We start from the raw sequence: 183,140 nt of genomic DNA on the forward strand, positions 1-183,140 counted from the left end.
CCAACTGAGCGCGAGACTGGGCTGGCACATCAACGTGCTCATCGAGCAACAGCGCTTTACCGTTACGCTGAACTTCAACGCCGCCTCGTCCGTCGAGGCCTCTCCCACCATCGCGCAAAACGACGACGAGCCCACCTAAAGCCGCCCAGCGCCGTCCATTCAGACAACAGCCGCTGAGTGACCAAGGTCGACGAAGCGAGGAAATATATGCTCGCAAGCGATGAAAAAGCTCGCCAGCTTGAACCCTCCACCACGTCGCATGTGAGTATTGTTGAGGAACAAAAAACACGCTCGGGGGGAGACCGATGCGCAACGTGCTGGCATCGAGCGCACGGCAATCGGCGTGATGCCTGCAAGCCCGGGTCACCAGGCTCCATCCCCCGCGCCAAGGCAAAGCACGAGGTTCGCTGTGGCCACCTACAATCTGCGTCAATTGAAGTACTTCATCACCACCGTCGAATGCGGCAGCGTCGCCGAAGCGTCACGCAAGCTGTACATCGCCCAACCGTCCATCTCCACTGCCATCAAAGGCCTGGAAGACAGTTTCGGCGTGCAACTGTTGATCCGTCATCACGCCCTGGGCGTGTCCCTGACCCCCAGTGGTGCGCGCTTCTATCGCAAGGCTCAGGAACTGCTGCGCATGGCCAAGGAGTTCGAGCAGAACGCCCTGGCGGACAACGACGTAGTGGCTGGACAGATCGACATCGGCTGCTTTGAAACCGTGGCGCCGCTGTACCTGCCGCAACTGATTGCCGGATTCAGCGCGCTCTATCCAGGGGTGGAAATCCGCATTCGCGACGGCGAACAGCAGGAACTGGTACAGGGCTTGACCGGGGGCGCATTCGATCTGGCGATTCTGTATGAACATGATCTGGACGGCACCATCGAAACCGAGCCGTTGATGCCACCACAGCGCCCCTACGCGCTGCTGCCCGCCGACCATCGCTATGCCAAACAAGCCCAGGTGTCGCTGCGCGATCTATGCCTGGAGCCGATGATTCTGCTGGATGTACAACCGAGCCGCACCTATTTCGTCAGCTTGTTCGAAGAGCTCGGCCTGACGCCGCAAATTGCCTTCAGTTCACCGTCCATCGAGATGGTGCGGGGCATGGTCGGGCAAGGCTTCGGCTTTTCGATTCTGGTGACCCGCCCTCACTCCCAATGTTCCTACGACGGCAAGCCCGTGGTGTGCGTGGACATCGTCGAGGACGTGACCGGCTCCGGTCTGGTAGCGGCCTGGCTCAAGCGCGGCCAGTTGACCAAGCCGGCGCGACTGTTCGCCGATTACTGCAAGCAGCACCTGGCCCAATAAGCGGTGGCGCGCGCCAAGAGTTAGCCCAGCAACCCCAATTCCTGGGCTCGGGCGACCGCCTGGGTCCGGCGCTCCACTCCCAGCTTGCTGTTGATATGGCTGGCATGGGTTTTCACTGTGTGCAGTGAAATGAACAGACGCTCGCTGATTTCCTGGTTGGAACACCCTTGGGCGATCAACTGCAGCACCGACAACTCCCGGGAACTCAGAGCCTCACTAAGAACCGGCGGTTCTGGAGACTCACGGGGCGCAGCTGGCAAACGCTCCAGCAAGGCCTGGACCAGAGCTGTCGACCCAGCGTGCTGCAACTGCTCGCGCACCCAACAGGGATGACCGCGGATCAACCCTTCAAACGGCTGCAGAACGCCGCCCACCGCTGCCTCAAGGGCCTGGGCGAAATCCTGTCGCGCCTCCACCCCGCGCCCCGCCGCCAGCAACAGGGGGATTTTCTGGACCAGGGCCATCACGCTCAACAGCTGGCGGCCGCTGTGTTGACCAAGCTCGACCAACAGCTTCAAACGCTGTTCAGCCCTGTCCGGCTCACCTTTGATGCGCTCCAATCGAGCGTGTTGCAGCTCGATGTGCAACGGCAGTTGCGGATGAAACTCCGGCGGCGCCGCGGCCTGTTCGCCGGTGTACGTCTGGCCCAAGCGTGTCAGCCAGGCCTCGGCCAGATCGGTGTGCCCCTGGGCCAGCCAGAGTTCGCATTTCACCAGGGTGATCATCGCCAGGTAATAAATCGGCGGTACGTCCCAGATATGCATCAGTCGTTCGGCCTCGGCCAGTTCTGCAAAAGCATGGGAAAACTCGCCCCGCAGGCCCTCCAGCTTGGCAATGACACAATGACCGATGAGCACGCTGATATCGCGGCAGGCACGCGCCTCCACCAGCCCAGTTTGCAAGCGCTCCAGTGCGGTCTCGGGCTGGCCCCGCAAGGACAGCAAATAACCTTCATACAGCGTCAGCCGAGCCCGCACCGCGTACAAGCGCTGGGCCGACAACCCTTGCAGACGACGCAGCCCCTGATACACCTCCTCCAAGGCCCGCAACACTTCACCTCGCGCTTGCAAGACTCGCGCACGATCGTAATGGGCCAAGGCTTCGAACAGGGGATTGCCCACTCGCTGCGCCAACTCCAGGGACTCGCGATTGAGGCTGCGGGCACGCCACAGGTCAGCCTCGGTAATGGCCAGGTTGGATAGGGTCGACAGGCACATCAAGCGTTGCCCATAACGTTTATGAGGCAGGCTTTCCAGGGCTTCGGAACAATAGGCCAGGGTCTTTTCCCGCTGCCCGCGTCCACGGGCGATGATCCCGCTCAGCGCCAGCCATTGGGCCAGCATCGACTTTTGCGCGGTGGCCGAAGGGGCCGGCAAGAACCGGCTCAAGTGAGCCGCCAGTTCCTGCGCCGCATCCAACTGGCAAGCCAGCCCCAAAGCCCAGCTATAGAGCACGATCAGCCGCGGCGTACTGATCAGCAAACTGTCGGGCAAGTCCATCTTCCAGCGCAGCAGCATGCCAACGTTCTGCTCCGCCAGCAGTTGCTCCTCCGACAGGTTCTGCACCAGGTTGGCCGCCACATCCAAATGTCCGGCACGCAACGCCTGCTCCACCGCCTCATCGAGCAAACCCTGGGCACTGAACCAGCGACAGGCCCGCAAATGCAGAGTGGCGGATGGCACCAGGACATTGGCCGTGGGCCGGGTACGTAACAGATCGGAAAACAGATGGTGATAGCGATACCAGTGTCCGTGCTCATCCAACGGCACCAGGAACACTTGGTGCGCTTGCAAAAAGCCCAGGATCTCGGCGCTGTCATGGGCCTCGCGCAAGGCATCGCAGAGTTCGGCGCAAAAACGCTCCTGGGGCGCCGTGTCATACAGAAAGGCCTGAACCTCGGCTGGCAGGCAATCAATGACTTCTTCGAGCAGGTAATCGCGGATCAGCCCTTCTCCACCATGCAGATTCTGGGGCAATGCGCCCACGGCGCCCGCCTCGGAGGCCGCCAACAACCAGAATCGCAGCCCGGCCACCCAGCCCTCGCTGCGCAGGATCAGGTTCTCCAGAGCCTCACCACGCAGCGCCGTGCGGTGATGGTCCAACAGGCTCAGAGACTCGTCATGGGTCAGGCGCAAGTCTTGCTCAGTCAACTCCAGCAACTGCCGTGATAATCGCAGCCGCGCCAAATGCCAGTCAGGGCGCTGACGGCTGGTCACCAACACCACTAAACCATCAGGCAAATGATTGAGGAAAAACTGCAAGCAGCGATCGAGCACCGGCCCTTGGGCCAAGTGATAGTCGTCCAGAACCAGCAACAAGGGCGTCGCACTGGAGAGGTGAAGTGCCAGCTCATCCAGCAAACCGTCCAACCACTCTTCAAAGGCAAAAGGCTGGTGGCGCTGGCGCATTTTCAACAGGCCGAGAGATTGCTGACCCAATTGCGCAACGTATTGCTGCAGGCAAGCCAGCAGGCGTTCAAGGAACCGTCCGGGATCGCTGTCCCGACGGCTCAACCCTAGCCACAGACTTTGCCACTGCCCAGGCAGGCTCTGGCAGAACTCCACCGCCAGTGAGCTTTTGCCGAACCCGGCCGGAGCCGACACCAGCAACAGACGCCCCTTCAACCCACCATTCAAGCGCTCACAAAGACGCGGCCGCGGAACGTATCCCTCAGGCAACGGGGGTCGATAAAAACGCCCTTCCGGGGCAGGAATCACCGCGCGGTCAGACCGTTTAAGGGGGGACAGGTCAGTCATGGCCAACTCTTATTGATGTACGGTTGTCGGCGTAGCAGATGCCCGCAGACTAACGGTAAAAGGCCACCTGTTGAAGATTTTTGCGACCATTCAAGCGAAAAGACTATGACCAAATAACCCAGATCGTACGTAATGATTGTGTGACATTTCGTTTATTGATCGATCAAAAGGCTCATGTAGCTAGAGAAACTCACCTGCATTACCTTCGGCTTGGCTGGGAAAGCCATCAGCATAATCCGACACAAAAAAATGCCCCGAACCAGTCGGGGCAATTTCCGAGGATGCGGCCTCTATTTACAACAAATCAGCGAACCCCTTCCTGACGCAGTGCGGCCGGGGTGAAGTCGCTGGTGGTAGCGGTGAAACCGAAGTCATAGGCCTGTTTCTCTTCGTTCTTCATGCCCAGCGCCAGATAGCGGCCGGACTGCAAGTCGTAGAGCGTTTCCACGGCATACCACGGCACTTGTTTGTCGTAGTAGTTCTCGGCGTGGGCTTCAGCCACACGCCACAGCTGACCACGACCGTCGTAGTGGTCGATCACGGCGGCTTGCCAGGTGTCTTCGTCGATGTAGAAGTCACGCTTGGCGTAAATATGCCGCTGGCCTTCTTTCAAGGTGGCGACCACATGCCAGACCCGACGCAGCTCATAACGAGCCAGGTCCTGGTTGATGTGTCCGGCCTTGATGATGTCGGAGTACTTCAGGGTCGGCGAGTCGAGCTTGTAGCTGTCAGAAGCGATGTACATCTCCTTCTTGCCTTCCAGCTTCCAGTCGTAGCGGTCCGGCGCGCCGTTGTACATGTCCAGGTTGTCCGAGGTACGCAGACCGTCTGCAGCGGTACCCGGGCCGTCATAGGAGACTTGTGGCGCGCGGCGCACACGGCGTTGGCCGGCGTTGTAAACCCAGGCCGAGCGTGGCTCCTTCACTTGGTCGAGGGTTTCGTGAACCAGCAACACACCACCGGCCAGACGCGCCGGTGCCGTCACTTTCTGCTTGAAGTAGAACAGGATGTTGCCCGGATTCTTCGGGTCGAAATCCTTCATCTTGTCACGGAACACGAACTGATCCTGGAAGTACACCAGGCTGTAGGAACCGTTGGCCTGTGGCGTGGCCTGGGTGACCAAGCGCGTCACACTGCCGCCTCGATAGCGAGTGATGTGGTTCCAGATGACTTCCACGCCACTCTTGGGAATCGGAAACGGAATGGCGGTTTCGAAGTTTTCCAGGCCGTTACCGCCAGACACCAGCTTGGTGTTGGTCGCGTTGCGCTTGATCGCAGCGAATACGTCAGCCGGCACGGTGGCGCCACGATGGGACGGATACACCGGCATCTTGAAGGTTTCGGGGTAGCGCTTGAACATCGCGTACTGCCCAGGTGCCAGCTTGTCTTTGTACTGCTCGACGTTCTGCGCGGTAATGGTGAACAGCGGTTGCTCACTGCCATAGGGGTTGGACAGGAACCCCTTGCTGTCCACCGTGCCGGCGTTGGTCGCCAGAGGCTTCCAGGCCGGAATGGTGCCGGCGGCGTTCCCGGCCATCTCCGCGCCCATCGGCGTCAGGCTGGTGCCCAGCTTGGCCGCTTCATCGGCCGACACCGCGGCCATGACCCCAGTTGCCATCAGCGACAGTCCCAGCACACCGATGTGCAACAGACTCTTGGTGATTTTCATAGTCTTGTTCTTCCTGAAATACAGTGTGCTTAGAAGTTCACGCCAACGCTCAAGGCGAGGAAGTCACGGTCATCCACGGTGCTGAAGTCGCCACCAAAGAAGTTGGTGTAGGCCAGGCTCGCGGTGTAGGTGTTCTGGTATTCGGCATCCAACCCCAGGCTGATGGCCTTGCGACCTTCCTCGAAGTTGCCACCAGGGCCTGGCGAGTAACCTTTGACGTCATGGGACCAGGCCACGTTGGGCTTGAGGTTCACGCCGGCGAAGACGTCCGGGTATTCCCAGATGGCGCGACCACGGTAGCCCCACGAAGTGGCGGTGGTGAAGCCGTCGTTGTTGCAGTTGGTGGTGCGGTTGCTGGCATCAGCACCTGCACCCGCGCCGGCAATGGTGTTGCCGTTGAGCGTGGAGCAGAAACCGTTGGGCAGCTCTCCAGGGCCAAAGACCGGATCACGGCCATAGCGCGCTTCGGATTTGCTTTCCAAACCGCCGACATGAGTAACACCGATCTCACCGACCAAAGTCAGACGGCTTGCCCCCATCACCTGATCCAGAAAGTGGGTGAAGGTCGTCTGGAACTGGGTGATCTCCTTACGGCGATAGCCGTGCAAGTCCTGGCCTGGCGTGCCTTTGAGGACCGATGCGTTGCCAAAGCCCGCAATTGGCGTCACACCGGCAAACAGAATGTCGGTGGAGTTGAGCTGAACCGGAGCGTTTGGCCGGTAGCTCAATTCGCCACTCCAGGCCGTGCCGGTAGGCAAGGTGGTGGAGAAGCTCAAGCCGTAGAGGCGAATATCTTCCGGATACTCCACGAAGTAATTGGAGTTGCCCGCCACGATCAGCGGCCTGGCGCTGGCCAGAGGCCCCAGTGGCATCGTGTAGAACTGCGATGGGGCGCCTTGTGCACTGAAAATCGGCGCACGGCTGTGGTAGTTCATGAAGTAGGCGCCGAACTCGGTGTCCAGCGGCTCGAAGTTATAGCGAAAGGCAACACCGAACTGACCGCTATCGCGTGCATCGCGATCCGGACCGCGACGAACCAGAACACCTTCGTTGTTCACATCCACCCCAAGCGCATTCAACGTCGGAAAGGCTGCCGGGTTGATGGTCGAGCGCTTGTTCAACACCCGCAGGTTATTGTCGCAACCATCGGAAATGATGTCCGGCTGCGAGAAGAAAGTGCCGCAGTTATCGGTAACGGTCTGATCCCACTCCAGTTGATAGAACGCTTCAGCTGAGAGGTTTTCCGTCAAGTTCTGCGAGATGTAGAACATGTTGACCGGAATCAGGCCTTCTTTGATCTCGGCGCCAGGACGACGGAACGCCGACACATCGATTGGGTTGATCGAGTTAATGCCACCACCAATGAACGTACTTTCCCCCCAGCTCACGACCTGCTTGCCGAAACGCACAGAGCCCGGCTCATCGGCAATTGAGTAGTTGTGATAAATGAAGGCATCGAGGATCTGACCGCCGGAGGACTTGGCGCCTTCCTTGCGGTTGTTGTCACTGATGTTCTTGAAGTCCAGGTCTTCGTCTTTGAGCTTGAAGTCATACCAGTACTTGCCACGCACAAACACACCGGTATCGCCGTATTTCAGCTCCAGATCATGAATGCCCTTGAAGATCTTCGAGAAGGTTTCACCCTTGTCGAAGTTCAAATGACCGTCATCGGACGTCTGGGACAAGCCCTTGCCGCCATTGTTGACCCCAATCAGGTTCTTGTTGCGACCTGCTGTCGACCAACTGGCCCCCAAGGAAAGAGACGAATCGAAGCTGCCTTCGATTTCACCGATATTGAACGTGACGCCGAATGCCGGCCCGGCGAGCGTAGAGGCGAGACCGACGGCCAAAGGCAATTTCGCCCGGCGCCAGAACTGGTTTGCTGATGTCATCGACGCTACTCCATGTGCATTATTTTTATGGCAGTCATTTTTCCTGAAACGCCTCGGATGTCGGACAACAAACACGTTGCTCCGACTCCAACGTTACGTGGTGCGAACACCCCGCAGTGCCCCGTCTCTCAGAAAAAACCTTAAACGGACTATATCCAGCAGGGATTACCGCTTGATCCCTCTAAAGTGTGATTTGCAGCTCCCAGCCGCACTGGATCAGCCCTCTGCCGAGGCGATTAGGGATGGCGTCAAAAGGATGGCTGAAAAAAACGATTTCACAAGGTCAAGCCGTGCCGCAGAGGCATGCCGCGCCCGCGAGGGCACGGCAGAGAACGCTCAGAGCGTGGAGAGGAAGGTGCTGTTAGTGGCTTGCCATTCGCTGATGTCGATGCGAATGCGCTTCTTGTCGAGCTTGCCAACGCTGGTCTTGGGAATTTCAGTAACAAGGGCGATCTGACTGGGGATCGCCCACTTGCTCAAGTGGCCCAACTCCACGAAAGGCTTGAGGTGTTCCTTGAGCTCCCGGGCACCAATTTGATGGCCCTCGCGGATCACCAGCAAGGCAAACGGACGCTCGCCCCACTGCGGATCGGCGATGCCCACCACTGCTACTTCGCGTACCGCCGCGTGCCGGCTGATGAGGTCTTCCAGGTCCAGGGATGAGATCCACTCGCCTCCGGTCTTGATCACATCCTTGATCCGGTCGCGGATGTCGATCACTCCCATGCTGTCCAGGGTTGCCACGTCGCCAGTGTGCAGCCAGCCGCCGTGCCAGAGCTCGGCACCCTTCTGCGGTTCATTGAAATAGCCCTCGGTCAACCAGGGCGCCCGTAGCACCAGCTCGCCCTGGGACTCTCCGTCCGCCGGCAGGAAGTTGCCCTCGGCATCGATGATCGCCGCCTCCACCAGCGGCCCCGGCACACCAGCCTTGATCCGGTAAGTGATGCGTTCATCTTCAGTGCCCGCCATCAACTCATCATTGAGGTGCGCGCACGACACCAGAGGACCGGTTTCCGACATGCCGTAGGCGGCAGTCAGTTGAATACCCTTGGCTTTGGCGGCCTCGTACAGGGCACGGTTCAGCGCACTGCCGCCGATAACGATTTTCCAGCCACCGAAATCCGTGTCTTGGGCAGCCTTGGCGTTGAGCAGCATTTGCAGAATGGTCGGCACGCAATGAGAGAACGTGACCTTCTCGCGGCGCCAGAGCTCCACCAGGTACTCCGGGTCGTAACGGCCTGGGTAGACCTGTTTGAGCCCAAGCATGGTGGCCACATAGGGCAAGCCCCAGGCATGTACATGGAACATCGGCGTAATGGGCATGTACACATCGTTGGTGCCCAACAGACGGACACTGTCGATGGCCCCCATGCTGGTGGACACCCCCATGGTGTGCAGCACCAGTTGGCGGTGAGTGAAGTACACGCCCTTGGGGTTGCCGGTGGTGCCCGTGGTGTAGAAGGTGGTGGCCACCGAGTTCTCGTCGAAATCCTCAAAGTCGTACTCAGGGCTGGCCGCGGCTAGCAGCGTTTCGTACTCGCCCAGCAAGTTCGGCAGTTCGGCAGTTTTTTCGGCGGTATCCGTGAGCAACAGCGTTTTTTCCACCGTGCTCAGGTTCCCGGCAATGGCCTGATACAAGCCGACAAACTCGCTGTTGACCAGTACGAAGCGGTCCTCGGCGTGATTCATCGTGTAGAGGATCTGCTCCGGCGACAGACGCACGTTGATGGTGTGGATCACCGCACCAATCATCGGGATGGCGAACATGCACTCCAAGTAGCGATGACTGTCCCAATCCATCACGGCCACGGTGTCCCCGGCCTTGACCCCGGCCGCTGTCAACACGTTGGCCAGCCGTGCCACCCGCTCGCTCAGGGTCGGATAGGTGTAACGCACCTGATCGCGATAGACAATTTCGCGGGTTTTCTCGTAACGGCTGCCAGACATCAGCAGCCGCTTGATCAATAGTGGGTATTGATAGGCGCCTTCGGCGGGAGGAATAACACGAGTCTGCAACATAAGAGTCCCTTTTCTGATGGCTCGGTCGTGACTGGAGATCACTCACTCTAGAGTTCCTGTGCGTCCGCTAAATCAGCCAAAGGGATGATTTGCAGAGCCGTACGAATACTAGCTCCAAGCCTGCATTGATGCGGCTCTCAATGACGTTTTAGGCGCTTTGTCTTACCGCCGCCTCTGCCGGCGTACGGGGAAACATCAACGCGGCGACAAAGGTCAACGCGGCGAATCCGGCCAGGATCAGGTACAGGCCGCTCAAACCCTGGCGCGGCTCCACCAAGGCGATCAGCGGAATCGCCGTGGCGCTGGCGCCAAACGACAGGCAATAGCGCAACGCGAAAACCCGCGACTGCCACTGGGGGGCGACGAAGTTGGCGACCATGGCGTCGTTCACCGTGACCTGGCCGAACACCACGAACATGAAGGCCGCTCCCCATACGATCACGCTCCACCCCTCGGCGTGGGCCATCACCAACAACAGCGGGGCCTGAAACAGGGTCAAGGCAATGAACGGCCATTTCAGACTGAAGCGATGCAATACCCGGCCAATGGTCAACTGCGCCACCGCGCCGAAAGCGTAGGCCAGGCTGACTACCACGCCCAGGGTCTGCGGCGAGGTGAACAGCTCATGCAGGCGCTCCTGAAACAATTTGGGATAGGTCATGGTCGTGGCATTGAACACGACTCCGCCTGTGGCCGTGACCAAGGCCAACACGCCAAATACCAGAAACATCGAGATCGGCTGGCCGCCCTTGTTTCTCAAGCTGACATGAGGCCGCACCGGCACTGGTTCATCACGCACCTGCAAGGCAAAGCCGATCCCCAGCAGGAGGGCCACCACGCCCGGCAGAATAAACGCCGAGCGCCAGCCGAACTGGACCACCAGCACACCGGTGATCAACGCCGAAAACGCCACGCCAAGGTTGCCCCACATACCGTTGATGCCGATTTCACGGCCGCGGTTCGTTGCATAGGCCACCAGCATTGCGGTGCCGACCGGGTGATAGATGGCAGCGAAGACGCCCATCAGGGTCAGCCCGATCACCAGCATCGTCGGGCTGCTGCTCAGCCCAGTAAAGATCGAGGCGCCCCCGATGCCGAAGAAGAACAACAGCATCATCCGCCGCCGGCTCCAACGGTCCCCCAACCAGCCAGCCGGTAGCGAACAAGCGCCAAAGGCGATGAAACCACCCAGGGACAGGCCAATCAGCGCGGCATAGTCCAGGGCAAAGGCCTGGGTCATGCCCAGCACAGCAGCAGGAAAGATCAGCATGAACATGTGATCGATGACATGGGCGGCGTTGACGTAGCGGATAACGTTTCGAGCTTGATTCATGGCGGCACACAAGGTTGGTTGTTGTGGCACCTATGCTAAATTGGCCGTTTACAGCTTTCCTGACAACAAAGTCATTGAATCAGACATGTTAATCAGCCACTTCCACCACGGCCCTGTGAGCGCCTATCCCCGCGACTATCCCGATGCCGCCCACCAGCAATCCCATCGCCATCGCGAAGCGCAGTTTCTCTACGCTGCCTGCGGCACCATGCGCGTGGTCACCGCCCAGGGCGCCTGGGTGATTCCGCCAACCCGCGCAGTGTGGATTCCGCCCCTGGTGGAGCATGAAATCTTCATGGTCGGCGAGGTTCGCATGCGCTCCCTGTTCATCGACCCACAACGGTGCCCACCGTCCTTGCAACAATGTTGCGTACTGGCGGTGACGCCTCTGCTGCGGGAGCTGATCCTGCGGGCGGTACAAGGACCGGAGCAAGCGAAAAATCCGCTGATTCAACAACTGATGCTGGAAGAGATCGCCGGCCTGGAAAATCTGCCCCTGCACATCCCCATGCCCCAGGACCGACGCTTGCAAAGCATCTGCCGGACCTTGCTACAGACGCCGGATCATCCCCACAGCCTGGAAGACTGGGCACAACAGGTCGGCGCCAGTTCACGAACCCTGGCGCGGCTGTTTCAGCAGCAAATGCAGATGAATTTCAATGCCTGGCGCCAGCAACTGCGCCTGATGGAAGCCCTGCCACGCCTGCTCGCCGGGGAAAGCGTGCACAGCGTGGCCGACTCATTGGGATACGGCAGCGCCCGGGCCTTCAGCGCCATGTTCTGCCGCTTGCTCGGGGATACGCCACGGCATTACGTGACGACCCTGAATCAGCTCAGCGCGCTCAATGCATCTCGGTGAACGCCAGTTTCACGCCGATAGCGATCAAGACCGCGCCCATGGTGCGATCGAACCAGTGGCCCATGCGAGCGAAGCCGGCGCGAACCCGCTGCTGGCTGAACAGCATCGCCACCAGGCAGAACCAGAGCGCCGTGGCCGCCGCCAGGTACAGCCCATAACCAGCCTGAACCGCCAAAGGCGTGTGGGGGTTGATCACCACGGTGAACAGCGAGAGGAAGAACAACGTGGCCTTGGGATTCAGGCCATTGGTGACGAAACCTGAAGTGAAGGCGCCACGCGCGGTGCGCCCCCCGGCTTCCTTGTGCAGATCGTCCGCTGCCGGTTTCGCCGGCTGGGCGCGCAAAGCCTTATAGCCGATGTACAACAGGTAGGCCGCCGCCAGCCACTTCAAGGCGTTGAACAAGACAATGGACTGGGAAACGATCAGACCGATTCCCAACAGCGAATACCCCACGTGCAGAAAGATCGCACAGCCCACGCCCAAGGCCGTCCAGGTGCCAGCTCGACGGCCGTGGGTCACGCTTTCGCGCACCACCACGGCGAAATCCGGGCCGGGGCTGGCCACCGCCAGCAAGTGAATCAGGGCAACGGTCAAGAACTCGGTGAGGTACATGCAGGCTCCTGTGTATGTCTAATTATTTCATCTGTTAGGCTCGGCAGATTACGCCTTAGATCCCCCGTGCAAAAGGTACAGTTCATGACTAATAATCGCCGCGCCGTGTTCCTTGATCACCACTCATTGGACCTGGGCGACCTGGATCTCGGTGCGCTGCAGGCCACGTTCAGCCCCCTGCAACTGCATGCCCATACTCCCCCGGAACAAGTGGTCGAACGCCTGCAGGGCGCCCAGGTGGTCATCAGCAACAAAGTCCCGCTGACCGCCGAAGCCCTGGCCGCCTGCCCCCACCTGCAACTGATCCTGGTGGCGGCCACCGGCACCAACAATGTCGATCTGGCTGCCGCCCGCAGCCAGGGCATCACCGTCAGTAACTGCCAGGCCTACGGCACACCCTCGGTGGCCCAGCACACCCTGATGCTGCTGCTCAACCTGGCTACTCGAGTTACCGATTACCAAAAGGCCGTGGCGGCTGGACGCTGGCAGCACGCCAAGCAGTTCTGTCTGTTGGACTACCCGATCATCGAACTGTCGGGCAAGACGTTGGGCCTGCTGGGCAATGGCGAACTGGGCAGTGCGGTGGCGCGCCTCGCCGAAGCCTTCGGCATGCGTGTGGTGCTGGGGCAGATTCCAGGCCGCCCGGCCCGCCCGGATCGAATGCCATTGGAGGAACTGCTGCCACAAGTGGATGCCCTGACCTTGCACTGCCCTCTCAACGAACACACACGTAACTTTATCGGTGCCCGAGAACTGGCCCTGCTCAAGCCCGGCGCTTTGGTGATCAACACCGCCCGTGGTGGCCTGATCGACGAACAGGCCCTGGCCGACGCACTGCGCAGCGGTCATCTGGGCGGCGCGGCCACCGACGTGCTGAGCGTCGAACCGCCTGTGGCCGGCAACCCCTTGCTGGCCAGTGACATCCCACGCCTGATTGTCACCCCACACAACGCCTGGGGCAGTCGCGAGGCCCGCCAGCGAATCGTCGGGCAAATGACAGAAAACGCCCAAGCCTTCTTCAGTGGCGCCCCGCTGCGGGTCGTGACTTGATAAACTTCGCCACTTTTTTCGGGTGCAGATCATGGACACACGCAGTGAAGTACTGTTGCGCCAGGCTCAATTGTTTCAAGGTTCACTGCTGCTGGCCGGCCTGGCGGCCGACGACCTGCTGGGCCGCTTGTCCAACGCCCGGGGCTGGAGCTGGCACGCCGGCGATCAGGCAGCCCTGGAGGCGCGCTTTCCAGGACGCAGTCACTTTGGCGTAGACGCCCCAACGCATTCCTTCGACAGCGCCGTGCTGTTTCTGCCCAAATCCAAGGACCTCACCCACTACCTGCTCAATGCCCTGGCCTCGCGCCTGGCCGGGCGCGAGCTGTACCTAGTGGGCGAGAAACGCAGCGGCGTGGAAAGCGCTGCCAAGCAACTCAACCCCTTCGGCAAGCCGCGCAAGCTCGACAGCGCACGCCACTGCCAACTGTGGCAAGTCACCGTGGCCCATGCTCCGGAGCCGATAACCCTGGAGAGCCTGGCCGAGGAATATGAACTGCCCCTGGCCGAAGGTCCGTTGAAAGTCATCAGCCTGCCCGGCGTATTCAGCCATGGACGCCTGGATCGCGGCACCGCGTTGTTGCTGGAGCATCTGGATCACCTGCCCGCCGGCCACCTGCTGGACTTCGGCTGTGGTGCCGGGGTGCTGGGGGCCACGGTAAAGCGCCGTTACCCGAATAACAGCGTGACCTTGCTGGATGTGGACGCCTTTGCCGCCGCCAGCAGTCGTCTGACCCTGGCCGCCAACGGTCTGCAAGCCGAGGTCCTGACCGGCGACGGTATCGACGCCGCGCCCATGGATTTGAACGGCATCCTGACCAATCCGCCCTTCCATACCGGGGTTCACACCGACTACCAAGCCACAGAAAATCTGCTACGAAAAGCGGCTAAACATCTGCAAAAAGGCGGCGAACTACGGGTAGTCGCCAACAGCTTCCTGCGTTATCAACCGCTGATCGAAGAGCACCTCGGGCCCTGCGCGATCAAAGCCGAAGGCCAGGGTTTTCGGATCTACCGGGCCAAGCGCGGCTGACATGGTTTTTCGCAAACAAGGCTTGCCGAATGGATTTTGCCTAGGCAGAATCCGCTCCGTCCTAGGGGAGTAGTCTCCCACGAGCGCCACGCTCGTCCGGCATGCGTCAACATACTTGGTCCTCAGACCATGGCGCCTGCGACCCAAGAGTCCGCACAGACGGACCGCAGGGTTTGACAAGACCTATGACACGCACACCTTACCCGGGGCGGGAAGGCTGTACGTGTCATAGCCGTGTCGACCCGCCCCTTAGGAAAACCCTGATGATGCTCGACTCCCTCCTCGTTCCCACCGCAATCGTTGCCTTGGCCGAAATCGGCGACAAGACGCAACTGCTCGCCCTGATTCTGGCCGCACGCTTTCGCAAACCCTGGCCGATCATCGCCGGCATCGTCGCCGCAACCCTGGCCAACCATGCGGCCGCCGGTGCGGTCGGCGCCTGGTTCGGCAGCTTCTTCTCGGATTCGACCCTGCATTGGATTCTTGCCGCGAGCTTCACCGCCACTGCGCTGTGGACCCTGGTACCGGACAAGATGGATGACGACGAAGCCACGACCGCCCGCAAACTCGGGCCGTTCCTGACCACCCTGATCGCGTTCTTCCTGGCGGAAATCGGTGACAAGACCCAGGTCGCCACCGTCATGCTGGCGGCGCAATACCCGGACCTGTGGCTGGTGATCATCGGCACCACCCTGGGCATGCTGATTGCCAACGTGCCGGTGGTCCTGGCGGGCAACTTCGCCGCGGACAAACTGCCCCTGACCCTGATTCGTCGCCTGGCAGCGTCAGCCTTCTTCATCCTCGCCGTGGTGGCGGTGTACAAGGCCATGCAGATCAGTGGCTGGCTGTAAATGAAATCGCCGGCCCTGGGACTCCTGCAACGTGCATAGGAGCCGGCGGGCCGGCGACAGCGTCATCGAACGTGACGCATGGGGATCAAGACTTCTTGGCTTGCAGATACAGCGGCATCACCTTGGGAATCGCCGCCTGCAACGAGGCGATACGGCTGGTGGAGGCCGGGTGAGTGCTCATGAACTCGGGTGGCGCAGAACCACCGGCAGCCTGACCCATTTTGTTCCACAGGCTGATGGCCGCGTTCGGGTTGTAACCGGCGCGGGCAGCCAGCTCCAGGCCGATCAGGTCCGCTTCGTTTTCATTCTCGCGACTGTTGGGCAAGGTCATCAGCAGGTTCACCCCGTTGTCGCCCAGGGCTACGGTTTCCTGCGAAACACCGAACAGGGTTGCGATCTGCTTGCCGGCACCTACGGCGTACTGCTTGGACATCGCTTCACGACCGTGCTCGCGCAGGGCATGGGCAATCTCGTGGCCCATGACCGCGGCGATTTCATCGTCGGTCAGCTTCAGCTTTTCGATCAGGCCGGAGTAGAAAATGATCTTGCCGCCAGGACCACAGTTGGCGTTGAGCTCATCGCTCTTGATCAGATTGACCTCCCACTTCCACTGCGCGCAGTCGGGGCGGAAGGTCGGCGCCTGAGCGATCAGACGGTTGGCAATGACCTGCAGGCGCTTGGCGTTGGTGCTGGTCTTGTCCAGCACGCCCTGGCTGCTGGCCTCACCCAGGGTCTCCTGGTAGGACTGGGCGTAGGACTGGTTGACCTCTGCACTGGACACCATGCTGAACATCGATTGCTTGCGATCCACACCCACCACGCCACTGCTGGTGGTGTTGACTGTTTCACAGCCGGTCAGCAGAACAGCGGCGCTCAATGCACATACGAGTAACGACTTCTTCATCATGAAACCTCCCTGAAAACATGGCGCGTATCCTAAGGGCGGAACGTTGTCCGCGCCAGATGCAAAACGCACAATCAAACGCAATTCAGATACATATCCCCTCCTGTCAGAAAAACTTCATACACCCTCCAGGCCGCCAACCAGCGGGGATGACAGGTCGCCAACAACCACGCAAACCCTTCTGAAACGGTCATTTGCGCGCTCCAGGCTAATGACTGGCCCTACAGCGGCCGATACAGCAGCGCAGACCTCAATTCCTGCGCCGGAGCCTCTATGAAGTTCAAGTCGATCCAGTTTTCAGTGGCCGCCCTGGCCGGAGCCATCGTCCTTAGCGTGGTTGTAGCCCTGGTGCTGTATGCCCTGTTCTCCGGAGCCAGGACCCAGCAGATGGTCCAAGAGCGGACTCAGACCCAGTTTGAGCAAGTCATCGAGCAACGCCTGAGTGGGCTGGCGCAAACCCAGGCCAGTCAGATCCAGCGAGAACTGGAGGCGCCGCTGCTGATCGCCAATGGCCTGGTGCGAGTCAACGCGCTGCTGGGCACCCAGGACGCGCAAGGGCACGCCGGCCTCGACTTGAGCCGGGAGCAGCTGATCGCGCTGGTCAAGGAAAACGTCAGCCAGAACCCGAAAATTCTCGGTGCCTACATCGGTTGGGAACCCAACGCCATCGACCACAACGACGCCGCCTATGTCGGCACCTCGGTGGCGGGCATCGATGCCGCCAACGGGCGCTTCCTGCCCTGGTGGTTCCGCAATGAAGACGGCAGCCTGGGCCTGGACAAACTGGCCGACGTAAACGATAGAACGCTGCTGTCCACCGGCGTGCGTACCAGCGAGTACTACCTGTGCTCCCAGGACAGCCTCAAGCCCTGCGTGATCGACCCCGCCCCGTACAAGGTTGGCGACAAGGTGGTGATGCTCGCCTCCTTCATCCAACCCATCCTGCTCAACGGCAAGTTCCAGGGCATCGTCGGTGCCGACCTGTCGGTGAACTTCATCCAGGACATGCTGGTGGGTGCCAATCAGAAACTCTACAGCGGCGCCGGTGAGATGGCGTTAATCGGTGGCAACGGTCGCCTGGTGGCCTACACCAAGGATTCGAGCAAGTTCGGCGAGAAAGTCAGCGATGTGCTCAGCAGCGATACGGTCGCCAAACTGTCCAACCTCAAGCGCGGCGAAGTCACTTACAACGTCGACCAAGCCAAAGGCACCATCACCCTGTCCCTGCCCTTCGGCATTGGCCAGACCGATGCTCAATGGACCTTGATGCTGCAACTGCCGCTGAACGCCGTGATGGCCGACCTCAACACCCTGCAAAACGACCTGGCCGAGCAGCGCAACGCCGACACCTTCGGCATGGCCATGGTGGGCCTGGTGATTGCCGGCGTCGGTCTGCTGGTGATCTGGCTGGTGGGACACGGCATCGCCCGACCGCTGCGGCAGATGGTGGCGATGCTCGATGACATTGCTCAGGGCGAGGGCGACCTGACTCGGCGCCTGAGCAGTGACCGCGCCGACGAACTGGGCTCCATCGCCAAGGGCTTCAACACCTTCCTGGCCAAGTTGCAGGCGATGATCAGCCAAGTGGTGACCTCGGTGCAGAGCGTCAGCGACTCCTCCGAACACACCGCCGACATTGCCATTCGCACCAACCAAGGCGTGCACAAACAAATGGTGGAGATCGATCAGGTGGCCACCGCCGTGCATGAAATGACCGCCACCGCCCAGGATGTGGCGCGCAACGCGACCCAGGCGGCGCAAGCCGCCGGCCATGCCGACCAGGCCGCCAGCCTGGGTATGCAGATCGTGCGCGACACCTCCAGCGCCATTGGCGCCCTGGCCGAGGAGATCGGCCGAGCAGTGGGCGTGGTGCAGACCCTGGCCAAGGACAGCGAGAACATCAACGCGATCCTGATCGCCATTCGCGGGATCGCCGAACAGACCAACCTCCTGGCCCTCAACGCAGCAATCGAAGCAGCCCGGGCCGGCGAGCAAGGTCGCGGCTTTGCCGTAGTCGCCGACGAGGTACGCAACCTGGCGCAGAAAACCCAACAAGCCACCGAAGAAATCCAGTCGATGATCCAGCAACTGCAACAGGGCACCCGCGAAGTCGTGCGGGTCATGGAAGACAGCCAGCACAAGACAGACCAGAGCGTGGAGCACGCCGCCAAGGCGGCCCAGGCCCTGGAAACCATCACCGAGGCGGTGTCGGTGATCAACGACATGAACACTCAGATCGCCAGCGCCGCCGAGGAACAGAGCGCCGTGGCCGAGGACATCAACCGTAACGTGATCAACATCGGCCAGGTGGCCAATGAAGTGGCCGGTGGCGCCGATGAATCCAGTGCCGCCAGCGCCGGATTGACCAAACTGGCCGAGCAGCAGCGACGCCTGATCAATCAGTTCAAGGTTTGATGTGGCGGGGCCTGCTCGCTCAGCGCCCCCCCCGACCGAACATTCACCGCCGCGCGGCATCAGGGCAACAGCCGCGCAATCGAACGGAGCCTGTGTCCTCGCCACGCCTTCAAGCGGGGGTCAGGCATTCGGGACCGTTGAGCTTGGGATCGTTGACCAGATTGGCCAGAACCCGTTCGCGCAACGCCGCGGGCGGGCTGGCGAGCAAAGCATGTAGCACGTGCATCGGGGTCTGGGGATCAAGCCAGGCTTCCTGGCCCGCGGCATCGAGAATCAGCGGGCGACGCAGATTGGATGCCGCCTGGGTCACCACCGCGGTACTCAGCCAAACCTGCTCCTGCACCGGGTAAGCCTCCCAGATCGCCGCAAAAAAAATCGACGAACCTTCCCCCGGCGTCAGCCAATAGGGTCGTTTGCGGCTACCACCGCGCCACTCGTAAAACCCGTTGGCCGGCAGCAGGCAGCGGCGCTCACGAAATGCCTGACGAAACATCGGCTGCTCCGCCAAGGTTTCCGCTCGGGCGTGGGCTGGCGTGCGCGACAAGTCTGTCAGCCAGGGCGGGGTCAGGCCCCAACGCGCTCGGGCCAGGGTACGCTGGCCGCTTTCTGCGCGCTGGATCAGCACTGAATCATGGGGGGATATGTTCCACTGCGCCTGCTGATCAGCGGGAAATCCCGGCAAGGCGGCAAAGGCGGGATTCCAGCGAAACAGGGCATAACGTCCACACATGGGGCAAACAACTCTCGACAATTCGGCGCTCAGCCTAACAGACCAGCACCCCGGCAAAACTCTCCGGTTCATCGAAGGGCAATGGCAGCGCGGCATTGTACCCAGCGATCAGTTCCCGCGCCTGTTGCACATAGTGATCCTCCACCGCGAGCCCCAGCAGCCCGCACAACGGCAACTCCCCCGCGCCCCCCAGCAAGTCTCGCCCCAGCAGGTGCGACTCGATCCCCTCGCTGGCCAACATGCTCTGAAGCAATTCACCTTCCATCAGATTTTCCGGCTCGTAGATGCGTTGCATAAAAGGCCACTCCCCACATCAGTCGTTTTCACTGTGAACCTCGAGCATCCATTCCTGACCATCGGTTTGCAGCGTGAAGACAATGGGCCGGCAGCACACAGGGCAATCTTCGATATAGGTCTGATCGCCAGCGGACAGGTCCAGCACCGCTTGCGCCCGTTCGCCACAGTAAGGGCATTGATAATGCTCGGTTTCCAGCATCGCCGTCTCCAGAGTGACTTATGCGTATAATCACCGGTCTATTTGCAGGGCTTTTTTCGTTTGAACTGACCTTTCAGACCACGCCCGGCCATTTTCTGGTCCAAACCTTTTCTTACCCTAGCCGTTTCCAACAAGAGAGCATGATGGGCGAATTCGATGCCATCCGACCTTACCACGACAGTGAAGTGCCAGCGGTGCTGGCCCGGCTGCTGGGGGACAAGGCGTTTCTAGATATCCTCACCCACTTCCGCTTCCCGCGTTTTGCCAATACGTTCGGCTGGCTGCTAAAGCCCTTGATCGCTCATCGCCTGCGCCGCGAGTTCGCCGGGGTCACTTCGGTTGCCACCTTGCAGGACAAGGTCGAGTTCTATGTCGACCACACCATCGAACGGGCCACTGATGGCGTGACCTACACCGGCGTCGAGCAGTTCAAGTCCGGCACCGCCTATCTGTTTCTGGCCAACCATCGCGACATTGTCATGGACCCGGCCTTCGTCAACTACGCGGTGTATCACGCCGGTCTGCCGACGCCACGCATAGCCATTGGCGATAACCTGCTGCAAAAACCGTTCGTCAGCGACCTGATGCGCCTGAACAAGAGTTTCATCGTCCACCGTTCCATCAGTGGCCGGCGGGAGAAGATGGCCGCCTATCAATTGCTCTCGGCCTACATCAACCATTCGATCCGCAACGACCGCCAGTCGATCTGGATCGCCCAGGCCGAAGGCCGGGCCAAGGATGGCGACGACCGCACCGAGTCAGCGATCCTCAAGATGTTCCACATGAGCCGCAAAGACGAGCCGTTCGGTGAAGTCATCCAGTCGCTGAACCTGACCCCAGTGTCCATCAGCTACGAATACGACCCTTGCGATCAGGCCAAGGCCCGCGAGCTGTACATCCGCGCCACCACTGGCAGCTACACCAAGGCCCCGGGAGAGGATGACGTGAGTATCGCCAAGGGCATCACCGGTTATAAAGGCCGGGTCCACGTCAACTTCGCCGCGCCCATCAGCGAGTTGTTCGAAGACACCAAACAGCTGGCGGTGGAGATGGACCGGCAGATTCTCGGCGGCTATCGCCTGTTCCCGGTGCATTACCTGGCCTACGCCCAGTGGGCTGACGCCGATCCGCAATTGCAAGTACCAGCGGCGGCCGAGGTATTCCCCGCGCAGGAGTTGGCCACCGCCAAAGAAGAGTGGCAACGCCGGCTCAACGCCTGCCCGCCGGAACACCGCCCCTACCTGGTACTGCAATACGCCAACCCAGTACGCAATCAGTACCGGGTCAAAGCCGGCTTGCCACTGTAATTGCGGCACCGGACACGACAACGGCGCCCATCGGCGCCGTTGTCGTGTCTGCGGCCAAAGATTTCAGAACCGCGTACTGATCCAGGACACCAGCAGTGCCAGCCCCAGGCAGGCGAAGCCAAAACGATAAAAGAAGCGATTGATGCGCAAGGTGGCAGGATCCAGCATCAACACAGGCGAATCCACCGCCCGCCCCTCACTCTGCGCCGCCAGATTGGCCAGGGCCCGCAACTCACGACGGCGAGTGGCATGCAGCAACCAACTGCCCGGGCACGCGAACAACAGGGCGAACAGGTTGATCAATTTGGCGGGGTGGGCGTTGAACATCGACCAGATCATTTGCAGCGACATCATGAACCTCGAATCAAACCTGTGCTTGAGCGCATCCGGCACGCCCGAGGCACGGATTCTACTCAATCCCCAGCGCGGGGCGTGCAGCTTTCCGACCAGTAACGACAGCGAATCCGCTTATTTCAAGCGTCATCTTTTCGTCATCTAAACACGCCACTCTGTCGCCCCTTGATGACCCACGGAGCTTGTCATGCTGCACGCAGAAAACCAGGATCGCTTGTACCTGATCGCCCCCAGTGAAGAACAGCAAGCGCTGGTAGACGCCCTGGCCTTCAATGTTCAAGACCGGCATTGGCTGGTGTACTGCGCCCTGGGCGGGCATCAACACGCAGACCTGCCGGAGACCGATCTGCTGACCGGGGTCAGCATGCTGGACTTCTACGTCGAAGCCGCCTGACAAGCGTCGCTGAAAAAGAAAAGCCCGGCGGCCTGATCGGCAGCCGGGCTTTTTTCATGTTGCCGGTGCGCAGGCCCAGGCCCGCGGCAGTGGCTTACTCGCCGAGGATCTGACCGACGGTCGGATCCTTGAACAGCCGGGTCAGCGCGTCGCTCAGAACATCGCCCACCAGCTTGGTGTTGGTTTCCTGATTCGGTGCCATACCGAAACGCTGATCCAGGGAAGCACCGTAACGGCCGCTGTAGCGACGGTTGGCGTTCTGCACATCGGAACGGAAGGTGGCACCAATGGTGGCCTCGGTTACGTACAGCCCCTCTTTCGGCGACTGGTACTTGAGCTCGGCCAGGGTCACGGTCAACTGTGGAGCATTGGAGCCGCCAGCGGTCGGGGTGAACCCCAGCAAGCGCACCGCGGCTTCTGCCTGAGCCTGCAGCTTCGGCAAGATCTGCGCACCCTGCACGGTGATGGCGCTGGTTTCCGGGTACAGGCCGCCACGGGTCCCCAAGACAGGCGATGAACGCCCATCAACCACCCTCACCACCACTGGCTGGCCATGACCAACGGGCGCCAGCTGGGTCATGAGCTTCGGCTCCGGGCTGAGTTGTTGCGGGCTGTGGGCGCACCCCACCAGCGACAGGCTAGTCACAGTGATCAAACCGAACAACAGGCGTTGCAACATGCTCATTTCTCCAGGAATCAGGCACAAACAGGCCGGCAGTATAGCGGTGCACAACCGCGACGAACCAGCGTCAGGCAAGAGTTAATCAGCCCTCAGACAGGTGCCGTACAACCGGGTTCCTGTAACCTGCCGTTCACTCGCAATACATCATGATGTAACAGCTCAAGGGCAGTCTTATCATCAATGACACAATCAGGTGCTTGGTCATGAACTTCCTTCGCTCCCTGTTCACTGCGCGTCAGCCGTTTCGCAGCTTCGCCCTGTTGGACAGCCAGGGCCACTGCCGGGCCTTCAAGCATTGCCAGACGCCTCCAGTGGGCGACGGCTGGGTGGAAATCGAAGAAATTCGCTTGAACTGGCTGCACAAGCCGCTACCCATCAGTGCTCGGATCGCCCCACGCTGCGCCCTGCCATCGGTACAACCGATACTGGCCACCTGACCAAAAGCCTAATAAAAGTCGCGAAACAGGATCATTTCTGCGCATTTCTTCGTTACAATCTCCCCCCGATTATAAGGACGTCTCCTGATCGGGCCTCGCAGTACCGCCAACGCCACTGCGTTGGCACCCCGCACCGCCCACAGAGAGCCGCCCACACAGATCGAGTGAAGCTGGCGTGCTTGCTGTCAACCTTGCAAACCTCCACTTTTCGCGAATCTGCAGAGCTGCCGTTGCTCGGACACTGAAGCTGTTTGCCCGTTGTGCTCGCATACCTGTATGCCGGCATCACCGCTCGGGCCAGGTGCCAAGCCGAGGCAGCCCTTTTTTGAGGTTCACGTCTTCAAAAGAGCGTGAAAAAACGGGTTTTCACAACTTCACAAGAGTGTGGCGAGCAAATGAATAGTTTTGCGTCTGAACTGGCACCATTAGCCTCTACAACAGCCCGATTACACAGGACCGAGCGCTCCTCAAGAACTGGAGTTTGAAGCCTGTCCGCTGACGGATTTGGTTGCACGAACGGATGTATCGACCATAAGTCGAATTGCCCGAGGCGCCCCAAGATGCGTTCATATGCACCTTAAGGCCCGGTTGGCAGCGTCCGTAGTAGTTGCAAAAAATTGCGAAAATTCGGACATGGCGATTCTGGCCATGGGTGACCTGGGGCATCACGTGAACCGCCCCGTAACTCCTGGCAGCTATGCCGTCAATTTGGTGCTGCAGATTTTGGAGACGCGTTAATGGCGCATAACGAAGCAGTAGACGTCGTATTGGTTGGGGCCGGCATCATGAGTGCCACCCTCGCCGTACTGCTCAAGGAGCTCGACCCTGCGATCAAGCTGGAAGTCGTCGAGCTGATGGATTCGGGTGCCGCGGAGAGTTCCAACCCGTGGAACAACGCCGGTACCGGCCACGCCGGCCTTTGTGAGCTGAACTACACGCCACAAGCCGCCGATGGCAGCATTGATATCAAGAAAGCCGTGCACATCAACACCCAGTTTGAGGTGTCGAAGCAGTTCTGGTCCTACCTGACCAAGAAAGGCACGTTCGGCTCGTGCAGATCCTTCATCAGCCCAGTGCCGCACCTGAGCTTTGTGCAAGGTGACAAGGGTGTTTCCTTCCTCAAGAAACGCTTTGAAGTGCTGAGCCAGCACCATGCGTTCGCGGACATGGAATACACCGAGGACAAGGCCAAGATGGCTGAGTGGATGCCGCTGATGATGCCGGGCCGCCCAGCGGATGAAACCATCGCCGCGACCCGAGTGATCAACGGCACCGACGTCAACTTCGGGGCCTTGACCAACCAGTTGCTCAAGCACCTGACCAGCGCTCCTGATGCCCAGGTCAAGTACTGCAAGCGCGTGACCGGCCTGAAACGCAACAAGGACAATGGTTGGACCGTGAGCATCAAGGATGTCAACAGCGGCAACAGCCGCGAGGTCGACGCCAAGTTCGTGTTCCTTGGCGCAGGTGGCGCGGCCCTACCACTGCTGCAGGCTTCCGGCATTGAAGAAAGCAAAGGCTTCGGCGGCTTCCCGGTCAGCGGCCAATGGCTGCGTTGCGACAACCCGGAAGTGGTCAAGCAGCACCAGGCCAAGGTCTACAGCCAGGCCGCCGTGGGCTCGCCGCCGATGTCGGTGCCGCACTTGGACACCCGTGTGGTCGATGGCAAGAAGTCCCTGCTGTTCGGACCCTATGCCGGCTTCACCACCAAGTTCCTCAAGCACGGTTCGTTCCTCGACCTGCCAATGTCAGTTCGCGCCGGCAACATCGGCCCGATGCTGGCCGTGGCCCGGGACAACATGGACCTGACCAAATACCTGGTCAGCGAAGTCATGCAGTCCATGGAACAGCGCCTGGAATCCCTGCGCCGCTTCTACCCGCAGGCCAAGGCCGAAGACTGGCGCCTGGAAGTGGCCGGCCAACGGGTGCAGATCATCAAGAAAGACCCGAAGAAAGGCGGCATTCTGCAGTTCGGCACCGAACTGGTAGCAGCCAAGGACGGCTCTCTGGCCGCCCTGCTCGGAGCCTCTCCAGGCGCCTCGGTGACCGTGTCGATCATGCTGGAACTGATCGAACGCTGCTTCCCGGCCAAGGCCAAAGGTGAATGGGCCGGCAAGCTCAAGGAAATTTTCCCTGCGCGGGAAAAGGTCCTGGAAACCGATGCCGCCCTGTACCACAAGATCAACAGCGAAAATAACCTGAGCCTGGAGCTGGTCGAGCCCAGCAAGGAAACCGAAAGCTGCGCATGATCTGACGCCCATGAAAAACGCCCCGGCCTATTAAAGGACGGGGCGTTTTTTTATGCCTTTTGAGCGGGTCAGCCGCGGGCGTTGTCCATCAGTTCGATATAGTCAGCGGCGTTGCGCTGATCCTTGATCAGGTCGACGAAGGTCTGGCCGCGCTCATCCTTGCCGTCCAGGTCCAGACCGGCTTCGACGAAGAAGGTCAGGAAACGCTCGAAGTCGTCGATACGCAGGCCACGATAGGCCTTGATCAGTTTGTGCAGGGACGGCGAAGTGGCGTCGACCGGTTCAAAATCGAGGAACAACTTGATCTGCTCATCACCGATCTCGTCACCAATCACTTGTTTCTTATCTTTACGCATCGCCGACTCCAGCTCGCAGACATTTCACGGGGCGGGCAGTTTACCCTCAGCCCACCTCCTGCCTCAACGCGGACGCACGCTCCCGGTGTGCAAGTCAGCCCAGACATGACCATTGGCGTAGCTGAGAAATTGGCAGTACACGGTGTTGTTACGCAGCAGGTCCATCACCGCGCGGTATTGAGCCAGGGGGTAATACAGACTCAAGGTTCGGGTCTTGGCATCGTACTGCGGTTTTTTCAGGCTTTTGCTTTCGCCATCGAAACTCACCAGCACTTGAGTGATCGTAGCCCCCTTGTTCAACGGCTTGCCCTTGAGCCGCAGCCACACCGAGGAGGTCACCGGAATCGGCTGTTGATTGGACTGGCGCTGGCTGCCGATCACCACCGAGTACTCGGTGACCTGCAACAGTTGTTGCTGTTCAGGCACGGAGTTGCGCAGAGCCAGGTCGTCAGGCGGCAGAAACTGCACGTGTAGAGGGGCTGGAGCAGCGGCCAGAGGCAGGCTCAAACTCAGCAGAAGGGCCGCGCTAGTGCGAATCAACAGGCTCATGACAGGCTCCAATCAAGGGCTGAGCACTCTAGCACGGGTTTTTGCTGCAGATCCTGCACCGCCGTCTGAGGCGCCTGCCGCAGCCTGCGGATACGACAAACGGGGGAACACAATCAGTCGAATTGCGCACGCATCCAGGCTTGGTATTGCGCCACTCCCGGCTCGCCTTCCCGAGGCGCCCAACTGGCCTGTTCGCCCTTGCCCACCGGACGGTAAGGCCCGGCCTTGCATTCGAACATCAGGCTGTCGGGCTCAAGCACCACCAGACCATGGAAGACCCCGGCCGGCAGATCGACACCCACGCAATCGCCGCCGGCCTGCAGCACTCGCTTGTCCAACACCTGGCCTTGTTCATCGAAAATCAGTACGCCAAGGCGCCCCTTGAGCACCAGCAGGGTCTCGGCCTTGTCGGCGCTCAAATGGCGGTGCGGGGGAATATAGGTTGCCGGCTGCAGCCCCACCGCCATGCGATGGCAAGGCTCTTCCATGGCATGGAAGTTGTGATGCTGACGACCACGAGGGTTGGCCACAGCTTTCTCAGCCAGCTCGCTGAACAACGCTTGATCGAGAAAGCTCGGCCCGGACATGTCTTACATCCCCTTCACGGCATAGATGCCAGCGGCGTTACGCCAGTAGCCCTTGTAGTCCATGCCATAACCGAAGACATAACGGTCAACGCAAGGCAGGCCCATGTAGTCGGCTTTCAAATCAGGACGGGCCTTGCGATCGTGTTCCTTATCGATCAGCACCGCAGTGTGTACCGCCCGGGCACCGGCGTGTTTACAGAAGTCGATGATGGCGCCCAGGGTGTGACCTTCATCGAGAATGTCATCGATGATCAGCACGTCGCGGTCAATAAAGGAGACTTCCGGCTTGGACTTCCAGAACAGCTCGCCACCGCTGGTTTCGTTGCGATAGCGCGTGGCGTGCAGGTAGGAGGCTTCCAGGGGGAACCGCAAGTGGGTCAACAGTTTGCCGGCAAAGATCAGACCGCCGTTCATGACACAGAACACCACCGGATTGCGCTCAGCCAGTTCTTCGGTGATTTGTGCACCGACCCGGGCAATGGCTGCCTCGACTTCAGCTTCGGTGTACAGGCAGTCAGCCTCGCGCATGATTTGACGGATATGCTCGAGATCAGCGGACATGGCGCTCTCCAAGGGGGTGGCAGTTTCGGAAAAGCGGGCAAAGGTACGCATCCGGCTCGGCCAGATCAAGCGTTTCTGGACTAACGTGCTTTATGTCTATAGGACAACAACCTCGGATAGATTAATCTAGGCCGTTTTTTTTGCCCGCCGCCGGAGCCTTTCCCTATGCCCATCCGTGAGATCCGCCATCCGCTGATCCGACACAAACTTGGCCTTATGCGCCGCGCAGACATTAGCACGAAGAACTTTCGCGAGCTCGCTCAGGAAGTCGGTGCCCTGCTGACGTACGAAGCCACCAAAGACCTGCCCCTGGAAACCTATGAAATTCCGGGCTGGTGCGGCCCTGTCCAGGTCGAGAAGATCGCTGGCAAGAAGATTACCGTGGTGCCGATCCTGCGCGCCGGGATCGGCATGCTCGAAGGCGTACTGAGCCTGATCCCGGGTGCCAAGGTCAGCGCCGTGGGCGTGGCCCGCAATGAAGAAACCCTGCAGGCCCACACCTACCTGGAAAAGCTGGTACCGGAAATCGACGAGCGCCTGGCGATGATCATCGACCCGATGCTGGCCACCGGCAGCTCCATGGTCGCCACCATCGACCTGTTGAAGAAAGCCGGCTGCCGCGATATCCGCGCCATGGTCCTGGTGGCCGCCCCGGAAGGCATCGCCGCCGTGGAACAAGCACACCCGGACGTGACCATCTACACCGCCTCCATCGATCAGAAACTCAACGAACATGGCTACATCATTCCAGGTCTGGGTGATGCCGGTGACAAGATCTTCGGCACCAAGCAGAAGGACTCCTGATGATGCAGGATGAGTTCAACGATCCGCTCTGGCGCCAGATGCTGTCTGGCGCACAGATGCTTTTCGTGGCCTTTGGCGCCCTGGTGTTGATGCCGCTGATTACCGGCCTTGACCCGAACGTGGCGCTGTTCACCGCGGGTCTTGGGACTCTGCTGTTCCAGATAGTGACCGGGCGTCAAGTACCAGTATTCCTGGCCTCGAGCTTTGCCTTCATCACCCCGATCATTCTCGCCAAGGACCAGTTCGGCCTTGCCGCGACCATGGGCGGGGTAATGGCGGCAGGCTTCGTCTACACCTTTCTCGGCCTGGCGGTAAAGATCAAGGGCACCGGCTTCATCGATCGCCTGCTGCCGCCGGTGGTCATTGGTCCGGTGATCATTTCCATCGGTCTGGCGATGGCCCCCATCGCCGCCAACATGGCCATGGGCAAGGCCGGTGACGGCAGCGAGCTGATTCATTACCAGACGGCGATGATGATCTCCATGCCGGCACTGCTCACCACGCTGATTGTCGCGGTGTTCGGCAAAGGCATCTTCCGCCTGGTGCCGATCATCTCCGGGGTGCTGGTGGGCTTTGCCCTGTCTTTCTACTTCGGCGTGGTGGACACCGCGAAAATTGCCGCAGCGCCCTGGTTGGCGCTGCCGCACTTCACTGCACCGGAGTTCAACTGGCAGGCCATCTTGTTCATTGTCCCGGTGGCCCTGGCGCCGGCCATTGAGCACATTGGCGGGGTGATTGCCGTGGGCAGCGTGACCGGTCGTGACTACCTGAAAAAGCCCGGCCTGCATCGCACTTTGCTCGGTGACGGCATCGCCACCACCACCGCCGGCCTGTTTGGCGGCCCGCCCAACACCACGTACGCCGAAGTCACCGGCGCGGTGATGCTGACCAAGAACTACAACCCGAAAATCATGACCTGGGCGGCGGTATTCGCCATCACCCTGGCTTTTATCGGCAAGTTCGGCGCGCTGCTGCAAAGCATTCCGGTCCCGGTGATGGGCGGGATTCTGTGCTTGCTGTTCGGTTCGATTGCTGCGGTAGGCATGAACACCCTGATCCGTCACAAGATCGATCTGGGCGAAGCCCGCAATCTGGTGATCGTTTCGGTGACCCTGGTATTCGGCATCGGCGGTGTGCTGGTAGGCACCGGCACCGGCCCGGATGACTTCGGCCTCAAGGGCATCGCCCTGTGCGCGGTCGTAGCCATCGTGCTGAACCTGGTGCTACCGGGCAACGACGGCTGGAAGAACAAAAACAGTGATGAGCCTCTGACCTAAAGAGACATTCGCCGGCACACCCTCTCCTTTAGGAGCCGGGTTGCCGGCGAAGCTGTTACAACGCCAGCGGCGCCCGCGCGCACAACGTATTCAAGGCCTTGGCCCATTGCGGGTCGTCATTCAGGCATGGAATCAATACCAGATCCTCCCCTCCTGCTTCGCGAAACTGCTCGCGACCGCGATCACCAATCTCTTCGAGGGTCTCGATGCAATCGGCGACAAATGCCGGGCACATCACCATGACCTTCTTCACCCCCTGCTTGGCCAACTCATCAAGCCGCGCTTCCGTGTAGGGCTCGATCCATTTGGCCCGCCCCAGCCGCGACTGAAACGACACCGACCATGTACCGTCCGCCAACCCCAGTTGCTCGGCCAACGCCGATGCGGTGCGCATGCATTGGGCGCGGTAACAAGTGGCCAACACCGCTGGCGAAGCATTGCGGCAGCAGTCGGCATCCTTGAAGCAATGCTGACCGGTGGGATCCAGCTTGGTCAGATGACGCTCTGGCAGACCATGGAAGCTGAGCAGCAGGTGATCATGCTCTTGAGCCAGATAGGGCTTGGCACTGCTCGCCAGGGCTTCGATGTATTCAGGCTGATCATAGAAGGGTTGCAGCACGCTGAATTGCACATCCAGCTGGTGCTCGCGCACCACCCGCTTGGCCTCCTCGATCACAGTGGTCACGGTGCTGTCGGCGAACTGTGGATAAAGCGGCGCCAGGGTGATTTTTTTCTGCCCCTGAGCCACCAGCTTGAGCAGCGCCGACTTGATGGATGGCTCGCCGTAACGCATCGCCAGCTCCACCGGGCCCTGCTTCCATTGCTCGCTCATCACTTGCTGCAGGCGACGACTGAGCACCACCAGAGGTGAGCCGTCTTCCCACCAGATCGAGGCATAGGCATGGGCGGACTGCTCCGGGCGCTTGATCAGGATCAGCGACACCAGCAAGCGCCGCACCGGCCACGGCAGGTCAATGACATAGGGGTCCATCAGAAATTGATTGAGGTAGCTGCGCACATCCGCCACCGAGGTGGAAGCCGGCGAACCAAGATTGACCAGAAGCAATGCGTGATCGGTCATGCAACGTCCTATTCAAAGGCGGCTGGACAGATCGTCCAGGGCCGCGGGCAAATCAGTGAACTGGAAAGTGAAACCTGCCTCCAGCAAACGCGCGGGAACGGCACGCTGGCCCCCCAGTAATAACAACGACAACTCTCCCAACGCCAAACGCAAGAAAAACGCCGGCAGCGGAATCAGCGCTGGCCGGTGCAGTACCCGCCCCAGGCTCCTGGCGAACTCGCGGTTGCGCAGCGGATTCGGCGCGCAGGCATTATAGGGACCCCGCGCCTCATCCTGATGCACAAGAAAATCAATCAAGGCGATTTGGTCGTTGATGTGAATCCATGGCATCCACTGCCGACCATTACCAATAGGCCCACCCAGCCCCAGCTTGAAGGGCAGCAACAGACGCGACAAAAAACCGCCGTCGGCGGACAGCACCAAGCCCGTGCGTACCAGTACCACCCGTATGCCCAGGGCTTCGGCACGCAGGGCGGTTTCTTCCCAGGCAATACACAGCTGGCTGGCGAAATCCTCGCTGACCGGAGGCGACTCCTCAGTCAACTCTCGCTCACCGCCGTCGCCGTACCAGCCCACCGCCGACCCTGAAACCAGCACTCGCGGCTTGTGCTCAAGCGTTTCAAGCCAGGCCAGCAGGGTTTCGCTGAGGGTAATCCGACTGCTCCACAAAAGCGCCTTGCGCTTGTGAGTCCAAGGCCGATCGGCAATCGGCGCACCCGCCAGATTGATCACCGCATCCACCGGTGTCTGGTCCAACTCTTGCAGCGTCTTGATCGCCCGTACCTGCGGACCACAAAGGGCTGCGACTTGATCAGGGCGACGAGTCCATACACTCAACTGGTGACCCTGGCCCTGCCAATACCGGCACAGCGCACGCCCGATCAAACCAGTACCGCCGGTCAGCAATATATGCATGACATCTTCCTCGCGTGGCGTTTTACCCGAATCACTAGTCTATTTTTAAAAGCAGGGATCTTTTCAATCGGACAGGCTGAGTTTCAACCATAGACAACCAGCACGACCGAGCACGCCGAAAGCTATACCAAAAAACAATATTGTACAGGTTTTGGCGGCGGCGTAATCTGTACAGAAAGGTAAACGAGGCCCCTATGACAGTACCCATCGCAATCATTGGTACCGGCATCGCCGGACTCTCCGCCGCCCAGGCGCTTCGAGATGCCGGGCACACCGTTCAACTGTTCGATAAAAGCCGCGGCAGCGGCGGACGTATGTCGAGCAAACGCAGCGATGCCGGCAGCCTGGACTTGGGAGCCCAGTACTTTACCGCTCGCGACCGTCGTTTCGTCACCGAAGTCCAGCGTTGGCAAGCCAAGGGCTGGGTCGCCGAATGGACGCCACAGCTCTATAACTCTCAGGGCGGACAGCTCAGTTCCTCTCCGGATGAACAGACCCGCTGGGTCGGCACTCCGCGCATGAGCGCCATCACCCGCGCTTTGATCGGTGACCTGCAAGTGCACTTTGCCTGCCGCATCACCGAAGTCTTCCGCGGCGAACAACACTGGCACCTGCAGGATGCCGAGGGCGCCAATCATGGTCCCTTCAGCCATGTGGTGATCGCCACGCCGGCACCGCAAGCGACTGCGCTGCTGGCCGCAGCACCGAAGCTGGCCGGGGTTGCTGCCGGAGTGAAAATGGACCCGACCTGGGCCGTCGCCCTGGCTTTCGATACCCCCCTGGAAACCCCGATGGAAGGCTGTTTCGTGCAGGACAGCCCACTGGACTGGCTGGCCCGCAACCGCAGCAAACCGGGACGCGACAGCCACCTCGACACCTGGGTGCTGCACGCTTCCAGTGCCTGGAGCCGCCAACACATCGACCTGTCCAAAGAGGCCGTGATCGAACACTTGCACGGCGCCTTCGCCGAGTTGCTGCATAGCGTCATGCCCGCGCCCACCTTTAGCCTGGCTCATCGCTGGCTCTATGCCCGCCCGGCCACCAGCCATGAATGGGGCGCTTTGGCCGATGTCGATCTGGGCCTGTATGTGTGCGGCGACTGGTGCCTGTCCGGACGCGTTGAAGGGGCTTGGCTCAGTGGCCAGGAAGCGGCGCGCCGGCTACACGAGAGCCTGCAGTGAATCGCCTCAACCCACGCAAACTGCTGCTGTCGAAATGGACGGCGACGCACCCGCAAAATCGCGAGAAACACTTCCTGGTCACCGAGTTGTTCTGCGATGAGGAAGGCACCGTGTTGGACATCGAGTTACAGGCAGTCCTCACCCGTCGCTGCCAGCGCCTGAGCTGGCAGACTTTGCAAAACGACAGTGACTGGCGCATGGGCTGGCAGTAGCCCGACATACCTGCCGGGGCCATACCTATACAAATAATTTGACTTGTACAACTTTAATTCTATGATGAAGACAAGTTGTACAACGAACATGTTTTTGTACAGGTACCCCGGAGGTTAAACCATGTCCACCAAACCGAAAATTGCCATCAGCGCCTGCTTAATGGGCGTCGAGGTCCGCTACAACGGTGGACACAAGGAATCGCGCCTGTGCAGTCGGGTGCTCAGCGAGCACTTCGACTTCCTGCCTCTGTGCCCGGAAGTGGCCATCGGCATGGGCACACCTCGCGAGCCAATCCGGCTGGTCGGCGAACCCGAGCAACCACGGGCCGTGGGTACAGTGGATGCGTCTGTGGATGTGACTCAGCCTCTGGCGGAATATGGCGAGCGCATGGCGGCCCAGGTGGACGATATCTGTGGCTACATCTTCATGCAAAACTCACCGTCTTGTGGACTTGAACGGGTCAAGGTCTATCAGGCCAACGGCATGCCCCACAGGCAAGGCGGCCGGGGCATCTACGCTCAGGCATTCTGCGAGCGACACCCCAACCTGCCGGTGGAGGAAGCCGGGCGATTGAACGATCCCGTGCTACGGGAAAACTTCCTGACCCGTGTCTACGTCTATCGCGATTGGCAGGCGTTGCTCAAACAAGGCCTGACTCGCCGCGCTCTGACCGACTTCCACTCGCGCTGCAAGTACCTGCTGATGGCCCATCACCCTGTGCAGTACAAAACACTGGGCAACCTGCTGGGCAGCATGGGCAAAGGCGACCCCGCACAAATCGGCCCACGCTACTTCAGTGAGCTGATGGCGGCGCTGAGCAAATGCGCCACCCGTGGCACCCACAGCAATGTGCTGCAGCACCTGAGCGGCTACCTCAAACAAGCCATCAGCGCCGCAGACAAACAGGAAGTGCAGCAGGTCATTGGCCAGTACCGCCACGGTATCGTGCCGCTGGTCGTGCCATTGACGCTGCTCAAGCATCACTTCCGCCAGCACCCAGATCCTTACATTGCTCAGCAGTTGTACCTGCAGCCGCACCCGGAAAATCTCAGCCTGCGCAATGCGATCTAAGCCATGACACAGCCCACCCAAGCGGCCGATGACAACAGTGCCCAGTACCAGCGGGCGCTGGCTGAAGGCTGGCTGCCCATTCGTGAAGTGGCGCGCCAAACCGGAGTCAACGCTGTGACCCTGCGGGCCTGGGAGCGCCGTTACGGGCTAATCGTGCCCCTGCGCACCCCCAAGGGACACCGACTGTTTTCCCAGGAGCAGGTGCAAGAGATCCTGACCATTCTCACTTGGCTCAATCGCGGCGTTGCCGTGAGCCAGGTCAAACACCTGCTGGGCAGCGCGCCCCCCTTGAGCAAACCCGCCGAGAATGACTGGCAGCGCCTGCGTCAGACCCTGCGTAGCGCTATCACTCAACTGGCCGAGCGCAAGGTCGATGACACCTTCAACCAGGCCATGGCGCTGTACCCGCCACGCACGCTTTGCGAACAACTGCTGATGCCCCTGCTGGCGGAACTGGAACTGCAATGGCAGGGCCAGTTCGGCAGCCAGATGGAACAGGTGTTTTTCTACTCCTGGCTGCGCAGCAAACTCGGTGCGCGGATCTACCACAACAATCGTCAACTGCCCGGTGCCCCGCTGCTGCTGGTCAATCATTCGGATCTGCCCCTGGAGCCCCAGCTGTGGCTGACCGCCTGGTTGGCCAGCAGTGCCGATTGTCCGGTGGAAGTATTCGACTGGCCGCTACCCGGCGCCGAACTGGCCCTGGCCATCGAGCGCCTGCAGGCCCGCGGCCTGTTGCTGTACTCCAGCAAAGCCCTGAATCCCGAGCACCTGCCCAAGCTGCTCAGCGGCATTGACTGCAAAAAATTCATCGCCGGACCCGCGGTGTGCATCCACCCCGCTCAGTGGTCCGTATGTATCACACGCATCGCTGATCTGTACCTGGCCCAGGACCCGCTCGCGGCCCACCAGGCACTGTTTCAGCGAGGCATTATCTAATCCGGGAATCAGCATGCAATTGATCTGGCTGCGCAGCGACCTGCGCCTACACGACAACACCGCACTGAGCGCCGCAGTGCAACGCGGCCCGACCGTGGCGGTGTACCTGCTGAGCCCGGAGCAGTGGCTGGCCCATGATGATGCACCGTGCAAAGTCGACTTCTGGCTGCGCAATCTGCACGCCCTGAGCCGCGCGCTGGGGCAACTGAACATTGCGCTGCTGATCCGCAGCGCCAGCACCTGGGATCAAGCGCCACAAGTACTGCTGGAACTGTGCCGGCAATTGTCAGTGCGAATGCTGCATTTCAATGAGGAATACGGCGTCCACGAGAGCCGGCGCGATGCCGCCGTGACCCGAGTGCTGGAGGACGCTGATATCAGCGTTCAGAGCCACCTTGACCAGTTGCTGTTCCAGCCGGGCAGCGTGCTGACCAAGAGCGGCAGCTACTTCCAGGTCTTCAGCCAGTTCCGCAAGGTCTGCTACAGCCGCCTGCACAGTGCATTGCCAGCGCTGGTGAGCACGCCCAAGGCGCAGACCGCCATGCCGATCAGCACCGACCCCGTACCCCGTCACATCGACGGTTTTCCGGTGCCCTCCCAGACCCTGCGCGACCTCTGGCCCGCCGGTGAAGACGAAGCCCTGAGACGCCTCGAACAGTTCACCGATGAGCACATCAACGACTACCAGAGCCAACGTGACTTTCCGGCCAAGCCAGGCACCAGCCAGCTTTCGCCCTACCTCGCCGCCGGGGTGATCTCGCCCCGGCAGTGCCTGCACGCCGCGCTGCGTTGCAATCAGGGGGAATTCGAAAGCGGCAATCCCGGGGCGGTGACCTGGATCAACGAGCTGCTGTGGCGCGAATTCTACAAACACATCCTCGTCGGCTACCCACGGGTGTCGCGACACCGGGCCTTCCGCCCGGAAACCGAAGCCGTAGCCTGGCGCGACGCCCCCGACGAACTGGCGGCCTGGCAAGAAGCGCGCACCGGTTTGCCGATCATCGACGCGGCCATGCGCCAGTTGCTCGAAACCGGCTGGATGCACAATCGTCTGCGGATGGTGGTGGCCATGTTCCTGACCAAAAACCTGTTGATTGACTGGCGCGAGGGCGAGCGTTTCTTCATGCGTCACCTGATCGATGGCGATCTGGCAGCGAACAACGGCGGCTGGCAGTGGAGCGCATCCACCGGCACCGACGCGGCGCCCTACTTCCGCATTTTCAACCCGCTCAGCCAGTCCGAACGCTTCGACGCCGAAGGGCGCTTCATCAAGCACTGGCTGCCGCAACTGGCGGGGCTGAACAAAAAACAAGTGCACAACCCGGCAGCCATGGGTGGGCTGTTCGGTGTCGCCGACTACCCGGCGCCCATCGTCAACCTGTCTATGTCCCGCGATCGTGCCCTGGCGGCGTTCAAGGCGCTGCCTTCGCGGGCAGAAGGAGGCGGCTCAGATGAGTGACTACCTCGAACAATTCGCCCGCGATTTCGCCACTCTCGACAAGCACAGCCTGCACCGCTTGGACCGTCTCTACAGCGACGACATCCAGTTCACCGACCCGCTGCATGAAGTCCGCGGGCTGCCACGCTTGCAGGAGTATTTTGCCGAGCTGTACGCCAACGTCAGCGAGCTGCGTTTTGACTTCCACGGCGCCGACTGCAGCGTCGAGGGCCAGGGCTATTTGCGCTGGACCATGAGCTATCGCCACCCCCGTCTCAAGGGCGGCCAGATGATCCGCGTGCCCGGCTGCTCGCACCTGCACTGGCGCGAGGGCAAGGTTTACCGCCACCGCGACTACTTCGACGCTGGGGCCTTGCTCTACGAACACGTACCGGTCCTTGGATCCGTGATCGCCTGGCTAAAAAGGAGACTCGGATGAAACCTGCAATGCCACGGCGAGTCTGGCTCACCGGCGCCAGCAGCGGGATCGGTGCGGCGCTGGCCGAAGAGTTGCTCAAGGCCGGCGCCCAAGTGGCCGTCAGCGCGCGCTCCCGGGAGCCCCTGGAAGCACTGGCCCTGCGTTATCCAGGCCGTGTCCTGGTGGCGCCCGGAGACCTGACCGACGCCTTGCAAGTACGCGAAATCGGCAAGCGCATCGCTCAGGCCTGGGGCGCCCTGGACACCGCCATCCTCAACGCCGGCACCTGTGAATACATCGACGTGGAGCAGTTCGACGCCACGCTGATCGAACGGGTATTGAACAGCAATCTGTTGTCCGCCAGCCACTGCATCGAGGCGGCGCTGCCCTTGTTGCGCGCAGGCAATCGTCCACATCTGGTGGGCGTGGCCAGTTCCGTGACCTACCTGGCGCTGCCTCGGGCCGGTGCCTACGGTGCATCCAAGGCGGCGCTGCGTTACCTGCTGCAATCCTTGCGCATCGACCTGGCCGCCGAAGGCCTCGATGTGACGGTGGTCAGCCCGGGGTTCGTCGACACCCCGCTGACCGCACGCAACGACTTTCCCATGCCCATGAGCTGGTCCGCCGCCAGGGCCGCACAACATATCCACAAACGCCTGGCGCACCGGGACCTGGAGATCGCTTTCCCGGCCCCGTTCATCTTCGGCCTCAAGCTGCTGTCCTGGCTGCCTGGCCGCTTGCAACTGGCCATCGCCAAGCGCATGGCCCGCACGGGGAACGCATCGTGAAAATCGCCATCATCGGCAGCGGCATCGCCGGCCTGACCTGCGCCTATGTCCTTAACCGCCGCCATGAGATCCAGGTCTACGAGGCCGGCAGTTGGATCGGCGGACATACCCATACCGTGGACGTCAGCCTGAACGGCGAACGCCACGCCGTGGACACCGGGTTCATTGTCTTCAACGACTGGACCTACCCCAACTTCATCCGCCTGCTGGGGCAGATTGGGGTCAAGTTCAAGGCCACCGAAATGAGTTTTTCAGTGTGCGATCCGGCCTCGGGCCTGGAATACAACGGCAACAACCTCAACAGCCTGTTCGCCCAGCGGCGCAATCTGCTGTCGCCCGGGTTCTGGGGCATGCTGCGAGACATCTTGCGCTTCAACAAGGCCGCGCTGCTCGACTTGCAGCAACAGCGGATCGCCGCCGACACCACCCTGGGCGATTACCTGAAGAGCCAAGGCTACGGCGAACGCTTCATCCAGCACTACATCGTGCCCATGGGCTCGGCGATCTGGTCGATGTCACGGGTGCAGATGCTCGGCTTTCCCCTGCAGTTTTTTGTCCGCTTCTTCAAGAACCACGGTTTGCTTTCAGTGAACAACCGTCCGCAGTGGTGTGTGATCGAAGGCGGTTCAAGCCGCTACATCGAGCCGCTGACGGCCTCGTTCCGCCAGCACATCCGTCTCGACTGCCCGGTGCAACGGGTTGAGCGCGACGAGCACGGCGTGGTAATCCACAGCGCGACGGGCAGTGAGCGTTTCGACAAAGTGGTGTTCGCCTGTCACAGCAACCAGGCCCTGCAATTGCTGGCCAGCCCCAGCCGCGCTGAACAGGAAATTCTCCAGGCCCTGCCCTACGCCGACAACGATGTGGTACTGCACACCGATACCCGACTGCTACCGCGCCGGCGCCTGGCCTGGGCCAGCTGGAACTACCGCCTGGACAGCACGGGTGAAAAAGCCGCCGCCGTGACCTACGACATGAACATTCTCCAGGGCCTGGAGAGCGACACGACATTCTGCGTCAGCCTCAACCAGACCGAGGCCATCGACCCGGCGCAGATCCTGGCCCGCTACACCTACGCGCATCCGCAATACAGCCTCGGCGCGGTCGCGGCGCAAGCGCGCTGGAGCGAGCTGCAAGGCGCTCAGCACAGCTTCTACTGTGGCGCCTACTGGGCCAATGGTTTCCATGAAGACGGTGTGGTCAGTGCTCTGCGTGTGGCCCAGTCCTTTGGAGAGCAGCTGTGAACAGCGCCCTGTACAGCGGCTGGATCAGCCACCGGCGCTTCGTCCCCAAGGGGCATGCCTTTCGCTACCAGATCGGCCTGCTGTACCTGGACCTGGACGAACAGGAGGCAGTACTCGGACTTTCGCCCCTGGCGGGCCACAGCCGCTTCGCCGCCTTTTCCTTTCGCGAGAGCGACTACCTGAAAGCCTTTACCGGCCAAGGCATGCGCCTGATCGATGCAGTGCGCCAGCAAGTGACCGAGGCCATCGGCCATACGCCAAGCGGCGCGGTGCGCCTGCTGACCCAAGTACGCAGTTGGGGCCTGGCGTTCAATCCGGTGAGCTTCTTCTACTGCTTTGAGGCCGATGGGCAACTGGCGGCGATTCTCTGCGAGGTCACCAACACGCCCTGGCGCGAGCGCTATCACTATGTCTTGCCAGCCCGCCCCGACACCGGCGAAAGCCCGGAACACCAACACTTCGCCGTGGCCAAGGCCTTTCACGTATCACCGTTCCTGCCCCGAGACCTGCAGTACCGCATGAGCTTCAGCCCGCCCGCCGAACGCCTGGGCGTCCACATGGCCGACTGGCAGGACGAGCTCAAGGTGTTCGACGCCACGCTCAGCCTGCAACGCCAGGCCCTGGATCGCCGTAGCCTGCATCGGTACTTGCGACGCTTCCCCTGGATGACCGCCAAGACCTGCCTGGCGATCTACTGGCAAGCCCTGCGCCTGGCCGGCAAAGGCATCAGATTTTTCCCCCATGAGGCCGCCGAAGGCGCCTATCGCACAGCTGCTGTACAACCCAAGGATCGCCGCCATGAAATCCTCTAGCGTATCGGCCAAGACTTCCCTGCTCAGCACCCACAGCCTCACCGCCGGCCTGCTGCGCCGTGGCGTGCTGCGGCAACTGACGCAACTCAAGCACGGACAACTGGCGATCATCGAAGACGGCGAGCGACTGGTATTCGGCAACCGCGGCGCCCCCCTGCTTGGGGAAATCCACATCCACGACAGCAGCGCCTGGGGCCTGGTGGCCAGCAGTGGCTCGATCGGGGCCGGCGAAGCCTTTATCCACGGCTACTGGAGCACTCCGGACCTGACCGCGGTGGTCCGGGTATTTGTCAGCAACCTTGAGGTACTGGACGCGATGGAAGGCGGCCTGGCGAAACTCGGACGGCCGTTGGTCCGCGGCCTGCACTGGCTCAATCGCAATACCCGCAAGGGCTCGCAGAAAAATATCGCCGCCCACTACGACCTCGGCAATGAGCTGTTCGAGCAGTTTCTCGACCCGACGATGATGTATTCCGCGGCGCAGTTTCGCAGCGACGACGACAACCTGGAGCAAGCCCAGTTGAACAAGCTGGAGCGCATCTGCCAGAAGCTTGCCCTCAAGCCTGAGGATCACCTGCTGGAAATCGGTACCGGCTGGGGCAGCATGGCTCTGTATGCGGCGCAACATTACGGCTGCCGAGTCACCACCACTACGCTGTCCAAAGAACAGTTCGCCTTTACCCGACAACGCATTGAGGCGGCGGGTCTGCAAGACCGAGTCACCTTGCTGCTGGAGGACTATCGCGACCTGACCGGACAGTACGACAAACTGGTATCGATCGAGATGATCGAAGCCGTGGGCCACCGCTTCCTGCCCACCTACTTCAAGCAGTGCGCGCAGCTGCTCAAAAGCAACGGCCTGATGCTGCTGCAGGCCATCACCATCCGCGACCAGCGGTATGAGCAGGCGAAGAATGGCGTGGACTTCATCCAACGCTACATCTTCCCCGGCGGCGCCCTGCCCTGCATGCACAAAATGCTCGAAGTGGTCAGCCGCGACACCGACATGAACCTTGTGCACATGGAGGACTTCGGCCTGCACTACGCTCGCACCCTGCGGCAGTGGCACGAGAACTTCCGGCGGGCTCACAGCCGCCTGAACGAACTGGGCTACGACGAATATTTCCTGCGTTTGTGGGAGTTCTATCTGTGCTACTGCGAAGGGGGCTTTCTGGAACGCGCCATTGGCACCGCACAACTGCTACTGGCCAAACCCTCGGCGGTGCCGCAACCGCTGCTGGGCCGCTTCGATGCGTAAACAACTGGCCAATGCCCTGCTGTTCCAATTGGGCTGGTTCACCTGTGTGCTAGGTGGAGACAGCCCGTGGCTGCTGCTGGGAGCCATGATCCTGGTGGCGCATTTCAAGTGGATCGGCAGTTGGGCCGATGAAGGCCGGATGATCGTCGGCATCACCCTGATCGGTATCACCCTGGACAGTTTTCTGCATTGGCTGGGGGTGTTTCAGTTCAAGCAGGTGAGCCTGCTGATCCCGCTCTGGCTGATGCTACTCTGGCCCTTGCTGGGAACCACCCTGCGCCATTGCCTGGCCTGGACCGCGCATCCCTGGTGGGTGGCCGCAGCCTTGGGCGCGCTGTTCGGCCCACTGTCCTACTACGCCGGAGCGCAGTTGGCCGGAGTGACCTTCGGCTACGGCCAGTGGCCAACCCTGATCGGGATGGGCGTGCTTTGGGGAATGCTGCTACCGCTGCTGCATGTTGTCGCACGCCAGGCAGCTGAAGAACCTAAACCGGCGGCTCAGGACTGAGCGTTTGTCAGGGCTTTCACACAGCCTGGGCCCGCTGCCTTACACTGCGCGCCTATGACCATCATTCCCGTTACCGCCATCTCCGAACCGGCCGTCAGTTGCTCGACCTGCGCCGCCTGCTGCTGTCAGTTGGAAGTCATGTTGATCACCGACACCGGAGTGCCCGAGCGCTTTATCGACAGCGACGATTGGGGCGGAGAAGTGATGCGTCGCCTGGATGACGGCTGGTGCGCAGCCCTGGACCGCGACACCATGCGTTGCAGCATCTATGAGCGACGCCCCTTGATCTGTCGCGAGTTCGAGTTGGGTGAAGCCGATTGCCTGAGCGAACGCCAGGGCATCACCACGGCGTATCGCTGAGCCGGCCTTACAGCGGCATCGTGTAATGCAGAGCGTAACTTTCGATACCGTCGTTGGGGGTCTGGATACCGGCGTTGGAGTAATGGGTGGCGCGGATGCCCACTTCATGCCCGCCGGCGAAGCGCAGGCCAAGCCCCAGGCGGTCCTCGAACTGGAAGGACGACCCCAGCTTGTTGTGTTCAACCTCGGTGTGGGCAAAGGCCGCCACCCCGATCCCCGCTTCGATGTAGGGTTTGATTCGGTTACCCGCGAACTCGTAGACCAGCACCGGCGAGAACGACAGGCTGTGGTTGCTCGACCTCTTGTCGCCATCCCAGTAGGTGTAGGCACCGCTCCAGTAGCCGGTCAGGCGACCGAGATCGCTTTGCAACCAGCTCCTGTCCCAATCGAACTGCAGGCCTAACCGATAAGTCTGGGTGGAATCGCCAGTTTGCCCCAGGGAAAATTCGACACCCGCCGCCTGTGCGGAAAAACTGTGACCCAACAACGCGGCCGCAAGCGCAGCCAGACAGAACAGTCGCTTCATCAGGAACATCCTTTTCAACAGTTTTGTAGGGTTTTGTACAACCTTGTGGACAGGTTATAGAAGTCCGCGCAGGCGCAGAAGTTTAGCCACGACAACCAGCACTTGCGCTTCTTTCAGTACTCGAAACGCTGAACACTGCCCGTTTGTTGCAACAACAGCGGGAGCGTCCGGGCAAAGTGAGAAACGTCGCCACTGGTCCAGAACAGGGCTTCACGCGAGGCGCCTCGGGCACGCAGACCACTCTCATCCAGCAAACGCTGCAACTGCCGGGCGACCGCCGCACCGGTGTCGATCAGGCTAGTGGAGGCGGGCACCATCTGCAGCAACAGCGGCTTGAGAAACGGATAGTGGGTACAGCCCAGAATGATCGTGTCACAACCGGCAGCCAGCAGCGGCTCGACATACCCGTGCAACAACTGACGCAGAGCGTTGCTGCGCAGATCGCCGTTTTCGATCATCTCCACCAGGCCCGGGCAAGGCTGGGTGACGACCTTGACGTCAGTGGCAAAGCGGTCGAGCAAGGCGGCGAACTTGGCACTCTGCAAGGTGCCGGTGGTGGCCAGCACCCCGACCACGCCACTGCGAGTGGCAGCGGCAGCCGGTTTGACCGCAGGCTCCATGCCGACGATGGGCCAGTCCGGGTAGTCCCGACGCAAATCAGCCACCCCAGCCACGGTTGCGGTATTACACGCCAGAACCAGCGCCTTGGCGCCTTGCTCACGAAAAAAACGCGCCATCAGACTGCAGCGCTGACGGATGAACGCGGGGGTCTTTTCACCATAAGGAATATGGCCACAGTCACCGACGTACAGCAGCGACTCATGGGGCAGCCGTTGTTGAATTTCCGCCAGCACCGACAGACCGCCGACGCCGGAGTCGAACACGCCGATCGGCGCTTCACTCACGATGGGCACCACACACACTGCAACCCGGATCACGCTTGACCCGCAACTCGCGAAAGCGCGTGCCCAGGGCGTCGATCAGCAACAGCCGGCCCACCAGCGGCTCGCCGAATCCGGCCAGCAGCTTCAAGGCTTCCAGCGCCTGCAGGCTGCCTACGGTGCCCACCAGTGGACCCAGGACTCCAGCTTCGCTGCAGGTCAGTTCGGCTTCGCTGCCGTGCCCATATAAACAGTGGTAGCAAGGGCTCTCCGGACGACGCGGGTCGAACACCGACAATTGCCCTTCAAGGCGAATCGCCGCGCCGCTGACCAGGGGCTTGCCTGCCGCCATGCAGGCCGCATTCACCGCCTCACGGGTACCGAAGTTGTCGCAGCAATCCAAGACCAGATCCACCGCGGCCACGGCGGCGGCCAAGGTGTCTTCATCCAGTGCTATGCGGTGCGGCACCAGACGGATATCCGGGTTGAGGGCAGACAAGCGAGCGATGGCCGAATCCACTTTGCTGACCCCGACACTGGCGTTGTCATGGATGATCTGACGCTGCAGGTTGGTCAGGTCCACGGTGTCGAAGTCTGCCAGGTGCAGTTCACCCACACCGGCCGCCGCCAGGTACAAGGCAGCAGGGGCACCCAGACCGCCGAGGCCGACAATCAGCACCCGGCTCTGCTTGAGGCGCAATTGACCGTCGATGTCGACGTGCTGCAACAGAATCTGCCGGCTATAGCGCAACAGCTCCTGATCGGTCAGCACGGCAGGCACCCAAGGCTGATGCGTTCATGCCCGCCCAGGTCAACGCGGCTGTGGACTTCGATAAAGCCTTGGGCTGTCAGCAATTCGCGTACGGCAGCAGCTTGGTCGAAACCGTGCTCCAGCATCAGCCAACCGCCGCCTTCCAGATGTTGCGGAGCCTGATCGACGATCAGGCGCAGATCGTCCAGGCCATCCTTGCCCGCCACCAGGGCACTTTCCGGCTCGAAGCGCACGTCGCCGGCCGCCAAGTGGGGATCGGCCTCGGCAATATAAGGCGGGTTGCTGACGATCAAGTGGAAACGCTGGGACTCAACTGCGCTGAACCAGTGACTGTTGAGCACAGTGACATTGTCCAGTTGCAAGCGCTGGCGGTTGCGTTCGGCCAGGGCCACGGCTTCCAGTACCCGGTCCACGGCCGTGACCTTCCAGGCTGGACGTTCGCTGGCCAGGGCCAGAGCGATGGCACCGCTGCCGGTGCCCAGGTCGAGGACCTTGGCCGGGGTCGCGGGCAGCAGTTGCAGCGCCGCCTCCACCAGCAACTCGGTATCCGGACGCGGGATCAGCGTGTGCGGCGCCACCTCCAAATCGAGCTTCCAGAACCCCTGCTGGCCAAGGATGTAGGCCACCGGCTCGCCGGAACGGCGGCGTTGCAGGTACTCGGCAAACAGCAGCGCCGCCTCGCTGGGCACGATGCGCTCCGGCCAGGTGTGAAGAAAACTGCGGGACTTACCCAAAGCGGCAGCCAGCAGCAGTTCAGCATCCAGGCGCGGCGTCGGCGAATCAGGTAACTGAGCGGCGCGCAGCAAGCTGGCGATGATGGTCATTTACTCACCCAATGCCGCAAGTTGATCGGCTTGATATTCAGCCAGCAGCGGCTCGATCACCGCTTCCACGCCCCCGGCAAGGATTTCGTCAAGGGAATACAGGGTCAGGTTGACCCGGTGATCGGTGACCCGCCCCTGAGGGAAGTTGTAGGTGCGGATGCGCTCGGAGCGATCCCCCGACCCCACCAGCAGCTTGCGCTCGCTGGCAATGGCGTTGGCCGCGGCACTGGTCTGCTGGTCGTTGAGCTTGGCCGACAGCCAGGACATGGCCCGCGCTCGGTTCTTGTGCTGGGAACGCTCCTCCTGGCACTCCACCACGATCCCCGTAGGAATATGGGTGATGCGAATCGCCGAGTCGGTCTTGTTCACGTGCTGACCACCGGCGCCGGAAGAGCGATAGGTGTCGACTCGCAGGTCCGCCGGGTTGATCTCGATAGCCTCCTGCTCATCCGGCTCCGGCAACACCGCCACGGTGCAGGCCGAGGTGTGGATACGGCCCTGGGACTCGGTGGCCGGTACCCGCTGCACACGGTGGGCGCCGGACTCGAACTTAAGCTTGCCGTAGACGTTCTCGCCTTCGACCCGGGCAATGACTTCCTTATAGCCGCCGTGCTCACCCTCGTTTTCCGAGAGGATCTCCAGCCGCCAGCCGCGCCGTTCGGCATAGCGTGAATACATGCGAAACAGGTCGCCGGAAAAGATCGCCGCCTCGTCACCGCCGGTGCCAGCACGGATCTCCAGGAACACGTTGCGCCCATCGTTAGGGTCTTTGGGCAGCAGCATGCGCTGCAGAGTGCTTTCCAGCTCGGCCAGTTGTTCCTTGGCCTCGCGCACTTCCTCGGCGGCCATTTCCCGCAGGTCCGGATCGCTGTCCTTGAGCAGCGCCTGGGCGCCTTCGAGGTCGGCCTGGACCTTGAGCACTTGTTTATAGGCGGCAACGATCGGTTCGACTTCCGCGTATTCCTTGGAATAGGCGCGGAACTTGGCCTGATCGGAAATGACCTCAGCATCGCCGAGCAGGGCGGTCAGTTCCTCGAAACGGTCCTGGAGAATGTCCAGCTTACTGAGCAGTGACGCTTTCATTACGGGGTTTTATCCGAAGAGCCCTCACCGAGGGCAAAGAGTTCTTGGGCCATGGCCAGCGCATCGAGGCGGCCTTCGGCGGACAGCTTTTTCAGCTGCACGCTCGGCGCGTGCAGCAGTTTGTTAGTCAGGCCACGGGCCAGTTGCGCCAGGACGTCCTCGGCGCTGGAACCATTGCTCAGCAGGCGCAGGGCTTTTTGCAGCTCTTCGTCGCGCAGACGCTCGCTCCGTTGGCGATAGGCCTTGAGCACATCCACCGCCGCCAATTCCCGCAGGCGCACCATGAAATCTTCGGCGCCGACGTTCACCAACTCCTCGGCGGCCTGAGCGGCGCCCTGGCGGCTCTTGAGATTTTCCGCGACCACTTCGTGCAGGTCATCGACGGTGTAGAGGTAAACGTCGTCCAACTCGCCGACTTCAGGTTCGATATCCCGGGGAACGGCAATATCCACCATGAAAATCGGCTTGTGCTTGCGCAGCTTCAGCGCGCTTTCCACCGCGCCCTTGCCAAGGATCGGCAACTGGCTGGCGGTGGAGCTGATGACGATATCGCTGTGTACCAGCTCTTGGGGGATGTCCGAGAGCAGCACCGCATGAGCGCCGAACTGCTCCGCCAGAAGGCTGGCCCGTTCCAGGGTGCGGTTGGCCACTACGATGCGCTTGACCCCCAGGTCGTGCAGGTGCCGGGCCACCAGGGTAATGGTCTCGCCCGCGCCGATCAGCAACGCCTGACTGCGCTGCAGATCGCTGAAAATCTGTTTGGCCAGGCTCACGGCGGCAAAGGCCACGGACACCGGATTCTCGCCAATGGCGGTATCGGTCCGCACCTGCTTGGCGGCGCTGAAGGTGGCCTGAAACAGCCGGCCCAGCAACGGACCGACAGTGCCGGCCTCGCGAGCCACGGCGTAGGCGGACTTCATTTGCCCCAGGATCTGCGGCTCACCCAACACCAGCGAATCCAGGCCCGATGCCACCCGCATCATGTGACGAACTGCCGCATCATCTTCATGCACATAGGCACTGGCACGAAGCTCGTCTAGGCTCAGGTGGTGAAAGTCCGCCAGCCAGCGCAGCACCACATCCGCAGAAAGATGATCCTGTTCTACATAGAGTTCACTGCGATTGCAGGTGGAGAGGATCGCAGCTTCGCGGCTGTCGGTGAGTCGGCAGAGCTGCTGCAAGGCCTCAACCAACTGCTCAGGGGTAAAGGCCACGCGCTCGCGGACGTCTACAGAAGCAGTCTTGTGGTTAATACCGAGTGCAAGGAAGGCCATTCAAGGTCGCTGATGATGTCGAGAAGCCGGCAATTGTCCTACTTCGACCGACGCAGAACAACTACCGCCGACTATTGTCCTAGTTTTGTACCAAAACTCGCCGAGCGAAGATCAGGCAAGGCGAAAACAAGCAAGGATGCGGAGTTCAGGGGACTAAATGAGCAGAACGAGCCTGTTTCTGCGTAACGCCGAAGGCGCCCAGCGCGCCAGCACGATCAAAGCGCAGGCAGTTTTCCCGCACAAACGACTAGACTGCCTCTGTTCTGGCATCCCGTTGAGTCTCGGTTATGTTTGGCCGAAGGCTTGTGTCATGATGATCCGACCGCAGGTTAGTCGCCCTCTTCCTATATGAATAGATCTTCCGCGTTGCTCCTCGCCTTTGTCTTCCTCAGTGGTTGCCAGTCACTGGCCCCCGTTTCATCGGACGCTACGTCGCCGGTGGAAGACAGTACCCCCGCCCCTGAAAAGCCCAAGGTCTATTCATCGTTCAGCGAAGACACCATCTTCAGCCTGCTGAGCGCTGAACTGGCGGGCCAGCGCAATCGTTTCGACATTGCCCTGGACAACTACGTGACCCAGGCCATCAACACCCAGGATCCGGGCATTTCCGAGCGCGCGTTCCACATTGCCGAGTACCTGGGGGCCGATCAGGCGGCACTGGACACCTCGCTGATCTGGGCCAAGAACGCGCCCGACGACCTGGAAGCGCAACGAGCCGCCGCCATCCAACTGGCCCGCGCCGGGCGTTATGACGACTCCATGCTCTATATGGAGAAGGTTCTGCAAGGCAAGGGCGATACCCATTTCGACTTTCTCGCCCTGTCGGCCGCAGACACTGATCAGGATACTCGCGACGGCCTGATGAGCAGTTTCGACCGCCTGCTGCAAAAACATCCGCACAACAGCCAGCTGATCTTCGGCAAGGCCTTGCTGATGCAGCAGAATGGTGACGTCAAAGAAGCCCTGACCTTGCTGGAGCAGAACCCGCCGGAAGAAGGAGAAGTGGCGCCACTGCTGCTGCGGGCCCGCTTGCTGCAAGGCCTGAACCGCGGCAAGGAAGCCCTGCCGCTGCTGGAAAAGAGCATCCGCAAGTACCCCGGTGACAAACGCCTGCGCCTGACCTATGCCCGCATGCTGGTGGAACAGGACCGCATGGACGATGCCAAGACCCAGTTCTCCAGCCTGGTCCAGCAGTACCCGGAAGACGATGAGTTGCGTTACTCCCTGGCCTTGGTCTGCCTGGAAGCCCAGGCCTGGCAAGAAGCCAAAGGTTACTTGGAGGACCTGATCGCCCGGGAAAGCCATGAAGACTCGGCACACCTCAACCTTGGGCGGATCGCCGAAGCACTCAACGACCCACAAGGGGCGCTGATCGAGTACGCCCAGGTCGGTCCAGGTAACGACTACCTGCCAGCACAACTGCGTCAAGCCGATGTCCTGATGAACAGCGGCCGCACCGACGAAGCGCAAGAACGCTTGGTGGCGGCCCGCGACGCCCAGCCCGACTATGCCATCCAGTTGTACCTGATCGAAGTCGAGACCCTGTCAGCGAACAACCAGGACGAGCGGGCCTGGACGGTCATCCAACAAGCCCTGTTGCAATACCCCGACGACAGCAACCTGCTGTACACACGCGCCATGCAGGCGGAAAAACGCGACGACCTGGCGCAGATGGAAAAAGACCTGCGCCTGATCATCCAGCGCGAACCGGACAACGCCATGGCCTTGAACGCCCTGGGCTACACCTTGTCCGACCGTACAACCCGCTACGCCGAAGCCAAAACGCTGATCGAGCAAGCCTACCTCCTGACTCCGGAAGACCCAGCGGTCATGGACAGCCTGGGCTGGGTGAATTTCCGCCTGGGCAACCTCGACGAGGCAGAGCGTCTGCTGCGCCAGGCCCTGGAACGCTTCCCCGACCAGGAAGTCGCGGCGCATCTGGGCGAAGTGCTGTGGAACAACGGTAAGCAGCGCGAGGCCAAGCAGATCTGGAGCAAGTTCATCAAGGACCAGCCCGACAGCCCTGTCCTGCGTGACACCATCAAACGCCTGACCGGATCAGAGACTCTTTAAGACCATGTTTTTGCGCCACTTCATTATTTTCAGCTTCATCGCCCTGCTGGCCGGCTGTGCCGGCTTCGGTGCCCGCGAGTCCGTTCAGGGCCAGGGCAGTCCCGCGCAATGGCGCCTGCACAAAGATCAACTGACCGGCCTCGATGGCTGGCAGATCAACGGCAAGATCGGCATTCGCGCCCCAAAGGACTCGGGGAGCGGCACCCTGTTCTGGCTGCAGCGCCAGGACTACTACGACATTCGCCTGTCCGGCCCGCTGGGTCGTGGGGCTGCGCGCCTTACCGGTCGTCCCGGCCAGGTCAGCCTGGAAGTGGCCAACCAGGGCCGCTATGAAGCCACCAGCCCGGAAACTCTTCTGGAAGAACAAATGGGCTGGAAATTGCCCGTGTCGCATTTGGCCTGGTGGGTTCGCGGCCTGCCGGCGCCCGGCAGCAAAAGCCGCCTGACCCTGGACGGCGACAGCCATCTGGCAAACCTTGAACAAGACGGCTGGCAAGTGGAATACCGCAACTACTCGCAGCAGAACGGTTACTGGCTGCCTGAGCGCATCAAACTGCATGGCAGCGACCTTGACGTCACCCTGGTGATCAAGGAATGGCAACCTCGCAAGCTGGGGCAATGACATGTCCCAAGAGAAACTGACCCTGCCCTCCCCGGCCAAACTCAATCTGATGCTGCACATCCTGGGTCGTCGCGCTGATGGCTATCACGAGTTGCAGACCCTGTTTCAGTTCCTCGACTACGGCGATGAAATCACCTTCGCCCTACGTGACGACGGTGTCATTCGCCTGCACACCGACTTCCCCGGGGTACCCCACGACAGCAACCTGATCGTCAAGGCAGCCAAAAAACTGCAGGAACAGTCCGGCTGCACTCAGGGCATCGATATCTGGATCGACAAGATCCTGCCCATGGGCGGCGGGATCGGCGGCGGCAGTTCCAACGCTGCCACTACCCTGCTGGGCCTCAATCATCTCTGGCAACTGGGCTGGGATGAGGATCGACTGGCCCAACTGGGACTGACACTGGGCGCCGACGTCCCGGTTTTCGTGCGTGGACATGCGGCTTTTGCTGAAGGCGTGGGGGAAAAACTCACCCCCGAAAACCCCGAAGAGCCGTGGTACCTGGTACTGGTCCCGCAAGTGTCTGTAAGTACAGCAGAAATTTTTTCAGATCCGCTGTTGACACGTGACAGCGCGCCCATTAAAGTGCGCCCCGTTCCCAAGGGAAACAGCAGAAACGACTGCCTTCCGGTAGTTGCAAGGCGTTATCCAGAAGTACATAACGCATTGAATTTGCTAGGTAAATTTACCGAAGCAAAACTGACTGGAACTGGAAGTTGTGTGTTTGGGGGCTTCCCAAGCAAAGCTGAAGCTGATAAAGTCTCGGCCCTTCTTACAGAGACCCTTACAGGGTTTGTGGCAAAAGGAAGCAACGTTTCGATGTTGCATCGCAAGCTGCAAAGTCTGCTCTAACGGAAACGAATGCAAGGCATTCGAAGCAACAGATACAGGGGCGTCGCCAAGCGGTAAGGCAGCAGGTTTTGATCCTGCCATGCGTTGGTTCGAATCCAGCCGCCCCTGCCATTTTCCTTATACTCATCCAGGTATACCCTCAGCCTTCAGGTACTGCGCGTGTCCAAGATGATGGTCTTTACGGGGAACGCTAACCCCGATCTGGCTCGGCGTGTCGTACGTCAGCTGCATATCCCTCTCGGTGACATCTCTGTTGGAAAATTTTCCGACGGCGAAATTACTGCCGAGATCAATGAAAATGTCCGCGGTAAAGACGTTTTCATTATTCAGCCGACTTGCGCTCCGACCAACGATAACCTGATGGAACTCGTCGTGATGGCTGATGCCTTCCGCCGCTCCTCAGCGACTCGTATCACTGCTGTTATTCCTTATTTTGGTTATGCCCGTCAGGATCGCCGTCCGCGTTCCGCACGTGTGGCCATCAGCGCGAAAGTCGTGGCTGACATGCTCACCGTAGTCGGCATCGACCGTGTTCTCACGGTTGATCTGCATGCTGACCAGATTCAGGGTTTCTTCGATATTCCGGTAGATAACATCTACGGCTCCCCGGTTCTGGTGGATGACATCGAAGACCAGCGTTTCGAAAACCTGATGATCGTGTCTCCGGACATTGGTGGCGTCGTGCGTGCACGTGCCGTGGCCAAGTCCCTGGGCGTGGATCTCGGGATCATCGACAAGCGTCGTGAGAAAGCCAATCACTCCGAAGTGATGCATATCATTGGCGACGTCGAAGGACGCACCTGCATTCTGGTCGATGACATGGTCGATACCGCCGGCACCCTGTGCCACGCGGCCAAGGCCCTGAAAGAGCATGGCGCAGCCAAGGTCTTTGCCTACTGCACACACCCTGTGCTGTCGGGTCGAGCCATCGAGAACATTGAAAATTCCGTGCTGGACGAGCTGGTGGTGACCAACACCATCCCGCTGTCCGCTGCAGCACAAGCTTGTGCGCGTATCCGCCAACTGGATATCGCACCGGTAGTTGCCGAGGCGGTCCGCCGCATCAGCAATGAAGAATCGATCAGCGCGATGTTCCGCTAAGGGTTAGTCCCTGGCAAAACATCCCGATGACGAAAAGCGCCCCGTCCCAACCTCTGTTGGGACGGGGCTTTTTTGCCCATATCGCCTTTAGCGCTGGTCGCAAACGCTGGGGCGAGTGTGGTTATTTTGGAGATACAACATGAACGATTTTACTCTGAATGCTGAAGTGCGTTCCGACCTGGGGAAAGGTGCGAGCCGCCGCCTGCGTCGTCTCGCAAGCCTGGTTCCAGCGGTAGTTTACGGTGGCGACAAAGCCCCTGAGTCCATCAGCATGCTGGCCAAAGAAGTGGCCAAGCTGCTGGAAAACGAAGCTGCCTACAGCCACATCATCGAACTGAACGTGGGTGGCACCAAGCAGAACGTCGTGATCAAAGCCCTGCAACGTCACCCAGCCAAAGGCCACGTGATGCACGCTGACTTCGTTCGCGTGGTAGCGGGTCAGAAACTGACCGCCATGGTTCCAGTACACCTGATCAACGAAGCAGCACCGGTCAAGAAAGGCGGCGAGATCTTCCGCGCAGCCACCGAGATCGAAGTTTCCTGCCTGCCGAAAGACCTGCCTGAGTTCATCGAAGTCGACATGGCTGAAACCGACGTCGGCACCGTGATCCACTTGTCCAACCTCACCGCCCCTAAAGGTGTTGAGTTTGTTGCTCTGGCACACGGCAACGACCTGGCAGTAGCCAACGTCTATGCGCCACGTGTTGCAGCAGAGAAAGAAGAAGGCGCAGCAGAGTAATGCTCTGACGCCGGAGTTAAGCGGAATACATCGCGGACTGGAACGTAGCGAGAAAGCGGGCGAGAACGCGAAGTTTGCCGCAAGGCAACCAAGCACTTGTCGTCCATTTTCGCCGTAGCACCGGTTGCGGCGATGTTATCCACCACTCCAAAGAAGGGCCCCTATCGTGACTGCCATCAAACTGATCGTTGGCCTGGGTAATCCAGGTGCCGAATACGAACAGACCCGGCATAACGCAGGGGCCCTTTTTGTTGAGCGCATCGCCGACAAACAAGGCATCAGTCTGGTCGCCGATCGCAAATATTTCGGCCTGACCGGGCGCTTCAGTCACCAAGGTCAGGACATTCGTCTGTTGATCCCCACCACCTACATGAACCGCAGCGGCCAGGCCGTGGCGGCGCTTGCCGGCTTCTTTCGCATCAAGCCGGAAGAGATCCTGGTGGCCCACGACGAACTCGACTTGCCGCCCGGCGTCGCCAAGCTCAAGACCGGTGGCGGGCATGGCGGGCACAACGGGCTGCGGGACATCATCGCGCAGCTCGGTAATCAGAATACCTTTCACCGCCTGCGGCTCGGCATCGGCCACCCGGGCGTTGCCAGTATGGTTTCAAACTTTGTCCTGGGTCGTGCGCCACGCGCCGAACAGGAAAAACTCGATGCCAGCATCGATTTTGCCCTCGGCGTGCTGCCGGATATCTTCGCCGGTGAATGGAATCGCGCGATGAAAAACCTGCACAGCCAGAAGGCCTGACTCTACTCCTCGGGGAATACACCATGGGATTCAATTGCGGCATCGTCGGCCTGCCTAACGTCGGCAAGTCCACCCTGTTCAACGCCCTGACCAAATCCGGGATCGCGGCCGAGAACTTCCCCTTCTGCACCATCGAGCCCAACAGCGGCATCGTGCCGATGCCCGACCCGCGCCTGGATGCCCTGGCCGCCATCGTCGTGCCCGAGCGCGTGCTGCCGACCACCATGGAGTTCGTCGACATCGCCGGCCTGGTGGCCGGTGCCTCGAAAGGTGAAGGCCTGGGTAACAAGTTCCTGGCCAACATCCGCGAAACCGATGCCATCGCCCACGTGGTTCGCTGCTTCGAAGACGACAACGTGATCCACGTGTCCAACAGCGTCGATCCCAAGCGCGACATCGAGATCATCGACCTGGAGCTGATCTTCGCCGACCTCGACAGCTGCGAAAAACAGCTGCAGAAAGTGGCCCGCAACGCCAAGGGCGGCGACAAAGAAGCTGTGGCCCAAAAAGCCCTGCTGGAGCAATTGATCGCCCACTTCACCGAAGGCAAGCCAGCCCGCAGCCTGATGAAGGACATGAGCAGCGATGAGAAGCTGATCATCCGTGGCTTCCACCTGTTGACCACCAAGCCGGTGATGTACATCGCCAACGTTGCCGAAGACGGCTTCGAGAACAACCCGTTGCTGGACGTGGTCAAGGCCATCGCCGAAGAAGAAGGCGCGATCGTGGTGCCGGTGTGCAACAAGATCGAGGCGGAAATCGCCGAGCTTGAAGACGGCGAAGAAAAGGACATGTTCCTGGAGGCCCTGGGCCTGGAAGAACCTGGCCTGAACCGGGTGATCCGCGCCGGCTACGAAATGCTCAACCTGCAGACCTACTTCACCGCCGGGGTGAAGGAAGTCCGCGCTTGGACCGTGCGCGTCGGCGCCACCGCGCCACAAGCCGCCGCTGTGATCCACACCGACTTCGAAAAAGGCTTCATCCGCGCCGAAGTCATCGCCTACAACGACTTCATCCAGTTCAAGGGTGAAGCCGGTGCCAAGGAAGCCGGTAAATGGCGCCTGGAAGGCAAGGAATACATCGTCAAGGACGGCGACGTGATGCACTTCCGCTTCAACGTGTAACCCTGTTCAGCCCCATTGCCGCGCAATGGGGCTGACCTCCCCCGCTCTATCCAGCGCCCCTAGAAATAGGTGGTCGCCCCCGCGAAGAACGCCCGTCCGGGCACATAGAAGTTGGTCGATCCGTCCCGCAGGTCCTTGTCCATCAGGTTCTGTACCCCGCCGTTCAGGGTCAGCCACTTGGTCACCGCCAGATTCGCCGTCAGGTCGTAGGTGGTGTAGGACTGCACGAAATCATTGCCCATGCCCCGCTGCTTGCCGACGTGCTGCGCCGACAGTTCGGTGCTCAAACGGTCGTTGATCTGCCAGTCCAGCGCGCTGAATGCCGACAGTTTGGGTGAGCTGATCAAGTCTTCTCCGGTGCTCAGGTTCCGGCTTTCCAGCATGTAGGTAGCGTTGGTGCGCCACGTCACGGAGTCCCCCAACGGCACACGGGTGGTGCCTTCCCAACCACGAGTACGTGCCTTGTCGACGTTTTCCAGCATGGTCCACCAGCGGCCCTGGTACTGGCCCAACGGGCCGTATTCGATCTTGTCGGTGAAATCGGTGTGAAAGTAAGTCAGGCCGGCCTCCCAGCCGTCATGCTCGAACGCCACGCCGATTTCCTTGTTGGTGCTGGTTTCCGGCATCAGGTTCGGATTGCCAGCCATCCAGCAACTGCCGGTGACATAACCCAACGGACGCAACGATCCACAACCACGGCCTCTGGACTCGGTCGCCGCTCCCGCACTGCCCTCCTTCAGGCTCGGCGCACGAAAGCCCTTGGAAACTCCCCCGCGTACGGCCCAGTCAGGGTGCGGGTGATAGACCACGTAGGCCCGCGGGCTGTTGTGGTTGCCGTACTTCTCGCTGTGGTCGAAACGGTTGCCCAGGGTCAGGGACAAGTTGTCCAGCAGGAACAGCTCATTGTCTAGTCCTGAAATAGGTTGACACTTGTTTCACTCAAAACGCCCGATGCACCGCATCGGGCGTTTTGTATTTGAGCGCTAGATGGGGTCGCTCAGCGTTATAAATTGATACCGACTCACTCACCATCTTCCTTGCATGCGCCAAGTTCTCTGGTCGATGAAACAGAAACTCTGTCTTCAAGATCCCATTCACCCGCTCCGCCAAAGCATTCTGGTAGCAGTCATAACCGTCCGTCATCGAACAACGGATTCCGTGTTTGGCATGCAGCGCCTGATAAAGCGCAGAACAGTATTGGCTACCCCGATCCGAGTGATGCACCAACGGTAATTCGGTTTGACGCTGCTTCACGGCACTGCGCAGCGCTCGTATTACCGACTCGGTCCGTAAGTTTTCATGGACGTGATAACCCACAATCTTGCGCGAGTAAGCGTCGGTCACAAGACTCAGATACGCCACACCTTCGCGAGTGGGTAGATAGGTGATGTCGGCCACCCAGACCTGCTCCGGACCATTTGGCACCACTTGATCAGGGCCGGATTTAAGCAGGTTTGGATGGCGCCGGAAGCGATGATGACTGTCGGTAGTCTTATGGTAAGCACGCTTGCGAGCCACCAGCAGGCGATGTTCGCGCAAGATTGCAAACAGCCGATCACGGCCTACTTGAAGTTCAAGCAGGGGCTGGCAATGCAGCAGATGGTGCAGCTTGCGGGTGCCCAAGCGGGGCTGGTGCAAGCGCTTGTATTGGACGAAATCCATCACTCTCTGGTCGAGGGTCAAGCGCGCGTCCTGAGCTTGGTTGCGCTTGTAGTAGGCCTGTCGGCTAATCCCCATGAACTGGCAAGCCCTACTGATACTCAGGTCCTGGATTTGCTTTTGCGTGAGGACTTGCCGGGACGCTTTTTTACGACGCTGATCCCGTAATCGTTCTTTAGAACATTGACTACCGCCTCAAGGAACTGGGCTTTCTGATTCGACAGCGCGAGCTGCGCTTCCAGCTCCTTGATACGTTGTTCCGGGGTTAACGGCAGGGCGGGCTCATTCACGGAAATGGTCCTCGAAGAGCGAATTGAAGCGCCTTGGCTCCAGTCCTGGAGGCCATGCTTGCGCAACCAGACCAGAACAGTTGATCGACCTTGGATACCGTAGCGCTGTTGAGCCTCTTTATAACTCAACTCGCCTTTTTCGACCTGATCCACCACGGCCAGTTTAAAAGCCAGCGTGTAATCACTCTGCGTGCGCTTGATCTCAGTGCTCATCACCCTCTCCTTGAATAAGGTCAGAAGGTGTCAACCTTATTCAGGACGGGACACATCCTCGATAAAAGCCGCCGAGTAATCGCCCTTCAAGGTCGAGCCATTGACCGGCGTGCCCTGGTAATCCACGGGCACGGTGCCAAGGGTGCTGGTGTTGGTCAGTTCCTCACGCTTCCATTGCCCACCCAGCGTCAGGCGCTGGTCCACCAGCAGTTCGAAGGGCATGTTGAGGCTGCCTTCGACGATCTTCTCTTCGGAGTTGGCCTTACCCGCATCAAGGTCATTGCGGTACTTGTTCAGGTAGGCGTCGAGCTTGGAGGTGCCGAAACTCCAGTCGCCGCTGTGGGACAGGATGTAGCTGTCGCGGGTCAGGCGGCTGGGGCCGAAGGCGCCACCAATGGTTTCGTCCCAATCACCAAAGGTCTTCTTCGATGACCAGGAATGCTCAACGCCATGCACCGCCTCGAAGGACAGGCTCTGCTCTTCGTTGATCTGCCAGTCCAGCAGGGCATTGACGCTCTGGTCCTTGGAGCCGCCGGCGCCGTCGTCGTACATGAAATCGCCTTGGGCATCGCGCCGTGCCTCGACCTCATCCGCTGCCCGCCGCGTGACGTTGGCGCCCAGGCGCAGGCCCAGGGACGTGGTCAACGGGCCCGCCGCGTTCACGCTGTACTGGGTGGTCTGGCCCCGGTCGGAGTCCTTGGGCACGGTGATGTGGGTGCTCGCCGAACCGGTCCAGGTTCGCGAGACCTTGCGGGTGATGATGTTGATCACCCCGCCCATGGCGTCCGAGCCGTAGAGCGACGACATCGGTCCACGGACGATCTCGATGCGCTCGATCATGTTCGGCGAAATCCAGTTCAGGTCCTGACGCGCCAGGTCACGACGATAACTCAGGTCGGCGGAGCTGCCGACCCGTTTGCCGTCCACCAGAATCAGCGTGTACTTGTCGTCCAGGCCCCGCAGCTTGATCTTCGACTGCTCGCCCACCGGGCCGAAACCACCGGTCACTCCCGGCACTCGGCGCAGCAGGGTGTTGAGGTCGTAGACCGGCTGGCGCTCGATTTCCTCACGGGTAATGACGCTGACGCTGGCCGGAGCATCCTTGAGGTCAGTGGCGCCGCCGGTAGCGGTGACAAACGCAGTGTCCAGTTCCAACGGCGCCGGCTTGGTCTCTTCTGGCGTCGCGCCGGCCTGCGCCAGCGGTGGCAACAGGCCGACACCGGCGCTGAGCAGAAGCGAATGGAACAGGCAGGAGCTGACTTTCATGACAAACGATCCTTGTCGATTCAATGCACCTTGGTGGTGCATCAAGGGAGAGGGGATCGAAGTGTAATGCTAATAAATATCATTTATAAATAGGAATATTTCTCGACCTGCGCCTTTCGGTCCATGCCATGTGCAAACACGGCCCCGTAACCCCCCCCGTTCGCGAGCGGTTCCAGGGCCGATGCTGACAGCGCCGAAGGCTCAGCAGATGTCTTCGTAAGGCAGGCCCACATAGTTCTCGGCAATGTTCACCAGGCCCGCGTGGGAATTGAGGAAATACTCGCGATCGGCCTGCTGCATCTTGTGGTCCCAGGCGTCCTGGTGCTCGCCGAAATCGTGCAGCAGGTTGGTCATGAACCAGCTGAAACGCTCGCCCTTCCACACCCGACGCAAGGCCAGCTCGGAGTATTTTTCCAACAGATCGCTGCGCCCCTCGCGGTACACCTTGACCAGGATCCGGTACAGGTAACACACGTCGGAAGCCGCCAGGTTCAGGCCCTTGGCCCCGGTGGGCGGGACGATGTGCGCAGCGTCGCCGACCAGGAACAGCTTGCCGTACTGCATCGGCTCGACCACGTAGCTGCGCAGCGGCGCGATGCTTTTCTCCAGCGCCGGCCCGGTCACCAGATCCGCCGCCACCTGCGCCGGCAGACGGGCCTTGAGCTCGTTCCAGAAGCGCTCGTCGGACCAGTCCTCGACCTTGTCGCTCAGCGGCACTTGCAGGTAGTAGCGGCTGCGGGTCAGGGAGCGCTGGCTGCAGAGCACAAAGCCGCGCTCATGCTGACCATAGATCAGCTCATGGTTGACCGGCGGGGTATCGGACAACAGCCCCAGCCAGCCGAAGGGGTACTCGCGCTCGTAGTGGGTCAGCACCTGCTCGGGAATGCTCTTGCGCGCTACGCCATGAAAACCGTCGCAACCGGCGATGTAGTCGCAATCGATGCGGTGCTGCTGGCCGTCCTTTTCATAGGTGAGGTAGGGCTGTGCGCCCTTCATATCGTGGGGCTGCACCTGGTCCGCCGAGTAGATGATCGGCGCCCCGCAGGCCGCGCGGGCCTCCATCAGGTCACGGGTGACTTCGGTCTGGCCGTAGACCATCACCGTCTTGCCACCGGTCAGGGCCTTGAGGTCGATGCGCACGCGCTTGCCGCCCATCAACAGTTCCACGCCCTCGTGGACCAGGCCTTCGGCATCCATGCGCTGAGACACCCCGGCCTCGCGCAACATGTCCACGGTGCCCTGCTCGAGCACCCCGGCGCGGATGCGGCCGAGCACGTAATCCGGGGTCTGGCGCTCGACAATCACTGTGTCGATACCGGCCTTGTGCAGCAGTTGGCCCAGCAGAAGGCCGGAAGGTCCGGCGCCGATAATCGCAACCTGAGTTTTCATTGTTGTCGTCTCATAAGGGCATTCCAGTGACCCGGTGGGCACAAACTGGAATTTATGGTTATTGTTGTACCCCTGCATTTTTGCCGACAGAAACGCGGAAAAATGGTGATAAGCCACGCTAAAAATGCACTTTTGAAAACAGCGTTCGATTATCGAGCACTCTAGCCACCCCGTTTCGACAGGTCGCGTCCGATGAAAGCCAGCCGCTCCAGCATCCCGGTGTTCAAGCTCTATGGGGAAAACCAGGCCTGGCCGACCCCAGACCTGCTGCACTGCGAATCCATCCCCAAGCGCAGCAGCCTGCACCATTGGGAGATCAAGCCGCACCGTCACGCCGACCTCTACCAACTGCTGTATGTGCAGCGCGGCCAGGCCCTGGTGGAAGTCGAGGGACGGCGCCAGGACGTGCGCGAAGCAGCGATCCAGGTAGTCCCGCCATTGATGGTTCACGGCTTTCAGTTCTCGGAAAACATCCAGGGTTACGTGCTGACCCTGGGCGCACCGCTGGTGGCCCAGCTGGAAGCGCAACTGGGGGCGCCCCTGGCTGTGCTCGCGTCTTCCGCCTGCTACCCGGTGGGCCGTGACCGCCACAGCCTCAACACCCTGTTCAAGGCGCTGATGAATGAATACGAAGGCAGCGCCGCCGCCCGCGACCTGCTACTGCATTCACTGGTCAACGTGCTGGTGGTGTGGATCAGTCGCCGTGGCCAGCAGAACACCCCACCGAGCAATCGCGGCGAGCGCAATCAGCAACTGTTGGGGCATTTCATCAAGCTGGTGGAGCAGCACTATCAGCAACACCCCACGGTGGAGTCCCTGGCCCATCGCATCGGCCTGTCCAGCGTGCACCTCAACACCCTGTGCCGGGAACTGGCCGGGCAGAGCGCGCTGCAGATGCTCCACCAGCGCCTGATGCTGGAAGCCAAGCGCGGCCTGATCTACACCAACATCAGCATCAGCCAGCTGTCGGACAACCTGGGATTCAGCGACCCGACCTACTTCTCACGCTTCTTCAAGCGCCTCAGCGGCCAGTCGCCCAATGCCTTTCGCCAGAGCGCCGGGCAAGCCCCCGGCAGTCGCTGAGGCGACGCGAGTTTTGTACAGCTCGTCGATTTGTCTTAACAAATCTCGCCACACGCCGCCGACGGCGGTCGCCAACCTTGTCGCAGAAACCATCTATCCAATTGATTTAAAACGATAAATTAAAAATAAAAGGATTGGCACGCTAGTTGAGACGCTCTGCCGGCGCGTCAGGAGTCCTGCTCCTGCCAGCGCTCCCATAACAATAAGGCAGACCTTCTCATGCATCAGACCTCCTCGCGCCTGCGCGTCCTTGCACTCACCTCCAGCCTGCTACTGACCGCCCACGCCCCCTGGCTCCAGGCCAGCGAAGGCGGCGTGTCCTCCTGGCCCATGGGCATCGAACTCTACGGCATGGGCATCCTGCCGCCGCCCGGCACCTACGCCCAGGTCTTCGTTGGCAACTACCTGGCCGACAGCCTGCGGGACGACGCGGGTCACCGCGCGGCCAGCATCGACTTGCGAGTCACCAGCGTGGTGCCACGTTTTGTCTGGGTCACCGAGCAACAGGTGCTGGGGGCCCAACTCGGTTTCCACGCCCTGCTGCCGCTGAACGACATGCGCCTGAACATTCAGAACGGCCCCCACGATCACAAGCGTGGCATCGGCGACGCCCATCTTGGCCCGGTGCTGGGCTTTCATCACAGCAACAAGTTCCACAGTGCCCTGGGGGTCGATTTCGTCCTGCCCAGCGGCGGCGAATACAACAAGGACGACCTGATCAACCTGGGCAACCACTACTACACCGTGCAAGCGGTGTATGCCATGACCTACACCGATCCGCAGGGCTTCAACGCCGATGTGCGTCTGATGCACGACTACAACTTCGAAAACCGCGCCACCCACTATCAGTCCGGACGCGAGCTGCATGCCGACTACAGCCTCGGCTGGGGGCTGGGCAATGGCTGGGTGATCGGCGTCGGCGGGCACGCTTATCAGCAGATCAGCGACGATAAGTGCAGCGTCGCCGATTGCGCCACCGCGCCCCAGGTGCAAGCCAGTGATGGTAATCGCGGACGCTCGTTCTCCATCGGCCCGGCGGTGCAATTTCGCAGCAAGAGCGGCTGGTCGCTGAGCGCCAAATGGCAGGACGAGTCGGCGGTGCGCAACCGCGCCGAGGGCCAGACCTACTGGCTGAAATTCACCACCGCGCTCTGAATCCCCCCTGAATCAACACACTCTGAACCGCCGAACGCCGCGCCCTCTGCTGCCGAAACGCTGCAGAGGGCCGGTTCAACGGCCCTTGAGGCGATAGCTGACCTGGGCCCGGCTCATGCCGAGCATCTGCGCCGCCGCGGTGATGTTGCCCCCGGAGCGCTCCAGGGCCAGATGCACCAGGCGCAATTCGATCTCTTCCAGCGATGTGCTCAAAGCCGGCGCCCGCCCGGAGAGAAACGCCTGCAGGCTGGCCAGCTCCGGCTCCTCGAGCGGCGCCTCAGCCGCCCTGGCCGCCGCTGAAGCTGGCGCAGGCTCACGCACCGTCGGTGGCGCCAGGCGCCCGTCGGCATTCAAGCCAATGGCAACTCCCGCCAGGGGCGTCCCCGCCTCACTCAGGTGCACCACATCGATGATTTCGCCGTCGCCGGCGGCAATCACCCCCCGCTCGATGAGGTTCTGCAACTCGCGGATATTGCCGGGAAAGCGGTAGGTCAGCAGCGCATTCACCAACCGCGTGCTGCAACCCGCCAGTTGACGCCCGTGGCGCTGGCTGAAGCGGTGCAGGAAATAACTCATCAGCAGGGGAATGTCTTCGCGGCGCTCGCGCAGAGGCGGCAGATGAATGGGAAACACATTCAGGCGATAGAACAAATCCTCACGAAAGCGCCCGGCCTCCACTTCACGCCGCAGGTCGAGGTTAGTCGCCGCGATCACTCGCACATCCACCCGCAGCGGCTCGCTGCCCCCCACCCGCTCGATCTCGCCTTCCTGCAAGGCCCGCAGGATCTTGCTCTGGGCCGAAAGGCTGAGGGTGGCGATCTCATCGAGAAACAAGGTGCCGCCATGAGCCCGCTCGAAGCGCCCCGGGCGCGAACGGTCGGCGCCGGTAAAGGCCCCCCGCTCCACGCCGAACAGTTCGGCCTCCACCAGGTTTTCCGGCAGGGTCGCGCAGTTCAGCGCCACCAGGGGCTGCTGCCGACGGCTGCTGGCCTGATGCAGATGGCGCGCGAACAATTCCTTGCCCACCCCCGACTCTCCGGTCAGCAGCACCGTGGCCTGGGTCGGCGCCACCCGCTGCAACAACTGGCTGGCGGCCACAAAGGCCGCCGAGATGCCGACCAATTGCTGTTCGTCGGGCGATACCGGTAGCTCGGCGACCTGCGTCTGCATCCCCGAGGCATAGGCGCTGCGGCTGAGAAAATCCCCTGGGTCGAGGTACATCAGGTCGACATCGATGTCGTCCCACAGCTGCGCCGGCTTGCCAACAATCCGACAGGCCGACTGCCCCATCGAGCGGCATTCCAACTCGCGAAACACCACCAGCCGCCCCAGCAGCGACGAGGCGTAGCCACTGGCATAACCGATCTCCATCCAGCACGCGGGCTCGCCGCCCAGGCCATAGGCGGCGATGTGCTCGTCGTCCTCCAATGAGTTATGCCAGAGAAATTCCGAATAGAAATGGCCGATGCTGGAGTCGATCTCGAAACGCACCACCTCGACATTGACCATGCCTTCGAGCATGTGCAGGCGCGGCCCAGCGCTGTAGAGGCTGGCGTGATCGCCGTCCGGCCACTGCTCGCTGACCTGGGCCGCGTCCCGGGCCCCGGCCTGCCAGCCGATGCGGGTGATCAGGCCACGGGCCTTGTCGAAGCCCAGGGCCTCGATCAACTCACGACGAATGGAGCCGAACGCCGACCCTTGCATCAGCATCATCCGTTGCCCGCACAACCAGATGCTGCCGTCCTGGGGCGCAAAGGCCACGGTCTCGGCCAATTGTTCAGCCGAGGGCAGGCCGCGGGCCTCGAACTGGCTGGTGCGATCGACGATCAAGCGCTTTTGCCGCCCCAGCATCTGCTTGAGGAAGTCTTCATCCGCAGGGCGGCCGGGCTGGCTGGAAGGAGAACGAGTCATGGGCAATCAACGGGCAGCTCAGGGGCCTTGCAGTATGCCCCGGTGCTTTGCCGGGTCAATCACCGTCCCTCCTGGCCGCAGGCGAGGCGCAGATTCTGGCCGGTAACCGCACAGTTTCTGCAAGCGCCCCGGGAGTGCCGAGCTTTCGACGCCCTTGCGACTTCTCTGCATAAATTTCCGCAGTACGCCTTCCACGACGGGTCTCATGACAAACAAAAAACAACTAACCTATTGTTTTAAAACAATATTTTTACAATAAGCGACCGTGGCACGATAGTTGTTATGCACAGGCAGACACTCATCCATAACAAGACCACAGGTGACCTTGCCATGCTTTCTGCCTTCCTTGCGCCGCCCCTGCCCTGTCCCTCACTTCTGCACCACGGCCCACTCCGCAACGCAGCCCCCCACGGCTGAAGCGCCGCCGTAGCGGGCATCCCTCCCTACCCTCCCGAGCCATCGGCTTGATTGCCGACAGCCGAGCCATGGCCACCAACAAGAGAGCACCCCATGACTGCGACTCGACCTGCCTATCAACACCTGGAACTGCAACCCATCGCCGGACGCTGGCGCGCCGGCAGCAGCGGCCAAATGCTGGCGGTCCTCGACCCGTTCACCGAGCAATGCCTGCTGCAGGTCAGCCTGGCCAACCGCCAGGACCTCGATGACGCCTATACCAAGGCCCGCCAGACCCAGGCCCAATGGGCCGCCAGCGTGCCCGCGCAACGCAGCCAAGTGTTGCTCAACGCCGCGCGGATCTTCGATGAGCGCCGCGAAGAAATCATCGGCTGGCTGGTCCGCGAGTCCGGCAGCACCCGGATCAAGGCGCAGATCGAATGGGGCGCGGCCCGCGCCATCATCGTCGAAGCGGCCAGCCTGCCCAGCCGGGTCCATGGGCGGATCGTCGCCTCCAACGTCCCTGGCAAGGAAAGCCGCGTCTACCGCAAGCCCCTGGGGGTGATCGGGATCATCAGCCCGTGGAACTTCCCCCTGCACCTGAGCGCCCGCTCCCTGGCCCCGGCCCTGGCCCTGGGCAACGCGGTGGTGATCAAGCCGGCCAGCGACACCCCGGTGACCGGTGGCCTGCTGCTGGCGCGGATCTTCGAGGAAGCCGGCCTGCCCGCCGGGGTGCTCAGCGTAGTGGTCGGCAGCGGGGCGGACATCGGCGATGCCTTTGTCGAGCACCCGGTGCCGGCGTTCATTTCCTTTACCGGCTCGACCCAGGTCGGCCGCAACATCGGGCGCATCGCCAGCGGCGGCGAGCACCTCAAGCACGTGGCCCTGGAACTGGGGGGCAACAGCCCGTTCGTGGTCCTGGCCGATGCCGACCTGGAACAAGCGGTGAACGCTGCGGTGGTGGGCAAGTTCCTGCACCAAGGGCAGATCTGCATGGCGATCAACCGCATCATCGTCGAGCAGCCGGTGCTGCAAGCCTTTACCCAACGCTTTGTCGAACGAGTCAAGGCCCTGCCGTATGGCGACCCAAGCCTGGCGGCCACGGTGGTCGGCCCGGTGATCAACAGCAAACAACTGGCCGGCCTGCAGGACAAGATCCGCCTGGCCCTGAGCGAGGGGGCGACCTTGCTGGTGGGCGGCCCGGCCACGGGCAACGTGCTGCCGCCCCATGTGTTCGGCGACGTCAGCGCCGACATGGAGATTGCCCGCGAAGAAATCTTCGGCCCCCTGGTGGGCATCCAGAGCGCACGGGATGCCGAGCACGCCCTGGAACTGGCCAATGCCAGTGAATACGGGCTGTCCAGCGCGGTGTTCAGCGCCAACCCGGAGCGTGGCGTGCAGTTCGCCCAACGCCTGCACGCAGGCATGAGCCACGTCAACGACATGCCGGTCAACGATGAGCCCAACGCGCCCTTTGGCGGTGAAAAGAATTCGGGCCTGGGCCGCTTCAACGGCGACTGGGCCATCGATGAATTCACCACCGACCACTGGATCACCCTGCAACACACACCGCGCCCCTATCCGTTCTGAGCGGGGCGCTTGTCCACCGAATCACCCCATAACAATACGGAGTACGCAATGTCCTCGCTCCTCAACAGCCCAGCGGTGAAACGCAGCCTTGCCCTGTGCCTGAGCCTGCCCCTGACGATGCTGGCCGCAACGGCCGCCGCCGATGGCGACGGCGTCTGGAAAAACGGTGAGAACGTCTACGCCAAGGTCTGCGGCCACTGCCACGAAAAGAACGTCGGCCCGCAAATCAAGGGACGCCAACTGCCAGCGCCTTACATCACCGCGATAGTGCGCAACGGCTTTCGCGCGATGCCGGCATTCCCGGCGTCGTTCATCGACGACAACGCCTTGCAGCAGGTCGCCGACTACATCTCCAAAGCCCCGGCCACGGCCGCCCAACCCTGAGGAGACGCCCATGAACATTGAACGTCGCTCACTGCTCAAGGGCATGGCCCTGGGCGGTCTGGCCAGCGTCGCAGTGACCGGCCCCGGCCTGAGCCTGGCCAACAGCGTGTTGGGCCCGTCCACCGGCCCACGGCTACCGACCCTGGCCCTGGTCAGCGCCGCCGTCGCCGACTCGGCTTTCGTCCAGGGGATCAACGCCAGCTCGGTGGCGCGCCAGGTCAACGTGCAACGCTGGGAGGCCAGCCTGGCGTCGATTCAGGCGCTGCAACAACGCCTGGGCAGTGGCCAGCGGCAACGCATCATCGGCCTGCTGGACGATGCCAGCGCCGCGCTGGTGCTCGACCAGGCCCGCAGCGCCGGGGCCCGGGTGCAATGGCTTGGCCAGCACCACAGCGATGCGCGGACCTCGCGCCACCAACTGCTGGGCACCACGGCCGCCCATGGCTGTGCCTTGCAACTGGGCCTGCAACTAAACGCCTGTGGCGCCGGTTTCAGCCTCAGTGAGCAGCGCCTGCTGGCACAGCCGGCGTTCCAGGCCGGCGCCCGCGCTCGCGACCCGCGCAGCGCTGAACAATGGGCCGCCACCCTGGGCTACAGCCTGGCCGAACTGGCCAGCGGCCGCCTCGGCCAGGCGCCGTTGGCCAGCCCTCGGGCCGTGCCATTGAGCGGCCATTTCGTTTCGTTCTCGATTGAGGCTTGAAGGAGCTGATCCAATGACTGAGCAAACCCAGAAGCCACTGTTGCCCCGGGGCGTGACTGCGGCCCGCTTCAATAAAGCCATCGCCCAGTTCCGTGCCCTGTTGGGGGACGACAACGTGCTGGTCAAGGACGACCAACTGGTGCCCTACACCAAGATCATGATGGCGGTGGACACCGCCGAGCACATGCCCTCGGCCGCCGTCACCGCCACCAGTGTCGAGCAGGTACAAGGGGTGGTGAAGATCTGCAACGAGCACAAGATTCCGGTCTGGACCATCTCCACCGGCCGCAACTTCGGCTACGGCTCGGCAGCGCCCGGCCAGCGCGGCCAGGTGATTCTCGACCTGAAGAAAATGAACAAGATCCTCCACGTCGACCCGGAATTGTGCACCGCACTGGTGGAGCCCGGGGTCACCTACCAGCAGCTTTACGACTACATCCAGGAACACAACCTGCCGCTGATGCTGTCCTTCTCGGCGCCTTCGGCCATCGCCGGCCCCCTGGGCAACACCATGGACCGCGGCGTCGGCTACACCCCCTACGGTGAACACTTCCTCATGCAGTGCGGCATGGAGGTGGTGCTGGCCAACGGCGACGTCTATCGCACTGGCATGGGCGGGGTCAAAGGCGACAATGCCTGGCAGGTGTTCAAGTGGGGCTACGGCCCGACCCTGGATGGCATGTTCACCCAGGCCAACTACGGCATCTGCACCAAGATGGGCTTCTGGCTGATGCCCAAGCCGCCAGTGTTCAAACCGTTCGAGATCAAGTTCGAGAACGAGTCGGACATCGCCGAGATCGTCGAATTCATCCGCCCGCTGCGCATCGCCCAAGTGATTCCCAACTCGGTGGTGATCGCCGGCGTGCTGTGGGAGGCCGCCACCTGCAACACCCGCCGCGCCGACTACACCCAAGAGCCTGGGCCCACCTCCGAGGCCATCCTCAAGCAGATCCAGAAGGACAAGAACCTCGGCGCCTGGAACGTCTATGCCGCTCTCTACGGCACCCAGGAGCAGGTGGACGTCAACTGGAAGATCGTCAATCAGGCCCTCAAGGCTCTGGGCAAGGGACGCATCGTCACCCAGGAGGAAGCCGGCACGACCCAACCCTTCCTGTACCGCTCGCAACTGATGTCCGGGGTACCCAACCTGCAAGAGTTCGGCCTATACAACTGGCGCGGCGGCGGTGGCTCGATGTGGTTCGCCCCGGTGAGCCAGGCCCGCGGCAGCGAGTGCAACAAGCAGCAGGCCCTGGCCAAGCAGATCCTCAACAAACACGGCCTGGACTATGTCGGCGAGTTCATCGTCGGCTGGCGCGACATGCACCACGTGATCGACGTGCTGTACGACCGCAGCAACCCGGAAGAAACCCAGCGCGCCAACGCCTGCTTCGCCGAGCTGCTGGATGTGTTCGAGCAGCATGGCTATGCCGTGTACCGGGTCAACACCGCCTTCCAGGAGCGGGTAGCGCAGAGCTACGGTCCGGTCAAGCGCAAGGTCGAGCACGCCATCAAGCGCGCCCTGGACCCGAACAACATCCTTGCCCCGGGCAAGTCCGGGATCGATCTGGCCAACCCTTTCTAAGCAGCTCGTGCCCCGTCGGCGTAGCGCCACGGGGCCCTTTGAAACACAGGAAAAGTCATGAAGTACAGCCCACTGCTCACAGCCCAAGCGCTGTTGCTGGCCGCGCCACTGGCCCTGGCCGACGGCGACGCGGTTCTCGGCAAGGCCCTGTTCAGCGCCCAATGCGGCTTTTGCCACAGCGCCGAGAACGGCAAACACCTGATGGGCCCCAGCCTGCACCAAGTCTTCGGCCGGGCCAGTGGCCAGGCCCAGGGTTTCAGCTACTCCAGCGCGCTACAGGGTGCCGGCCTGCAATGGAACGACGCCACCCTGGAACGCTGGCTGAGCAACCCGGCGGCCCTGGTACCGGGCAACCAGATGATGTTTCCCGGCCAGGCCGACCCGCAGAGCCGCCAGCACCTGATTGCCTACCTGAAAAGTCTGCACTGAGGCCGCAGGCAGCGACGCCTCAACTAGCGCAGCGCTGAAACGACAACGCCCGGAGCCTGGCCCCGGGCGTTTTTTTACCCGTCGAACAACCGCGCGTCAGGCTTTGCGGGTACGCGGCAGGAAGATCGCCAGCACTCCGAACAGCGGCAGGAACGAGCACAGGAAGTACACGTACTCGATGCCATGGATGTCCGCCAGGTGCCCCAGCAGCGCCGCGCCGATCCCGCCAAAACCGAACATCAGGCCGAAGAACACCCCGGCGATCATGCCGACGTTGCCCGGCACCAGTTCCTGGGCGTAGACCACGATGGCGGAGAACGCCGAGGCCAGGATGAAGCCGATCACCACGCTGAGGACGCTGGTCCAGAACAGGTCGACATGGGGCAGCAGCAGGGTGAACGGCGCCACCCCGAGGATCGAGAACCAGATCACCGCCTTGCGCCCGATCTTGTCGCCGATCGGCCCGCCAAAGAAGGTCCCCGCCGCTACCGCGCCGAGGAACAGGAACAGGTGCAGTTGCGAGCTGGCCACCGACAGGTCGAATTTCTCGATCAGGTAGAAGGTGAAGTAGCTGGTGAAGCTGGCCATGTAGAAATACTTGGAGAACACCAGCAGCCCAAGAACCACCAGGGCGCTGATCACCCGGTTCCTCGACAGGCCGTGGGTCGCCGCATGACCCTGCTTGAGCTTGTGCAGGCGCAGGTGGTTAGCGTACCAGCGACTGATGGCGTAGAGCACCGCCAGGGCCAACAGCGCGAACAGGCCGAACCAGGCCACATTGCCCTGGCCGTAGGGAATGATGATGGCGGCGGCCAGCAAAGGGCCGAATGCGGTGCCGGCATTGCCGCCCACCTGGAAGCTCGACTGCGCCAGGCCATAACGCCCGCCCGAGGCCAGCCGCGCGACCCGGGAAGCCTCCGGGTGAAAAGTCGAGGAGCCGATGCCGATCAATGCCGCCGCCAGCAGGATCAAGGGAAAACTGCCGGCCTGGGACATCATCATGATGCCGATCAGGGTGCAGACCATGCCCGTCGGCAGCAGGAACGGCAAGGGGCGCCGATCGGTGTAGAACCCCACCCAGGGCTGCAGCAGAGAGGCGGTGAGCTGGAAAGTCAGGGTGATCAGGCCGACCTGAGTGAACGTCAGGCCGTAGTTGTCCTTAAGCATCGGGTAGATGGCCGGCAATACCGCCTGGATCAGGTCGTTGATCAGGTGCGCCAGGGCCACTGCGCCGATGATGCGCAGCACCAGTGGGCTGCTTTGTGAAGCCGGGACACTCGTCGTTGCGACGTTCGAAGAGTTGCTGCTAGCCATAGAGTTTTCCGTACAGCGGGTGGGTGCACAGGGGCAGGTGCGCCAATGTGCCATTTTTCAGTGCGCCCAGGCCATCCCCTTAGCAGGCTAACGACTTCTTCCACCTGACTAATAGCTCATCGCCATGGTCTGAATCTTGCTCTGACTGGCAGACCAACCCGGCGCCCTTATCCAGGGCGTCGAAAATGGGAAGTAACGCTACAGCGCCGGCTTGATCCTGGCAGCCGTCGCACACTTTCCGAAGCCTTTTTACAAGGGCACGGGGTCCGGGCCACACGCCCCGATCGCACGCCGATGGTGCGTGGTGTCCAGAGGAGCAATCGGCATGCATCTATTTCTAGCACCGGGGATTAGTCTGTTGGGGCGCTTTGGCTTTGCCCGCAAATTCCAGTTGCTGTTTTTGCTGTTCATCCTGCCGCTGCTGGGCAGCCTGTGGATGATTGGCCAGGACTACCACGACAAGCTCGGTCTGATGGCCACCGAGCGCTCTGGGGTCGAGCAATTGTTGGCCCTCGATGCCCTGGATAACTTGCTGACCGCACAACGTGATCGTGCTGCCCGCTGGCGTGCCACCGAAACCAACCGCAAGCCGACTCCGGCGACCCTTGCCGCCGTGGCGGCCTTCGATGCGGTGCAGCCCGCCGTGCTCCAGGCTTACAGCCAACTGGGCGAAGCCCTACAGCAGACCGGTGCTCAGAGCGACACCCTTACCCGCTACCAGGCATTGCAAGCCCCCCTGGCGCAACTGGACTCGAAAAGTCTGGCCAGCGTCGGTTGGTGGCCGGACGGTTACGAGCGCTTCACTTCGGCCCTGAGTGCTCTGCAGGCGCTGCGCGAACAGATCGCCATGGACACCCGCCTGACCCTCGCCCCCTGGCTGGAAACCTACCTGCTGACGCAGATTTCTACCCAGCACGCCCCGGACCTGATCGAGCGGGTCGGACGCCTGGCCGCCGTCGGTCAAGCCTCGGTGGTCTCGGGCCAGTTCACCCTGCAAAGCCGCCTGCAACTGCGTGACCTGCGCAGCCGCATCGGCGATGCAAGGGAGCAGTTGAGCAAGACCGGCAGCCTGCTGGAGACGCGCCTGCCCAGCGCCCTGCAAGGCTGGGCCGGGCACTATCACGATAGCCTCAAGCACCTGGATGACCAACTGAGCGTGCTGGATGACGGCATGTTTGGCGGCGACATCAAGCTCAAGCCCGAACAATTCGAACAGAGCCTGGACAGCCTGCTGGGCAACCTTGCAGACCTGCGCCAGACATCCCTCGCGACCCTCGACAGACGCCTCGACCATTACCAGGGTTCAGCCCTGCGCCAGTTCATTCTGGTGGCCACGGTGCTCGGTTGCCTGGTGTTGGCCGCCTTGTACCTGTTCATTTGCCTGCAAGCCTCGATCCGGCGCAGCGCCAGCGGTATCACCCTACTGGCCGAAGCCCTGCGCGACGGCAACTTGTGCCTGCAAGTGCCAGTACAGGGACGCGATGAACTGGCGCTGATCAGCAACGCGTTGAACGTCGCCGTGGTGCAACTGCGTAGCAGCCTGCAAGGGGTGGATCACGAGACCCTGCAACTGGGGGACGCCGTGCGCAGTCTCAACGATCATTCCAGCGGAGCCTTGAGCGAAGTCGAGGCCCAGCAACAGCAGATCAGCCAGATCGCCGCGGCCGCCACACAACTGGCCGCCACCTCCCAAGGGGTCGCGCAAAGTTGTGAACAGGCATCCGGCAGCGCCCAGCACACCCGGCGCATCGCCAGCGACAGCAGCCGCGACAGCCAGCGCACCACCGCCAGCATCCAGCAACTCAACCAACGCTTGAACGACACCGCCGCCGCCCTCGCCCGGGTCAGTGAACAAGGGCAGCAAATCCAGCTGGTGGTGGACACCATTCGCGGCGTGGCCGAGCAGACCAACCTGCTGGCCCTGAACGCCGCCATCGAAGCCGCCCGCGCCGGGGAGCAGGGCCGGGGCTTCGCCGTGGTCGCCGATGAAGTGCGCAGTTTGTCCCAGCGCACCCAGTCCTCCACCGAGCAGATCGCCGCCACCGTGGACAGCCTGCGCGCGACCGTGAACGAGGCGGTGAACCTGATGGAAGCCGCCTGCGGCCAAGCCCAGAGTGACGCGCAATCAGTGACCGGCCTGGGCCAGCGCCTGGTGGAAATTGCCGATGCCGTACAAGGAGTCAGCGATACCCTGACGCAAATCGCTACCGCGGTGGAAGAGCAAGCCAGCACCGCCGATGAAGTCAGCGGCAATATCCAGCAAGTGGATCAGGCCGCCGTGCGCCTGCTGGAGGGGGCCCGGGCGGTGAACCTCGCAGCCGACCGCCTGAGCCAAGGCAGCCAGGCCCTGAGCGCCAACACCGGACGCTTCCAGTTGACCTGAGGCGCTGGGCTGCCATCAACCGCTGATCCGCGCCTCGGGGAAATCCGCTTCGAGTTCGGCCTTGAGCCACTGGATAAACCATTGGACATCCGCCGACCACTCAGGGGCCGGCGTCAACACCCGATAGCTTTCCAGCTTCACCTGATCGGCCAGCACCCGCACCAGGGTGCCGGCCTGGAGCTCCTCACGCACCAGCACTTCATTGGCCAGGGCGATGCCGCCACCGCTTTCGGCCACCGACAGCGCATGGTCGTTGTTCACATAAATCAGATCGGATGTGAGGTGAACCTGCAGGCCATTGGCGGCGAACCACAGGTTCCACCACTCCCCGTCATCGAAATGGATCAGCGTGTGGCGGGCCAGATCCGCCGGCCCAGTGATCGGCTCGATACTTTGCAGATAGGCTGGGGTACAGATCGGAAACACCCGGGGGCAAATCAAGCTGACCCGCGACTGGGGGTATTGCCCGTCCAGGCCGTAGGCGATCCCCAGGTCGGCACTCTTGGCGTCGACGTCGGTGAAGGTCGAATTCGGTTCGATGGCAAACTTCAGTCCCGGGCGCAGATGGCGCAGCGCCTCCAGGCGCGGGGTCAGCCAGCGCTTGGCAAACCCCGGCACCACCATGATCCGCAACCAGCGCTCGGCGGCCTTGGACTGAACCTCGCGCCCGGCCTCGATGATCAAGCGCAAGGCCGCGGCGGTCTTGCGGTGATAAGCCTCCCCCGCCGGGGTCAGGATCACCCCGCGCGAGGTGCGTTCGAACAACTGCACACCCAGCCAATCCTCCAGCAGTTTCACATGGCGGCCGATGGCGGGCTGGGTGACATGCAGCGACTTGGAGGCTTCGACATAGCTGCCCAAACGGGCCGCGGCATCAAAAGCCCGCACCGCATTCAACGGCGGCAAACGCTGTTCGGCCATGGTTCTACACGCCCTTGCTATTAAATTTTTTAATAGCATGTATGTTAAAATTGATGTTTCGCCCCCGCAACCCCTCACTGATAATCCGCTCCAGCAGAACCATAAGAACCCGCGCAAAGCCCGTAAAAACAGGCTTTGCACGCATCCGAACACATCTCGATCCTGCCCTAAGAAAAACAATATCCATGGCCTGCACGACAGCCCGTGGGGGAATCGGAGGTAAGGCATGAATGCCCTGCATGCGCTGCAAACACTGGCGGTGTCCATCCGCTCGGTGCGCAAGGTCTACGGCGATCCACACAGCGGCCCGGTGGCCCTGAAGCACATCGATCTGGACATCCGCGACAACGAATTCTTCACCCTCCTGGGGCCCTCCGGCTGCGGCAAGACCACCTTGTTGCGGATGATCGCCGGCTTCGAATTCCCGACCCAGGGCGAGATCCTCCTCTATGGCGAGAACATCGCCGAGCGGCCGCCCTTCGAGCGTCCGGTGAACACCGTGTTCCAGCATTACGCGCTGTTCCCCCACATGACCCTGGCCGAAAACCTGGCCTTTGGCCTGGAATCGCGGCCCATGGGCCAGGTGCTGAGCAAGGCGCAGATCGCCGAGCGGGTGCGCGAGATGCTGGCCCTGGTGCAGATGGAACGCTTCGCCGCACGCAAGCCCAACCAACTCTCCGGCGGCCAGCAACAACGCATCGCCCTGGCCCGGGCCCTGGCGCCCCACCCCAAGGTGCTGTTGCTGGACGAACCGCTGTCGGCCCTGGACCTCAAGCTGCGCCAGGCCATGCGCGAAGAACTCAAGGCGATCCAGACCAAGACCGGCATCACCTTCATCTTCGTCACCCATGACCAGGAAGAAGCCCTGACCCTGTCCGACCGCATCGCCGTGCTCTCCGAAGGCGAAGTGCAGCAAGTGGGCCGCCCGGAAGAGATCTACGAGCAGCCGCGCAACCGCTTCGTTGCCGACTTTATCGGTGAAACCAACTTCATCCAGGCCACCGTCAGCCGCGTTGAAGCCGGCCTGGCCTGGTTCAGCGGTCCGGCCGGAGAGGCACTGCCGGCGCCCCCCTGCAACACGGTCAACGTCGGCCAGCAGGTCACCCTGTCCGTACGCCCGGAGCGCCTGCACCTGCGCAGCGACGCCGTGGAGGGGGCCCTGGCGTGCCGCATCGAGGCGCAGATCTACCTGGGCACCGACCTGCAATACCAGGTCAGCCTCGGCGACGGCACGCGCCTCACGGTGCGCACGCCCAACAACCTCGAACACCATCCGCGCCTAGCCGTGGGCAGCAGTGCCGGGCTGGTGTTCGAACGCGGCAGCGCCAGCGTCCTGCTCGATTGACCACGAGGATTCGCCATGCACGCCTCATCGATTTCCCAGCACCTGGAACGGCGCAAGGCCCTGCGCAGTTTTCTCGGGGTCAGCCCGGCGCTGATCGCCATCGGCCTGTTCCTGATCGTGCCGATCCTCATCGTCATCGGCTATTCGCTGATGGAAGCCAACCCCTACGGCGGGGTGAACCAGGCCTTCAGCAGCGACGCCTACACCTCGCTGCTGTTCGAGCGGCAACTGGATGACAGCCTGGCCTTCACCGACTCCTACCTGCTGATCGCCCTGCGCTCCATCGGCATCGCCGGGCTGACCACGGTGATCACCCTGCTGATCGGTTTTCCGGTGGCGGTGTGGCTGGCCATGCAACCGGTGCAGCGCCGGGGCTTGCTGATCTTCCTGATCACCGTGCCGTTCTGGGCCAACCTGCTGATCCGCACCTACGCCTGGATTCTGCTGCTGCGCAACACCGGGGTGATCAACAACAGCCTGATGGGCCTGGGGGTCATCCACGAGCCGTTGCAGTTGCTGTACACCGACGGCGCGGTGCTGCTGGGGCTGGTCTACACCTACGCGCCCTTCGTGGTGCTGCCGATCTACGCCACCCTGGAAAAGATGGACATCCGCCTGCTGGAAGCCGCCCAAGACCTCTACGCCGGGCGCTGGCGCACCTTGCGCAAGGTGGTGCTACCAATCGCCAAGCCGGGGATTTTTGCCGGGGCGATCCTGACCTTCGTGCCTTGCCTGGGGGCAATGATCGCCCCGGAACTGCTGGGGGGCGGCACCCGGATGATGCTCGGCAACCTGATCTTCCGCCAGTTCAGCGACGCCCGTAATTGGCCCTTCGGCGCCGCCCTGTCCCTGGTGCTGATGGCCACAGTGATGCTGGTGCTGACCGTCTACGCCCTGCGCGCCCAGCGCCAGCGAACCCTTCAGGAGGGTGCATGATGATTCGCCTGTTCAAACGCAACGGCCCAGGCGTCCAGGACTTTCCCGGCTTCGGCGGTTTCAGTTTGCTGTTCTACCTATACCTCTACGCGCCGATCCTGGTGCTGGTGGTGTTCTCCTTCAACGCCAACCAGTCGGCCACGGTGTGGAGCGGCTTCAGCCTCGACTGGTACCGCGCCGCGTTCGCCAACCAGGCCCTGCGCCAGGCCGCGGGCAACAGCCTGCTGATTGCCGTGTGCGCCAGCATGGCGGCCACGGCGATTGCCACCCTCGCGGCCCTGGGCACCTCACGCGGGGCGAAGTTCAAGGGCCTGCAACTGTCCATGGGTGCCATCATGCTGCCCCTGGTGCTGCCGGAAATCGTCGTCGGCGTGGCCACCCTGGCGCTGTTCTCCACGTTGGGGCTGTCCCTGGGCTACGGCAACCTGATCATCGCCCACACGGTGTTCTGCATCCCCTTCGCCTATTTGCCAATCCGCGCCCGCCTCAACGACATGGACCTGTCCCTGGAGCATGCGGCGGCGGACCTGTACGCCGGCCCCTGGCGCACCTTTGGCAAGGTGACCCTGCCGCTGCTGATGCCGGGGATCGTCTCCGGGCTGATGCTGGCCTTCATCGTCTCCCTGGATAACTTCGTGATCTCGATGATGGTGTCCCAGGCCGGCACCACCACCCTGCCGATCTTCATCTTCGGCCTGTTGCGCATGGGTGTGACACCCGACGTCAACGCCGTGTCGACGCTGATCCTCGGCGTCTCGGTGCTGTTCGTCAGCCTCTCTTACCTGTTGAGCAAGAAACACGCTTGAACCGTCCACTGACCTTGGGGAAATGCCATGAGCAAGTTGATTGCAAGTCTGGGAACCTCGCTGCTGCTGAGCCTGCCACTGGCGGTACAGGCCGCCGAGAAACTCAACGTCGTGAGCTGGAGCGGCTACTTTTCGCCGCAGATTCTCGCCAAGTTCCAGAAGCAGACCGGTATCGAAGTCACGGTGGATTCCTACGATTCCAACGAAACCCTGCTGGCCAAGCTGAAACAGGGCGGCACCGGTTATGACGTGGCGATCCCGTCCCACCAGTTCATTCCGATCCTGATCCAGGAGCAGTTGCTGGAGCGCTTCGATCCGGCCAAAGAGCCCTATTACGCCAGCGTGGTCGACAACCTGAAAAAGCCCACCTGGGACCCTGAAGGCGCCTACTCGGTGCCCTTCATCTGGGGCACCACCAGCGTGGTGCTCGACGGCGAACGCTACACAGGCCCGAGCGACAGCTACAAGGTGCTCTACCAGCCGCCGGCAGAGCTGCAGGGGCGGATCAACATGTTCGACTCGGTGAGCGAAGTGATCGACATGGCCAGCCTGTACCTGAACATTCCGCTGTGCAGCGAAGACCCCAAGCAGATGCAGCAGATCCTCGCCCTGCTCAAGGCGCAGAAGCCCTTCGTCAAGACCTACAGCTCCAAGGCTGGGGCGATCCGCGAGAACCTGGCGGCCGGGGAAATCGACATGTCGATGTTCTGGGGCGGCTCGTCGATGCGTGCCCGGGAGATGAAGCCCAGCCTGAAATACCTCTACCCGAAAGAAGGCGTGCTGGCCTGGGTGGACAACATGGTCATCCCCAAGGGCAGCAAGCACCCGGCGAACGCCAAGGCCTTCATCGCTTTCCTCAGCCAGCCTGAGAACGCCGCCATGACCCAGAACTTCCTCAAGCACCAGAGCCCGATCAAGGGCGTCGAACCCTTCCTCGACGCCGGTCTGAAGGATGCCCCCGAGCTGCACATTCCCGATGGCACCAAGGTGGTCTTCAGCCAGACCTGCGGCGAAGGCGCGATCCGCCTCGCCGACCGCCTGTGGACCAACCTGATGCGCTGAGCTGCGTTGACTTCTGCCGCCCCGGCCTGGATGCCGGGGCGTTTCTAAAGCCGTTTGAAAGGCCCCTGCCATGATCGCCAATCCCCCCAGCGAACTGGTCCTGCTCCAGGCCCATGAACTCGCCGAGCGTATCCGCCTGCGTCAGGTTTCCTGCCGGGAAGTGATGCAGACCTACCTTGCCCACATCGAGCGCTACAACCCTCTGGTCAATGCCCTGGTCAGCCTGCAACCGGCCGAGCTACTGCTGGCCCAGGCCGACCAGCGCGACGCCGAACTGGCCCGTGGCAAGTACCGTGGCTGGATGCACGGCCTGCCCCACGCGATCAAGGACCTGTCCCTGACCCAGGGCATCCGCACCACCCTGGGCTCGCCGCTGTACCGGGATTTCATCCCCGAGCGCGACGGCATCATGGTGGAGCGGATCAAGGCTGCCGGGGCGATCATTATCGGCAAGAGCAACACCCCGGAGTTCGGCCTCGGCTCGCAGACCTACAACCCGCTGTTCGGCACCACCGGCTGCGCCTATGACCCAAGCAAGACCGCCGGGGGCAGCAGTGGCGGCGCCGCCGCGGCGCTGGCCCTGCACCTGGTGCCGGTGGCCGACGGCAGCGACATGATGGGCTCGCTGCGCAACCCGGCGGCCTTCAACAACATCTTCGGCTTCCGACCGTCCCAGGGCCGGGTGCCCTTCGACGACAGCAGCGACCTGTTCATCGACCAGCTCGGCTACGAAGGCCCCATGGCCCGCAGCGTGCGCGACGCGGCCCTGCTGCTGTCGGTGCAGGCCGGCGGCGATGCCCGGGCGCCGCTGTCCATCGCCGAATCCGGCCAGGGCTTCGCCGCGCCACTGGAGCGTGATTTCAAGGACTCGCGCCTGGGTTGGCTGGGGGACTTCAACGGTTACCTGCCGATGGAAAAGGGCCTGCTGCAACTCTGCGAAAAGGCCTTGGGCGACTTCCGCAGCCTGGGCTGCAGCGTCGAACCGGCCAGCCCCGACTTCGCCCCCGAGCGCCTGTGGAGCAGTTGGCGCACCTTGCGCCACTGGATGGTCGCCGGCTCCCTGGGCAACGCCTATGCCGCCCCGTACAAGCGTTCACAACTCAAGGCAGAAGCCATCTGGGAAGTGGAAAACGGCCTCAAGCTGTCCGCCAGCCAGGTCTTCGACGCCTCGGTGATCCGCAGCGACTGGTACCGCGCCATTTCAAAGCTGTTCGAACGCTTCGACTACCTGCTGCTGCCCAGCGCCCAAGTCTTCCCCTTCGACAAAAACACCCCCTGGCCACGCAGCATCGAAGGCGCGGCCATGGACACCTATCACCGCTGGATGGAGGTGGTGATTCCCGGCACCTTGTCCGGCTGCCCGGTGGCCAGTGTCCAGGCCGGCTTCAATGCCGACGGCCTGCCGATGGGGTTGCAGATCATCGGCCGACACCAGGCTGACTTCGCCGTCCTGCAACTGGCCCACGCTTACGAACAGGCCAGCCGCTGGTTCCAGCGCTGCCCATCGCCGCTGATTTCCGAGGGGAAGGGATAAACGGTTGATAGCGTAGATAATTTTTTTATAAAAACGCTTGACGCATTGTCGTTCTGCGCGAATAATGCGCGCCACTTGGCTACATAGCTCAGTTGGTTAGAGCATAGCATTCATAATGCTGGGGTCCGGGGTTCAAGTCCCTGTGTAGCCACCAAGTACTAAAAACGGCTTACCGCAAGGTAAGCCGTTTTTTTATGCCCGCGCAAAAGCAACTGCACGAGCGGCCTTGCAACGGCCCGTTCTACTCAGGGTAGAAATGCCCCATGAACGTCAGTGTTTCTATCGCCTGAGCATATGGGGCAAACCTCAGATCGCCTTCCGCAAAAGCCCGTGCAACGTTCTGCGCATTTTCAAGGCTGTCCCACTTAGCCAGATCGACAAAGACCCGGCCTTGGGGTTCAGGGCTATACCCCGAGAACTCGATCAGCCCATCAAATCCTCGCAGCGCCTCTCGAAGCATCACGCGCAATTGCGGCATTTGGCTTTCAAAACCCTGCTTGACGGTAAAAACGGCCAACTCCAGTACATGACTGCTCTGCGTCATACATCACTCCTTTGCTGTGGTGAAAGGCTGTCAGTATCTGGAGCCCCTACTGACAGCGTGCTGTCAGTGGCTGTTGACGTTCTGAGCCGCCCATTGTTCAGACTGGAACTGCATGTAGGCACGCAGATTCCATTGCCCCTCCAGCGGCGGCTCCTGCTCAGTGATGTGTAAATGGCTGATCCGATCGACCCTGAAATCCCTGTACGCCTTTCTGCTCGTACACCAGGTTCCCACTGTCCACTTCCCGCCCCAGTAGAACAGCCCCAACGGAAACACCAGCCTGCTCGACAACTGCCCACTCAAGCTGAGATAGGAAAAACGCACCGCGCAAGCCTTTTGAATCGCCCGATGCAGGTCATCCAGGTAGTGCTGCTGTACGGTCGAGGGCCTGACCCTCAGAGCCCGAATGCTGGAAAGGCAAGGCTGTGTATTCCGCAACGGCACCGCAGCGGCCACTTTGCTCAGCAGTGTCCTGGCGCAAGCCGCCAGTTCCGCCCCCGCCGAATTTGAAAGCATCTCGACGCCCAGCATCAGCGCATCCAACTCATTCTGAGTCAGGGTCAAAGGCGGCAACTCGAAACCTTCGCGCAGCGCATAGCCGATGCCCTGCATGCCATACAACGGAACACCGCTCACCGACAGGTCGTCGATGTAGCGATAGATAGTGCGGACCGAAACGCCAACGCGCTCGGCCAGATCTTCAGCCGTAATCGGCTGATGCACGCGGATCAGGTTGACGACCTGGAACAGTCGGTCGGACTTGCGCACGTCATGCTCCCTGAGCTGTGTTTGAGAACGACTCGTCTGCGCCTCGCGCACTGGCGCCCTAGGCAAACGAGCCGTAAATGTCATCGACAAACTCGCTAAGAGCCTGGTCAGAAAAGCGGCCATCGTACTGCGTATCGCAAGTACCGAGGCAGGCAACACACCGACCTGTGCATTGCCGCAAAAACGCAGGAGATTACGCCGCATTGATCCACAAACGCGACACCTGCATTGAGCCCCTGCCCGGGGTGAGATAGAACACTGGGGCAGTGTTTGTGAGAGCTGCGCAATCCTCACTTCAAGGGCTCGATAATGACAATAAAAAACCACAGAACTTCAGTCGTTCCCTGGCTGTTCTCGCTCCTGGCCATCAGCTGTGCCCCAGCCTTCGCCGAACAGACCACGTCCCCACCCTCCAACCTGCTAACCGCCGCCGTGGCCTGGAAGCAGACCGCCGCCGAGTTCGAGGCGCTGTACTACCAGGGCTTCAACATCGCCCGAATGCGACTGGATCGCGCCCTGCAGGAACACAAGGCCGGCGACCGGCCGCTGGCGATCATCAGCGACGTCGACGACACCGTACTCAGCAGCAACAGCTACTGGGGCTACATGATCAATTCGGGCAAAGAGTTCTTCGACGACGAGGCCTGGGACAAGTGGGTCGCCGACAATGGCCCGGTGGCCACTCCGGGAGCGGTGGAATTCCTCAAGTACGCCCAGTCCAAGGGCGTCGAGGTGTTCTACGTCACCAGCCGCGACCAGGGCGAAAAGACTGACCAATACGCCCTGGCCAACCTGCGCAAGAACCAGCTGCCCTATGCCGATGAGCAGCACCTGACGGTGCACCGCGACAGCTCCAACAAAGAGCCGCGGCAGCAGGAAATCGCCAAGGACCACAACGTGGTGCTGATGCTGGGCGATAACCTCAACGACTTCAAACGCAAGTACTACGTGGCCGACGTCAAGCAGCGCAGCAGCCTGATGACCGAGGACAAGGAGCAGTTCGGGCGCAAGTTCATCCTCTTCCCCAACCCCACCGACGGCCATTGGCTGAAAGCGATCTTCGGTGATTCCGAACCGCCGGCCACTCCGGAGAATCGGGCCAAGTTCAAGGCCGCGGCTAGCTCGACGGCCTGGCAGATGAAGCCCTGATCCGGTAGCGTCACAGCCCGCGTTCAAGGACGGCCATGGTTCCCCGCGCGCCATGGCCGAGCCCCCCTTTCACTCCCTGCTGCGTCTCGGAATCGCAACATGCCCAGATCAACGCCAGCCACACCGACGGATCCAGTGACCGAACACCCTGGACTCACGCTTCCCCTACTCAGCACTCCACGGCTGCTCCTGTACCGTGCCCAGACGGCCTGACTCAGATCAATCGGTGGCCGTGTGCACGCCTGCCTGCGACCCCATGTACAGGGCCGCTGCCCCATGCCTTGCCACTGGCCGAGCGCACGGTCATGGCCACCTGTCGGCCCTGCTGTCGGCGCCACTGCTGTACATTCCCCCTCACGGACGACACCTCATTTCCCAGTGAACGGAGCTCAACGCGTGTTCTCGATCTTCCCTCCCCGTCACCCCCGACTCCTCGGCCTGCTGGCCGCCGCCCTCAGCCTCAGCGCCTGCCACAACCCGCCTTCTTCCACCGCCCTGCCTGCCGCTCCGGAAATCGCTTCGGGCTACCGCACCGAGATGCAAACCCGACACGCCGACAAACACATGGCGGCCGCCGCCAACCCGCTGGCCGCCGAGGCCGGGCGCGAGATGCTGCGCAACGGTGGCTCGGCCATCGATGCGGCGATTGCCATGCAAGCGGTGCTGACCCTGGTGGAGCCGCAGTCCTCGGGGATTGGCGGCGGCGCGATGATCGTGCTCTGGGACGGCAAGGCCGTGCGCACTTATGACGGTCGCGAAACCGCGCCGGCGGGCGCCACCGAGAAACTCTTCCTGCAGGCGGACGGCAAGCCGATGCCCTTCCCCCAGGCGCAGATCGGCGGCCGCTCGGTGGGCACCCCAGGCGTGCTGCGGGCCCTGGAAATGGCCCACCAGAAACACGGGCGCCTGCCCTGGGCGCAATTGTTCGAACCGGCGATCCGCCTGGCCGAGCAAGGCTTCGCCATCTCGCCACGCCTGCACAGCATGATCAGCGCCGACCCGTTCCTGGCGCGTTCGCCGGACATGGCCGCGTACTTCCTGAATGCCAACGGCACGCCGAAAGCCGTGGGCACCTTGCTGAAAAACCCGCCACTGGCCGCGGTGCTTAAACGCATCGCCCAGGAAGGCCCGGATGCCCTGTACAAGGGCCCGGTGGCCGCAGAAATCGTCGCCAAGGTCCAGGGTCACGCCAACCCCGGCAGCCTGTCGCTCAATGACCTGCAAGGCTACCGCGCCAAGGAACGCGCGCCGCTGTGCAGCGACTACAAGCGCTGGCAGGTGTGCGGCATGCCGCCGCCCTCTTCCGGCGGCGTGGCGGTGGCGCAGATCCTCGGCACCCTGCAGGCTCTGGAACAGCGCGACCCGCGCTACACCCTGGCCAACCTCAAGCCACAGAAGACCAACCTGCCTGCCGGCCTTGAGCCCGCGCCGCAAGCGGTGCACCTGATCGCCGAAGCCGAGCGCCTGGCCTATGCCGACCGCGGCTTGTATGTGGCCGACAGTGACTTTGTGCCCGTGCCGGTGGCCGGTCTGATCGCCCCGAACTACCTGGCCCAACGCGCCGCGCTGATCGGTGAGCGCAGCCTGGGCAAGGCCGAACCGGGCAAGCCCCAGGGCATCCAGGTGGTCTACGCACCGGATCGCTCGCCGATGCGCATCTCCACCTCGCAAGTGGTGGCGGTGGATGACTTAGGCGGCGCGGTGTCCATGACCACCACGGTGGAAGCGGCCTTTGGCTCGCACCTGATGGTCCAAGGCTTCATGCTCAACAACCAGCTGACCGATTTCTCGTTCATCCCCGAGGAAAACGGCCAGAAGGTGGCCAACCGCGTCGAACCGGGCAAGCGTCCGCGCTCATCCATGGCACCGACCCTGGTCTTCGACCGCGCCAACGGCGAACTGCTGGCCAGCGTCGGCTCCCCCGGCGGCTCGCAGATCATCGAGTACGTGGCCAAGTCGGTGATCGGCATGCTCGACTGGAACCTCGACCCGCAAGCCGCCGTCGGCCTGCCCAACTTCGGCAGCCGCAATGGCCCTACCGAACTGGAGAAAGGCCAGTTCAGCCCCGCGCTGAAACAGGCGTTGCAAGCCCAAGGCCATGAAGTGAACGAGATCGACATGACCAGCGGCACCCAGGCCATCGTTCGCGTGCGTGATACCCAGGGCAAAGCATCCTGGGCCGGTGGCGCCGATCCACGGCGTGAAGGGGAAGCGCTGGGGGATTGAGGGTTATCGGATGAACCCGAGGGCTGGCCGTAAGGCTGGCCCTTTTTTTGTGCCCGCATTTCTGTGTCATGGCGGATTGCGCAGGGACCCCTTCGGGGGTGCCGGTTCCTTTCGTGCCGGTCCGCCAACCTTGTGCAATCCGCCACCCAAATCTGCTTGGCGGCAGACGGTGGTGGTTCCCAATACGAAAGGAGTCGTCACCATGCACCACACTCGAAATCCGTCCTCCCCACACCTCCCGTCACACAAAACCGGAGGTGCCCGATGACCACTCAATCGCCCCTGACCACCCTCGGTGAAATCCGCTTTTCCCAGTGCGGCGAACACCTGCATCCGCTGTTTCGAGTGAATGCCGACGTACCGATCAACGACGCCCTGGAACACGCCTCGGCGCTGTTGCATCTGGCAAAGCAATTCACCCTGGAGGCCGCCATGGAGCCCCGGTGTGACCGCTATGCTTGGGCGGCACACTACCTGGCAGAGATGGGCAAGGCACTGATGGACGACGTGCACGCCACGCTCTCTGCATGACCTGATCGTCCCTGAACCAACGTCGCCTGCGCGGGCAGATCCAGCGATCTGCCCGTACATCGCTTGACGCACTCAGCGACTTGTTTAAGTCCCATGACGGGACTAGGATCACGCCATGAGAATTATTGCAGTCAGTCAGTTGAAGGCCTTCTGGGAGAAGTACCCGGACGCAGAACAGCCCTTGCTGGCCTGGGTCGATGAAGCAAGGAAAGCCGAGTGGTCCAACCCTGCGCAGATCAAGGACCAGTATCGCAACGCGAGCATTCTCAAAAGCCGCAGGGTGGTCTTCAACATCAAGGGGAATGAGTATCGACTGATCGTTGCCGTGGCCTTTCGCTTCGGCGCGCTCTACATCAAGTTCGTAGGTACCCACCAGCAGTACGATGCCATTGATGCCGACAGCGTAGACATGGAGCAACCCGCATGAACATCCGCCCTATCCACACCGACCAGGATTACCGCGCCGCGCTCAAAAGCGTCTCGCCCCTGTTCGACAACGAACCGCAGCCCGGGACGCCTGAAGGCGATTACTTCGATGTGATGATCACCCTGATCGAGGCATACGAAGCCAGGCAGTTTCCCCTGGACCTGCCCAACCCGATCGAGGCGATCAAGTTCCGCATGGAACAATCCGGCTTGTCCGCCGCCGACCTGGCGCCGGCCATCGGCCGCACCAATCGCGTCTACGAAGTGCTCAACGGCAAGCGCGCGCTGACCCTGCCGATGATCTGGAAACTGCACCAGCTGTTCGGCATCCCGGCCGAAAGCCTGATCAAGCCTAACAAATCGTCCTGAGCCTGGTCCTCAGCGCTGGGGTCTGCATGACAGGTTGCAACAAGACCAGATTGGGGGGACACATTGCCAGCGTTGAAGCAAGGCTTGAGCTTGCCCTTGGGTAAACCCCCAGACTGCCGTCCAGCCCCCCCCCAAAGGACGCTCCATGCTCACCATCGGCCAAATGGCTCGCTGCCACAGCCTCACCACCAAGACCCTGCGCCATTACGACAGCATCGGCCTGTTCACCCCGGCCCTCACCGGCCGTGACAACGGCTATCGCTACTACAGCCCGGAACAGATCGTGACCCTGGGCCGCATCGTCTGGCTGCGGCAACTGGGCATGTCCCTGGAAGACATCCGCTCGCTGGCGGACCAGGGCGGCCTGGACAGCGTGTTGCACATGCAGCAATCACTGCAGGACCACGCCCGGCAGCTGGAAAGCGAGATTGCCCGCAGCCAGAAGGTGCTCGGCCATCTGCAGCGCTACCTGGCCCAACCGCAGCGCCAGATCCCGGCGGCGCAAACACCGCAGAAGGTGTTCCTGGCCATGCAACGGATCATCGGCATGGCCTGGCAGCAGGATGATCCGGGCTCCATCGCCGAGCTCTGGCAACGTTTTGAACCCCGGGAACAGGAGATCCAGCGCCTGGCCGAGCCGGTGGGCACCTACGGCATCTGCCAGCCCCTGGAGGACGGCCAGTGGCGCTATGTCGCCGGCCTGCCAGTGGCCGCCGACGCGCCGCTGGTGCCCGGGATGGTCGAGCTGGACATTCCCGCTCGCCACTACGCCCGGGTGGAACACCACGGCGCGGTGGCCACCCTGCCGGAAACCTTCCGTGCGGCCTACAGCGAATGGTTGCCCGCCGCCGGGCTCACGCCCATCGAGGCCGTGGAGTTCGAGTACAGCGGCGAGCGCTTCCTGGGGCCCCAGCACCCGGACAGCGTGATCGAGTTGTACATCCCGCTGAACGCCTGAAAAACCCACGGGGCGAACAGAGCCGCAGGCTACCGCTGGTCTGCGCCTGCTCATCCAGCGTCCACTGTCAGCAAAAGTACCGCGGATGCCGTTATGCTCTGCAGCCATTTCCAGGTTACCGAGCGAAGGCCCGATGAGTTTCCAGGCAGGTGAGTTGCAACAGATAACCGGCATCCGTCATGAATTTTCCATCGCCGGCGGTGCCCTGCCGGCCAATCTGTTCTTCTGCTCCCAGGTCCACAGCGGCGAAGTGGTCGAAGCCAGTACCACGCTGCCCAGCGGCATCATTCGTGGCGACGCGGTGCTGACCCGCTCGGCCCGTCCGATTGCAGTGGTCACCGCCGATTGCCTGCCACTGCTGATCAGCAGCCACGACGGTGCCTGGGTTGCAGCGGTGCATGGCGGCTGGAAAAGCCTGCACGGCGGGATCATCGCCCATGTGCTGGAACACTTTGCCGCCCGGGGCATTGGCGCGCATCAATTGCGTGTGATCAGCGGCCCGTCGATCAAACCCTGCTGCTATGAGGTCAGCGCCGAGTTCGTCAACAGGCTGTCTGCCACTCAAGGCCATCTGTGGCCCGCAACACAGCCCCCCTGGAGTCGCCAGCAACCGGCCCCATTGCTGCCGCCCGAGATCACTCCGCCGCAACCCAGCCAGGAAGGCTCACGGTGGTTCGACCTGAGCCGCTATGCCCTGTACTTGCTGCGTGCCGCCGGGGTGAGCGATGAACAGGTCGAGTTCAGCCCACTGTGCACCTACTGCTCGACCCCGAAGCTGGCCAGCTACCGGCGACGGAACCATCAAGGGGAAGAGAAGTCCTTCCAATACTCCTGGATAGCCCGAACATGAGCCCGGCGATTGCACTGCGGACCACCACCGAGCAAGACCTGGAAACCCTGGTCCAGATGCGCATCGCGGCCATGCGCGAAAGCCTTGAGCGCCTGGGTCGCTTCGACCCGCAGCGCGCCCGGGAGCGTTTTGCCGCCAGCTTCGCGGCCGAACGCTGTCACTTCATCCTCAGTGACGGACAACCCGTGGGCTTTATCCAGAGCCAATCACACGAGGATCATCTGCGACTGCAGCACCTGTACGTCATGCCGCAATTCCAAGGGCGGGGCATCGGTGCCCAGGCCTTGGAGCCGCTTTTACAGCGTTCCACCAGAGAACAATTGCCCATCCACCTGGATGCGTTGCGCGGCAGTGACTCGAATCGTTTTTATCGACGCCTGGGTTTCGTGCAAGTGGAAGAAAGTGAATGGGATATTCACTACGTTCGGCCGGCAGATCCACCTCGGGCCTGAATCCGGCTCCCGTCGGCCATCAAGACCTTACTGGTTCTTGCTCTGCAATCTGAGCTAACGTTGCCGCCCCCTCAGACCCAACCCAAGGAGTGCCCGTGTCTGACAATCTCTATGCCCCGCCCCAGGCGGATCTGGCCGCCCCTTCGACGCAAGCAGCAGCGCAACCTTTCTATGTGGTGTCCAAGGCCAAGTTCCTGACCCTGTATATCCTCACCTTCGGTATCTACCAGCTGTACTGGGCCTACAAGAACTGGCATCAGTTCAGGCACGCCAGCGGTCAGGAGCTGTGGCCGGTGGCCCGGGCGTTTTTCGCGATTTTCTTCACCCATGCGCTGTACCGCGAAGCCGATGCACAGCTCAAGCGCGACGGCCGCAGCCATGACTGGCGGCCCGGTGAACTGGCGACCCTGTTTGTGGTGGGGCTGATCGTCAACAACGTGGTGGATGCACTGTCACGCAAGAACATCGGCTACCCGGTAACCGACATCGCCAGCCTGGCGCTGCTGCCGGTGCTGGCCTGGGTCACCTGGCTCGGTCAGCGTGGCCTGAATGCCGCCGCCGGCGACCCCGAAGGCCGCAGCAACGCCCGTTTCACCCCGCTCAACTATGTGCTCTGCGCCCTCGGGGCCGTGGTGCTGGTGCTGGCTTGCATCGGGCTAATGCTGCCGCCGGAGTGACCCCGGAACTCAGGCGCTGACGTAGACCCAGGCCTGGATCCCGGAGGCCAGGGTCACGCTGACCCGCTTGTAGTCGGCGACTTCATAGCGGTCGGCCGCCGCCAGTTCCTCGGGGGTGATACGCAGCACCGTGCCGGCTATCGGCGCGCTGTCCACCGTCCCCGGGCGCAGGATCGGGTGATGGGTCTTGCCGCTGGCGGCCAATACCTCAGGATCGGTGATTTCCACCCAGCTCTGCTCATAACCGAGCATCGCGTCCTTGCTGCCCTGCAACTCACGACCGAAGTTGGCCAATTGGACCGTCCTGTCCTGCAGGGTGCCGTAGGAAAAAAGAAAAACCGATGCCGCCGTTGCAACACTCATTCGTGACGATCCTATCTGTGGTGATCCGCCTCAGCGGTTGATTTTCAAGGCTTGGCGCTCGGTTTGACGCTCCAGGGCCAGCTCGATCAGCCGGCTGATCAGCTCGCTGTAGCTCATGCCGGCGGCCTGCCACAGTTTGGGGTACATGCTGATGCGCGTGAATCCCGGCAGGGAGTTGATTTCATTGATCAGCACTTCACCGCTGTCGGTGAGGAACACATCGACCCGGGCCAGCCCGGAGCAACCCAGCACCTGGAATGCCTCGATGGCCAGGGCCTGAATCCGCTCACTATCGGCCGAGCTGATCGCCGCCGGTACCACCACCTGGGCCGCCTGCTCGTCGATGTATTTGCTGTCGTAGGAGTAGAAGCCCTGGCTGACCACGATCTCGCCGCAACCACTGGCGACCGGCTGGTCATTGCCCAGCACCGCGCATTCGATTTCCCGACCGCGCACTGCCGACTCCACCAGCACCTTGTGGTCAAAGCCCAGGGCCAGTTCCACCGCGGCCAGATAGTCGGCTTCGCTTTCGACCTTGCTCACCCCCACCGAGGAGCCCTGGTTCGCCGGTTTGACGAACAGCGGCAAGCCGAGGTTTTCGCTGACCCGAGCAAATCCGTAACGGCCCAGAGTGGCCCGGGTCAGGGTGATGAACGGCGTTACCGCCAGCCCGGCATCGCGCAGCAGGCGCTTGCTGATGTCCTTGTCCATGCACACCGCCGAGCCCAGCACATCGGAGCCGACAAAGGGCAGGTCGGCCATGCGCAACAAGCCCTGCAGGCACCCGTCTTCCCCCAGGGTGCCGTGGACGATGGGGAAGATCACATCGACATGGCCCAACAGCTCCTGACTGGAGGTTTCCACCAACTGCTGACTGGCCTTGCCCGGAACCACCGCCAACTCACGGTTGGACTGGTTGAGGGCGATCAGCGCCGGGTTTTCCTGGTTGATCAGAAAGTTCGAGGTGTCATTGAGGTGCCAGTGGCCCTGTTTGTCGATGCCGATCAGCACCGGCTCGAAGCGCGAACGATCCAGGGCATCGACGATGTTGCGCGCCGACTGCAGCGACACTTCGTGTTCGGCCGAACGGCCACCAAAGATGATTCCGATCCGCAGCTTGCTCATGACTGGTTCCTGTTAAAGAAATGCTCTGATTGTCCTGCGCTTCAGTGAGGGCTGTAGCGCAGATGGATCAACGCGACCCGTTGCTGCTCCTTGTTTTTGCGCTCCTCGATGGCAAACGGCACGAACCCCAGCTTGGGATATAGCAACAAGCCTGCGACGTTGTCGTTGAAACAGGACAAGGTCACCTCACGCGCCTGATGTTTGCCGTAGGCGATCTCGATCATCCGCCCGATCAGTTGCGCCCCCAGCCCCATGCCGCGCACGTGCGGGTCGACGATCACGTTGCCAATGGTGCAGGTGCCGCCGCTTTCCCAACGGTAAAAGTTGGCAAACCCCGCGACCTGCCCTTCATGTTCGATCACCGTCGAGTCGCTGCGCTGAGCGATAGAGTCGCGCAACTGCTGGTGGTTCAACGGCCAGGTGGCTGCGGGAAAGAAGAAAAACAGTTCCTGCGGGTGACGCACGAAGCTGCAAATGCGCGAGATGTCGGTTGTGTCTACCGGGCGAAAAGTAACGGCCATGTTCAGACTCCTGATGGCGGGACGCATGCTCCTCGTTGGCGGGCAAAGCATGCCTGGGAATTAATCATCAGCCCAAGGACCAATAGCAAGGGGCGATGGCTGCACCGCCGCGACTGGGGCCTTGCAGACAGCCTTACAGCCCATCGGTTAAGGTGCGTTTTTCACGATTGCCACCAGGACCGCTCCCTTCCATGGCCAAACCCACCACCGTCACCGACTGGGTTCACCGCGCGCCCCCCGTCCAGGGGCTGGAGCGCATCGAGGCGTACTTCGCCGGCCACGGCTATGACATGCACCGCCACGACACCTACGCCATCGGCCGCACCCTGCGTGGGGTACAGAGTTTTCAGTACCGCGGCGGTTGGCGCCACAGCCTGCCGGGCGGGACCATGGTGCTGCACCCCGATGAAGCCCACGATGGCGAGGCCGGCACCCATGACGGTTTTCACTACCGCATGCTGTACGTCGAACCGGCGCTGATCCAGCAGATCCTAGGTGGCCAGCCGCTGCCCTTCATCAAGGGCGGCCTGTCCGATGATCGACGCCTGTTCGCCGCCACCGATGCCTTGCTGCGCAGCCTCGACAGCCCCCTGGACCCGCTGGAACAGGAAGACGCGCTGTTCGATCTGGCCCACGCCTTGAACAGTGTGGCCGGGGTTGCTCAGCCGCGACCGCGTTTTAACTACACGGCAGCCGAGCGAGCCCGGCAATACATCCACAGCGCCCTGGATCGTCCCCTCACTCTGGATGAGCTGGCGGCCCACAGCGAACGCGACCGCTGGAGCCTGTCCCGAGACTTTCGCCTGCTGTTCGGCACCAGCCCCTATCGCTACCTGAACATGCGCCGCCTGGATCTGGTTCGTGCGCTGCTGGTGCAGGGTCAATCCCTGGCCGATGCCGCGCTGATGGCCGGTTTCGCCGATCAGAGCCACATGACCCGGCAATTTCGCCAGACCTTCGGCCTGCCACCGGCGCGCTGGCTGAACATGCTTGGTCGCTGAGCCACGCACAATCGTTCAAGAACCCCGCCTCGCCGGCTGCTTACACTCAGTGCTCATTCAACACTGATGTGGACCCCAGCATGCACAGCCCAGCCAACGCGCAACGCCCCTACCGGAGCCTCAACTTCGTCCAGAAACTTGGTCTGTTCAGCGAACATTGGACGCCCAAGGTGATCGCCGAAATGAATGACTACCAGTTCAAGATCTCCAAGCTGCAAGGGGAGTTCGTCTGGCACAGCCACCCCGACACCGATGAAACCTTCATCGTGCTGGAAGGCCAGTTGCACATCGACTTTCGTGACGGTCGGGTGTCCATCGCCAGCGGTGAAATGTTCGTGGTGCCCAAGGGCGTCGAACACAAACCCTGGTCCGAGCAGGAGGTCAAACTGCTGCTGATCGAACCCAAGGGCGTGCTCAACACCGGCGATCAGGGTGGCGAGCGTACGGCACAGAACGACGTCTGGATTTGACTCCCCACGCCCCTATTCGGCGCCTTGCGCCACCAGCCAGTCGTGAAACAACTGGCCACTGGCGGACAGGCGCTTGTGCCGCACATGCACCAGAAAGTCCGCCTGGCCAGAACGGAACGCCCACTGGCCAACGCGCTGCAACTCGCCCTGGGCCACCAACTCACTGGCCATGAAATCCCAGCCCAGGCCGACGCCCAGGCCCTGCTGCACGGCACTGAACATCAGGGTCAGTTGGTTGAAGCCCAATGCCCCCGGCGGCGCGCTGTAGTCCAGGGCGAAATGCTGGAACCAGTCGCGCCAGTCAATGCAGTTCCAGGCCGAGGCGTCCAGCTGGATCAGAGGCAACTCGGCCAACTGCGCCAACTCGCTGACGACGGGCACTGCCAGACGCCGGCTGGCAATGGGATAGACCACCTCGGCGAACAGCGACGTGGCCGCCAGGGACGACCATTGTCCGGCACCGTAGAGAATGCCGAAATCATGCTCGGCCACACTGGACTCATCCATGTCGTTGTTGGCGTGGATGCTCACGGTGATGTTCGGGTGCTGTTTGTTGAACGCCAACAGACGTGGAAACAGCCAGAACTGTGCCACCGCGTGGGTGCATTGCACGGTGACGGTGTTGGCGTCGCGCCCGGCCCGCAAACGACTGACGCTACGCAGTAAAGCCTCCAACTGGGTGCTGACCTCGGCGAACAACGAAGCGCCGCAGGCGGTGAGTTTCACCCCTCGGGCCTGACGCTCGAATAGCTGGGTTTTCAGCGACAGCTCCAGCGCCCGAATCTGTTTACTCACCGCACTCTGGGTCAGGCACAGCTCGGTGGCCGCACGAGTGAAGCTGGCATTGCGCGCCACCGCCTCGAAAGTCACCAGGGTTTCCAGCGGCGGCAAATGACGGGCGAAGCGACTCATTAGACATTCCCCAGAAGAATAGGTGAGTGCCTATATATCCTTTGTCCAGTCGGTCAGCAATGACTAGGCTGCGCGCTTTGATGAATCGCTGCGAGTGTGTGCATGAAACGCGGAGTTGCTTATGCGGCCCTGGCCGGTGCGGTCTGGGGCCTGGCCATTGTGGTGCCAAGCCTGTTGCCGGAGTTCAGTCCGCTGATGCTCAGCTGTGCCCGCTTCACCCTGTATGGCGCATTCTCTCTACTCCTGGCTGCACCCCAGGCCCGGACGCTGCTGCAACGCCTCAGCTGGGGCGACGCGTTGCTGCTGATCAAGCTGGCGCTGACCGGCAACCTGATCTACTTCATGCTCCTGGCCAGCGCCATCCAGTGGGCGGGGGTGGCCAGCACCGCGCTGATTGTCGGCCTGTTGCCGCTGACCATCACCCTGGCCGGACGCGCAGATGCCGACGCCGTCTCCCTGCGCCAACTGCGCTGGCCCCTGCTACTGGTGCTCGCCGGCATCTGCTGCATCAACCTCGACACCCTGATCAGCGCACAAAACGACTCGGCGGAACTCGGCCAGCGCGCCTTGGGCCTGCTTTGCGCCTTCGGTGCCCTGCTGTGCTGGACCTGGTTCGCCACCGACAACGCCCGCCACTTGAAGAACAACCGTTTCAACAGCGGCCAGTGGTCGACCCTGTGGGGCATCACCACTGGCCTGATGAGCGCTGTGGTCTGGCTGCTGGCGGAGGGTTTTTCGTTGCCAGGCACCGCGCTTGAAGCCAGCGATCAGCGCTGGATGCTGTTCTGGGGCCTGAGCCTGTGTAGCGCAGTGCTGGGCTCCTGGTTCGGCAATCGCATGTGGAATGCCTCGACCCGGCGCCTGCCCCTGACCCTGAGCGGCCAGTTGATCGTGTTCGAGACCCTGTTCGCCCTGCTGTACGGTTTCATCTGGCTGCAGCACCTGCCGAGCCTGCTGCAAAGCTCGGCAGCCCTGCTATTGCTGGCCGGGGTGCTGTGGGCGGTGCGCCGCCACTTGCCCCAACCCCATTAGTCCCCTTCAGCCCTGAGCCACGGAACAGCTCGGCAAAGCCGCTGAGGCCCGAGGCAAGCGCAGCGCCAGGAGTGCCCCAAGCAGGGCCAGCAAAGCACTGGCGGCGGTGGCTATTTCAATGCCGTGGGCCTGATTGCCGGTCGGGCTCAGGGTGTTGGCCAGCGACACCAGCAGCGCCAACCCCAGGGCCCCGCCAATCTGCTGACTGGTGGACGCCACACCCGCCGCCACCCCTTGCTCGACAGCGGCAATGCCCTGACCGGCCGAAACCCACATTGAAGTCCAGGTCATGCCCTGGCCAATGCTCATCACCACGATGCCCGGCAGCAGCCCGACAAAGCCGTGGCTGCCGGACAAGGCCAGGTAGATCATGCCGATGCCCACGGCCCCCGCCAGCAGGCCGGTGACCAGGCTCGCCCGCAGGCCAATGCGCAGCAGCGCCCGTTCCGCGACCCAGATGCCCAGCGTGCATAGCAGGGTCGAGGGCAGGAACGCCAACCCGCTCTGCAGCACGCTGAACTGATAGACCTGCTGGAAATACAGGCTGAGAAAGTAGTACTGCACGCCGAAACTGCTCATGAACAGCGCGGTAATCAGCATGGCCATGCGCAGCTGTGGATAACCCAGCAGGCGCAGCGGCATCAGCGGATCGCGGCAGCGTTGTTCCAGGCGCACAAACAGCCCGAGCAAGGCCAGGGACAACGCCAGGCAACCCAGGGTCCCCGGCGCGCCCCAGCCCCACTCCGGGCCCTGGACGATAGAGAACACCAGCAGGGTGCCGCCCAGGGTCACGGTCAGCGCGCCGCGCAGGTCGAACTGGCGGCTGCGCTGGCGTGGCGGGTCAGCGGGAATCCAGCGCCGGGCCAGCAACGCGCAGGCACCGGCCAGGGGCACGTTGACCAGAAACACCGCTTCCCAACCCCAGTACTGGGTCAGCACCCCGCCCAGCAGGGCACCCAGGGCCAGCCCCGCCGCCGAGGCCGCGCTCCACACCGCGAAGGCCCGGTTGCGCACCGGCCCTTCGGCGTACCAGGTATTGATCAAGGCCAGGGTCGCGGGGAACAACATCGCCCCGCCGACGCCCTGTACCGCCCGCGACAGCACCAGCAACAGCGCGCTGCCACCCAGGCCACCGGCCAGGGATGCCAGGGCATACAGCGACTGCCCGACGATGTAGAAACGCCGCTTGCCCAGCAGGTCCGCCGCGCGTCCGCCCAGCAGCAGGAAACCACCGAAAGCCACGCTGTAGGCACTGACCACCCATTGCAATTGCTGGGCAGAGAACCCCAGGCGAAGGCCGATTTCCGGCAACGCCACAAAGACGATGGTGGCGTCCAGGGCAATGATCAGTTGCGCGGTGGCCAGCAGTGACAGCATCCAGCCCGACGGCTTGGCTAACGGGGTCGCGGACATCGCGAGAATCCTTGTGTGGAAATAAGCGGCGGCCAGTGTCATCGATGCGGTTTAAATGATAAATACGGCCTTCTCTCTTTCAGTAATGACTTTAATCATGGATCTGAACGCCCTTCGTCTACTGGTCCGGGTCGCCGAAACCCGCAGTTTCACCCGCGCCGCCGGTGACCTGGGGCTGACCCAGTCCGGCCTGTCCCGGGCCATCTCGCGCCTGGAGCAACAGCTCGGTGTGCGCCTGCTGCAACGCAACACCCGCAGTGTCAGCCTGACCCCGGACGGCCAGGTGCTGGTGGAGCGGGCAGCGCCGTTGCTGGCGGAGCTGGCCCATGCCGAGCACCTGCTGCTGGACCGCCGCGACTCGCCCAGCGGGATGTTGAAGATCAGCACGCCGTCGCTGTTCGGGCGCAAGGTGGTGATGCCGGTGATTGGCGAGCTGACGGCCCAGCATCCCCAGTTGAGCGTCGAGGCGGTGATGACCGATCGGGTGGTGGACATCATCGACGAAGGGTTTGACGCGGTGCTGCGCACCGGGCTGATCCAGGATCAGCGCCTGATCGCCCGGCCCCTGGCGCCCCTGCGCTGGGTCACCGTGGCGGCACCGGCCTACCTGGAGCGCCACGGCACACCGCGGCAGCTGGCGGACCTGCAGCAGCACAACTGCCTGACGGTGCGCAATCTGCGCAGCGGCCGGCTGGTGGACTGGCAGTTCATGGACCAGGGCAAGCCCCTGGACCTGGCGGTGCAGGGGCGGCTGATCTTCGACATCGGCGATGCCCTGGTGGATGCAGTGCTCGGCGGGTTCGGCGTTGCCCAGTTGATGGAGTTCGCCGTGCGCGATGCCCTGGATGCCGGCCTGCTGCTGCCGGTGCTGCATGCGCATGCCGGGCGCAGTCGGCAGCTGTCGTTGGTGTATCCCCCCTCGCGCCAGTGTTCGCCGAAGCTCACCGCCCTGGCCGACGCCCTGGGCCGGATCAGTTGGTAGGAACCTGCAAGCCCTCGGCCTTCTGGGTCACGCTCAACAGCAGCGGCCGGGCGATCCTCAAATAGTTCTGGGTATCAAGGACCATGGAGGCATCCAGGCGTTCGGCATTGAAAGCCGATTTCGGCGTAGCGCTTGATCAGTGGCGGATCGAAGCTCAGCGGAGGAATGGCACCGATCACGCAACCGGTCAGTTCCCTGGCCAGCGCCGCCGGGACCAGTTGGGCCTTGTTGCCGCCCAGGGCCGCACCGACCTTGTTCATGTCGCGCTTCTGGTCGCCGGAGAGAATCACCAGCCCATACACATCGCTCATGCCCTTGAGGCTGCACAGCATGGCCTTGGCCCCCTGCCCCGGCTCGGTGCCACGAATCTCGGCGACCCACGCCGACGGCCCTTCGGCCGGGTGCAGGATCACCCGATAACGGGCCTGATGGCTGTCCAACAGGTTCACCAGACGCTGGAAGACTTCGTGCATGTGCAATCCTTGAAAGAGTGGCTCCGACGCGCCTCAAGCCTCGCTAACCTGAGGCAACCGACGGCCGACAACGGCCTCGCCAATGGTCAGGAAGTGCCCCCCCGCCACATGGTGCAGGGTGCGCAGCCGGTCCTGGCCGTCGAAATGCCAGCGCCCCTCGTTGAACACCCGCGCATCGGCCTGGGCGGCAATCACTTCACCAAGAAACAGGTCGTAGTGTTGGTGGTTGTGGGGTTCGGGCAGCAGCCGGCATTCCAGCCAGGCCACGCAGCCTTCGAGCAACGGCGCCGCTAGCTGCTCGCCGGCAAAGGTGGCGAGGTCGTAAGCGGTAAACTTGTCGCCGCCAGCCTGGCTCAACTCCAGTCCGGAGCTGTTGCCCAGGGTCTGCACAATGTCCACCTGGGTGGCGCAGGGCACGTTGAGGACAAAGGTGCCCGAGGCTTCCAGCAACTGCCGGGTCCAGGTGGACTTGTCGAGCACCACAGCCACCTTCGGCGGCTCGAAATCCAGGGGCATGGCCCAGGCGGCGGCCATGATGTTGCGCTGCCCGCCATGGGCGGCGCTGACCAGCACCGTAGGGCCGTGATTGAGCAGACGGTAGGCTTTTTCCAATGGCACCGGATGACGAAATGCAGGCATGGCAGGCTCCTGAAAAAGGCCGATTGTAGACCCATCCGCCACCTGTGCAGCCACGCTGATTGGGCGGATTTTCTGGACAGTCCGTCCAAGCATCGACGGCTTATCAACGCCATGGCAGACACTAGACTCAGCGTTCACCGCAATCGTCGAAGGAGCCATGCCATGGCGGATCATTCCCTGAACAACAAAGTCGTGCTGATCGCCGGCGGGGTGAAGAACCTCGGTGGCCTGCTTGCCCGCGATCTCGCCAGCCACGGTGCCAGGGCCGTGGCCGTGCACTACAACAGCGATGCCAGTCAGGCCGATGCCCAGAACACCCTGGAGGCGCTCAGGGCCCTAGGGGTCGACACCCACGCCTGGCAGGCCGACCTTACCCGCGCCGGTGCGGTGGAGCGTCTGTTCAGCGAGGTCAAGGCACGCTTCGGCCAGATCGACATCGCCATCAACACCGTGGGCAAAGTGCTGAAGAAACCCATCATCGAAATCAGCGAAGACGAGTACGACCAAATGTTCGCGGTCAATGCCAAGAGCGCGTTCTTCTTCATCAAGGAAGCCGGCAAGCACCTGGAGGACAACGGCAAGCTGGTGACCCTGGTGACGTCGCTGCTGGGGGCCTTCACCCCGTTCTATGCCGCCTACGGCGGTTCCAAGGCGCCGGTGGAGCATTTCACTCGCGCCGCCGCCAAAGAGTTCGGCGCCCGGGGCATTTCGGTAACGGCTGTAGGACCGGGCCCCATGGACACGCCGTTCTTCTACCCCGCCGAAGGCGCCGACGCCGTGGCCTACCACCAGAGTGCCGCGGCCCTGTCGCCGTCGAGCAAGACCGGGCTTACCGATATCGAGGACGTGGTGCCCTTCATTCGTCATCTGGTGACCGAAGGCTGGTGGATCACTGGCCAGACCTTACTGATCAACGGCGGCTACACCACCAAGTAATCCTGGCGCCCAAGGGGTAAATTGGCCTGCCGATCCGCCGCACCGCCTCGCACGCTGCAGCGGCTCATTGCCATCAGGTATCCCCGAACCAGGATCGTTGTGCAGATGGATAAGCTTGAGCAATACCGAGTGTTCATCCAGGTGGCCGACATGGGCAGTTTCATCAAGGCTGCCCATGCCCTGGAACTGCCCAGAGCCACCGTTTCCTCCGCCGTGCAGCAATTGGAAACCGGGCTCGGCACCCGACTGCTGCACCGCACCACCCGGCATGTACAGTTGACCGCCGACGGCATCATCCTTCTGGAGCGGGCACGCTGCCTGCTGGCCGATGCCTTCGAACTCAACCGGCTGTTCCAACACCGCCAGGTGGACGTCAGCGGGCGCTTGAATATCGATGTGCCCAGCCGCATCGCCCGGCGCCTGATCGTTCCTGCCCTGCCCCAGTGGCTGGCACAGTACCCGGGCCTGCAATTGGCGCTGGGGGCAAGCGATCGCAGCATTGATCTGGTCCAGGAAGGCGTCGATTGCGCAATCCGCGTCGGCACCCTGGCAAGCAGCAGCCTGATCGCTCGCCCGTTGGGGCAACTGGCCCTGATCAATTGCGCCAGCCCCGGCTACCTCGCCCAACACGGCCAACCTCACAATGCCCAAGACCTGCAGAGCGGCCAATGGATGGTCGGTTACGCCTCGCCAGATACCGGCCGCGAACAACCCTGGGAATACCTGCAAGACGGTCGCGAACACTTCCTGGGCCTGCCCAGCCGGGTGATCGTCAACAACGCCGAGAACTACATCGCCTGCTGTCGCCAGGGGCTGGGCATGATTCAGGTGCCGCGCTTCGATGTACAGCACCTGCTGGACCGTGGCGAGCTGGTGCAGATACTCCACGAACTGCCGGTCTCGCCCATGGACATCTGTGCACTGTACCCCGACCGCCGCCATCGCTCGCGCCGTCTCAACGTTTTCATCGAGTGGTTCGCCGAACTGATCCAACCGCAGCTGGAGACTTGCTGACGAACAGCAGAACGTGAGATGAAAGCGCCTTCAACGGATTGAGATCCCCGGACCATGACCCACGTTCACCTCACCGCTCCAGAGCTTGACGACCTGACCGATCTGCTGGCGTTCGAAGAACAAAACCGGGCCTTTTTCGAAGCGTCGATCAACGCCCGCCCTCCCCACTACTATTCCCGCGAGGGGGTAGCCGAAGCCATCGTCCAGGCTCGGCAAGACGCCGAAGCGGATCGCGGCTATCAGTTTTTGATTCGCCAGGACTCACAGTTGGTGGGACGCATCAATCTGCACCGGGTGCAGCGCCCCTACTTCAACTGCGCGGAATTGGGCTATCGGGTGGGCGCCCGCTTCAACGGCCGAGGTATCGCCAGGGCCGCGGTGGAACAGGTCCTGCAGCAGGCCTTCGGGGAATTGCAACTGAGCCGTATCGAAGCCAACGCCCGTCCGGAAAACCTCGGCTCGGTGCGGGTCCTGGAAGCGTCCGGGTTCTCCTGTTACGGCCATTCACGCCGCAGCTTCCTGCTGCACGGACAGTGGTTCGACCGTTTGCATTACGAATGCCACGGGTCGCTGCAAAAACGCTAACCCTCATCAGGACCTTGCAGTGGCAGTTCGGCTGCTCGGCAGACCACCCGGCGCGCCCCTGATCGGTGCTTAGCGCACGAGGTGTCATGGTCATGGGCAGCCCTCTCAACTGGACAGTTGATTGGCGAACTGCCCCACCGCACCCACGACTTTCTGCGCACCGTCCTGAATCTCGACGATCACCGTGCCGGCCTCCGCCGCCAGGGTCAGGCCTTGTTCAGCCTGCTGCCGGCCTTCAGCCATCAGTTCCACCGCCGAGCGGGCCATGTCCTGGTTTTGCCGCACGACGCCGACGATCTCGTCGGTGGCGTTGCTGGTGCGCGAGGCCAGTTGCCGGACCTCGTCGGCCACCACGGCGAAACCACGTCCCTGTTCACCGGCTCGGGCGGCCTCGATCGCCGCGTTGAGCGCCAGCAAGTTGGTCTGCTCGGCAATCCCGCTGATGGTCTTGACGATGCTGCCAATCACCAGCGATTGCTCGTTCAAGGCCTCGATACCGTCACCGGCGTCTTGCATGCACTTGGCCAGGTCACGCATTACATCGAGGGTTTCGGTGACGACCGCGGAGCCGCGTTGGGCGCTGGTGTCGGTCTGACGAGAGATGCTGTACGCCATGTTCGCCGCCTCGGCCACCGAACGTTCTTGGTTGACCTGATCGGTGATCACCGTGGCGAACTTCACCACCTTGTAGAGTTGACCGCTGGCATTCAACACCGGGTTGTAGGAAGCATCGAGCCACACAACACGACCCTGGCTGTCGACACGTTTGAAGCGATCGGCGACATACTCACCAGCGTTCAAGCGCGCCCAGAAATCCTGGTAGGACGGGCCTTCATACTCCTGAGGCTCGCAGAACAGACGATGCTTCTGGCCCATGACTTCATCAAGGCGGTAGCCCATGCACGCCAGGAAACGCGGGTTAGCGGTGAGCACCCGGCCTTGCAGGTCGAACTCGATCACAGCAGTGGAGCGCAGCAACGCCGCCATCAGGTTTTCATGCTCGCAGGCACTTTCCACCGAAGCGGTCTGGTCGGTACAGATCAAGGAGTAATGGTCGAGTTTTCCGGTGCTGTCGTGAATCGGCTGGACACAGATCTGCAACCACGCATCGCGCTCGTCACTGCGCTGCAGGCGCAACTGCCCGACATAGGGCTCGTTGCGGGCCAAGGCGGCCTTGAGGGCGCGCTGCTGCTCCACCGCCTGCGGGTGATGCGAAACGATGCTGTCCAGAGGCTGCCCACACAACTGCCGCGCATCACGTTCCAGGGTTTGGGCAAATGGGGGATTGACTCGCAGAATCGTCCCCTGGTCATCCAGCTCGATACTGAGCATCTGGGTTTCCAGGCAGGCCTTGAATTGTTGCAGAGCACTCAGTTCTTGGCTCAAGGTCACAAGCTGTTGCTTCAAGCGTTTGTTGAACATGGATACACCGACAGACTAAGAGTGGATACAGCATCCACCTACCCATCGGCGCAGCACGGTCTTTCTCCAAGCTGCTCCCGGTCTTTCAGAAATATCTGAATATCTCTTGGGAAACCTGCTTATTTTTCTTGTTTGCCGACGGCGCCACCTGGAACCACAAACCGCGCCCAGTCAGCGCTGCCAGGCCAATCAGGACGACAACTGATTGGCGAACTGCCCGACCGCGCTGACGACTTTCTGCGCACCGTCCTGGATCTCGACGATCACGGTGCCGGCCTCCGCCGCCAGAGCCAGCCCCTGTTCGGCCTGCAACTTGCCGGTGGCCATCAACTCCACGGCTTCTCGGGCCATGTCCTGGTTCTGGCGCACCACGCTGACGATCTCTTCGGTGGCCTTGCTGGTGCGCGAAGCCAATTGCCGGACCTCATCGGCGACCACCGCAAACCCCCGCCCCTGTTCACCGGCCCGGGCCGCTTCGATGGCTGCGTTGAGCGCCAGCAGGTTGGTCTGTTCGGCAATCCCACTGATGGTCTTGACGATGCTGCCAATCACCTGGGATTGATCGTTAAGGGCTTCAATGCCCTCGCCGGCGTCCTGCATGTGCTTGGCCAGATCACGCATTACGCTCACCGCTTCGGTCACCACCGTGGTGCCACGCTGGGCGCTGCTGTCGGTCTGCAATGACGTGCTGTAGGCAATGTTCGCCGCTTCGGCCACCGCCTGCTCCTGATTGACCTGATCGGTGATCACAGTGGCGAACTTCACCACCTTGTAGAGTTGACCACTGGCGTCCAGTACCGGGTTATAGGACGCCTCCAGCCAGACCGTGCGGCCATGGGCATCGATACGCTTGAAGCGCTCGGCGATGTACTCCCCGGCATTCAAGCGCTTCCAGAACGTCTGGTAGGCCGCGCTGTTGTACTCCTCGGGTTCACAGAACATGCGGTGATGCTTGCCCTTGATCTGCGCCAGGCTGTAACCCATGCTCGAGAGGAACCGCTCATTGGCGCTCAGCACATGACCATTGAGGTCGAACTCGATCACTGCCGTGGAACGCACTAAAGCGCCAATCAGGTTCTCGTGCTCGCGGGAGGCTTCGATGGTGCGGGTCAGGTCGCTGGAGAAAATCGCAAAGTATTTGATCCGCCCCTGCGAATCACGAATCGGCTGGGAGATCGAGCGCAACCAAGCCTCGTCACCATTGCCCCGCAACAAGCGCACCGCCCCGGCAAAGTGCTCGCCCCTGGTTAGGGTCGCCTTGAAGCGCTGGTAAAGCTCCTCGTTCCGGAGGTGAACCGGAACGATGTCCTCCAGGGCTCGTCCTACCAGGTCGCCGCCCTTGTAGAGCATTTCCTGAGCGAAGTTGTGATTGACCGATTGAATACGGCCATCGGCGCTCAGGCTGAAGACCAGCATCTCGCTTTCAAGACTCTCCTTAACTTGCTGAAGACTCGAAAGTTCTTCACGAAGAGCCGACAACTCTTGCTTCAAGCGTTTATTGAACATGGGGACGTACCGGGGGGGGGGCTGAGAAAATAAGCGACTGTTGGCCTAACATCGGCCTGGAAAGAACTTTCTGAATAGCAGCCAGGACTTGTCTGAGCAAAATAATTCAACGGCAAGCAAAGCCCCGGCTTGCGGGGCTTTCAGTGAACATTTTGCGCCCCCAGGACGGCCTGGCGCTGGCACCGAGACGATCAACGGCGATGGCCGGAGTTGGACCATGAAGGCGCCACGCAAGGCACTTTTCCGGTAGGCAACTGCAAAGGACCGGCAGCGCTTTGCCGGCCCGATGTGCAATGAAACCGACGATCGAGCCCGGCAACGATCGACACCAGCGCGCCGAAGCCCCATGAATCAACGGCCGTTGTTACGGCACAGGCCCAGGACCTGATATTCGATGGTATTGAGGCGGCCGGCGGAATCCTCATAAGTCATGCGCGACGGCACCACCTTGCAAGACTTGATCGGCGCAGTGACGCTGACTACCTTGGCGATATCCAGCGCCATGCCATAGCGATAGCTCTGCACCACCGGTGCCGCCTTGCCCTGGTTTGCCGCGTAACGCTCCATGGCCTTCTGGTTCTCCACCATGGCCCGGGCAAAGCTGCGATCACCACCGCCTTCGGCCAGGACCAGGGAAGAGACACCGAGCAAGAGCGCGGCAAGACTTGCGTTGAATCGCTTCATGACCGTTTCCTCATCCAGTTGACACCAACGAGGATAAAGAGCCGACCCTGTCAGAATGATCGCAGGCACATTACTTATCTGTAATGCACCCGCCCGCACTGCCCCGGTGCGCCATCGGACACCCGGTTCATCGGGGTTTCAGGGACGCCGCCAGCGCCTGTCGACGAGCCTTTCTTGCACAATTGTAATCAGCGGGTCACCGCGCCGTTATCTGCCGTTTGCAACTATCGACGACGACTTTCAGGGCGTTACCACGCCTGTTGGTCGAGCCCAATAAGAACGCCTCTGGCGATATAAAAGTTGATAGCTGCCAACACTCAGGAGCGACCCCATGCGTATCCCCCCCCCTTGTCCCTGTCCGTGCTCACCGCGGTACTGGGGTTGTGTCCCGTGGCCGCAGTGGCCGCCGAGGAACGCCCCGAAGGCTTTGTCGAAGGCAGCCGCCTCGACGTGCTGCTACGCAATTACTACTTCAATCGTGACGATCGCAAAGGCCAGTCCAGCCCCACCGGCAACGGTTATTCCGAAGCCTGGGCCCAGGGCCTGATCGGCAAGTTCGAATCCGGTTTCACCCAGGGCACGGTCGGCTTCGGTATCGACGCCTTTGCCATGTATGGCCTCAAGCTCGACTCCGGCAACGGGCGCAGCGGCGGCCGTGGCTCCTTCGGCATGCTGCCGGTGAACCACGACAACGAGCCCGCCGATGGCTACGGCAAGGCCGGTGGCGCGGTAAAAGTACGGGCCCTGGACACTGTGCTGAAAGTCGGCGACGTGTTCCCCAAGACCCCGGTGGTGCACTACGGTGACTCGCGCCTGCTGCCAGAAAGCTTTCGCGGAATGACTCTGGAAAACACCAGCCTCGAGGGTCTCAACCTGCAGGGCGGGCGCCTGCACGCCATGAGCCAGCCCGACAGCAGCGGCCTGCGCGACGGCTTCGCCACCTTCTACGCCGGCAAGGTCGACTCGCCCTGGGTCGGCTACTTCGGTGGCGACTACAGGCTCAACCCCCACCTCAGTTTCAGCCTCTACAGCAGCCGCCTGAAAGACGCCTGGGATCAGTACTACTTCGGTACGGCGGTGAACTACCCGGTGTCCGACGACCTGACCCTGTTCAGCGGCTTCAACTATTACAAGGCTGTGGACGAGGGCAAGAAACTGCTGGGCGAGTTCGACAACAACATCTGGAGCGCCAAGGTCGGCGCCACCTACGGCGCCCACACCCTGGCCCTGTCGCACCAGCGCAACAACGGTAACGACGACTTCGACTACCTGCGCCAGTCGGACTCGATCTTCCTCGACAACTCGATCCAGTACAGCGACTTCAACTCGCCCAAGGAGCGTTCGTGGATGGTCCGCTACGACCTGGACATGCAGACCCTGGGCATTCCCGGGCTGTCGTTCATGACCCGTTACGCCCGAGGCCGCGACGCCGACTACAGCCACGCCAACGCGGTGTACATGCGCCGCGACGCGGCGGGTGATCCGCTGACCGATCAACGTCGCTGGGAACGGGATATCGAAGCCAAATACGTGTTCCAGGACGGCACGCTCAAGGACCTGTCCCTGCGCATCCGCCAGGCAACCATCCGCTCCAGCCAGTTCGAATCCGACCTGGAGGAATTCCGGCTGATCGTCGAGTACCCACTGGCCCTGCTCTAAAGCGTCTGGCCGGGCAGGTTACGGCCTGTCCGGTGTTAAAACTTCTTCACAGACTCGCGCCTTTCAGAACGGTAATATCGGCCTCACCTTCTCGTTAGGTTGGCCTCCCTATACTCCCGGACACACTCAAATCCGCCGGACTTTCCCCGGCTCGATAGCTTGTCAGGAGACCATCCATGCACCCAACCCAATTGTTGTTGATCGGCCTTCTGGCCACGACCGGCTCGGCCACCTGGGCGGCTGATGGCAGCGAACGCCCGCAGCAAGTTCGTGAAGATTTCCTGGCCAGCCAGGAACAGATTCACGGCGATGCCAACCAGCAAACCGCCAGCACCGACGGCACCGGCAAAGCCCCCCGTGATGCGTCATCGTCCAACGCGGCCGCACAAGACATCTGAGCGCCGTTGCCCACAGAGCACGTTCATCTCTTGAAGCGTTTTTTCTGATGCTCCTTTGGAAAGAGATGAATTTTTAGCGTCCCTCATGGGGCGCTTTTTTTTGGTTCTTCACGGAATCCCGGGAAACATAGAAACAAGAACGCCGATTTGATCGATGATGTTCGTGCGAGCAAACACATCTAAAAAACCGGCGTTCTTATGCGCGATATTAATACTTTCCTTCCTTTTTGGGAGGGCTTTTCTGTCGTCACCATCAAGCCTGATGGCGATGCGCTTCAGATCGACCTGATTCCCCACGCCACCCGATTCCCTTCCTGTAGCGGCTGCCAAAAAACCTGTTCAACCACCCATGAGTATTGCGAGCGAGTTGTCCGCGATTTACCGATTCTCGGCCGTGCGGTGCGCCTCAACGTGTTGCTCAGACGTGTTGGCTGTCGTGACTGCGGTAAACGCATGGAGGCCGTCAGTTGGCTGGATCGCTATGCCCGCATGACGCGGCGTCTGGCGGAGGCCGTCACTCAAGCCTGCGAAGGCCATGCGACGCTGCATGTGGCGCAGTTGTTCGGGCTGCACTGGGACACCGTTCGGTTGCTGGAGCGGCGCGCGTTGCAAGTGGCCTTGAGCGCGCTCCCCAAAGCCCAACCACGACGTCTAGTGATGGACGAGTTCGCACTGTTCAAAGGTCACCGTTATGCCAGCGTGGTGCTGGACGCGGATACACCACGAGTGCTGTGGATCGGCGAGGGTCGCAGCCGAGCAGCGGTCAGGCCTTTCTTCGAAGAGCTGGGGCCAGAGGGTTGTGCTCGAATCGAAGCAGTGGCGATGGACATGAACACCGCTTTTGACCTGGAGGTTCGTCAGCACTGTCCCAACGCGCGAGTGGTCTACGACCTCTTCCATGTGGTGGCCAAATATGGCCGAGAGGTGATTGACCGGGTCCGCGTCGATGAGGCTAATCGATTGCGTCACGACAAGCCTGCCCGCAAGGTTATCAAGCAGGCGCGATGGTTGTTGCTGCGCAATGCGCAGAACTTGAAAACGCCGGAACAACAGGTCCGCCTGGAGGATCTGCTGGCAGCCAACCAAGCGTTGATGACGGTCTATTTGATGAAGGCTGAACTCAAAACACTCTGGACCCCGAGTACTGCCTGGGGCTGGCGATCGGCCTGGAAGCGATGGCTGCGCCATGCGCATGAAAGCGAAATACCAGCACTGATCCAGTTCGCCAAACGGCTAAAGGATTACTGGCGGGGCATCGTGAGCCGGGTTCGCTGGCCGATGCACACGGGGCAGTTGGAAGGAATAAACAATCGAATAAAGGTCATTAAGCGGATGGCGTACGGTTACCGAGATAGCGAATTCTTTTTCATGAAGATCAAGAGCGTCTTTCCCGGTAATCCGTGAAGAGCCTTTTTTGCCCCAAATCTGCCGCAGGACTGGCATCTGTAGCCGCTGCTGAGCCAAGGCGAAGCTACGCAAAGGTCCGTAGGACCTTGCCTGACAATCTCCAGCCAAACCCGCAGCGGCCTCAAGAGCGCCGCGCCCTTCGACGGAGTGCCGCCCAGCCCGTTCGCAGCCTGCGGCAGCGGCTACAAGAAGCAGCACGCGATCAGTCCTCTTCCCTGCGGTGGGCCCAGTGGTACAGCGCCGGCAGGACCAGCAGGGTGAGAACGGTGGAGGACAGGATGCCACCTATCACCACGGTGGCCAGAGGGCGTTGCACGTCGGCACCGGTGCCGGTAGCCAAGGCCATGGGGATGAAACCCAGGGACGCCACCAAAGCGGTCATCAGCACCGGGCGCAGGCGGGTCAGGGCCCCTTCGTGAATCGCCATGGACAAGCCACGACCCTCTTCGCGCAGGTTGCGGATGAAGGCGATCATCACCAGGCCGTTGAGCACCGCGACCCCGGACAGGGCAATGAACCCCACACCCGCCGAGATCGACAGTGGGATGTCCCGCAGCCACAAGGCCATGATCCCGCCGGTCAAGGCAAAGGGAATGCCACTGAACACCAGCAGGCCGTCCTTGAGGTTGTTGAACATCATGAACAACAGGCCAAACACCAGCAGCAGAGCCACCGGCACCACCACTTGTAGGCGCTCGGAGGCTTCTTGCAATTGCTCGAACTGGCCACCCCAGGTGGTCCAGTAACCCGCGGGGACCTTGACCTTGGCTTCGATCATGGCCGTGGCCTCTTCAACGAAGGAGCCGATGTCGCGGCCGCGCACGTTGGCGCTGACGATCACCAGGCGCTTGCCGTTCTCGCGACTGATCTGGTTGGGGCCCAGCACCAGGTCGAGGCTGGCCACTTGCGCCAGGCTGATAAAGCCAATCTGCCCGCTGGCCGCGCCCGCCATCGCCGGGATCGGGATCAGCAGCCGCGACAGGCCATCGATGTCGGTACGCAGTGGATCCGCCAGGCGCACCACCATGTCGAAGCGCCGGTCGCCTTCGTACAGGGTGCCGGCCTGGCGCCCACCCACCGCCACCGCAAGGGTGTCTTGCACATCGCCCACGTTCAGGCCGAAACGTGCGGCCTTGTCGCGATCGATGTTGATGGTCAACACCGGCAAGCCGGAGGTTTGCTCGACCTTGACTTCCGAGGCGCCCGAGAGCCCTTGCAAGGCCGTGGCGATGTCATTGGCGGTCTTGTTCAGCACTGTCATGTCGTCGCCGAATACCTTGACCGCCACATCGCTGCGCACCCCGGAAATCAGTTCGTTGAAGCGCAGTTGGATCGGTTGCGACAGCTCGTAGGCGCTGCCGGGCACCCGGGCGCTGGCGCGCTGGATATCGGCGATCAGGGCCTCGCGGGATTTACCCGGGTCGGGCCACTGGGCCTTGGGCTTGAGCATCACGTAACTGTCGGAAATATTCGGCGGCATCGGGTCCGAGGCGATCTCTGCGGTGCCGGTACGGGCAAACACCCGCTCGATTTCCGGCACCTGCGCCAGCAGGGTTTTCTCCAGACGCTGCTGCAGGTCCACCGATTGCGTGAGGCTGGTACCGGGCACCCGCAACGCCTGCTGGGCGAAGTCGCCCTCGCTGAGGCTGGGGATGAATTCGCTGCCCATGCGGCTGGCCACGCCGGCGCTGCCCAACAGGATTAGCCCCACCAGGGCAACGGTCGGACCACGCCGGGCCATGACCCAGTCCAGCACCGGCGCGTAGCCGCGCTTGGCGCTGCGCATCAGCAGGTTTTCCTCTTCCTTGACCTTGCCGGTGACGAACAGCGCGATGGCCGCCGGGACGAAGGTCACCGACAGAATCATCGCCCCCAACAGCGCCATGACCACGGTGAACGCCATGGGATGAAACATCTTCCCGGCCACCCCGGTGAGGGCGAAGATCGGCAGGTACACCACCATGATGATCAACTGGCCGAAGATCAGCGCCCGGCGGGCTTCCTTGGCTGCGGCAAAGACTTCATGCAAGCGCTCGGAGCGGGTCAGCAGGCGCCCGTGGCGCTGCTGGGCATGGGCCAGGCGGCGGATGGCGTTTTCCACGATGACCACCGCGCCGTCAACGATGATGCCGAAGTCCAGGGCACCGAGGCTCATCAGGTTGGCGCTGACCTTGTTGCTGAACATGCCGGTGAAGGTGAACAGCATCGACAGCGGAATCACCAGGGCGGTGATCAGTGCCGCGCGGATGTTGCCCAGGAACAGGAACAGAATCACGATCACCAACAGCGCGCCCTCGAAGAGGTTCTTCTTCACCGTGGCGATGGCTTTTTCCACCAGGTGGGTGCGGTCATACACGGTGACCGCCACCACTCCTTCGGGCAGCGAGCGATTGATTTCTTCGAGTTTTTTCGCCACCGCCTGGGACACGCTGCGGCTGTTCTCGCCGATCAGCATGAACACCGTGCCCAGCACCACTTCCCGGCCGTTCTCGGTGGCCGCGCCGGTGCGCAGTTCGCGACCGATCTGTACCTGGGCGACATTGCGCACGCGGATCGGCGTGCCGTCGCTGCGGCTGATGACGATGTTGGCGATGTCCTCGATGGACGCCAGTTGCCCCGGAGCGCGGATCAGCAACTGCTCGCCGCCGCGCTCGATGTAGCCGGCGCCGACATTGGCGTTATTGCGTTCCAGGGCGGTCAGCAGGTCATTGAGGGTCAGCTTGTAGGCTGCCAGGCGCTTGGGATCCGGGGCGATCTGGTACTCCTTGGCAAAGCCACCGATGGTGTTGATCTCGGCCACGCCGGGCACGTTGCGCAACTGCGGCTTGATGATCCAGTCCTGGATCACCCGCAGATCGGTGGGCGTGTACGGCGTGCCATCCTCCTTGCGCGCGCCGTCTTCGGCTTCCACGGTCCACAGGAAGATTTCCCCCAGGCCAGTGGAGATCGGCCCCATCACCGCCTCCACACCTTGAGGCAATTGCTCGCGAGCCACTTGCAGGCGCTCGTTGACCAGTTGCCGGGCGAAAAACAGGTCGGTGCCGTCCTTGAAGATCACTGTCACCTGGGACAGCCCCGAGCGCGACAGCGAGCGGGTCTGCTGCAAACCCGGCAGCCCGGCCATGGCGGTCTCGATGGGAAAGGTGATGCGCTGTTCGGTTTCCAGGGGCGAAAAACCCGGCGCCGCCGAGTTGATCTGCACCTGGACGTTGGTGATGTCGGGGACCGCGTCGATCGGCAGCTTCTGGTAGCTGGCGATGCCGACCCCGGCCATCAGCAGCACCGCCAACAGGACGATGATGCGCTGCTCGATGGCGAATTGAATGAGGCGCTCAAACATGGGAAATCACTCTGTGCTGTGACCGATCAATGGCCATGGTCGGCCGAGCCTTTGCCCAGCTCGGACTTGAGGGTGAAGCTGCCACGGGTGGCGACCCGGGCCCCGACGGCCAAGCCTTCGCGGACCTCGACAAAACCGTCATCGCTGGCACCGATGACCACCGGCGTGGCCTGGAAGCCCTCGGCGACCCGGACAAACACCGAAGGCCGGTCTTCCACGGTCTGGATCGCCGTCTGCGGCACAGTGACCGGTACGTCGAAGGCCTCGGTGGCCACCTGCACCGAGACGAACAGCCCCGGACGCCAAGCCTCGTCGGGGTTGGCCAAGGTCACTCGGACCGGGGCGGTCCGACTCTGTTCACCCAAGAGGCTGCCGACATAGGCCACCCGGCCCTGGACCTGAGTCCCCAGTTCGCTGGAGCTGACCGTCACGGGCTGGCCGACCCGGACCTTGTCCAGGTCCTGGGGAAACACCCCAAAGGTGGCCCAGACCCGGGACAGATCGGACAGGGTGAACGCGGCGCTGTTGTCGCTCACCACCTCACCGACGCTGAGGTGCTTTTCCACCACCACGCCGTCGAATGGCGCGCGCATTTCATAGCGATTGCCGCCCAACAACTGCGCGCTGCCGCTCAGGGCGTTCATTTTCTGCCGGGCATTGTTGAGGGCGATTTGTGCTTCTTGCAGGTTCTGGCGGGCCAGCAGGTAATCCTGCTCGGCGGAGATCTGGTCGATCCACAACTGGCGTTCGCGCTCGAAGGTGGTACGGGCCAGCTCCAACCGGCGCCCGGCGGCCGCCAGCTCGCTGCGCTGATCGGACACCTGTTGACTGGCGATCACCGCCAACAGCTCACCGCGCTTGATCGACTGCCCGAGATTGACCCGCACCGACTCCACCACCCCGGCCGCCCGGGGCACGATGTGCGAGGTGCGGTCTTCATCGAAGCGAATCTCCCCCGGCAGGCTGAGCAAGCGCTTGAGGCGCCGCGGGCCGGCCACGGCCAACTCGACCCCGGCGGCCTGGATCTGCTCGGGACTCAGTTCCAGGTGCCCTTGCTCTGCGTGCCCGGGCTGCTCTTGTGCCGCGGGGGCCTTGACCTGGGAGGCGGCCGGAGCAACCGACAGTTCAGGCAGCAGCAAAACGGCCAACCCAAGGCCGAGCACTGCACTGACGGCCACAACGAGGCTGCGTTTTTTATCCATGAAGGCTCCTGAAAGAATCGAGGTTCGGCGGCGCCGGGCGCGGCCTTACGAGCTAGAGGGAAAGAAGAATCGATCGAAGGCCCTATGCCATTCGTGCACGCACCCATGCCGGGGCCCGTCGTCAGGCTCCACCGGGGGCGCTGCGCTGCAATCACTGACCAGCAACGCGACCACACAGGTCAGGCCCCGCAGCCAGGCGTTCACCACCGGGCAAGGTCACCGTAGATGCGTTCGATGCGCACCCTGGCCTCGGTGGTTTGTGCCACCGCGGCCAGGTACTGGTGACGGGCGTTGATCAGCGTGCGCTGGGCATCCAACACGTCGAGGAAGCTGAACTTGCCCATTTCGAAACCCCGAGTGGCGCTGTCCACGGCACTCTGGGCGGCGGGCAGCAGGGCCTGATTGAAAGACCGCACCTCGCCCTGGGCCGTGCGCCATTGCGCCAGGGCCTGACGGGTTTCACTGCGCAGGCGCAGCTCGGTGGCGTTGCGCACATCACGGGCTTGATCGACCCGCCGCGCCGCCGACAGCACGTTGCCTTGGTTGCGATTGAACAGCGGCAGCGGCAGCGATACCCCCACCAGGTTCACCCGCTCACGGGCCGCGGCGTCATACTGACTGCCGATGCTCAGGTCCAGGTTGGGAATCCGCTGAGCCTGCTCCAGCCCCAGGGACGCCTCGCGCTGGACGATCGCCTGCTCCGCCAGGCGCAACTCGGCGGTTTCCTGCAATCGCCCCAGCAACTGCGCCGCCGTCGGCAACCGCGGCGCCGTCAGCGGCGGGTCCTGTACGCCAGCAAAATCCGTGGTGCTGCTGCCGGTCACCCTGGCCAACTGCCGATAGGCGTTGGCCTGTTCCATTTGTCCACGCTTGAGTTCCAGGCGCACTTGCGCCAACTGCACCTGGGCCCGCGTGGCCTCCACCGGCGAGGCCTTGCCGGCGTTGACCTGGCCCTGAGCCACGCGCACCCCACGTTCGGCCAGGGCCAAGGAGCGCCCGGCCAGGCGCGTACTCTCCTGGGCCCGCAGCGCGGCGAAATACGCCTCCAGCACATCAGCCCGCAGTTGATTGCGGCGCCGTTCCAGCTCCAAGGCCGCCAGCGCTTGCTCGCCACTGGCCAGCGCCACCCGGGCACTACGCTTGCCCCCCAGCTCCAGCGCCTGACTGAGCTTGACCGTCGTGGTGCGCGAGTCGCGGCGGGTGTCCTCGGCCTCCACCGACAACACCGGGTTGGGCATCAGGCCAGCCTGCTGGCGGGCGCCCTGGGCGATATCGATTTCCCAGCGTGCGGCCGCCTGCTCAGGGTTGTTGGCAAAAGCCCTGTCCAGGGCACTATCCAGGCTCAGTAACGGTTGTTCAGCAGCGCTCAGGGGCGGCGCCGCCAACGCCAATAACAGCATCACCAGGTACGGGCGCGCCCGCCGCTCGGAAGGTCTCGGGAAAGTCGGCATAACAGGGTCCGGCCCCTACAGAGGCAACATGTCTGCGAAGGCGCGGCGTAATCTATCAAGACGCCAGAGCTGAAACTCAGGCCGATAGAACGCTGCAACACTCCGCCCATTGATAGGGAGAGTTTCAAGTTCGGCCAACTGTAACTTTCAGCACTTATCAGCAGGGTGGCGCAAAGATTACAAATCCGTTAGCCAAGGCTCTGGCACAAGGATCTGTATTAGCATTCGAGTATTCGCAGACCACCGCAAAGCACACTTTTAATCTGCTTAATCAACACTTCCATAAACACCAGAAGAGCCACTTATCGAGTATTAACGCGCTCTTTTCGCGGTGTGCTGCCAACGGCCTTTTTTACCCTTCCGAGAGTTTTCCCTGCATGCGTATCCTGGTCATCGAAGATGAACTCAAAACCGCCGACTACCTGCAACAGGGCCTGAGTGAAAGTGGTTATGTAGTGGATTGCGCCAACACTGGCGCGGACGGTCTGCACCTGACCCGCCAGCACGCCTACGACCTGGTGATCCTCGACATCAACCTGCCGCAGATCGACGGCTGGGAGGTGCTGCGGCAGATCCGCCAGGACAGCAACACACGGGTCATGCTGCTCTCCGCCCTGGGCCGGCTGACGGACAAGATCCGCGGCCTGGACCTGGGCGCCGACGATTACCTGGTCAAGCCGTTCCAGTTTCCCGAACTGCTGGCCCGGGTCCGTACCTTGATGCGCCGCAGTGAGCAGACACCGCTGGCGGATGTGCTGCGGGTTGCCGACCTGGAACTGGATCAGAGCCGGCACCGGGCCTTTCGTGGCACGCAGCGCATCGACCTGACCACCAAGGAGTTCGCCCTGCTGCACCTGCTGATGCGCCAGAGCGGCGTGGTGCTGTCACGGACCCAGATCATCTCCTTTGTCTGGGACATGAATTTCGACTGCGACACCAATGTGGTTGAAGTCTCGATCCGGCGCTTGCGAGCGAAGATCGACGACCCCTTCGAGCGCAAGCTGATCCACACCTTGCGCGGCGTGGGTTATGTTCTGGAAGCGCGCGACTGAGCGCCCCCTGCAGCCCCACCCCTTGGGCATCGGCGACAGCACTGTAGAATGCCCGCTCCATTCTCAGCGCGAGGGATCGTCATGCACCATCAGCCCTGCAGATCCAGCCTGGTCTGCGCCCTGCTCATCGGGCTCGGCGGCTGGACTTGTGCCCAGGCGGCGCCACTGGACTGCGTGAATATCAGCGTCAGCGAACAGGTCGAGCGCTGCGCCCGGCAAGACAAGGAACTTGCCGACAACGCCTTGAACCAGAGTTATCAGGCCTTACTGGGGCGGGTTCACACCCAGTACCCCAGCCACATGCTGCAAGAGCAGGAATACCTGAGCAAACTGCGCAATGCCCAGCGGGCCTGGATCAAATACCGTGACCACACCTGTGTGCTGGAAGCCTTTGAAGTAGAGCCCGGCAAGCCGGCTCACGCCACCCTGATCAACCTCTGCGTGACCCGTCTGAGCAAAGAGCGCACTCGCTATCTGGAGCAACTGCTGCCTGAATGATCGGTCGCGGCCGGCGTCAGTGGCCCGCACGCCAGCGGCGCAGAACTACGCCGACTGCAGGCCGTTGACCCGGATCAATGGCACCAGTCGCCTGCTGCCGTGGCCGGGCTGGCGGCGCCCACGCGCGCGCCAAAGTAGCCGGCACTGGCGATGCCCACCGCCCCCATCACCGCGCAATAGATCACACAGACCCACGGACTCCAGGGCATCAGCGCGATCAGCAGCAACGGCGTGGTGCTGGCCCACAGGGCATAGGCAATGTTGTAGGTGAAGGAAATACCCGACACGCGAATCCGCGGCGGAAACAGACTGACCATCACCGACGGTACCGCGCCCACCACTCCGCAACCCAGACCTGCGATGGCGTAGGCCAGGCCGATCCACTCGCCGCCGCTGATCAGGCAGCCATAAAGCACGCCAATGCCCAGCGGCAACAGCAGGCTGTAGAGCATCACCGTGCGCCAGGCGCCGAGGCGATCGACGATCAGCCCGGCCAGCACACAGCCGATGTTGAGGAAGACAATGCCCAGGCTGCTCAGGGCAAAGGTGTGGCTGGCGCTCATGCCAAAACTCTTTTGCATCATGGTCGGGGTGATAACCACAAACACCACCACCGCCGAGGTCAGCACACAGGTGAGGATCAGCGCCGGCAAGATCGCCAGCCGGTGCTCGCGCAACACCGTGCGCAGCGGCAACTCGCCGGCGGCGGCGCGTTGCTCCTGCAGGGCCATGAATACCGGGGTTTCACTCAACCAGCGGCGCAGCCAGACACCGATCACGCCAAACACCCCGCCCAGCAGGAAGGGGTAGCGCCAGGCGTGGTCGAGGATTTCCTCGGGGCTGAAGACCCGCGCCAGCAGGGTCGCGGTCAGCGCGCCCAGCAGGTAGCCGAAGGTCAACCCGGCCTGGAGAAAACCCAGGGCATAGCCGCGATGGGCCCGCGGCGCGTGTTCGGCGACAAACACCCAGGCACTGGGCACTTCCCCGCCCACCGCGGCGCCTTGCAGCACCCGCAAGGCCAGCAGGAGCAAGGGGGCCAAGTAACCGATCTGGGCGTAGGTGGGCATGATGCCGATCAGCAGGCAGGGCAGCGCCATCATCAGGATGCTCAGGCTGAAGACCTTCTTGCGCCCCAGACGGTCGGCGAAGTGCGCCATGAGAATCCCGCCCAGAGGCCGGGCCAGGTAGCCGGTGACAAAGATCCCGAAGCTTTGCAGCAGGCGCAGCCATTCAGGCATCTCCGGGGGGAAGAACAACTGGCTCAGGGTCAGGGCGAAAAATACGAAGATGATGAAATCATAGATTTCCAGGGCTCCGCCCAAGGCGGCCAGGCCCAGGGTCTTGTAGTCGGAGCGGGAAAAGCGCGCCGGTGACGACTCAGAGGAAGGGGTCATAAAAGCAACTCGGAGGGTGGCAATCAGCAAGGTTGCACATGGTCCATGCAATCGTCCCGAGGAACAACCATCAGTCGTTGGCGATCCGCTCTATAGACGAGCCCTTGGCCATGGCGATCGCCGCCTGGATCGCGGCGCGGGCCTGAGGGCTGTTTTTCCAGCAACTGGAGCCCACCAGGGCCGAGGCCTGGGTGACGATGTCCAGGGCATCGGCGGCGGCCAACTGGCTCAGGGAATGGATCCCCAATTGTTCCAGGCGGCCCACCACCGTGGGCCCGACACCCTTGACCTTGAGCAGTGCGGCGCGTTCTTCAGCAGAAAATGACATCGGCGTTGAGTCCTTTGCAGTCCGTGGCAATTGTCGCATTCTGGCACAGTTTTCGGCCGCCTCCGTCTGGAACGGCCACCTCCTGATAACCATAAAAAACACGAGGTACTATCGTGGCCGCTGATATTCAAGAGAGCCGCTCCGCCCGCTTCGCCCTGCGCTGTTCGAACTGGGCTGAACGCTGGTTTCCCGATTCCTGGGTGTTTGCCGCGCTGGCAGTGATTGTTGTGACCCTGGCCACCCTGGCCATGGGTGCCAAACCCACCGATGCCGCCAAGGCCTTCGGTGACGGTTTCTGGAGCCTGATCCCTTTCACCCTGCAAATGGCCTTCGTGGTCATTGGCGGCTATGTAGTGGCCAGTTCGCCGCCAGCGGTGAAATTGATCGACAAGCTGGCGCGTATCCCCAAGAACGGCCGCTCGGCGGTGGCCTGGGTGGCGCTGATTTCTATGCTCGCCTCCTTGCTCAACTGGGGACTGTCCCTGGTGTTCGGCGGTCTGCTGGTACGGGCCCTGGCCCGACGCAGCGAACTGCGCATGGACTACCGCGCCGCCGGGGCGGCCGCCTACCTGGGCCTGGGCGCGGTGTGGGCGCTGGGGTTGTCGTCCTCGGCCGCGCAGTTGCAAGCCAACCCCGGCAGCCTGCCGCCGTCGATCCTGGCCATCACCGGGGTGATTCCCTTCACCCAGACCATTTTTCTCTGGCAGTCGGGGGTGTTGCTGCTAGCCCTGATCGTCGTCTCGCTGATCGTCGCCTACGCCACCGCCCCGGGGCCCAACAGCGCCCGGGATGCCCAGGCCTGCGGGGTCGACCCGAGCTTCAGCCTGCCCGAGCCAGCACCGCGGACCCGCCCCGGCGAGTGGCTGGAGTACAGCCCGTTGCTGACCATTCTCCTGGCGCTGCTGGCCGCCGGCTGGCTGTATCACGAGTTCGCCACCAAGCCGGCGATCACCGCGATCTCCGGGCTCAACACCTACAACTTCCTGTTCCTGATGGCCGGCGCCCTACTGCACTGGCGCCCACGCAGCTTCCTCGACGCCGTGGCCCGGGCGGTGCCCACCACCACCGGGGTGCTGATCCAGTTTCCGCTGTACGGTTCCATCGCCGCGCTGATGACGCAGGTCAAGGGCGTGGACGGCCAGACCCTGGCTCACCACATCTCGACCTTCTTCGTACAGATCGCCTCCCACGACACCTACGCCCTGTTGATGGGTCTGTACTCGGCGGTGCTGGGCTTCTTCATTCCCTCGGGCGGCGGCAAGTGGATCATCGAGGCGCCCTATGTGATGCAGGTGGCCAATGACCTGCAGTACCACCTGGGCTGGGCCGTGCAGATCTACAACGCCGCCGAAGCCTTGCCGAACCTGATCAACCCCTTCTATATGCTGCCGCTACTGGGCGTACTGGGTCTGAAGGCCCGGGACCTGATCGGTTTCTCCTTCGTCCAGTTACTGGTGCACGCGCCGTTGGTTCTGGTCCTGCTCTGGGCGCTGGGCACCACATTGGCGTACCTGCCACCGCTACTCCCCTGACGGGACCACAGGCTTGCGGCATCTGGCGGCGAGCCTGTGGATAAGCCAATTCGCTAAAGATTTCAGACTGATCAGTACGCTTCGCAGTGGACTCCTGAAGCATTCCTGTAGTCTTTGCGTCATATTCGGTTGCTACCGTGCGAACGAAATATTTTGTAACAGACTCTCAAATGGACGAGCAAGGACCCGACATGAGCGACGACACCGATCAGCGCAACACTTCCGAATCCGCCACCGATGAGCCCACCGATACCAGCCGCCGCCGCTTTCTAGGCGGCGTTGCCGTTCTGGGGGTCGGTGCCACGCTGAGTGCCTGCAGCAACACCGGCGAGCCAGGAGGCAAACCCGTTGAACGGCCGCTGTCGGCCACCGAGCTGGATAAGGCGCTACACGAGCAGGTGAAAAACGTAGTGGTGATCTACGCCGAAAACCGCAGTTTCAATAACCTTTTCGCCAACTTCCCCGGGGTCGAAAAACCCCTTTCGGCCCTCAAGCCCGAAGCGTTCCAGCAACGGGATCGCGATGGCAGCCTGCTGTCGAAACTGCCGCCGATCTGGGGCGGCATTCTGCAGGTCGGTCCGCAAACCCTGGACGGCGTCACCTACCCGGTGGAAACCCAATTCCAGGAGAACCTGCCCAACGCACCGTTCGCCCTCAAGGGCCCCAGCGGCGAAGACCTGCCCCTGGGCCTGGTGACCCGAGACCTGTGGCACCTGTTCTACCAGAACCAGATGCAAATCAACGGCGGCAAGAATGATGGTTTCGTGGCCTGGGCCGACTCCGGCGCCCTGACCATGGGGCACTACGCGCAAACCCGTTACTCCCTGCGCCTGTGGGATGTGGCCCGAGAGTTCGTGCTCTGCGACAACTTCTTCCAGGGGGCTTTTGGTGGCTCGTTCCTCAACCACCAGTACCTGATCAGCGCCAAGGTGCCGTTCTACCCCGACGCCGCCAACTCGGTGGCCAAACCGCAGATCGCCACCTTGCAGGGCGACGACCCCAAGGGCACCCGCCTCAAGCCCCTGGACAAATCCCCGGCCAGTGCCATGGACGGGGCGCCGCAGTTCGGCCCCAGCGCCTTGACCCCGGACGGCTACGCGGTCAACACCATGGCCCCGCCCTACTGGCCGACCTGGATCCGCGACCCGGAGCGCCCGGACTACGCCAAGCCCGACCTGCCCAGCGTGCTGGTGCCGCAAACCCATGAACACATCGGCGACAAGTTGTCGAAGAACAACGTCGACTGGGCCTGGTACGGCGGCGCCTGGCAGGCGACCCTGGAGCAGTTCAAGGATTCCGGCGGGATTCCCAAGATCCCCAACTTCCAGTACCACCACCAGCCGTTCAACTACTTCCTGCGCCAGGGCCCGGAAAACCCGGCCGAGCGCGCCAGACGCCTGCGCGACGGCGGCCTGGGGGATGAGTCGAGCACCAACAAGTTCTTCGCCGACGCCGAGGCCGGCAAGCTGCCGGCGGTGACCTTCTACAAGCCCCAGGGCAACCTCAACCTGCACGCCGGCTATGCCGATGTGGCCGCCGGCGACCGGCACATCGACCGCGCGTTGAAAGTGCTGCAGGAAAGCCCGCAATGGAAAGACATGGTGGTGATCGTCACCGTCGACGAGAACGGCGGTTGGTGGGACCACGTAGCGCCGCCCCAGGGCGATCGCTGGGGCCCGGGCACACGGATTCCGGCGCTGGTGGTGTCGCCGTTCGCCCGCAAGGGTACGGTGGATCACACGGTGTATGACACCGCCTCGATCCTGCGGCTGATCACCCGGGTGTTCCAGCTGGAAACCCTGGACGGCATCAAGGAGCGTGACGAGGCCATGCTTGCCCGGGGCCAGAAGCCCATGGGCGACCTGACTAACGCTCTGCACTTCAGCGTCTGACCCCGGCGGGGCCCGCAACGGGTCCGCCAGCCACCGCAGAACCGAAGCTCAAGACCGGCTTGGGCTCTGCGGCACCGGCGCCAATAATGGCTATGTGACATCATGCGCTTTACCCATCCACCCGGCGGGTAATATTCTGCGCGCCACTTATTTGTTTCGTCAGTTTTCCGATTGAAAAGGGAGTTCGTCGTCATGATCGTAGGCATCGACCTGGGGACCACCAACAGCCTGGTCGCGGTCTGGCGCGACAGCGCCAGCGAGTTGGTGCCCAACGCCCTGGGCCAGTTCCTCACCCCCAGCGTGGTGGGCCTCGATGACGAAGGCCGGGTGCTGGTGGGCCAGGCGGCCAAGGAGCGCTTGCACACCCACCCACAACTGACCACCGCGCTGTTCAAGCGCTACATGGGCAGTGCCACCGAGGTGCGCCTGGGCAGCCGCTCGCTCCGTCCGGAAGAACTCTCGGCCCTGGTGCTCAAGAGCCTCAAGGAAGATGTCGAGCGCACCTACGGCCAAGCCGTGGAAGAAGCGGTGATCAGCGTGCCGGCCTATTTCAGCGACGCCCAGCGCAAGGCCACGCGGATCGCCGGCGAGTTGGCCGGGCTGAAGGTGGAAAAGCTGATCAACGAACCCACCGCCGCGGCCCTGGCCTATGGCCTGCACCAGCGCGACAAGGAAACCTCGTTCCTGGTCTTCGACCTCGGTGGCGGCACCTTCGACGTGTCGATCCTGGAGCTGTTCGACGGGGTCATGGAAGTCCGTGCCAGCGCCGGTGACAACTTCCTCGGCGGCGAGGATTTCGACAACCTGCTGCTGGAGCACTTCATCGAACAGCAAGGCCGGACGGCGGACTTTCCCGAGCGCCATAGCGTGCTCCAGGCCCTGCGCCGCGAAGCCGAACGGGTACGCCGGGCCCTGGGCCAGGAACCCAGCGCCGAGTTCAGCCTGCGGGTCGATGGCCGGCAATGGACCCAGACCATCACCCAGGCGCAGTTGGCCAACCTCTATACGCCCCTGCTGGAACGCCTGCGGGCCCCCATTGAGCGGGCCCTGCGCGATGCGCGAATCCGTGTCAGCGACCTGGATGAAATCCTCCTGGTGGGCGGCGCCACCCGCATGCCTCTGGTGCGCAAGCTGGCGGCCGGATTGTTCGGGCGCTTTCCGTCCATCAGCCTCGACCCCGACGAAGTGGTGGCCCAGGGCGCGGCGGTCCAGGCGGCCCTCAAGGCACGCTCCGCGGCCTTGGAGGAAGTGGTCCTGACCGATGTCTGCTCCTACACCCTGGGCATCGAAACCTCCCAGCAGTACGGCAACCAGATCGAGGGCGGACACTACCTGCCGATCATCGAGCGCAACAGCGTGGTGCCGGTGAGCAGGGTCAAGACCGTGCAGACCCTGCATGACAACCAGGAGCAGGTGCTGCTGAAGATTTTCCAGGGCGAGAGCCGCCTGGTGCGCGACAACGTTGCCCTCGGCCAGCTGGAAATGCAGGTGCCCAAGCGCCCGGCCGGCGAAGTCTCGCTGGACGTGCGTTTCACCTACGACATCAACGGCCTGCTAGAAGCCCAGGTGAGCATTCCCCTGACCGGTGAAAGCCGTTCCCTGGTGATCGAGAACAACCCCGGAGTGCTGACCCCGGAAGAAATCCAGCAGCGGCTCAAGGCCCTGGAGCAACTCAAGGTTCATCCCCGCGACCAGCAGGTCAACACCCTGCTCAGTGCCCGCCTGGAACGCCTGTATCAGGAAAGCCTGGGGGAGTTGCGCGAGCAGATCGGCTACTGGGCCGGGCAATTCCAGCAAGTGCTGGACACCCAGGACGAGCGCAAGATCCGAGAAGTGCGCCACCAACTCAGTGAACAGCTGCAGAGACTGGAAAACGGCCACTGGCACTGAGGAGCGGCGACATGGACTGTTGGACCCTGCTGGAGCTGCCGGACGATGCCGATGAGCGCAGCATCAAGCGCTGCTATGCCAAACGCCTGAAGACCACCCGCCCCGATGATGATGCCGAAGGCTTCCAGCGCCTGCGCGAGGCCTATGAGCGGGCGCTGCAACTGGCCCGCTGGCGAGAAGACGAAACCGACGACACCTCTACCGAGCCCCTCGCCGCGGCTCTGCCTGGGGACAACCTGCAGGCCTGGTCGGGCCTGGTCGAAATGAGCCCGCCCCTGGTGCCCTTGCCAACAACCGCTGTCGCGCCAACACCGGCACAGACCCTGCTCAAGGGCCTGACCCTGGAGAATCTGCCGCAACGCTGGGCAGAGGCTCAGGCTCAACGTTGCCCCCAGGACTTCCAGAACCTGCTGCTGGAGCACTGCTGCAGCCACCCCCAACAGCGCTCCTCACTGGTCGACTGGGCGGTTCAACATCTGGATTGGCTAACGCCCTGGCAAAGCCTGTCGATGAGCGACGCGCAACAACACTCGCTGGTGGATGCCCTGCTGAGCCATTACCGCCAGGCCCTGGAAAAGCGGCTGCAAGCCAGCCAGGAACGGGCGTTCCTCGCGCAGTTGACGCACTACAGCGAACAGCTGTGGCTGCAGATTTTTGATCACCGTCTGCAATGGCAAAGCACGGTGCTGATGCTCCTCAACGAGCAACAGTGGAGCGTTCCCCTGTTCGAGCGGGTCTGCCAGGTGTTCGGCTGGGATGAACAACGCGGCGTCATTCCGGAGCCGGCCTGGATCTGGCAACAGCTGGTGCAACGCTGTCAGCAGGAGACCTTCTACCAGGACTTGCAGAACAAGCTGCAGCAGGACCACAGCTGGGCGCCGGAGGTACTGGCGGCACAACTGCTCGCCAAGCCGCTGTCCCCGCGCCAGCAGCGCAATCTCACCCGCGGCTTTACCCAGAATGAATGGCAAGCCTGCCAGGAGTTGGCACAGACCCTGACTTGGCGCTTCCCTCAACTGATCGAGCGCCTGCCCCAGAGTGACGTGTTCTATTGGCGGATATTCATGCCGCAACCCTCCACAATAGAGGAAACATGGGTCCGGACCTGGGCCGGCATCGGCTTGGCATTCACCCTCTTTTTCATTCAGGAACGCCACGACCCGCCGTTGCTTGCAGCCGCCATGGCGGCCTTTTGCGGTTGGCTGGCGGCGGTGCTCGGACTTCTGGCACTGACCGCCTGGAACGCCCTGGCGTTGCGTCTGCTGGATCTGGACCTGTGGCTGAGCGAACGCCTGATACCGAAAGCGCTGCGCAGGCCTCCTGATCCAAGGCTGCTGCGGCACGGCGTGCCCTTCCTGACCTTGCTGGCGCTGTTCGCCAGCCTGCTCGGCCTGCTGGGGATGCTGGCGTACCTGGGTTTTACCCTGATTGGCGCCCTGCACCACAAACGCGTTGGCCATGTGAGCGAAACCTTCCGGCTCAAGCATCCCTGGCTGAGCGTATTGCACTGGTCGAATTTCAGTCCCTGGCAATCGGTCTTCTTGTTGCTAATGGTGGGGGTTATCCGGGCGTGCCAAGTGTTCTACCCGGCCTTCCCGCTGACCCGGCTGATCCCGGGCTGAAGCCTGTACATGGGGGACAGATTTTTTCTCCGCTGTCTTTCTCTATCCACAGCTGTGTTCCAGTATGAGCAGCCCCCGTGGAGGGGTTCACGCTGAAAAGGATCTGAGCATGTTCAAATTCGCAGGAATCACCCTGGCCCTGGCGGCCGCCGCGTTGAGCACCAGCGTCATGGCCGATGTCGAGGTCGATCTGGGCAGTCCGCAACGTGTCACCCAACTCTTCGCCTACCCCAACAACTGCAACGTCATCTGCTATCGCAACTGGACCCTGGAGCAGACGGTGGAGCACTACCTGACCCAAAGCGTGCAGCGCGATGGCTACAGCGCGGCCAAGGTCAGCGTGAAAACCGCCAACGACAAGGTTGTCGCCTCCATCAGCGGCGTGCCCGAGGGCTACGACAAGCCGTTGAGCGCCCTGCTCGATGCCGGCGACCTGGCCTATAAAGGCGCCAGCCAGCTCAATACCGATGGCAAATGGGCCTACAGTTGGTACCTGTTCCTGCCTCTGGGCATGGCCCTGGAAAACCGCAAGAGCGTCGAGCTGCTGCACTTCCCGCCGGACTATTCATTGACCCAGGCCCAGGACTATCTGGAGTCGGCCACCACCGACCGCTGGGCCACCCTGCTCACCGTCAACGGCATTGCCGCAGAGCAAACGCCGGCGTACCAGACCATTGTCGACATCGCACCGATCGCCGCGCCATCGAGTGCCGGCAAGGACCTGGAAGGGGTCTACAGCTACTTCAACAACTACCAGACCACCATGGTCAAGCAGGTCAGCCAGAACGCCAGCGGCGCGGCCTTGCCGATGGTGGCTTTCGGTGCGCCCGTGCGTAACTGGCTCAAACAGCAATATGGGGTCACGGTGAATGTGCTGGGCCTGGCGCAGATCAGCCCCAGCGAAGGCGTGAAGGTGCCGGTACTGGGTTCCAACCACCCGAGCTACATCTGGTACGCGGCGGACCCGGACAACTATGACAACGACGAGGCCAAGGCCGATGCTGCCGGACTGAAAGTCATGGGCCAGGATTTGAGTGCCGCTTGCTGGCAGGCCGGCATGGGGAGCAAGCCGGGGACGGATCCGAGCACCCTGCTCAGCCGTTGCACCCAGACCTGGCAGGTGACGCAAAAAGTGCAGACCTGCGAGTTGTTCTACACCTCGGTACGCAAGCTGACCGAACAGCAGGCCGCGGCCAAGTGCACCAGCACACCGGTCAAGACCCAGCTCAACCAGCTCAAGACGCCAGCCCCGGCGCCGAGCACCGAGGTGCCGCACATCTGAGGTCCGTGGCTGGCCACTGCGCCTTCACGCAGCGGCCAGCCCGCATTCAGACCGCGCCGAGGGGACGCAGGCGATATTGCGGTGGCAACTGTTCGAAACCGCTGATGGTCGCGTTCAGGCTCTTCCAGCGACCGTCCTTGATCCCGTAGATGCAACCGTGGATCGACAGGCTCTGCCCACGATGCCAGGCGTTCTGCACGATGCTGGTGTGGCCGACGTTGGCCACTTGCTGGATCACGTTCAGCTCGCACAGGCGGTCGACCTGTTCTTCTTCAGTGGCCAGTTGCGCCAGCGCCTCGCGGTGTTCGTAGTACAGGTCACGAATCGAACGCAGCCAGCCATCGATCAGGCCAAACTGGCGATCCTGCATCGAGGCGCGCACGCCGCCGCAACCATAGTGGCCGGTGACCAGGATGTGCTTGACCTTGAGTACATCCACCGCGTACTGGATCACCGACAGGCAATTGAGGTCGGTGTGCAGCACGACGTTGGCCACGTTACGGTGCACAAACAGGTCGCCCGGCAACATGCCGACGATCTCGTTGGCCGGCACTCGCGCGTCCGAGCAGCCGATCCACAGGTACTCCGGAGTCTGCTGGCGGGCCAGCTTGGAGAAGAATTCCGGATCTTCCTGCTTGATCGCTTCGGCCCAACGCTCGTTGTTATCAATCAGATCTTGTAGTTCGTTCATGCTGTGAGGCCTCAAGAATGATGCGCAGCTTTGACAGACGAGTGCCCGTCGGGGTCACGCCAATCACTGCAGATACCGGTTATCCCTGCCGGGGAATCTTCACCGGGGCTGTGGGGTCCACCCTGCAAGCCCCTAAAAGTATGAGCAATCGCCATGACCGAATCACGACGCCCCTTCACCGCGCCCCAACCCGAGCCGATCGACGATGATCAGGATCGCATGGGGTCCATGGAGGAACTGCATTTCGATGACGACGAACCCGGCCCCGTAAGCAACACCGGCCTCACCAGCGACGGCTCCAGCGATGACGACCTGAGCCCGGAAACCCTGATCCGCGAGGATGGGGCCCGTTCTGCCCGGGAAGTCGAGGCCGATAAACCCGCAGACTGGGACTTGAGTATTGTCGATGCTACGGACATTGGCGGGGGCAGTGGTCTGGATGAAGCCGAACTGGCACGTCGCGACCCGCTGGACGGCAAACCCTGAGCCACCTTCAATGACGCCCTCTTCCGTAGCAGCCGGCTTGCCGGCGAAGAGGCCCGCAAGCCATGCAGCGCCGCGAATGGCGCCTTAGCTGGCAAGCCCACTTCAGTTGCCAACTGTGCTGATTCAAGGTTCAGTCGACCAGGGTGCAGGCCATCACCAAGGCATCTTCGCGGCCACCCACGGCAGGGTAGTAGTCGCGGCGCCGGCCCACTTCATTGAAGCCATAACGCTCGTAAAGCCGATAAGCGGTCTGGTTGCTGGAACGCACTTCGAGGAAGCATTCGCGCGCGTCCTTCTGGTAGGCGCGCTTCATCAGCTCTTCCAGCAGCCGCAGGCCCAGGCCGCGGCCCTGGCTTTCCGGCTTGACGGTGATGTTCAGCAGATGCGCCTCGTCGATGATCACCTGGATCACCCCGTGGCCCACTTGCTGGCTGCCTTCGAACATCAGCCAGACTTCGTAGGACTTGAAGGCATCCATGAAAATACCCCGGGTCCAGGGGTGACTGAACGCGGCATATTCGATTTTCAGGATGGCATCCAGGTCCGCCTCGGTGGCCAGGCGGAAGGTCAACGCGTCACTCATTGGTCATTGTGCTCATCAGTGCTTTTCCAGCGCGCCATCAGCCGACGCATGGCTTGCCAGACATCAGCCTTACGCTGTGGCTCTTCCATTAATAGTTCCAGGCCGGGCAAGGCCCAGGCCGACCCCAGGCCTTCGACCTGCAGTTCACGGTTGTAGGATTCAGCGTTGGCTTCCCCGGCGAAACGTACGGCCGGCAAGCCAATCAGCCACAGGCAGACGCAGGGCTCTTCTTCGATGCGCACGCCGACAAAGGCCTGAACGAAGTCCCGGGCAGCTTCCGGCCCCTGGTCGAGGTTGCCCCGGGTCAGCATCGGCCAGCGCACCGGCTCGGCGAGGATCTGCGGGCTGTCCGGCAGGCCGGCGGCGCGCAGCATGTCCTTGAGCAGCAGGTAGGCCGGGTCGCGGCTCTGGAAGGCTTCGCCTGTGGGTAACTCCACCAGCAACAGGCAACGGCCGGCCCGCAACAGTTGCAGGGCAAAGCGCGGCGGAGGAACCACCGGCGCCTTGACCACCGGAGCCGGGGCTTCTTCGCCCTCGGCCACAGGCTTGCTGGCCGGACGCGCGGGGGCGGCAGATGGGCGCGGCACCTCGATTCTCGGCCGCTCACCCGTCCTGGCCGCCGGCGCCGCCGGGGCCTTGGCCTCGACCACTGGGGCAGGCGGCGCCTGCACCTCGGGTTCCGGCAAGGCCAGCAATTCAGGACGCGAAGGGGCGGCAAAGGGCAATTCGCTGCGCGGCAGCCAACTGACCACCTGCATGGCGGACAGATAAGCGCGACGACGGGACTCGATAAGCAAAGGTCGGCCACTTGTGGATAACTGAGGTGGGGGATTCTACCGTCCTTCGCCAAAGATCGCCTGCTGTTGATTGCGCGCAAAAGCGACAGTCCGTCTCATACCTGGGCCCGGGGGTGAATCGTCGACCGTCTGATGCAGTACAATCGCCGCTTTTCATTGCCAACCAGCCGGCCATTCCGATGATCGAACCCAAGCGCGTCTTGCGCGCCCTCGCCGAACACTGGGCACTTCTGGAGCCGCTGTGCGAGCACTTCGACCAAGGCACCCTGAGTCTTGCCGAACTGCGTTCACAGCTGGCTGCCCAACAACTGGACAGCACGCCCCAGGACATCACCCACCTGCTGGACGTATGGATACGCCTGGACATCCTGGTCCCGGTGGCGAAAAGCCCGAACCGTTTCGAGCTCAATGCGCAGATCCACGACTTCCTCGCCTACCTGCGCCGTGAACACCGCCTGGGCCTGTGCCTGGAGATCGAAGCCTACCTGCGTCACCTGGAGCGCCTGGCCGGTTACATCCAGGACGCCTTCGACGTGCGCGACGGCAACGACCTGGCGCGCCAGCTGCGGCTGCTGGACATGCGCGTACGCGATGTGCTGAAGAAGCTCGCCAACGACGAACAGGCCCTGGTGGCCGTGGCCGAGCGGGCCAAAACCAGCGACCGACAGATTCCCCTGCGCCAGCGCTACGCTGAGGTGCTGGCCACCTGGGACGAATACGTCGAACCGATGATCCAACTGGTGAACGCCGACGGCGCCTTCGAACAGGGCGTGCGCAAGGTGGAGAACGTCCTGCTGCGCCTGCTCACCGAGCAACAGCGCCTGGGCCATCTGGTGGACGACGACATGCTGTTGCGCACCCACGCGCGGATCCTGGAGATGCAGACCAGCGCCCAGTTGACCCTGCGTCACGCCCGGGAACTGCTGCTGCCGCTGCGTGAGGAAGCCCGCCGACACAACGCCGTGACCCGTGGCGCGGCCCTGGCCCTGGCGGCGATCCGCCGCAAGGGCATCGATGCGGTGCCCCAGGCGGCGATGCCGATGTTCACCCGTCCGCAGAGCACCTTCCTTGGCAGTTCCGGTCAAGTGGAAGCCTATGTCTACGCCCTGGCCCGCTTCGAGCCCAAGCCGGCGCGCTTCCCCAAGGCCCACAAGACCCACAAAGGCCTGGCCCCCAAGGCGCCACGCACGGTCCGGGAAATGCTCGAGCGCTGCGAAGACGCCCTGCCGATGCCGGACCTGATGAGCTGGCTGCTGGACCAGGAACCGGATGGGGCCACCGACGAACTGCTGTATTGGTTCTCGCGCCTGTCCCGGGAAAAACGCTTCAAGCGCGAGCGCCTCGAACGCCGCGACTACCACACCCAGGAGCACCAGGTCAGCCTGCGCTCCTTCGCCCTGCTCTCGGCCCGCGATGACGCCGCCGAGCATTCTGCGAGCAACGCCCATGCATCTTGATCTTTCCGAACTGTCCCAGCTGGCGCCGATCTTCCGCGAGCTGTTCAAGGGTTACCACGTCAGCCGCCGCGACCCGGAGCTGTACGCTCAGCTGTCGAACTTCCAGGACCAGTACCGCACGCTGTTCAAGGCCCTGGGCTTCGAGCTGGTGTGCGACACCCGGGGTTTCTACTACTTCGTGCCGGAAAACGCCGCCGCCCAGGTGAACAAGACCGCCCAGCGCCTGGCGCTGTTCACCTTCATCCTGGTGGAACATCTGGCCGACCAGGGCCGCGACCCGATCGCCGTGCTCGATGGCGGCAGCCTCGGCCGTGACGAACTGCCGTCGCTGCTGGAGAAATACCGTGACCTGTTCATCCAGGCGGAAGTGCAGACCCAGGAAGAGCTGGAGGAGAAAATCATGCGCCGCATGACCCAGCTGGGTTTTGCCGCCGAGGAGCCGGGCATCTACCGCTTCCTGCCGCCGATGCACCGCTTCCTCGATGTCTGCCTGTCGGTGCAGCAAGACCGCGACCTGGCGGCCAGCCTGCACAGCGTGCTGCCGTTGCCGACCCCGGTACTGGTGGACGACGACAGCGACGAAAAACTGCTGCAGACCGATGACCCGCTGGACCTGAGCGAATTCGACGAGTCCGAAGAAAGTGAAGAAGACGCGCTGGCCCGGGCCATCGCCGAAGAACAGGAGCTCGACGCATGAGCAAGGAACGCTACGGCATCCGCCGCTTTGCCCTACTGAACACCGCCGGCTACAGCTTGGGCCTGTTCCCCCTGGAAGAGCCGCTGTCGGTCTACGGGGCCAATAACCTGGGCAAATCGGCGTCGATCAACGCCCTGCAATTCCCGATTCTGGCGCGCATGTCGGACATGAGCTTCGGCAAATACAGCCTGGAACAGTCCCGACGCTTCTACTTCGCGTCCGACACCAGCTACATCCTGGTGGAAGTCTCGCTGCCCCACGGCCCGCACGTGATTGGCGTGGTCGGACGCGGCCCAGGCGGCGGCTTCGGCCACCAGTTCTTCGCCTATGCCGGACAGCTGGACCTGGCGCATTACCAGAAGGACGACACCTGCCTGCGGCAGAAAGAGCTGTTCACCAACCTGGAGCGCCAGGGCCTGAAGGCCTATGAGCTCAAGCCGGATGAACTGCGGCGCCTGCTGGTGGGCGGCCACACTTCGATCCCCCTGGACCTGACCCTGATCCCGCTGCGCTCCACCAGCGAGCAGAGCCTGAAGACCTTCCGCGCGTTGTTCATCAACCTGCTGCACATGCGCGAAATCACCGCAGCCAAGCTCAAGCAGCTGTTCCTCGATGCCTTCGAGCACAGCCTGCGCTCCGGCAGCGTCGACTACATCGCCGCCTGCGACGAAGCCTTCCGTGATGTGCGGCGCATGGAGCAGGACTACAACTCCCTGGTGGCCGCCGGCCCCCTGGTGGAAGCCCTGGCCAACGGCGTGAAGCAGCGGGACATTCTGCGCGGCAAGCTGCATCGCCTGTCGCCGCTGCTGGATTCTTTGCTGGGTACTTGGTCGGACTACGCCGGTGCGCGCAAGGAAGAGCTGACCATCCAGGCCGAGCACTACCGTAATGAGCAGGACGCGCTGCAGAACGACCAGCGCAGCAGCACCCAGGAAATGATGCGCCTGGAACGGGAAATCACCGGCACTCAGCGCTGGCTCGGTGAGTTGTCGGTGCTCAAGCACCGCTTCGCCCTGGTGGATGACGTCAAGGTCCTGGAACAGCAACTGCTGGCGGCCAAGGATGCCCACGATGAACTGGCCGGTGCCCTGGCCCAGTCCCGGCAGTTCTCCGCTGAAGATTTGGAAGAACGCCTGCGGGACCTGGAAAAGCGCCTGAAGTCGGTCAAGCAGCAACTCGATCACGCTGACAACAACAGCTATGCCCGCCTGCGCGAGGAGTTCTCCCAGCAGGACGTGGAACGCCTGATGCGTCTGTTCAACAGCGCGCTGTTCAGCCTGCCTCTGGGCGAGCACGGCATCGCCCTGGACGACAACGGCGAGTGGGTGAAGTCGGTGGAGCTGATCCTCGATGGCTTCAAGGGCGAGCGTTTCGAAGTGCCGGGGCTGTCCATCGACATCTCCCACATCGAGCCACCAGCCTTGCAGGCCCTGGCCGACCGCGCCGCCCTGCGGGATCAAAAAGAGCGCCTGGAAAAAGAGCTCAAGCAGCTCAAGACCCAGGCCGCCGTTGCTGCCGACCGCGCCGCGAGCAAGACCCAGACCGAAGCCCTGTACCAGCAGGTGCTGGATGCGCAGAAGGCCCTGGAAGACTTCCGTCGCGCCCAGACCCTGAGCGCCGAGGAAGGCGAAAAGCTGGAACAGTTGGCGCAGATGGAAGCCGCCCAGGACGAACTCAAGCGCTCCAGCGATGCCTTCACCGAACGTGTCCAGCAACTGTCGGCCAAGCTGCAACTGGTGGGCCGGCAGATCGCCGACATGGAAGCCAAGCAGCGCACCCTCGACGACGCCCTGCGTCGCCGTCAGCTGCTACCGGCGGACCTGCCGTTCGGCACGCCGTTCATGGACCCGGTGGACGATTCCATGGACAACCTGCTGCCACTGCTCAACGACTACCAGGACAGCTGGCAGGGCCTGCAGCGGGTCGACGGGCAGATTGAGGCACTGTATGCCCAAGTGCGTCTGAAGGGCGTGGCCAAGTTCGACAGCGAGGATGACGTCGAGCGCCGCCTGCAACTGCTGATCAACGCCTATGCCCACCGCACCGATGAAGCCCTGACCCTGGGCAAGGCACGCCGCGCCGCGGTGACCGATATCGCCCGGACCCTGCGCAATATTCGCAGTGACTACGACAGCCTGGAACACCAGTTGGCGCTGTTCAACCGCGAGATCAACAAGCGTCAGGTGTCCAACCTGCAGAGCTTCCGCATCGTCCTGGCGCCAAACAAGGAAGCCCTCAAGCACATCGATCAGATCATCCACAGCGCCGGCCAGTACGAGGAAGGCGAGACCCTGTCGGTGTTCGACCTGAGCCAGAGCGCCGAGCAGGACAACAAGAACGAAGAGGCCAAGGAGTACCTGGCGCGGCTGGTGGCAGCCAACCACAACCAGCTGGGCCTGAAGGACCTGTTCGAGCTGGCGTTCGAGATCACCAAGGTCAATGGCCAGCCAGTGATCCACACCGACATCGATGGTGCGGCGTCCAACGGCACCACCATGACCATCAAGGCGCTGACCAACATGTACCTGTTGCTGCACTTGATGGACCGCGACCAGGCCGGGCGCATACGTCTGCCTTATTACCTCGACGAGGCCGCGGACATCGACGAACGCAACCAGGCGGCACTGCTGGAAACCAGCCTGCAGCTGGGCTTCGTGCCGATCCTGGCCAGTGTGAAGCCGCAGGTGTCGGCCCAGGTGGCCATCGACCTGGAAGGCGGCAGCGGGCCAAACGGCATCTACATCGACGAGGCGGACTGGAAGTTCATCCGCCGTCACGATCAGGTCAGGGCCACCCTGAACCCCGAGCCGCAGGACGAAGCTGAGGTACAACTGGACGAAGTCTGATTTCGTTAGCACTGCAACGCAAAAGGCCGCACTCTTTCGAGTGCGGCCTTTTTTATCGCTTTGAGCCAGCGCCCTTAAGGTAAGCGTCCGAGCTACACCGCCTTGCAACTCAAACCTTAATCCGTTTAAACCACTGGTTCACGCGCTCGCACTCAAATGTCACCGGATCAAAAACATCGCCATGCCATTCAACCATGGCATCATGCTCTGGATGATCGGGGTTGCCCATCGCCTCCAGAAACTCCTCGTAACCAGGCCCGCCACCCACGTCTTCCGGTGGGCAAGCATTGGCGCCGTCGATGCAGTACGGGACCTGAGGGCAGGCAACAGCGGGTAGCGTTTTTTCGACCTTGATACTGTGATGCCAGCTGTCACCAAAGTCGTAGAGATAATTGAATGTCCGCTTTCCGTTCAGCGCCTTGATCAGCGTTTTACGGGCTTCCGGGTTCACCGTCGGCCCCCAACCATCAGGGTCGGGCATGCCGTAATTCTCACCAGCAATTTCAAACTCATGCAGATGGCTATCACTCCAGCCCATCACGACCTGGATGACATGGTGCAGCTTGCCCAAGGTGATGTTTTCAGGCACCGCGAACCGACGCCAAATCTTCGGAGTGATCCACTTCAGCTCGATGTGCAGCAGTAACAGGTCGGGGGCGGGTTTGGGTAAACGGACAGTTTTAACCATGGATCAGGCGGCCTCGCAGTGTTCAGTGTGATTCAAAGAAATGTTCCAAGGCAGCAACTCGCTCAGCCGATTGATCGGGTGTTCGGCAATGTGCTCAAGTACGTAGGCCAGATAGGCCTGTGGGTTTAACCCGTTTAGCTTGGCAGTACCCACCAGGCTGTAAATCGCAGCGGCTCGTTCTCCGCCGGCATCGGAACCGGCAAACAGGTAGTTTTTGCAGCCCAGCGCGACGGCGCGTAGCGCCCGTTCGGCGGCGTTGTTGTCGATTTCGATTCGGCCGTCATTGCAGTAGCACGTTAAGGCCTGCCACCGGTTGAGGGCATAGAGGATTGCACCGCCCAATGCCGACTTTTTCGGCAGTTGAGTCAGCGTCTGATTAAGCCATGCGTGCAGGTGCTCCAGCAGCGGACTGGCCCGACTTTGCCGAACCGTTTTTCGCAGGTTGGGCGGCTGCCCTCGGATCTCGCTTTCGATGGCATACAGGGCTGCAATCCGTTGCAGCGCCTCGGCGGCAAGAGGTGAAGCCAAGTCTTTGTAGGCATCGTAAAACTTGCGCCGGGCGTGAGCCCTGCATACAGCCTCCTCAATAGTGTCCGTCGCATACAGCTGAGCAAAACCGGCGTAGCCGTCAGCCTGCAAGATCCCGCTAAAGCCCTTGAGATGAGCGCGCGGATGTTGCCCCTTGCGATCCGGCGAGTAGGCAAACCAAACTGCCGCCGGTGTCGAGTCACCCGCAGGTCGGTCGTCCCGCACGTATGTCCACAGGCGAGCCGTTTTGGTCTTGCCGTGGCCCGGCGCGAGCACGCCAATCGGCGTGTCGTCTGCATGGACTTTGTGACCGCTCATGACGTGGTCCTCAAGGGCGTTGATCAGCGGCCAGAGCAACTGACTGCTCTGGCCCACCCAGTCGGCCAGGGTTGAGCGCTCCAGCTCCACGCCCTCACGGGCGTAGATCTCGGACTGCCGGTACAGCGGCAGATGATCGACAAACTTGGAGACCAGCACATGGGCCAACAACCCCGGGCCTGCAAGGCCTCGGGCTATCGGACGACTCGGCGCCGGCACCTGGGCGATGTGCTCGCAGCAGCGACAGACCCACTTCGGACGGACATGGCAAATAACGTTGAAACGTGCCGGAACGTACTCCAGCACTTCGGACACATCCTCACCCAAATAGCGAAGCTTCCCACCGCAGCCCGTGCATTGCGACTCGGGATGATGCACGTGAGTTTCGCGAGGCAGGTGTTCGGGCAATGGTTTGCGGCGCGAAACTGCGCGAGGGGCCGGTTCGACTGGCCGTGTCATTTCGGCTTGGCTGACTTGCAGCTCTTCAAGGCTCAACTGGAGTTGATCGATCATCGCGTCCAGTTGCTCGGAGCTGCGACCGAACTGCGTACGACGCAGCTTGGCGATCATCATTTTCAAGCGCTCAATCTCTGCCCCCTGGGCAGAGACCAGAGTCTTCAAGGCTTGAAGATCGTTCGGCAGGGAGTCGGTCACGAGAGTCATGACCGCATGTTACTGGGGATTTTTTCAGCGCGGCAAGTCAGACTGCGAGGACAGGCGCTGTACGAATTGGCCTGCGCCAATCAATGCCTTCCAACAGCATCGATAACTGCGCAGGCGTCAGCGACACGCTGCCGCTGGTTGCTTGCGGCCAGACGAAGCGCCCTTGTTCCAACCGTTTGCAAAACAGACACAAGCCGTCGCCATCCCACCACAACAGCTTGATCCGGTCACCGCGCCGTCCGCGAAAGGCAAAGATCTGACCGGAAAACGGGTCGGCTTCCAACTGTGTCTGCACCAGTGCCGCTAAACCATCGAAGCCACGGCGCATATCCGTGACGCCGGCGGCGATCCAGATACGGGTTCCAGCGGGCGGGGCAATCATCGCAGCAACTGCTGCAAGACGAATTGCAGCGTCTGCGGATCGGGGGCGCCCATGATACGCAACTTGGCTTTTCCGACCTCAACTGCGATCTCGGAATGACACTCCGCCTGTGGCTGGACGACGTGCGGCAGATCGATTGGCGCCTCCATCACCTGGACGGGCAAAAGCGTTGCGCTCTGGCTGACGGCGCCGAATACCCCTTCCTGATATTGATGCCGCCAGCGAAACACCAGGTTGGCATTGACGTCATGCTCACGAGCGATCAACGACACGGAGGCACCAGGCTGGAGGGTCGCCTCGACGACTTGGCGTTTGAGCGCCAGCGGGAAGTTGGGGCGGCGGCCGGTTCGACGGGCTAGGGCAACGGTATCCAAGATAGTGTCCACTAAAAAATGGTGTCCACTATCTTGGCTAATTTGGAGGGCTGTCAGGAGAGGATGCTGGCCGGACGGTTCCCCCTTAAGAGCAATGCAGACTTCAGACACGCCTTGCTGGCACGCCGCCTGCGCGGCTACTGGCCCAGTGGAATCTTCGGTGCCCAGGTCAGCCATTCGTCTTCGAACTGATCGAACAGGGGGAACGTCTGCTGAGGGCGGGCCGGGCTGCCCATGCGTTCGCCGTCCGGAGTAGCAAAAGCAATCCCGCCCTGAATCAGGGTCTCCAGGGATTCAGTGCGCACCGTAGCCCCCTTGAACAGGCCGAAGTCCACGCCAAAACCACTGCTGTTCCAGAAGCGCGTGCCACCACGAATCAGCGGGGCGTACTTGGGTTCAATCAGGATGTGAATCAGTACCCGATCAGCCGTCTGTCCCAGTTCGTAGCCGGTGACCTTGCCCACGGTCACTTCGCGGTAGGTCACGGGCACTCCGACCTTCAGCGAGCCGCGCCGGGCAGCGCTGAGCACCAAACTCAGGCCCGCCTCTGCAACGCTGATTTCCGGCGGCTGCGACAGGGCGACAAACTGGGTCTGCGGGCCCTGGTTCTTTGTCGCGGGCAGGACCTCGATGTACTGCCCGGTGACCAGGGTCTCCAGGTTGGAAGTCTTCATCAGCCCCAACTCCGGCTTAACCACCCAGAACTGACTGCCAACTCGAGCAATGCGTTCAGGCACCTCGGTAATACGCGCCTTGAGCATCACTGACTGCATGTCGGCACTGAGCTTCACCTCTTCCAGCTTGCCCACGTCCAACCCCTTGAAGCGCACCGGAGTGCCGGCACGCAAACCGTCGGCACGGTCAACCTTGATGCTCACCAGGGTGCCACGCTGAGCGGCCTCTTCTTGGTTGGCGAACAGGCGGAAGCGTGGAATGCGTTTTTTCAACGGGACGTTGGGCACCGGTGTTTCGAAGGCAATGCCACCAGCCATCAGGCTTTGCAGCGACTCACTTTTGATCTGGATGCCCCCCGCCAGGCCACCCGTCAAGGTAATGCCACTGACATTCCAGAAGCGCGTCGACCCGTTGACCAAGCCTTCGTATTCTTTCTCGATATGAACGCCGATCACCAGTTGCTTGCGAGTGCGAGAGAACTGGTAGCTCTGCACCGAGCCGACCTTGACCTGCTTGTAAAGAATCGGACTGCCAACGTCCAAAGAGCCGAGGTTATCGGTAAACAACACCATGTGCAGACCAGGAGAGCGCAAGTCCAGGGGCGGCGCCTTGGCCCGCGCCTCGAACTCGCGCTGCGGCGAAGCCCCCTTGTCGCCGGGACGAATGGCAATGTAGTTGCCTTTGACCAGCGCTTCCAGGCCAGTGATCCCAGCCAGGGAGATCGAAGGTTTAACCGTCCAGAACTGCGTGCCCTGCACCAGATAGTCCTCAGCCAGCGGATCGAGGGTTAGTTCGGCGGTGGCGCTGGTCAGGTTCGGGTCGACCTTCAGGGCTTTCAGGCTACCGACCTGTATACCCTTGTACATCACAGGGGTACGCCCAGCCTGCAAGCCTTCAAAGTCGGTCAGTTTGACCTTGACTCGGATGCCGGCCTGGGCCGCATCAAAATCTTCATACAACCTGAAGGGCAAGCTTGGGTCCGTAGGCGGACTGTCCTTGCGGTTCTCTGGAGTAGCAAAGGCGATACCGCCAGCAACGATGCTAGACAGCGACTCGCTGCGTACCTTTACCCCGGACAGGTTGGCATCGATGCTGATGCCGCTGGCATTCCAGAATCGCGTGTGTTTGCGCACCAGATTGGCGTAGGTGGGCTCGATATAGACCTTGAGTTCGACGGTGTTCTGATCTTCGGAAAGCAGAAAGCTTTTGATCTGCCCCACCTGGATCTGTTTGTAAAAGACGGGGCTACCGCGGTTCAACGAACCCAGGCGCTCGGCTTTAATGGTCAGGTGCAAGCCTGGTTTGGCGTCCGATAACGGCGGCTCTTCGGCCAAGGCTTTGAACTTGCGGGTCGGTTGCCCGTCCCCTGGATTGACCGCGATGTAGTTGCCTGAGACCAGGGTTTCCAGACCTGTAATACCTGCCAAACTGACACTCGGCTTGACCAGCCAAAAGCGCGTGTTGGCCCTCAGGTATTGCTCAACGTCCTTGTTCATTTCGACAGTGGCGATCACCCCTTTGGTGTTGCCTTCGTCGTCCAGGGCCAGGGTCTTGACCTTGCCCACAGACATGCCTTTGTAGACCACTTCGGTCTTATTGGCCTGTATCCCTTCACCGCTTTCAAAACGCAGCTGAACCTCGATACCAGTCTGGCTATAGGCACGCCAACCCAGCCAGCCGCCGATGATCAGGGCTATCAGGGGCAACACCCAGATGGCCGACCAGTTGGAAGCCGGTCGGGTTTTGGCGGTAGGCAAATCACTCATGGTCGTCGTCCGACTCCGTGTTATCCCAGATCAGTCGGGGATCGAAAGTTACTGCGGCCAACATGGTCAGAATCACCACACTGGCAAAGGCGACCGCACCAAGATTGGCTTCGATGCTGGCCAGCCGTCCAAAGTTGACCACGGCCACCAGGATGGCGATGACAAAGATATCCAGCATCGACCAGCGGCCAATGAACTCGATGAAGCGGTACATGATGATCCGTTGTCGCGCAGACAATGGCTGGTGACGCTGCACCGAGAACAACAACAGAGCAATGCCCACCAGCTTGAAGGTGGGCACCAGAATACTGGCGACAAACACCACGGCGGCGATGGGGAACATCCCGTGCTGCACCAACTGAATGACTCCGGACATGATGGTGCTAGGCTCGCCCTGGCCGAGGGAACTGACGGTCATGATCGGCAGGACATTGGCCGGAATGTAAAGAATGGCGGCGGTAAGTAGTAGCGCCCAGGTGCGCAGAATGCTGTTGGGGCGACGAGGGTGAACCGAGGCTCCGCAACGGGAGCAGGTCTGCCCGTCGCAATCGTCTTCCCGCCGATTCAACTCGTGGCATTCAGTGCAAATCAGAATGCCTGCATCAATCGCCCGCATGCTCATCCTCTCCAGACAACGCCTGCCAGATCTGGTGAGGCGACATCACCACTTCCAGCCAGACCTGCACCAGCAACAGACTGATAAAACACACCAGGCCGAGGCCCACGGTAATGGACGCCATGTCAGCCAACTTGACGATGGCAACCAATACGCCCATCAAATACACCTCGAGCATGCCCCAATCGCGCAGATGGTGATAAATGCGATAGAGCAACAGACCATAGCTGCGACCGAGGTCCAAGCGAATACTCAACAGGACCAGCAGTTGGCAAATCAACTTGAGCAATGGAACGCCCATGCTGCACAGGAACACCACCAGCGAGACGCCTTCCATACCGGTATCGAACAGGCCTTGTACTCCGCTCCAGACCGTGTCCTCCGAAGACTGCCCCAATAGATTGAGCTGCATGATGGGTAGAAAGTTCGCCGGTACATAGAGCAACAAGGCAGCGATCACCAACGCCAGGCTGCGCTCGACGACATTGTGCCGATGCGCATAAAGCTCATAGCCACAGCGCGGACACTGGGCTTTCTCGCCGTGCGCGAGCCTTGGCTTGCGCATCAGCAAGTCGCACTCATGGCAGGCAACCAGGTCGTCCAGCGGTAAATCTGACAACCCGGGGGCGTCAACCGGATCTGACATAGAGGGCTCTGGAAGTGAACGAAGTAGCGGCTATTCTAATGTTCCAATTCGAAAATAACTGTGCAAATTTGTCGGTGAACACGAGCAACTTTTCCACGCCACAAAGACAAAACCCCAACTGCTTTCGCAATTGGGGTTTCGGAATTTAATCTTGACGATGACCTACTCTCACATGGGGAAACCCCACACTACCATCGGCGATGCATCGTTTCACTTCTGAGTTCGGGATGGGATCAGGTGGTTCCAACGCTCTATGGTCGTCAAGAAATTCGGTAGCCAGTCCGTTGCCTGTGCAACGTGCCAGCAAATGGGTATGTAATAGCTTTGTGTGTTTGCAAACTTTCGGTTCGTTTCGTCTTCACACACCGCAACTCGCTTCTTAAGCAAATTGCTTGGGTGTTATATGGTCAAGCCTCACGGGCAATTAGTATTGGTTAGCTCAACGCCTCACAGCGCTTACACACCCAACCTATCAACGTCGTAGTCTTCGACGGCCCTTTAGGGGATTCAAGATCCCAGTGAGATCTCATCTTGAGGCAAGTTTCCCGCTTAGATGCTTTCAGCGGTTATCTTTTCCGAACATAGCTACCCGGCAATGCCACTGGCGTGACAACCGGAACACCAGAGGTTCGTCCACTCCGGTCCTCTCGTACTAGGAGCAGCCCCTCTCAAATCTCAAACGTCCACGGCAGATAGGGACCGAACTGTCTCACGACGTTCTAAACCCAGCTCGCGTACCACTTTAAATGGCGAACAGCCATACCCTTGGGACCGGCTTCAGCCCCAGGATGTGATGAGCCGACATCGAGGTGCCAAACACCGCCGTCGATATGAACTCTTGGGCGGTATCAGCCTGTTATCCCCGGAGTACCTTTTATCCGTTGAGCGATGGCCCTTCCATACAGAACCACCGGATCACTAAGACCTACTTTCGTACCTGCTCGACGTGTCTGTCTCGCAGTCAAGCGCGCTTTTGCCTTTATACTCTACGACCGATTTCCGACCGGTCTGAGCGCACCTTCGTACTCCTCCGTTACTCTTTAGGAGGAGACCGCCCCAGTCAAACTACCCACCATACACTGTCCTCGATCCGGATAACGGACCTGAGTTAGAACCTCAAAGTTGCCAGGGTGGTATTTCAAGGATGGCTCCACGCAAACTGGCGTTCACGCTTCAAAGCCTCCCACCTATCCTACACAAGCAAATTCAAAGTCCAGTGCAAAGCTATAGTAAAGGTTCACGGGGTCTTTCCGTCTAGCCGCGGATACACTGCATCTTCACAGCGATTTCAATTTCACTGAGTCTCGGGTGGAGACAGCGCCGCCATCGTTACGCCATTCGTGCAGGTCGGAACTTACCCGACAAGGAATTTCGCTACCTTAGGACCGTTATAGTTACGGCCGCCGTTTACCGGGGCTTCGATCAAGAGCTTCGCGTTAGCTAACCCCATCAATTAACCTTCCGGCACCGGGCAGGCGTCACACCCTATACGTCCACTTTCGTGTTTGCAGAGTGCTGTGTTTTTAATAAACAGTCGCAGCGGCCTGGTATCTTCGACCGGCATGAGCTTACGGAGCAAGTCCTTCACCCTCACCGGCGCACCTTCTCCCGAAGTTACGGTGCCATTTTGCCTAGTTCCTTCACCCGAGTTCTCTCAAGCGCCTTGGTATTCTCTACCCAACCACCTGTGTCGGTTTGGGGTACGGTTCCTAGTTATCTGAAGCTTAGAAGCTTTTCTTGGAAGCATGGCATCAACCACTTCGTCACCTAAAAGGTAACTCGTCATCAGCTCTCGGCCTTAGAATCCCGGATTTACCTAAGATTCCAGCCTACCACCTTAAACTTGGACAACCAACGCCAAGCTGGCCTAGCCTTCTCCGTCCCTCCATCGCAATAACTAGAAGTACAGGAATATTAACCTGTTTTCCATCGACTACGCTTTTCAGCCTCGCCTTAGGGACCGACTAACCCTGCGTCGATTAACGTTGCGCAGGAAACCTTGGTCTTTCGGCGTGGGTGTTTTTCACACCCATTGTCGTTACTCATGTCAGCATTCGCACTTCTGATACCTCCAGCAAGCTTCTCAACTCACCTTCACAGGCTTACAGAACGCTCCTCTACCGCATCACTTACGTGATACCCGTAGCTTCGGTGTATGGTTTGAGCCCCGTTACATCTTCCGCGCAGGCCGACTCGACTAGTGAGCTATTACGCTTTCTTTAAAGGGTGGCTGCTTCTAAGCCAACCTCCTAGCTGTCTAAGCCTTCCCACATCGTTTCCCACTTAACCATAACTTTGGGACCTTAGCTGACGGTCTGGGTTGTTTCCCTTTTCACGACGGACGTTAGCACCCGCCGTGTGTCTCCCATGCTCGGCACTTGTAGGTATTCGGAGTTTGCATCGGTTTGGTAAGTCGGGATGACCCCCTAGCCGAAACAGTGCTCTACCCCCTACAGTGATACATGAGGCGCTACCTAAATAGCTTTCGAGGAGAACCAGCTATCTCCGAGCTTGATTAGCCTTTCACTCCGATCCACAGGTCATCCGCTAACTTTTCAACGGTAGTCGGTTCGGTCCTCCAGTCAGTGTTACCTAACCTTCAACCTGCCCATGGATAGATCGCCCGGTTTCGGGTCTATTCCCAGCGACTAGACGCCCTATTAAGACTCGCTTTCGCTACGCCTCCCCTATTCGGTTAAGCTCGCCACTGAAAATAAGTCGCTGACCCATTATACAAAAGGTACGCAGTCACAGAACAAAGTCTGCTCCCACTGCTTGTACGCATACGGTTTCAGGATCTATTTCACTCCCCTCTCCGGGGTTCTTTTCGCCTTTCCCTCACGGTACTAGTTCACTATCGGTCAGTCAGTAGTATTTAGCCTTGGAGGATGGTCCCCCCATATTCAGACAAGGTTTCTCGTGCCCCGTCCTACTCGATTTCATGACTAAGAGATTTTCGCGTACAGGGCTATCACCCACTATGGCCGCACTTTCCAGAGCGTTCCGCTAATCTCAAAGCCACTTAAGGGCTAGTCCCCGTTCGCTCGCCACTACTAAGGGAATCTCGGTTGATTTCTTTTCCTCAGGGTACTTAGATGTTTCAGTTCCCCTGGTTCGCCTCTTGCACCTATGTATTCAGTACAAGATAACCATCTTATGATGGCTGGGTTCCCCCATTCAGAGATCTCCGGATCAAAGTCTGTTTGCCGACTCCCCGAAGCTTATCGCAGGCTACCACGTCTTTCATCGCCTCTGACTGCCAAGGCATCCACCGTATGCGCTTCTTCACTTGACCATATAACCCCAAGCAATCTGGTTATACTATGAAGACGACATTCGCCGAAAATTTGCAATTTAACTCACAAATTTTACCTTAGCCTGATCCGTTACCAGTGAAAGTAACGTTCAGTCTATCTTTCTATCACATACCCAAATTTTTAAAGAACGATCTAATCAAAAGACTAGAAATCAACATTCAAAGTGAATGCTCATTTCTAAGCTTTCAGAAGCAGTTTATGGTGGAGCCAAGCGGGATCGAACCGCTGACCTCCTGCGTGCAAGGCAGGCGCTCTCCCAGCTGAGCTATGGCCCCATAACAAAATTGGTGGGTCTGGGCAGATTCGAACTGCCGACCTCACCCTTATCAGGGGTGCGCTCTAACCAACTGAGCTACAGACCCAATTTCGAGCTTGTAACTGTTAGCTTGGAGCTATCAGCTTGGAGCTTAAAGCTGCTTCTATCGTCTTCTTCAATGAATCAAGCAATTCGTGTGGGAGCTTATGAAGCAGCTGATGTCGTCGATTAAGGAGGTGATCCAGCCGCAGGTTCCCCTACGGCTACCTTGTTACGACTTCACCCCAGTCATGAATCACACCGTGGTAACCGTCCTCCCGAAGGTTAGACTAGCTACTTCTGGTGCAACCCACTCCCATGGTGTGACGGGCGGTGTGTACAAGGCCCGGGAACGTATTCACCGCGACATTCTGATTCGCGATTACTAGCGATTCCGACTTCACGCAGTCGAGTTGCAGACTGCGATCCGGACTACGATCGGTTTTATGGGATTAGCTCCACCTCGCGGCTTGGCAACCCTCTGTACCGACCATTGTAGCACGTGTGTAGCCCAGGCCGTAAGGGCCATGATGACTTGACGTCATCCCCACCTTCCTCCGGTTTGTCACCGGCAGTCTCCTTAGAGTGCCCACCATAACGTGCTGGTAACTAAGGACAAGGGTTGCGCTCGTTACGGGACTTAACCCAACATCTCACGACACGAGCTGACGACAGCCATGCAGCACCTGTCTCAATGTTCCCGAAGGCACCAATCTATCTCTAGAAAGTTCATTGGATGTCAAGGCCTGGTAAGGTTCTTCGCGTTGCTTCGAATTAAACCACATGCTCCACCGCTTGTGCGGGCCCCCGTCAATTCATTTGAGTTTTAACCTTGCGGCCGTACTCCCCAGGCGGTCAACTTAATGCGTTAGCTGCGCCACTAAGAGCTCAAGGCTCCCAACGGCTAGTTGACATCGTTTACGGCGTGGACTACCAGGGTATCTAATCCTGTTTGCTCCCCACGCTTTCGCACCTCAGTGTCAGTATCAGTCCAGGTGGTCGCCTTCGCCACTGGTGTTCCTTCCTATATCTACGCATTTCACCGCTACACAGGAAATTCCACCACCCTCTACCATACTCTAGCTTGCCAGTTTTGGATGCAGTTCCCAGGTTGAGCCCGGGGCTTTCACATCCAACTTAACAAACCACCTACGCGCGCTTTACGCCCAGTAATTCCGATTAACGCTTGCACCCTCTGTATTACCGCGGCTGCTGGCACAGAGTTAGCCGGTGCTTATTCTGTCGGTAACGTCAAAACAATTACGTATTAGGTAACTGCCCTTCCTCCCAACTTAAAGTGCTTTACAATCCGAAGACCTTCTTCACACACGCGGCATGGCTGGATCAGGCTTTCGCCCATTGTCCAATATTCCCCACTGCTGCCTCCCGTAGGAGTCTGGACCGTGTCTCAGTTCCAGTGTGACTGATCATCCTCTCAGACCAGTTACGGATCGTCGCCTTGGTGAGCCATTACCTCACCAACTAGCTAATCCGACCTAGGCTCATCTGATAGCGTGAGGTCCGAAGATCCCCCACTTTCTCCCGTAGGACGTATGCGGTATTAGCGCCCGTTTCCGGACGTTATCCCCCACTACCAGGCAGATTCCTAGGCATTACTCACCCGTCCGCCGCTCGCCACCAGGTACAAGTACCCGTGCTGCCGCTCGACTTGCATGTGTTAGGCCTGCCGCCAGCGTTCAATCTGAGCCATGATCAAACTCTTCAGTTCAAACATCTTTGGGTTTTGAGAAAACCCTAAACTTGGCTCAGCAATCGTTGGTTACATCTTTGATTTCTCGCGGAGTAACTTGTGATGCTGATAATCTTTTTGACTATCAGTCTGACTCCACAAGCACCCACACGAATTGCTTGATTCAGTTGTTAAAGAGCGGTTGGTTAAGATCTTTCGTCTCAACCGAGGCGCGCATTCTACAGCAGCCTCATTTGCTGTCAAGTGATTTTTTTAAGAAGTTTTCAAAGTTTCCTTTTTAACTTCAACCACTTGCGCTTCCGATCTCTCGTTAGCGGGAGGCGAATTCTACAGCGTTACACGCTGCTGTCAACACCTCTTTTTAACCGCTTTCGACCGAGAGGATCGAATCGTTAACAAGGCGAAAACACACTGCCTTACTAACTGCTTCTGGCTTCGATGATCTGAAGCGTAACCGCTGCCGAAAACTGCGCAACTCGTTGAATCTCAAGGAGTTTTCCGTTTCGACTGCGCCGGAAGTGGGGCGAATTATAGACCTGTAGAATCTGCCGTCAAGGGTTAATTACGTTTTTTTTGCAGAAGGTGCTTTTTTAGCGATAAGGCGAGGGATACGACGCATCACAGGAGGCAACCGCAGCAGTAACAGCAGCGCGCCTATGGATGCATAAATAGCCCACTCCTTCAGGTCCGCCCGGACAATCCAAAGCATGTGCAATAAGCCAAGCCCCAGAATGAGATAAACAAGGCGATGCAGCTTCTTCCAGCGCGCACCTAAACGACGCTGACTGTAACGGTTTGACGTCACTGCCAGCATTAATAGAAAGAGGAAACCCAAACTGCCGACAAAGATATAAGGCCGCTTACGCAACTCAACTCCCAACTGCGACCAGTCCAAACCGAGGATGAACACCCCATAAGCACTCAGGTGAAGTACTACATAAGCAAAGCACCACAATCCCAACTGTCGCCGAACCGCAACCCAGCCCGCCCACCCCGTTAGCTTTTGCAACGGTGTCATGCTCAGGGTGACCAGTAGCAGAACCAAAGTACCCAGCCCCAATCGATCAACCAGCACCTTTCCCGGATCAGGCCCCAACGCTGAAGACCAAGCTTCATACAACCAATACAACGGCCAGATGACTGCGGCGATGAAAACGCCAGCACGCCAGAACGAATAACGCATCAATAGTTCTTCCGCAGATCCATACCGCTATATAAAGAAGCCACTTCATCCGAGTAACCGTTGAACATCAGCGTCTCCCGCACATTAGGACTGAACAGACCGCTCGGCAGCCGACGCTCCCTGGCCTGAGTCCAGCGAGGATGATCAACCGTAGGATTCACATTCGCGTAAAAACCGTACTCGTTGGCCGCGATGCTTTGCCATGTGGTCTTGGGCTGCTCACTGACCAAGCTGATACGCACGATCGATTTCACACTTTTGAAACCATACTTCCAAGGCACAACCAGCCTTAGCGGCGCGCCATTCTGGTTAGGTAATTCGCGCCCATACATCCCAACCGCCAGAATGGCCAATGGATGCATCGCCTCATCAAGACGCAGGCCCTCGACATAGGGCCAGTCAATCAAAGCAAAACCAGAACGCTGGCCCGGCATGCTTCTAGGGTCCTGCAGCGTTTCAAAACGAATGAACCTGGCCTTACTGGTAGGCTCCACCTGCTTAAGCAGTGCGGAAATAGGAAAGCCTATCCAGGGAATCACCATCGACCAGGCTTCTACGCAACGCAGACGGTAGATGCGCTCCTCCAATTGATAAGGCTTCATGAAGTCTTCCAGGGCATAGCGGCCCGGCTTGGCCACCTCCCCGTCCACCACCACACTCCAGGGCTCGGTCTTGAGCGCCCCCGCATTAGCGGCGGGATCGCCTTTATCAGTACCAAACTCATAAAAGTTGTTGTAGTGAGTCGCATCCTTGAAGGGTGTAATGGCCTCATCTTTAACGGTCACCGCCTGCCATTGGGTGCTCGGTAACTTTTCGGCAAACCAGGCGGGCATACGGCCAGGCTCAACATCGGCGTAACGCCCGACCTCTTGCGCCCCAACCCAGCGAGGCAACGCAGACGCCGCAAGACCGGCAACCGCACCACCCAACAGACTGCGTCGAGAAAGATAGAAGGATTCAGGCGTGACATCCGACTCTTTACAGTCGGAGGATTGGGGGAATTTAAACAACATGGCAACTCCGCAGTATTGGAGGACAGATGCACCAATAGACTGCGGAGTCTGGGGAAAATTACATCACTCGACGCTTTTACGGCGACGAAGGTGCAACAAATACTGAATCGGTCCGGAAGCGGCGTAAGCCAGGAACACCAATAGTAGAATCCGAGGCGGATCGCTGAACACAACGGCAAACACCAGCACCACCGCGAGGATCGCGACAAAAGGCACACGCCCTTTCAGATCAAGATCCTTGAAGCTGTTGTACTTGATGTTACTGACCATCAGCATGCCCGCCGCCGCGACCATCAGCGCGACCAGGAAGGACATCTTCGACCCCTGGATACCGTAGTCACTAAAGGCCCAGACAATACCGGCCACTACACCCGCCGCCGCTGGACTGGCCAGACCGATGAAATAACGCTTGTCAGCGGTACCCACCTGAGTATTGAAACGCGCCAAGCGCAATGCGGCGCCCGCCACATAGATAAAGGCCACCATCCAGCCAACCTTGCCCATATCACCCAAGGCCCAACCGAAAGCCAACAACGCTGGCGCAACCCCAAACGCAACCATATCTGACAGCGAGTCGTACTCGGCCCCGAAGGCACTCTGAGTATTCGTCATGCGGGCAACACGCCCATCCAGGCCATCAAGCACCATCGCCACAAAGATTGCGATGGCAGCAAAAGCAAAGTACTTACTCGCCCCTGCTGTGTCCCCAGCGCTCATCGCACTCTGGGCACTCATGGAGCTGATGATGGAATAGAACCCTGCGAACAGGTTCGCAGTGGTGAACAGATTCGGCAGAAGATAGATACCACGATGCCGGACTTTACGGCCTTCAGCGTCATGCCCTTCTTCGACATGTTCATCGATCGGTAGCAGGCTTTCGGCGTCAGAGGCCTGGTTTGGCTCTTCGGGACGTTCGCTCATGGACATTACCTTGCAACGGTGTGAAAAGTTTCGACAGATACCCAGGGCCGCAGTTCGGCCACAAAGGATCCAGCTTTATACCAGAACCTACCCGCCCAAACGAAAAAACGCGGCCTAGGCCGCGTTTTCCCTGACAAGACTCGAACTTAGTTCTTGGCTTTGTCGACGATTTTGTTGGCACCGATCCACGGCATCATCGAACGCAGTTGTTCACCGATGATTTCGATACCGTGAGCGGCATTGTTACGACGCTTGGCAGTCATGGATGGGTAGCCGGTAGCACCTTCGCTGATGAACATCTTGGCGTATTCGCCGTCCTGGATACGCTTCAGAGCGTTGCGCATCGCCTGACGGGATTCGGCGTTGATGACTTCTGGGCCAGTCACGTACTCGCCGTACTCAGCATTGTTGGAGATCGAGTAGTTCATGTTGGCGATACCGCCTTCGTACATGAGGTCAACGATCAACTTCAGTTCGTGCAGGCACTCGAAGTAGGCCATTTCCGGCGCATAGCCAGCCTCAACCAGGGTTTCGAAACCAGCCTTGACCAGCTCAACGGTCCCGCCACACAGAACTGCCTGCTCACCGAACAGGTCGGTTTCAGTCTCGTCCTTGAAGGTGGTTTCGATGATGCCAGTACGACCACCGCCCACGCCGGCCGCGTAGGACAGAGCAACGTTCTTGGCGTTACCGGAAGCATCCTGGTAGATAGCGATCAGGTCTGGAATGCCGCCGCCTTTGACGAATTCGGAACGCACGGTGTGACCTGGCGCCTTCGGCGCGATCATGATCACGTCGAGGTCGGCGCGCGGAACTACCTGGTTGTAGTGGATCGCAAAACCGTGGGAAAAGGCCAAGGTGGCGCCTTTCTTGATGTTCGGCTCGATTTCGTTTTTGTACAGCGAGGACTGGAACTCGTCCGGGGTCAGGATCATGACCAGGTCGGCACCGGCGACAGCCGCGGCAACATCGGTCACCTTCAGACCATGTGCTTCGGCCTTGGCAACAGTGGCCGAGCCTTTACGCAGACCGACCGTCACATCAACGCCAGAGTCTTTCAGGTTGCACGCCTGAGCGTGCCCCTGAGAACCGTAACCGATGATTGCAACTTTCTTACCCTGGATGATCGACAGGTCGCAGTCTTTATCGTAGAAAACTTTCATGAATTACCCCTATATCAGGCCGTTCCGGCCATTCGCTAATTTGAATTAGATGCTCAGTACTTTGTCGCCACGGGCAATCCCGGTGACACCACTGCGTACGGTTTCCAAAATCGATGCGGTACCGACCGATTGAATGAAGCTATCGAGTTTATCGCTGGTTCCGGTCAATTGAACGGTATACACGCTGGCATTCACATCAACGATCTGCCCGCGATAAATATCGGTAGTGCGCTTGACCTCGGCGCGCTGAGCGCCAGTGGCCTTGATCTTGACCAGCATCAGTTCGCGCTCGATATGAGCGCTTTCCGACAGGTCGACCAGCTTAACCACCTCAACCAACTTGTTCAGGTTTTTGGTGATCTGCTCGATGATCTCGTCGTGGCCAACCGTTGTCAGGGTCAGGCGCGACAGGGTCGGGTCTTCGGTCGGCGCTACAGTCAGGCTTTCAATGTTGTAGTTACGCTGCGAGAACAGACCGACAACACGAGACAGAGCGCCCGGTTCGTTTTCCAGAAGCAAGGAGATGATGTGCCGCATGATTAAGTACGCTCCGTCTTGCTCAGCCACATATCGCGCATGGAGCCGTCTTTGATCTGCATCGGATAGACGTGCTCGCTGGTGTCGACCTGGATATCGAGAAATACCAGGCGATCTTTCATAGCGAACGCTTCTTCCATCTTCGACTTCAGGTCTTTCAGATCCGTGATGCGCATGCCCACGTGCCCATAAGCCTCAACCAGCTTGACGAAATCAGGCAGCGACTCCATGTAGGAGTGCGAGTGACGACTGCCGTAACTCATGTCCTGCCACTGGCGCACCATACCCAGCACACCGTTGTTCAGGTTGACGATCTTGACCGGCAGGCCGTACTGCAAGCAGGTGGACAGTTCCTGGATGTTCATCTGGATGCTGCCTTCGCCAGTGACGCAGGCGACATCATTATCCGGAAAGCTCAACTTGACGCCCATGGCCGCCGGGAAACCAAAGCCCATGGTGCCCAGGCCACCGGAGTTGATCCAGCGGTTGGGTTTGTTGAACTTGTAATACTGCGCGGCGAACATCTGGTGCTGACCCACGTCGGAGGTGACAAAGGCATCGCCCTTGGTCACTTCGCACAGAGTCTCGATCACCGTCTGCGGCTTGATGATGCTGCCGTCGCCCTTGTCGTAAGGGAACAGGCCGCGATCACCGCGCCACTCGTCAATCTGCTTCCACCAACTGGCCACCGTGTCCTTGTTCGGGGTCTCGCCGATTTCCTTGAGTGCCGCGACCATTTCGGTCAGCACGCTCTCCACTGGACCCACGATAGGCACATCAGCCTTGATGGTCTTGGAGATGGAAGCCGGGTCGATATCGACGTGGATGATCTTGGCGTTCGGGCAGAACTTCGGTGCACCGTTGATAACCCGGTCGTCGAAGCGCGCACCAACCGCCAGGATCACGTCAGCGTGGTGCATGGTCAGGTTGGCGGTGTAGCTGCCGTGCATGCCGAGCATGCCGACGAACTGCCGATCGGTGCCAGGGTATGCACCCAGGCCCATCAAGGTATTGGTCACTGGCAGATTGAGCATCTTGGCCAGTTCGGTCAGCGGTGCAGAGCCGCCGCCGAGGATCACCCCACCGCCTGCATAAAGTACAGGACGCTTGGCCGCCAAGAGCATTTCTGCCGCCTTGCGGATTTGCCCGGAGTGACCGCGAACGGCTGGGCTGTAGGAGCGCAGCTTGGCTTTCTTGGGAAAAACGTATTCGAACTTTTCAGCCGGGTTGGTCATATCTTTAGGGATATCAACCACCACCGGACCAGGACGACCGGATTGTGCCAGATAGAACGCCTTCTTCATGATTTCCGGGATTTCCGAAGCGTGCTTGATCATGAAGCTGTGCTTCACGATCGGCCGGGAGATACCGATCATGTCGGTTTCCTGGAACGCGTCGGTACCGACCATGGTGCTGGGCACCTGACCGGAAATGATCACCATTGGAATCGAGTCCATGTAGGCGGTGGCAATACCGGTAATGGCATTGGTCGCGCCCGGGCCGGAAGTCACCAGTACCACACCGGCTTTGCCGGTGGCACGGGCGTAGCCGTCAGCCATATGGGTCGCCGCTTGTTCGTGACGAACCAGGATGTGAGTCACTTCCGGCTCTTTGAACAGGGCATCGTAAACATGAAGGAGAGCACCACCCGGGTACCCGTAGATATATTTGATGCCTTCGTCACGCAAAAAGCGGACGAGCATCTCACCGCCAGATAAAAGCTCCACGTTGTTCACCTCTAAAACGCCAGAATACCGCCCTCACAAGGGAGCGGGTCTTAATAGGTTTACTTCTCAGCAGAGCATGAGCGACGGTGGTCGCCGACTACGTCAGCACTGACTGAGCAAGTATTGGGAGCGCCCCAAAGTGTTGCGGGGTTTTCCCACCCAGCGCGAGGTAACGCGTTGCGGGTGTAGCACTTCGGCGCGGATGTGCGCCTCATGATCTGCTGAGTGGGTCTGCTTCTGGCAGTCCCTCTACAGCGGACTTTGGATTCTTCTGTTTCGCCCTCATCAAGTCAAGCCGTCTATGTAGTTAATTCGAACTAAGCGCATGAGAACGCAAGAAAAAACCCAAAAACGACAACTGCCTGCGCTTCAATTGCGCAATCTTCGGCAAGCAACTCAGAAATGCGCACCTTGACTTTGGCCCCAGTCCGATTAATTGGAGCGAGGCCCAAGTGGTCGTAGAAGACCGAAGGCGCCCTCCGACAAGGAGTACGCCTGCTAAAACAGGCGCCAGGGTAACTCAAGAAAGGAACACGCTCGCCCTGAGGGGGGGGGGGTGACTGCCAGAAGCGCCTGGCAGCCTGGCTTCAGCGAGTGGCAACGATGAGCTGATCAAACTCTTTGAGCAGGAGGCGCAACTGCAGATCGCGCCCCTGCATGGGGCGAGTGGAGAACACCATCTCGGCCATTTCCTGAATACCCGATGCGTTGGGCAACGGCAGGTCCTGTTCCAGAATCACCTTCATGCGCGGCAGGAAGATCCATTGCAGCCACTGCTCAAAGGCCAGTGTGTCCACCGCAAACGGCTGAGTGCTGGCCAACGCCTCGGCACTGGGAGTCGCCTCATCCCACAAACCCTGCAGACGCAACTCACGCTCGATCAACAGCAGTTGCTCGGCGATTTGGGGAAAGCGCACATCCATTACAGAGAAACCCGGGCTTTCTGACGAGCCTGGGCGGCGCCAGCGGCATCGCCGCGCTTGTCACGAGCTTGTGCGATCAATTCCCACAAGCTCGCCTGAAGATCCGGACGACCACTGGCGAAACTCAGGCCACGACGCGCAAATTGCTCGGCTTGGGCGGCATCTCCCTGAGCCATGCGCACTTGAGCCAGACGATAAAGCACCTGAGGCTCGCGCGGCGCTACGCGCTGAGCACGCTCAAGGCTGGAAGAAGCACCGTTCAGATCACCGCTGGACTGCTGCTGCTGAGCCGTTGTCAGCAACGCCAGCACCGGACCGTCCAATTGCTCATCGGCCGACAAACCGCCCGCCCGGGCCGACGGAATACCGCTCGGCGTCGCGGGCATGCTGTAACCGCCCTGGTTGATCGGCGCCGCCTGATAACCCGCGCCATCTACCGGGCCCGGAATAATCGGACCGGACGTCACAGGACCCGGGATAATCGGCGAGCTGCTGATTGGCGCCGATGCGCTTGCGCCACCACCCGGGACCATCACCACCACCCCGGAGTCTTGCGCAATCGCCTGCCCCTGGGCTTGCGTCGGACGCTTGATGGTCGTCTGGCGAAAACCGCCAGAGGCAGAAACCCGTTCATTGTTGGAGACGGCCGTACCGGAATCCACAACAGGAATAGAGCCGCGCTGCACGCTGGCGCAGCCATTGAGCAATGCCAGAGCTGTAATAGCTGGAACCCACCACTTGTTCACGTCAAACCCTCATCGCTTAGTTCATCCAGCCCTTGACCCAATCCATCACCGAGTCGCCACCCGCCGGGCTCTCACCACCGCAAGAAGCCCCGGGAGGTGGTTCGCTGCCGCGAATATACGGCATCTGCACTGCGCCCGGGCAACTGGCGTCGGAGCCCTGCCCTGTATGCGAATCGACCCAAGCCTGAACCACGTTGTCTGGCTGCGGCATGTCCAGCGGCAGCGGGTCAGCCTTGCGCATAAAACTGGTCCAGACCTGCAGAGCACCGGTGGCTCCGGTAAACGGGGTTTTGCCGTTATCGTCTCGCCCCAACCAGACCACTGCCAGCAGATCCTGGCTGAATCCAGCGAACCAGCTGTCACGAGAGTCGTTACTGGTGCCAGTCTTGCCCGCAAGCGTTAGGTTCTTGGGCAGCACGTTGTATACCGACCTGCCCGTGCCTTCACGCATCACCCGCTGCATCGCATTCTGAACCAGGTAGATCGAGCCGGCGTCGAAACGCTGCTGAATCTGGAACGGATAACGCTTGAGCGGCTCGCCCTCGGCAGTCAGTACGCTGCGAATGCCACGCATCGGTGTATTGAAACCACCGTTGGCCAGTGTCTGGTACATGGTCGCCACTTCGATCGGGGTCATGCTCCCCGCCCCCAGCAGCATCGAGGGGAACGCAGGAAACTCACGGGTAACGCCCAAGCGGCCAAGGGTCTTCAAGACATTGGGCACCCCCACCTCCAGACCGAGCCGGGCGGTGGATAAGTTGTACGAATGAGCTAACCCCTGGTACAGGAAAATCGTACCGTGGGAGCGCCGATCATAGTTCTGCGGTTTCCAAACCTGGCCATCAGCGCCCTTGACCGAGAAAGCTTCATCCGAAAGCCAACTGGTCAGGGTGTATTGGCTGGGCTTCTCCAGTGCGGTCAGGTAAACCGCCGGCTTGATCAGCGAGCCGATCGGACGCACAGCATCCAGCGCCCGGTTGAACCCAGCAAAACCAGCCTGACGACTGCCGATCATGGCCTGGACTTCACCGGTTTCCGGATTGGTCACCACCATCGCCGCCTCGACATCTCCCGCCCCCTTACGCCCAGACAGGCGTTTGAACGTGTCGTTGACCGAAGCTTGCGCCTTCATCTGCAGGATCGGATCAAAACTGGTGAAAATCCGCAGGCCTTCCTCAGTCAAGTCTTCGTCGCGGTAGTCTTCACGCAATTGACGCTTCACCAGATCGAGAAAGCCTGGGAACGAGCTGTCTGCCAGGCTGCCGCGCTTGGTCACGCCCAGGGGCATCTTCTTCGCCGCCTCAACCTGTTCAGGCGTCGCTACGCCCTGTTGCTCAAGCAGGTCGAGCACCAGATTACGTCTCTCCAGCGCACGCTCCGGGTACCGGCGCGGGTTGTAGTAGGACGGGCCCTTGACCATCCCCACCAATAGCGCCACCTGGTGCAATTTGAGTTCCGACAGCGGTTGACTGAAGAAAAACTGGCTGGCCAAGCCGAAACCGTGCACCGCACGCTGACCGTCCTGACCGACGAAAACTTCGTTGAGGTAGGCCTCAAGAATCTCGCGCTTGTCGTAATGCAGCTCAAGCAACAGCGCCATCATCGCTTCGGTGAGCTTGCGAGAAAGACTGCGCTCATTGGTCAGAAAGAAGTTCTTCACCAACTGCTGGGTCAAGGTGCTACCGCCTTGACGCATGTGTCCGGAAGACGTGTTGACCCAGATAGCACGGGCAATCGACTTCGGCGACACGCCAAAGTGCGAATAGAAGTCGCGATCTTCCACCGCCACCAGGGTTTCCAACAGATAAGGCGGAACCTGGTCGATCTTGATCAGAATCCGGTCTTCAAGGTTCTTGGGGTACAGACCGCCGATCAGCAACGGCTCAAGGCGCACCACCGCCAGCTTCGCACCCTTACTGCCGGAAAGCTCCGCCACATAGTCGCCAGAGAAGCGCACGTGCACGGGCTGGGCCTTTTCCAGGCCTTCATAGAACTGAAAGCCACGGGTGTTCAAGTCAACGGTATTGCCGCTGACCGCCGCAGCGCCGGGGCCATTGGCGACACTTTCACGACGATACCCCAGAGCATCGAGTTCCGTCAGAAAGTCATCCTTGCTGAGCTTTTGTCCGACGAACAGCTCAAGCGGGCGGGCATAAACCTTGGCTGGAATGGTCCAGCGTTTACCGGAGAACTTCTCCTGAACCACGGCATCGAGGTAAATCGCAAAGCCGGCAAGCACCACAAGGCCAACCAGACTGAGCTTAAGCGCCCAGCCCAGCCAGGGGCGTAGGCCACTAGACGACGTTTTTTTAGCGGAACGGGGGGATCGGGTACGAGTCATGGGCGCGGATTATACGCACTTTATTCATCCTCAACATGCGCCACCCGAGGTTTGCCTTAACGCTGCCAACGGCCATAATGACGCCCTCGTTTTTCCCGACTCTGAAGGATCGCCTGTGAGCCAGTCACTGATCGCCGCCCTGCAAAACCCCGCCTTGTATCCTCATCCCGTTGAAGGGTTTCAGGTCATCGAAACCCATATTTCCTGGGTACTGCTCACCGGCCCTTTTGCTTATAAAGTGAAGAAGCCGGTTAACTTCGGCTTCCTCGACTTCACCCAGCTAGACGCGCGCGAGCACTTTTGCGGCGAAGAGCTGCGCCTGAACCAACGCCTGACCAATGACCTGTATCTGGAAGTGCTGCCGATCACCGGTAGCGCCGAGGCTCCGGAACTGGGCGGTAGCGGCCCGGTCATCGAATACGCGTTGAAAATGCGTCAGTTCCCCCAGAGCCAGTTGCTCAGCACCTTGCAGGCCAACAGCGAGCTGACCACCGCACACATCGACGAGATGGCCCAGCAGATCGCCCAATTCCACCTCTGCGCGCCCAAAGTTCCGGCCGATCATGAGGCTGGCACGCCAGACAGCGTCATGGCACCGGTGCGCCAGAACTTCGAACAGATCCGCGCCTTTCTCAGCGACAAGGCCGACCTGCAGCAACTGGAGGCACTGGACGCCTGGGCTGAGGCCAGCTTCGAGCGCCTGAAGCCACTCCTGGCGCAACGCAAGAGTGAGGGATTCATCCGCGAGTGCCACGGTGACATCCACCTGGGCAATGCCACCCTGATTGACGGCAAGGTGGTGATTTTCGACTGCATCGAATTCAACGAACCGTTTCGCTTCACCGACGTCTACGCCGACACCGGCTTCCTCGCGATGGACCTCGAAGACCGAGGCCTGAAGAGCCTGGCGCGGCGCTTTATCAGTCAGTACCTGGAACTGACCGGCGACTACCAAGGCCTGGAACTGCTCAATTTCTACAAAGCCTACCGCGCGCTGGTACGCGCTAAAGTCAGTCTGTTCAGCATGCCGGCCGACGCCACACCAGTGCAGCGCGCCACAACCCTGCGTCAGTACCGTAACTACGCCAACCTGGCAGAAAGCTACAGCACCATCCCCTCACGTTTCCTGGCCATCACCTCGGGTGTCTCGGCCGTCGGTAAAAGCCGTGTAGCCATGCGCCTGGTTGAAGCCCTGGGAGCCATTCGCCTGCGCTCCGACGTGGAACGCAAGCGCCTGTTCGGCGAACAGCGCGTACCGAACGATGTGCAGGCCGGCATCTACAGCAACGAAGCCAGCAGCGCCACCTACGCGCGCCTGCATGAAATCGCCGAAACCATCCTGCGCGCAGGCTTCCCGGTGGTCATCGATGCCACCTACCTCAAACGCGCCCAGCGCGATGATGCCGCCAAAGTTGCCGAAGCCACCGGCACCCCTTGCCTGATCATTGATTGCAATGCACCTGAAGCGGTCGTTGCCAGTTGGCTGGCCCAACGCCAGGCCGATCAAAACGATCCGTCCGATGCGACCCTCGAAGTGATCGCCTCCCAGCAAGCCAGTCGCGAAGCCCTGACAGACGAAGAACTGCTGCGCAGTAAACGCGTGGAGACCAACGAAAGCGGCAGCCTGGATGCCCTGGTTGCGAACATTCGCCAACGCCTCCCCGGCCTGTAAACGACGATTTCAGCCGTGAAGCTGCAAAGACTTCACGGCTGAAAAACAGTGGCACTATACTGGCGTCATAAATCCAACACTGGTGACGTCGCCATGAGCCAACCGAAGCTACTCGACACTCCGCTTTACACCCTCCTGCACAAAGACGACATCGTCGGTTTCAACCGTGAACGTCCAAAAGATAAGCCCATCGACATGCGCGGCGGTGACTTCCGCGGCCTTGATCTACGTGCGCTGAACGCCGAAGGCATCGACTTCACCGATGCTTATTTCCGATCTGCCGATTTGCGCGGCCTCGACTTGCGCCACGCCAGCATGGAGGGTGCGAGCCTGGCCCATGCGCAAATCTCCGGCGCCTACTTCCCGGTCGAGCTGACCGCCGATGAAATTCTCATGTCAGTCAATTTCGGCACTCGCCTGCGCTACCACACCCGCTAACATCGCCCCTCCTCCCCTCTGTCCGGTGCTCCAGCTGTGCTTGCCGGACAGCATCCGCTGTTCCTGCCTCTCGCCAGAGCAGCCTTAGAAGCATTTGCGCCAAAGACGAGCAAAAAACCACGTTTTTTCTACTGAACGCTACACTCCTTTGAGGCTGCCCACTCACCATTCGGCCATCGCCAGGAGGCTTAATGAATGATGAACTGCAACACTTGAAGAACCTTGGCAAGACATCCGCACAGTGGCTGCATGCAGTGGGCATTCACAGTGCTTCCGACTTACGTCGCCTGGGGGCGGTGGATGCGTACCGAGCCGTGCGTACCCGTGGTTTTCGCGCCTCGAAAGTCCTGCTCTACGCCATTGAGGGGGCGCTGATGGACATGCACTGGAACGACCTTCCTGCTGAACGCAAAGAGGCGCTGAACAAGCAGCTAGACGCCATTTCCACACGTCACAAAAACTGACTGGCAGATATCTATGTATCTCTTGGGAGAGCAACCGGCCTACGCCGACGCCTTGATCAACAGGCTGCAAAGCATCCCGGCCCAACTGCTCGAAGACCTCTCGCCCTGTGACTCGCCGCTGGAACTCGCCCCTTCCGAGGACCTGTCCAGCCTGTTGCCCGGTCATCAGTTGTTCCTGCTGGAAAGTGGCGTGATTCAGGCCAGCGTTGAAGGCAGAGCCTTGTTTTACCTGCATGAAGGCGATCTGGTGGGCCTGCGCCGTGGAGTCGAACACCCGCTATGGAAGTTGAGCTGCGATACGCCGCTGCGCCTGGTGCCCTATTTGCGCAACGCGGTGTTCCAACATATTTATGCTGACGAACAACGCTCAGAGCTGTTACTGCAGTACCTGCTCGGCCAGACCGCCCTGCTCTGCGATGCTGTCGCCCGGCTGAAGCCGCCAGAATTGCGCAGCAGTAATGGTTTCAAGCGGGTAGAGGCCGGCGAAACACTGATTGCCCAAGGCGATGAGGCCGATCATGTATTTGTGATACTCGAAGGCCACGCGCAAGCCTTCGTTGACGGACACAAAGTGGGTGATGTACCCAAAGACGAGATTTTCGGCGCCATGGCGGTCTTCACCGGGGAAAAACGCAGCGCTAGCGTAGTCGCCAGCGAACCGTGCACGGTCATGCTGATTCCCAAGGAACAGTTTCTCAGCCTGACCCAAAGCAACCCGCGCATCGCCCAGAGCTTGATCGAAAGCATGGCTCGGCGTATCGACCTGCTAAACAAGGAAGTCACCCGACTCATGGCTTTGAACACCGCCGAATAGAAGAGGTGTGCTGATGATCCAAACAAGCGTTTAGCGAAATATGTGAAAACTTTAAAAGCTGTGTTGACTTAGAAATGAGAATCGTTATGATTATCACAACTGATCGCGAGATCAGTCGATAACCTGGAAGACCAGTGGTTCGGACTCTCAGATTATCTCCTCATCAGGCTAATCACGGTTATTTGACCCGGCTCTTGCCGGGTCTTTTTTTGCTCGAAAAAAATGCGCCGCTTAACGCCTGAGCTGCGCACAATAGTCCTTGTAAGGCTGGGACGGTGTATACCAGACAAAATCGGCGGCGGACGCCAACACTTCACTCCCCTGCTCCGCCAGGATCAGTACCGCAACGTCCTGCGACTGCCCCTGATCAGCGATGTGCAAGGGCACCCCAAGATCCTTGCGCCCATGAAAAGCCCCGGCAAACAGCAGGGCCGGGGGCGGCGCCGCCAGAAGTCGCTCGGCCATGCGCCGGTCCCGCTGCTGCTGCACTGCCAGCATGGCCGGCACTTGGCGCTCCGGCAGCGAGCCACAGTGAGACTCACGGATCTGCGCAGACAGGGCTTCGGTGACCGCGCTGGCGCTGACCCGGTCTCCCCTCAGCACCGGGGGCCGGGCATATATTCCCCGCACTTCCTGGCGATCCAGGTTGGCCGCCAGTAATGGGTAGGGCTGGATCAGCGCATAGCTCAGCAACGGTCCATAAAGACTCCAGTCCCAGCCGGATTGCCAAGCCAGCAGCCCGGGCAAGTCATCGGGCAAGCGCCGCCCGTCAAGCGTGCGCTTGACGGCATCGACTCTGGGTTGTTGATCGGGGTTGAGCATTTCCAGCAGCAGGCTGCCTTGGGGGCGACCCGCTGACAGTGATCGCAGCAGCCACAATTGCAGGGCATGGTGATCGGCGTTGTCATGCTGCTCACCAACGATCACCCGCGGAACACCCGACAAACGCTCCACCAACTCGGCCGGACTCAGCACTTGGCCGCTGCGCAGGTCGATGATGCTGCCTGGGTGCGCCACCACAGGGGGAGGCAAGACTTGTGGCGAGCTGCTGCAGGCAGCCAACAGCATCACCAACAACAGCGCGAGTGAACGCATCAGGGTTCTCCAGGAACGACTCAACGAGCAATGATCAACGGATGTCCGCGCTCGGGGTGTTCATGCACCAGCACCTCCAGGCCAAATACTGCCTTCAAGGGCTCAGGTTTTAGCACGGCGGCAGGGGCGCCCAACGAGTGCGCTCGTCCCTTTTCAAGCAACAACACGCGATCACAATAGCGCGCCGCCAGATTCAGGTCATGGAGGATGATCAACACCGCAGCCCCACGATCAGCAAAGGCTCGAATCGCTTGCAGGGTAACGTGCTGATGCAATGGATCAAGGGCAGAAGTGGGCTCGTCGAGCAGCAAGTTATGCCCCGCCTGCCCCGGCCACAATTGCGCCAGAACCCGCGCCAGATGCACCCGCTGACGCTCGCCTCCGGACAAGGCCAGGTAGCTGCGTCCCCTAAGATGCGCGATATCCGCTGCCTCAAGCGCAGCCGCCACGATACCTTCATCCCGCGCCTGACCGCTCTGGTGAGGCAAACGTCCCAAACCCACAACCTCCTCGACCTGGAAGGCGAAATCCAGGCTCGACGCCTGCGGCAACACCGCCAGACGTTGCGCTCGAAGCGTCCCCTCCCACTGCGCCAGCTCGCGCTGATCCAGCAACACTCGCCCCTGATAGGCCGCCAGTTCACCGCTCAACGCGCCGAGCAAACTACTTTTGCCGGCGCCATTGGGGCCCAGCACGCCGAGCACTTCACCGGGCAACAGCTCCACATCAACGCCTGTCAGGACTGCCTGCCCTGAGCGCCGGACATGCAGGTTCTCTACTTGCAACATCAGGCACGTCCTCGCAGCAACAGGTACAAGAAGAACGGGGCACCAATGAAGGCCGTGACGATACCGATGGGCAGTTCCGCAGGCGCCAGAGCCAAGCGCGCCACCAGATCGGCCAACAGCAACAAGCTGGCTCCCGCCAGGATCGAGGCTGGCAACAAGGTTCGATGGTCCGGCCCCGACAATAGGCGCACCAAATGCGGCACCACCAGACCGACAAAGCCGATCATTCCCGCAGCAGCAACGGCGGCCCCCACACCCAGAGCAGTACAGAACACCAGTTCACGCTTGAGCCCTTCGACATCAATACCCAGGTGCTTGGCCTCGGATTCCCCCAACAGCAAGGCATTTAACGCCTGGGCGCGACGCGGCAGCCACAGTGCGACGCCGACCGTCACCAGCAACAGCGGCCACAGGCGCGGGTAGCTGGCGCCGTTCAGGCTGCCCAGGTTCCAGAAGGTCAAGGTCCGCAGGGTGGCGTCATCTGCCAGATAGGTAAACAAGCCCACCGCCGAACTGGCCAAGGCAGTCAAGGCGATCCCCGCCAGCAACATGGTTGCCACATGGGTCTGGCCATTGCGCCGCCCCAACCGATAAACCAGCGCCGTCACCCCCAGCCCACCTAGAAAGGCGCACAGCGATAACAGGTAAGGGCCGACAACCTCTGGCAAACCGCCAAACATCGAACCACCAACAATGGCAACGGCCGCGCCCAATGCCGCGCCGCTGGACACCCCCACCAGCCCTGGATCAGCCAGGGGGTTGCGAAACAGTCCCTGCATGGCCACGCCGGACAGGGCCAGCACCCCACCGACAGCCAAGCCGAGCAGGGTTCGTGGCAAGCGAATCTGCCCAAGAATCAGCTCCGCCTGCTCCAACCCCTGCCCATCGATCGGCACACCCAGCATTCGCAAGGCGGCGCGCAAGGTATCGAACAAGGGCAAGCTGACCGGCCCCAAGGCCAGGGATAGCCAGATAGCCAGCAAACACAAGGCGCCCAGGCCGAGAAACAGCGAACGCGGTTTAACCAGGCGACTCATTGGACCGGCTTGGCCTGAGGATAGAAGGCTGTCGACAAACGTTTCAGGCTCTCCGGCAGACGCGGGCCCAGGCCGCCCACCAGCAAGGTCGGATCCAGTTCAATCACTCGCCCCGCCTTGGCCGCCGCGGTGGACGCCAGCACCGGGTTTTCCTTGAACAGCGCCGCGCGAGCCGCTGCACCGCTCAGACTGCGATCAGAGAACAGCAAAACCTGCGGACTCAATCCCGCCAGAGATTCAACCGAAAAGGGCTTGTAACCGCTGTGAGTCGCCAGGTTGCGCCCACCTGCGCGCTGCAATAGCCAGTCTGCGGCAGTGTCTTTGCCTGCAATCAGCGGCTTGCCACCCGCGTGCCCGAGCAACAGCAATACCCCTGGCGCCGCCTGTTCTGCCTGCGCTTGAACGACCCAGGCCTGCGTTTGCTCAAGTTGCTGCCGATAGCTCTGCAATAGCTGCTCGGCCAACTGCTCACGCCCCAGAAGCTGTCCCAAGTGCTGCAAGTTGCGTTGCAGGGTGGGCAGATCCGCCTGGGCAGAAAACAACTCGACCTTGACCCCTGCGTTGCGAAGCTGTGACAGCACCAGCGGCGGGCCCATCTCTTCGGTGCCCACCAAAATCTGCGGCCTCAGGCTCAAGATGCCCTCCGCCGACAACTGCCGCTGATAGCCGATGCTCGGCAATGCCTTGAGCGAGGCCGGGTGCTGGCTGGTGGTATCGACCCCCACCAGCTTTGCCTGCGCGCCCAAAGCGCTGACCCATTCCGACAACGACCCGCCAGCACTGACCCAACGCTGCGGCAAGTCATCGGCTGCGGCCCATTGGCTGAGCAGCAATCCGGCACAGAGCGCAATGGCGCTGGCACTCAGACGCATAAAAGAGTTCCTTTATAGAAGTGGGGCCCGCGAAACGGCGGTCCATGTGACAGGCCAGGCCTAGCCGGCATCGAAATGAACAAGCTGCCCATGACGAGCGAGGCGGCCATTTGATAATTGTTTTCATTTGACCGTCAAGCACCGACATGTTTCAGCCTGCAGCCACGGAAAAACCGCGACCGCCTGGCGGCAGCAGTTTTGGACCCTGAGGATAGACATGAAATTTCTTTGCGCCGGGAGTGATCTGCCCGAGGCCGGCAGCCGGGGTTTTCAGCTCGAAGGGCTGAAACTCTTTGCTGTGCGTCGTGATCGCCAGACCTATGTTTACGTCAATCGTTGCCCGCACCGAGGCGTGGCGCTGGAGTGGCAAGTCGATCAGTTCCTCGACGCCAGCGCCAGCCTGATTCAATGCGCCAGCCATGGCGCCCTGTTTCTGATTGAAAGCGGAGAGTGCGTGGCCGGACCTTGCGCCGGCCAGTTCCTGGAGGCCATCGACTGCCGTGAAGACAGTCAGGGGATCTGGGTGACACTTTAGCCTAGAGCAACACCTCAAGACGCCGATCGATGGACACCTCCTGTGCAGTCAGGCGAACGCCATAAGCCAGGACCTCGACGCCCGCCGCCAGCGCCTCACGCAAGGCGGCGGCATAGCCCGGGTCGATCTCCTCGGCCGGACGCACCGCCTCAATCCCCGTGAGATTGACGCAATACAACTGAACCGCGCGTACTCCCTCACGGGCCAGGCTCGCCAGCTCACGCAGATGCTTGGCTCCTCGCAGGGTTGGCGCATCGGGAAATGCCGCCACCGTCGAACCGTCAAAACCCAAGGTAACGCTTTTGACCTCGACGTATGCCGGGCCATCGGGGTAATCCAGGCGAAAATCGATGCGGCTGTTCTCCTGCCCATACGCCACCTCGCGCTTGAACGCGGTGAACCCATTGAGTTCGCTGATCAGCCCGGCCCGCAACGCTTCCTCAACCAGTCCGTTGGCCCGTCCGGTATTGACGCAGGCGAGTCGTCCCTGCGGAGTTTCACTGATCTCCCAAGTGCCCGGCAGCTTGCGCTTGGGGTCATTGGAACGACTGAACCACACCTGCCCGCCCTCGACCATGCAATTGAACATCGAGCCGGTGTTAGGACAGTGGATGGTCAGTGGCTCGCCCGTCATCGTTTCGATGTCCGCCAGAAAACGCTTGTAACGACGCAACAGACGCCCTTCTTCCAAGGGAGGATCGAAGCGCATCAGCCTTGCCAGCTCTGCAAGCCACGGGCGATACGCTCCACCGCTTCTTGCAGACGCGCAAGGTTCTGAGTGTAGGCGAAACGTACATGGTGACCGGCCTGGTGGCGGCCAAAATCCAGACCCGGGGTGAAGGCCAGGTGCTCGGTTTCCAAAAAGTGCCGGCAGAAGGCAAAGGCATCGCCGCAAAAGGCAGTGATGTCGGCATAGAGATAGAACGCCCCCTCGGGTTCCACGGCAATGCCGAAACCCAACTCACGCAAGGCCGGGAGCAAAAAGTCGCGACGACGACCGAACTCCGCTCGACGCTCCTCCAACAGGCTGATGGTTTGCGGCTCGAAACAGGCCAAGGCCGCGTATTGGGCCATGCTCGGCGCGCTGATGTAGAGGTTCTGTGCCAGTTTCTCCAACTCGCCCACCGCCTCTGGCGGTGCCACCAGCCAACCCAGGCGCCAGCCGGTCATGCCGAAATACTTGGAAAAGCTGTTCAGGACAAAGGCGCTGTTGTCGACTTCCAGCACACTGGCGGCGTCCGTGCCATAAGTCAGGCCGTGATAGATCTCGTCCACCACCAGGTGCCCGTTGCGCGCCTTGATCGCCGCAGACAGACCTGCGAGCTCATCGCGACTGAGAATGGTCCCGGTGGGGTTCGCCGGGGATGCCACCAAGGCGCCAACACTGTCCTGGTCCCAATAGCGTTCGACCAGGTCTGGGGTCAGTTGGTAACGCACCTCCGGCCCGACCGGAACCAACTGCGCGGCGCCTTCCACCAGACGCAGGAAATGCCGGTTGCAGGGGTAGCCCGGATCCGCCAGCAGCCAGTGCTTGCCGGGGTCCACCAGCAGGCTGCTGGCCAACAGCAACGCGCCTGAGCCGCCGGGGGTGATCATGATCCGCTCGGGGTCGATATCCAGGCCATAACGCTGTTGATAAAAACCAGAAATCGCGCCCCGCAACTCGGGAATGCCCCGCGCCGCGGTATAGCGGGTCTTACCGGCGCTCAATGCCGCCTGCCCGGCCTTAATGATCGGCTCGGCGGTGGTGAAGTCCGGCTCGCCGATCTCCAGGTGAATCACATCATGTCCGGCAGCCTGCAGCTCATTGGCCCGAGCCAGCAGGGCCATGACATGGAAAGGTTCGATTGCGCGACTGCGCGCACTGTAGGGCTGAGCCATTAGCCTTCCTTCATTTGAGGGGGGAGCAAACGTCCGATTCTACCCATCCTGCCAAGCCTGAGAGAACCCAATGCCGCCCAGGCACTCTGCAGCCTCGCGCCAAGCGGCGCCAACAGAACCCGCAGACTTGACTAAAATCAATGATCGAACGGCCCCATCAGCAAGCCATGCCTGACTTTTCCCCGATCTGCGGGCGATACCGGACCTAGGCTCGACAACCGGGAGTAGCGCGCTCTGGTTTGATCTGGTAAGTTCGCCCGCTTGCAGCCGCAGGGCCGGCAAGTGTCGGAGATGGAGCAATCCTGCGCAATGGATTACAAGAGTAGAGGCGGTCCATTCATGCCCACCCAAGCAAAGCAACAGAGTCAATCGATCAGCGGTTTTGAACCTTATGTTGAAACTGCGGGCGAAGAGTACATGGGCAAGCCCATGCGCGAGCACTTCACCAAGATCCTGAACAAGTGGAAGCAGGACTTGATGCAGGAAGTTGACCGCACTGTTGATCACATGAAAGACGAAGCAGCCAACTTCCCCGACCCGGCCGACCGTGCCAGCCAGGAGGAAGAGTTCAGCCTTGAACTACGTGCCCGCGATCGTGAGCGCAAGTTGATCAAGAAAATCGACAAGACTCTGCAATTGATCGAAGACGAAGAATACGGCTGGTGCGAATCCTGTGGCGTCGAGATCGGCATCCGCCGTCTGGAAGCCCGCCCAACCGCCGACATGTGCGTCGACTGCAAGACCCTGGCGGAAATCAAGGAAAAACAGGTCGGCAAATAATCGTCGACTCGTACCTGAAACGGAGCGTACCCACGCTCCGTTTTCGTTTCTGCCCCCATCCCTCGGCAGGCGCGAGCTCGCGATAGCGATCCTCCCAACACCATCGCCCCCCCTGGGACCCGACGACATAGCATCAGCCCCATGACCGCCGCCCATTCCGCCCCCTACATTGGACGCTTCGCCCCCACCCCCAGCGGCTATCTGCACTTTGGCTCCCTGGTGGCGGCGCTTGCCTCCTATCTCGACGCCCGTGCCGCTGGCGGCCGTTGGCTGCTGCGCATGGAAGACCTCGATCCCCCACGAGAAGAGCCCGGAGCCCAGGCGGCCATTCTCAAGGCTCTGGAAAGCTACGGCTTTGAGTGGGACGGCGAGATGATCCGCCAAAGCGAGCGCCACGACGCCTATGCCGAGGTGCTCAATCGCCTGTTCAACCAAGGCCTGGCTTATGCCTGCACTTGCTCACGCAAGCAGTTGGAGCCTTACCACGGCATCTACCCGGGTCTGTGTCGCAACCTCGGCCATGCCAAGGATGATGCCGCGATCCGCCTGCGGGTACCGGAACTGGAGTACCGCTTCATCGACCGAGTCCAGGGCGAGTTGCGCCAGCACCTGGGTCGGGAAGTTGGTGATTTCGTCATCCGCCGCCGCGACGGCCTCTATGCTTATCAACTGGCTGTGGTGCTCGATGATGCCTGGCAGGGCATCACTGACATCGTGCGCGGCGCCGACTTGCTGGACTCCACACCGCGTCAGTTGTACCTGCAGGAATTGCTCGGGCTGCCCCAGCCGCGTTATCTGCATGTACCGCTGATCACCCAGCCGGATGGCCACAAATTGGGCAAGTCCTACCGTTCGCCGCCACTGCCCGAGGATCAGGCGCCGCCCTTGCTGCTACGAGCACTACGAGCACTGGGCCACAACCCGGGCACTGAGCTGGCTGGCGCGAGCGTGGCTCAAATCATGGCCTGGGGGATCGCGCACTGGGACGCCGGGCTGATTCCACGCACATTGAGCGTGCCGGAAGCGCAATTACGCTGACGCCACTTGCAGCTTGGCGCCCATCCGTTACCATCGCCGCACGTTTTCGGGCACGCACACAATAAAGAGAGGCCGAGATGTACATCTATCGCTTGGTCCTGCTCCTGGTAGTGGGGATCTATCTATTCTCCCCCGCCATCATGGACTGGTGGATCGATGCTACTGGCGCCTGGTATCGCCCGTATCTGCTGTGGCTGATCCTGATCGTCGTGACCTTCATCCTGCAGAGCCAAAAAGATGCCGATGAGCTTTAGCCTGACCCAGATGATCCTGATCAGCGCCGCCTATCTGCTGGTGCTGTTCGGGGTGGCCTGGATCAGCGAGCGCGGCATGATTCCACGCTCGATCATCCGCCACCCGCTGACCTACACCCTGTCGCTGGGGGTCTATGCCAGCGCCTGGGCGTTCTATGGCACGGTGGGGCTGGCCTATCAGTACGGCTACGGCTTTCTTTCCAGCTACCTGGGGGTTTCCGGGGCTTTCCTGCTGGCACCGGTGCTGCTGTATCCGATCCTGAAGATCACCCGCACCTATCAACTGTCGTCGCTGGCAGACCTGTTCGCCTTCCGTTTCCGCAGCACCTGGGCCGGGGCTCTGACCACCATTTTCATGCTCGTGGGCGTTCTGCCCTTGCTGGCCCTGCAGATCCAGGCGGTGGCCGACTCCATCGGCATCCTTACCGGCGAGCCGGTGCAACACCGAGTGGCGCTGAGCTTTTGCGCGCTGATCACCCTGTTCACGATTTTCTTCGGCTCGCGCCACATCGCCACCCGGGAAAAACACGAGGGCCTGGTATTCGCCATTGCCTTTGAGTCAGTGATCAAACTGATCGCCATCGGCGGCGTCGGCCTCTATGCGCTGTACGGTGTGTTCGATGGCCCACAGCAGTTGGAGCTCTGGTTGCTGCAGAACCAGACCGCCCTCGCCGCACTGCACACGCCGCTGCAAGAAGGCCCCTGGCGCACCCTACTGCTGGTGTTTTTCGCCTCGGCCATCGTCATGCCGCACATGTATCACATGACCTTTACCGAGAACCTCAACCCCCGAGCCCTGGTCAGCGCCAGTTGGGGACTGCCACTGTTCCTTCTGCTGATGAGCCTGGCGGTGCCATTGATTCTCTGGGCCGGACTCAAGCTCGGCGCCACCACCAACCCGGAGTACTTCACGCTGGGCATCGGCATTGCCGCCAACAGCCCGGCCCTGGCGTTGCTGGCCTATATCGGCGGGCTGTCGGCCGCCAGTGGCCTGATCATCGTCACTACCCTGGCGCTATCGGGGATGGCCCTCAACCACTTGGTGCTGCCGCTTTACCAGCCGCCAGCGGAAGGCAACATCTATCGCTGGCTGAAGTGGACCCGGCGCGCCCTGATTGTCGCCATCATCATGGCCGGCTACGCCTTCTATCTGCTTTTGGGCGCCGAACAGGACCTGGCCAACCTGGGCATTGTCGCCTTCGTTGCCACCCTGCAATTTCTTCCTGGGGTGTTGTCGGTGCTGTACTGGCCGACCGCCAACCGCCGTGGTTTTATCGCCGGATTGCTAGCCGGGGTGCTGGTGTGGCTGGTGACGATGCTGTTGCCTCTGATTGGCGACCTGCAGGGTTTCTATATTCCGCTGCTGAACATGATCTACGTGCTAGACGACACCAGTTGGCACATGGCGGCGATTGCCTCGCTGGCAGCCAACGTGCTGATGTTCACCTTGATCTCGCTGTTCACCAACGCCAGCAGTGAAGAAGCCAGCGCCGCCGAAGCCTGCGCCGTGGACAACGTTCGCCGCCCACAACGCCGCGAATTGCATGCTGCCTCGCCTCAAGAGTTCGCCACCCAACTGGCCAAACCCCTGGGGGCCAAAGCAGCGCAAAAGGAGGTGGAACAGGCGCTGCGTGACCTGTACCTACCGTTCGACGAGCGACGCCCCTACGCATTGCGGCGCCTGCGTGACCGTATCGAAGCCAACTTGTCAGGCCTGATGGGCCCCAGCGTCGCCCAGGACATGGTGGAAACCTTCTTGCCGTATAAGGCGGGCGGCGAAAACTACGTCACCGAGGACATCCATTTCATCGAAAGCCGGCTGGAGGACTACCACTCGCGCCTGACTGGCCTGGCCGCCGAACTCGACGCCCTGCGGCGTTACCACCGGCAAACCCTGCAAGAGCTGCCGATGGGCGTCTGCTCCCTGGCCAAGGATCAGGAGATCCTGATGTGGAACAAGGCGATGGAAGAACTGACCGGCATTCCCGCCCAGCATGTGGTGGGGTCGCGTCTGAGCACCATTACCAATCCATGGAAAGATTTGCTGCAAGGCTTTATCAACCTGCCAGATGAGCACTTGCATAAGCAGCACCTGGCGCTCGACGGCCAGACCCGCTGGCTGAACCTGCACAAAGCCGCGATCGATGAGCCTCTGGCTCCGGGTAACAGCGGCCTGGTCCTGCTGGTGGAAGACCTGACCGAAACCCAGACCCTGGAAGACAAGCTGGTGCACTCTGAACGCCTGGCCAGCATCGGGCGCCTGGCCGCTGGCGTCGCCCACGAGATCGGCAACCCCATCACCGGCATCGCCTGCCTGGCGCAAAACCTGCGGGAAGAGCGCGAGGAAGACGGCGAACTGACGGAAATCAGCGAGCAGATTCTCGAGCAGACCAAACGCATCTCGCGCATCGTGCAGTCGTTGATGAGCTTTGCTCACGCTGGCAGCCACCAGCACAACGACGAAGCCGTATGCCTGGCCGAAGTCGCCCAGGACGCCATTGGTCTGCTGGCGCTGAACCGACGCAATTTCGAAGTACAGTTCTTCAACCTGTGTGATCCCGAGCACTGGGTCGATGGCGATCCACAACGTCTTGCCCAGGTCCTGATCAACCTTCTGTCCAACGCCCGCGACGCCTCTCCTCCCGGCAGTGCGGTACGCGTCAAGAGCGAGGCTTTCGAGCATACGGTCGACCTGATCGTGGAAGACGAAGGCAGCGGCATTCCCAAGAACATCATGGACCGTTTGTTCGAGCCGTTTTTCACCACCAAGGACCCAGGCGAAGGCACCGGCCTGGGCCTTGCACTGGTCTATTCCATCGTTGAAGAGCATTATGGACAAATCACCATCGACAGCCCGGCCGATCCACAAAGCCAACGCGGCACTCGTATTCGGGTAACCCTACCGCGTCATGTCGAAGCGACGTCCGCTGTGAACTGAGACCGTCGAGAGAATTGAATCAATGCCGCATATTCTGATCGTCGAAGACGAAACCATCATCCGCTCCGCCCTGCGCCGCCTGCTGGAGCGCAATCAATACCAAGTCAGCGAAGCCGGCTCAGTGCAGGAAGCCCAGGAGCGTTTCAGCATCCCAACGTTCGACCTGATCGTCAGTGACCTGCGCCTGCCTGGTGCCCCGGGCACCGAGCTGATCAAGCTGGGCCAAGGCACTCCGGTGCTGATCATGACCAGCTATGCCAGCCTGCGCTCAGCCGTGGACTCGATGAAAATGGGCGCGGTGGATTACATCGCCAAGCCGTTCGACCACGATGAAATGCTCCAGGCTGTGGCACGAATCCTCCGTGATCGGCAAAACGTCGACAACGCGCCGGCTGAACGCGCATCCGGCAAGGCTGGCGCGAGCGCTGACAAAGCGGCTGCCGAAAACAGCAACGGCGAAATCGGCATCATTGGCTCCTGCCCGCCCATGCAAGACATGTACAGCAAGATCCGCAAGGTCGCACCGACCGACTCGAATGTGCTGATCCAGGGCGAGTCCGGCACCGGTAAGGAACTGGTAGCTCGGGCGCTGCACAACCTGTCCAAACGCGCCAAGGCCCCAATGATCTCGGTGAACTGCGCAGCCATTCCGGAAACCCTGATCGAATCTGAACTGTTCGGACACGAAAAAGGCGCGTTTACCGGCGCCAGTGCTGGTCGTGCGGGCCTGGTGGAAGCAGCAGATGGTGGCACCTTGTTCCTCGACGAAATCGGTGAACTGCCACTGGAAGCCCAGGCGCGCCTGCTGCGGGTCCTGCAAGAAGGCGAAATCCGCCGTGTGGGTTCGGTGCAATCGCAGAAAGTCGATGTACGTCTGATCGCCGCTACTCACCGCGACCTGAAGAGCCTTTCGAAAATCGGTCAATTCCGCGAAGACTTGTATTACCGCCTTCATGTCATTGCTCTGAAGCTGCCAGCCTTGCGCGAGCGTGGCGCCGACGTGAATGAGATCGCCAACGCCTTCCTCGCTCGCCAAAGCGCACGCATCGGCCGTTCGGACCTGAAGTTTGCCGCCGATGCCGAGCAGGCTATCCGTCACTATTCCTGGCCGGGGAACGTACGGGAGCTGGAGAACGCCGTCGAGCGCGCAGTAATTCTGTGTGAAAGCCCGGAAATTTCTGCGGACCTGCTGGGCATCGATATCGAATTAAGTGATCTGGAGGACGACTTCGTCGGCCTGACAGCACAAGCGGGCAATACCAGCCATGAACCCACCGAAGACCTGTCCTTGGAAGACTACTTCCAGCACTTCGTCCTCGAACACCAAGACCACATGACCGAGACCGAGCTGGCCCGCAAACTAGGGGTCAGCCGCAAATGCCTGTGGGAGCGCCGTCAGCGCCTGGGGATTCCTCGACGCAAAAGCGGGGTGGCCAGCGAAAGCTGAACCTGTGCTGACAAAAGCACAGGTAACACTCGATTTGGTGAAAAAACTGTTACCTGTGTAAAAGCACGTAACAAGAACCGGGGCTAAAGGTAACGAAGCCCCGGTTTTTTTAGGCCCAAAAAACGCCGCAAAACGCAGCTAACCCCTTGTTTTACTGGGCTTATCAAAAGTTGGCACGGCATCTGCTATATGTTTAGTACAAGAACAATAACAAGCAATGCACAAGACAATAAAAATAAGACGAATCGACTCACGCATAATAAAAACAACACGGCGGAGGCGCAGCTAACTGATTCTTTTGGAGAGGCGTTGTATTTGGGGCTTGCCCCACAACCAGGCCGAGAACAACAAAAACTGCCCTAAGGCAGAGCCTGAACTGGTTGGATCGAAAGGTCATTGCAACACAGCGATCAAAGCAATCCGTTTGCTCTTGGCTCCCGATTGGGAGGGTCACTCTGGGTAAACCAAGTGACAAGGGCGCTCAACAAAAACAAAAAGCCCGAAACCAATAATAAAAATAGAGCATGCAACTATTCTGGGGGAGCTTCGGCTCCCCTTGTGGTTTCCAGAATTCGCAACGTGCCCCCCCCCAAAAAAACGTCCACGTCACCCCCGCTAAACCACACCTTTGCGTCGACCTGTACAAGTCGCGGCAGCTTCCTACACCATCCTTCGACTAAATGCTAGAATCCCCGCCCATCATGCGGTCATTCTTCGTTTTGGCCGAACATTCCTTCAAACAGTGCATCCCATGCTGAAGAAGCTGTTCCAGTCATTCCGTTCTCCCTTGCGTCGTACGCAACACAAACGCAGCACGCCTGAAGTGCTCAATAGCAGCCAACATTCGCTGCAACGTGCCCAGTTCAGCCGATATGCGGTGAATATCGTCGAGCGCCTGCAGAACGCCGGCTACCAGGCCTACCTGGTGGGTGGTTGCGTGCGCGACATGCTGCTCAACATCACCCCCAAGGATTTTGACGTCGCCACCAGCGCCACACCGGAACAGGTCAAGGCCGAGTTCCGCAATGCGCGGATCATTGGCCGTCGGTTCAAACTGGTGCACATCCACTTCGGTCGTGAAATCATCGAAGTCGCGACCTTCCGTGCCAACCACCCGCAAAACGAAGATGAAGAAGACAGCAATCAGTCTTCTCGTAACGAAAGCGGGCGCATCCTGCGGGACAATGTCTACGGCTCCCTGGAGGAAGACGCGCAGCGCCGCGACTTCACCATCAACGCGCTGTATTACGACCCGGTCAGCGAACGTATTCTCGACTACGCCAATGGCGTGCACGATATTCGCAATAACCTGATCCGCCTGATCGGCGACCCTCGCCAGCGTTACCAGGAAGACCCGGTGCGAATGCTGCGCGCAGTGCGCTTTGCGGCGAAACTGAATTTCGGCATCGAGAAACACACCGCGACACCAATCCGCGAGTTGGCGCCCATGCTGCGGGAGATCCCTTCGGCACGCCTGTTCGAAGAAGTCCTCAAGCTGTTCCTGTCTGGATACGCTGCCGACACCTTCGAGATGCTGGTCGACCTGCAGTTGTTCGATCCATTGTTCCCCGCCAGCGCCGAAGCATTGGAGTACAACCCGACCTACACCCATACACTGATCAGCGAAGCCTTGATCAACACTGATCTGCGGATCAAGCAGAACAAGCCGGTTACCCCAGCCTTCCTCTTCGCCGCCCTACTCTGGCCAGCCCTGCCAGCCCGCGTACTGCGCCTGCAAGACCGCGGCATGCCGCCGATCCCGGCGATGCAGGAGGCGGCCCATGAACTGATCGCCGAACAGTGCCAGCGCATTGCAATCCCCAAGCGCTTCACCATGCCGATCCGTGAAATTTGGGACATGCAAGAGCGCCTGCCACGACGCAGCGGCAAACGTGCCGACCAATTGCTGGATAATCCGCGCTTCCGGGCCGGCTATGATTTCCTGCTATTGCGTGAAAGCGCCGGCGAGCAGACCGATGGCCTGGGCCAATGGTGGACCGATTACCAGGACGCCAACGACTCCGGGCGCCGTGAAATGATCCGCGAGCTGAGCGGTAAGGATGACGCCAGCGGTGCCCCTCGCAAGCGGCGGCGCAGCAGCGGCGCCAAGCGCAAGCGCGCTGGCAGCACAAGCGCATCAGGCGAGTAACAGATGACGCGTATCTACATCGGCATGGGCAGTAACCTGGCGGCCCCCGAAGAACAACTGCGCAATGCCATCGAGGCCCTGGCGCAGTTGCCCGCCAGCCAGTTGCATGCTGTATCGGCGCTCTATCAAAGCGACTCCCTGCTGCCTGGCCAGCCACGCTACACCAATGCCGTAGCAGCGCTGGACAGCGAGCTGGAACCCCTGGCGTTACTCGATGCGCTGCAAGCCATCGAAAACCAGCAAGGCCGCGAACGCAATGAGCGCTGGGGGCCGCGTACCCTGGACTTGGATATCCTCCTGTTCGGTGATCGGCTGATCGACGAGGCACGCCTCAAAGTTCCGCACTATCACATGCAAGAGCGCCCTTTTGTCCTTTATCCACTGGCAGAGCTGGCCCCTGCCGACCTGCAACTGGCCGATGGACGCACCTTACAAGCACTGCTTGCCGCCTGCCCATTTGTCGGCCTGGAACGCCTGGCCTGACCGCTGAAACGCATCAGTAACGCTGGTAACACTTGCAGCGTAACAACGCGGTAACACATCTAATTGACTTCCCGAGTTCTCCTCACGACTATAGGCGTCCCGTTGCCGCCATTACGGCGTTAAAGGGCGCAATTCAAGCGAGGCTTGTTCGCGGCGAACCCAGGAAACGCCAGGCAGAAGCAACTATGCAACAGCGGTGGCACCCGCTGGTACGTAGCCCCCTTCTGAGCACAGAGTGATGTGCGTAGCGCTGCAAGCGCGAGTCCCGGTACCGCGTCAAATCGCTTGGAACCAGGCTGTATAAGCACGACACAAGACCGTGCGCCTGAATAACGAAGAATCACGCGCGTTACTCGCAGTAGTTTCCAAAGCGCCTGAATGAGGACCCCTTTTCATGCCAGACATCACTCTGACCACCCTACAAAGCCTCAAGCAGAAAGGTGAAAAAATCACCATGTTGACCTGCTATGACGCAACCTTCGCCCACACCTGCTGCGAAGCCGGCGTCGAAGTTCTGCTGGTAGGCGACTCCCTGGGCATGGTGTTGCAAGGGCACGACAGCACATTGCCGGTTACCAATGGCGATATGGCCTATCACGTTGCGGCGGTCAAACGCGGCAACAACGGTGCGATGATCCTCGCCGACTTGCCATTCATGTCCTATGCCACCACCGAGCAGGCGCTGAGCAGCTCCGCCCAACTGATGCAGGCTGGCGCGCACATGCTCAAGATCGAAGGCGCCGCCTGGCTGGCCGATACGGTCCGCCTGCTGAACGAGCGCGGCGTGCCGGTCTGCGTACACATGGGGCTGACTCCGCAGGCCGTCAATGTCCTGGGCGGCTACAAGGTTCAGGGCCGTAATGAGAACCAGGCAAGGCAAATGCGGGCTGACGCTATCGCCCTGGAACAGGCCGGCGCCGCCATGCTGCTGCTGGAATGCGTCCCGAGCGAACTGGCGGCGGAAATCACCCAGGCCGTGAAGATTCCCGTCATCGGCATCGGCGCCGGCAATGCCACCGATGGCCAGGTTCTGGTACTTCACGACATGCTCGGCTTGTCCCTCAGCGGCCGTTCGCCCAAGTTCGTGAAAAACTTCATGGCCGGCAAAGACAGCATTCAGGCCGCATTGAGCGCCTATGTCGAAGAAGTCAAAGCCGTTACCTTCCCGGGTGCCGAACACGGGTTCTCTGCATGAATACTGTTAAAACCGTGCTCGAACTGCGGGCTGCAGTCGCCCGCGCTCGCGGCGAAGGCAAGCGGATCGGCTTTGTGCCAACCATGGGTAACCTGCACAGCGGTCACGCCGCCCTGGTAGCCAAGGCCGCTCAGCGTGTGGACTTCGTGGTTGCGAGCATTTTCGTCAACCCGCTGCAATTCGGCGCAGGCGAAGATCTGGACAAGTACCCGCGGACTCTCGCCGCCGACCAGGAAAAACTGCTGGAAGCCGGCTGCCACTTGCTATTTGCGCCCACTGTCGAGGAGATGTACCCCGACGGCATGGCCGGACAGACGCGGGTCAGCGTTCCACAGTTGTCCGAAGGGCTATGCGGCGCCAGCCGTCCCGGCCATTTCGAAGGCGTGGCGACAGTGGTCAGCAAGCTGTTCAACATGGTTCAGCCCGATCTTGCGGTGTTCGGCCAAAAGGACTACCAGCAACTGGCAGTGATTCGCGCCCTGGTGCATGACCTGAACATGCCAATCCAGATCATCGGCGAGCCCACGGTGCGAGCCGCCGACGGCCTGGCGCTGTCCTCGCGCAACGGTTACCTGAACGAAGAACAACGCGCCATCGCCCCGGCGCTGTACCGCAGCCTGAGCCAGATCGCCGCGGCCATTCGAGATGGCGAGCGTGACTATCCCAAGCTGCTCGCCGAGCACCAGTTGCAGCTTGAGGCCGTCGGCTTGCGCCACGACTACCTGGAAATACGTAATGCACGCAACCTGCGCCCAGCCACGGCAGACGACCGTGACCTGGTGATTCTGGTGGCCGCCTTTCTGGGCGCGACCCGGTTGATCGACAACCTGCACCTGAACCTCGATACCCCGGCATAAACCGCTGATTGCCCGAACTCCAACCTTCGGGCAAACTGCCGCCGGCCGGGGCCTGCCGCCATGATTGCGGGCCCTGATCGAGGAGCTCCCCCAGGGAACATTCGATGTGCGCCTTCTTGCTCACGGTGAAGCCAAAAACCCGCATGCGGTACCTGAGCCTTGGCAACACGCTGAGCCTCATCAGCCGTGCGCTAACGACTCAGAGCATCTGAATCGATTCCCGTTTCTTCGCATTGAAAACCCCATGACGCCCTGATTGGCGCCTACTGTGCAAAAGAGTACTGGCCGCAAGTCCGACAAAGCCAAGACAGAACAGCACACTGAGGTTACTGTTATCCCCCTGGGTGATTAAACGTATCAGCACAGGGCCGACCGAACGAGGTCCTTGGGACCGAGCAGGACGTTCTGAGCTTTTCAGTGTCCAAAAGGCAGTTCAAGCAAAAGGAAAACCGCAGCGATGGCGTACTACCGCACCCCTCACGACGTTACCGCTCTGCCCGCCTGGCAAGCGTTAAAAGACCACCGCCAAGCCATGCAGGATTTCAGCATGCGCGAGGCGTTCAATGCCGATCCACAGCGCTTCAGCCAATTTACCCTGAGCAGCTGCGGACTGTTTCTCGACTACTCGAAGAACCTCATCACCAGCCAAACCCGCGACCTGCTGGTAGGTCTGGCCAAGGAAGTCGGCCTGGCCGACGCGATCAACGCCATGCTCACCGGTGAGCTGGTCAACGCCTCCGAAGGCCGCCCAGCGCTACACACCGCGCTGCGTCGTCCAGTCGGCGACAAGCTGTCGGTTAACGGCGTCAACGTGATGCCAGAAGTGCACAAGGTGCTGAACCAGATTACCGAGCTGGTGGGGCGCATCCACGACGGTCTGTGGCGCGGTTACACCGAGAAGCCCATCACCGACGTGGTCAACATCGGCATCGGCGGCTCCTTCCTCGGCCCGGAACTGGTGTCCGAAGCGCTGTTGTCCTACGCCCAGAAAGGCGTGCGCTGCCACTATCTGGCGAATATCGACGGCAGCGAGTTCCATGAACTCTCGGCAAAGATCCGCGCGGAAACCACGCTCTTCATCGTTTCATCCAAATCCTTCAACACCCTGGAAACCCTGAAGAACGCTCAGGCGGCACGAGCATGGTACCTGGCTCAGGGCGGCTCCGAGGCTGAACTGCATCGCCACTTCATCGCCGTCTCCAGCAACAACGCCGCCGCGGTGGCCTTCGGTATTCGCGAAGAAAACATCTTCCCGATGTGGGACTGGGTCGGTGGACGCTACTCCTTGTGGTCCGCTATCGGCCTGCCGATTGCCTTGGCCATTGGCATGTCCAACTTCAAGGAGTTGTTGTCCGGCGCCTACACCATGGATCAGCACTTCCAGAGCGCGCCGTTCGAACAGAACATGCCAGTGCTGCTGGCACTGCTGGGGGTGTGGTACGGCAATTTCTGGGGCGCACAGAGCCATGCGATCCTGCCGTACGACCACTACCTGCGCAACATCACCAAGCACTTGCAGCAACTGGACATGGAGTCCAATGGCAAGAGCGTGCGTCAGGACGGGACCCCGGTGTCCACCGATACCGGCCCGGTGATCTGGGGCGGCGTAGGCTGCAACGGGCAACACGCCTACCACCAGTTGCTGCACCAGGGCACCCAACTGATTCCGGCCGATTTCATCGTGCCAATCGTCAGCTTCAACCCAGTGGCCGACCACCATCAATGGCTGTACGCCAACTGCCTGTCCCAAAGCCAGGCGTTGATGGTCGGCAAGACCCGCGCCGAAGCCGAGAGCGAGCTGCGGGACAAAGGTCTGAACGAAGCTGAGGTGGCCAAACTCGCACCGCACAAAGTCATCCCGGGCAACCGTCCCAGCAACACCCTGGTGGTGGAGCGCATCAGCCCGCGGCGTCTTGGCGCGCTGGTCGCACTGTACGAACACAAGGTCTTCGTGCAGAGCGTGATCTGGGGCATCAACGCGTTCGACCAATGGGGCGTCGAGCTGGGCAAGGAACTGGGCAAAGGCGTGTATAACCGCCTGACCGGCAGTGACGAAACCCAGGCTGACGATGCTTCGACCCAAGGCCTGATCAACTACTTCCGCGGCCGTCACCGCGGCTGATCCGCCTTCGCTCCCCCAGGAACCGGCCCGCCGGTTCCTGTCGGGTACTCCCCCTGCCCCTTGAACCTTCCTGACACTTGTGCGCACCCTTATGGCTTGTCGCAAAACAAGAATAAGGAACCGTCATGTTCGATATCAGCACTTTTCCGAAAGCCGATGCCGTCCGCCGGGCGGCGCAGTTGAGTCAGGACGACTACCACCACCTTTACCGTCAATCCATTGAGCAACCGGACCTATTCTGGGCCGAACAGGCCAAGCGCTTTCTGCACTGGAGCCACCCCTGGGACAGCGTGCACAGCCACGACATGCGTACTGGCGAAGCCAACTGGTTCCGCGGCGGACAGCTCAATGTCAGCTACAACTGCATCGATCGTCACTTGAAAGAGCGCGCCGATCAGACAGCAATCATCTGGGAGGGCGACAACCCCGCCGACTCCCAACGCATCACCTACCAACAACTCCACGACCATGTCTGCCGCTTGGCCAATGTCCTGAAAAGCCGTGGTGTGAAAAAAGGCGATCGGGTTTGCATCTACATGCCGATGATTCCCGAAGTGGCCTACGCCATGCTCGCCTGTACACGCATCGGTGCCGTGCATTCAGTCGTGTTCGGCGGCTTCTCACCCGAAGCCCTGCGCGACCGGATTATCAACGCCGACTGCCGTACCGTGATTACCGCCGATGAGGGCGTGCGCGGCGGCAAATCGATCGCCCTGAAGAACAATGTCGACCAAGCCCTGCTCAGTTGCCCGGACGTCAGCAGCGTGGTGGTGGTGGAACGCACCGGCAACCCGGTGAACTGGGTTAAGGACCGTGACATCGCGTATCAGCCCGCCGTAGACGCCGCCAGCAACGAGTGCACACCCGAACCGATGGACGCCGAAGACCCGCTGTTCATCCTCTACACCTCCGGCAGCACCGGAAAACCCAAGGGCGTGTTGCATACCACAGGCGGCTACCTGCTACAGGCTGCCATGACCTTCAAATACGTACTGGACTACCGCGATGGCGAGGTATTCTGGTGCACTGCCGACGTGGGCTGGGTCACCGGCCACAGCTACATTCTCTACGGCCCTCTGGCCAACGGCGCCACCACGCTGATCTTCGAAGGCGTACCGAACTACCCCAACACCTCGCGCTTTTGGGAGGTGGTGGACAAACACCAGGTGAACATCTTCTACACCGCGCCCACCGCCCTGCGCGCCCTGATGCGTGAAGGCAGCGAGCCACTGCAACACACCTCCCGCGCTAGCCTGCGGCTGCTGGGCAGTGTTGGCGAGCCGATCAACCCGGAAGCCTGGGAGTGGTATTTCAATGTCGTGGGCGAGCAGCGTTGCCCGATTGTTGATACGTGGTGGCAGACCGAAACCGGCGGCATCATGCTCAGCCCCCTGGTCAGCGCCCGCCAGATCAAACCCGGCTGCGCCTCGACCCCGACGTTCGGCGTGCAACCGGTGCTGCTGGACGACCAGGGCAAGGAAATCCAAGGCGTCGGCAGCGGCATCCTGGCGATCAAGGCCAGTTGGCCAGCGCAGATCCGCAGCGTCTACGGCGACCCCAAACGCATGATCGAAACCTACTTCGCACCTTATCCCGGCTACTACTTCACCGGTGACGGCGCGCGCCGCGACGAAGACGGCAGCTACTGGATCACCGGACGCATCGATGACGTGATCAACGTCTCCGGGCACCGCATCGGCACCGCTGAGGTGGAAAGCGCCCTGGTCCTCCACGCCAACATCGCCGAGGCGGCGGTGGTGGGTTACCCCCACGACCTCAAGGGCCAGGGCATCTATGCCTTCGTCACCCCCATGCAAGGCGTCGAACCCGGCGAAGAGCTGAAAAAGGAGTTGCTGGCCCTGGTCAGCCGCGAAATCGGCAGCTTTGCCAAGCCGGAGTTGATCCAATGGGCCCCGGCCCTGCCAAAAACACGCTCCGGCAAAATCATGCGGCGTATCCTGCGCAAGATTGCCTGCAACGAACTGGATACCCTGGGCGACACCTCGACCCTGGCCGACCCCAGCGTAGTGGACGGTCTGATCGACAAACGCTTGAACGCTTGAACACTTGAAACCGGCGCGGCCACCGCCGCGCCTCCTTTTTAACCTCCACGCCGAGCGGTCATGGAATTCATTCGCAGCCGTATCGAAAACCAGGTCATGAGTTTGTCCGGCCTCTCCCTGGGCCAGCTTGACCTGGAGAACCCCAAAGGTGATCCCGGCCTGTTCGGGCCGGGGTCCGTCTGCTGGCAAGTCCACGCCGACTTCAGCAGCATGCTGATCGGCGGCATCAGCGCCCTGCTGATGCAGGCCTTGCATCCGCTGGCCCTGGCCGGGGTCTGGGACCACTCGAATTTTCGCCAGGACATGATCGGCCGCTTGCGGCGCACGGGTCAGTTCATCTCCGGCACCACCTTCGGCTCCCGTCAGGACGCCGAATGGCTGATCGAAAAAGTCCGCACTATTCACCTGCACATCGTCGGCACCGCTCCTGATGGCCGTCCTTACGCCGCCAGCGACCCGGACCTGCTGACCTGGGTGCATGTGGCGGAAGTCAGCAACTTTCTCGCCGCCCACCTGCGTTACCTCAATCCTCGCCTGTCGGAAGCCGACCAGGATCGCTACTACGACGAGATTGCCTTGGTTGCCGAACGCCTCGGCGCCCGCGACGTGCCCCGTTCGCGGCAAGCAGTGGCCGCTTATCTGCGCAGCATGCGCCCCCAATTGCTCTGCGATGAGCGCAGCCGCGAAGTCCTGCGCCTGCTACTGGCCGCTCCCGCCCCCAGTCGCCTGGCCAAACCTTTTGGCTCATTGATGATGCAGGCAGGTATCGACCTGCTGCCGGACTGGGCCAGCTCCATGCTTGATGTCAATCAGACCCCGCTGCAACGCCAGCTGATTCGAGCCAGCGTCAAACGCAGTACGCCGATGCTGCGCTGGGCGGTGCGTGACAGTTCGGTGCATCGAGCGAAACGACGCATGGGTCTGTAGAAGACAACCGCTCATGCACAACACGCCCAGACAGTTCGCAATTGGCCGACCAGCCCCACGCCGTATCCACCATGACCCTGAACAAAGTCTGCGGCTCCACCCTCAAGGCCTTGCACCTGAGCGCCCAGGCCATTGGCTGCGACGATGCCAAGGTAATCATTGGCGGCGGCCAGGGCGTGGCATTGGCCATAGAGTCCGAGAGATCGCCTTCGCCAGCACTTGACTCCTACAACGGGCAGGAGGCTGGTAGACTGCGGCGCCTTATTCCTCTTCTCCAAGGCGCCCTGCATGTCTTCCTTGAATCAGGCGCTGCGCGCCGCCCTCGATCACCGTCAAGACTTGCTCTCCGAGCTGCATCAACAAGGCACCGACTGCTACCGCCTGTTCCATGGTAGCCAGGAAGGTGCAAGCGGCTTGACCGTCGACCGCTATGGGCCGCAACTGCTGGTGCAGAGTTTTCACCAGACGCTGGACCGCGATGCCCTGCTGCAACTGCACGAGACCCTCGATCAACAACTGAACCTCTCGACCCTGCTGGTCTACAACGATCGCTCACGGGGCAATTCACGCATCGACCGTGAAGACTCCGTCTACCGCGCTGAAGAGCGTGCCCTGGACGACCTCATTGGCCGAGAGTGGGGCCTGAACTACCGGGTTCGAGGCCGTCACGCCGGGCAAGATCCATTGCTGTTTCTCGATTTGCGCAACGCCCGCGGCTGGGTCAAACAACACAGCAGCGGAAAGAGCGTCCTCAACCTCTTCGCCTATACCTGCGGTGTTGGCCTCAGCGCCGCCGCCGGTGGCGCCCGAGAGGTATGCAACCTGGACTTCGCCGAGGGCAACCTGGCGGTAGGACGAGAAAACGCTCAGCTCAACCCGCAACTACCCGCCATGCAGTTCGTGCAGTCGGACTATTTCCCGGCGATCCGCCAACTGGCGGGCCTGCCCATCAGCCAGCGGCGCGGGCAAAAACTGCCCAGCTATCCCCGTCTTGAGCAACGCCAATACGATCTGGTGCTGCTGGACCCGCCCGCCTGGGCCAAAAGCGCGTTCGGTACCGTCGACCTGCTGCGCGACTACCAGAGCCTGCTGAAACCGGCGTTGCTGGCCACCGCCGAGGACGGCGTACTGATCTGCTGTAACAATCTGGCCAAGGTGTCGCTGCCGGACTGGCGCGAGCAGGTACTGCGTTGCGCCGAGAAAGCCGGGCGACCGGTGCGCGATTGCCAGGTCCTGGCACCTGCGGCGGATTTCCCCTCCCAGGACGGACAACCACCGCTGAAAACCCTGATCCTGCAACTCTGATCAACCGCAAGAAATCTGAACAATCCTGAAGACTGTGATGGTTTCGGAACCGAAAACGCGTGCCATACTCCAACACACTTCCGATTCAGATAGATGAAGCCTCGCATGACCAAAGGATTGATTCGCGCTCTCAGCGCCTTGTTGACCGCTCTCGCCCTTTACAGTCTGTTGGGCTTTCTGATTTTGCCCGGCATCGCCTTGCGGGTGGCCAATCAGCAACTGGCCAACTACGCGACGACCCCGGCTCATCTGCAGCGCATAGAGCTCAATCCCTTCAGCCTGGAACTGACCCTCTGGGGCCTGAACATCGGGGAGCCGGGCAAGGAACAGGTGGCGTTCGAACGCCTCTATGCCAATCTGCAACTGGACAGCCTGTGGACCGGCGCGCTGCACCTGGCCGACATCGAACTGGACCAGCCCAAGACCGAAATCCTCTTTGACAAGGAAGGCAAGCTCAACCTCCTGACCTTGTTCAAGCTCCCTGCCAGCGAACCGACTCCGAGCGATCCCGATGCCAAGCCTTTCCCGGTACGTATCGAGCGCATCAAGCTGGCGGGCGGTTACCTGCACTTCCTGGACCTGCGCCCCAGCGAACCGATTGATTTCCTCTACAACACACTCGATTTCGAGCTCAAGCATCTGAGCACGCTGCCCGACGACAAAGCCGATCTGACGCTGGTGGCCAGCGGCCCCGAGGGCGGAAAGATCGACTGGTCCGGCAATTTCAGCATCACCCCACTGACCTCAGAGGGCACCTTGAAAGTCACCGACGGCCAAATGAAAGCCTGGTGGCCTTATGTGCGCGACGCGGTACCACTGGTACTGGAAGAGGGCGTGGTGAACCTCAGCACCCACTACAGGTTCAGCCTGGCCAAGGAAACCGAGCTGCTGCTGGACAACACCTCGATCAGCGTCGCGCCGTTCGCGATCAAGGCACCGGATGGACGCCCGCTGGCGCGACTGGAACGCCTGGACGTCAGCCAAGCCTCGGTGGACCTGGCCAAGCAGCAGGTGATTGTCGGCAAGATCAACAGCCAAAAACTGGAAACCTGGGCGGCCCTCGAAGCCGATGGCCAACTGGACTGGCAGAAACTCTTCGCCAGCCAACCAGCCAAACCCGCCCCAAAACCCGAGCCGGCCACTGCCGATACCGCCAAAGAACCAGCGGCACCGAGCAAGCCTTGGCAAGTACTGCTCAAGGATGTGCAACTGCGTAATTACCAAGTGCATCTGGCCGATCGTCAGGCGAAACCGGCGGTCGCCCTGGAACTGGGGCCGCTAAACCTGGACCTGAACAATTTCGACAGCCTCAATCAATCGCCCTTCTCCCTCAAACTCGATACAGGTCTGGGGAAACAAGGCAAGATCAGCGCCAGCGGCGAGGTCAATCTCAACCCGGTTACTGCCAAGCTCAAAGTGCAGACCAAGGACATCGACCTGCGTGTCGCCCAGTCCTATATCAGCCCGTTCATTCGCCTGGAGCTGCGCAGCGGCATGCTCGGCAGTGATCTGGCGGTAGACTTGAAGAAAGTAGAGCCTCTGACGTTCAGCGTCGCCGGTCGCGCCGAAGTGAACCAGTTGCACACCCTGGACACCCTCAAGAGCCGCGACTTCGTGAAGTGGAAGCAAGTCGTCGTCGAGGGGCTGGACTATCAGCATGGCGATAGCCTGAGCATCAGCCGGATCAACCTGATGCAACCCTATGCGCGCTTCATCATCAACGATGACCGAACCACCAACATCGACGACCTGCTGATTCCACAGCCTGCGAGCAGCAGCAAGTCCTCGGCAAAGTCGGCCCCCAGCGCCAGCAAGCCATTGGCCATTCACATTGGTGAAATCGCCATCAATGATGGCTCGGCCAACTTTGCCGACCTGAGCTTGACGCCGAACTTTGCCACCGCCATCCAGCAGCTCAACGGGCATGTCGGGACCATCGACAGCCGCCAGGCCAAACCCGCGGAAGTCGACGTCAAGGGCAAGGTTGACCGCTATGCTCCAGTGACCATCAAGGGCAGCGTGAACCCATTCGACCCAATGGCCGCGCTGGACATCGCCACCAGCTTCAAACGTGTGGAACTGACCACCCTGACGCCTTATTCCGGGAAGTTCGCCGGCTTGCGCATTCGCAAGGGCCGGCTCAATCTCGACCTGCACTACATGATCACCAAGGGCCAGCTCAAGGCAGAAAACAAACTGGTGGTCGAGCAACTGCAGTTGGGGGAAAAAGTCGACAGT

At 61.1% G+C, this 183,140-nt stretch carries 166 protein-coding genes, 4 tRNA genes, 3 rRNA genes, 5 pseudogenes and 1 riboswitch (1 of these 179 cut by a window edge); of the genes and pseudogenes, 98 read left to right on the top strand and 80 right to left on the bottom strand.

The window, feature by feature from the left end:
• A protein-coding gene (locus PLD_RS29495) for a HAMP domain-containing sensor histidine kinase (protein WP_159898282.1) crosses the window boundary here: on the top strand, positions 1-139 show its 3' portion. 1,199 nt of this gene lie to the left of the window's left edge; only the last 139 of its 1,338 coding nucleotides appear in the window; the start codon falls outside the window, past its left edge; its stop codon occupies positions 137-139.
• A gap of 270 nt (positions 140-409) precedes the next feature.
• Entirely contained in the window at positions 410-1,312 is a 903-nt protein-coding gene (locus PLD_RS29500) for a LysR substrate-binding domain-containing protein (RefSeq protein ID WP_159898283.1), read from the top strand.
• 20 nt (positions 1,313-1,332) lie between these two features.
• Here the strand turns inward: PLD_RS29500 and PLD_RS29505 are convergent, their stop codons facing one another.
• From PLD_RS29505 to PLD_RS29525, 5 genes are all read right to left on the bottom strand, one after another.
• Complete coding sequence (locus PLD_RS29505) at positions 1,333-4,068, bottom strand: LuxR C-terminal-related transcriptional regulator (RefSeq protein WP_159898284.1); 2,736 nt, start codon at positions 4,066-4,068, stop codon at positions 1,333-1,335.
• 304 nt (positions 4,069-4,372) lie between these two features.
• Positions 4,373-5,737 carry a DUF1329 domain-containing protein gene (locus PLD_RS29510; RefSeq protein ID WP_159898285.1) on the bottom strand — a complete coding sequence of 455 codons (1,365 nt, stop codon included), beginning with the start codon at positions 5,735-5,737 and terminating at the stop codon, positions 4,373-4,375.
• Positions 5,738-5,766: 29 nt separating this feature from the next.
• A complete protein-coding gene (locus PLD_RS29515) occupies positions 5,767-7,629 on the bottom strand; it encodes a DUF1302 domain-containing protein (RefSeq protein ID WP_159898286.1) in 1,863 nt (620 codons plus the stop codon).
• Between the two features lie 336 nt (positions 7,630-7,965).
• Positions 7,966-9,648, bottom strand: a complete 1,683-nt coding sequence (locus tag PLD_RS29520; RefSeq protein WP_159898287.1) for a fatty acid--CoA ligase — start codon at positions 9,646-9,648, stop codon at positions 7,966-7,968.
• A gap of 148 nt (positions 9,649-9,796) precedes the next feature.
• The gene (locus PLD_RS29525; protein ID WP_159898288.1) at positions 9,797-10,981 is read right to left on the bottom strand and encodes an MFS transporter; all 1,185 of its coding nucleotides are present in this window, start codon (positions 10,979-10,981) and stop codon (positions 9,797-9,799) included.
• 85 nt (positions 10,982-11,066) lie between these two features.
• Here PLD_RS29525 and PLD_RS29530 point away from each other — a divergent pair, with 85 nt between their 5' ends.
• Positions 11,067-11,840 carry a helix-turn-helix domain-containing protein gene (locus tag PLD_RS29530; protein WP_159898289.1) on the top strand — a complete coding sequence of 258 codons (774 nt, stop codon included), beginning with the start codon at positions 11,067-11,069 and terminating at the stop codon, positions 11,838-11,840.
• Here the strand turns inward: PLD_RS29530 and PLD_RS29535 are convergent.
• The gene (locus tag PLD_RS29535; protein WP_159898290.1) at positions 11,824-12,453 is read right to left on the bottom strand and encodes a LysE family translocator; all 630 of its coding nucleotides are present in this window, start codon (positions 12,451-12,453) and stop codon (positions 11,824-11,826) included. The two genes, PLD_RS29530 and PLD_RS29535, sit on opposite strands and share 17 nt — an antisense overlap.
• Before the next feature lie 84 nt (positions 12,454-12,537).
• Between PLD_RS29535 and PLD_RS29540 the strand changes: the two genes are divergently transcribed.
• From PLD_RS29540 to PLD_RS29550, 3 genes are all read left to right on the top strand, one after another.
• Positions 12,538-13,503: a 2-hydroxyacid dehydrogenase gene (locus PLD_RS29540; RefSeq protein WP_159898291.1), complete on the top strand. Its 966-nt coding sequence runs from the start codon at positions 12,538-12,540 to the stop codon at positions 13,501-13,503.
• A 31-nt stretch (positions 13,504-13,534) separates the two neighbouring features.
• Positions 13,535-14,533 (top strand): class I SAM-dependent methyltransferase, encoded by a 999-nt coding sequence (locus PLD_RS29545; RefSeq protein ID WP_159898292.1) that lies wholly within the window; start codon positions 13,535-13,537, stop codon positions 14,531-14,533.
• Between the two features lie 52 nt (positions 14,534-14,585).
• A riboswitch (yybP-ykoY riboswitch) is annotated at positions 14,586-14,707 on the top strand.
• Positions 14,708-14,799: 92 nt separating this feature from the next.
• Complete coding sequence (locus tag PLD_RS29550; RefSeq protein WP_159898438.1) at positions 14,800-15,384, top strand: TMEM165/GDT1 family protein; 585 nt, start codon at positions 14,800-14,802, stop codon at positions 15,382-15,384.
• Between the two features lie 85 nt (positions 15,385-15,469).
• On the opposite strand, the gene PLD_RS29555 is transcribed toward PLD_RS29550, so the two are convergent.
• On the bottom strand, positions 15,470-16,288 hold the full coding sequence (locus tag PLD_RS29555; protein ID WP_159898439.1) for a M48 family metallopeptidase: 819 nt from the start codon (positions 16,286-16,288) through the stop codon (positions 15,470-15,472).
• Between the two features lie 1,362 nt (positions 16,289-17,650).
• Between PLD_RS29555 and PLD_RS31345 the strand changes: the two are divergent.
• Positions 17,651-17,848, top strand: a pseudogene (locus PLD_RS31345) (HAMP domain-containing protein); the annotation flags it as partial.
• Between the two features lie 111 nt (positions 17,849-17,959).
• A complete protein-coding gene (locus tag PLD_RS31350; RefSeq protein ID WP_371929107.1) occupies positions 17,960-18,703 on the top strand; it encodes a methyl-accepting chemotaxis protein in 744 nt (247 codons plus the stop codon).
• Positions 18,704-18,812: 109 nt separating this feature from the next.
• On the opposite strand, the gene PLD_RS29565 is transcribed toward PLD_RS31350, so the two are convergent.
• The 3 genes from PLD_RS29565 to PLD_RS29575 are packed head-to-tail and all read right to left on the bottom strand — an operon-like array spanning position 18,813 to position 19,929.
• On the bottom strand, positions 18,813-19,433 hold the full coding sequence (locus PLD_RS29565) for an SOS response-associated peptidase (RefSeq protein ID WP_159898294.1): 621 nt from the start codon (positions 19,431-19,433) through the stop codon (positions 18,813-18,815).
• A gap of 34 nt (positions 19,434-19,467) precedes the next feature.
• The gene (locus PLD_RS29570; RefSeq protein ID WP_159898295.1) at positions 19,468-19,728 is read right to left on the bottom strand and encodes a putative signal transducing protein; all 261 of its coding nucleotides are present in this window, start codon (positions 19,726-19,728) and stop codon (positions 19,468-19,470) included.
• 18 nt (positions 19,729-19,746) lie between these two features.
• Positions 19,747-19,929: a CPXCG motif-containing cysteine-rich protein gene (locus PLD_RS29575; protein ID WP_159898296.1), complete on the bottom strand. Its 183-nt coding sequence runs from the start codon at positions 19,927-19,929 to the stop codon at positions 19,747-19,749.
• A 140-nt stretch (positions 19,930-20,069) separates the two neighbouring features.
• Here PLD_RS29575 and PLD_RS29580 point away from each other — a divergent pair, with 140 nt between their 5' ends.
• Positions 20,070-21,236 (top strand): 1-acyl-sn-glycerol-3-phosphate acyltransferase, encoded by a 1,167-nt coding sequence (locus PLD_RS29580; RefSeq protein WP_159898297.1) that lies wholly within the window; start codon positions 20,070-20,072, stop codon positions 21,234-21,236.
• Between the two features lie 63 nt (positions 21,237-21,299).
• Here the strand turns inward: PLD_RS29580 and PLD_RS29585 are convergent, their stop codons facing one another.
• Positions 21,300-21,587: a hypothetical protein gene (locus PLD_RS29585; protein WP_178116260.1), complete on the bottom strand. Its 288-nt coding sequence runs from the start codon at positions 21,585-21,587 to the stop codon at positions 21,300-21,302.
• 190 nt (positions 21,588-21,777) lie between these two features.
• Between PLD_RS29585 and PLD_RS29590 the strand changes: the two genes are divergently transcribed.
• Positions 21,778-21,984 (top strand): hypothetical protein, encoded by a 207-nt coding sequence (locus tag PLD_RS29590; protein WP_159898299.1) that lies wholly within the window; start codon positions 21,778-21,780, stop codon positions 21,982-21,984.
• A 94-nt stretch (positions 21,985-22,078) separates the two neighbouring features.
• Here PLD_RS29590 and PLD_RS29595 read toward each other — a convergent pair whose 3' ends face one another.
• Positions 22,079-22,663, bottom strand: coding sequence for a YajG family lipoprotein (locus PLD_RS29595; protein ID WP_159898300.1), 585 nt, complete (start codon positions 22,661-22,663; stop codon positions 22,079-22,081).
• A gap of 206 nt (positions 22,664-22,869) precedes the next feature.
• Between PLD_RS29595 and PLD_RS29600 the strand changes: the two genes are divergently transcribed.
• Complete coding sequence (locus PLD_RS29600; RefSeq protein ID WP_159898301.1) at positions 22,870-23,103, top strand: hypothetical protein; 234 nt, start codon at positions 22,870-22,872, stop codon at positions 23,101-23,103.
• A gap of 737 nt (positions 23,104-23,840) precedes the next feature.
• Entirely contained in the window at positions 23,841-25,352 is a 1,512-nt protein-coding gene (gene mqo / locus PLD_RS29610; protein WP_159898303.1) for a malate dehydrogenase (quinone), read from the top strand.
• A 68-nt stretch (positions 25,353-25,420) separates the two neighbouring features.
• Here mqo and PLD_RS29615 read toward each other — a convergent pair whose 3' ends face one another.
• The 4 genes from PLD_RS29615 to PLD_RS29630 form a co-directional block, all read right to left on the bottom strand.
• Positions 25,421-25,708, bottom strand: a complete 288-nt coding sequence (locus tag PLD_RS29615) for a PA4642 family protein (protein WP_159898304.1) — start codon at positions 25,706-25,708, stop codon at positions 25,421-25,423.
• 63 nt (positions 25,709-25,771) lie between these two features.
• Positions 25,772-26,257, bottom strand: a complete 486-nt coding sequence (locus PLD_RS29620; RefSeq protein WP_159898305.1) for a hypothetical protein — start codon at positions 26,255-26,257, stop codon at positions 25,772-25,774.
• A 113-nt stretch (positions 26,258-26,370) separates the two neighbouring features.
• The gene (locus PLD_RS29625; protein ID WP_159898306.1) at positions 26,371-26,844 is read right to left on the bottom strand and encodes a WbuC family cupin fold metalloprotein; all 474 of its coding nucleotides are present in this window, start codon (positions 26,842-26,844) and stop codon (positions 26,371-26,373) included.
• A 3-nt stretch (positions 26,845-26,847) separates the two neighbouring features.
• Complete coding sequence (locus PLD_RS29630) at positions 26,848-27,405, bottom strand: hypoxanthine-guanine phosphoribosyltransferase (protein WP_047285504.1); 558 nt, start codon at positions 27,403-27,405, stop codon at positions 26,848-26,850.
• 165 nt (positions 27,406-27,570) lie between these two features.
• Between PLD_RS29630 and upp the strand changes: the two genes are divergently transcribed.
• Both upp and PLD_RS29640 read left to right on the top strand, forming a co-directional pair.
• Positions 27,571-28,209, top strand: coding sequence for a uracil phosphoribosyltransferase (gene upp, locus PLD_RS29635; RefSeq protein WP_159898307.1), 639 nt, complete (start codon positions 27,571-27,573; stop codon positions 28,207-28,209).
• A 2-nt stretch (positions 28,210-28,211) separates the two neighbouring features.
• Complete coding sequence (locus PLD_RS29640; RefSeq protein WP_159898440.1) at positions 28,212-29,486, top strand: uracil-xanthine permease family protein; 1,275 nt, start codon at positions 28,212-28,214, stop codon at positions 29,484-29,486.
• Positions 29,487-29,541: 55 nt separating this feature from the next.
• Here the strand turns inward: PLD_RS29640 and hemH are convergent, their stop codons facing one another.
• Positions 29,542-30,567, bottom strand: coding sequence for a ferrochelatase (hemH, locus tag PLD_RS29645; protein WP_159898308.1), 1,026 nt, complete (start codon positions 30,565-30,567; stop codon positions 29,542-29,544).
• 12 nt (positions 30,568-30,579) lie between these two features.
• A complete protein-coding gene (locus tag PLD_RS29650; RefSeq protein ID WP_159898309.1) occupies positions 30,580-31,482 on the bottom strand; it encodes a TIGR01777 family oxidoreductase in 903 nt (300 codons plus the stop codon).
• 194 nt (positions 31,483-31,676) lie between these two features.
• Here PLD_RS29650 and PLD_RS29655 point away from each other — a divergent pair, with 194 nt between their 5' ends.
• The 12 genes and pseudogenes from PLD_RS29655 to PLD_RS29710 all read left to right on the top strand — a co-directional run bounded on the left by PLD_RS29655 (position 31,677) and on the right by PLD_RS29710 (position 41,712).
• Positions 31,677-32,663 (top strand): NAD(P)/FAD-dependent oxidoreductase, encoded by a 987-nt coding sequence (locus tag PLD_RS29655; protein ID WP_159898310.1) that lies wholly within the window; start codon positions 31,677-31,679, stop codon positions 32,661-32,663.
• On the top strand, positions 32,660-32,875 hold the full coding sequence (locus PLD_RS29660) for a TIGR02450 family Trp-rich protein (RefSeq protein WP_159898311.1): 216 nt from the start codon (positions 32,660-32,662) through the stop codon (positions 32,873-32,875). The genes PLD_RS29655 and PLD_RS29660 overlap by 4 nt, the downstream gene beginning before the upstream one ends.
• 121 nt (positions 32,876-32,996) lie before the next feature.
• Entirely contained in the window at positions 32,997-33,947 is a 951-nt protein-coding gene (locus tag PLD_RS29665) for a DUF523 and DUF1722 domain-containing protein (RefSeq protein WP_159898312.1), read from the top strand.
• Positions 33,948-33,950: 3 nt separating this feature from the next.
• A complete protein-coding gene (locus PLD_RS29670; RefSeq protein WP_159898313.1) occupies positions 33,951-34,886 on the top strand; it encodes a MerR family transcriptional regulator in 936 nt (311 codons plus the stop codon).
• 13 nt (positions 34,887-34,899) lie between these two features.
• A complete protein-coding gene (gene phrB, locus PLD_RS29675) occupies positions 34,900-36,345 on the top strand; it encodes a deoxyribodipyrimidine photo-lyase (RefSeq protein WP_159898314.1) in 1,446 nt (481 codons plus the stop codon).
• Positions 36,338-36,763 (top strand): nuclear transport factor 2 family protein, encoded by a 426-nt coding sequence (locus tag PLD_RS29680; protein WP_159898315.1) that lies wholly within the window; start codon positions 36,338-36,340, stop codon positions 36,761-36,763. The genes phrB and PLD_RS29680 overlap by 8 nt, the downstream gene beginning before the upstream one ends.
• 8 nt (positions 36,764-36,771) lie before the next feature.
• Positions 36,772-37,335, top strand: a pseudogene (locus PLD_RS29685) (SDR family NAD(P)-dependent oxidoreductase); the annotation flags it as partial.
• Positions 37,336-37,526: 191 nt separating this feature from the next.
• A complete protein-coding gene (locus PLD_RS29690; RefSeq protein WP_159898317.1) occupies positions 37,527-38,774 on the top strand; it encodes an NAD(P)/FAD-dependent oxidoreductase in 1,248 nt (415 codons plus the stop codon).
• Positions 38,771-39,586: a DUF1365 domain-containing protein gene (locus tag PLD_RS29695; RefSeq protein WP_159898318.1), complete on the top strand. Its 816-nt coding sequence runs from the start codon at positions 38,771-38,773 to the stop codon at positions 39,584-39,586. The genes PLD_RS29690 and PLD_RS29695 overlap by 4 nt, the downstream gene beginning before the upstream one ends.
• Entirely contained in the window at positions 39,573-40,844 is a 1,272-nt protein-coding gene (locus tag PLD_RS29700) for a cyclopropane-fatty-acyl-phospholipid synthase family protein (RefSeq protein WP_159898319.1), read from the top strand. The genes PLD_RS29695 and PLD_RS29700 overlap by 14 nt, the downstream gene beginning before the upstream one ends.
• Positions 40,837-41,352, top strand: a complete 516-nt coding sequence (locus PLD_RS29705) for a DUF2878 domain-containing protein (protein WP_159898320.1) — start codon at positions 40,837-40,839, stop codon at positions 41,350-41,352. The genes PLD_RS29700 and PLD_RS29705 overlap by 8 nt, the downstream gene beginning before the upstream one ends.
• Positions 41,353-41,406: 54 nt before the next feature.
• Complete coding sequence (locus tag PLD_RS29710) at positions 41,407-41,712, top strand: YkgJ family cysteine cluster protein (protein WP_159898321.1); 306 nt, start codon at positions 41,407-41,409, stop codon at positions 41,710-41,712.
• Positions 41,713-41,719: 7 nt separating this feature from the next.
• Here PLD_RS29710 and PLD_RS29715 read toward each other — a convergent pair whose 3' ends face one another.
• From PLD_RS29715 to hemA, 6 genes are all read right to left on the bottom strand, one after another.
• Positions 41,720-42,238 (bottom strand): acyloxyacyl hydrolase, encoded by a 519-nt coding sequence (locus tag PLD_RS29715; protein WP_159898322.1) that lies wholly within the window; start codon positions 42,236-42,238, stop codon positions 41,720-41,722.
• A gap of 113 nt (positions 42,239-42,351) precedes the next feature.
• Positions 42,352-43,143 (bottom strand): glutamate racemase, encoded by a 792-nt coding sequence (gene murI / locus PLD_RS29720; RefSeq protein ID WP_159898323.1) that lies wholly within the window; start codon positions 43,141-43,143, stop codon positions 42,352-42,354.
• Positions 43,136-43,891 carry a molybdopterin-synthase adenylyltransferase MoeB gene (locus PLD_RS29725; RefSeq protein WP_159898324.1) on the bottom strand — a complete coding sequence of 252 codons (756 nt, stop codon included), beginning with the start codon at positions 43,889-43,891 and terminating at the stop codon, positions 43,136-43,138. Before PLD_RS29725 ends, murI begins: the two co-directional genes overlap by 8 nt.
• On the bottom strand, positions 43,885-44,715 hold the full coding sequence (prmC, locus tag PLD_RS29730; RefSeq protein WP_159898325.1) for a peptide chain release factor N(5)-glutamine methyltransferase: 831 nt from the start codon (positions 44,713-44,715) through the stop codon (positions 43,885-43,887). The genes PLD_RS29725 and prmC overlap by 7 nt, the downstream gene beginning before the upstream one ends.
• Positions 44,716-45,798: a peptide chain release factor 1 gene (gene prfA, locus PLD_RS29735; RefSeq protein WP_159898326.1), complete on the bottom strand. Its 1,083-nt coding sequence runs from the start codon at positions 45,796-45,798 to the stop codon at positions 44,716-44,718. It lies immediately after the preceding gene.
• The gene (gene hemA, locus PLD_RS29740; RefSeq protein ID WP_159898327.1) at positions 45,798-47,072 is read right to left on the bottom strand and encodes a glutamyl-tRNA reductase; all 1,275 of its coding nucleotides are present in this window, start codon (positions 47,070-47,072) and stop codon (positions 45,798-45,800) included. The genes prfA and hemA overlap by 1 nt, the downstream gene beginning before the upstream one ends.
• A gap of 348 nt (positions 47,073-47,420) precedes the next feature.
• On the opposite strand from hemA, the gene PLD_RS29745 reads away from it, so the two are divergent.
• From PLD_RS29745 to ychF, 8 genes are all read left to right on the top strand, one after another.
• Positions 47,421-49,145 carry a tetratricopeptide repeat protein gene (locus tag PLD_RS29745; protein WP_159898328.1) on the top strand — a complete coding sequence of 575 codons (1,725 nt, stop codon included), beginning with the start codon at positions 47,421-47,423 and terminating at the stop codon, positions 49,143-49,145.
• A 4-nt stretch (positions 49,146-49,149) separates the two neighbouring features.
• Positions 49,150-49,767: a lipoprotein insertase outer membrane protein LolB gene (lolB, locus tag PLD_RS29750; protein ID WP_159898329.1), complete on the top strand. Its 618-nt coding sequence runs from the start codon at positions 49,150-49,152 to the stop codon at positions 49,765-49,767.
• 1 nt (position 49,768) lies between these two features.
• Positions 49,769-50,620: a 4-(cytidine 5'-diphospho)-2-C-methyl-D-erythritol kinase gene (gene ispE, locus PLD_RS29755; RefSeq protein WP_159898330.1), complete on the top strand. Its 852-nt coding sequence runs from the start codon at positions 49,769-49,771 to the stop codon at positions 50,618-50,620.
• Between the two features lie 36 nt (positions 50,621-50,656).
• A tRNA-Gln gene (locus PLD_RS29760) sits at positions 50,657-50,731 on the top strand.
• 48 nt (positions 50,732-50,779) lie between these two features.
• Positions 50,780-51,721: a ribose-phosphate pyrophosphokinase gene (locus PLD_RS29765; protein WP_003171603.1), complete on the top strand. Its 942-nt coding sequence runs from the start codon at positions 50,780-50,782 to the stop codon at positions 51,719-51,721.
• 139 nt (positions 51,722-51,860) lie between these two features.
• Complete coding sequence (locus tag PLD_RS29770) at positions 51,861-52,460, top strand: 50S ribosomal protein L25/general stress protein Ctc (protein WP_159898331.1); 600 nt, start codon at positions 51,861-51,863, stop codon at positions 52,458-52,460.
• 166 nt (positions 52,461-52,626) lie between these two features.
• On the top strand, positions 52,627-53,211 hold the full coding sequence (gene pth / locus PLD_RS29775) for an aminoacyl-tRNA hydrolase (RefSeq protein WP_159898332.1): 585 nt from the start codon (positions 52,627-52,629) through the stop codon (positions 53,209-53,211).
• A 23-nt stretch (positions 53,212-53,234) separates the two neighbouring features.
• Complete coding sequence (gene ychF, locus PLD_RS29780; RefSeq protein ID WP_159898333.1) at positions 53,235-54,335, top strand: redox-regulated ATPase YchF; 1,101 nt, start codon at positions 53,235-53,237, stop codon at positions 54,333-54,335.
• Between the two features lie 59 nt (positions 54,336-54,394).
• On the opposite strand, the gene PLD_RS29785 is transcribed toward ychF, so the two are convergent.
• The 4 genes from PLD_RS29785 to pobA all read right to left on the bottom strand — a co-directional run bounded on the left by PLD_RS29785 (position 54,395) and on the right by pobA (position 59,152).
• The gene (locus PLD_RS29785; RefSeq protein ID WP_306110133.1) at positions 54,395-55,255 is read right to left on the bottom strand and encodes a TonB-dependent receptor domain-containing protein; all 861 of its coding nucleotides are present in this window, start codon (positions 55,253-55,255) and stop codon (positions 54,395-54,397) included.
• Positions 55,256-55,274: 19 nt separating this feature from the next.
• Positions 55,275-56,497, bottom strand: a protein-coding gene (locus tag PLD_RS29790) for an IS3 family transposase (RefSeq protein ID WP_159889365.1) whose coding sequence is annotated in 2 segments (ribosomal slippage) — positions 55,275-56,134 and positions 56,134-56,497 — 1,224 coding nt in all. Because the reading frame shifts where the segments join, the coding sequence is not laid out codon by codon here.
• Between the two features lie 36 nt (positions 56,498-56,533).
• Positions 56,534-57,763, bottom strand: coding sequence for a TonB-dependent receptor plug domain-containing protein (locus PLD_RS29795; RefSeq protein ID WP_256674844.1), 1,230 nt, complete (start codon positions 57,761-57,763; stop codon positions 56,534-56,536).
• Between the two features lie 201 nt (positions 57,764-57,964).
• Entirely contained in the window at positions 57,965-59,152 is a 1,188-nt protein-coding gene (gene pobA, locus PLD_RS29800; RefSeq protein WP_159898334.1) for a 4-hydroxybenzoate 3-monooxygenase, read from the bottom strand.
• A 192-nt stretch (positions 59,153-59,344) separates the two neighbouring features.
• On the opposite strand from pobA, the gene PLD_RS29805 reads away from it, so the two are divergent.
• Together PLD_RS29805 and PLD_RS29810 are read left to right on the top strand one after the other, a co-directional pair.
• On the top strand, positions 59,345-60,235 hold the full coding sequence (locus PLD_RS29805) for a helix-turn-helix domain-containing protein (RefSeq protein ID WP_159898335.1): 891 nt from the start codon (positions 59,345-59,347) through the stop codon (positions 60,233-60,235).
• 219 nt (positions 60,236-60,454) lie between these two features.
• Positions 60,455-61,390 carry a transporter gene (locus PLD_RS29810; RefSeq protein ID WP_159898336.1) on the top strand — a complete coding sequence of 312 codons (936 nt, stop codon included), beginning with the start codon at positions 60,455-60,457 and terminating at the stop codon, positions 61,388-61,390.
• Between the two features lie 75 nt (positions 61,391-61,465).
• Here the strand turns inward: PLD_RS29810 and PLD_RS29815 are convergent, their stop codons facing one another.
• Positions 61,466-63,301 (bottom strand): sigma-54-dependent Fis family transcriptional regulator, encoded by a 1,836-nt coding sequence (locus PLD_RS29815; protein ID WP_159898337.1) that lies wholly within the window; start codon positions 63,299-63,301, stop codon positions 61,466-61,468.
• A 510-nt stretch (positions 63,302-63,811) separates the two neighbouring features.
• Between PLD_RS29815 and PLD_RS29820 the strand changes: the two genes are divergently transcribed.
• The 5 genes from PLD_RS29820 to PLD_RS29840 are packed head-to-tail and all read left to right on the top strand — an operon-like array spanning position 63,812 to position 68,382.
• Entirely contained in the window at positions 63,812-65,287 is a 1,476-nt protein-coding gene (locus PLD_RS29820; protein WP_159898338.1) for an aldehyde dehydrogenase family protein, read from the top strand.
• A 48-nt stretch (positions 65,288-65,335) separates the two neighbouring features.
• Positions 65,336-65,671 (top strand): cytochrome c, encoded by a 336-nt coding sequence (locus PLD_RS29825; protein ID WP_159898339.1) that lies wholly within the window; start codon positions 65,336-65,338, stop codon positions 65,669-65,671.
• 10 nt (positions 65,672-65,681) lie between these two features.
• Positions 65,682-66,371, top strand: a complete 690-nt coding sequence (locus PLD_RS29830) for a hypothetical protein (protein WP_159898340.1) — start codon at positions 65,682-65,684, stop codon at positions 66,369-66,371.
• A gap of 13 nt (positions 66,372-66,384) precedes the next feature.
• On the top strand, positions 66,385-67,953 hold the full coding sequence (locus tag PLD_RS29835) for an FAD-binding oxidoreductase (RefSeq protein ID WP_159898341.1): 1,569 nt from the start codon (positions 66,385-66,387) through the stop codon (positions 67,951-67,953).
• Between the two features lie 57 nt (positions 67,954-68,010).
• Complete coding sequence (locus PLD_RS29840; protein WP_159898342.1) at positions 68,011-68,382, top strand: cytochrome c family protein; 372 nt, start codon at positions 68,011-68,013, stop codon at positions 68,380-68,382.
• A 96-nt stretch (positions 68,383-68,478) separates the two neighbouring features.
• On the opposite strand, the gene PLD_RS29845 is transcribed toward PLD_RS29840, so the two are convergent.
• The gene (locus PLD_RS29845) at positions 68,479-69,696 is read right to left on the bottom strand and encodes an MFS transporter (RefSeq protein WP_159898343.1); all 1,218 of its coding nucleotides are present in this window, start codon (positions 69,694-69,696) and stop codon (positions 68,479-68,481) included.
• 325 nt (positions 69,697-70,021) lie between these two features.
• On the opposite strand from PLD_RS29845, the gene PLD_RS29850 reads away from it, so the two are divergent.
• Positions 70,022-72,079: a methyl-accepting chemotaxis protein gene (locus tag PLD_RS29850; RefSeq protein ID WP_159898344.1), complete on the top strand. Its 2,058-nt coding sequence runs from the start codon at positions 70,022-70,024 to the stop codon at positions 72,077-72,079.
• A gap of 15 nt (positions 72,080-72,094) precedes the next feature.
• Here PLD_RS29850 and PLD_RS29855 read toward each other — a convergent pair whose 3' ends face one another.
• A complete protein-coding gene (locus PLD_RS29855; protein ID WP_159898345.1) occupies positions 72,095-73,000 on the bottom strand; it encodes a LysR substrate-binding domain-containing protein in 906 nt (301 codons plus the stop codon).
• 226 nt (positions 73,001-73,226) lie between these two features.
• On the opposite strand from PLD_RS29855, the gene PLD_RS29860 reads away from it, so the two are divergent.
• From PLD_RS29860 to PLD_RS29885, 6 genes are all read left to right on the top strand, one after another.
• Entirely contained in the window at positions 73,227-74,345 is a 1,119-nt protein-coding gene (locus PLD_RS29860; protein WP_159898346.1) for an ABC transporter ATP-binding protein, read from the top strand.
• Between the two features lie 15 nt (positions 74,346-74,360).
• Positions 74,361-75,281 (top strand): ABC transporter permease, encoded by a 921-nt coding sequence (locus tag PLD_RS29865; protein ID WP_159898347.1) that lies wholly within the window; start codon positions 74,361-74,363, stop codon positions 75,279-75,281.
• On the top strand, positions 75,278-76,087 hold the full coding sequence (locus PLD_RS29870; protein WP_159898348.1) for an ABC transporter permease: 810 nt from the start codon (positions 75,278-75,280) through the stop codon (positions 76,085-76,087). Before PLD_RS29865 ends, PLD_RS29870 begins: the two co-directional genes overlap by 4 nt.
• A gap of 27 nt (positions 76,088-76,114) precedes the next feature.
• Entirely contained in the window at positions 76,115-77,149 is a 1,035-nt protein-coding gene (locus PLD_RS29875) for an extracellular solute-binding protein (protein ID WP_159898349.1), read from the top strand.
• A 70-nt stretch (positions 77,150-77,219) separates the two neighbouring features.
• Positions 77,220-78,683 carry an amidase gene (locus PLD_RS29880; protein ID WP_159898350.1) on the top strand — a complete coding sequence of 488 codons (1,464 nt, stop codon included), beginning with the start codon at positions 77,220-77,222 and terminating at the stop codon, positions 78,681-78,683.
• 77 nt (positions 78,684-78,760) lie between these two features.
• Positions 78,761-78,837: transfer RNA gene (locus PLD_RS29885), tRNA-Met, on the top strand.
• Positions 78,838-78,924: 87 nt separating this feature from the next.
• Here PLD_RS29885 and PLD_RS29890 read toward each other — a convergent pair.
• Together PLD_RS29890 and PLD_RS29895 are read right to left on the bottom strand one after the other, a co-directional pair.
• The gene (locus tag PLD_RS29890) at positions 78,925-79,227 is read right to left on the bottom strand and encodes a hypothetical protein (protein WP_159898351.1); all 303 of its coding nucleotides are present in this window, start codon (positions 79,225-79,227) and stop codon (positions 78,925-78,927) included.
• Positions 79,228-79,290: 63 nt separating this feature from the next.
• Entirely contained in the window at positions 79,291-79,995 is a 705-nt protein-coding gene (locus PLD_RS29895; RefSeq protein ID WP_159898352.1) for a YafY family protein, read from the bottom strand.
• A gap of 309 nt (positions 79,996-80,304) precedes the next feature.
• Between PLD_RS29895 and PLD_RS29900 the strand changes: the two genes are divergently transcribed.
• The 9 genes from PLD_RS29900 (at position 80,305) to PLD_RS29940 (ending at position 87,633) form a co-directional block, all read left to right on the top strand.
• The gene (locus PLD_RS29900) at positions 80,305-81,144 is read left to right on the top strand and encodes a 5'-nucleotidase, lipoprotein e(P4) family (RefSeq protein ID WP_159898353.1); all 840 of its coding nucleotides are present in this window, start codon (positions 80,305-80,307) and stop codon (positions 81,142-81,144) included.
• Positions 81,145-81,540: 396 nt separating this feature from the next.
• Entirely contained in the window at positions 81,541-83,370 is a 1,830-nt protein-coding gene (gene ggt, locus PLD_RS29905; RefSeq protein WP_159898354.1) for a gamma-glutamyltransferase, read from the top strand.
• Positions 83,371-83,634: 264 nt separating this feature from the next.
• Positions 83,635-83,901, top strand: coding sequence for a DUF3077 domain-containing protein (locus PLD_RS29910; protein ID WP_159898355.1), 267 nt, complete (start codon positions 83,635-83,637; stop codon positions 83,899-83,901).
• A 115-nt stretch (positions 83,902-84,016) separates the two neighbouring features.
• Positions 84,017-84,328 (top strand): type II toxin-antitoxin system HigB family toxin, encoded by a 312-nt coding sequence (locus tag PLD_RS29915; RefSeq protein ID WP_159898356.1) that lies wholly within the window; start codon positions 84,017-84,019, stop codon positions 84,326-84,328.
• Entirely contained in the window at positions 84,325-84,696 is a 372-nt protein-coding gene (locus PLD_RS29920) for a type II toxin-antitoxin system HigA family antitoxin (protein WP_159898357.1), read from the top strand. The genes PLD_RS29915 and PLD_RS29920 overlap by 4 nt, the downstream gene beginning before the upstream one ends.
• A gap of 145 nt (positions 84,697-84,841) precedes the next feature.
• Positions 84,842-85,654 carry an effector binding domain-containing protein gene (locus PLD_RS29925; protein ID WP_159898358.1) on the top strand — a complete coding sequence of 271 codons (813 nt, stop codon included), beginning with the start codon at positions 84,842-84,844 and terminating at the stop codon, positions 85,652-85,654.
• Between the two features lie 133 nt (positions 85,655-85,787).
• Positions 85,788-86,504 (top strand): polyphenol oxidase family protein, encoded by a 717-nt coding sequence (locus PLD_RS29930; RefSeq protein WP_159898359.1) that lies wholly within the window; start codon positions 85,788-85,790, stop codon positions 86,502-86,504.
• Positions 86,501-86,956 (top strand): GNAT family N-acetyltransferase, encoded by a 456-nt coding sequence (locus PLD_RS29935; RefSeq protein ID WP_159898360.1) that lies wholly within the window; start codon positions 86,501-86,503, stop codon positions 86,954-86,956. Before PLD_RS29930 ends, PLD_RS29935 begins: the two co-directional genes overlap by 4 nt.
• A 95-nt stretch (positions 86,957-87,051) precedes the next feature.
• Positions 87,052-87,633: a DUF4234 domain-containing protein gene (locus PLD_RS29940; protein WP_159898361.1), complete on the top strand. Its 582-nt coding sequence runs from the start codon at positions 87,052-87,054 to the stop codon at positions 87,631-87,633.
• 9 nt (positions 87,634-87,642) lie between these two features.
• On the opposite strand, the gene PLD_RS29945 is transcribed toward PLD_RS29940, so the two are convergent.
• From PLD_RS29945 to PLD_RS29955, 3 genes are read right to left on the bottom strand one after another with little or no spacing between them, the layout of a single operon-like run.
• The gene (locus PLD_RS29945; RefSeq protein WP_159898362.1) at positions 87,643-87,996 is read right to left on the bottom strand and encodes a gamma-glutamylcyclotransferase family protein; all 354 of its coding nucleotides are present in this window, start codon (positions 87,994-87,996) and stop codon (positions 87,643-87,645) included.
• A gap of 30 nt (positions 87,997-88,026) precedes the next feature.
• The gene (ddlA, locus tag PLD_RS29950; RefSeq protein ID WP_159898363.1) at positions 88,027-89,121 is read right to left on the bottom strand and encodes a D-alanine--D-alanine ligase; all 1,095 of its coding nucleotides are present in this window, start codon (positions 89,119-89,121) and stop codon (positions 88,027-88,029) included.
• A gap of 41 nt (positions 89,122-89,162) precedes the next feature.
• Positions 89,163-89,642, bottom strand: coding sequence for a GNAT family N-acetyltransferase (locus PLD_RS29955; RefSeq protein ID WP_159898364.1), 480 nt, complete (start codon positions 89,640-89,642; stop codon positions 89,163-89,165).
• A 191-nt stretch (positions 89,643-89,833) separates the two neighbouring features.
• Between PLD_RS29955 and PLD_RS29960 the strand changes: the two genes are divergently transcribed.
• Together PLD_RS29960 and PLD_RS29965 are read left to right on the top strand one after the other, a co-directional pair.
• Positions 89,834-90,643, top strand: coding sequence for an AraC family transcriptional regulator (locus PLD_RS29960; protein ID WP_159898365.1), 810 nt, complete (start codon positions 89,834-89,836; stop codon positions 90,641-90,643).
• Between the two features lie 80 nt (positions 90,644-90,723).
• Positions 90,724-91,113: a cupin domain-containing protein gene (locus PLD_RS29965; RefSeq protein ID WP_159898366.1), complete on the top strand. Its 390-nt coding sequence runs from the start codon at positions 90,724-90,726 to the stop codon at positions 91,111-91,113.
• A gap of 12 nt (positions 91,114-91,125) precedes the next feature.
• Here the strand turns inward: PLD_RS29965 and PLD_RS29970 are convergent, their stop codons facing one another.
• Complete coding sequence (locus tag PLD_RS29970) at positions 91,126-92,025, bottom strand: LysR substrate-binding domain-containing protein (protein WP_159898367.1); 900 nt, start codon at positions 92,023-92,025, stop codon at positions 91,126-91,128.
• 102 nt (positions 92,026-92,127) lie between these two features.
• Here PLD_RS29970 and PLD_RS29975 point away from each other — a divergent pair, with 102 nt between their 5' ends.
• Entirely contained in the window at positions 92,128-93,057 is a 930-nt protein-coding gene (locus tag PLD_RS29975) for a DMT family transporter (protein ID WP_159898368.1), read from the top strand.
• A gap of 6 nt (positions 93,058-93,063) precedes the next feature.
• On the opposite strand, the gene PLD_RS29980 is transcribed toward PLD_RS29975, so the two are convergent.
• Positions 93,064-94,470 carry an MFS transporter gene (locus PLD_RS29980; RefSeq protein ID WP_159898369.1) on the bottom strand — a complete coding sequence of 469 codons (1,407 nt, stop codon included), beginning with the start codon at positions 94,468-94,470 and terminating at the stop codon, positions 93,064-93,066.
• 97 nt (positions 94,471-94,567) lie between these two features.
• Between PLD_RS29980 and PLD_RS29985 the strand changes: the two genes are divergently transcribed.
• Positions 94,568-95,452, top strand: coding sequence for a LysR family transcriptional regulator (locus PLD_RS29985; RefSeq protein ID WP_159898370.1), 885 nt, complete (start codon positions 94,568-94,570; stop codon positions 95,450-95,452).
• Positions 95,453-95,526: 74 nt separating this feature from the next.
• Here the strand turns inward: PLD_RS29985 and PLD_RS29990 are convergent, their stop codons facing one another.
• Together PLD_RS29990 and PLD_RS29995 are read right to left on the bottom strand one after the other, a co-directional pair.
• Entirely contained in the window at positions 95,527-95,925 is a 399-nt protein-coding gene (locus PLD_RS29990) for a YbaK/EbsC family protein (RefSeq protein WP_256674849.1), read from the bottom strand.
• Between the two features lie 33 nt (positions 95,926-95,958).
• Positions 95,959-96,564: a flavin reductase family protein gene (locus tag PLD_RS29995; protein WP_159898371.1), complete on the bottom strand. Its 606-nt coding sequence runs from the start codon at positions 96,562-96,564 to the stop codon at positions 95,959-95,961.
• A 162-nt stretch (positions 96,565-96,726) separates the two neighbouring features.
• Between PLD_RS29995 and PLD_RS30000 the strand changes: the two genes are divergently transcribed.
• From PLD_RS30000 to PLD_RS30010, 3 genes are all read left to right on the top strand, one after another.
• Complete coding sequence (locus PLD_RS30000; protein ID WP_159898372.1) at positions 96,727-97,500, top strand: SDR family oxidoreductase; 774 nt, start codon at positions 96,727-96,729, stop codon at positions 97,498-97,500.
• 105 nt (positions 97,501-97,605) lie between these two features.
• On the top strand, positions 97,606-98,514 hold the full coding sequence (locus tag PLD_RS30005; protein WP_159898373.1) for a LysR family transcriptional regulator: 909 nt from the start codon (positions 97,606-97,608) through the stop codon (positions 98,512-98,514).
• A gap of 54 nt (positions 98,515-98,568) precedes the next feature.
• Positions 98,569-99,099 carry a GNAT family N-acetyltransferase gene (locus PLD_RS30010; protein WP_159898374.1) on the top strand — a complete coding sequence of 177 codons (531 nt, stop codon included), beginning with the start codon at positions 98,569-98,571 and terminating at the stop codon, positions 99,097-99,099.
• A gap of 105 nt (positions 99,100-99,204) precedes the next feature.
• Here PLD_RS30010 and PLD_RS31355 read toward each other — a convergent pair whose 3' ends face one another.
• From PLD_RS31355 to PLD_RS30025, 5 genes and pseudogenes are all read right to left on the bottom strand, one after another.
• Positions 99,205-99,714 carry a methyl-accepting chemotaxis protein gene (locus tag PLD_RS31355; protein ID WP_371929108.1) on the bottom strand — a complete coding sequence of 170 codons (510 nt, stop codon included), beginning with the start codon at positions 99,712-99,714 and terminating at the stop codon, positions 99,205-99,207.
• 33 nt (positions 99,715-99,747) lie between these two features.
• Positions 99,748-100,521, bottom strand: a pseudogene (locus PLD_RS31360) (PAS domain-containing protein); the annotation flags it as partial.
• Positions 100,522-100,710: 189 nt separating this feature from the next.
• Complete coding sequence (locus PLD_RS31365) at positions 100,711-101,142, bottom strand: methyl-accepting chemotaxis protein (protein ID WP_371929109.1); 432 nt, start codon at positions 101,140-101,142, stop codon at positions 100,711-100,713.
• Positions 101,143-101,250: 108 nt separating this feature from the next.
• Positions 101,251-102,027, bottom strand: a pseudogene (locus PLD_RS31370) (PAS domain-containing protein); the annotation flags it as partial.
• Positions 102,028-102,378: 351 nt separating this feature from the next.
• Entirely contained in the window at positions 102,379-102,711 is a 333-nt protein-coding gene (locus PLD_RS30025; RefSeq protein WP_159898377.1) for a DUF2790 domain-containing protein, read from the bottom strand.
• Positions 102,712-103,059: 348 nt separating this feature from the next.
• Between PLD_RS30025 and PLD_RS30030 the strand changes: the two genes are divergently transcribed.
• From PLD_RS30030 to PLD_RS30040, 3 genes are all read left to right on the top strand, one after another.
• Entirely contained in the window at positions 103,060-104,370 is a 1,311-nt protein-coding gene (locus PLD_RS30030) for an OprD family porin (protein ID WP_159898378.1), read from the top strand.
• Between the two features lie 176 nt (positions 104,371-104,546).
• Complete coding sequence (locus PLD_RS30035; RefSeq protein WP_159898379.1) at positions 104,547-104,768, top strand: hypothetical protein; 222 nt, start codon at positions 104,547-104,549, stop codon at positions 104,766-104,768.
• Between the two features lie 198 nt (positions 104,769-104,966).
• Positions 104,967-106,172, top strand: a complete 1,206-nt coding sequence (locus PLD_RS30040) for an ISL3 family transposase (protein WP_159898380.1) — start codon at positions 104,967-104,969, stop codon at positions 106,170-106,172.
• Between the two features lie 205 nt (positions 106,173-106,377).
• Here the strand turns inward: PLD_RS30040 and PLD_RS30045 are convergent, their stop codons facing one another.
• The 3 genes from PLD_RS30045 to PLD_RS30055 form a co-directional block, all read right to left on the bottom strand.
• On the bottom strand, positions 106,378-109,515 hold the full coding sequence (locus PLD_RS30045) for an efflux RND transporter permease subunit (protein ID WP_159898381.1): 3,138 nt from the start codon (positions 109,513-109,515) through the stop codon (positions 106,378-106,380).
• A gap of 26 nt (positions 109,516-109,541) precedes the next feature.
• Positions 109,542-110,717: an efflux RND transporter periplasmic adaptor subunit gene (locus PLD_RS30050; protein ID WP_159898382.1), complete on the bottom strand. Its 1,176-nt coding sequence runs from the start codon at positions 110,715-110,717 to the stop codon at positions 109,542-109,544.
• A 200-nt stretch (positions 110,718-110,917) separates the two neighbouring features.
• Complete coding sequence (locus PLD_RS30055; RefSeq protein ID WP_159898383.1) at positions 110,918-112,168, bottom strand: TolC family protein; 1,251 nt, start codon at positions 112,166-112,168, stop codon at positions 110,918-110,920.
• Between the two features lie 377 nt (positions 112,169-112,545).
• Here PLD_RS30055 and PLD_RS30060 point away from each other — a divergent pair, with 377 nt between their 5' ends.
• Together PLD_RS30060 and PLD_RS30065 are read left to right on the top strand one after the other, a co-directional pair.
• The gene (locus PLD_RS30060; protein WP_159898384.1) at positions 112,546-113,220 is read left to right on the top strand and encodes a heavy metal response regulator transcription factor; all 675 of its coding nucleotides are present in this window, start codon (positions 112,546-112,548) and stop codon (positions 113,218-113,220) included.
• 81 nt (positions 113,221-113,301) lie between these two features.
• On the top strand, positions 113,302-113,718 hold the full coding sequence (locus PLD_RS30065) for a lysozyme inhibitor LprI family protein (RefSeq protein ID WP_159898385.1): 417 nt from the start codon (positions 113,302-113,304) through the stop codon (positions 113,716-113,718).
• Between the two features lie 74 nt (positions 113,719-113,792).
• Here the strand turns inward: PLD_RS30065 and PLD_RS30070 are convergent, their stop codons facing one another.
• Both PLD_RS30070 and PLD_RS30075 read right to left on the bottom strand, forming a co-directional pair.
• Positions 113,793-115,112, bottom strand: a complete 1,320-nt coding sequence (locus PLD_RS30070) for an MFS transporter (protein ID WP_159898386.1) — start codon at positions 115,110-115,112, stop codon at positions 113,793-113,795.
• A 70-nt stretch (positions 115,113-115,182) separates the two neighbouring features.
• Positions 115,183-115,440 (bottom strand): helix-hairpin-helix domain-containing protein, encoded by a 258-nt coding sequence (locus tag PLD_RS30075; RefSeq protein WP_159898387.1) that lies wholly within the window; start codon positions 115,438-115,440, stop codon positions 115,183-115,185.
• A 113-nt stretch (positions 115,441-115,553) separates the two neighbouring features.
• Between PLD_RS30075 and PLD_RS30080 the strand changes: the two genes are divergently transcribed.
• From PLD_RS30080 to PLD_RS30100, 5 genes are all read left to right on the top strand, one after another.
• Entirely contained in the window at positions 115,554-116,972 is a 1,419-nt protein-coding gene (locus tag PLD_RS30080; RefSeq protein WP_159898388.1) for a short-chain fatty acid transporter, read from the top strand.
• 191 nt (positions 116,973-117,163) lie between these two features.
• A complete protein-coding gene (locus tag PLD_RS30085) occupies positions 117,164-118,864 on the top strand; it encodes an acid phosphatase (protein ID WP_159898389.1) in 1,701 nt (566 codons plus the stop codon).
• 192 nt (positions 118,865-119,056) lie between these two features.
• Entirely contained in the window at positions 119,057-120,754 is a 1,698-nt protein-coding gene (locus tag PLD_RS30090; RefSeq protein WP_159898390.1) for a molecular chaperone HscC, read from the top strand.
• 11 nt (positions 120,755-120,765) lie between these two features.
• The gene (locus tag PLD_RS30095) at positions 120,766-122,376 is read left to right on the top strand and encodes a J domain-containing protein (RefSeq protein WP_159898391.1); all 1,611 of its coding nucleotides are present in this window, start codon (positions 120,766-120,768) and stop codon (positions 122,374-122,376) included.
• Positions 122,377-122,485: 109 nt separating this feature from the next.
• Complete coding sequence (locus PLD_RS30100; RefSeq protein WP_159898392.1) at positions 122,486-123,658, top strand: hypothetical protein; 1,173 nt, start codon at positions 122,486-122,488, stop codon at positions 123,656-123,658.
• 46 nt (positions 123,659-123,704) lie between these two features.
• On the opposite strand, the gene can is transcribed toward PLD_RS30100, so the two are convergent.
• Positions 123,705-124,349, bottom strand: coding sequence for a carbonate dehydratase (gene can / locus PLD_RS30105; RefSeq protein WP_159898393.1), 645 nt, complete (start codon positions 124,347-124,349; stop codon positions 123,705-123,707).
• Positions 124,350-124,502: 153 nt separating this feature from the next.
• On the opposite strand from can, the gene PLD_RS30110 reads away from it, so the two are divergent.
• Positions 124,503-124,835, top strand: a complete 333-nt coding sequence (locus PLD_RS30110; protein ID WP_159898394.1) for a serine kinase/phosphatase — start codon at positions 124,503-124,505, stop codon at positions 124,833-124,835.
• Between the two features lie 130 nt (positions 124,836-124,965).
• Here PLD_RS30110 and rimI read toward each other — a convergent pair whose 3' ends face one another.
• Both rimI and PLD_RS30120 read right to left on the bottom strand, forming a co-directional pair.
• Positions 124,966-125,418, bottom strand: a complete 453-nt coding sequence (gene rimI / locus PLD_RS30115; protein WP_047285456.1) for a ribosomal protein S18-alanine N-acetyltransferase — start codon at positions 125,416-125,418, stop codon at positions 124,966-124,968.
• Entirely contained in the window at positions 125,415-126,215 is an 801-nt protein-coding gene (locus PLD_RS30120; RefSeq protein ID WP_159898395.1) for an energy transducer TonB, read from the bottom strand. The genes rimI and PLD_RS30120 overlap by 4 nt, the downstream gene beginning before the upstream one ends.
• A gap of 179 nt (positions 126,216-126,394) precedes the next feature.
• Between PLD_RS30120 and mksB the strand changes: the two genes are divergently transcribed.
• The 3 genes from mksB to mksF are packed head-to-tail and all read left to right on the top strand — an operon-like array spanning position 126,395 to position 131,215.
• On the top strand, positions 126,395-127,672 hold the full coding sequence (gene mksB, locus PLD_RS30125) for an Mks condensin complex protein MksB (protein WP_178116254.1): 1,278 nt from the start codon (positions 126,395-126,397) through the stop codon (positions 127,670-127,672).
• Positions 127,662-128,369 carry an Mks condensin complex protein MksE gene (gene mksE / locus PLD_RS30130; protein WP_159898397.1) on the top strand — a complete coding sequence of 236 codons (708 nt, stop codon included), beginning with the start codon at positions 127,662-127,664 and terminating at the stop codon, positions 128,367-128,369. Before mksB ends, mksE begins: the two co-directional genes overlap by 11 nt.
• Positions 128,366-131,215 (top strand): Mks condensin complex protein MksF, encoded by a 2,850-nt coding sequence (gene mksF, locus PLD_RS30135; RefSeq protein WP_159898398.1) that lies wholly within the window; start codon positions 128,366-128,368, stop codon positions 131,213-131,215. The genes mksE and mksF overlap by 4 nt, the downstream gene beginning before the upstream one ends.
• A gap of 109 nt (positions 131,216-131,324) precedes the next feature.
• Here the strand turns inward: mksF and PLD_RS30140 are convergent, their stop codons facing one another.
• The 21 genes from PLD_RS30140 to mrcB all read right to left on the bottom strand — a co-directional run bounded on the left by PLD_RS30140 (position 131,325) and on the right by mrcB (position 153,748).
• Positions 131,325-131,903 carry a plasmid pRiA4b ORF-3 family protein gene (locus tag PLD_RS30140; protein ID WP_108524512.1) on the bottom strand — a complete coding sequence of 193 codons (579 nt, stop codon included), beginning with the start codon at positions 131,901-131,903 and terminating at the stop codon, positions 131,325-131,327.
• Between the two features lie 3 nt (positions 131,904-131,906).
• Positions 131,907-133,412: an IS66 family transposase gene (locus PLD_RS30145; RefSeq protein ID WP_159898399.1), complete on the bottom strand. Its 1,506-nt coding sequence runs from the start codon at positions 133,410-133,412 to the stop codon at positions 131,907-131,909.
• Between the two features lie 37 nt (positions 133,413-133,449).
• A complete protein-coding gene (tnpB, locus tag PLD_RS30150) occupies positions 133,450-133,794 on the bottom strand; it encodes an IS66 family insertion sequence element accessory protein TnpB (protein WP_034138746.1) in 345 nt (114 codons plus the stop codon).
• Positions 133,791-134,168 carry a transposase gene (locus PLD_RS31375; RefSeq protein WP_159898400.1) on the bottom strand — a complete coding sequence of 126 codons (378 nt, stop codon included), beginning with the start codon at positions 134,166-134,168 and terminating at the stop codon, positions 133,791-133,793. The genes tnpB and PLD_RS31375 overlap by 4 nt, the downstream gene beginning before the upstream one ends.
• A 137-nt stretch (positions 134,169-134,305) precedes the next feature.
• Positions 134,306-136,609 (bottom strand): PqiB family protein, encoded by a 2,304-nt coding sequence (locus PLD_RS30160; RefSeq protein WP_159898401.1) that lies wholly within the window; start codon positions 136,607-136,609, stop codon positions 134,306-134,308.
• Positions 136,602-137,225, bottom strand: coding sequence for a paraquat-inducible protein A (locus tag PLD_RS30165; protein ID WP_159898402.1), 624 nt, complete (start codon positions 137,223-137,225; stop codon positions 136,602-136,604). The genes PLD_RS30160 and PLD_RS30165 overlap by 8 nt, the downstream gene beginning before the upstream one ends.
• Positions 137,212-137,871 (bottom strand): paraquat-inducible protein A, encoded by a 660-nt coding sequence (locus PLD_RS30170; RefSeq protein ID WP_159898403.1) that lies wholly within the window; start codon positions 137,869-137,871, stop codon positions 137,212-137,214. Before PLD_RS30170 ends, PLD_RS30165 begins: the two co-directional genes overlap by 14 nt.
• Before the next feature lie 149 nt (positions 137,872-138,020).
• Positions 138,021-138,136: ribosomal RNA gene (rrf, locus tag PLD_RS30175) — 5S ribosomal RNA — on the bottom strand.
• A gap of 138 nt (positions 138,137-138,274) precedes the next feature.
• Positions 138,275-141,166, bottom strand: a 23S ribosomal RNA gene (locus tag PLD_RS30180).
• 221 nt (positions 141,167-141,387) lie between these two features.
• A tRNA-Ala gene (locus tag PLD_RS30185) sits at positions 141,388-141,463 on the bottom strand.
• 10 nt (positions 141,464-141,473) lie between these two features.
• Positions 141,474-141,550, bottom strand: a tRNA-Ile gene (locus tag PLD_RS30190).
• Between the two features lie 123 nt (positions 141,551-141,673).
• Positions 141,674-143,212 (bottom strand): 16S ribosomal RNA (locus tag PLD_RS30195).
• The 16S, 23S and 5S rRNA genes sit together here with 2 tRNA genes alongside, the layout of an rRNA operon.
• Positions 143,213-143,756: 544 nt before the next feature.
• Positions 143,757-144,377 (bottom strand): protein-methionine-sulfoxide reductase heme-binding subunit MsrQ, encoded by a 621-nt coding sequence (msrQ, locus tag PLD_RS30205; RefSeq protein ID WP_159898404.1) that lies wholly within the window; start codon positions 144,375-144,377, stop codon positions 143,757-143,759.
• Positions 144,377-145,390: a protein-methionine-sulfoxide reductase catalytic subunit MsrP gene (gene msrP / locus PLD_RS30210; protein WP_159898405.1), complete on the bottom strand. Its 1,014-nt coding sequence runs from the start codon at positions 145,388-145,390 to the stop codon at positions 144,377-144,379. The genes msrQ and msrP overlap by 1 nt, the downstream gene beginning before the upstream one ends.
• A gap of 63 nt (positions 145,391-145,453) precedes the next feature.
• Complete coding sequence (gene pssA, locus PLD_RS30215) at positions 145,454-146,311, bottom strand: CDP-diacylglycerol--serine O-phosphatidyltransferase (RefSeq protein ID WP_159898406.1); 858 nt, start codon at positions 146,309-146,311, stop codon at positions 145,454-145,456.
• Positions 146,312-146,457: 146 nt separating this feature from the next.
• Complete coding sequence (gene ilvC / locus PLD_RS30220) at positions 146,458-147,474, bottom strand: ketol-acid reductoisomerase (protein WP_159898407.1); 1,017 nt, start codon at positions 147,472-147,474, stop codon at positions 146,458-146,460.
• Between the two features lie 45 nt (positions 147,475-147,519).
• Positions 147,520-148,011 (bottom strand): acetolactate synthase small subunit, encoded by a 492-nt coding sequence (gene ilvN, locus PLD_RS30225; RefSeq protein ID WP_159898408.1) that lies wholly within the window; start codon positions 148,009-148,011, stop codon positions 147,520-147,522.
• A 2-nt stretch (positions 148,012-148,013) separates the two neighbouring features.
• Complete coding sequence (locus PLD_RS30230; protein ID WP_159898409.1) at positions 148,014-149,738, bottom strand: acetolactate synthase 3 large subunit; 1,725 nt, start codon at positions 149,736-149,738, stop codon at positions 148,014-148,016.
• Between the two features lie 587 nt (positions 149,739-150,325).
• On the bottom strand, positions 150,326-150,661 hold the full coding sequence (locus PLD_RS30235) for a YqcC family protein (protein ID WP_159898410.1): 336 nt from the start codon (positions 150,659-150,661) through the stop codon (positions 150,326-150,328).
• Positions 150,661-151,407, bottom strand: a complete 747-nt coding sequence (locus PLD_RS30240; protein WP_159898411.1) for a M48 family metallopeptidase — start codon at positions 151,405-151,407, stop codon at positions 150,661-150,663. Before PLD_RS30240 ends, PLD_RS30235 begins: the two co-directional genes overlap by 1 nt.
• Positions 151,408-151,423: 16 nt before the next feature.
• Complete coding sequence (mrcB, locus tag PLD_RS30245; RefSeq protein ID WP_159898412.1) at positions 151,424-153,748, bottom strand: penicillin-binding protein 1B; 2,325 nt, start codon at positions 153,746-153,748, stop codon at positions 151,424-151,426.
• Positions 153,749-153,863: 115 nt separating this feature from the next.
• Between mrcB and PLD_RS30250 the strand changes: the two genes are divergently transcribed.
• From PLD_RS30250 to PLD_RS30265, 4 genes are all read left to right on the top strand, one after another.
• Complete coding sequence (locus tag PLD_RS30250) at positions 153,864-155,420, top strand: bifunctional aminoglycoside phosphotransferase/ATP-binding protein (RefSeq protein WP_159898413.1); 1,557 nt, start codon at positions 153,864-153,866, stop codon at positions 155,418-155,420.
• A 93-nt stretch (positions 155,421-155,513) separates the two neighbouring features.
• Positions 155,514-155,858 (top strand): pentapeptide repeat-containing protein, encoded by a 345-nt coding sequence (locus tag PLD_RS30255; RefSeq protein ID WP_159898414.1) that lies wholly within the window; start codon positions 155,514-155,516, stop codon positions 155,856-155,858.
• Positions 155,859-156,049: 191 nt separating this feature from the next.
• Positions 156,050-156,322: a TfoX/Sxy family protein gene (locus PLD_RS30260; protein WP_025131285.1), complete on the top strand. Its 273-nt coding sequence runs from the start codon at positions 156,050-156,052 to the stop codon at positions 156,320-156,322.
• Positions 156,323-156,335: 13 nt separating this feature from the next.
• A complete protein-coding gene (locus tag PLD_RS30265; RefSeq protein ID WP_159898415.1) occupies positions 156,336-157,136 on the top strand; it encodes a Crp/Fnr family transcriptional regulator in 801 nt (266 codons plus the stop codon).
• Between the two features lie 231 nt (positions 157,137-157,367).
• Here PLD_RS30265 and PLD_RS30270 read toward each other — a convergent pair whose 3' ends face one another.
• Genes PLD_RS30270 through PLD_RS30285 form a run of 4 tightly spaced genes read right to left on the bottom strand, consistent with a single transcriptional unit; the run spans position 157,368 to position 160,928 of the window.
• The gene (locus PLD_RS30270; RefSeq protein WP_159898416.1) at positions 157,368-158,231 is read right to left on the bottom strand and encodes a ChaN family lipoprotein; all 864 of its coding nucleotides are present in this window, start codon (positions 158,229-158,231) and stop codon (positions 157,368-157,370) included.
• Between the two features lie 20 nt (positions 158,232-158,251).
• The gene (locus PLD_RS30275) at positions 158,252-159,019 is read right to left on the bottom strand and encodes a heme ABC transporter ATP-binding protein (protein ID WP_159898417.1); all 768 of its coding nucleotides are present in this window, start codon (positions 159,017-159,019) and stop codon (positions 158,252-158,254) included.
• Positions 159,019-160,002, bottom strand: a complete 984-nt coding sequence (locus PLD_RS30280) for an iron ABC transporter permease (protein WP_178116261.1) — start codon at positions 160,000-160,002, stop codon at positions 159,019-159,021. Before PLD_RS30280 ends, PLD_RS30275 begins: the two co-directional genes overlap by 1 nt.
• Positions 160,003-160,052: 50 nt before the next feature.
• Positions 160,053-160,928, bottom strand: a complete 876-nt coding sequence (locus PLD_RS30285; protein WP_159898419.1) for a hemin ABC transporter substrate-binding protein — start codon at positions 160,926-160,928, stop codon at positions 160,053-160,055.
• Positions 160,929-161,145: 217 nt separating this feature from the next.
• Between PLD_RS30285 and PLD_RS30290 the strand changes: the two genes are divergently transcribed.
• Positions 161,146-161,463, top strand: a complete 318-nt coding sequence (locus PLD_RS30290; RefSeq protein WP_159898420.1) for a Rieske 2Fe-2S domain-containing protein — start codon at positions 161,146-161,148, stop codon at positions 161,461-161,463.
• 1 nt (position 161,464) lies between these two features.
• Here the strand turns inward: PLD_RS30290 and sfsA are convergent, their stop codons facing one another.
• Both sfsA and PLD_RS30300 read right to left on the bottom strand, forming a co-directional pair.
• On the bottom strand, positions 161,465-162,172 hold the full coding sequence (sfsA, locus tag PLD_RS30295; protein WP_159898421.1) for a DNA/RNA nuclease SfsA: 708 nt from the start codon (positions 162,170-162,172) through the stop codon (positions 161,465-161,467).
• A complete protein-coding gene (locus PLD_RS30300) occupies positions 162,172-163,344 on the bottom strand; it encodes a pyridoxal phosphate-dependent aminotransferase (protein ID WP_159898422.1) in 1,173 nt (390 codons plus the stop codon). The genes sfsA and PLD_RS30300 overlap by 1 nt, the downstream gene beginning before the upstream one ends.
• 339 nt (positions 163,345-163,683) lie before the next feature.
• Between PLD_RS30300 and dksA the strand changes: the two genes are divergently transcribed.
• The 15 genes and pseudogenes from dksA to PLD_RS30375 all read left to right on the top strand — a co-directional run.
• Positions 163,684-164,124, top strand: coding sequence for an RNA polymerase-binding protein DksA (gene dksA / locus PLD_RS30305; protein WP_159898423.1), 441 nt, complete (start codon positions 163,684-163,686; stop codon positions 164,122-164,124).
• A gap of 141 nt (positions 164,125-164,265) precedes the next feature.
• Complete coding sequence (gene gluQRS, locus PLD_RS30310) at positions 164,266-165,162, top strand: tRNA glutamyl-Q(34) synthetase GluQRS (protein WP_159898424.1); 897 nt, start codon at positions 164,266-164,268, stop codon at positions 165,160-165,162.
• 77 nt (positions 165,163-165,239) lie between these two features.
• The gene (locus tag PLD_RS30315) at positions 165,240-165,416 is read left to right on the top strand and encodes a hypothetical protein (RefSeq protein ID WP_003176118.1); all 177 of its coding nucleotides are present in this window, start codon (positions 165,240-165,242) and stop codon (positions 165,414-165,416) included.
• The gene (locus PLD_RS30320; protein ID WP_178116255.1) at positions 165,400-168,354 is read left to right on the top strand and encodes a sensor histidine kinase; all 2,955 of its coding nucleotides are present in this window, start codon (positions 165,400-165,402) and stop codon (positions 168,352-168,354) included. Before PLD_RS30315 ends, PLD_RS30320 begins: the two co-directional genes overlap by 17 nt.
• Positions 168,355-168,376: 22 nt before the next feature.
• Positions 168,377-169,801 (top strand): sigma-54 dependent transcriptional regulator, encoded by a 1,425-nt coding sequence (locus tag PLD_RS30325; RefSeq protein ID WP_159898426.1) that lies wholly within the window; start codon positions 168,377-168,379, stop codon positions 169,799-169,801.
• 751 nt (positions 169,802-170,552) lie between these two features.
• The gene (locus PLD_RS30330; RefSeq protein WP_159898427.1) at positions 170,553-171,950 is read left to right on the top strand and encodes a polynucleotide adenylyltransferase PcnB; all 1,398 of its coding nucleotides are present in this window, start codon (positions 170,553-170,555) and stop codon (positions 171,948-171,950) included.
• A 3-nt stretch (positions 171,951-171,953) separates the two neighbouring features.
• Positions 171,954-172,433 (top strand): 2-amino-4-hydroxy-6-hydroxymethyldihydropteridine diphosphokinase, encoded by a 480-nt coding sequence (folK, locus tag PLD_RS30335; RefSeq protein WP_159898428.1) that lies wholly within the window; start codon positions 171,954-171,956, stop codon positions 172,431-172,433.
• Positions 172,434-172,827: 394 nt separating this feature from the next.
• Complete coding sequence (panB, locus tag PLD_RS30340) at positions 172,828-173,628, top strand: 3-methyl-2-oxobutanoate hydroxymethyltransferase (RefSeq protein WP_159898429.1); 801 nt, start codon at positions 172,828-172,830, stop codon at positions 173,626-173,628.
• A complete protein-coding gene (gene panC / locus PLD_RS30345; protein WP_159898430.1) occupies positions 173,625-174,485 on the top strand; it encodes a pantoate--beta-alanine ligase in 861 nt (286 codons plus the stop codon). Before panB ends, panC begins: the two co-directional genes overlap by 4 nt.
• Positions 174,486-174,942: 457 nt before the next feature.
• On the top strand, positions 174,943-176,607 hold the full coding sequence (gene pgi, locus PLD_RS30350; RefSeq protein WP_159898431.1) for a glucose-6-phosphate isomerase: 1,665 nt from the start codon (positions 174,943-174,945) through the stop codon (positions 176,605-176,607).
• 125 nt (positions 176,608-176,732) lie between these two features.
• Positions 176,733-178,670: an acetate--CoA ligase gene (gene acs / locus PLD_RS30355; protein ID WP_159898432.1), complete on the top strand. Its 1,938-nt coding sequence runs from the start codon at positions 176,733-176,735 to the stop codon at positions 178,668-178,670.
• 60 nt (positions 178,671-178,730) lie between these two features.
• On the top strand, positions 178,731-179,597 hold the full coding sequence (locus tag PLD_RS30360; RefSeq protein ID WP_159898433.1) for an oxygenase MpaB family protein: 867 nt from the start codon (positions 178,731-178,733) through the stop codon (positions 179,595-179,597).
• 44 nt (positions 179,598-179,641) lie between these two features.
• A pseudogene (locus PLD_RS30365) lies at positions 179,642-179,770 on the top strand (acetyl-CoA C-acetyltransferase); the annotation flags it as partial.
• A gap of 115 nt (positions 179,771-179,885) precedes the next feature.
• On the top strand, positions 179,886-180,902 hold the full coding sequence (locus PLD_RS30370) for a class I SAM-dependent rRNA methyltransferase (RefSeq protein ID WP_159888775.1): 1,017 nt from the start codon (positions 179,886-179,888) through the stop codon (positions 180,900-180,902).
• 105 nt (positions 180,903-181,007) lie between these two features.
• Positions 181,008-183,140, top strand: a 2,133-nt coding sequence (locus tag PLD_RS30375; protein ID WP_159898434.1) for a DUF748 domain-containing protein, incomplete at its 3' end; no start/stop codon positions are given.

The organism is Pseudomonas sp. LD120 (genome assembly GCF_009861525.1).
Classification (GTDB): Bacteria; Pseudomonadota; Gammaproteobacteria; order Pseudomonadales; family Pseudomonadaceae; genus Aquipseudomonas.

What these genes read in the sequence shown, in the direction of transcription:
- PLD_RS29505 (WP_159898284.1), bottom strand. Translation starts at nt 4,068, where the DNA reads ATGACTGACCTGTCCCCCCTTAAACGGTCTGACCGCGCGGTGATTCCT.
- PLD_RS29510 (WP_159898285.1), bottom strand. Translation starts at nt 5,737, where the DNA reads ATGAAAATCACCAAGAGTCTGTTGCACATCGGTGTGCTGGGACTGTCG.
- PLD_RS29515 (WP_159898286.1), bottom strand. Translation starts at nt 7,629, where the DNA reads ATGACATCAGCAAACCAGTTCTGGCGCCGGGCGAAATTGCCTTTGGCC.
- PLD_RS29520 (WP_159898287.1), bottom strand. Translation starts at nt 9,648, where the DNA reads ATGTTGCAGACTCGTGTTATTCCTCCCGCCGAAGGCGCCTATCAATAC.
- PLD_RS29525 (WP_159898288.1), bottom strand. Translation starts at nt 10,981, where the DNA reads ATGAATCAAGCTCGAAACGTTATCCGCTACGTCAACGCCGCCCATGTC.
- PLD_RS29530 (WP_159898289.1), top strand. Translation starts at nt 11,067, where the DNA reads ATGTTAATCAGCCACTTCCACCACGGCCCTGTGAGCGCCTATCCCCGC.
- PLD_RS29535 (WP_159898290.1), bottom strand. Translation starts at nt 12,453, where the DNA reads ATGTACCTCACCGAGTTCTTGACCGTTGCCCTGATTCACTTGCTGGCG.
- PLD_RS29540 (WP_159898291.1), top strand. Translation starts at nt 12,538, where the DNA reads ATGACTAATAATCGCCGCGCCGTGTTCCTTGATCACCACTCATTGGAC.
- PLD_RS29545 (WP_159898292.1), top strand. Translation starts at nt 13,535, where the DNA reads ATGGACACACGCAGTGAAGTACTGTTGCGCCAGGCTCAATTGTTTCAA.
- PLD_RS29550 (WP_159898438.1), top strand. Translation starts at nt 14,800, where the DNA reads ATGCTCGACTCCCTCCTCGTTCCCACCGCAATCGTTGCCTTGGCCGAA.
- PLD_RS29555 (WP_159898439.1), bottom strand. Translation starts at nt 16,288, where the DNA reads ATGAAGAAGTCGTTACTCGTATGTGCATTGAGCGCCGCTGTTCTGCTG.
- PLD_RS31350 (WP_371929107.1), top strand. Translation starts at nt 17,960, where the DNA reads ATGGTGGAGATCGATCAGGTGGCCACCGCCGTGCATGAAATGACCGCC.
- PLD_RS29565 (WP_159898294.1), bottom strand. Translation starts at nt 19,433, where the DNA reads ATGTGTGGACGTTATGCCCTGTTTCGCTGGAATCCCGCCTTTGCCGCC.
- PLD_RS29570 (WP_159898295.1), bottom strand. Translation starts at nt 19,728, where the DNA reads ATGCAACGCATCTACGAGCCGGAAAATCTGATGGAAGGTGAATTGCTT.
- PLD_RS29575 (WP_159898296.1), bottom strand. Translation starts at nt 19,929, where the DNA reads ATGCTGGAAACCGAGCATTATCAATGCCCTTACTGTGGCGAACGGGCG.
- PLD_RS29580 (WP_159898297.1), top strand. Translation starts at nt 20,070, where the DNA reads ATGATGGGCGAATTCGATGCCATCCGACCTTACCACGACAGTGAAGTG.
- PLD_RS29585 (WP_178116260.1), bottom strand. Translation starts at nt 21,587, where the DNA reads ATGTCGCTGCAAATGATCTGGTCGATGTTCAACGCCCACCCCGCCAAA.
- PLD_RS29590 (WP_159898299.1), top strand. Translation starts at nt 21,778, where the DNA reads ATGCTGCACGCAGAAAACCAGGATCGCTTGTACCTGATCGCCCCCAGT.
- PLD_RS29595 (WP_159898300.1), bottom strand. Translation starts at nt 22,663, where the DNA reads ATGTTGCAACGCCTGTTGTTCGGTTTGATCACTGTGACTAGCCTGTCG.
- PLD_RS29600 (WP_159898301.1), top strand. Translation starts at nt 22,870, where the DNA reads ATGAACTTCCTTCGCTCCCTGTTCACTGCGCGTCAGCCGTTTCGCAGC.
- mqo (WP_159898303.1), top strand. Translation starts at nt 23,841, where the DNA reads ATGGCGCATAACGAAGCAGTAGACGTCGTATTGGTTGGGGCCGGCATC.
- PLD_RS29615 (WP_159898304.1), bottom strand. Translation starts at nt 25,708, where the DNA reads ATGCGTAAAGATAAGAAACAAGTGATTGGTGACGAGATCGGTGATGAG.
- PLD_RS29620 (WP_159898305.1), bottom strand. Translation starts at nt 26,257, where the DNA reads ATGAGCCTGTTGATTCGCACTAGCGCGGCCCTTCTGCTGAGTTTGAGC.
- PLD_RS29625 (WP_159898306.1), bottom strand. Translation starts at nt 26,844, where the DNA reads ATGTCCGGGCCGAGCTTTCTCGATCAAGCGTTGTTCAGCGAGCTGGCT.
- PLD_RS29630 (WP_047285504.1), bottom strand. Translation starts at nt 27,405, where the DNA reads ATGTCCGCTGATCTCGAGCATATCCGTCAAATCATGCGCGAGGCTGAC.
- upp (WP_159898307.1), top strand. Translation starts at nt 27,571, where the DNA reads ATGCCCATCCGTGAGATCCGCCATCCGCTGATCCGACACAAACTTGGC.
- PLD_RS29640 (WP_159898440.1), top strand. Translation starts at nt 28,212, where the DNA reads ATGCAGGATGAGTTCAACGATCCGCTCTGGCGCCAGATGCTGTCTGGC.
- hemH (WP_159898308.1), bottom strand. Translation starts at nt 30,567, where the DNA reads ATGACCGATCACGCATTGCTTCTGGTCAATCTTGGTTCGCCGGCTTCC.
- PLD_RS29650 (WP_159898309.1), bottom strand. Translation starts at nt 31,482, where the DNA reads ATGCATATATTGCTGACCGGCGGTACTGGTTTGATCGGGCGTGCGCTG.
- PLD_RS29655 (WP_159898310.1), top strand. Translation starts at nt 31,677, where the DNA reads ATGACAGTACCCATCGCAATCATTGGTACCGGCATCGCCGGACTCTCC.
- PLD_RS29665 (WP_159898312.1), top strand. Translation starts at nt 32,997, where the DNA reads ATGTCCACCAAACCGAAAATTGCCATCAGCGCCTGCTTAATGGGCGTC.
- PLD_RS29670 (WP_159898313.1), top strand. Translation starts at nt 33,951, where the DNA reads ATGACACAGCCCACCCAAGCGGCCGATGACAACAGTGCCCAGTACCAG.
- phrB (WP_159898314.1), top strand. Translation starts at nt 34,900, where the DNA reads ATGCAATTGATCTGGCTGCGCAGCGACCTGCGCCTACACGACAACACC.
- PLD_RS29680 (WP_159898315.1), top strand. Translation starts at nt 36,338, where the DNA reads ATGAGTGACTACCTCGAACAATTCGCCCGCGATTTCGCCACTCTCGAC.
- PLD_RS29700 (WP_159898319.1), top strand. Translation starts at nt 39,573, where the DNA reads ATGAAATCCTCTAGCGTATCGGCCAAGACTTCCCTGCTCAGCACCCAC.
- PLD_RS29705 (WP_159898320.1), top strand. Translation starts at nt 40,837, where the DNA reads ATGCGTAAACAACTGGCCAATGCCCTGCTGTTCCAATTGGGCTGGTTC.
- PLD_RS29710 (WP_159898321.1), top strand. Translation starts at nt 41,407, where the DNA reads ATGACCATCATTCCCGTTACCGCCATCTCCGAACCGGCCGTCAGTTGC.
- PLD_RS29715 (WP_159898322.1), bottom strand. Translation starts at nt 42,238, where the DNA reads ATGAAGCGACTGTTCTGTCTGGCTGCGCTTGCGGCCGCGTTGTTGGGT.
- prmC (WP_159898325.1), bottom strand. Translation starts at nt 44,715, where the DNA reads ATGACCATCATCGCCAGCTTGCTGCGCGCCGCTCAGTTACCTGATTCG.
- prfA (WP_159898326.1), bottom strand. Translation starts at nt 45,798, where the DNA reads ATGAAAGCGTCACTGCTCAGTAAGCTGGACATTCTCCAGGACCGTTTC.
- hemA (WP_159898327.1), bottom strand. Translation starts at nt 47,072, where the DNA reads ATGGCCTTCCTTGCACTCGGTATTAACCACAAGACTGCTTCTGTAGAC.
- PLD_RS29745 (WP_159898328.1), top strand. Translation starts at nt 47,421, where the DNA reads ATGAATAGATCTTCCGCGTTGCTCCTCGCCTTTGTCTTCCTCAGTGGT.
- lolB (WP_159898329.1), top strand. Translation starts at nt 49,150, where the DNA reads ATGTTTTTGCGCCACTTCATTATTTTCAGCTTCATCGCCCTGCTGGCC.
- ispE (WP_159898330.1), top strand. Translation starts at nt 49,769, where the DNA reads ATGTCCCAAGAGAAACTGACCCTGCCCTCCCCGGCCAAACTCAATCTG.
- PLD_RS29770 (WP_159898331.1), top strand. Translation starts at nt 51,861, where the DNA reads ATGAACGATTTTACTCTGAATGCTGAAGTGCGTTCCGACCTGGGGAAA.
- ychF (WP_159898333.1), top strand. Translation starts at nt 53,235, where the DNA reads ATGGGATTCAATTGCGGCATCGTCGGCCTGCCTAACGTCGGCAAGTCC.
- PLD_RS29795 (WP_256674844.1), bottom strand. Translation starts at nt 57,763, where the DNA reads ATGAAAGTCAGCTCCTGCCTGTTCCATTCGCTTCTGCTCAGCGCCGGT.
- pobA (WP_159898334.1), bottom strand. Translation starts at nt 59,152, where the DNA reads ATGAAAACTCAGGTTGCGATTATCGGCGCCGGACCTTCCGGCCTTCTG.
- PLD_RS29805 (WP_159898335.1), top strand. Translation starts at nt 59,345, where the DNA reads ATGAAAGCCAGCCGCTCCAGCATCCCGGTGTTCAAGCTCTATGGGGAA.
- PLD_RS29810 (WP_159898336.1), top strand. Translation starts at nt 60,455, where the DNA reads ATGCATCAGACCTCCTCGCGCCTGCGCGTCCTTGCACTCACCTCCAGC.
- PLD_RS29815 (WP_159898337.1), bottom strand. Translation starts at nt 63,301, where the DNA reads ATGACTCGTTCTCCTTCCAGCCAGCCCGGCCGCCCTGCGGATGAAGAC.
- PLD_RS29820 (WP_159898338.1), top strand. Translation starts at nt 63,812, where the DNA reads ATGACTGCGACTCGACCTGCCTATCAACACCTGGAACTGCAACCCATC.
- PLD_RS29825 (WP_159898339.1), top strand. Translation starts at nt 65,336, where the DNA reads ATGTCCTCGCTCCTCAACAGCCCAGCGGTGAAACGCAGCCTTGCCCTG.
- PLD_RS29830 (WP_159898340.1), top strand. Translation starts at nt 65,682, where the DNA reads ATGAACATTGAACGTCGCTCACTGCTCAAGGGCATGGCCCTGGGCGGT.
- PLD_RS29835 (WP_159898341.1), top strand. Translation starts at nt 66,385, where the DNA reads ATGACTGAGCAAACCCAGAAGCCACTGTTGCCCCGGGGCGTGACTGCG.
- PLD_RS29840 (WP_159898342.1), top strand. Translation starts at nt 68,011, where the DNA reads ATGAAGTACAGCCCACTGCTCACAGCCCAAGCGCTGTTGCTGGCCGCG.
- PLD_RS29845 (WP_159898343.1), bottom strand. Translation starts at nt 69,696, where the DNA reads ATGGCTAGCAGCAACTCTTCGAACGTCGCAACGACGAGTGTCCCGGCT.
- PLD_RS29850 (WP_159898344.1), top strand. Translation starts at nt 70,022, where the DNA reads ATGCATCTATTTCTAGCACCGGGGATTAGTCTGTTGGGGCGCTTTGGC.
- PLD_RS29855 (WP_159898345.1), bottom strand. Translation starts at nt 73,000, where the DNA reads ATGGCCGAACAGCGTTTGCCGCCGTTGAATGCGGTGCGGGCTTTTGAT.
- PLD_RS29860 (WP_159898346.1), top strand. Translation starts at nt 73,227, where the DNA reads ATGAATGCCCTGCATGCGCTGCAAACACTGGCGGTGTCCATCCGCTCG.
- PLD_RS29865 (WP_159898347.1), top strand. Translation starts at nt 74,361, where the DNA reads ATGCACGCCTCATCGATTTCCCAGCACCTGGAACGGCGCAAGGCCCTG.
- PLD_RS29870 (WP_159898348.1), top strand. Translation starts at nt 75,278, where the DNA reads ATGATGATTCGCCTGTTCAAACGCAACGGCCCAGGCGTCCAGGACTTT.
- PLD_RS29875 (WP_159898349.1), top strand. Translation starts at nt 76,115, where the DNA reads ATGAGCAAGTTGATTGCAAGTCTGGGAACCTCGCTGCTGCTGAGCCTG.
- PLD_RS29880 (WP_159898350.1), top strand. Translation starts at nt 77,220, where the DNA reads ATGATCGCCAATCCCCCCAGCGAACTGGTCCTGCTCCAGGCCCATGAA.
- PLD_RS29890 (WP_159898351.1), bottom strand. Translation starts at nt 79,227, where the DNA reads ATGACGCAGAGCAGTCATGTACTGGAGTTGGCCGTTTTTACCGTCAAG.
- PLD_RS29900 (WP_159898353.1), top strand. Translation starts at nt 80,305, where the DNA reads ATGACAATAAAAAACCACAGAACTTCAGTCGTTCCCTGGCTGTTCTCG.
- PLD_RS29910 (WP_159898355.1), top strand. Translation starts at nt 83,635, where the DNA reads ATGACCACTCAATCGCCCCTGACCACCCTCGGTGAAATCCGCTTTTCC.
- PLD_RS29915 (WP_159898356.1), top strand. Translation starts at nt 84,017, where the DNA reads ATGAGAATTATTGCAGTCAGTCAGTTGAAGGCCTTCTGGGAGAAGTAC.
- PLD_RS29920 (WP_159898357.1), top strand. Translation starts at nt 84,325, where the DNA reads ATGAACATCCGCCCTATCCACACCGACCAGGATTACCGCGCCGCGCTC.
- PLD_RS29925 (WP_159898358.1), top strand. Translation starts at nt 84,842, where the DNA reads ATGCTCACCATCGGCCAAATGGCTCGCTGCCACAGCCTCACCACCAAG.
- PLD_RS29930 (WP_159898359.1), top strand. Translation starts at nt 85,788, where the DNA reads ATGAGTTTCCAGGCAGGTGAGTTGCAACAGATAACCGGCATCCGTCAT.
- PLD_RS29935 (WP_159898360.1), top strand. Translation starts at nt 86,501, where the DNA reads ATGAGCCCGGCGATTGCACTGCGGACCACCACCGAGCAAGACCTGGAA.
- PLD_RS29945 (WP_159898362.1), bottom strand. Translation starts at nt 87,996, where the DNA reads ATGAGTGTTGCAACGGCGGCATCGGTTTTTCTTTTTTCCTACGGCACC.
- ddlA (WP_159898363.1), bottom strand. Translation starts at nt 89,121, where the DNA reads ATGAGCAAGCTGCGGATCGGAATCATCTTTGGTGGCCGTTCGGCCGAA.
- PLD_RS29955 (WP_159898364.1), bottom strand. Translation starts at nt 89,642, where the DNA reads ATGGCCGTTACTTTTCGCCCGGTAGACACAACCGACATCTCGCGCATT.
- PLD_RS29960 (WP_159898365.1), top strand. Translation starts at nt 89,834, where the DNA reads ATGGCCAAACCCACCACCGTCACCGACTGGGTTCACCGCGCGCCCCCC.
- PLD_RS29965 (WP_159898366.1), top strand. Translation starts at nt 90,724, where the DNA reads ATGCACAGCCCAGCCAACGCGCAACGCCCCTACCGGAGCCTCAACTTC.
- PLD_RS29970 (WP_159898367.1), bottom strand. Translation starts at nt 92,025, where the DNA reads ATGAGTCGCTTCGCCCGTCATTTGCCGCCGCTGGAAACCCTGGTGACT.
- PLD_RS29975 (WP_159898368.1), top strand. Translation starts at nt 92,128, where the DNA reads ATGAAACGCGGAGTTGCTTATGCGGCCCTGGCCGGTGCGGTCTGGGGC.
- PLD_RS29980 (WP_159898369.1), bottom strand. Translation starts at nt 94,470, where the DNA reads ATGTCCGCGACCCCGTTAGCCAAGCCGTCGGGCTGGATGCTGTCACTG.
- PLD_RS29985 (WP_159898370.1), top strand. Translation starts at nt 94,568, where the DNA reads ATGGATCTGAACGCCCTTCGTCTACTGGTCCGGGTCGCCGAAACCCGC.
- PLD_RS29990 (WP_256674849.1), bottom strand. Translation starts at nt 95,925, where the DNA reads ATGCACGAAGTCTTCCAGCGTCTGGTGAACCTGTTGGACAGCCATCAG.
- PLD_RS29995 (WP_159898371.1), bottom strand. Translation starts at nt 96,564, where the DNA reads ATGCCTGCATTTCGTCATCCGGTGCCATTGGAAAAAGCCTACCGTCTG.
- PLD_RS30000 (WP_159898372.1), top strand. Translation starts at nt 96,727, where the DNA reads ATGGCGGATCATTCCCTGAACAACAAAGTCGTGCTGATCGCCGGCGGG.
- PLD_RS30005 (WP_159898373.1), top strand. Translation starts at nt 97,606, where the DNA reads ATGGATAAGCTTGAGCAATACCGAGTGTTCATCCAGGTGGCCGACATG.
- PLD_RS30010 (WP_159898374.1), top strand. Translation starts at nt 98,569, where the DNA reads ATGACCCACGTTCACCTCACCGCTCCAGAGCTTGACGACCTGACCGAT.
- PLD_RS31355 (WP_371929108.1), bottom strand. Translation starts at nt 99,714, where the DNA reads ATGGCGTACAGCATCTCTCGTCAGACCGACACCAGCGCCCAACGCGGC.
- PLD_RS31365 (WP_371929109.1), bottom strand. Translation starts at nt 101,142, where the DNA reads ATGCGTGATCTGGCCAAGCACATGCAGGACGCCGGCGAGGGCATTGAA.
- PLD_RS30025 (WP_159898377.1), bottom strand. Translation starts at nt 102,711, where the DNA reads ATGAAGCGATTCAACGCAAGTCTTGCCGCGCTCTTGCTCGGTGTCTCT.
- PLD_RS30035 (WP_159898379.1), top strand. Translation starts at nt 104,547, where the DNA reads ATGCACCCAACCCAATTGTTGTTGATCGGCCTTCTGGCCACGACCGGC.
- PLD_RS30040 (WP_159898380.1), top strand. Translation starts at nt 104,967, where the DNA reads ATGCGCGATATTAATACTTTCCTTCCTTTTTGGGAGGGCTTTTCTGTC.
- PLD_RS30045 (WP_159898381.1), bottom strand. Translation starts at nt 109,515, where the DNA reads ATGTTTGAGCGCCTCATTCAATTCGCCATCGAGCAGCGCATCATCGTC.
- PLD_RS30050 (WP_159898382.1), bottom strand. Translation starts at nt 110,717, where the DNA reads ATGGATAAAAAACGCAGCCTCGTTGTGGCCGTCAGTGCAGTGCTCGGC.
- PLD_RS30055 (WP_159898383.1), bottom strand. Translation starts at nt 112,168, where the DNA reads ATGCCGACTTTCCCGAGACCTTCCGAGCGGCGGGCGCGCCCGTACCTG.
- PLD_RS30060 (WP_159898384.1), top strand. Translation starts at nt 112,546, where the DNA reads ATGCGTATCCTGGTCATCGAAGATGAACTCAAAACCGCCGACTACCTG.
- PLD_RS30065 (WP_159898385.1), top strand. Translation starts at nt 113,302, where the DNA reads ATGCACCATCAGCCCTGCAGATCCAGCCTGGTCTGCGCCCTGCTCATC.
- PLD_RS30070 (WP_159898386.1), bottom strand. Translation starts at nt 115,112, where the DNA reads ATGACCCCTTCCTCTGAGTCGTCACCGGCGCGCTTTTCCCGCTCCGAC.
- PLD_RS30075 (WP_159898387.1), bottom strand. Translation starts at nt 115,440, where the DNA reads ATGTCATTTTCTGCTGAAGAACGCGCCGCACTGCTCAAGGTCAAGGGT.
- PLD_RS30085 (WP_159898389.1), top strand. Translation starts at nt 117,164, where the DNA reads ATGAGCGACGACACCGATCAGCGCAACACTTCCGAATCCGCCACCGAT.
- PLD_RS30090 (WP_159898390.1), top strand. Translation starts at nt 119,057, where the DNA reads ATGATCGTAGGCATCGACCTGGGGACCACCAACAGCCTGGTCGCGGTC.
- PLD_RS30095 (WP_159898391.1), top strand. Translation starts at nt 120,766, where the DNA reads ATGGACTGTTGGACCCTGCTGGAGCTGCCGGACGATGCCGATGAGCGC.
- PLD_RS30100 (WP_159898392.1), top strand. Translation starts at nt 122,486, where the DNA reads ATGTTCAAATTCGCAGGAATCACCCTGGCCCTGGCGGCCGCCGCGTTG.
- can (WP_159898393.1), bottom strand. Translation starts at nt 124,349, where the DNA reads ATGAACGAACTACAAGATCTGATTGATAACAACGAGCGTTGGGCCGAA.
- PLD_RS30110 (WP_159898394.1), top strand. Translation starts at nt 124,503, where the DNA reads ATGACCGAATCACGACGCCCCTTCACCGCGCCCCAACCCGAGCCGATC.
- rimI (WP_047285456.1), bottom strand. Translation starts at nt 125,418, where the DNA reads ATGAGTGACGCGTTGACCTTCCGCCTGGCCACCGAGGCGGACCTGGAT.
- mksB (WP_178116254.1), top strand. Translation starts at nt 126,395, where the DNA reads ATGATCGAACCCAAGCGCGTCTTGCGCGCCCTCGCCGAACACTGGGCA.
- mksE (WP_159898397.1), top strand. Translation starts at nt 127,662, where the DNA reads ATGCATCTTGATCTTTCCGAACTGTCCCAGCTGGCGCCGATCTTCCGC.
- mksF (WP_159898398.1), top strand. Translation starts at nt 128,366, where the DNA reads ATGAGCAAGGAACGCTACGGCATCCGCCGCTTTGCCCTACTGAACACC.
- PLD_RS30140 (WP_108524512.1), bottom strand. Translation starts at nt 131,903, where the DNA reads ATGGTTAAAACTGTCCGTTTACCCAAACCCGCCCCCGACCTGTTACTG.
- PLD_RS30145 (WP_159898399.1), bottom strand. Translation starts at nt 133,412, where the DNA reads ATGACTCTCGTGACCGACTCCCTGCCGAACGATCTTCAAGCCTTGAAG.
- tnpB (WP_034138746.1), bottom strand. Translation starts at nt 133,794, where the DNA reads ATGATTGCCCCGCCCGCTGGAACCCGTATCTGGATCGCCGCCGGCGTC.
- PLD_RS30160 (WP_159898401.1), bottom strand. Translation starts at nt 136,609, where the DNA reads ATGAGTGATTTGCCTACCGCCAAAACCCGACCGGCTTCCAACTGGTCG.
- PLD_RS30165 (WP_159898402.1), bottom strand. Translation starts at nt 137,225, where the DNA reads ATGCGGGCGATTGATGCAGGCATTCTGATTTGCACTGAATGCCACGAG.
- PLD_RS30170 (WP_159898403.1), bottom strand. Translation starts at nt 137,871, where the DNA reads ATGTCAGATCCGGTTGACGCCCCCGGGTTGTCAGATTTACCGCTGGAC.
- msrQ (WP_159898404.1), bottom strand. Translation starts at nt 144,377, where the DNA reads ATGCGTTATTCGTTCTGGCGTGCTGGCGTTTTCATCGCCGCAGTCATC.
- msrP (WP_159898405.1), bottom strand. Translation starts at nt 145,390, where the DNA reads ATGTTGTTTAAATTCCCCCAATCCTCCGACTGTAAAGAGTCGGATGTC.
- pssA (WP_159898406.1), bottom strand. Translation starts at nt 146,311, where the DNA reads ATGAGCGAACGTCCCGAAGAGCCAAACCAGGCCTCTGACGCCGAAAGC.
- ilvC (WP_159898407.1), bottom strand. Translation starts at nt 147,474, where the DNA reads ATGAAAGTTTTCTACGATAAAGACTGCGACCTGTCGATCATCCAGGGT.
- ilvN (WP_159898408.1), bottom strand. Translation starts at nt 148,011, where the DNA reads ATGCGGCACATCATCTCCTTGCTTCTGGAAAACGAACCGGGCGCTCTG.
- PLD_RS30235 (WP_159898410.1), bottom strand. Translation starts at nt 150,661, where the DNA reads ATGGATGTGCGCTTTCCCCAAATCGCCGAGCAACTGCTGTTGATCGAG.
- mrcB (WP_159898412.1), bottom strand. Translation starts at nt 153,748, where the DNA reads ATGACTCGTACCCGATCCCCCCGTTCCGCTAAAAAAACGTCGTCTAGT.
- PLD_RS30255 (WP_159898414.1), top strand. Translation starts at nt 155,514, where the DNA reads ATGAGCCAACCGAAGCTACTCGACACTCCGCTTTACACCCTCCTGCAC.
- PLD_RS30260 (WP_025131285.1), top strand. Translation starts at nt 156,050, where the DNA reads ATGAATGATGAACTGCAACACTTGAAGAACCTTGGCAAGACATCCGCA.
- PLD_RS30265 (WP_159898415.1), top strand. Translation starts at nt 156,336, where the DNA reads ATGTATCTCTTGGGAGAGCAACCGGCCTACGCCGACGCCTTGATCAAC.
- PLD_RS30270 (WP_159898416.1), bottom strand. Translation starts at nt 158,231, where the DNA reads ATGCGTTCACTCGCGCTGTTGTTGGTGATGCTGTTGGCTGCCTGCAGC.
- PLD_RS30275 (WP_159898417.1), bottom strand. Translation starts at nt 159,019, where the DNA reads ATGTTGCAAGTAGAGAACCTGCATGTCCGGCGCTCAGGGCAGGCAGTC.
- PLD_RS30285 (WP_159898419.1), bottom strand. Translation starts at nt 160,928, where the DNA reads ATGCGTCTGAGTGCCAGCGCCATTGCGCTCTGTGCCGGATTGCTGCTC.
- PLD_RS30290 (WP_159898420.1), top strand. Translation starts at nt 161,146, where the DNA reads ATGAAATTTCTTTGCGCCGGGAGTGATCTGCCCGAGGCCGGCAGCCGG.
- sfsA (WP_159898421.1), bottom strand. Translation starts at nt 162,172, where the DNA reads ATGCGCTTCGATCCTCCCTTGGAAGAAGGGCGTCTGTTGCGTCGTTAC.
- PLD_RS30300 (WP_159898422.1), bottom strand. Translation starts at nt 163,344, where the DNA reads ATGGCTCAGCCCTACAGTGCGCGCAGTCGCGCAATCGAACCTTTCCAT.
- dksA (WP_159898423.1), top strand. Translation starts at nt 163,684, where the DNA reads ATGCCCACCCAAGCAAAGCAACAGAGTCAATCGATCAGCGGTTTTGAA.
- gluQRS (WP_159898424.1), top strand. Translation starts at nt 164,266, where the DNA reads ATGACCGCCGCCCATTCCGCCCCCTACATTGGACGCTTCGCCCCCACC.
- PLD_RS30315 (WP_003176118.1), top strand. Translation starts at nt 165,240, where the DNA reads ATGTACATCTATCGCTTGGTCCTGCTCCTGGTAGTGGGGATCTATCTA.
- PLD_RS30320 (WP_178116255.1), top strand. Translation starts at nt 165,400, where the DNA reads ATGCCGATGAGCTTTAGCCTGACCCAGATGATCCTGATCAGCGCCGCC.
- PLD_RS30325 (WP_159898426.1), top strand. Translation starts at nt 168,377, where the DNA reads ATGCCGCATATTCTGATCGTCGAAGACGAAACCATCATCCGCTCCGCC.
- PLD_RS30330 (WP_159898427.1), top strand. Translation starts at nt 170,553, where the DNA reads ATGCTGAAGAAGCTGTTCCAGTCATTCCGTTCTCCCTTGCGTCGTACG.
- folK (WP_159898428.1), top strand. Translation starts at nt 171,954, where the DNA reads ATGACGCGTATCTACATCGGCATGGGCAGTAACCTGGCGGCCCCCGAA.
- panB (WP_159898429.1), top strand. Translation starts at nt 172,828, where the DNA reads ATGCCAGACATCACTCTGACCACCCTACAAAGCCTCAAGCAGAAAGGT.
- panC (WP_159898430.1), top strand. Translation starts at nt 173,625, where the DNA reads ATGAATACTGTTAAAACCGTGCTCGAACTGCGGGCTGCAGTCGCCCGC.
- pgi (WP_159898431.1), top strand. Translation starts at nt 174,943, where the DNA reads ATGGCGTACTACCGCACCCCTCACGACGTTACCGCTCTGCCCGCCTGG.
- acs (WP_159898432.1), top strand. Translation starts at nt 176,733, where the DNA reads ATGTTCGATATCAGCACTTTTCCGAAAGCCGATGCCGTCCGCCGGGCG.
- PLD_RS30360 (WP_159898433.1), top strand. Translation starts at nt 178,731, where the DNA reads ATGGAATTCATTCGCAGCCGTATCGAAAACCAGGTCATGAGTTTGTCC.
- PLD_RS30370 (WP_159888775.1), top strand. Translation starts at nt 179,886, where the DNA reads ATGTCTTCCTTGAATCAGGCGCTGCGCGCCGCCCTCGATCACCGTCAA.